We start from the raw sequence: 230686 nt of genomic DNA, 5'->3' as shown, positions 1-230686 counted from the left end.
CGTCATGCGTTTGCTGCTGGCCCGGGCCCGAGGCCTGCCTCGGGAACAACTGCTCAATGTCGAAGTCGCCCACGGCGCGCTGTTTTCTCTGCAAGTGTCGTCCGACGCCGTGCTGACAGAGGTTGGCTGAAGATGCTGCCATTCTGGATCGCCCTGCAATTTCTCAGCAGCCTGCCGGTGCGCCTGCCAGACATGCCTGAACCTGAGCAACTGGGTCGTTCGCTGCTGTTCTATCCACTGGTGGGGCTGTTGTTCGGTGTTTTGCTGTGGCTGCTCAATGCCCTGCTGCTCGGCGCGCCGCCGTTGCTCCACGCCGCGCTGTTGCTGACGGCGTGGGTATTGCTCAGCGGCGGCCTGCACCTGGATGGCCTGGCCGACAGCGCGGATGCCTGGCTGGGCGGCTTCGGCGATCGCGAGCGCACGCTGTTGATCATGAAGGATCCACGCAGCGGGCCTATCGCGGTGATCACGCTGGTGTTGGTGCTGTTGCTCAAGTTCACCGCGTTGCTGGCGTTGATCGAGCAAGGGCAGGGCGCGATGTTGATCATCGTGCCGGTGCTGGGGCGTGCTGCGTTGCTCGGCCTGTTCCTGACCACACCTTACGTGCGGACCGGCGGGTTGGGCCAGGCGCTGGCCGACCATCTGCCCCGGCGTGCCGGTTGGCAGGTGGTGCTGGTGTGCGCGCTGGGTTGTGCGGTGGTGGCGGATTGGACCGGCCTTTTTGCGCTGCTGGTTGCCGCGGCGGTGTTCGTGGGCTTGCGCCAGGTGATGTTGCGCAGGCTGGACGGCTGCACGGGGGATACCGCTGGGGCGTTGCTGGAGTTGCTGGAAATGGCGGTTCTGGTGGGGGGGTGTTGGTCTGATCAGGGCCCCGATCACTGTGCAAATCCCCACCTGTCAACTCTGACAGTTTCGTCGAATTTGAAATAAGCGCTTACTTCGCTCACGTGCAGAACGACGGGAGACATCTGGCAGTGCCCGGTAGAAATCGGTCTGCTTTTCGAACTGAAGCGTCATGGGGACCCATGGCAGCAAGGTGTGAATACGGAGAGCGATAACATGGCTGGTTCAGATAAGAAAGCGCAGCTTACATCCGATGAAAGCGTATCCGGCGGGCCAGCGCCGTTCGTGGTTCAGGACCCGGTGGTGGTGCCTGCTGCGTTACCGGGATTACCAGTGGGGCTTATTCGCAGGTCAGACCTTGATACCGGTTTGAAAACAACCATCACCACCTGGGGCAACACAATACCGTCCGGTGCGACGGAATACTTCCGGCTGCAGTATGCGAGGGCAGACAGCAACGAATGGACAACCTTCCAGGAGCACGCTGTCGTGGGTGGCTCTGCCTGGGTGCCGCTGGAATTCAATATTCCCAGCACGTTCTTGCTGGACCCTGAGAACGAAGGCCCTTTCGACCTTCGCTATGAGCACGAAAACTTCCTGGGTGTCTTCGACCATTCAGGGCGCGTTCTCATCCACATCGACAAGGTCCCGCCCAATGGTGCGATCCCCCCGGGGAAAATGATATTCACCATCACGCCGCCGATCACCGATGCAACGTTTGGCTCGAACGATTACCTGGAAGCGACCATTCCTCCTTGGACCGGTGATCAAAACGATGTGACGATCGGGTACGGCTGGATAAAGGGAGAGTTGCCCGACGACCCTTCGGATATTGACTTGGTATTTCAGCCCAATTTTACCGGCGGCACTACGATCAGGATCGACAAGCAAAAATTTATCGACGCCGGCGATGGCCGTTGTTCCGGTGGCTACGTGCTGATCGACAAGGCTGGCAACGACAACTTGTCTTTGTATGAGCTCATGTCGGTTGCGCTTGGCCCCTTGCCCATTCCGCCGCTCGACGCACCTACTGCCGCGGATGCCACGGGCGGGGAGCTGGTTCGCTCGGACTTGGTCGACGGCAACGTACTCGTCAATGTACCCCACGTCACCAGGGGCAAGTCGACCGATACAGTTGTCGTCAAATGGGGCACCAGAGAAATTACACCGGGCACTCCGTTGGGTAGCAACCCATCGGGTGGGATCAACATTCCCGTCCCTTGGGCCACGCTTTGGGCAGAATACGGCAGTACGACGACGGGGGTGGTGGCCACACCGCTGTCCTATACCGTACTGCGTGGTGTAGAGCCTTTTGGCTCGGCGGTAGCGACCGTCCAATGCAATTTCTCCGGTCCGGGGCCGATTAACCCGGATCCGGAGCCCGGTAACGACCTGCTGGAAGCGATCACGGTCGTGGGGGAATCGGATGTCGACAACGAATTGGTCGCCAGTGACGAAGACCAGCCGATCCTGGGCAAGATCAAACTGGTTGCCCCCCTGGTTGACGGTGACACTTATCAAGTCATGTGGAATGGCACCCCCAACGGGTCCCCCTATGTGATTGATACCTCCAACGATACTGCGGGGGACATCATCGAAATACCGCTGGATTGGGACGTCATCCGCGACGAGGGCCCGGACTCGGCGATGCCGGTGTGGTACGTGTTGACCAGCGCGACCCACGTAAACCCGCAGGAGCCGAAAATCCGTACCCCGGTCAAGATCGATTTCCTGGTTCGCTATCTGCCGGAGGCCATTGCCCTGAACACCAATCCTAATGGCATCGTGACTTGTAATTCCTTGCGTTGGAATGCAGGGATGACGACCTTTGGCATCGAGTACTTGATCCCGCCGAGTGCGTACCTGCAGGCAGGCGACGATGTCGAAGTGGAGTGGAAGGCCTACACGAACCATGATGCCCCGGTGTTGGTGCCCTCTGCGGGTACAACACACACGTTCACCGACATCACCCAGGCGCAGGCCGATAACGGGATCGTCTGGCTCATCGAGCCCTATGCCACTCATGTTCTGCCAACCTGGCTGAGTTCTTCCCAGATAGGCAAAGGTGAAGTGAGCTACAAGATCACGGGAAAACCTTTCCTGGAAACGCCGACCAACACGCAAGTGGCGATGTCGCAAGGCGAGGGCACCTGTGACGTACCACCGCCACCGAACCCTTGAGGGCGCACTCATCCGAGCCATACCGCCCCGGAAAAGGGAGGGAAAACCTCTTTTTTCCTGCGGTTGGCTTGGTCGGTTATGCAGGTGAATTCAGAAAAATCCTACATACCGTTCTGACAGCGCTCTGTAGCCTGCGCGACCTTCTGTATCTCATCGTCACAGGGTGGCTGTATGTCTTCGGTTAAATCTTTCACGCTGCATCCGTTATTCCGAGCTTTGAAGCTGCTGTCCATCCCGCCGTTGTTGCTGATTGCCGAGGCGGGGTATGCGAGGGTCCTTAACCCTGGCGAGATCGTGTCCATCGACAGCTCCACTGCCTCCGATAATTACGTGTTGAACGGTGAGTCGACATTGAACGCCGACGGCGCCACCACCCATGACATCACCGTCAATAATTCCACCTTGAACCTCAACGACACCCAGGTGCAGGCAACGGGCGCCAACGGCGTTCACTTGAATGCCGGCCGGGCGGATATCGCTGGCAACAGCCTCATCGTCAGCGACCGGGTGGGCCTGGTGGTCAGCCGCGATGCTGCGGCGACGACAGGTTCCAGCGCGACGGTGAGTGACAGTACCATCATGGGGGGAACGACCGGTGTTTCGGTCAACGGTTTGAGCGAGCTGACATTGCTGCGCTCGACCGTCGTGGGCACCGGCGCCACTGCGGCGGGCATGCGACTGTTCGGGGGCACTGTAACGGCCGTCGACAGCCAGATTATCGGCAACGGGAACGGGCTGGAAATAGGCGGTGATACCGTGGGTGGCCCCGCCACGCTGACCTTGGATGGTACCCATGTCGAGGGCCTCAACGGCTCGGCGATCGTGGTCGATACGCTGGGCTTGGGGCCGACCACCGCCAACATTTCGGTGGTCAACGGCTCCACGTTGTCGGCCAGCAACGGCATCCTGATGGACATTCGCCGTGGCGCCGAAGGCAACCTGCAGGTCAGTGGCAGCCACCTGGTCGGCGATATCGTCGCGGACAGCACCAGCACCGCCAATGTGCTCCTGGAAAACGCTGCCACCCTGACAGGGCGTCTGGAGAATGTCCGGGACCTGGGCGTCAACAGCAACGCGCGCTGGGTCATGGTCGGTGACGGCGAGGTCGAGAACCTGACCATGAATGGCGGCGCCATCCAGTTCGGCAACCCAGGCGAATTCTTCAAATTGAACGTCGGCACGTTGTCCGGTACTGGCGGCATGTTCTACATGCACACCGACTTCAAGACCGGCCAGGTCGACACCCTGACCGTAACCGGCACAGCCACCGGCAATCACACCATCGCCATGGACGCCAGTGGTTCAGAGCCCGTGGGGGCGGGGGCCATTCCGGTGGTCCATATCGGCAGCGGCGACGCGACCTTCACCCTGGCCGGTGGCGAAGTGGACCTGGGGGCCTATTCGTATGACCTGATCAAACAGGGCAGCAACGACTGGTACCTCAATACCGCCACGCGCACCGTCAGCCCCGGCACGCGCTCGGTCATAGCGCTGTTCAATGCCGCGCCGACGGTCTGGCTGGGTGAACTCAGCGCCCTGCGCAGTCGCATGGGTGAAGTGCGCATGGACCCCGGCAAGGCCGGCGGCTGGATTCGCGCCTACGGTAACAAATTCAATATCAGCGCCAGCGCCGGCGTTGATTACAAGCAGGTCCAGCAGGGCCTGTCGTTCGGTGCGGATGCGCCGCTGCCAACCGGCGATGGCCAGTGGTTGGTGGGCGTGCTGGGTGGCTACAGCAAATCCGACCTGGACATGAGCCGGGGCACCAGCGCCACGATCGACAGCTACTACCTGGGCGCCTACACCACTTGGCTGGATGAGCAGAGCGGCTATTACTTCGACGGCGTGCTCAAGTTCAACCGCTTCCAGAACGAGTCCGACGTGCAACTGAGCGACGGTCGCAAAACCAAGGGTAACTACGACAGCCATGGGATCGGTACGTCCCTGGAGTTCGGTCGCCATATCAAGCTGGCGGACGATTACTTCGTCGAGCCGTTCACCCAGTTGTCCGGGGTGATTATCCAGGGCAAGGACTACGACCTGGACAACGGCCTCTCCGCCGAAGGCAGCCGCACGCACTCGCTGCTGGCCAAGGCGGGGGCGACTGCCGGGCGCAATTTCAACTGGGACGACAAGGTGGTGCAGCCCTACATTCGTGCCGCCTACGTGCATGAGTTTGCCAACAACAACGAAGTGCAGGTCAACGACAATCGGTTCAACAACGACCTGTCGGGTTCCCGTGCCGAGTTGGGGGCCGGTGTGGCCATGAGCGTGACCGACAAGGTCTCGATCCACGCCGATTTCGACTACAGCAATGGCAACAAGATCGAACAACCGTGGGGTGCCAACGTTGGCCTGCGCTACCTCTGGTAGGGCGGCTGGGCGGGCAGGCATGCCGGATTCGATTCCGGCATGTGCCCTTTGCGGCATTCGAGTGTTCATCAGGATTTTGCCCAGCGGCCATGGCCGAGGGTTGATATTCATCGATGGAGAACATGAACAATGTCATCGACCAAGTCCAATCTGCTCGACCCGACCATGACCGCCCCCTGGACACGGCCCGAACCACTGCCCGATGTTCCCGGCGGCGAGCCCAACCTGCTGCACCGGACGGCCTGGAGCGATCCGGCCAACCCCTTGAGAGTCGAGTTCAAGCCCTGGCATGAAAGCCCGCCGGTTGGGAACTGGATCGAACGGGTCGATGTGTTCCTGGATGATGACGAGCGTGATGTCATCGGATTTCGCGAGTGGCCCTTGCCCATGGACCCGGACGATTACTTTATCGAGATCAGCGCCGACAAGTTGCCCTCTGGCGAGCATAAACTCAGCTTCATCATGACCAACTTTGTGGGCGTAGAGGCGCGGTCATTTCCGTTCACCGTCACCGTCGATAAAACTGCTCCCATACTCGCCACCAACAGTTCGTTGGTGCTCCCTGCCGAAGTCCTCCCGCCCAACAAACTCACTGCCCACTACCTTGAACTGAACAGCGACGAACTCAGGGCTGCGCTCCCGGCCTACGTGGCCCCCCGACCTTGGGACCGCATCACCTGGTACTGGGGCGCGACGCCCGGCACCCAGGACCAGGGAGGTGTGATCGAACTGGATGACCGCAACTATGCCGATCCGGTGGTCGTCACGATCCCGGGTGATTTGATCCGGAGCAGGGGCGACGGCTGGCGGTATGTGTGGTATCAGGCGCAGGACCGTGCGGGTAATCAGAGTTTGCGGTCTGAACCGGTTGAGTTGAGTGTCGATGCGACGCCGATCCCTCGTGATTTGCCGTGGCCCTCCGTGGAGGGCGCGCTCGGGACAGGAGAGCAACAGACGTTGGATCCGTTGACGCCCATTAATGGCGTTGTTTTTGTGCAAGTGCCGGAAATCGCCGTTATCTACCCGGATGAAAAGGTATGGGTGCAATGGGGGGAACCTGGCACCTTGGGCGCTACGCGGATCGAACAGCCGGTCAGTTCTGGTTCGCGTCGTTATCAAGTGGAGATGAGGTACCTGGCAGCTCACATTGGCCGGGTATTGCCGGTGTCTTATGGGGTGATTGATGCCAAGGGGCAGGAACATCCTTCTGTCCAACGCAGGCTGCTGGTGCAAACCCTTCCGAGCCAGCGACTGGAAACCGTCCAATGTGAAGGGCTTTCCGGCGGTAATTTGAGTTACACCGCAGTACCTGCAGAGGGCGCTCGGCTGACGCTGAATAAATGGCCGCTCATGACGACGGACCATTGGGTCCTGATCACGATGACGGGAGTCAATTCGTCAGGGCAGGATTCGTCATTCGAAGCAGTGAGAAAGCGTGCGGTGACTGAGCAGGAAACCTATGCCGGCATTGGTTTTGGCACCGAGGTCAGGGTACTCAAGACGTTTTTGAATACGCTGCGACGCAATGCGCCCTTAACGGGCAAAGTCTATGTGAGTTTTGATGGTGGGAACACGTGGCCGCCGTTGGCTGCGCCTAATTTTCCGTTGTTGCAATTGACTTTGGTTAACTGAATTTTATCTAGCGAAGGGTCAATTAAAATCGTCTGGCTTTTCATTTGGTTACTTTTTTATGAAAAGCAGGGTGGAGGCTGCGGTGCCACGGGAGTGCTGTTATGTTTGTTTACTAACTAAGGGGAAGCAGGTATGCAACCTAAAATTGGATTGCATACCTGATTATTAAGATTGAGGTTGTTTTAAACAATCCAGCCTGGTTTTCTATAAAAACCTCCGGTTAAAACTGTGACTTTTCCTAGCTGTTCTTTCTGTCGTGTATTTAGGGTTCCTATCTGTTCGTCAGACAGTTCTCGTGCCGATTTAAGTCTGGGCGGCGGTGGGGTATTTGCCCCTGACCTGGTGGAGGCATAGTTACTCGTAGGGAGGGGATCATCATAGTCAGGACGTGGAATTCGCACGCTAGTATGATTTGAACGTTCAACCGTGTTCTCGGACTGGTAAAAATAGAGCGCTTCATTTGTTCTGCTGCTGTTTTGTTGGGCTGGCAATGGATCTTCTCCCGGAGTGCCAGCAGTACTGTTTCTAGGGCTGACGCTAGGGCGTCTACTTGCGGAACCACTGTTACTGCTCGAAATACTAGACCTTGGTGAGCTGGAGACGGCAGGAGCGCTTTTGCCACCAAATTTTCCGCCTAAATATGCACCACCACTCACGAGTCCACCCAGGGCGGTTAACACCAAGCCTACGGTAGTTATCGCTTCGTTGCCTGCTTCAGTTCCATATATGGTTAATCCAACACCAATGGTTACTATTGCTAAACCGACCAGTGCTGCCGTCGCCCCTCCAGTCACGACGGCTGAAAAAATAGCGCCAACCAGCGCAATCGCTGCAAAAGCGTAAGTCGCTATTTTCCCCCATATAGATTGCTTGGGCTGTTCGATGGGGTCGATATACCCCGGATCTTCCGGACGACCACCATAGGCACCGTAGGCGGGCCGATGCCCGCTAGGGTCTCGGAATGTAATCGGATTCCCCAGGCAATACGCATAGGGGTTGATCCCGCCCGAGCCGAACGGACTGAACGAATCCGGACTGTGAAAACGCATCAGGTTGGGGTTATACACGCGGTAGCCGCGACCCAGCAGATACCAGTTATCGTCGTTCTCACACAACTCACTGTTGAACGCCAGCAAGCTGTGCAAAGCATCATCACTGCTGCGAATGCCGTAGGCGCTGTACGCGACAGTGCGCACATCCGATTGCACACACTGGCCGATGACATGGGGGCTGGCGTCGGTCAACAGCAAGATGGCTTCGTCATGGTCATTGATTTGCTGTTGACCCAATGGCCGCTCGCCATGAAACAGGTACTGGGTGCCGGTTCCATTGTGCAACGTGTGGCTGAGGTTGTAGCCCTGATAGAACCGCAGGGTTTCGTGTCCATCACCCTGGCGGACCCCAACCAAATGATCATGCCCATCATAGCGATAGCTCACCAGGGCTTGCCCTTGCGAATCCTTTACAGCCACCAGGCGACCATGATCGTCGTAGACCAGGCGTCGATTGTGTTCGTCGTTGAGCATGCGCCCATTGGCGTCGTACTCGAACTCGAGGAGCTCGGGATAGCCACCGGCGGTATAGGTATGGGTGATCCGATTCAGTTGGAAAGGATCATCGGGGTCGTAGGTAAATACTGCGATATCGCTAAGACCACCCTCGAATTGGGTCGTCACTCGCAGGATGTTATCCAGCTCATCGAACCTGAATAACTGGCTGACGATGGGGTTGCCATAAGCATCCTTGGGCAGGAGGCTGCCCGTGCACGTGTGATGGACGAGTCGGTTGCGTGAGTCGTATATGAACGCTTCATCGAGCACACAGGTGCCGTCCAGGAGCACTTGGCGGTTCTTGAGTTGATTGTCGCCTTGCCAGGTTTGGGTAATGACCCGTGGGGGCTGATTATTGACAGTCAAAGTCCGCTCGACCTCTCGGCCTTGCAGGTCATGCTTGATATCGGCGGTTAGTGTCGAGGTCGGGCTGCGAGTCGTCGTGCGACACAACTGGCCCAGTGGGTCGTAATCGAAGTCGGCATTGAGCGCACCCTGAACTACGGTCTCGGCACGCCCGAAATCGTCATAGGTATAAACGGTTTCCAGGCCGTCAGTGTGACTTCGCCGAATCTGCCGCCCCAGGAGAGAGGTCAGGTAAGTGGTCTCTATCCGTGTGCCGTCGATGTCGGTCCAGCTCTCGTACTCCAGCGCACCGGTATCGGTATAGCGATATTCCCGCTGGCCTTGGTTGTTTTGCGCGCGGGTGATCGCTCCGGTCTTGAGGTCATAGGCATAAGTCGCTGATTCATCCCTGGCACTGGTGACCGCTACAGGTTGCAGGGTCAGTTCGGGTTTGTATTCATACTCGAAGACTTCATTGGCCGGGCTGATTCGTTGGCTGGGCTGCATCTGGCCCCCGGTGTATTTGAAGGCCTCGATTCGCGGATTGGCCGTCGAACCGACGCGCCGCTCGGTCATGCGCTGGAGGCTGTCGAATGCCTGTTGGCCGACAGTGACGAGGGGCTTGGCGCTGGGTTTCACGCTCAAGCGGGTGGTCTGTTCGCCGAAGCTGTGCTCGGCGAACGTCCGGCCAATGACGGTGTGGTCGGGCATGGTGGTGGCTTCCATTCGACCCCACGCGTCATAGGCAAAGAGCGTCTCGCGCTCCTGCTCGTCATACAGTTCGATTTGTTTTACGCAGTTGCTCTTGCCGTCGTAGGTGTATTCGACCGCGCCTACGATAGGCAGCCCCGTCATCCCAAGCAGGTGGCGCAAGTGCTCCTCTACCGGGCGTTCGGGCTGTTGGCGGCACAGATCGACCAAGGGCTGCGCGTCCAATCGCTCGAAGCGGTCCAACTTGCCGAAGTCGTTGTACTGGCTGCTGGTCAGGCCGCTGATGATCGTTGTCGTTTCGGTTTCCGGCGTTTCCAGCCATTGGTACTCAATGGGGCCGCTGAGGCCGAAAGGCGACCATAGGTAGCGACTCACAACGCCATCGGCCATGGTCACGCGGTGGGCAACACCCCAGGCATCGTATTCGAAGCCCTGGCGCAAAGGCATGGGCTTATCTTCCAGCCAGTCATAGCGGACCTCTTCGATCAGGTTGTCCAACTTGTCGTAGCTGGCCGCATAGATCTGGCGTGGCGCTTTCGCATTCTCGATCCGTTCTTGATAAATCGTTCGTCCCAGGCCATCGAAGCGCGTGAGGGTGGTGACGCCGCTGACGTCAGTCACGCTATGCGACGCTTTTTGGCCGTCGACGCCGGTCAATGTATAACTGAAGAGGCGTTCGGCTTTAACGTCGGGTGACGATGGCGAGACGATTTCTTTGATCACCCGACCCAGGGCATCGAACTGGCGAAGCAGTTGCACCCCATCGACGTCGCTGGATAGCACCATTTCACCGGTGATCAGCGAGTTTTGCTGGGACGTCGCTTTTTCAATGCCATCAAAACCCGTAAAGAGTTCGGTGGTCTCCAAAACGGTTTCCCCAGCCAGTACGCTCGGCAGTTTGTCGTATTCGTACAGGATCCTGCTGGTGGTGCCGTTGAGGGTGGTTTCCTGGCTGGCCACTCGGCCGTGCAAAAACACGTTGCCCGGTAATTCGTGGTAACTGCGCAAAGTCTGTTGCAAGGTTGTTTCGTCATTGCCTTCAACTTGCAACAGGGTTTCGCATTCAACCGCCAGCCAGTCGTCTACTTCACTGCCGGTCAGCGGCTTGTGTGCCGTGTAGCGCAGGCGGGTGCGCAGCGTCGGCGCGCCGGGCTTGCCCTCGGGCGAAGGGATCACCGTGGTGTCTTTCAGGTTGCGTTGGAAACGGTCCGGCGGGCAGCCGTCCTCGCCATTCTTGGCGTAGTAGGTGTAGACGGTCTTGATGCCGCTGGGCTCGACCTGTTCGGTCTGGTTGCCATGCTCATCGTAAGCGCTGCGGGTGATTTCGGCGCGGTATTGGGTCGCGTCGTTGTCCAATTCCCAACTGGTGATGACCTCCTTGGGAAACTGGAACTGCGGGACTTGGCGCTCGAAAGCCACATCCTCGGCGTAATACTGAGTCTTGACGCGCTTGATGCAGTGTTCCTGCGTGGTTTTTTCTTCCGTCAGCAGGTGAAAGCGGTTGTAGCGGCGTTCGACCTGGCGCACCACCTGCCCGCCGACCATCAGGCTGGCGGTGCTGCCGTATTCATAGCTGGCATCGAGTTTGTACAGCGGGTCCATCCCGTCTTCCCAACTGACGGTTTCACCGGCGCCGAGAAAGTTACGGCCGGTGTAGCTGAAGACCATGTCGATCATCGTTTCATCGGCGTTCGATTGGCCGAAATCCGGGTAATTGCGATGGCGGGTGACCCGAGGCAGGTTGGCCCGCACGACGCCGCCCGGATAGGGATGGCCGGTGTCGGCGTACTCAATGGTTTCACAACCACCCACCGGGGTCTTGACCTCGTGTAGGCACAAAATGTTGCGGATCGGTCCGTTGCCATAGCCAAAACGCCAGGAACCCTTGTCAGGGGTGGGCAACACAATTTCCGTGACCCAACCGCTGGCGTTGAGCTTCATTTCATAGCGCGCCAGCGCCGCGCTGCCAGGGCCTTCGGGGCGCACGAGAATTTCCACCCACTCATCGCCGGCATGACGGTTAATGCGCAGCAGCTCGCCTTGGGCGTCGTTGATGCTTTGCAGGCATTGTCCGCCCCGGAACGATGTATAGGCCAGCGTGAGGCTGTGACCGGCCGGCGACTTGAGGCTCACGGGCAAGGCGACCCGGGTAAGAACGCCGCCGACCTGGAGTTCCTCGACCATTCCGGACTTGTGCACGACGCGATAGCGGTCGTTGTCCAGCTTCTCGAAGTGGAAGCTGTCGAGTTTCTTTTCCTTGATGTCGGGGGTGGGACCGCTGCCGGTCACCTTGAAAGTCTCCCCGGTACTCAAGGCCAGGATGCTGTCTCTGGGCGTGAACTGAGTCAGGTTCAGGTTCCAGCCGACCCCGAAGCCGGAGTCCAGGATGTTGATCGGACTGAAGGTCAGGTTCAGCGGGAACGCCGGGCCGTTGAGCCAGTTGCTCTGGACTTCGGGCAAATCGATGGAAACGGTGTATTGCCCGGTGCGGGGGTCGACGCCGCTTTGTACGTAGCTCAGGAATCCGAATGCCTGGGAGTGCACGGTTTTTGAAATGGTCATGGCCCGTTTCTCATTGTTAGAGATCAGAATTTGAATGAGGTTAAGGCGAAGAAGGTGGTGCTGCCGAGGTTGTTATCTGGATGCAAGAAAGCTTGTCTCTGAATTCTTCTGTGACTTCCAAGTCAACCATTTGCAATCCTGGTTCAATTATCTGATTTTTTCTGTAGGTTGTGAGGTATTCAATGGGCTGAATTGATGTGGAGGTTTGTTTCTTTGTTGTCTTGAGCTTCAACCAGGTATATCCACTCGTCAGGCAGCCCCCGAAATCACTCAGCAAAATGATAGTGGCTGAAGGCACTTCTGCTAATTGGATTGTGCGGGCTCTGTTATCCCAGCGTTCGCAAGGATAAGGCTCGATGGTAAAACTGTACGTTTTGGTCTGGCCTGGTTCTGGCAGGTCAAAAGAGCAAATAGCATTTTCCTTATCTCTAAGTATTATGGTGCCTGTCGCAGAAAAGGCAGAGCTAGAATAGACAAGATAGTTGCTCAGCAATAAGCCGAAAACGAAGGCTTTGATGTACTTCATAGTGACATGGCCCATGCGAGTGGTTGTGGATGAGACGACAGCATCAGGATTCAACGTTACCACTTGAAAAGTTGCCTGAAACCTAGCAGTTCTGTTAGTGGACAACGCCTTTCATCGAAATCTACAGTGTGATTTCCGATGTTCTATTGCACTCGAATTTCCAAGGCATTTTTCCATGGCCGACTTGAACCCGCGTCCAGAGATCCCGGCTTTACAGCCCGGTGATTGGATCGACCTGGAGCAATTGAGCAATGCTCCATTGCTCACCTATATCAAGTTTCCCGGTATGACTATCGGCGATGTGCTTTGGCCGCACTGGCTAGGGTATGGCGCACAAGGTGAAGTGGCCGACTTCAGCGATTCTCGAGTGGATGTGACAGAAAGTGGCGGCTATACCCCCGAGCGGGGAATGCCAGTGAACATTCCCCATGATCTGCTCAGGCAACTGGATCAGGGGCTGGTGTTTTATTCCTATGCCGTGGCCTCACCTGGTGACCCTGATGACCCAGGGCCGGAATCGCTTCGAATATTGTGCTACGTAGGGAAACGCAAGCTGCCTGTTGTGCAAATAAAGGAATCTCACGAGCGCTCGGTGGATCCCAGAAACGTCCTTTCGGCAGGGGCTACCGCCGTGGTACCACCCTACCAGGCCATGAGCATCGCCGATGAGGTCATTTTCAGTTGGCAAGGCTTTTTCCAGGGCCTACCAGAACCCGTGTATCGCGAATCCAAGGAAATCAGGGCCGAACATCTGGGCCAGCCTCTGACATTCACCGTGCCGTATATCGAGATTGTTGGCATTGCGGGTGAACATGCCGATATCAGCTACCGCGTTCAATACGCCGGTCAATCTGCACAGGTCAGTGAGTCCGAGCCGCAGAGAATCGATATTGTCGAACCCGCCTCTGCCTTGTTGCCTACTATTACGGTCAAGGGCTACACCGGGGGCCCGATCAATCCCGGACATTATCCCAGTGGCCTGACCTTGCAGGTGGAGCCGGTTTATCCAGATATCCAGGAAAACGACTGGGTACTGCTGTACTGGACGGGCAGCGAAAAGATCAAGAGTGTCACCAAGGCACTGCGGGTCGATCGTTCGATCCTGGACAGCGCACTCATTGAATTTCATGTCGAGCCGCAATGGCTGACAGCCAACAGCAATAGCCAGGTGAAAGTGGTTTATCAGTACGCCCGGGCGGGTGCTGCCCTTGCGGCCGAACCCTTGCTTCTGGACATTAGCAAGCCGTTATACCTGCCCCCGCCGATTATCGAGGACGCCACCCCTGGTGCAGAGAACCAGGGGACATTGCAAGCAAGTACCAGTGGCGCATATGTCAGGATCCCTGAAACAGCAGAGGTCGGCTCCGGCTCAGTGGAAGTGCATTGGCAGGGGCATCCAAACGGTGGGCGCTATACGACGACAGTGCCTGTTTCGGGCAGGCGTTTTCATATTCCCGCCACCGCTATCGCGGCCAACATGGCGACGGTCGCCCAAGGCCGCTATTTTCCGGTGTTCTACAAGGTGGAGGACGAGGACTCTGTTCATTTCAACCTGTTGATCACGCCCTTACCGGAAACCCGCTATCCGTTTACGACCTCCATACACATCACGGGCAACCAGATGTTGTTGTCCAACGTGCCATTCAGCGGTGCAGACCTGGTCATTGAGTCTTCGGGGTTCGATGCATGGCCATTCATGGCAGAAGGGCAATTATTGACGATGGAAGCCAGCGCAGCCCAACTATCCTATCCGGTTCGTAATGCCCAGCCGGTCACAGAGGCCGAATTCCGAAACAAAAGGGTAGAGGCGAAACTGCCTAAAAGAGATTTTCTGGAAAAACTCCAAAACGGTGAAAGTTTTTCACTAACTGCACGTGTCAGTTTCGACGGTGGTGAAACATTCACGCCCTTTAGAAATACCACGGTGACGCTGGTTCGCTAAATCAGAATCTCAGTCGCCGATCCTGTTCAGTGAGAGGGTTTTGTCATGGAAATCAATTCTGTAGACGCACTGTTGGACTGGCTTGAGGTAAAACCCCGTACATTAGGCTGGGGGGCGGTTCTGGCCTATGGGCGCAGTGAGACCAATAAGGTCTTGATGCAGGAGTACATTACCCGCTTCGGAACCGGTGATTATATGCAGCCGATCACCGAGGAGATACGGGACAATACGACGCCGACGCATAAGGATTTTTTGCATAACTACCAGATGGACGCACCGCGGCTTTCATTTGTGGGTTCAAATTTGCAGAGTTCTTCAGCAAAGTTAACGATGAAAGAGGTCGGTGGCACTCATCTGTCATTCACTAAATTTGAGGGCGCCCAACAATGGTCGCTCACCAGAATATCCGAGAAAGATGTATTGGATGGGCCAGGGCTTAAGTTTGACATTGATCTGATGGCGAGCACTGGTTCGGTGAGTTCGGCTGGGCGGGTGGAACTCGATATTTCGGAAGGCAGCAATTATCGGTTGATCGACATGCCGTCCGAGCATCTGCAGCGAGTCGCAGGAGAACGCTTCAAGACGCATTTCAGAGGGTTGCCGCCAGAGCAGAAAATTTTCGTGCTGAACGATTTGCGATTTGAACCGAATCAGTTTCTAAAGCCTTCGAAGTTCATTATCCGTACCCATAACAAACAGGGTTCGGGTACGAGGCTATTGGCTAATGAAGACGAAGGTGAAGGCGCGGTACTGTTATTTGTCGCGATGGAAGGAGAAGCCAACGGTACTGCTCCTATCGACAATGCCGACCTGAAGTATCTGTTGCCAGAGGGACATACTGTTACGGTATTGCTCGGGTGCGACATGGTCAAAGAACAGGTGATGGGTGAGGGGCTGAAAAAAGTTAACCAAATGCCGGAGTTTGCATACAGAGATATCATGCAGGATGAGATTTTTTATGGGATTCGGGGAACTAAGGGAGGGATTAAAGAACCTTGGGGCGTGGAGAGTAACTCTTTGTGCGATATGGAAATTCCGTATCTTGAGCTGGATTTTTTTGCTGATAGGGGAGATATTTCGACGTATTTCTCCTTCGTGACACCCGGCTATGTTATGTGGACCGGGTCTGCTATACAGTATTGTGGCTTGGCCGTGGTTGGCTTTAAGTCGCAATCAGTCACTCTTCGCCGGTATATGGAGTCGATGCTCAATGTGCCGGGGCAAGTTCATTTTGGTTACCAGACATCCCTAGGCTTTGAGCTTTTGATTGAGGGCGGGAATCTGGTTTTTAGAAAGCGAGAAAAGCAGCTTGTAGATCACTACACAGTAAATCCCTCGCCTGAGTTGGAGAGTTTTTTTAAAACCGCTGAGTCGCATGAGGTGCTCCTTGGCATTTTTAAAAATAAAATAGTGTCGACCATTGATGCAGCCTATGAGAGATTTATCTCAACATTACCCGTTCTCAATGTATTTACGCTTAATAGTCTACTATTCCGTGGCGAGAATTCGATCAGCCTTCAAAGCGTTCACACGCCAACTGATTGGGCGCTGTTCGGCCAGGTCGGCCCCACACAAACCGCCTTCAGCATCACCGACCTTGAGCCGATCATCCCCCACACGGTCGCGCGGCAGTTCCATACCGAACCGCGTCGCGACAACCTAACGTGGTCCGTGCGCAATATCCTCGGCGAAACCGTTCCCAAGGGCCGCATCACCAACGCGGGCCTATACACCCCGCCCACCGCCGCCGAGATGCCCCGCAGTTCCATCCGGGTGGTGATCACTGCCACCGACGGCACCCACATCAGCTCGGCGCTGGTGAGTATCACGAGCCGGAGCATGGCCATCAACCCGCTGATCATGATCGCGACGGCCGGGGACTCCCTGGCCCACGACGTATCGGCCGGTGCCGCGGACGGCGGGGCGCTGATTTGGTCCATGGAGGATCCGGACTCCGGTGCGGTGGTAAGACCCAATCCCGCCGACGGCAAGGACCACAGCTATGTGCCGGGGCCGCCGATCGCCAAATCGCCGCCTACCGTCGACACGATTGTGGTGACCAACCCCCGGACCAGCGTGAGCGAGAAAACCAGCGTGCTGGTGTTGCATCGAACAGCGCTGCTTGAAGTGGCAATCAACGAAGCCGCCGTTTTGCCGGAAAACCAGCTCCAGTTGTCGATCATGGGCGAGGACGGTCCCATCAACCCCGGTGACTGGGGCGAGACATGGCAGGTGTTGCTGGGCGGTGGCTCTGCGCAAATCGATGCCGTTACCGGTTTGCTGACCTTGAATCCAGCAGGACCGGACAAGTTTGTGGTCGTTACCGTCCTGGCGCCTCCCGCGAGGCCGGGTGGAGCTTCGGATGATGGCTACATTGTCCTGCCGTTGCCGCTGTTCAGTGTGCCCGAAACGATCCAGATGTTCTGTGCCGATGACCAGTAAGTTCCTGGCACTCACGCTAATGGCTGGAGAATGATCATGTCGAATTCACTGGAAAGTCTGTTGAATAAAATGCGCGGACGCTCGATCACTTACGGTTGGGGAGCGATCGTCGCTTTTGGTCGGGAACAACTCAACCGCTTGTTGGAAACGCAATATTTAACCTGGTTGCACGAAGGACGCTTCATTCCGCCAATCAGTGGTGTGGCCTATCTGGATGATCGAACGGAGTCCATGACATTGGACGGGCTATTACTGGGTAAGCCGGTGTTGTCATTCGAGTCGGCTTCGCTGAATCAGTCCAGGGTGACGTTAACCATGAACATCGTAGGCGGCAGTTATACCGCCAGGAGTCATCCGGTCGGCGGGGGCGCGGTCCGCTTGCTGTCCAGTTTCAATATTACCGAAGCGATGGGCTACCACATTCAGATGAAGCTGAGCCTGAACCAGATTGAAGGTGAAGTGGATAAGCGGGGACGGGTGACACTGGATGTGGCGAGCGATCTGTCGATGACGTGTAATCTCGGGGGAATGCCCGGGGTCGACAAGCCCGTAGCGGCGTTAATCCAAAGCCGCTTGGCGGTATTACCGCAGGATCAACGGGTTTTTGAGCTGGGGTTGTTTGACTTCAGTGGCTATAACCCTTTGAGCCCGACCGGATTCTACATTCGGACGCAGAAAGCCCCCGCCTCCGATAATCCGGAGGATGGTGCGGTGGTGCTATTCATTCGCCTGAAAATCCATGATGAAAACGGGGACGGGCTTCCGATTGAGGGCAGTGACTTCCCCTATCTGATTCCGGACGACAAGGCAGGCGGGCGGAGTCTTTATTCGGCTGCACTGGTGCTGAACAGCGAATGGATCGAGCTGCTCGACGATGTACAGCTTGATGTGTTGAAGAATCTGCTTTTTCCAAGCGACAACTTTTTCATCGAAAGTAATAACGGACGACATACGCCTCATGATTTATTGGTGTTGGGTAATATTGAGCCAACGTCCGAAACAGTGAGCGTCGAACCAGCGTTCATCAGCTTGAAGAGTGGTGGCCTGCCTCAGACATTTGTTGCACGTAAGAGCAACGGGTCGAGCATTAGCGCTCAGTGGAGTGTCAGCAACCCTTTTAGCCCGTTTTCGGTGGGTACGATTACCGCTACGGGCGGGGTCTATACCGCGCCAGATCCAATACGAATGGGTAGAGAACAACAGCCAGTCGTGGTGACGGCACAGTACATGAAAGGCGGGAAGCTCCAGAAGAGTTCGGCCTTGGTGCTCGGTGTTTTCGAAACCATGAACATTTCGCCAAGGGTGTGCGTGCGTGGTGTTGGGAGTAACTCCACGCCCGTCGAGATTACCGTGACGACCTTGGGCAGTGGGAGCTTGCGATGGCCGACGCTTTCACCGGAGGAGGGCACGCTTGAGGTCGTTGATAATTATCATGCGATCTATACACCACCTGCCAGCCTGATCGAACCGTTAGCCTTGCAGAGAATCAGGGTAACCGATCCGCAGTTCAACGAGACGATTGAAGCAACAGTCGTGTTGATGAAAGCGGCGCACACGCTGCCGGTCGACCCACCCTATGTTGCGGCGATAACCGCAAGCGATCCGATTCGGTTGTACGCCGATTTGGAGCCTGAAGATGACGTTCGATGGGGCGTTATCGGTGAGGGAGACGTGGATGAAAATGGGGTCTACACACCTCCCGCCCAGCCCACGTCCCGAATCAGTGTGGTGAGATGTTCTTATCTGGTGAATGGTCAAGCCAGGGCAAGCGGGTTCAGCATTATCCAGCTTTCCGAACAAGTACAACCAGAGCCGCGTTGGCTGGAACTTAGTGAGTTTACCATCGCCGTCAATAATGGCTTGGACAGTTGTTTCAGTAATGGTTTTCAGCAAATTCCCATTATCGTTACCATCGCAACGAAATCAGTCACCGTAGGTGGAACGCAGCAATACATCCCCGTGAGCGATGCTGAACTGGCTACGCTCAGGTTGGTCGATAAAATTACGAATGTTCCAATTCCATTCATAGCTGTGGGCCAGGAAGGCATTGAATACGGCAGTCATACACCTTGGGCTGCCAGCAAAACTAGAAACCGCTTCAGGTTTTTTTCGCCCACTGCGGCGCGAACTTATCCATTGCCGCCGCCGATGCCAAAAAATAATGGTGTACGTTATCGCGAGCTTTATATATGTCTTGCGCAAGAAGGTAGCAGGACCTTCTATGCGCAATTTGATTCGCCTTATGGTACTCAGAACTCCAACGATGAGAGAACTGAAAATCATGAGGTGGAAGTGCAGGGTATCCGGCCGACGACCCCTCCACTGTCCCATTATGAGTTCAATCGTGTGCGTAAATGGAAGGATGCAGATGGGCACGATGCACCGCCCAGCCAAACGAATCCTGAGTGGGATTATTTCAGCTATTATCGTCAATCCATTGATTACTGGTATTTGAGTTATTTGCGGCGGGGTATCGATCCCGTTCTCTTTAGCACTTTGTACATCGAAAACAATATTTCGACTGTGCGGTGGGAAAGTGAGTTGGTCGACGAGACATTCTTTAGCTATACCGGCTATGCCTTCAATTCGGCTAATTTTGAAAATGCCGACAGTCCAAGTCCTGAGGGGTTGTCCTTTGATCCCTATTTGTGGGGGTTGATGAGAATCCGTCAAAAAAATCTCAAGACTTCATTTGACGGTGGAGGACCAGCGCAGGGTGAGTTGATTATCAGCATGCATCGAACGGACGACATGACGTATTGGTATGACGGGCTGGCAAATGGCGACAAGCGAAAGCTGTACCGTCAGCATCTGGATCCCGGTATCCATATTGTGTTGCTCGATGAAGAAGGAAATCGCCACTCCCTGGCAATTGGTTTTGACTCGCCATCCGAAGAGGATAGCCGTAATAAGTTGGTGCTGAGCCGAAGATGACAAGGCGTAGTGTTATGTTTTCGGATTGTTTGTTCTGGATTGACTGTTCGATGTAGTTACCGTGTGATCCGGATATTCCGATGCTTTCTTTCGGGTATCTAGAAACGTCGATAGCCTTATTTACGAGGAAGACAAAACATGACTACTTCCAGTGTCGTGCACTCCCAGGCATTCGGTTTCATGAGTTATCTACAAAGCGGCGTCGACCCCCGCACCGGGCAATACACCGTTTCCATCGACTTGCCCGAAGTCCAGAGCAACTGGCTCAACGGCCCGGCGTTCCCGCTGAACCTGACCTTCAGTCCGATCAACATCCTGGACTCCGGCTTCGGGGTCGGCTGGAACCTGAACCTGACTCAGTTCACGCCCAGAGACAGCATCCTGGCCTTGAGTACCGGGGAGACTTTCAAGGTGACCGGCAGCGGTCCCACCCCCGACATCAAGGAAAAGAAACTCGACAGCTTCCACTTCGAGAAGCTGGACAACGACCGCTATCGCGTCGTGCACAAGTCCGGAATGGTCGAGGAACTCCAGGTCGGCGGCGTTCTTACCCGGGTCGCCTTGCCCGTGAGCCTCAAGTCGCCGGCCGGTCACAGCCTCACGCTGGCCTATACATCGTTCCGGGGCGGACAATGCCTGCAAAGCATCAACGACGCCCAAGGCGAGCTGCTGCGCATTAACCGTCATGCCGGCGATGAGTGGGTGGAAATTCTCGTGCGCCCCGAAGGCCCTGGCAGCGCGGCGCTGGCGCGCTATGAAATGAAGCTCAACGCCAGCGGTTGGGTCACGGAAATTGTGTTGCCCACCCCTGACAAGGGTTCCTGGCGTTTTGGCTATGGCAACGGACCGATCCGCAACATTTTGTGCCTACACGAGGTCAAGACCCCGGTGGGTGGTTGTGAAACCATTGAGTACGCCGACACCGGCCATCCCTATCCGGGCGGCGTCGTGCGGGCCAACCTGCCTCGGGTCACCCGCCATCGCAATTACCCGGATTTCGGCCAATCGAACGCCGATGAAACGATGATCGACATGGTCTTCAGCTACACCGGCCGTAACTTTCTCGGCGCCGGTGAAACCGTCAGTTGGGAAGACGGGATGGACCCGCTGTACAAACTCGATGCCAGCTATGAATACGGCAGCACCGCCAGCCTGATGGTCGGCGGGCAGGTGGTGCGCCAGGTCGAACGCCGCTACAACCGCTTTCACCTGCTGACGGAAGAAAAAACCACGCAGGAACACTGCATCAAGCGCGTCAAGACTCAGTATTACGCCGAGGATGTGGCTTTCGAGCGCCAAGTCCCGCAGTTCCAGTTTCCCAAGGAGGTCACCACCAGTTGGGAATTGGACAACGACGCGACCCAATACCGCGCCGAAATCACCCGCAGCGCTTACGATGAGCATGGCAACCAGACCGAACAGGTCGAGCCCAGCGGCATCAAGACCGTCTACACCTACTACGCCAAGAATGGCGAGGACGGCTGCCCGCCGGACCGTTTCCAACGCAACCTGAAAGACACCACGGTGATCCCTTCGCCCGAGGGCGAGCCCGGCGCGCCGACGCTGCGCACCCGCCTGCGCTACACGGCACACAAGCCGCTGACCGGCAGTGAAGTAGACGACTGGCTGGCGGTTGAATGCGAAACCCTGTTGCAAGTTGAAGGCAATGACGAAACAACCTTGCAACAGACTTTGCGCAGTTACCACGAATTACCGGGCAACGTGTTTTTGCACGGCCGAGTGGCCAGCCAGGAAACCACCCTCAACGGCACCACCAGCAGGATCCTGTACGAATACGACAAACTGCCGAGCGTACTGGCTGGGGAAACCGTTTTGGAGACCACCGAAACCTTCATCGGCTACGATGACAAGCCCGGTTTCGAAGTCCGCAAAACGACGGTCAGTGAAGACTCCCTGCTTCACGGTCAACCGCTGCTGACGCGCGACGACAATGAAGTGAGAATTCGCTACACGTACGACGCTCTGACTCGCGTAGTGACTGAAACTGTCGCCCCGGACGAGCCGGATTTCGAGGCTACACGTCATTATTCATACCTTTTGACTGCGCTGGATGGACAGCGGGCCGAGCAATTAGTGACCGACGTCAAGGGCGTGAAGACCCTAACGCGTGTCGATGGACTCAATCGCCCGGTGTATGAAGAACGTCAGGATGCCGACGATCCTTTGCGTGCCGAAGAGTACCGTCAGACTTACTCGGCAAGTTATGACACGTTGGGAAACTTGATTGAGGAAACTCAATACGACTGGCGGGACGCGCAACAGGTGGCCTTGACCTCCAGCTATGAATACGACGGATGGGGGATGCAGCGCAGCGTCACCGGGCCGGACGGTATCAAGGTCTACGAAGAAACGAACCCGATGGGTTCGGCACAATGGAAGGGCCCTATCCAGACCGGCTGGCGGGAAGGAACGGGTGTTGATGCGAAGGTCAGCGGTAAAACATTGACCTACCTGAATTTGCTGGAGAAGCCTGACCATGTTGAACGCTTCGAAACTGACGGAACATTGATCAGTCGGCATCGATACGGCTATGACGGGCTCGGGAGGACGATCAGCGAAACCGATGCACGCGATGCAACCACCGAATACAGCTACGATGCTTTTGACCGTATGGTCACTACCGTCCTTCCCGGTGGTGCTACGGTTCGACGCAGCTATGCATCGCACAGTTCGGAAGACCTGCCGACAGAAATAAGTGTTGACGGTATTGAATTGGGCCAACAGGTTTTCGATGGATTGGGACGCATGGTCGAATCGATTACGGGGGGGCGAAAGCAATGTTTCACCTACAACCCTGGACAAACTCAACCGGCGACCTTGACTACCGCTAGCAATCAACTGATTACCTATGTGTACCAACCTCAGTTAGGTGAGGAACCCAGTCAACGACGTTTACCAGGTGATATCACGGCTGAATATGTACGTGACCGTAAAAACGCTCGACTTCTCAGTTGCAAGGAAGGGGGCTGGAACTCTCGCGTGAGTATTTCACGACCGGTGAAATGAAAAGCGAGACGCGAGTGCAGGAGGGAAATAACTATGAAATGCACTATAAGCACAGTCGGCTAGGTCTTTTATTGAGCTATACCGATGTACTTGAGCAAACTCAGTCATACACCTACGACAAGGCGAACCGTCTGGAGCGAACCTGCTTGGAGCGATCTGGTCCAGATATTCTGTCCTCGGATTTTACGTATGATGGCCTCGGGCAGCTCAGTTCCATCAGTACTCAGGACAGCACCAGTGGGCAGCGCGTGACCATTGGCCTGCTTTACGACGGAATGGGTCGTGAAATACAGCGTGACTTTGATCTTGACGGTATCGAACAGCAACTGACTCAGGTCTATAACGCAGTTGATGCACTGACCGAGCGAACCCTGTACCAAGGGGAAACGTTGTTGCGCAGGGAAACTTACGAATACGATCCGCGCGGGCGGCTGGTGCTCTACACCTGTGAGGGCAGCGAGCCGCCAGTGGATCCTTACGGTAAGACCATTATCAGTCAGTTATTCAGATTCGATGCGATAGATAACCTGACTCGTGTGAGCACCACATCTCCTGAAGGCACTAACGTTGCCATCTATACCTACGACGCAACGGATCGCACACAACTGCGCAAAGTGACCAATGCGGGCGTCGCCGGATACCCTGCCGAAGTATTGCTTGAATATGACGCTGACGGTCACATGACCCTGGACGAAGAGGGGCGCCTTTTGGACTACGATGCCTTGGGCCGCTTGACCCAGGTCAGTTCAGTTGGGTGAGAAGCCATGAGCCGTTCGTCTACTATGGATAATTCCGTCAGCACTGTCGTCGCCATTCCGGTACGAATGTGTGCTCCAGGTCATGTGAGGCATACGCAGAAGACATTATCCAGTGTCATGCTGAGTTGGGAGGAACCCTATTCCGCATGCCCGTTATGCCCGGATGCCATTGGTTATGAGGTAGTGGTGGAAGGTTTCCCTGCAAAAACAGTGGCAAAGCCACCTTGTGAAATAACAGGTCTGGTGCCAGATGCCCCCTACGTCGTTTCCATCAAGGCAATTGCAGCCGGGAACAAGGTATCGGAGCCCAGTGTTCACGTCTTGAGCGTAAGGCGTATGCCTCCCAGCCAGCCGGGATCTTTGGAGGTGAGCAATCTGTCGTTTTGGTCGGCGAACCTTAAATGGGCTGCGTCAAGCAGCAATGCCGGAAGCCCTCGCTACAGGGTTTACCTCAATGGTTTCATAGTGGGGCAAGTCGATCGGCCTTCGTTCAACCTTGAGCATTTGCGAAGCGGTGCCAAATACCGAGTTACTGTTGTGGCGGTCAATACAGTAGGTTCATCCGAGCCTGTCGAGGAGGCTTTCAGAACACTATTGAGACCACCGTCAAATTTAAAGCTGAAGCATCATGCCGGACTGTGCAGGCTTTCGTGGGATCCCATGTTCGGTATATGGCCGGCTCATGAGGTTACGATAAATGGAAGGCGCTTTTCAGCGGGGCCCCTAGGCTTAAGTTTCAGGCTTGCCGAGCTATCCCCGGGGCCGCCTCCGCACTCCTTCAGATTTGAGGTCTATGCCAAATTTGATGAGCAGCTGTCGGAGGTCACTATTTTTGAAACAGTGCTGTATGACGTTGAGCCTCCTACGCGACCTGGGCAGCCTGTTGCGACTAACATCGCTGATCATTCAGTGGATCTGCAATGGCCACCGTCAAGCGATAATGTGGGGGTGACGGGCTATAGAGTCTTCGTGAATGGTATTCCTTATGTTCTCCGGAGTACGAATGCTAGCCAAAAAATCTTGGGTTTAATCAGCGGCGCCTATTATTGGGTTTTTGTATGCGCTCTGGACGCCGATGGGAACCTTTCAGTGCCAGGCCCTGTAACGGTGTTCAAAACCACAGGCGAGACGCCAACACTCGCGCCCCTTGCGCCAACTGATGTACGCATAACTCCCCTGACTTCTACTTCGGCTCTATTACAGTGGACACTGGGGGAGGGGGAGGTCGTGACGGGTACTAGAGTAAATATCAATGAAACTTATAGAAATACTGCTTTTCTTGAAGAGTATAGATTAAATAATTTGATTCCTGATACTGAGTACTCCATAAGCCTGCAAACGTTCAACTATTACGGACAATTATCCGAGCCAATTGCTCTTGTCCATGTGCCGACAGACACGACGCCACCCAGTGTCCCAGGCAATTTGCGTAAGACTGCTTCGGCGGGTAGTTCAGTTACGCTGGCTTGGGAAGAGTCGGTTGACGATATTGGCGTGTTCGGTTATGTCATATATAACAACTGTGAATATTTTGATACTACTCCACTTACCCATTACACCGCTGTCGATCTGCTTCCAGGTTCGTACACATTTGATGTTTGTGCGTTGGATACTTCGGGGAACGCTTCCGAGCCAGCTTCAATCGTTATCGAAATCTATAGCTGACTGGCTGACGAGAAAATGTGGCTTTCACCCTTACAACCTAGATTTTCGATCCAGGCCAACAAAACGGGGGAATCGTCACGAGTGTGGGAGAGGGGCTGGATAGCGCGTTGATATTCTCCTAGGCTCTGTACGAAAAGTCTTGAGACGAAGGTCAGGCAAGGCGAAAACAGCCGAGGAAGCGCAGTGTACTGGAGTACATGAGCATTCCGAGGCTGTTTTCAACGCAGCATGAACGAATATCAAGGCTTTTCGTACAGCGCCTAGGGATTGAGACAAAAAATATCGGGGCCTCTGCAAGGTCCGATTCCGTCCTGACCGCTGCAGAGGATGCCATCGGAACGCTCAGATCAACCCCAGCTCACGGGCAATCTTCCCCGCTAGATGACGCGAACTGACCCCGAATTTCCGCCGGATATTATTGAAGTGATAATTGACGTTGGCTTCGCTGCAATCGACGATAACGGCAATTTCCCAAGAAGATTTGCCAGCCTCGCTCCACTGCAGAAACTCCTTTTCCCGGTTGGTCAGTCGGACGGCTGGAGGCTGTTTGTTCTCCGTGGAGTGAAGGCGTGTCTGGTAGGGCGACGAATGCCCAGGAACAACGGTAGCGTGGTACATGAAAAATCTCCCATTCATCATCATTGATGGCGTGGGGGCGGCGAAATTTTCCTACTGCTCGATGGCGTGATTCGCACGGCCCGTCTTCGGGCCCTGAGGCAGGGCTGGAGGCACGGGTTCGTTATAGCCCGATTCAAGTCAGCTGAAACCTGTCAGACATGACAGGTGCTAGACGCTGTGTGATGAATGGTGATGAGGGGTGTTAAATCGAATCTATTGATACTTATAGATTTTTCCAGGGGGGCACCATCGTGGCGAGGTGATTTGTCCCCTCGCCACAGGTTCTGTGTTTCTCCATTAAAATTTGCATTCCCTTAATCACGGGTATATACACGCACCATGCTTCCTTCTCAATGTTTGTGCATCAACCTGCGTCGTGCCGCACGTGGCGTCAGCAGGTATTACGACGGCGCCCTCGATGGCTTCGGGATCAACGTTGCCCAGTATTCTTTGCTGAGCAACCTGGCGCGCCTCGACCAGCCGAGCATTTCCTCCCTGGCCGAGGCCATGGGCCTGGACCGCAGCACCCTGGGGCGTAACTTGCGGGTGTTGGAAGGCGAGGGATTGGTGGCGTTGGCCGAAGGTGAAGACTTGCGCAACCGCATCGTCGAACTCACCGAGGCCGGGCGTGCCCGGCTGGCGGCGGCGTTGCCGGCTTGGGAAGCGGCGCAACAACGATTGATCGATAAGCTGGGCGCCGAGAAGCGCACAGCGCTGTTGGCCTTGCTGGATGAACTGGCGTGACGCCGGTTCGTTCGATAACAAGCGGGTATATACCCGCGAGCGGAGAATAACAATGACATCGATGTGGCGTACCTGTGGTTGGGTCCTGGTGGGTAGCGCGCTGATTCTGGCGTTATCCCTGGGGGTGCGGCATGGCTTCGGGCTGTTCCTGGCACCCATGAGCGCCGAGTTCGGCTGGGGGCGCGAGGTGTTTGCCTTCGCCATTGCCTTGCAGAACCTGATCTGGGGCTTGGCGCAGCCCTTCACCGGCGCGCTGGCCGACCGCTTCGGTGCGGCGAAAGTGGTGCTGATCGGTGGCGTTCTCTATGCCGTCGGCCTGCTGTTCATGGGCATGGCCGACTCGCCTTGGTCGCTGTCGTTGAGCGCGGGTCTGTTGATTGGTATCGGCCTGTCCGGCACCTCGTTCTCGGTGATCCTCGGCGTGGTCGGACGCGCCGTGCCGCCGGAAAAACGCAGCATGGGCATGGGCATCGCCAGTGCCGCCGGCTCCTTTGGCCAGTTCGCCATGTTGCCGGGCACCCTGGGGTTGATTGGTTGGCTCGGTTGGTCTGCCGCCCTGTTGGCGTTGGGGTTGTTGGTGGCATTGATCGTGCCGTTGGTGAGCATGCTCAAGGACGTGCCGGCGCCGCTGATGGGGCATGAGCAAACCTTGTCCGAGGCGTTGCGCGAGGCGTGCAGCCATTCCGGGTTCTGGCTGCTGGCGATTGGTTTTTTTGTCTGCGGTTTCCAAGTGGTGTTCATCGGCGTGCATTTGCCGGCCTATCTGGTGGACCAACACCTGCCGGCCAGCGTCGGCACGACTGTGCTGGCCCTGGTCGGGTTGTTCAACATCTTTGGCACCTACACCGCTGGCTGGCTGGGCGGGCGCATGTCCAAGCCGCGGCTGCTGACCGGGTTGTACCTGGTGCGGGCGGTGGTGATCGGCTTGTTCCTGTGGCTGCCGGTGACGACCACCACGGCCTATGCGTTCGGGATGGCGATGGGCGTCTTGTGGTTGTCGACGGTGCCGTTGACCAACGGCACGGTAGCGACCTTGTTCGGCGTACGAAATCTCTCGATGCTGGGTGGGATCGTGTTCCTGTTCCACCAGTTGGGTTCGTTCCTCGGTGGTTGGCTGGGCGGGGTGGTGTACGACCGCACCGGCAGTTATGACTTGATCTGGCAGGTGTCGATCCTGCTCAGTCTGCTGGCGGCGGCATTGAATTGGCCGGTGCGTGAACGTCCGGTGGCGCGCCTGCAGGCCCAGGCCGGTGTCGCATGAGTCGCGTCGGCCCGTGGTTGATCGCTGCCGGCGCTGGCCTGTTGCTGGCGTTCGCCTGGTGGGGCTGGCATCAGGGCGGGTTGGCCTTGATGCAATTGGGCATGGGCAACTGTTGAGCGGTGGACGGGGTCAGGCGCTGCGGAGTAACGTCGTGGTCTGAGGTGCTTTCAAGGAGATTGCGACATGCTGATGCGCTGGCTTGCTGTTCCCGCTCTGTTGCTGGCTGTGACCGGGCACGTATGGGCGGCCGATTGCCCACCATTGCTGGAGGGCTCGTTGCCCAAGCTGCGGGCCAAGGAGACCGTCGACCTGTGTCAGCGCTTCGCCGGCAAGCCGTTGGTGGTGGTCAACACCGCCAGCTTCTGTGGCTTCGCCCCACAATTCAAAGGCCTCGAAGCGCTTAACCAGCGCTACAAGGACCAAGGCCTGCAAGTGCTGGGCGTGCCGTCCAACGATTTCAAGCAGGAAGCCAAGGACGGCGCGGAAACAGCCAAGGTCTGCTACGTCAATTACGGCGTGACCTTCACCATGACCGAGCCGCAACCGGTGCGCGGTGCTGACGCCATTCCGTTGTTCAAGCACCTGGCGGAACAATCCGGCGCGCCGAAATGGAATTTCTACAAGTACGTGGTGGATCGCCAGGGCAAGGTGATCGCCAGTTTTTCCAGTCGGATCAAGCCTGACGATCCTGAATTCATCAAGGCCGTGGAGGTGGCGATCGCGTCCAAGCCCTGACCGCCAGCCACGAAAAAGCCCCGGCTCTTTGCAGAGTGCGGGGCTTTTTTCGTTTCAGCGGGCGAGGGGCTCAGGCCCGCCGTGAGTCATCAGAAGCGGTAGGTCGCACCGACACCGAAACCGTTGGCGCTGTTTTCGTATTCGGCGCTGTAGGTCTGGCCCAGAGCGTTGCTGCGGTTGACGCTGACTTTCTCTTCCTTGAGGTAGGAATAAGCCACGTCGATGGTCAGGTCTTCGGTCGGGCTCCAGCCGGCACCCAGGCTGAAGATGGTCCGGTCGCCGGTTGGGATGCGAGGCGAGCGGTCGGTGTTGTTGGTAGGCGACTGGTCGAAGGACAGGCCGGTACGCAGTACCCATTGCTTGTTCAACTGGTAGGAGGTACCGATGGCGTAGGCCCAGGTGTCGTGCCAGTTCTGTTCTTCGGTGATGGTGCCGAAAAGGGTCGGGTTCAGGGCGCCGCCGCCTGTTACGTCGTTGTTCACGGTGATGTCTTTCAGGCGGCTCCAGCGGGTCCAGGTGCTGCCGGCGTAGACGGTCCAGGCATCATTGATTTGCTGGGTGACCGAAAAGTCCACCGACTCAGGCGTCGTGATGTCCAGAGAAGCGTCGTATCGTCCGTCGCTCAGCAAGAACCCGGGCGTACCAGCACCTGCGTCCACTTCGGTGTGGCCTTCAAGCTTGTACTTGACCTTGGAGTGATAGGTCAGACCAACTCGAGTGGTGTCGGTCGCCTGGACCAAAAGACCGATGTTATAGCCGTAGCCAATGTCGTCGCCCTTGATCTGCACATTGCCGTCGTTAGGCGAAAACGGAGTGGTCAGCGCCGATTCCAACGACCCGGAAATCCGGTTGATAGTCGGCCCGAAACCAATCGACACCTTGTCATTGAAGGCGTAGCTGACGGTTGGCTGGAAGGTCACGACTTTCACTACGCTCTTGCTGCCGAAGTTACGGCCCTGGAAGCTGTTTTCGTAGTCGGTGATCAGGCCGAACGGTGCGTAGACACCCAGGCCGAAAGCCCATTGATCATCGATAGGCTTGACGTAATAGCCCATCGGCACACCGGTGAGCGGGACCATGTCGCCCTTGTTGGTACCGGACTGGGAGCCGCTGGCATCGTTGATGTCGGTGGAGGCGTCAATGGCGGCGAAGCCACCGGTCACTTGCTGGCGCTTGAGGCGCGACATACCGGCAGGGTTGCCAAATACAGTGCTTGCGTCGTCGGCAGCGGAAGAGCGACCCGCGAAACCAGTGCCCATGCCACTGATGCTTTGTTCGTTCAAGGCAAAGCCACTGGCGAAAAGTTGGCTGGATGCCAAGGTCACGGCAAGTCCAAGGGTGGTTTTGAGCATGATTTTTTTCATTGTTAGAACTCCTGATGATCACCGAGGCGAAAACTACCAACATTTTCGTTCAAGCGCTATAGCCTGATTTGCTCGATTTAGAGCGGTTTTGTAGGACAATCTGACCAAATTCGCGGCCGTTGTAGGAAGTTTCCAAATTTCCTGTCAGCAAGCGACCTGATTCAACGGTGAAACACAGTTTTGCCAGGCGTAGGTAAAATCGCGCAAGCGCCCTTGAGGGTGAAACGTCTGACGCCAGATCCGGGCCATGCCCAGCAGATCGTCGGCTTCGGGAAGCGGGGTGTTTTGTTCTTCCACCAGCAGCCAGGCAATGGCCGTGGCGTAGCGCAGGTTGACGGTCAACTCCAGGTGCGGCCCGCTGAGAAAGGCGTGCTGGCTGGCCAGGCCGCGCACCAGGCTGGCCCGTTCCGGATCCAGCGCCAGGTAGTGGTCCCAAAGCGCCTGGTGGCGGGGCTCGGGAATTCGATAAAGGCCATGGCCGCGACGGTCATGCAGGGCCGAACCCAAAGCCGACTGGCTGGCGGCAATGCCCAGCAGCAAGGATTCCGCCGTTGTGCTGTGACACTCCAGGTAAAGGAGCGTCGGGCGGATCACATATCGACACAGTTCGCTGGCAGCGATACCCATAAAACCCTCGAAGCGTGAGAGGGGCGGGCCTGAAAGGTGTGGGCTTGGCAGCTGTGGATCGGTTCAGGCCCCGCCGTAAGCGGTTCATGCCGCTTGACTTGAAGTGTAGTGTCATATTCCCGCTGTAAAGGACTGTTTTTAAAACATCTTCAGCGAACGGTTATAACTGTTATATCCCCCGGTGCTTAAGCCGTTACGCTTGATTGATAAATCCCAGGCAATAAAAAGCCCCGCTTTTTCGGCGGGGCCTTTGGGGTTGCAGCCTTCGCGGCGTGTCAGGCAACCAGTGCCTGACGGGTACGCTCGATCACGGCCTGCAGCGGTTCGGCGCTGGAGTACTGATCGGGGTACAGGCGTTCGCTGTGACGTGCGATGCCGTGTTCGTTGACCAGGGTGAAGCTGAAGCAGCCTTTGCGAGCGGCCATGATCAGGCAGTTCATCGGAGCAAAAGCGTTGGTCAGGGTGCGGATAGCATCTTGGGTATGGATTTGAGTAGACATGTTATGGGTGTTCCTACAAATGACACGGTTAAGAACCGTGCAACGTTAAAACGTTCCAGTAACGTCGACCACCATTGGTCGAACGAAGAACCCGACTGGAACAAAGCAGCCAGTTTGAGCGCTATATAAAGTGCGCGCTTGGGCTGGCAGGTAGGTACTTAGGAGGGCAGGCAACACATCAAGGGCAAAGGTTCTGGGCCCGGGGTGAAGATCCTGATCAATCTGCAGGTTGGTTCGGTCAGAGTAGTGAGCTTGGCAACACCCTTTGCATTGGGTCAAAGGCTGTGTTGGTGCAAGGGTTACCTGGAAACCATCGAGGGGGTCGGTCTCTTTTTATCGGTGAGGGCTTCTCTTGAGGGAAGGCTGACCGCGGAGATGTGTTCGACCCGGAATTGACTTTCAGCTTGGTACTAACGCCGCGGATAGTAACGGATCGAACCCGGGAAGGGAAGGGCGCTGGTTAAAAAATATTCAAATAGGGCGCAGCCCTGATGCCGGCCAGCCAAGAGAACAGCCGCACAGGGGGTTATCCCCAGGTTTTTACCCCCGTATGCGCCAAAAAATCCCAGCGTTATAACCAGTTCGGGTGTTACTTGTGCACACTCGCCAGGCTGCTTGTCACCGTACTGTCATGTGCAAACAATCTGGGGTGGGTGCCTGTATCCAAAATTTAAGTCAATGAAAAACATCGCTTTTTTTTACTGGTGAAAAAATCGTCAGTTTGAGCGCAGGCCCCGTTCCATAGGGCTTGCGGCGAGTTCAGGGTCGGTTGTCCACTGAGTTATCCACAGCTTCTGTGGATTGTCCCAAGCGCTTGCTCTAGGACGGGCGTGCTGGTTTTTTTCGACTTTACCCGTGCGAAAAAAGGAGTAGAGTGGCGCGCCTTCTGATCTGTCCCGCAGTGCTTTATGAAGTTTCGCTCAGTATCAAATCCTGTTACTTCCACACCTTCTGGTGTTACCCAACCCAAGCGCATTTCGATGCGGGTGGCCGAGTGGCTGCTCGACAGCCCGCGCCTGAGCGAAAGCCCCAGCGTCAAACATCTGGCCGGCCGCCTGCTCAAGCAACCGGCCCGTGAAGGCGTGGTGGCTGCACAAAGTCGCCTCGGGCAGTTGATGTGCCGTGAGTGCGGGAACGCCCGGGACCGGCGCATTGGCCACGACCTGCTGCGCCAAGCTGCCCGGGCCGGGGATCAGCGCGCCCGCCAGGCACTGGGTGAAATCGAAGACTGAGCTGGGCAACCCCCGGCCGCTTGGTTAACCTTCGGGCTTTATTTGATCGGCAGGAATTGTCATGGCTATGGATTTGACCAGCCTGTTGTTTGGCCTGGCGGGCGCTGCGGTGCCGTTGCTCGCACTGGCCTGGCACCTGCAACGCCAGGCCAGCGCCGCGCAGACCGAACAGGCACTGCTGGAAGAACGCCTGGCCACCGCCCACATGGCTCACGACGGCCTCAACGCCCAGCTCGATGCCTGCCGTGACGAAATCAGCGACCTGAGCCAGGCCAACGCCGCCAAGCAAGCCGAGCTCGCCGCCGCCTGTCGCGAAGTCGAGTTGTTGCAGATCGAGCGCGACAATGCCCGGGATGCGGCCCACGCCTGGAACCTGGAACGTGCCGGCAAGGAAGCGGAGCTACGCCGGCTCGATGCCCAGGCCGCTTCGTTGCACGCCGAGCTGCGCGAGCAGCAGGAAAGCCATCAGCAACGCCTGGATGATCTGCAAGGTTCGCGCGATGAGCTGCGGGCACAGTTCGCCGAGCTTGCCGGAAAAATCTTCGACGAGCGTGAGCAACGTTTCGCCGAGACCAGCCAGCAGCGCCTGGGCCAGTTGCTCGATCCACTGAAAGAGCGCATCCAATCTTTCGAAAAACGTGTCGAAGAAAGTTATCAGGCTGAGGCGCGGGAGCGTTTCTCCCTGGGCAAGGAGCTGGAGCGGCTGCAACAACTGAACCTGCGCCTGAGCGATGAAGCCACCAACCTTACCCGCGCCCTCAAAGGCCAGAAAACCCAGGGTAACTGGGGCGAGTTGATTCTGGAGCGGGTGCTTGAACACGCCGGCCTGGAGAAGGGCCGTGAGTACCAGACCCAGGTCAGCCTCAAGGGCCCGGACGGCGAGCGTTTCCAGCCTGACGTGTTGATTTACCTGCCCGGCGACAAGCAAGTGGTGGTCGATTCCAAGGTCAGCCTCACGGCTTATCAGCAGTATGTGGCCGCTGAAGACGACGCCATTGGCCAGCACGCCCTCAAGCAACATGTGGCGTCGTTGCGAGCCCACGTCAAAGGCTTGGCCGGCAAGGACTATAAACGCCTGGATGGCCTGCACAGCCTGGATTTCGTGTTGTTGTTCGTACCCATCGAGGCGGCGTTTTCCGCGGCCCTGCAAGCCGAACCGAACCTTTTCCAGGAAGCCTTTGATCGCAACATCGTGATCGTTAGCCCGACCACGTTGCTGGCGACCTTGCGGGTGATCGACAGCTTGTGGAAACAGGAACGCCAGAGCCAGAACGCCCGGGAAATCGCCGAGCGGGCGGGGTGGCTGTATGACAAATTCGTCCTGTTCATCCAGGACCTGGACGAGATCGGCAGTCGCTTGCAGCAGCTGGACAAAGCCTACAGCGCGGCGCGCAACAAGCTGACAGAAGGGCGCGGCAACCTGATCAGCCGCAGCGAACAGCTCAAGTTGCTTGGCGCCCGGGCCAGCAAGAGTTTGCCCGCCGAATTGCTTGAGCGTGCGATGGAAGACGCGGATGGGTTGCCTGGGTTACCTGAAGAAACCAGCGCGAAAACCCAGGGCTGAAACACAAGGCTCCCTCGCCACAGGTGGCACACAATCACAGCTTGTCTGTTACAACGGCAAATGCCGACTCAACAACGCCCGCAACGCCGCCGGCTTCACCGGCTTGGCCAGGTAATCCAGGCCCGCCGCATGCACCTGGGCGATCATTTCGGGCCGGCCATCGGCGCTGATCACCACGCCCGGAATCGGTTCGCCCATGCGCGTGCGCAGCCAGGCCATCAACTCGGTACCGGTCTCGCCGTCGTCCAGATGAAAATCCACCAAGGCCAATTGAGGTCGACCGCCCTGGGCGAGCCAATGTTCGCATTCTTCACGGTTGCGCGCCGTCCACACCTGGCAACCCCAACGTGTCAGCAGGCTGTTCATGCCGATCAGAATGCTGTCTTCGTTGTCGACACACAGCACCTGGGCGCCGCTGGGTAAGTGACCGTTGAGTTCGGCCACCGGGCTGGGTGCGACTGCCTGCGTGCTGGCCAGCGGTACGCTGACGCTGAACACACTGCCGCGCCCCGGCCAGGAACGCACGCGCAAGGTATGGCCGAGCACGCGGCACAGCCCGTCGGCGATCGCCAGGCCCAGGCCCAGGCCTTTTTCGGCGCGGGTCTGGTGGCTGTCCAGGCGTTTGAATTCCTCGAAGATGACCTGCAGCTTATCTTCAGCGATGCCCGGCCCGCGATCCCAGACCTCCAGGCACAACTCGCCCTTGCGTCGGCGGACACCCAACAGTACTGGGCCCTTGGCATAGCGGAAGGCGTTGGTGAGGAAGTTCTGCAACACCCTCCGCAACAACTTGATGTCGCTGTCGACTCGCAACCGCGAGCCCCGCACGCGGAATTTCAGGCCTTGTTCCTGGGCCAGCGCGGTGAACTCGGCGCCCAAGGTATCGAACAGTTCGTTGAGGACGAATGGCTTGCGGTCCGGGTTGATCTTGCCGTTCTCCAGACGGGAGATATCCAGTAGATCGGTGATCAGGTCTTCAGCCGAACGCAACGAGCTGTCCAGGTGCTGCACCAGTTGCCGGGCTTCGCTCGGCAAACCCTCATGCTGGTGGGACAGTGCGGCGGAGAACAGGCGCGCGGCGTTGAGCGGTTGCATCAAGTCATGGCTGACCGCCGCCAGGAAGCGGGTCTTGGATTGATAGGCCGCCTCGGCGGTGCTTTTGGCTTCGGTCAGCGCCAGGTTCAGCTGTGACAATTCGCGGGTACGCTCGGCGACCCGTTGCTCCAGGCCTTCGTTGGCGTCGGTCAAGGCCTTTTCGGCTTCGCGGAACGCAGTGATGTCGGTGAAACTCATGACGAAACCGCCGCCAGGCATCGGGTTGCCGATCAGCTCGATCACCCGGCCGTTGGGGAACAGTCGTTCCGAGGTGTGGGCGCGGCCCTGACGCATCCAGTGCAGGCGCCGGGCAACGTGGACTTCCGCTTCGCCAGGGCCGCAGAGGCCGCGTTCGGCGTTGTAGCGAATGATGTCGGCAATCGGTCGACCGACACTGATCAGACCGTCCGGGTACTTGAACAGCTCCAGGTAGCGACGGTTCCACGCCACCAGCCGCAGGGACTGGTCAACCACGCTGATGCCTTGGGTGATGTTCTCGATGGCACCTTGCAGCAAGGCGCGGTTGAACTGCAGCACTTCCGACGCTTCGTCGGCGATCCGCACGACGTCTTCGAGTTGCATCTCTCGACCTTCAATCGCGGCCTTTACCACCGCCCGCGTCGAAGAGGCCCCCAGCACACCAGCCAGCAGGCGTTCGGTGTGGGCGATCCATTCGCTGTCGGCATTCTGGCTCGGGTTGAAGCCTTTGCCCTGGCGGTAGGCAAAGCGGATGAAACTCTGGCGCGCGCGTTCTTCACCGACGAAGCGTGCGGCCAGTTGCAACAGGTCGTCGATATGGACCGCCAACATCGAGCGGGCGCTGGGTCGGGCGCTGATTTCCTGGCCGATGAAGCGACCGGCCTGCCAGTGTTCCGACACGCGCGTGCGCGACAGCACGGACACCCAGGCGAACAACGTGAAGTTGCCGGCCAGGGACAGCACCACCCCCTGGGTCAGCGGGGTGATCGGCAGGTTCAATGGGTTGCCGTGCAGCCACGCCAAGCCCGGAAAGCTGCTCAACGACAAGCCCAGGCTATGGGCGGTGATCGGCAACACCAGGGTGTAGAACCACAGGAAAATCCCCGTGGCGAGGCCCGCGAATACGCCGCGACGGTTGGCCTGTTTCCAGTACAGCGCGCCCAGCATGGCGGGGGCCAATTGGGTCACGGCGGCGAAAGCGATCTGGCCGATAGTCGCCAGGCTTGCCGTCGACCCCAGCAGCCGATAGCTGACATAAGCCAGCAGCAGGATCACCACGATGCTCACCCGCCGCACCGACAACATCCACTGGCGGAACACCTCGAAGGGCCGCTCGGCGTTGTTGCGGCGCAATAGCCAGGGCAGCAGCATGTCGTTGGAGACCATGGTGGACAGCGCCACGCTTGCCACGATCACCATGCCGGTGGCTGCCGAGGCGCCACCAATGAACGCCAGCATCGCCAGGGCCGGATGGGCCTGGGCCAGCGGCAGGCTGATGACGAACGAGTCCGGCAGCACGGAGCTGGGCAGCATCATTTGCCCGGCGAGGGCGATGGGCACCACGAACAGCGCGGCCAGGGCCAGGTAGGCGGGGAACACCCACTTGGCCAGGCGCAGGTCTTGGGGTTCGATGTTTTCCACCACGGTTACGTGGAACTGCCGCGGCAGACAGATGATCGCCATCATCGCCACCCCGGTCTGCACCACCATGGACGGCCAATTGATGGTTTCCTTCCAGTATTGCTCCAGGCGCGGTGCGAGCATCGCCTGGTTGAACAGATCGTCGAAGCCATCGTAAAGGCCGAAGGTCACGAACGCGCCAACGGCGAGGAAGGCGAACAGCTTGACCAGGGATTCGAAGGCAATCGCCAGCACCATGCCGCGGTGGTGCTCGGTGGCGTCGAGGTTGCGGGTACCGAACACGATGGTAAACAGCGCCAGGATCAGCGAGACAATCAACGCCGTGTCCTGGGCGCGGGTGCCCATGGCGTCGGCCCCGGCCCCGATCAGCAGGTTCACCCCGAGCACGATGCCCTTGAGTTGCAAGGCGATGTACGGCAGCACGCCCACCAGGCAGATCAGCGCGACCACCACTGCCAGGGATTGGGATTTGCCATAGCGGGCGGCGATGAAGTCGGCAATAGAGGTGATGTTCTCCTGCTTGCTGATCATCACCATTTTCTGCAAGACCCACGGCGCCAGCACCAATAGCAGGATCGGCCCGAGGTAGATCGGCAGGAAGGACCAGAGCTGTTCGGCGGCCTGGCCGACCGCACCGAAGAACGTCCAGCTGGTGCAGTACACCGCCAGCGACAGGCTGTAGACCCAGGCGCGCATGCGTGGCGGCAGCGGCGTGCTGCGCCGGTCACCGTAGAAGGCGATGGCGAACATGATGGCCATATAGGCCAGGGCGACAATGGCGATCAGCCCGCTGGACAACGACATGGAAACTCCCGGACAAAGACACCGGGACATAAGCCCGGCAGGACAGTCTCGCATGCCCGCTCGGGTTCGTCAGTGTCGACCAAGGTCGAGGCGTGGCGGGGTGTCGCGGGTTGCGATCAGCATTGGGTTATGGGGTGCCCTGGCGGACCTCATCGCGAGCCTGCTCGCGATGGCGGCCTTACTGACCCAACGCGATATCCACCAACCGATACAACTCCTCGACCGCCAGCGGCGCAGTGGCGAAGAGGATGCGAAACACCGTCGGTGCCACCACCACATTGATCAGCCGCTCGACGCCAGGGTTCGGCTCATCGGGGTAGCGATCGAGGATGATCTGCAACTGGGCGCTGAGGATGCCCACGCAATGCCCCGGCGTGGCGCAGGCCTGGATGTCGCGCATCATGTTGCGACCGGGCTCGGAGCTCATTTCGTCCAGGTACTGCTCGGCCCAGGCGCGCAGGTCGCCGCGCAGGCTGCCGGTGTTGGCCGGTTCGCTGTCGGGGCGCATGCGGGCGATGGCGACGTCGGCCAGCAGCGCCGGCAAATCGCCCCAGCGACGGTAGATGGTGGACGGCGTGACGCCTGCGCGCGCGGCGATTTGCGGCACGGTCAGGGTGGCGCGGTCCTGCTCTTGCAGCAGGGCGCGGACCGCCGAATGAATCGACTCTTGGACCCGGGCGCTTCTGCCGCCGGGGCGTAAACCTTCTTTAATAGCCATGCATCGGACCTTAACACAAAGAATTTGCTTTAAGCACGCGCCGGTAGCACACTCCACAAAAGCAAAAAATTAGCTTTTGCCGAAAGCTTTTGTGGAGTATAGCCATGTCTCGTCCAGCTTCGACCGGTGCCAGCCTGATATTCCTGGCGATCACCTTGCTCGGTTTTCTCGCCGCGTCCAGCGCGCCGACGCCGTTGTATCACCTCTATCAGGAACACTTGCAATTTTCCCCGGCGATCCTGACGCTGATTTTCGGTGTGTATGCGTTCAGTCTGTTGGCGGCTCTGCTGATTGTGGGCTCGCTGTCGGATTACCTGGGACGCAAGCCAGTGATCTTCGCGGCGCTGTTGCTCAATATGCTGGCGATGTTGTTATTCATCAACGCCAACAGTGTCGCCTGGCTGATCGGCGCCCGATTGATCCAAGGGTTCGCCACGGGCATGGCCACCAGTGTGCTTGGCGCTGCGTTGCTGGACTTCGACCGCCGACAAGGCCCACTGATTACCAGCGTCGCGCCCTTGTTGGGCATGGCGTGCGGGGCGTTGGGTTGCGGCCTGTTGGCTGAGTTCGCGCCGCTGCCCTTGCAACTGACGTATTGGATTCTGCTCGGGTTGTTCCTGGCCCAAGCCATTTACCTTTGGCGTCTGGCGGAGAGCGTCAGCCCGCAACCCGGTGCCTGGCAGTCGCTGCGTCCGACCTTGCATGTGCCGGTCCAGGCGCGGCGGGCCTTGTGGCTGGTGCTGCCGTTGAATCTGGCGGCCTGGGCAGTGGGCGGGTTCTATTTGTCCCTGGCGCCTTCCTTGGTGCGAGCCGCGACCGGGTCGACATCCAACCTGATCGGCGGTGCACTGGTGGCGGTATTGACACTCACCGGCGCGTTGTCCATCTACACGCTGCGCAACCAGGAAGCCGACAAAATGCTGCGCCTGTCCGCGAGCCTGTTGGTGATCGGCCTGGCGCTGGTACTGATCGCGGTACACGGCGGCAGCTTGCCGTTGTTTTTCATTGGCACGCTGGTGACCGGCAGTGGTTTCGGCGCCGGGTTCCTGGGGGCGTTGCGCAGCATCATGCCGCTGGCCTTGCCCCACGAGCGGGCCGGCTTGATGTCGGCGTTTTATGTCCTCAGCTACCTGGCGTTCAGCCTGCCATCGTTGCTGGCCGGGAATCTGACGCGGGTGTTCGGGTTGATTCCGACCACCGATGGCTATGGCGCGGTGCTGATCGTGTTGTCGGTCGCTGCATTGCTGGGGTTATCGCGTCAGTCGGTAAAACCGGCAGGCGAGGGTGTTCGGCCCTGAAACCCTGAGTGCAGCCGCCGCTCGTAGTGGGTTAGTCTTGGCGTCCCAGCATTTTTCCGGGCGATCCCTTTGAAAATTATCCGCAGCAAATCCTTCACCGGCGAGCGGGCCTGGGCAGCGCTGGATATCGCCAACATGAACGGCATCACTACGCGCCTGCACTGGACCGATCAGCCGTACAAATGGCACATCAATGACGGTCAGGAAGTCTTCGTGGTGCTCGATGGGCAAGTGCGGATGTGCTATCGGGAGGACGGTGTGGAAAAAGATGCCTTGCTGGACGTCGGGGATATTTTCTACGCATCAGTGGGCACCGAGCACGTCGCCAAGCCGCTGGGAGAGGCGCGAATCCTGGTGATCGAGACCGAGGGTAGCATCTGATTGTTATCTGTAAAACCGATAACACATACAGAAATTACCCGTTATATAGATATTCGATTCGGACCTAGCATGGCTCCACCTCATCCGAGGACAGGAGTTCGCCATGACATGCTGCACTGCCAAGACCCGCTTTCGACCATTGAGCCATTTGCCCAGGCCGCTGGAAGCCATTCGCCAATTCACACCCAACTGGTTCGCCGTGGTCATGGGGACCGGTGTGCTGGCGCTGGCCTTGGCGCAGTGGCCCGCAAATGTATCGGGCCTGCGCCTGCTGGGTGAAGGTTTGTGGTTGTTCAACATCCTGTTGTTCGTGGTGTTCACCGGTTTGTATGCGGCGCGTTGGGTGTTGTTCTTCGACGAGGCGCGACGGATTTTCGGCCACTCAACGGTTTCGATGTTTTTCGGCACCATTCCCATGGGCTTGGCGACGATCATCAACGGCTTTCTGGTATTCGGGCTGCCGCGCTGGGGCGACGGTGTGCTGCCGTTGGCCGAAGCGTTGTGGTGGATCGACGTGGCCATGTCCCTGGCCTGCGGCGTGCTGATTCCGTTCCTGATGTTCACCCGCCAGGAACACCGCATCGACCAAATGACCGCCGTGTGGCTGTTGCCGGTGGTGGCCGCCGAAGTCGCGGCGGCCAGTGGCGGGCTGCTGGCGCCGCATCTGGTCGACGCTCATTCGCAACTGGTCATGCTGGTGACCAGCTACGTGCTCTGGGCTTTTTCCCTACCGGTGGCGTTCAGCATCCTGACGATCCTGCTGTTGCGCATGGCCCTGCACAAACTGCCCCACGAAAACATGGCCGCCTCGAGCTGGCTGGCCCTCGGCCCGATCGGCACCGGCGCCCTGGGCATGTTGCTGCTGGGCAGCGATGCACCGTTGATTTTCGCCGCCAATGGCCTGACCGGCGTGGGTGAAATCGCCGCAGGGTTGGGGCTGGTGGCCGGCATCACGTTATGGGGGCTGGGGTTCTGGTGGATGTTGATGGCGCTGCTCATCACTGTGCGGTATCTGCGCACTGGCATTCCGTTCAACCTTGGCTGGTGGGGCTTTACCTTCCCCTTGGGCGTGTATGCGCTGACCACGCTGAAGCTGGCGGACCTGCTGAGCCTGGAGTTTTTCCGCGTGTTCGGTTGCGTGCTGGTGGCGATGCTGGTGGTGATGTGGCTGATCGTCGGGCGGCGTACGCTCGCGGGGGCCTGGCACGGTGAGTTGTTTGTGTCGCCGTGCATTGCGGGGCTGGCGAAATAATCGCTAAAGACAGGTAATGTGTGGCCTGGATCGAAAAACGTTCATTCCAATAAGCGTCCACGCCACTCAGGAACATGGAAGATGAGTCACCCTTCGCAGTTCACCTTGCTTCGCACACGGCGTTTCCTGCCGTTCTTCATCACGCAGTCCTTGGGCGCGTTCAACGACAACATATTCAAGCAGTCGCTGATTCTCGCCATTCTCTACAAGCTGACCATCGACGGCGACCGCTCGATCTGGGTCAACCTCTGCGCATTGCTGTTCATCCTGCCGTTCTTCCTGTTTTCGGCGCTGGCGGGGCAGTTTGGGGAAAAATTCGCCAAGGACGCGTTGATCCGTCTGATCAAGCTCGGCGAAATCGTCATCATGGCGGTGGGCGCGGTGGGTTTCCTGTTCGACCATCTATCGCTGATGCTGGTGGCGCTGTTTGCCATGGGCACGCATTCGGCGCTGTTCGGCCCGGTGAAATATTCGATCCTGCCGCAGGCCTTGCGCGAGGATGAACTGGTCGGCGGCAACGGTCTGGTGGAGATGGGCACGTTCCTGGCGATCCTCGCGGGCACCATCGGCGCCGGGATCATGATGTCCTCGGCGCATTACGCTGCGGTAGTGGCGAGCGCGATTATCGGCGTTGCCGTGCTTGGTTACCTGGCCAGCTGCAGCATTCCGCGTGCGGCGGCGGCCTCGCCACAAATGCGCCTGAACTGGAATATCTTCAGCCAATCCTGGGCCACCCTGAAACTGGGTTTGGGGCAGACCCCGGCGGTGTCCCGTTCGATTGTCGGCAACTCCTGGTTCTGGTTCGTCGGCGCGATTTACCTGACGCAGATCCCGGCCTATGCCAAAGAGTGGATGCACGGCGATGAAACCGTGGTGACCTTGATCCTGACTGTGTTTTCGGTGGGGATCGCCTTGGGTTCGATGCTCTGCGAGCGGCTCTCCGGACGTAAAGTAGAGATTGGCCTGGTGCCGTTTGGCTCGTTCGGGTTGACGGTGTTCGGACTGCTGTTGTGGTGGCATTCCGGTGGGATCCCCGACAGCGTCGATGGTCACGGTTGGCTGGAGGTGCTCGGCTTCGGCCACGCTTGGCTGGTACTGATCGACATCCTCGGCCTGGGTATCTTCGGTGGTTTCTATATCGTGCCGTTGTACGCGCTGATCCAGTCGCGCACCGTGGAAAACGAACGGGCGCGGGTGATCGCCGCCAACAACATTCTCAATGCGTTGTTCATGGTGGTCTCGGCCATCGTCTCCATCGTGTTGCTGAGCCTGGCAAAACTGTCGATCCCCCAGTTGTTCCTGGTCGTGTCGTTGCTCAACATCGGCGTCAACGCCTACATCTTCAAGATCGTCCCCGAGTTCAGCATGCGCTTCATGATCTGGCTGCTGAGCCATTCCATGTACCGCGTGGAGCATCGCAACCTGGAGGCGATTCCCGATGAAGGCGCTGCGTTGCTGGTCTGCAACCACGTGTCCTTCGTCGATGCCTTGTTGATTGGTGGTGCGGTGCGTCGGCCGATTCGTTTCGTGATGTACTACAAGATCTACAACCTGCCGGTGTTGAATTTCATCTTCCGCACAGCCGGGACGATTCCGATTGCCGGGCGTCAGGAGGACATTCATATCTACGAAAAGGCCTTCAAGCGAATCGCCCAATACCTGAAGGACGGTGAGTTGGTGTGCATTTTCCCTGAAGGAAAATTGACCGGTGACGGTGAGATCAATGAGTTCAAGAGCGGACTGACACGCATCCTCCAGGAAACCCCGGTGCCGGTGATTCCCCTGGCGTTGCAGGGCTTGTGGGGCAGTTTCTTCAGTCGCGACCCGGCCAAGGGGCTGTTTCGGCGGTTCTGGTCGCGGGTGACGTTGGTGGCGGGTTCGGCGGTGGCGGTCGAGACGGCGACGCCTTCGCAGTTGCAAGCGCTGGTGGGGGAGTTGCGCGGGACTGTCCGATAGGTCGAAAACCTGTGGGAGCGAGCTTGCTCGCGATAGCGGTCTGCCTGTGACATCAATGCCAGCAGATAGATTGCAATCGCGAGCAAGCTCGCTCCCACAAGTCAATTCAGGCGCTGACCTTGAGCCCGATCAACCCGGCAACGATCAACACCACACTGGCCAGGCGAACCAGCGCCATCGATTCCCCAAACAAAATGATCCCGGCGATCACCGTGCCCACGGCACCGACCCCGGTCCAGATCGCATAGGCCGTGCCCAATGGCAATTCCTTCATCGCCAGGCCCAGCAGGCCGAGGCTGATCGCCATGGCGGCGATTGTCAGTGCAGTGGGAAGAGGGCGGCTGAAACCGTCGGTGTATTTCAGGCCGACCGCCCAGCCGACTTCGAACAGGCCGGCAAAAAACAGAATGATCCAGGACATCACATACCTCCATCGATGGATGGGGTCGTCCCCGGATTTAGGCACTCGATCGAGTGGCGGGGTCGTCCCCGCGCTGGATGGATAGTGCCAATTACTGACCACTCGATCAAGTCTGCTTCAGTCGGCTGTCTGCCGGGCGGCGAGGGTTTCGCGGTCCTGTTTTTCACTCATGCGTCGGAAATACGTCGAGAGCAGCGCCCCGGAAATATTGTGCCAGACGCTGAACAACGCGCTGGGGACCGCCGCCAGCGGCGAGAAATGCGCACTGGCCAACGCCGCGCCAAGGCCGGAGTTCTGCATGCCCACTTCCAGGGCCAGGGATTTACGCTGGGCCAGGGGCAGCTTGAACAAGTGCCCGGTGAAATAACCGAGCAAAAAGCCGAAGCTGTTGTGCAGCATCACCACGGCCATGATCAGCAGGCCCGATTCGGCGATTTTCGCCTGGCTGGCGGCCACCACGGCGGTGACGATGATGACGATGCTCACCACCGACACCAGCGGCAACACCTCCACCGCATGCCGTACCTTGTCCCCTAGCAGCCGTTGCGCCACCACGCCCAATACGATCGGCAGCAGCACCACTTGCAGGATCGACCAGAACAGCTCCATGAACGACACCGGCAACCAGGCCGAGGCCAGCAGCCAGATCAACGCCGGGGTCAACAGTGGAGCGAGCAGGGTGGTGACGGCGGCGATGGCCACTGACAGGGCCAAGTCGCCCCGAGCCAGCCAGGTCATGACATTCGACGAGGTGCCGCTTGGGCAGCAGCCCACGAGAATGACGCCGACAGCGATTTCCGGCGGCAGGTGGAAGACCTGGCAGAGCAACCACGCCACACCGGGCATGATCACGAAATGTGCGACTACGCCAAGGGCCACGCGCCACGGGTGGCGTGCGACTTCGGCGAAGTCATCGAGCTTGAGGGTCAGGCCCATGCCGAACATCACCAGCCCCAGCAGCGGCACAATCGCGCCTTTCAGGCCGATGAACCAGGCCGGCTGCACAAATGCCACGACGGCGAAAATCAGTACCCAGTAAGCGAAGGTATTCCCGACAAAGCGACTCAATGCAGCCAATGCACGCATGACCTGATCCTTATTATGAAGTTGAACCACACAAAACTAATGTGGGAGCGAGCCTGCTCGCGATAGCGGTGTGGCAGCCACAGAAATGTTGACTGACAAATCGCTATCGCGAGCAAGCTCGCTCCCACAGGGGCCCTAACCGTCGGTTTAGATCCCCTGCGGAATCTCTTCCCCACCCAGCGCTTCAACCAGCGCCGGCAGGAACTCGCCGAACGTCAGCATCATCAGGGTGAAGCTGGCGTCCAGTTGGCCGAGGGCTTCGTCGCCGCCGTCCTGCTCCGCCTGGTCTTGCAACAGGTCTTCGAACTTCAGGCGCTTGACCACCATCTTGTCGTCGAGCACGAAGGACAGCTTGTCCTGCCAGGCCAGCGACAGTTGTGTCACCACCTTGCCGGTGTTGAGGTGCAGCTGGATTTCGTCGCTGGTCAGGTCCTGGCGCTTGCAGCGCACGATGCCACCGTCTTCGTGGGTGTCGCGCAGTTCGCATTCATCCAGCACGAAGAAATCGTCCGCGGCTTTCTGGGTCTTGACCCAGTCGGTCATGGTCGCGGTGGGGGCCATCTTGACCGTCAGCGGGCGGACCGGCAGTGAGCCGATGACTTCGCGCAGGGTCGACAATAGGTCTTCGGCGCGTTTCGGACTGGCCGAGTTCACCAGGATCAGGCCCTGTTTTGGCGCGATGGCGGCGAAGGTGGACGAGCGACGAATGAATGCCCGCGGCAGGAACGCCTGGATGATTTCATCCTTGAGCTGGTCCCGTTCCTTTTTATAGACCTTGCGCATTTGCTCGGCTTCGATCTCTTCGACCTTTTCCTTCAGGGCGTCGCGTACGACGCTGCCAGGCAATATGCGTTCTTCCTTGCGAGCGGCGATCAGCAGGAAGTCCTGGCTGATATGCACCAGGGGGGCGTCTTCGCCTTTGCCAAACGGCGCGACGAAACCGTAAGTGGTCAACTCCTGGCTTGCACATGGACGCGCCAGTTTGCTGGCCAGTGCAGTTTCCAACGCCTCGGCATCAAAAGGCAGATCTTGGGTCAGGCGATAGATAAGCAGGTTTTTGAACCACATGGGGTGAGTCTCTCCTTTATACAAAGGGGGGCATTATTCTCTTCGCAGCGCCATAGGCCAACCCTTCGCTAAGCCTTTGGAAGGGCTGAAAAAATTAAATTAAAAAGTGCTTGCCAGCTTTGGGAGTGCTCCGTAGAATGCGCGCCACACCGAAAGCGAAGGGTGATTAGCTCAGCTGGGAGAGCGTCTGCCTTACAAGCAGAATGTCGGCGGTTCGATCCCGTCATCACCCACCATTCGCTCCAAAGTGTTACGCGCAGCGGTAGTTCAGTCGGTTAGAATACCGGCCTGTCACGCCGGGGGTCGCGGGTTCGAGTCCCGTCCGCTGCGCCATATTCGGTTATCTGGAACACTGAACGCCAGGTAACCAACGGAAAGCCCGCTAACGCGGGCTTTTTGCTGTTTGCGGTTAATGCGATGTGCATCGCTCACTTTTTTGCTGTTTTTGCTAATTAAATCAGCACGTTACAAAAAATTGTGAGAGAATGCGCCCCGCATCGAAAGTGCAGGGTGATTAGCTCAGCTGGGAGAGCGTCTGCCTTACAAGCAGAATGTCGGCGGTTCGATCCCGTCATCACCCACCAAGCTTTCAATGTTACGCGCAGCGGTAGTTCAGTCGGTTAGAATACCGGCCTGTCACGCCGGGGGTCGCGGGTTCGAGTCCCGTCCGCTGCGCCATATTCGGCAACCTGGCCCACTGAACGCCAGGTTGCCAACAAAAAGCCCGCTCAATCGAGCGGGCTTTTTGCTGTCTGGCATTTACCGGTTATCTACTGCTCGGCATTACGGCTATGACGGTAATCGCTGACCGCCTCATACACGGCTTTGCGCAAACGGTTGATGCCGCCGATGGGGCGATGGGCTTCAATGCCGAACCAGGGGTTGAAGGACTGGTTGTCACAGGCCAGGTTCAGCTTGGGCGTATCGAAATCCTGGGCCGGCACTTTGATGTGGGCCACGGTCTCGAACGGTGCGTCACTTTCCTGCCATTCAATACTGGTGTCTTCGATCGGCATGTACTTGCTCGGATCCTGGCGCTGGATCTGCAAGACAAAACACGCCGGCACCCGGTCTGTGGATAACTGCTGATTCAGCGCGCTACGCAAGAAGTTCGGCAGGTCCTGGTTTTGCGCCGGCAAGGTATAGGCCGGGCAGCTATCGGGGTCCGGGGCTACGCGAAACTTGGCGTTGGCCGCGCCGAACTTGTAGGGCGATACCGAAAAGTATGTGGTCTGGGTCGGGCTGGCCGGGGCCGGTGAAAGGGTCGCCAGGGCGATGAATAAATGGCGAATCTGCCAACTGCGTGGGTCCGCGCTGGGAAAGAATGCCATCACCTTTTTTCCATCGGCCTGAGCGGCCACATTCTGACGATACTCGGCGACATCACTGACGAAGAAGTTCGGATGGTTGAACATCACGAAATCTTGCTCGCCCTGTGACTGGCGGTCAGCCAACAGTTGTTTACCCTGCACGCCCAGCAGCTTGATCGCCATCCCTCGGGCATCGCGCAGGCTATCGAACTGTGGGTAGGCGTTGCCGTTGGACAGACGGATCGTCGCCTGCCAGACCTTCCCAGGCTCGGCAAAGACCCCCTGGCGCAAGGGGGCTGGCAGGTCGTTCGGCACCTGGACTTCGGCCATGACGCAGCCGTGAGCCTTGGCGTGGGCGTCGCGCAGGTAGCGTGTGCCTTCCCGGTGCTGATCGACGATGCGGATCGCGGTCTGGATGATCTCCTGGGTCATCGCCGCCTCACCGGGCGCAATCTGCTCTTTGTCCGAAACCGCCCCGCTGTGTTGCCAGGCGAACCATGCGCTGGTCAGCGCCCAGCCGAGCAGGCCGATGCCCAGCAGCCACAGGAGCGTCTTGCCCAAAAAGGCGCCGAGGCGCAGCCAGAGCGTGATCAGCATGGAAAATTCCTTTTGCCTGAGAGGGTGATCATTACAGTTGCGACTCCAGTGGCCCGCCGAGCACCTTGAGGTACTCCAGCAGCGCCCAGCGTTCCTGCGGTTGCAGCAGGCGGCCGATCACGCCGTTACCTCGCTCGCCGGCACGGAATTCGTGGCCGCTGTTGTGGTTGCCGGTTATCCGCGTATCGAAGAGAAAACCATTGGTGAAGGCTTCAGTGCGATAGCCCAGGTGCCGTGGATCGTATTCGAAGCTGCCCTTATAGAAGGTGCTCGCCCGTTCGGCCTGGGGAGACAGCAGTTGATAGATCGTCGGCACCGAACCGTTGTGCAGGAACGGTGGCGTGGCCCAGACACCCGCTAGCGGCCGGGCCTTGTAGGCGCGCAGTTCGCGCACACCGATGGGCAGGCCGAAACCGTCCAGGGCCGGGCGCTCGACGGGGGTGACGCCGGCATCGCGGTAAGCACGGTTTTCGACGAATGCCGTGACGTAGGCCAGGCCTTTGGCGACTGAGAGCTGGCTCAGGTCCAGTGGCTCGGTGGGAGTGGGGTGCAGTTGCACGTCCAGCTTCGCCAGCTCGGTCGGATCCCACTGCAGGCTAGTCAGGTCGAAGCGGTGGTCGGCAATATTATCGGCGGTGCCCGGGTCGGTGCCGATCGCTTTCACCGGCAGCATGTGCAGTTGCTGGACCGGCCTGTCGGGTCCCTGGACTACATTGGGCACATGGCAGCCGGCGCAGTTTTCGGCGAACAGCGCCCGGCCCTTGGCGGCCAGCGGTTTATCGATCGCGCCAAGCAGCGCCTCCGGCCACGCCGGTGGCTTGAGCAGTTGCAGGGTTTCTTCGATCGTGTTCAGGTCGCGCACGCGCACGCTGGAGGGGTATCGCGCATCGCCCTGCAATGGCTTGCCCTGGGCGTCGAAGAAATTCAGCGTGGCGCCCACGCCCAACGCTTCGCCGACGTTACGGGCCATCGGTTGCTGGGCCGAGCCGTTCCACTGGACCCAGTCAAATGTCCATATGTCCCACAACTGCGGGTAATCCACCGGTGCGTTGGCGACCCGGTAGTTCTTGGCTGAAATGGCGTCGCCAAAGCTGGCGTTGGCAATACGGCCAAAGGCGTCGGTACGGCCGGGGCCTTCTTCGGTGGGGTAGAGGCCGCGATGGGTGTCGTTCCAGGCCACTCGCAGGAAGGTGTACAGCGAGGTCTTGAATTGTTCACGCAATTCTTCATGACGGGCATCGTAGTCCTTGCCCAGTACCTGACGGGCGAAGCGTTCGAATTTCCAGGGGTTGTAGTAGGTAGAAGCCAGACTGGCGACCAGCGCCTGTCCGAAACTGCCACCGCGCAATGTCGGAACACTGGAAGGCAGCACGTGTTGCGCCGAACCGCCGTCGATCCGTATCGCCTGGCCCTTGAAGCGCAGTTCCCCGGTGTGACAGGCGGCGCAGGTGATATCCAGGAATTGCTCGGTGCTGCCGGGGTTCTGGTGCCGGGCGAAACCCACCGGCAGGTTGCCTGGGTTGGCCGACGAGGCCTTCTGCGCCGGGTCGACCAGGAAGCCGAAGCGCGCCAGGTACTCAGGCGAAGCGAAACGTTGCTGCGAGAACGGCAATTCGAGGGCGGTGAACCAGTCGTAGCGCAGGCCTTTGACCTGGGTGCCCTGGGGCGTGAAGTAATACGTCTGGCGCTCGGTGGCGCTCCATTGATCCAGGTAATGCACCTGCTGGGCTGGTGTATAGAACGGCAGGCGTGGATTGGCGACGTAATAAAGCACCACCGCCACGGCGACAGCCAGCAGCGCGAGGAGCAACAAGAGGAGGCGAGAGAGAAGGCGCACGGTAACGTCCTTGTTTTTTTGATATGTCCTTATGCCTCAGCGTGGCGTGGCCGGCAAGTGGCCATTACCCTGGGGGCAGTGGGAAGCGGCAATTTGTCCCTGTACGTAATAGATGACAGATGCTTCATTGGCCCAGGATTAAAAAGCGTTTGCGGACGTGAACTTATCAGCGCTTTGCTGCTCACATGCCGGTAGCCATTGGTCGTGGCCGCCTGATAAGCTCGCGGCTTTACTCGATTGCCCTTTAGGCGCATGAACAAGGAAATAGCATGAAACAGCATCGGTTGGCGGCGGCGGTGGCCCTGGTTGGCCTGGTACTCGCGGGTTGCGACTCGCAGACCAGCGTAGAGCTGAAGACCCCGGCGCAGAAAGCTTCCTACGGTATTGGCCTGAACATGGGCAAAAGCCTGGCTCAGGAAGGTATGGATGACCTGGACTCCAAAGCAGTCGCCCAGGGCATCGAAGATGCCGTCGGCAAGAAAGAACAGAAGCTGAAAGACGAAGAACTGGTCGAAGCCTTTGCCGCACTGCAAAAACGTGCCGAAGAGCGCATGGCCAAGATGAGCGAAGAGTCGGCAGCGGCCGGCAAGAAATTCCTCGAGGAAAACGGCAAGAAAGCCGGTGTAACCACCACCGCTTCCGGCCTGCAGTACGAAGTGGTCAAGAAAGCCGATGGCCCGCAGCCTAAGCCGACCGACGTCGTGACTGTCCACTACACCGGCAAGTTGACCAACGGCACCGTATTCGACAGCTCCGTTGAACGTGGCAGCCCGATTGACCTGCCGGTCAGCGGCGTGATCCCGGGTTGGGTCGAAGGCCTGCAACTGATGCATGTCGGCGAGAAATACAAGCTGTACATCCCGAGCGAGCTGGCCTACGGCGCCCAGAGCCCGAGCCCGGCCATCCCGGCCAACTCGGTCCTGGTATTCGATCTGGAGCTGCTGGCGATCAAGGATCCGGCAAAAGAAGACGCGGCCAAGTAATCGCGTCTGCTATAGCGACAAAACGACAACGCCTCGCTCATGCGGGGCGTTGTTGCATCTGGGCAGCGGAAATGCCAAAAAACCGAACGCTCAGGGCAGGCTACAGTCATAGGCAGTACAGGCGCTGTGCTAGACGCAGTCAGGCGGTCAAGTCAATGAAATATTGGGTTTTTTTATGTGAGTAAAAAACGCCCGATCTAAGCCGGGCCCTTATGAAACGGGGGTTCCAGCGCTGAAATGCAGCTCTGTTCACAAGGTTATCCACAATTTGTGTGGATAACATTTCAGTGGGAGAAAAAATGAAGGCCCCGTGGAATTTTGCGCGATTCCTGCCCTTGGCAGGCCGCCTGCTGGCCCGCGGTCGATTGCCGACGTTGCTGTTTGCCGTCGCCAGCAAAAGTGCCCGGGAGGGCGGCCGGTTGGGCAAGCTCAAGGAAGATCTGCGCTTGCTCCAGGCGCTGTGCCTGGCTTACTGGCGTGGCGAATACCGGGCGGTCAGTGCCAAGTCGCTGCTGTCGGTGGTGGCGGGATTGATGTATTTCCTCAGTCCCCTGGATGCGATTCCTGATTTCCTGCCGGTGTTCGGTATGATCGATGATATCGCCGTACTGGCCTGGATCATGAAAACCCTCGACAGTGAGCTCGAAGCCTTCCGCGCCTGGCGCTATCGGCAATCACCCGAGAAACTGGCTCGGGTGGAAAGACTTCCCGACACCCCGGAACAACTCCTGCTCCAAGGTGAGAAAAAAACCTGATCCTGGGCCATTCCCAGCAGAGATTCATAGCCCCGCGACCTTAGCCGCTATTAGGATTACACTTCTAAAGAAAAAAGCTGACTTGCTAAGTGTTGTTGTCCTACGGGGTAGACATGGATATCCAAATAATCACACGCGACGGTGAGCCCGAATACGCGGTTTTACCGTGGGATCAGTACCAGTCGTTGTTGAAGGCAGCAGGCATCGAGCAAGCACCGTCGCGCGAGGCTACAGTCCGTCACGCGGCGGCACCTGGCCAGGTTCTCCCTGGTCTGGATCAATTACGCAGTTTGCGCGAAGGGAAGGGCATCGCCATTGAGGCGTTGGCCCGCACGGTAGGTATCAGTCCGTCTTATCTGGCCTTGATCGAGAGCGGCGAGCGTCAGCCCGATGCCGCGATTCGGCGCAGTCTGGCCTGGGAGTTGACGGTGCCGGGTTGGAGGGATGAATCGTGAGTGTACGCATCAGTCGGCAGCATTGGGATGGGTTGTTGGGTGAATTGGACCAGGCGCGCCGCCAGCGCCATTTGTTGACGTACCGCGCCTTGCTGGAGCGCTTGCAGTTGCCCAGTCCAGCCATGCAAACCTTGACCGCAGCCCTGGAGCACTTGGCCGCCCTGGATGCCAGGGCTGAACAGCCGTTGCGCAGTTCGTTGGTCATCAGCCAGGGTGCCAGTCGGTTGCCGCGCACTGGTTTTTTCGAATGCGTTGAGCGCCTTGGACGTTTTTCCGGGCCCTCCGATGGCGTGGCCGCTGCTTCCTGGCACGCGTCGGAAGTGGTCCGGGTGTTCGAATACGAGTACCCCGAATCGGCGGAGGCCTGAATGCTCTGGCGTATCAAGGCTCGGGCCGGCTACTGGCTGGCACGTCGTTTGTTTCATTGGTCGTGGTTCGTCCGCCAGCCGCGTGGCTGGGGCTGGCTTGAGGGCCAGTTCTCCCGGATGGCAAACCTGGGCGACGTCGCAGCGCAAAGTTTCTACGGGCATATTCTGACGTTTCGTGGCCAAGGGCTCGGAGCTCGGGAGGAAGGCATTCGCCTGCTGCGCTTGGCGGCCTTGGCCGGTGACGGCAAGGCCGCCTATCAGGTCGGAGTGATCAGCCTCGCCGGTACAGCCAGCAAGGCGCCGGACCCGGTCGAGGCGGCACGTTGGTGGGCCTTGGCGGCGAACGCCGGGCATCCGTTGGCCGAGATCAAGCTCAAAACGCTCAAGGACTCTGCGTTGTAGCGTTATCCACAGGTCGCTTGGAAAAGACAGTCTTTTCCCGCCGGCCATCTACCGTTTTACGTGTTGGGCGAATTTAGCGAATCGCCTTACACGCGCTGTCTCCTTCTCCTGACTTATTTCCCCAGTCATCCCCGGCAAAGTCTCGCGCTTCCTGAGCGTTGCGAGACGTCTGCCCATGTTCGACCGTTTTTTCCTGCTGGCCCTTGAACGAGCCGTGTCCTGATGGACCAGGTGCGCCGTATCGAGGAGCAACTCGACAGTTTTAAGGACACCCTGTCTGTCTACCGCGAACAGCTCGAACGCTGGTACAGCCGGGCGGCGGACCGGGCCAGCCAGGCGGCCGACCTGCCCTCGCTGCTGGGCATGGAGCGGCTGATCCGTTTCGGCGACAGCACCACCGCCGTCAGCACCGGCGACGATGACTTTCTCTCCACCGTTGTCCAGTGTCCCCAGGGCGGGGTGATGACGATCGAGAGCAAGCTCGAGTCGGTGTATGACATTCCGCTGGGCGACATCGTGGTGGATGTGGTGGCGGTGGACAGCGGCAAGGTCACGCCAGTCCCCCTGGATGCCCAGGGCCTGGGGACCTTTACGGGCGAAGCGGGCCGATTCTATCGGGTTCACGTCCAGGGCGAAGTGTCTACTGCGCAGCTTACCGATCTGTTTTCTTCCTACGACAGCCTTACCATCAAGCTGACGGACTGGTTACGCGGCGAGTGGCAAGGCTTCAAGCCACAGTGGTCCCAGCAATCCTTGGCGACCTCGGTGGGCAATGGCCTGCTCGCCGGCAGTTGGGCGGCGATCGAGGGGGTGTGGGACAGCATCAGCCTGCTCTCGGACATCCTCAAGGATCCCAGCCAGTTTGTTGATCGCTTGGGTGATAGCGTTGAGCAACTGAAGAAACTGGCGCAAGACACACCGCTGGTAATGGCCAAGCTGCAACTGCTGGCCAGCGACGAAGCGGCGTTGTGCCTGCTGGTGCGGACCGCGAGCCTGTGGCTGGAGATGTTGCCGCCCAGCGAAGTTGCCGGCGAAACCGCCGAAGTACTCTCGACCATGGCGGTGCAACTGGCGATCGACTTGCTGATTGGCGTGGCCTTGACCTTTGCCGGGGCAGGCGCTGGGATAGCCTATCTGTCAATGCGGTTGGCCAGGCACGGCGCAACCCTGCTGAACGCCGTGCAGCGTTTCATCCGAGCAATCTTCGCGCTGGTCAACGGCTTCATGACCTACGTGGACCGCTACAAGACCGTGGCGGCACGAGGCATCGCGGCCGGTGTGAAAAAGGGCCGCGTGCAGCTGCGCTGGGACGCACAGCGCAATACCACGCTGAAAAAACACGACCCCCACGACGACGCCCCCAGCCCCTCGAAAAACCCCAACGGCGACAGCACCGATACCGCGGCCCAGACCCAAACCAGCGGCTGCCCGGTGTCGATGGTCACCGGCGAAGAGCTGCTGACCCTGGAGGACGGCACCCTTGATGGTCGCCTGCCATTTGTCTTCACCCGTTTGTACCGCACCAGCGCGGTGGACTTGGACGTGGGGCTCGGGCGCGGTTGGAGCCATGCCCTGGCTCAGCGTTTGCAGCTCGAAGGCGAGCAGGTCATTTGGATCGACCAGGAAAACCGCCGTACGACGTTTCCGCTGCCCAGCGCCCAACGTCCGGCGATCCACAACAGCCTGGCCCGCGCCGCTATTTACCTGGGCAGCGAACCGGACGAACTGATCGTCGCCCAGCCCGGCGAAAACGCACCGTTCCTGCATTTTCACGATGGCCACCTGACCGGTCTCAGCGACCGCTACGACAACCGCCTGACGATCCAGCGCAATATCCATGGTGACATCTGCCGCCTGAACAACGGTGCCGGCCGCGCCCTGAGCCTGCGTTACGAACAGCGCCACCTGATCGCCATCGATTACCAGAGCTTCCACCCGGCCCTCACCCTGGACGAAGCCTGGCGGACCGGACAGACGCTGGTGTCCTACCGCTACGACGGACGTTTCCGGCTCATCGAAGCGACCAACGCCGCCGGTGAAAGTGAACGCTACGACTATGACGACCAGCACGTCATCCTCCAGCGGCAACTGGCCGGCGGGGCGAGTTTTTTCTGGGAGTGGCAAGGTGTTGGCCGGGCGGCTCGTTGCGTCAGGCATTGGGCCTCGTTTGCGCAGATGGACAGCCGGTACACCTGGGGCGAGGACGGCAGCGTCACGGTCCGGCACCTCGACGGTAGTCAGGAGGTATACGTCCACGACGACCGGGCGCGGCTGGTGCGCAAGGTCGAACCCGATGGCGGCGAGCACCTCAAGGCCTATGACGAACAAGGTCGGCTGATCGCCGAGCAGGACCCGCTGGGCGCTGTCACCGAATACCGCTACGACGAAGCAGGCCGGTTGGTGGCGCTGATTCCGCCTAACGAGGAGCCCACGTCCTACGAATACCGCAACGGTTTCCTGCACGCCCGTTCCCGCGGCAAAGCGGTGTGGACCTACCGACGCAACGACCAGGGCGACATTACCGAACAGATCGATCCCGACGCAAAGGTCACCTATTACCACTACGACGGCCAGGGCCGACTGGTGGAGATCAGCCACTGCGACGGCAGTTTTCAGCAATGGGTCTGGAACAGGCTCGGCCAACTGACGGAAGAAATCCTGCTCGACGGCAGTCGTCGGTGTTTTTCCTACGACGTCCTTGGGCGTCTGCTGAGCCGCCAGGACGAACACGGCGCCCTCACGCATTACCAATGGGACGCTGTCGGTCGGCTGCTCCAGACGACCTTACCTACCGGCGCCAGCCGCACCTGGAGCTACAACGCCTACGGCAAGGTCACCGCCGAGCGCGATGAGCTGGGGCGCATCACCCGTTACGAATATGCCGACGACCTGCACCTGATCAGCCGGCGCCTCAACCCCGACGGCACCGAGCTCAAGTATCGCTACGACTCGGCGCGGTTGTTGCTGACAGAGATCGAAAACGAATCCGGCGAAAAGTATCAGCTGGACTACACGCCCAATGGTTTGATCCGACAGCAGATCGACTTCGACGGTCAACGCACCGCCTATGCCTACGACCTCAACGGCCACCTGCTGGAGAAAACCGAGTTCGGCGAGAAGGGCGCCCGGCTTGTCACGGGCTACCAGCGCGACGCGGCCGGGCGACTGCAGATCAAGACCTTGCCCGACGGCCAGACGATCGAGTACCGCTACGACGGGCTGGGCCGACTGGTCCATGTCGACGACGGTACCGATCATCCACTGGCGTTCGAATACGACGTCCATGACCGGCTGATCACCGAACACCAGGGCTGGGGCACCCTGCGCTATCGCTACGATATCGGCGGGCGGCTCAACCACCTGCGCCTGCCGGACAACAGCACGCTCGATTACCACCACACCCTGGGCGGCGTGCTGATCGCGATTGACCTGAACGGCACACGCCTGACCGAGCATCGGTTTGACGGCGGTCGTGAACGGCAGCGCCAACAGGGCCTGTTGCTCAGCGAATACGACTACGACGAACAGGGCCGCCTCAAGGCCCAGACGGTGTGGCAGACCCAACAGCAGCAACTGTTCTGGCGCGATTATACCTACAGCGCCAAGGGCAACCTTGCGACCCTTTCCGACAACCGAAACCGCCGTTACTACCAGTACGACCCGTTGGATCGCCTGACCCGCATCGACTTCTCCCACAGCGAGCCGCCAGAACACTTCATGCACGACCCGGCGGGCAACCTCTTGCTGGAGGACCGCACCGGCCCGATCATCCGCAAGGGCAACCGTCTGCTGGCGGAGGGCGACCGTCACTATGACTACGACGCCTTCGGCAACCTGATCCGCGAACGCCGCGGCAAGGCCCTGGTCAACGAATACCGCTACGACAGCCAGCACCGCCTGATCGGCGTGAGCATGCCGGACGGCCACGAAGCGACCTACCGCTACGACGCCTTTGGCCGGCGCATCAGCAAGACCGTGAACGGCCTGACCACGGAATTTTTCTGGCAGGGTGACCAGGTCGTTGCCGAAAGCAGCCGACGCCACCACCGCAGCTACCTCTACGAACCCGGCACCTTCCGCCCATTGGTCATGCTCGACGGCAAAGGCTTGAACGCCTGCCCGTTCTATTACCACCTCGACCACCTGGGCACCCCCCAGGAACTGACCAACTACGGCGGCCAGATCGTCTGGTCAGCGCGCTACAACGGCTACGGCAAAACCACCGAACTGGTTCACGGCGGCGGCGAACAGCTTGAGCAACCCCTGCGCTTCCAGGGCCAATACTTCGACCCCGAAAGCGGCCTGCACTACAACCGCCACCGCTACTACAATCCCGACACCGGCCGCTATTTGACGCCTGATCCGAGCAAACTGGCGGGCGGGCTCAATGGGTATCGCTACACCCTGAACCCGACGGGGTGGGTGGATCCGTTGGGGTTGGTGGATTGTCCTGGGAAGGGTGGGTGTAGGCCGGCGGTTGGGGAGCAGGATCCGGCGGCTAAGGTTGGGGTGGATGAGGAGATCCCAACGCTTCCTAAGGTGAGCGAGCCAAAAACTGAGGAGGAAGCCAAACGGCAGGTTATGGAGTGGAACAGAGAATACAAAATGCATTCAGTCGAGAAGCACGGTCCAGAAATCTCCGATAAGGCTTTGAAGCAACGATCCATTGACGGATCGCATCCAACTAAAAAAGGAGTGAAGGGCCCCATCAGACCGAGCTCACAATTTAATAGTTGGATGTTACATTATCGCGCTTTCAAGCATGCCTTTTCCAAGATGCATCGAGATGTCCCCGAGCCGACAGGTTATGATGCTGATGAAAATCCGTTCGTTAGAATGGAGCTGCCTGGAGCCGGGCGTGGATATAAGCCTAATAAGAAAGATCCAAGTAGTCCGCATTACATGGAAAATCTAGACGGTGCAGAAATAAAATTCGACAAGAAAAATGTTAAACGCCCCTTTACAGGGTTTCCACGATAGGCAGTGAAATGTTAACGCATCCGTTTGTAAATGAGCCATACGAACCTAAGCTCTCAGGAGTTCTCGCTGGTATTTCTATATACGATAGAGAAGAGACACTCGGTGAGGCTTTATGGGAGTACAACCCTAATAAGCAGAGTGAAAGGGAAGAGATAATAAAGAAGTTTATATTGCCGAGTTATGATTATTTAACTTATAGGCACAGATTTTTGGTATTTAAAATGCTTGAGGGTTTTTTGCTTAAAGTTGGTTTTGATTTTTCTACACAATTTGAAAGCGACTATGATGATCCACGAATCCTAGCTTGGGATGAAACCGAAATAGACGACCCTCGCGGCTTTTTTGAAGATATATACAAGCTCGCAAGCGAAGAATGGAAAGAGGACCTCAAAAAAGCAGCCTTGGAAGATCAGTCGACATGGTAACCCCCTCAAACCGACAACCCCACCACAGGCTCCCGCCCAGCCAACCCATCCACCAAATACACACTCCCCCCCAAAATCTCCTTGGCATGATGCTTGGCCTGCGAGGCCAGTTCAGCCAACTGGCTCGCGTCCAGTTCCTCACAAGCCTCCGCCCGTAAATGCACCACCCCGATCGACAGTGATAACAACGCGAAGTCCTGTCGGACTCCCTGGCGATTCAGCGCGGTAAAGCATCCGGCTTCCAGATGTTCGGGGCGGTAGAAGCGGCGGCAGTGGTTTTGGAAGTCGCTGAGCAGTTGGTTCAGGCGCTTGCGCCAGTCTTCCGGGCCGAGGACCAGCAGGAAGTCGTCGCCGCCGATGTGGCCGACGAAGTCGCGGCTGGGGTCGATGCGTTCGTTCAGGCATTGGGCCAGGCACAGCAGGACTTCATCACCTCGCCCATAGCCATAGATGTCGTTGAAGGGTTTGAAGCTGTCGATGTCCACGTAGCAGATCACCGATTCCTGGCGCTGCTGGAGCAGGCGCGTGAGGCATTGCTGGATCGGTACGTTGCCCGGCAGCAAGGTCAGCGGGTTGGCGTAGCGGGCTTGTTGGATTTTCAACTCGGTGATGAGTTTGAGCACGTCGATGACCCGGCCCAAGCCCAGGTAGCCACCGTTGAGGGTGATGATGAAGTCTTCCTCGATGCGTTGTCGGGCGCGGCTGGTGATGAGGCGGCTGACTTGTTGCAGCGACTGGTTCAGCTCTACCGCGAGGAAATCATCGCTCATCAGGCGGCTGATGGGCTTGCGGGCGAACAGGTCGGTGGCGAAGGGCTTGAGCAGGGCGTCGGAGAGTGAATGGCGATGGACGATGCCGCAGGGTTGTTCCTGGTCGTCCAGCACTGCGAGGGAGTTGAGGTTGGCCTGGCGCCGGAACGCCTCCAGCACTGTAGCGGTCGGTGTATCGTGGGCCACCGCCGGCTGTTCGTTGAGCAGCGCACTGAGGTCGTTGATCTCATCGCTCAGCGCCGCCACGCCGTTGTCCTGCTTGGGCATCAGCGCCCTGGCGTCGCGCGACGGTTGTTCCTGGGGCCGGGCCAGCAGATACCCCTGGACCAGGTCTACGCCCATTTCGATCAGCACCGCCAGCTCTTCTTGCAGTTCTATACCCTCGGCAATCACTTGGGCCCGGGACGCCCGGGCGATTTTCAGGATCGAGCCGACGAATTCGCGCTTGAGCGCGTCCTGGTGGATGCCGTCGATGAAGTGCCGGTCGATCTTCACATAATCGGGACGTAGTTCGGACCAGAGCCGCAGGCTCGAATAACCCGCGCCAAGGTCGTCCAGGGCAATGGAAAAACCCATGGCCCGGTAGTGGTGCAGGGCGGTTTGCAGGAGCTGGAAGTCATCGATCGGGGTTTGTTCGGTCAGTTCTATCACCACCTGACTGGGGGCAATGCCGAAGTCCCGCAGCAATTGCAACGTACGTCCGGTCTGGTGTGCAGACTCCAGCAGGGACTCGGGCGAGACGTTGAGAAACAGCTTGCCCGGTAATTTTTGCTCATTGAAGCGTTGGCAGGCACTGCGTCGGCAGGCCAGTTCCAGTTCACTGAGACGTCCGGCCTGGCGGGCTACGGAGAGCAGGGCGATGGGGGAGTGCAACGGGCTATTGGACGGTCCGCGCGTCAAGGCTTCATAGCCAACAATGCGCCGCTCGGAAAGGCAGATGATCGGCTGGAACAGGCTGTGCAAACCGCTTTGAGCCAGGATCGAACTCAATGCACTCAGCTGTTCTGTCGTGGTCATGGCGATCTCTGGCGATAAAAAAAGGACTGGGCGCGATCCCCTAAGGGGGCGCCCGGTCCTGTATTTCACGACAGAATGATGTCAGTTTGATGACGCCGCGACGAGCAACACCATTAAATGGCCATCATCTTAGTGCTTGGCGACGGCCGTGTTGAGTTTCAGGTAATCCAGCAGGATTCGCCCGGTCTCGCTCAGGTAGGCATCGTCTTCCGGCTTGGTTTTTTCCGGTTCGGTGATCAGGTCTTCGTCCTCTTTCTTCAACTCTTTGAGCGGCTCTTCGCCCTTGGCCTTGCGACGCAGGTTTTCCATGACCAGTTGCTTGGCTTCGATGTCGGCATGCTGGGCGCGACGTTCGGCTTCGTTGAGCGTGACAGTTTTCTCCAGCATCAGCTTTTGCGCCAGGGCCAGCTTGTCGCGGATGAAGACAAACTCTGCGTCCTGGGCCGTGCGGGTGTCATGCTCGGACTTGAGCTGAGCCAGGAACGGCTTGAACGGGTCCACGGCCGGTTTGATCGCCGGGCGGATGGTGTCCCACGGCATGGCTTCGGGCAGGGCGCTTTCGCCGATTTCCTTGGTGTCGATGATCGACGGGTAATCGATATCAGGCAGTACGCCCTGGTGCTGGGTACTCTGGCCGGAAACCCGGTAGAACTTGGCCAGGGTCAGCTTCAGTTCACCGTGGTTGAGCGGCTGGATAGTCTGCACGGTGCCTTTGCCGAAGGTCTGCCCGCCGATGATCAATGCCCGGTGATAGTCCTGCATGGCGCCGGCGAAAATCTCCGAGGCCGAAGCCGACAGGCGATTGACCAGCAAGGCCATCGGCCCCTTGTAGAACGCCCCGGGGTTTTCGTCTTCCAGCACATCCACCCGGCCATCGGCGTTACGCACCAGCACGGTCGGGCCTTTGTCGATGAACAGGCTGGTCAACTCGGTGGCTTCCTGCAGGGAGCCGCCGCCATTGTTGCGCAAGTCGATCACCACACCGTCGACCTTTTCCTTCTGCAGCTCGGTCAGCAGCTTCTTGACGTCGCGAGTGGTGCTCTTGTAGTCCGGGTCCCCGGCGCGGAACGCCTTGAAGTCCAGATAGAAAGCCGGGATCTCGATGATGCCGAGCTTGTAGTCCTTGCCGTCCTGCTTGAGGTTGAGGACCGATTTCTTCGCCGCCTGTTCTTCCAGCTTCACCGCTTCACGGGTAATCGACACGATCTTGCTGGTCTGGTCGTTCGGCGCATTGCTGGCCGGGATGACTTCCAGGCGCACCACCGAGCCTTTGGGGCCACGGATCAGCTTGACCACTTCGTCCAGGCGCCAGCCGACCACGTCGACCATTTCCTTGTTGCCTTGGGCGACGCCGATGATCTTGTCCGCCGGGCTGACCTGTTTGGTCTTGTCCGCCGGGCCCGCGGGTACCAGGCGCACGATCTTCACTTGATCGTTATCGCTCTGCAGCACCGCACCGATGCCTTCCAGGGACAGGCTCATGTTGATGTCGAAGTTTTCCGCGTTATCTGGCGACAGATAATTGGTGTGCGGGTCGTAGGACATGGCGAAGGTGTTGATGTACGCCTGGAAGATGTCTTCTGCGCGGGTCTGGTCCAGGCGAGCCGATTGGTTCTTGTAGCGCTTGGTCAGGGTTTCCTGGATCTGCTTGGGTTCCTTGCCGGCGATCTTCATGCGCAGCACCTCGTCCTTGACGCGTTTGCGCCACAGGTCATCGAGTTCGGCTGTGCTTTTGAGCCAAGGGGCGTCCTTGCGATCGACCAGCAAGGTTTCCTTGGTATTGAAGTCGATCTTGTCGACGCCTTTGTTCAGCTCGGCAAGGGCGAAATCCAGGCGCGCTTTCACGCGGTCCAGGTAGCGCTTGTAGATGGTGAACCCGGCGTTCAGGTCGCCGCTCTTGAGGAAGTCGTCGAACTGGGTTTTCCACTTGTCGAATTCGGCGATGTCGCTGGCCAGGAAATAACTGCGCGATGGATCTAGCAGCTTCAGGTAGCTGTCGTAGATGATGACCGAACGCGCGTCATCGAGCGGTGGCTTGCTGTAGTGATGGCGCTTGAGCAACTCCACGACGTTAAGGCTGGCAATCACCTCGTCACGATCGGGCTGAAGCTTGTCCCAGCTGTTGGCTGCGAACGTATCGCTCGACAGCGGCAACAGGCCAAGGCCAATGACAAGCGCGAGGGCGGTGCTGGGGAACAGGTGCTTCATGCTGATTCGACGCAGGGACAATTGATAACGCATATTAGGCCGTCTTTGAAGTCGCCGGTTCCATGTGGCCCGGGCGCATAATGCAAGAAAGCCCGGCGTTGAAGCAGCGGGCCCAGTCGAGACTCACTATGGAGGCACCGTGAAAGCATTGCAAGGCGTTGAAGGCCAAGTGGTATGGGCAGATGAGCCAAGTCCGGCGTGTGATGTCGGGCAAGTTCGCATTCGTGTGGCGGCTGCGGGCCTGAATCGGGCCGATTTGTTACAAAAAGCCGGGCTTTATCCGCCGCCACCCGGTGCCAGCCAGGTGCTGGGGCTGGAATGTTCCGGGGTAATCAGCGAGGTCGGGCCGGGTTCGTCCTGGCAGGTGGGCGACCGCGTTTGCGCCTTGCTGGCCGGTGGCGGGATGGCCGAGGAAGTGGTGGTCGATAGCCGGCATGTCTTGCCAGTGCCCGAGGGCCTGACGTTGGCTGAAGCGGCCGCGCTGCCTGAGGTCTACGGCACCGCGTGGCTGAATTTGTTTCAACTGGCCGGGCTCAAGCCGGGTGAAAAAGTCCTGCTGCACGCAGGGGCCAGTGGCGTCGGCTCGGCTGCGATCCAGTTGTGCAAGGCGTTTGGCAATCCGTGCTGGGTGAGTGTCGGTTCGGCTGACCGCTTGAGTTATTGCGAAGCGCTGGGGGCCCAGGGCGGTGTGGTGCGCACCGATGGCCTGGAGAGTCTGGACGACTTCGGCCCCTTCGACGTGATCCTCGATCCGGTGGGCGCCAACTACGCCCAGCTCAACGTGAAACTTTTGTCAGTTGACGGGCGCTGGGTGCTTATTGGCCTGATGGGTGGGCGCGAGGCCCAACTGGATCTGGCGCAGATGCTGGGCAAGCGTATCCAATTGCTCGGCTCGACCTTGCGCAGCCGTGACGATCAGTTCAAGGCCGACCTGATCAGCGAGCTGGGGCAGCAGGTGTGGCCACTGTTTGCCGACAAACGCCTGAGCCCGCAACTGGCCAAGACCTTCGCGATCACGGATGCCGAAGCGGCGTTCGCGGAGCTGGCGACCAACAAGGTGTCTGGGAAGTTGGTGTTGGTGATCGATGAGAGCCTGAGCTAATCCGGGCGTCGCAAGAATCTGTGGGGGCGAGCCTGCTCGCGATGGCGGTGTGTCAGCTAAATCAATGCTGGCTGGCCCAACGCCATCGTGAGCAGGCTCGCTCCCACAGGACTTTGTGGTCTGGCGCTCGTTCCCGCGTTGCGCGGCATATTTCAAGGGGCTGGATAGGCAGGCCCGCGCCTACATGACTGGCACCCTTATCCCTATCGACGATGGCTTTCACCTTTGGTCGGCAGCCCGTATCCGAGGCGCGTGCCCTGCTAGCGTTAATTAATGGAGGGATGGGGGTAACCGCAACTTTCATTTCACCCACCAGGTGAAGAGGTTGATCATGGCCATCGCCGAATGGCGCATGCAGGGCGTCGAATTCATTGCCTGCAACTGCAATTGGGGTTGCCCCTGTCAATTCGATGCACCACCGACCCGTGGCCACTGCCAGGCGGTGGCGTCGATGCGAGTGGAGCGCGGGTATTTCAATCAGGTAGCGCTGGAAGGCTTGTGCTGGGCCGCTACCTTCGCCTGGCCGGGCGCCATCCATGAGGGCAATGGCAGTTGTCAGGTGTTCATCGATGAACGTGCCGACGAGGCGCAACGCCAGGCCCTGCTGACCATCCTCTCTGGCCTGGAGAGCGACCCCGGGGCCAACGTGTTTCAGGTGTTCAGCAGCACCATGACTGAAGTGTTCGAACCGCTGTTCGTGCCCATCACCCTGTCCATCGATGTCGACCAGCGCTTGGCGCACCTGGACATTCCAGGCGTGCTGCAGGCCAGCGGCGAGCCGATCCGCAGCCCGATCGACGGTTCACCTCACCGAGTCCGCCTGTCCCTGCCCAACGGCTTCGAGTTCCTTGAGGCCGAAGTCGCCAGCGGCAGCTATCAGACGCATTCAGCCCTCAAGCTACAATCCCAGGACAGTCATAGCCACCTCGCCCACGTGCACTTCACCGGCCATGGCATAGAGCCGTAAAGATGGCAGAGCCTCAGGCGGCGACCCAGGGCAAGCGACTGACCGGCGAGCAGTTGCTGTTGCTGCTCTGCCTGCTCGCGCTGACCGCCCTGGCCTGGCTGATGCTGCTGCGCATGGCTCGCGATATGAATGCGCCGGGTGGCATGGCCGATGCGGCAATGGCCGGCATGCTCATGCCCTGGAGCCTGGGCGATGCTCTGCTGATGTTCGCCATGTGGGGGGTGATGATGATCGGCATGATGCTGCCCAGCGCCGTGCCTATGCTGCTGATCTACCAGCAGATGCTGCGCAAACGCATGCCGGCACCGCAGCGACACCTGGCTTTGCTGCTGTTCTGCAGCGCTTATGGCCTGGTCTGGGCTGGCTTCGCCCTGGGCGCCACGGCGCTGCAATGGGCGCTCGAGCAGCTATCCCTGCTCAGTCCGGGGATGCGCGTCACCAGTACCGCGTTGGGCGCCGGCCTGCTGCTGGTCGCAGGCGTCTATCAGTGGCTGCCAGGCAAGGCGGTCTGCCTTGAGCATTGTCGCGGGCCGCTGCACTTTCTTCTCAGCTACTGGCGCCCCGACGTGTTCGGCGGCTGGCGCATGGGCCTGGCCCATGGCGCTTACTGCCTGGGCTGCTGCTGGGCCCTGATGGGCCTGCTGTTTGTGGTCGGCGTGATGAACCTGCTCTGGGTGGCAGTGATCGGTGCCTTCATCCTGCTGGAGAAAAACCTGTCGCAGGGACTCTGGCTCAGTCGTCTCTGCGGTGTGTTATTGCTTGGCTGGAGCCTGTGGCTGCTGCTGGGCGACAGCCTCGGGTAGAAACCACACTGAATCTGTGGGAGCGAGCTTGCTCGCGATGGCGGCGTGTCAGCTAAATCAATGTCGCCTGACCCAACGCCATCGCGAGCAAGCTCGCTTCCACAAAGGGGCTTATTTCCAGGTATGGATTGGCCACCCGGCCAGTTCGGCATGGGCCTTCAACACCGGGTCCGGGTTGACTACGTGGGGGAAGTCCACCCGCAGCAATAGCGGCAAGTCATTGCGCGAATCGGAATAGAAACTCGCGCCCTCCAGGTTTTCTTCCTCGGCATCCAGCCAGTCCAGCAGTCGTGCGATCTTGCCTTCGCGGTAGGTGAGGATGCCCTCGGTCTTGCCGCTGTACACCCCATGGGTCACTTCAAGATTGATCGCCAGGATCTCGTCGATGCCCAGGCGTTCGGCAATCGGCTTGACCAGATGCGTGCCTGAGGCCGAGATCACCAGGATCCGGTCGCCGGCCTTGCGGTGTTCGGCGATGGTCTTGGTGGCGTCGCTGAAGATGATCGGTTCAATGAAGTCTTCCACCCACGGCGCCACCAGGTGCTCGATTTCTTCCGGGGTACGACCGATCATCGGTTCCAGGCTGAAGTCCATGTACTCTTCCATGCTCAGCTTGCCGTGGCTGTAAGCGTCCATCAGCGCGTTGTTGCGCTGCATGAACGATTCGGGATCGACCCAGCCCAGGCGCCCCATCTGTTCGCTCCAGAGGGTGGCGCAGTCGCCGTGGATCAGGGTTTCGTCCAGATCAAAAATTGCCAGGGCCATCAGCGCGTTTCCCTTTTCAAAATCAGCTTCAAAATCAATAAAGCCATCAGGCTACCTCACACAGTGCCGACGGATCGATGGAAAGTGACAGACGTGTGCCATCGGGGTGCAGATCGGCAGCCGAGCGATTGAGCACATCCACTACCAACTCCACGCCACGGGCCTCCACTCGGTAACGAATCACGTTGCCCAGAAGGCTGTGGCTGCGAATCAGCGCATCGGCCTGGCCGTTGTAGCTCAGCTCGATGGCTTCCGGGCGAATGGCGATGCGGCCGTTCACCGGACGTTGCAGCAGTTTGCTGGCGCTGTCGGCGTCCAGCAGGTTGTAGTTGCCGATAAAGCCAGCGGCAAAGACATCGACCGGCGCAGTGTAGAGGGTTTCGGCATCGCCGCTTTGTACGATCTTTCCCTGGTTCATCAGGAAAATCCGGTCGGACATGGTCAGGGCTTCTTCCTGGTCGTGTGTGACAAAGATCGTGGTCAGGCCCAGCTCGCGCTGGATCTGACGGATCTGTTCGCGCAGGTGTTTACGAATCCGTGCGTCCAGGGCCGACAGCGGTTCGTCCAGCAGCAACAGGCGCGGGCGGGTGACCAGGGAGCGGGCCAGGGCCACGCGCTGGCATTGGCCGCCAGAGAGTTGATGGGGATAGCGGGCGGCAAAATCATGCAGTTCCACCAGGCGCAAAATTTCCAGCACCCGCTGGCGGCTGTCCTCGGCCTCGACCTTTTGCATGCGCAGGCCAAAGGCGACGTTCTGCTCCACGGTCATGTTGGGGAACAGGGCGTAACTCTGGAACACCATGCCGATCCCGCGTTTCTGCGGGCTTAGCGGGACGATGTCTTGGCCGTCCAGCAGAATCTGGCCGGCATCCACTGCGGTCAGGCCGGCAATGCAGCGCAACAGCGTGGACTTGCCGCAGCCGGAAGGGCCGAGGAGGGTGACGAATTCGCCTTTGCCGATCTCGCAGTTGATGTCGCTGAACACCGGCGTGCCGGCGTAGCTTTTTTGCAGGTGTTGGACGCTGACGTAGCTCATTGGCTTTTGTCCTTGTTCAAGATGTTGGCCGCCCAGGTCAGGACCAGTACGAAGAAGAAGTAGGAAATCACCAGAGCACTGGTGAAGTGACCGCTGCTGTTGCGCATGTTGTTCAGGTACACCTGCAGGGTTTCATAGCGGGTACCGACGAGGATGTTGGCAAACACGAATTCACCGAACAGGAACGAGAAAGACAGCAGCAACGCCACCATCAAGCCCTTGCGCAGGTTTGGCAGCACCACCAGCAGCGCTGCCTGGAAGGTGCTGGCGCCAAGCAGTTGGGCGGCGTCCATCAGGTCGCGCAGGTTGATGGCTTGCAGGTTGTTGGTGATCGCCCGGTACATGAACGGCAGGGCGACGGTGAAGTAGCAGCCGATCAGGATCCACGGCGTGCCCACCATCGCCAGCGGCCCGGAGCCATAGAGTTGCAGCAGCCCCACCGACGACACCACCGGCGGTACCGCGAAGGGCAGCAGGATGAGGATGTTCATCAGCGCGTCGAGTCTGGGGAAGTGGTAATGCACCACGAACAGCAGCGGCAGAATCAACACCACCGAAAGCACCAGCGCGCCGACGCAGACGATCAGTGATTGACCGAAGGCGTGGAGAAAACGCGGATCGCTCCACAACTGCACATACCATTTGAAGGTAAAGCCGCTGGGTAGCACGGTGGCCGACCAACTGCTGGCGATGGAGTAGACCAGCGTGCCCGCCAGAGGCAGTAGCAGGATGGCGAACAGCAGGTACACCACCAGCCGATGATAGAGCCCGACGGAGCCCGGTTCAGCGCGAGACATGGTAGCTCCTCTTGAGCAGCAACTGATGGACGATGGTCACCAGGGTCATCAGCGCCACTAGCACCACGGCCAGGGCACTGGCCATGTTCGGGTCGAGGGAAATATCCCCGGAGACCATGGCGGCGATGCGAATCGGCAGGACGTTGAAGTTACCGGTGGTCAGCGCATAGACCGTGGCATAGGCGCCGAGGGCATTGGCCAGCAGGATCACGAACGTGCCCAGCAGCGCCGGGGTCAGTACCGGCAAGCCGATGTGCCGCCAGAATTGCCAGCCGTTGGCACCCAGCAGTTCGGCGGACTCGCGCCAGTCTTCGCGCAGGGCGTCGAAGGCCGGATAGAGCAGCAGTACGCCCAGCGGGATCTGGAAGTAGGTGTAGAGAATGATCAGCCCGGTTTTCGAGTACAGGTTGAAATCCTCGATGATCCCCGCTTGCTTGAGCATGATCGTGATGCTGCCGTTGAACCCCAGCAAAATGATGAAGGCGAAGGCCAGGGGCACGCCGGCAAAGTTGCTGGTCATGTTGGCAAAGGCGTTGACGAAGTTACGCAGCCGAGAATCCACGCGGCGCAGGGAATAGCTGCCAAGCACGGCGATGACGATGCCGAACACGCTGGACCAGAAGCTGATTTCCAGGCTGTGCTGGATCGCTTGCAGGTAGAACTTGGAACTGAAGATCTTGCTGAAGTTGGCCAGGCCCCAGCCGAACTCTTCCGATTCCAGGCTGTTGACCAGCACCCAGAGCAGCGGGGCGATCTGGAACACGATGAAGAAAATCGCGAAGGGCACCAGGCACAACGCTGCCAGCCATTTGCCGCGCGTCATGGCGTTCACTTGAGTAACTCCTGGCAATAGGGTTTGTCGTGGTCAACGCCAAGCAACTGGCAAATGGTGCCGCACAGTTCGGTCTGCCGGGGGGCGGCAGCGGGGTCGAGACTGAAGCCGTCACCCAAGGCAAACAGCGGCACTTCCCGTTCTTCGGCCAACAGGCCGTTGTGGGAGCGGTCGTTGTTCATGCCGTGGTCGGAGGTCACCAGCACCTGATAGCCGCCGTCGAGCCAGGCTTGCAGGTAGACCGCCAGGTTGATATCGGCTGAGCGCGCGCTGTTGCGGTATTGCGGGGTGTCCAGGCCGTGCTTGTGGCCGGCATCGTCGATGTTCATCGGGTGCACCAGCAAAAAGTTCGGCAGGTAGCGCTGACGCAGGTGTTCGGCATCGGCGAACAAGTGGGAATCGGGGTAGTGGTCATTCCAGTAGAAATGTCCGTGCTGGATCGGCAGGTCAGGGTTGTCGGTATGACGATCCCGGCCGGCGATGAACGGTGACACGTTGTACAGCTCGCTGACCCAGTGATACGCAGCGGCGGCGGTACTCAAGCCGGCTTGGGTGGCGTAGTGGAAAATGCTGCGCTGGTTCGACAGGCGCGAGACGTTGTTGTGCACGATCCCGCTGTCGAGGGGCACGACGCCGGTGAGGATGCATTCGTAGAGCGGACGGGACAGGGCGGGCAACTCACATTCCAGTTTGTAGAGGGCCGCGCGTCCTGCGCCGACGTAAGCCTGCAAATGCCCCATGGCATGCCGGGCGACTTCATAATTGAGGCCGTCGAGCACCACCAGGATGACGTTGTGCTTCATGGGTAGCGGGACTCCGGACAGATACCAGGAAACTCGGATCCTCCAGGAACCTGATGTGGGCGCGAGCTTCTGTGGGAGCGAGCTTGCTCGCGATAGCGGTGTGTCAGTCAACCTCAATACTGACTGATCCGCCGCCATCGCGAGCAAGCTCGCTCCCACAGGGCCTGCCTCCACAGTTGGATTTCCAGTGGATATCCGAGCGGGAGCTAGCGCCTTACTTCATCTCGACGATTACTTGTTCATTCCACATCTGCGGCAGTGCCTTGGAGGTTTTCTCCCACGCATCCGCGTCTTTGATCGGGGTCACGCCTTTGTACTGCTCGTTGGGCAGCAGCTTGGCCTTGACCTCTTCCGGCAGGGTCAGGTGCTCGGCGCGGATCGGACGGGCGTTGCCCTTGGCCAAGTTGATCTGGCCGGCGTCGCTGAAGATGTATTCGCGCGCCAGTTTGGCGGCGTTCGGGTGCTTGGCGTATTTGTTGATGATGGTGGTGTAGCCGGAGATGACCGAGCCGTCGGACGGGATCAGCACGACGTAATCATCCGGGTTGGCCATCTTGGCCTTGTAGCTCAGGCCGTTGAAATCCCAGACCACACCCACTTCGACTTCACCTTTTTCCATGGTGGCGATGGTCGGGTTGGCCATGGACAGGCGCCCTTGCTTGGCGATCTCGGCAAACATCAACAGGGCCGGCTGAAGGTTCTTCTCGTTGCCGCCGTTGGCCAGGGCCGCTGCCAGCACGCCGTTGGCAGCCTGGGCCGCAGTGCTCACGTCACCGATGGAGACTTTGTATTTGCCGGTTTTCAGGTCGGCCCACTTGGTTGGTGCTTCGGAGCCGTGCAGCAGTTTCTTGTTGACGATGAAAGCGATGGTGCCGGTGTAGGCCAGCGCCCAGTTGCCGTCCTTATCCTTGGCCCAGGCTGGAACCTGTTCCCAGGTGCTTGGCTTGTAGGGTTGAACCACGCCTTGCTTGACCGCGATCGGGCCGAAAGCCGCGCCGACATCGCCGATATCGGCGCTGGCGTTGTCTTTCTCGGCGGCGAACTTGGCGATTTCCTGGGCCGAGCTCATGTCGGTGTCGATGTGTTTCAAACCGTAGACTTTGGCCAGGTCGTCCCAAGTGCCTTTCCAGTTTGCCCAGTCATCGGGCATGCCGACGCTGTTCACGGCGCCTTCCGCTTTCGCAGCGGCTTCCAACGTTTTCAGATCGGTGTCAGCAGCCATGGCGGCGGTGCACATGGCAATGGTCGAGCCTAACAGTGATGCCAGGAAAAGCTGTTTCATCCGAAGCTCCTATGGGCGTTTTCAACGCTGCGATTGCGGTTGTGTTGGTCTAGGTCAGCAATACCTGAGCCAATGTAGGCAAGCCCTGTGACATTTTGATGTCGGTGTTGGCGGTGTGAGGAAATGTCAGGCTCGGGCGCAGTGGCTGCGAATTAAGCGTAGACCATGGTTAAACAGCTGATCTGAAAGGACTTGGCCGTTAATTTGCAGGCTTGGGCAACAACCGTTCGGCGGTTCTGTCATCTGCCAGTCATGTGCAGTGCCTAGGCTTGCGGGAACGAGAAGCGGATCGATGCGCCATCGATTTCGCCCTGAAATAGTGCTGGTCTAGTCCAGATAGGTAACGTTGATGCGCGTCGAGACAACTAAAGCGGTGACAACCATTGGCCAAGTCCTGCAAGAGCAGCTAGACCATGGATTACTGGCGCCCGGTAGCAAGTTGCCTGCCGAGCGCAAGCTCAGTGAGTTGTTCGGGACCACGCGCATTACCGTGCGCGAAGCCTTGTTGCAGCTCGAAGCCCAAGGGCAGATTTATCGGGAGGAGCGCCGGGGTTGGTTCGTCTCGCCACCACGCCTGGCCTATAACCTGATGCAGCGCAGCCACTTCCACGCCATGGTCGCCGCTCAAGGGCGGGTGCCTTCTACCCAAGTGATCTCGGCGCGCCTGCAACCGGCGTCGGCGGCGGTGTGTGCCTGGCTGCAACTGCCGGCGCTGTCCAGCGTGATCCAGATCTGCCGTGTACGGCGTATCGACGAGCGCTTGGTGTTGTACGTCGAGCACTACCTGAACCCGCAGTACTTTCCGGACATTCTGGAGTTCGACCTCAATCAGTCCATCACCGAGCTATACGCCCGCCACTACGACTTGCACTACGGCCGGGTGAGGTTCGAAATCGTGCCCACCTCTTTACAGCCCGAAGCCGCGGCGGCGCTGAAAGTCTCGGTGGGCAGCCCCGGGCTGCGGATTGCCCGGGTCAACTATGACCAGCATCAGCGGCTGATCGATTGCGACCTGGAGTTCTGGCGCCACGATGCGATTCATGTCGGGGTGGACGTGCCGGAGCAAGCGCCTGCCGCCTGAGGGGAAGTCAGGCCGACTCGTTGAGTTTGGCCAGGATGCGGAACAACACCGTGGCGAGGATCAGCAACATGCCGATCCACATGGCAAAGACCCCGACATTCTTGTCTCGGAAGTTGAAGCCAATGGCCAGCAGGATCATGCCTGCAATGACGGGCACCAGCATGGCGTTGAATGAAGACATGGAGATCATGTGAGACAGCCTTGTCGGGGGAGGATAAGGGCAGTCTAGTTGGGGTTTTGTCGGATGGGGATGATGTATGTCACGACCTCCCTCAATCCAGAGGCAAGCGCTGTTGTGGCGAGGGAATAAATCCCCTCGCCACAACAGCATGCCTGCGGTTCAAGCAGGCTACGGCAACTCGCGACTCGCATAGAACGCGCTCAACACCTTCACCAAATGCGCCAGGTCATGGCTGCCGCACAGCTCGCGGATCGAATGCATGGCGAAGGTCGGCAGGCCGATGTCCACGGTGCGCACGCCCAACTGGCTGGCGGTGATCGGGCCGATGGTCGAGCCACAGCCCATGTCGCTGCGTACCACGAAACTCTGCACCGGCACTTCCTCGGCCATGCACAGATGACGGAAGAACCCAGCGGTTTCGCTGTTGGTGGCGTAGCGCTGGTTGCTGTTGACCTTGATCACCGGCCCGGCATTGAGCTTGGGACCATGGTTGGCATCGTGCTTGTCGGCGTAGTTGGGGTGCACGCCGTGGGCGTTGTCCGCCGAAACCAGCAGGGATTTCTGAATGGTCCTTACGAACTCTTCACCTTCGGGCAACAGGCGCCGCAGGGTCTGTTCCAGCATCGGGCCGTCGGCGCCGCAGGCCGAGCAAGAACCGACTTCCTCGTGATCGTTGCACACCAGCACGCAGGTTTCGTCGGTGTCGGTGTTCAGCAGGGCCTGCAGGCCGGCGTAGCACGACAGCAGGTTGTCCAGGCGCGCGCCGGCAATGAAATCGCCATGCAGGCCAATGACCGCCGCGCTTTGCGTGTCGTAGAAGCTCAGCTCGTAATCGAGCACCACGTCGGCGTTCAGGCCGTGTTCGCGGGCCAGTTGATCAGTGAGCACAGCGCGGAAGTCAACGCGCTCGTCGCCGGCGAACTGGGCAAGGATCGGTGGCAGCTCATTTTGCGGGTTAATCGCCCAGCCCTGGTTGGCTTCGCGATTGAGGTGGATGGCCAGGTTCGGAATAGTGGCAATCGGTGCCTTGAAATCGATCAATTGGCTTTCGACCTTGCCGTCGCGGCGGAAGGTCACGCGCCCGGCCAGGGACAGGTCGCGGTCGAACCACGGCGCCAGCAGCGCACCGCCGTATACCTCCACGCCCAGTTGCCAGAACCCATGGCGTTGCAGTTCCGGCTGCGGTTTGACCCGCAGGCAGGGGCTGTCGGTGTGGGCGCCGACCAGGCGGATGCCGTCGTGCAGCGGTGAATTGCGGCCCAGCTTGAAGGCGATGATCGAGGAGTCGTTGCGCGTGACGTAATAACGACCGTTGGCCTCGGTGACCCAGGTCTCGCGCTCGTCAAGACGCTGATAACCCGCCGCTTCCAGGCGCTGGGCAAGGGTGGCAGTGGCATGGAACGGGGTGGGGGAGGCCTTGAGGAAGTCGATCAGGCCTTGGTTCAACTCTGCGCGCATAAATAGCTCCAGACAGCAATGGGCGGGAGTTTACCGTATTGGTGGTCGATGGGGAGGATGGGAGGCGGGTGATATCCGTGTTGAATGCGCCACCGTCATCGCGAGCAGGCTCGCTCCCACTAGGGATTTGTGGTGAACACAAGCTCTGTGCACGCCTGCGCTCCAATGTGGGAGCGAGCTTGCTCGCGATGAGGCCGGCACATTCAACATCAATGCAAACTGACCCACCGCTATCGCGAGCAAGCTCGCTCCCACAGGAGTATCAGAACGGCGCTGGGCACTCGAAGCGCAGGCGCTCGCCGCTTTGCGGGTGGGTGAAGCTGAGCATGCTGGCGTGCAGGCATAGGCGTGGCCAGGCGGCGAGTGCTTGCGGGTGAGCATAGAGGCCGTCGCCCAGCAATGGATGACCAATGGACAGCATGTGCACGCGCAACTGGTGCGAGCGTCCAGTGATCGGTGTCAGTTCGACCCGGCACCAATCGCCACAACGCTCCAGCACGCGCCAGAAGGTCAGGGCGTGTTTGCCGTGTTCATGGTCCACTACGTGGCGAGGCTTGGTCGGCGGGTCATAGCGCAGCGGCAGGTCGATGCTGCCGCTGTCCAGCGCCGGCTGGCCCCAGCACAATGCGGTGTAGGCCTTTTCTGTTTCTCGATCATGAAACTGCCGAGACAGCTCGCGATGAGTGTCCGGGTCACGGGCCAGCAGAATGATGCCGGAGGTTTCCCAGTCCAGTCGGTGCACGATCCGTGCTTCCGGATAGCCGTTTTCCTGCAGGCGGGTGATCAGGCAGTCTTTGTTGTCGTCGGCCCGACCGGGCACCGACAGCAGCAGGGTCGGCTTGTCGACCACCAGGACGGCGGCGTCCTGATGGATGATGCGGATATTGGACAGGGGCATTGAAGCAGTCTCGTAACAAACGCCAACGGCGGCGCGGGCACTTGCTCCAAACTAAAGAAGGAGCAAAGCGCCCGAGCCGCCGTGGCTCCCGCAGGATCTATCAGCGATCCGGCAGGGTGATATTGAGTTCCAGAATCGAGCAACTGCCCTGGCTTTCCAGTGCCACATGCACGTCATCGCTACCGATGTTGACGTACTTGCGGATCACTTCCACCAGTTCCTTCTGCAAGGCTGGCAGGTAGTCAGGGGTACTGCGTTGGCCGCGTTCGTGCGCCACGATGATCTGTAGACGCTCTTTCGCGACCGAGGCGGTACTGGGCTTTTTGTTGGCACGAAAGAAGTCAAAAAGGTTCATTACCTACCTCCAAACAGGCGCTCGAAGAAACCTTTCTTCGTTACATCGAGGAAACGATGCTCTACGGTTTTGCCCAGCAGGCGATCGACGGCATCGCTGTACGCCTGGCCGGCGTCGCTCTGGTCGTCGAGAATCACCGGCACGCCGGAGTTGGAGGCCTTGAGTACCGCTTGGGATTCCGGGATCACGCCCAGCAGGGTAACGGCAAGGATTTCCTTGACGTCTTCGACGCCGAGCATTTCGCCGTCGCTGACCCGTTGCGGGTTATAGCGCGTCAGCAGCAGGTGTTCCTTGATCGGTTCTTCGCCTTTTTCGGCACGCCGCGATTTGCTGGCCAGCAGGCCCAGCATGCGGTCGGAGTCACGTACCGACGAGACTTCCGGGTTGGTCACGACAATCGCTTCGTCGGCGAAATACATGGCCAGGTGGGCGCCTTTTTCGATACCGGCCGGGGAATCGCAGACTACGAACTCGAAATCTTCCTTGAGTTGCATCAGGACTTTTTCCACGCCTTCCTGGGTCAGCGCGTCTTTGTCACGGGTCTGGCTGGCGGCCAGCACGTAGAGGTTCTCAAGGCGCTTGTCCTTGATCAGGGCCTGCTGCAGGTTGGCCTCACCGTTGACCACGTTGACGAAGTCGTAGACCACGCGACGCTCGCAACCCATGATCAGGTCGAGGTTACGCAAGCCGACGTCGAAGTCGACGATGACTGTTTTGTGGCCGCGCAGAGCGAGACCGGTACCGATAGCGGCGCTGGTGGTGGTCTTACCCACACCACCCTTGCCGGATGTAACCACGAGAATCTTGGCCAAGGTGTTTCACCCCTAAGGAAAAAGGACTTTGTCAGTCCCTGAAAAACATCTCTGGAAAACTGCTGCAATTGGACAGGCTTGGCTGGAATCGGATGCTGGGCGGGGTCTACCTCCGGTAAACACTGCCTGATCCTTTTTCCTACGTCGTTTAAGCCGTTTTCGCTACGTTTTAGAGATGCTTGGAAAATGCGGCAGTATCCGTTAAAGCCGAATGATGTTCAACACGTCGCCCGACAGGCTGACCTGGACGCCGGCCCCCCACAGCGGGTCGCGGCGTAAATCCTCGGAGACCTTGTACTGCCCGGCGATGGAGACCAGTTCAGCGCTCAATTGCTGACAGAAAATCCTGGCCTTCGTGTCACCCTTGACGCCAGCCAGCGCACGGCCGCGCATCGGGCCGTATACATGGATGTTGCCATCGGCCAGAAGTTCCGCGCCCGGGCTGACCGAGGACACCACGACCAAATCGCCACCCTGGGCATAAATCTGCTGCCCGCCACGCACTGGCGAGGTGATGACGCGGGTAGGCTTGATGGTGGGCTCCGGCGGTTTTTCCGGGGTTTTCTTCGGCTCGACCGGGCTCAGTTCCAGCAGACGCTCGCGGGCGCCGGACGGCGGCAATACCGGAATGTCGATGGCGATGGCCGCGGCGATGTCTTCGATGCGGCTGGCGCGGATCGCCAGGGTGCGCAGGCCATGCTGGCGGCAAACGCGCATCAGGCCCGGCAGGTCCACCGCGCCTTCGCCGGCCGGCAGCTTGTCCAGGGCCAGCACCAGCGGGGCATTGCTGAAGAAGTTCGGCGCCTGGGCGACTTTGGCTGCCAACTGCCGGTCAAGGCTTTCCAGGTCATTGCGGGCCAGCTCCAGCACCGTAATGGCGAGCATGCTGCCCTTCAGCTGGAACACGGGATCTTGGTCTAGCGGTTCGGTTTGGCTCATGGTCGGCGTACAACGGCTTGTCACTAAAAGTGCCGAGACTTATAACGAGATCGTCCGCGAGCCGCAACCCGGGTCGAACAATGTAGAATGCGCGGCCCATGTCTTTATGGAAGCTGTAATGGATCGCCCGCGTTTACGAGCTGCTTTTTTTCATCCGCGTTTCTGGCTGCTATGGTGCGGCCTGGGGCTGTTGTGGCTGATCGTCCAGTTGCCTTATCCCTTGCTGCTGCGGGTCGGTCGTGCCCTCGGCGCGCTGATGTACCGGCTGGCAGGCGACCGACGGCGCATCGCCCGGCGCAATCTGGAGCTGTGCTTTCCGGAAAAATCCGCTGCCGAGCGCAAGCGTTTGCTCAAGGAAAACTTTGCCTCCACCGGTATCGCTTTCTTCGAAATGGCCATGAGCTGGTGGTGGTCGCGTTCGCGCCTGGCGAAGTTGGCCCATGTCGAAGGGCTGGAACATCTCAAGCAGGCCCAGCGCGAGGGCAAGGGCGTGATCCTGATGGCGTTGCACTTCACCACGCTGGAAATCGGCGCGGCCTTGCTTGGCCAGCAGCACACCATCGATGGCATGTACCGTGAGCACAAGAACCCGCTGTTCGACTACATCCAGCGCCGGGGCCGCGAGCGGCACAACCTCGACTCCCTGGCGGTGGAGCGTGATGATGTGCGTGGCATGCTCAAGTTGCTGCGCGCTGGTCGGGCGATCTGGTATGCGCCGGATCAGGATTACGGCGCCAAGCAAAGCATCTTTGTGCCATTGTTCGGCATCCAGGCGGCGACGGTCACCGCCACCAGCAAGTTCGCCCGCCTGGGCAAGGCCTTGGTTGTGCCATTCATCCAGGAGCGCCTGGCCGATGGCAGTGGCTATCGCCTGGTGATCCAGGCACCGCTGGACAATTTCCCGGGCGAGACCGAGGAAGCCGATTGCGTCCGCATCAATCAATGGGTGGAGCGGTCGGTGAGTGATTGCCCCGAGCAATACCTCTGGGCCCACCGGCGCTTCAAGAGTCGTCCGCCGGGTGAGCCGAAGCTGTACGAAAAACGCGGCTGAGTTTCTTTGATATCACCTTGAGCACGGAGCCTTGCGATGACCCCAGCTGAACCGGTTACAGGTTTGATTCTTTCCGGCGGCGGGGCTCGGGCGGCGTATCAAGTGGGGGTATTGGCGGCAATTGCCGAATTGTTGCCCGATGGTGCGCGCAATCCGTTTCCGGTGATCGTCGGCACCTCGGCCGGGGCGATCAATGCGGTCAGCCTGGCGAGCGGGGCGATGGACTTCAAGACCGCCGTCGAACGGTTAACGGCATTCTGGCAAGCGGTGCGCAGCCATCAGGTGATGCGCAGCGATTGGCGGGGCGTGGTGGGGCAGGCAACGCGCTTCATCAGCCACAGCCTGCTGGGCCTGGGGGCCAAGTTGCCGGTGGCGCTGATTGACAGTTCGCCGTTGCGCGAACTGCTCCAGGCCCAGTTCCACGCCTCGGGTATCGAGCAAGCCATCGTTGAGCAGCAACTGCGGGCGGTGGCGGTGACCGCGTTCGGTTATGAGTCCGGCCAGGCCGTGACCTTTTATCAGGGCCGCGGCACCATCGATGCGTGGCTGCGCCACCGTCGTATCGGGGTGCCGACGCTGTTGTCGGTGGAGCACCTGCTGGCCAGCTCGGCGATTCCCTTGTTGTTCGCGCCGGTCAAGATCGGCCCGCAATACTTCGGCGACGGTGCCGTGCGGCAATCGGCGCCCATCAGCCCGGCCTTGCACTTGGGGGCCAATCGCGTGCTGGTCATTGGCGTCAGTGGCAACCCGCGTGCCGCTGGCGGGCAAGATCCTTTGGATCGCAGCTACACGGGCCTGCAACCGACCCTGGCGCAGATCGGCGGCCATATGCTCAACAGCACGTTCATTGACAGCCTGGAGAGCGACATCGAGTTGCTTCAGCGCCTGAACGGCTTCAGTCACCTGCTGCCCGGTGATGTGCCGGCCCATACCTTGGGCGCGGCGCCGGTGGAGGTGCTGGTGATTTCGCCAAGCCAGCCCATCGATGAAATCGCCGCTCGCCATCGCCAGGAGCTGCCCCGCCCGCTACGGGTATTCCTGCGCGGGCCGGGCGCGACCAAGACCAGCGGCGCCGGCGTGCTGAGTTACTTGCTGTTCGAGGCGGGGTACTGCAGCGAGCTGATCGAGTTGGGGCGACAGGATGCGCTAGCGCAGCGCGAGGCGTTGAGCCGGTTTTTGGGGTTGTCCTGAGGCGCGATGCAAGCAAGCAGGCCCGCCGCCATCGCGAGCAAGTTCGCTCCCACATTGTTTATGTATTGGGCTCAGTTTCAGCGCCCACCGCAGGTCCCCTGTGGGAGCGTGCCTGCTCGCGATGACGGCGGTACATTCAAAATCAATGCAAACCGACCCACCGCAATGGCGAGCAGGCTCGCTCCCACAAGGATCCCTGTGTACCCAGGATCAAGTGGGTGATCAGAAGTGATACTTGAGCAAGAAACTGGTGTTGCTCTGATTGGTCTTGAAGCCGTCGCTGTCTTCGATCCCGTACTTGTTCTTCCAGTAGTCATACTCGACACCTACATACAACTGCTTGGCGCCCAGCTTCAGCGCTTTGCCCAGGTCATATTTGATCTGCGGGTTGATGTGCAGGTTGGCGTGGTAGGTGCCCTTGGAATTGGTGTCGTTGTCCACGACCCAGTCGATGAAGCCGTCGATCAGAATGTCGGATGACCCCACCGGGATGGTGTAGGCCCAGACCGGGGTGATCTGCCAGACGTTGTCGCCGGCGCGTGGGCCTTCGGTCTGGCGGTTGTAGAAGTTCAGTTGGAAGTAATCGAAGCCGGGAATCGCCAGGTCGAAGCCCGGGCCGATCAGGTAGGACTCGTTGTCGCCTTCACCGAACTCGTACGTCATGGCCAGCAGCACATCCTTGATCGGGCCCAGTTCCAGTTTCTGGTCGAAGATCTTGCCAAACGACAGGCGCGGGCTGAACTCACCGTAGTAGGTATTCGGGCCGGACTGGCTGTCGTCCTTGCCGTTGTAGAAGATCCGGTCGAGGAAGAAGAAGTTGTCGCCGTACTTCCAGGCGTCGGCGTGTTCGAAGGTCACGGTCTGCTGGATGCGCGGGTTGACCTGGAAATCCTTGCCGTACAGGTAGGTGAGGCTGTTGTTCTGCCATTGGAACAGGTCATCGGCCATCGCCTGGCCCCCAGCTAGCAAGGATCCGGCGAGTATCAGGCTGGTGCACGTACGTTTCATTCGGTTTGCTCCCAAAGGTAAGTGGTACCGCTTTCTTTTTCTGATCAGCGCTCTGGTGTGGCGCTTTTTTCTACGGATAAAAACATCCGTTCGGTCAGCTTTTCGCTTGTGGCCAGTGCTGATAGCAAGAGCTGAGCCAAGGCCAGAAAAGGGCTCGTCCAGCTGCTCTTCGAACAGTCGTAAAGGGGTTTTCAGGGGCGCGTTTTTGTCCGCCGGCACCCGGATAAGTTGGCGGGGCGGTCAGGATCGGATGGTTGTTTGTTGTCAGCCAGCGTCGAACGGCCGCGCAGGATACGGGCTTGTCTTGACGGGCTCAAGTGCCCTGCAACGGCGCATGTGCGGCGAATTTGGGGCGTGATGGAGGGGCTGGATCATCTGGTGCTTTCCTCTTGTTTTTATTGTTGAGGCGCAGGCAGTCGCTGACGGGCGACCGGTGGTGAGCCGGTGCCTGTCAACGGTATTTCGGGTGACGGCGTTGGACGGCGTGACTCAGTTGGTCCGCGCGCCCTGGTTGATCCACGCACCGATCAGGTCACGTTCCTGCTGCGTCATCTGGGTGATGTTGCCCAGGGGCATGATCTGGCTGGTGACAGCCTGGGCCTGGATGCGCGCGGCCTGTTGCTGGATCTGTTGCGGCGTATCGAACATCACCCCGCCCGGCGCGGCGCTGAACAACGGGCTGGTGGGCTTGGCCGAGTGGCAGACCGAGCAACGCTCCTGGATCACGCTGTGGACCTTCTCGAACGACGGGCCCTGGGCGTTGGTGGCCTGGGTGGGCGCCGATGCCGGTGCGACTGGAGTCGTCGCCGGCTTCACGCCACCTCCCACTGCCGTTTCCGGCAACGGTTGGTACTCGATCACGCCGGGGGCCTTGGCCACCTCCGGTGCGGTGGGCATGGGCTTGGGCCCCGTGACATAAGCCAGGCAGATCATCGCCAGGGCACCGACCGGCAGCGTCCAGGCAAACCGGTTGCTGTCATGGCGGGTGTTGAAGTAGTGACGGACCAACACCGCCGCCACGGCGATCCCGGCCAGGATCAGCCAGTTGTATTGGCTGCCGTAGGTGCTCGGGAAGTGGTTGCTGATCATGATGAACAGCACTGGCAGGGTGAAGTAGTTGTTGTGGCGCGAACGCAATAGCCCCTTGGCCGGCAACGCCGGGTCGGGTGTGCGGTGCTCGGCGATGGCGGCCACCAGCGCACGCTGGGCCGGCATGATGATGCGGAACACGTTGCCGACCATGATCGTGCCGATGACCGCACCCACGTGCAGGTAGGCGCCGCGACCGCTGAACACTTTACTGAACCCATAAGCCGCGGCGATCAACAGCACGAACAGGATCAGGCCAAGCAGGGCAGGGCGCTTGCCCAGCGCCGAGTCGCAGAGAAAGGAGTAGACGAACCAGCCGACGAACAACGAACCGAGGCCCAGGGCGACGCCTTCGGGGCCGCTCAGGCTGCTGCCGGGGGCCAGCAGGTAGACACTCGGGTTCCAATAGAACACCACGCACAGCAGCGCGATCCCCGACATCCAGGTGAAGTAGGCTTCCCACTTGAACCAGTGCAGGTTGTCCGGCATGGACGGTGGCGCGAGTTTGTATTTTTCCAGGTGATAGATGCCGCCACCGTGGATGGCCCACAGGTCACCGGCCAGGCCGTCCCTGGGGTTGACGCGATTGAGGTTGTTTTCCAGCCAGACGAAGTAGAACGACGCGCCGATCCAGGCCACGCCAGTGATCATGTGAACCCAGCGCACGCTCAGGTTTAGCCATTCCAGCATATGTGCTTCCACAGTCTTTACCTCTCGCCCGTCACGCTTGTCTTCGCGTGATCGGACCTTCTCTTATTGGTGGGGGGCGAGGATCAAAAGCTCATCCTCTTTGAAGAAATGCTCATCGCAGTTATTGCCTGTGCCACTGCGATCAACCACCAGGAAGTCATCCCGCTTTTCGATCGTCAGCACCGGGTGGTGCCAGACGCCGCGATGGTAATTAATGCCCTGCCTGCCGTTGGTGACGAAGGCGCGGACCAAGCCTGATACAGGTGCATCGCCAAGTGGCGCGACCACGATCAGAAAGGGGTTGCCGAGCAGCGGAATGAAGGCCTGGCTGCCCAGCGGATGGCGCTCCAGCATGCGTACGGTCAGCGGCATGTCCAACGCGTCGGCGCGGAAGATGCTGATGATCGCCTTGTCGTCCGGCGTGGCGGTTTCCACCGTCGCCAGGCGATGGAAACGCATGGTCGAACCGTTGTTGATCATGAAGTGATCGCTGCCGTCGGTTTCGATCACGTCACCGAACGGGGCGAAGGCTTCTTTGGTCAACGGTTCGATCTTGAGTGTGCGCATGCTGGTCTTCTTACCTTGAGTTCTGTGTTGTTTGTCGTGCCGCCATCGCGAGCAAGCTCGCTCCCACAGGGGAATGCATTTCAAATGTGGGAGCGAGCTTGCTCGCGATTGGGTTCATCCTTATTTCGAGACCTTGCCGAGCACCCGCAGGCGACTCACCCCGCCATCCGGAAACACATTCAAGCGGATGTGGGTGATCGGCCCCAGGGCTTTGATCTGCTCGGCGAAGGTGTGTTCGGCGTGCATTTCCAGTTTCTGGCTCGGCAGCAGTTCGCGCCAGAACAGCGACTGGGTTTCGATCTGGCTGTCGGTGCCACCCTTGACGAACGCGCCCTGGATCGAGCAACTGTCCGGGTAGTTGCCCTTGAAGTGCAGGGTGTCGACGATGACTTTCTCGACCTCGCCGGCATGGCCGAGGGCGACGATTACCCAGTCATTGCCTGGGGTGCGACGACGGGCGGTTTCCCAGCCGTCGCCCATGTTGACGCCACGGCCTGGGTTGAGGATGTTGCTCATGCGGCCGAAGTGCTCGTCGGAGCAGGCCAGGGCGCGACCACCGTTAAGGGCCGCTGCCAGGTCGATCTGTTCGTTGTCGCCCACGGCCGACCAGTCGCGGTACGGAATACCATAGACCCGCAGCCGGGCCACGCCGCCATCGGGGTAGATGTTGAAACGCAGGTGGCTGAACGCCTGGTCGTTGCTGATCTCATGGTAGTGGTGGCTGTTGCCTTGCAGCTCTACCGCCGACAGCACTTCAGTCCACTGGGTGTTTTCGTCCGGCTCGCCGTCAGTCAGGAAGCAGGCTTCCAGGGAGGCCGACGGTGGGTAGTTACCGGTGAAGAATGAGGTGTCGATGTCCACGCCTTTGATCGACCCCGCCACGCCGAGGCGGATCACCGCGCTGTCGTAGCCTTCGAAGCGCTTGCGGCGCGACTCCCAGCCGTCCATCCACTTGCCGTTGTCATCGAACACGCCCTCTTTCCATACGGCCGGGGTCGGTTGGAACAAACGGTTAGCGTCGGCGAACCAGTCATCGGTGACCGAGATGATCTTGGTGCCCAGGCGGGCGTCGGCCAGGTTGACGAACTTCTCGAAAGGTACGGCGTAAGCTTTCATTCTTCTTGTCTGCCTTTAAATAAGTTGGCTGGGGATGCTTGCAGGATCCTGGGGCTCAGGGCTGCTCGCTAAAGGGTCAGTAGTCGGAACAACGCGATCTTGTTGATCTCTGCCAGCGCGCATTTGAATTCGGTGTCTACCGAGTGATGGATGCGCGTTTCGAACGCCGCGAGGATCTGATGCCGGTTGCTGCCTTTTACCGCCATGATGAAGGGAAACTTGAACTTGGCCTTATAGGCCTCGTTCAGCTCGGTAAAGCGCGCAAACTCGTCGCTCGAGCATTGGTGGATACCGGCGCCGGCCTGTTCGTTGGTGCTGGCTTCGGTCAGTTGGCCCTGGACGGCGGCTTTGCCGGCCAGGTCCGGGTGAGCGTTGATCAGGGCCAGTTGGCTGGCGTGATCGGCACTCAACAGGATGTCGCTCATGCGCTGGTGCAGGGTTTCGATCTGGTCGATGGACGAGTCCTGGCCCAGGTCGAAAGCCTTTTCGGCCACCCATGGCGAATGTTCGTAGATGTCGGCGAAGGCTTTGACGAACGCTTCGCGGCTCAAGGTGGAAGGCTTGAGGGTCTGGAAGGCGGTCATTTCGAAGCTCCTGGTTTCGACGCTCCCGGGCAAGGGTGAGTCTGCTGCCAGTGGCGGGCGATGTCGACACGGCGGCTGAACCAGACCTGTTCGTGGCTCTTGGCGTATTCGAGGAAGCGCTTGAGGGCGGCGAGGCGCGCAGGCCGGCCGATCAGGCGGCAGTGCAGGCCGATGGAAAGCATCTTCGGTGCGTCGCTGCCTTCGGCATACAGCACGTCGAAGGCGTCCTTGAGGTATTGGAAGAAATCGTCGCCCTTGTTGAAGCCCTGCACCTGGGTGAAACGCATGTCGTTGGTGTCCAGGGTGTACGGGATCACCAGGTGCGGCTTGCCGGTGGGTGTGTTCGGTTCCCAGTAGGGCAGGTCGTCGTCGTAGGTGTCGCTGTCGTAGAGGAAGCCACCTTCTTCCATCACCAGCCGACGGGTGTTGGGGCCGGTGCGGCCGGTGTACCAACCCAGCGGACGTTCGCCGGTGATCTCGGTGAGGATGCGGATCGCCTCGAGCATGTGCTCGCGTTCCTGGGCTTCATCCATGTATTGGTAGTCGATCCAGCGATAGCCGTGGCTGCAGATTTCGTGACCGGCGGCGACCATGGCGCGGATCACGTCCGGGTGGCGCTGGGCGGCCATGGCCACGGCGAAAATGGTCAGGGGAATGTCGAATTCCTTGAACAGCTTGAGGACCCGCCAGACCCCGGCGCGGCTGCCATACTCGTACAGCGATTCCATGCTCATGTTGCGCTCGCCCTGCAGCGGTTGCGCTGCGACCATCTCCGACAGGAACGCTTCGGACTCCTTGTCGCCATGCAGGATATTGCGCTCGCCACCTTCCTCGTAATTGAGCACGAAGGACAGGGCGATGCGGGCATTGCCCGGCCACTGGGGGTGGGGAGGGTTACTGCCGTAACCGATCAGGTCGCGTGGGTAGTCAGCGCTCACTGCAGTCTTCCTTCTTGTTCGAACCATGTAGGTGGCGCCCGGGCGATGGGTCACAGCTGGCGTCACGACGATGGGGTGATTGTATACAACTTTATGTGTGATTTGTAAGCCTGATTTTTTGCATTTTTCACCGCTGTCCTGGGTTCGTCTACACTGCAAGAAACCTGCCCAGTTGGTCAATTAATCAGTGGAAGGCTAGCGTATCTGTTGGTTTGGCTTAAGATTGGTCATGAAGCATTGTTCAAATGCCCGTGGCCTAAATATGTGTTTTTTATTGTGTACAATTTTCTTTTAAAGTGTCTTAATTCGCTCATCGCCGTGGCGTTTCGTGCTCCGAAACGGTGCGGTCTGTCTTTCAACTGATTCAGGAGGCGTCGGGCCGGACTGCACAGCAGCGAGGCGCGCACAAGCAATGGGACGTTTGACTACTCACGTTTTGGATGCCGCACATGGCTGCCCGGGCAGCTCGATCAAGGTCGAGTTGTACCGTGTGGAAGGCTCGCAACTGCAACTGGTCGCCAGCGCACTGACCAACAGCGACGGCCGTTGCGACGCACCTCTGTTGCAAGGGGATGACTACCGTTCGGGTGTCTACCAGATTCAATTCCACGCCGGCGATTATTATCGCGCCCGTGGCGTCCAGTTGTCCGAACCGGCGTTCCTGGATGTGGTGGTGCTGCGTTTCGGTATTTCGGCCGAGCAGGAGCATTACCACGTGCCCCTGCTGATTTCGCCTTACGCCTATTCAACCTATCGAGGCAGTTGAGCCCCCAAGCAACTGCCTGGTCCTGGAAGCGACTGCGCATAAAGCTTCTTTGGTTTTCGCCCGCTCACACTGCGGGCTTTTTTTTGCGTGGCGGACTCATAGCCTGGCGTTGTCATCCCGGATGATAAAGATCGTGTCTGCGATGCCCGGGCGGATTTCAGTACCGCCTTTGAGCCAGATGATTTTGTTGGCGTTGTGGGCGTCCTGGACCACTTTCGCAGCGGCTTCGCCAACCTGGGTTTCCAGGCGAGTGCCGGCGGTAACGGGGTCCATGTACATTGGCAGGGAAATCTTCGGGATTCTGGTGCGGTGCAGGCTCATGAAAAATACATAGTCATGCTCTGTTCGTTGAAATACCAACGCCGGAAAGCTATTGAAAGAGGTGGGTTCCATGACCGTATAGCCATTACGGGTCAGAAGGGCGGCCATAAAGCGTTTGAAATCCACAGGCGAATACGTCGTCATGAAATAAAGCCACTGTCGCTGGAACCGCAAGGGATCAAAATCCAGTCGATCCAATACTCCTGTCGAGGAAGGGATGGGCAGGGCTATCGAGCGGGCAGCGCCTTTGGACGCCGAAGAGGTCGGAAGAATCGGCAGCATCAATAGCGGATCGGACCAGTGCGGATGCAACGAATGGGTCGCGTTTTCCCAACTGCTGAAAATCTGCCTGAGTGCTGTCAAACCTCCGGCGGTGGCGAACGGCGAGTTGTTGGTGAGTTCAAATTGTTTCCTTGCGATGTTTTCCAGGGTGGCTGTCGTGACTTCCGGAAAACGATCCCTGACGTAGCCCGTCAGCGGTTTTTTAAAGGGAAGCCTGGCGTCAATTTCCCAATGGTTGTCCGGTGGCACTTGTATGACGCCGCGAGGTTGCTCGTCGGGTGTATGCCTGAGGATGGCGTCCAGCAGGTCAAAATCATAGGTGGGATGAGCGGGGGATTGGATATAGATGATCGGGGATTCGCGCGCTTCGGTGCGAGTCACCATCTTGTAGTGGACATTGCCTATGGTGATCAATTCCGATGGCGTGAATTTGGGGTCGACCCCCCAGTTTTTCTGGAATGTCGGGGCGCTTTGCAGCGTGGTTTCGCTTTGCTCGGACGCCGTACGCGGGCGCTTGGGTGCAGCCGCTTCCGATGGCTCATCATCTGCTGGCCGGTGGTACGGATCGGCATCACTGCCGTGAGTCATCTCCTGGTCCGCAATCTGACGCCATAGGAGGCTGCCCTCCACCTGTTCCAGGCGTGGTCCGGAGGCGACGAGTTCAGTGCTTGATCGGGCTCGGTAATTCTGTTCGGCATCGCGACCCAGCAGCACCGTCCCCCCCTCTGCAAGCTCGACGTAGGTGCGCGTCTTGAACGTGCGGATTCCGGAGGTCGCGTCTGGCTCCGATAACAGGGGCACCAGCTCGGATGAAAGGTAGTAATTGTCCAGTGATACCCGGATAGGGACACCTTGGATGGCTGTCTGCGAGGCAATGTCCGATATCTGGACGGTCGGGGTCTGCGACTCAGGGGCTTCGATCTGTCGTCCGGTCGGTGAGAGGGACGCTTGATCGGTTCCTTCTCCTCTCATGGGATTGTTGAGCGTTGTTTCCGGTGTCGTATCGCGACTGGAGTGAGGCGTATCGGGGGACGACTTTGGAATATTGGGTCGGGTGTTTCGTCTTGGACTCATTGAAAGTGCCTGTTCTTAGTTCGAAGAAGTTTGATGATCCATGTGGTCATGAAACCAATGGCCTGCCATGTCGCTTGTGACGGGCAGGCCTTGGGCTTAAGGATGTTCATGGAAAACCGACAGGCAGGTGCACTACATATATATGGCGCCTGAAAGAAACTTTCGAAGCCATTCGTCAAGGCTATGCATGTTTGGCAGACGTCTCACCCAATGAGAGGATCCAGCTCAAGCGAGAGAGCCTTATGCCGAAGATCGTGCTCAGCGCTAACATTTGCGCAAATATCACCGAGTTTCCCAATGTGAAGTTTTCCACCAGTTCCACGCACTTTTCCCGCAACAGACGAAGCGTGTCATCACCCATGGGGTGCGTCTGGTTGAGGCCTTCGCGAGCGAGATCTTGATAGAACTTGAGGGCGTGCTCGCACAGGTCTGTTTTTCTCAGGTTCGCCGTCTCAATGACTCGGGATTTATCGGTATCTAGGATCCACCTGCGGGTTTTGAGGTTATAGCTCAAGGTGCCGGGAGCCCCGTCCTTGATGGCAACGTGAAGAACCTTCAGTTCTTCGGACTTCAGGCTCGACAGTTCGCTGGGCCATGGTGTGTCGGGATCGGCGAGAGGGGCAAAGTACCGGCCATCGAGCGCTTCTACATAAACCTGCTCAAACAGGCTGTCGACGGCATGCACGACGCCTTGTGCCGTGATGACTCGTATCGGGTCGACAAGGTCTTGAGCCTCATAGGCGGGAAGATGGATGGTGGTTGTGCCAATCCGCAGCACATTGGCGCAAAGTTTTATTTCGACTCGACCCAGGTGCGTGGCATCGAGCTCCCAGGTGGAGGCATGGGGTAGCCGCGGATTGGCGCCGACCAATGCGCCCGGTGTGGACAGGCGTAGCGTCATGTTCGGGCTCAGGTGGACAAGGTAGGTGGCGCCTTCGCCAACCAGGACTTCAATCCCCGTCTGTTCGATGGGGGCTGTCAGCGTGGCGCAGGTTGCCCAATTGCCCATGTAATAGGGGGTTTTGTCCAAGGGGCGTAGATAGGCGTATTTCTTTTTGGTGGGTGTGAGAGATGGCGAAACTTCCGTTTTCCATTTCACCGGATCTTTGGCGATGAATGTTTCGTCCAGCAACACGCCATAGGCGGGCGAGGGCTGGACCAGACGGTAGGACGAGCCGTCATTCATGATGAGGATGAACGTATGTTGCAAAGCCAAGGCGGAAAATGCCCGCCGTCCGGTGTTCGGGTTTTGCGCGCTATAACGCTCGTCGGAACTTGCCAGGTTCTTCAAGATGATTCGGCGAGGGCCAAAGTGTAACGTCAGTCCACATTCACCATATTTTATGGTGTCGCCTTTATCTTCCTGAGTGACATGGGCGTTGTAGTGGGCCTCGATACCCGTCAGGTCGGAGTCGACGTAATCCAGATGGAGCGTGGTGGAAAACGCGCTTTTTTGCCTGACCCTGAGGGTGGTGAGTTCGTTGAGGCGTGAAACGAAATAGCTTGTGTCTTTGTCGTGGGCGATCTGCTGTTCTATCCGATCGTTCAGGATGGCCGGGGTTCGCGGCGTTCCTTGCTGCACCATGACTGTTTCAATGTCGAACGGGCCGCTGTGCTCGATCATCTCGGGCAGATCGGGAACCAAGTGGTAGCCATCCTGGGTAATGAACGTCAGCCTGTCGTTTTGCAGGGCTCTTGAATGGTCGCTATGTGCATAGACGTTCCTGATGGTGACTGTGCGAAGTTCCCAGTCATTTGCATCGAAGCATGAAGTAATGACCAGGTTGCTATCTTCAATCCGCCAGCTTTCAATCAGGTCGGCTCTCCAGTCCAGCGCGATGACGCTGTTGTCTGCGCCGTCTTCGGTGATCGATACACCGCCTGCTTTATGAGCGATGGCATAGACATCTTCGCCAGGTCCGCCGTCGGCGTTGCGGTTATTTCCATTGAGAATAAAAATCCGGTCATCTCCCGCACCGGCCTCGATCGAATCGTTGCCGCGGGATTTGATGATGTTCGAGCCGGCTGTGCCCTTGATGACATTGGCACCGCCCTCGGGGATTTCTACGTTTTCAATGCTTTCAAGCACTGCATGGCGATGACATCTGCTCTGCGTATCACCACTGGCTTGAGTGATGATGGACACTTGTCCGGCGTCCAGGTCGACCCGATAACCCTGGCGCGGCGCCTGATGGCTGCTGCTACGGCCCGATAAAATGAGTGTGTCATTGCCCACGCCACCCACCAGCCGGTTTGCTGGAGGGGTTTGGTTTCTACTGAGGTTTTCTGTCGAGCCCTCGAAGATAAAAACGTCATCTTTCGTGCCGCCGCTCAGTTCTTTGACACCGGCCCCGTAGTGAAAGACGTTGGGCTTGTCTTCGACCCCTGTAACAGTGTCGTTGCCACCGCCGATGTACCAATGGATACCTTTATGTCCGGCCGGCGTTTCCATGACTGCCCCCGGCGTCCCGGCAGTAACGCCTTTGCGCGCATCGATCCAGTCGTCGCTGTCTTTGATCCTCGGGCGTACTGCCGTCGCCTGGTACCTTTCACCGGTCCACCAACTCCAGGTGTTGTAGGTCACCGGTTCCAGTTCCACGGTGAATGTACCGTTTACGATCGCTTCAGTGCTGTCCTTCAGTGGGCCTCTAAGCAAGTTCAGGGCATTGTTCTGCAGTAGCTTTGTATGGTCGGCGGTCGCCTTGGCGATGAGGTAGCGCTCCTGGATATCCTTGTCGGGGTCGATCGTCCAGAAGGCCAACCAACCCGTGCGGAGACGCTCGTGTACGGTGAGCTCTATATAGTCGTCGATTTCATCGACTTGACGTATGGCGCCCCAGACTTGTGAACCCACCACCAGGATAAGCCCTGCGGCAAGGCCCACGGGACCGGCTGAACTGAACCCGGCCAGCGCGGCGACGCCGACGGTCAGGGTCATGGCGGCGCTGGTGACGCTCAAGGCTGCGCTGACATAGTGATCGGTGGCTTCTTTGCCAGTAGCGTGGGCGGCAGCCTTGAAAGAGTCGACGGCGGAAATGATGTCGAAAGGAAGTGTCAGGACGCTGGCAATCAGGCCGCCTCCACGCGCGAGCCGTGTGGCGAATGTCGTTTTAGCGAAATCCTCGAGGGAGCGATGGCCGGCCCTGATCATCTGAGTGGCTTGTCGGGTCACCGCGGCTTCGACGCCGATAGACGCGACCTCGGCGGCCACGCCGGTCCCATTGAAAATGGTCTGGTAGGCATCCTTGTTACGGATGGCGTCTTGCAGGCCTCGCAGGCCGCTATAGATTCCGAAGGCCTGAAGTCCAAGGCCCGTGGGAATGAGGAGGTTGCTCCTGGTGGTGCTGACCCAACTGAATGTTCCGTGGATGAGACCACGGCTATCGAGCTTTTGCGCGGATTTCAGGAGTTTTCCCAGCGTGCTCCGATAGTGGGTGGGGTCAGCCTGTGTTTCAGGGGCTTCACTCAACAATGGGCTCGCGCAGGGGGGACGCTGGCTTGCCATTTCAAATAGCAACGTTGGCAACCGGTAGTCGTTCGCATCGCAGGTCAGTTTCAGACGTGTTTCGATATCGCCTGCATTGAACTGAAGCGAGTTCACGAAAAAGCGATTGGGATGGCGGAAAAAAGTATTGTCGCCGTTCAGCGGTTGTCCATCGATCGTTGCGCCGAGCGCATTCAGGGCGCAACGGGTGATTGTCACGGAGCCGATGTGCAGCGGGCCGTAAAGTTTATCCACGACTTCAAGCTGGGCCTGTCGATGCTTGTGCTGCGGACTCAGTTGCGCTCCTTCGACGGACCTGAAGTCGAGTGTTTCGACAGCGTATTCATTGGCATGAAAACCCAGGTCCGTAATGACTACGGCCCGGTCGTCGGAAACGGAGCCGGGATAAAAAGCCTTGCTCATGGTGAACGTCCTTGTTCAACGATGATGTAAATGGCTCTCTATCTAAGGTGTTTTCCTGAACGGTGTATATCGATGGGTTGTTGCCATGTTTTGCAAAAGCCTGGCTGCCGTTCCGCAGAACGCAGGGCTCAGTGGGTGGACAGCAACGACGCTGCGCCCGCGCCACCAAACAACCCGGCACTGATCCGATTGAACCAGCTCTGCCCTTTGCCCGTGCGCAAATACCGAGCAGCGCCATGGGCGCCGAGGCCGTAGGCCAGCTTGCAGAGCAGGTCGAGTACGGTCCAGGTGGCGATCATGATCAACAGTTGTGGCAGGAACGCTTGCTCGGCGCTCAGGAACTGCGGGAGGAAAGCGGCAAAGAACAGGATGTCTTTCGGGTTGCTGGCGCCCAGCACGAACGCCCGGCCGAACAGCGCGCGAAAACGTGGAACGGCAGCAGCCTGGGGCACTTCGGCGCCCTGGGCAGGTTGGCGCGATTGCTGCCAGCTCTGCCAGGCCAGGTAGAACAGGTACAGCGCACCGACAATCTTCAGGGCGCTGAACAGCTGTTCCGACGCCATCAACAACGCGCCAAGCCCCAACGCCGAGGCGCTCAACAGGCAGATCGAAGCGATCACCCCGCCCAGGAACGCCGGGTACGAGCGGCGCAGGCCGTAGTTCAGGCTGTTGCCGATCATCAACAATGACAACGGGCCAGGGATGAGGATCACCACCAAGGCGGCACCGCTGAACAACAGCCAGGTTTCCAGATTCATTGCTTTGCTCCTGATGGACAAAAGCCTCACCCAATGGGTGAGGCGGGTGGTTACGTGTCTCGCTTACAAGAAGATGAACTTGGCGATGAAGATCGCGCAGAGCACCCACAGGCTGACAGAGATTTCCTTGCGCTTGCCGGTGCCGGCCTTGAGCACCACATAGGTGATGAAACCCAAGGCGATGCCGTCGGCGACCGAGAACGTCAGGGGCATCATGATGGCCGTGACAATGGCCGGAATACTGTCGGTCGGTTCATCCCATTCGATGTGGGCCATGCCGCCCATCATCAGCATGGCGACGTAGATCAAGGCCCCGGCGGTGGCGTAGGCCGGGATCATCCCGGCCAGTGGCGCGAAGAACATCGCGGCAATAAATAGCACACCGACCGTCACGGCGGTAAGCCCCGTGCGCCCACCCGCGGCCACACCGGCGGCGCTTTCCACGTAGCTGGTCACTGGCGGCACACCGACCATGGCGCCGAATACGCTGGAAGCGCTGTCGGCTTTCAAGGCGCGGGACAGGTTTTCGATCTTGCCATCGGCTTTCACCAGGCCGGCGCGTTGGGCGACGCCCATCAGCGTGCCCGCGGTGTCGAACATGTGCACGAACAGGAAGGCCAGCACCACGCTGATCATGCTGACGTTGAATACGCCAGCGACGTCCATGGCCATCCAGGTCGGTGCCAGGCTGGGTGGCGTCGACATGACGCCGTTGTACTGCACCAACCCCAGGCCCCAACCGGCCAGGGTCACCGCGATGATGCTGATCAGGATCGCGCCGAACACGCGGTGGTAACTGAGCACGGCGATCATCAAGAAGCACACCGCAGCCAGCAGCGGACCGGGTTCGCGCAACGAGCCAAGCTTGATCAAGGTCGCCGGACTGTCGACGATGATCCCGGCGGTTTTCAGGCCGATCAGCCCGAGAAACAATCCGACCCCCGCGCCCATGGCGAACCGCAGGCTCACCGGAATGCTGTTGAGCAGCCACTCCCGCACCCGGGACAAGGTCAGGATCATGAACAGCACGCCGGAAACAAACACCGCACCTAATGCGGTTTCCCAGTTGTAGCCCATGGTGCCGACCACGGTGTAGGTGAAGAAGGCGTTCAGGCCCATGCCCGGTGCCAGGCCCACCGGCCAGTTGGCATACAGACCCATCAACAGGCAACCCAGGGCGGCGGCAATGCAGGTTGCGACGAACGCGGCGCCATGATCGATACCGGCGTCGGCCATGATGTTGGGGTTGACGAAAATGATGTAGGCCATGGTAATGAAGGTTGTCAGGCCGGCAATCAGCTCGGTCTTCACCGTGGTGCCATGCAAGCTGAGTTTGAAGAGGCGTTCCAGCCAGCCACTGCGAAGTGGTGGCGAAAGGTCCAGCGTCTGGGCTTCGGGTTTGCGGCTTTCCACAGCGAGTACTCCTCAAGAGTCTTATTGTTATTTCCAGCCCCGCACGCCCTGAGGGTGGTTGCGAGGCTCTGAGGCAGGTAAGGCTGGCGATGTTTGTTGACCTGTCGGTCAGGAACTCGCACGAAGCGAATTATGCTTTTGTATACAAATAAAGCAAATAATGTTTTCTGTGTTGTCGACGAAATGTCTGGCGATAGGGATATATCGCCCATGCGGGCGCTATCGCGAGCAAGCTCGCTCCCACAGGGGAACGCCGTCAAACACAAATTTTGTGCTCACCACACTCCAACTGTGGGAGCGAGCTTGCTCGCGATAGCGCCAGTCCAGGCAAAGCCAATCTGAGCCTAGGCCTTGCCCAGTGCCAGATTCACCGCCAACCACCCATCCACCGCTTCCTCCCCCGCTTCGGCAAACACCCGCTCCAGCAATTTCACCTGCTCGCGCCGCAACGCCTGCTCGAACCGCTCGCCCTCGGCGGTCAGTTCCAACAGCCGCTTACGCTTGTCTGTCTCAGACGCGACGCTGTTCACCAGATGCATTTCCATCAACTGGCGCAACGGCATGTTCAGCGCCTGTTTGCTCACGCCGAGCAGGGCCAGCAGTTCCTTCACGCTCAGGGACGGGTATCGGGCGATAAAAAAAACGATGCGCTGGTGGACCCGGCTCAACCCACGGCGTTCGAGCATTTCATCGGCCTTGGCGGTAAACGCCTGGTAGCCGAAGAAGAACGCTTCCATGGCCATTTGTTGGGAAGTCGGATTTTTAAGGTCAAGCATATTGACGTATCCAGGAAGGGCGGAGTAATTTCGGTCAACTAGTTTGACTCATTATTCCAGCGACCCGCTACAGGTGACCCCCATGGCTTTTTCCGAACGTGTCTCGCGCCTCAAAAGTTCTTTGATTCGAGAAATCCTCGCGGCGGCGCAGCGCCCAGAAGTGATGTCGTTCGCCGGCGGCCTGCCCGCCGAAGCCATGCTGCCGAAAGTGGAATGGGCGGCCATGCCGGTGTCCATGGGCCAATACGGCATGAGCGAAGGTGAACCGGCCCTGCGCGAAGCCTTGGCGGCTCAGGCGCGCTCCCTGGGTCTGGCCTGTGAGGCCAGCCAGGTGCTGGTGGTCAGCGGCTCCCAGCAAACCCTCGACCTGGCAGCCAAGCTGCACATCGACGTCGGCACTGAAGTGATGCTGGAGGCGCCCACCTATTTGGCGGCGTTGCAGATTTTCCAGCTGTTTGGCGCCGACTGCATCACCGTGCCCCTGGAAGCCGACGGTCCGGACCTGAAGCAATTGCGGGCTCGGCTGGAGCGGCATCGGCCGGCGTTCATCTACCTGATTCCCACCTTCCAGAACCCCTCGGCGGTACGCTACAGCGAGGCCAAGCGCGATGCCGTGGCGGCGCTACTGGACGAGTTTGGCGTAACCCTGATCGAGGACGAACCTTACCGCGAGCTGACCTTCGACGGCGGCAACGCCACGCCGATTAGCAGTCGCTTGAAGAAGGCCAGTTGGATCTACACCGGCACCGTATCGAAAACCCTGTTGCCAGGGCTGCGGGTGGGCTATCTGATCGCCAGTCCGGATCTGTTCCCCCACTTGCTGCGGCTCAAGCAGTCGGCGGACCTGCACACCAATCGCATCGGCCAATGGCAGGCGCTGCAATGGATCGGCACCGAGCAGTACCGTCATCATTTGAGTGAGTTGCGGGATTTCTACCGGGATCGTCGCGACCGCTTCCAGGCTGCGCTGCACAAGCATTTTGCCGACATCGCGGACTGGAACGTGCCCCAGGGTGGGCTGTTTTTCTGGCTGACCCTCAAGCAACCGCTGGACACCCGTACCTTGCTCGCCGCCGCGTTGGCTGCTGATGTTGCGTTCATGCCGGGGGAGCCATTCTTTCCGGAGCCGGACAAGCATCCGGGGCACTTGCGGCTGAACTTCAGCCACATTGATCCGGCACGGTTGGATGAAGGGCTCAAGCGGTTGGCGGGAGTGGTGCGGGAGGCGTTGGCTGCAGAAGCAGCTTGAGTCATGCAGTGACTGGTCTGGCCTAATCGCGAGCAGGCTCGCTCCCACAGGGGGCAGGGTCGATCACAAAACCTCAGTTACCCACAGTTCCATTGTGGGAGCGAGCCTGCTCGCGATGGGGCCCTCCCAGCCACCACAAAATTGTCAGGCTGCAGAAAACCGCTTATCCAGATAATCAATGATCACCTTGGACTCATACATCCAGGAGGTCTGGCCATTCTCTTCAATCCGCAGGCACGGCACTTTGATCTTGCCGCCTTGCTCCAGCAGCGTCTGGCGGTCCTGTTCATTGTTTTTCGCGTCGCGCAGGGCCACCGGCACATTGAGACGGCGCAGGGTCCGGCGGGTCTTCACGCAAAACGGGCAGGCGTGGAACTGATACAGCGTCAAGCTGCGAGCGGCCTCGTTGACTTGCGCCTGGGCTTCGGCCGGGCGCTGTTTCTTGCCTGGACGGGTGATGAAATCGAGGAAGATAATCAGCTGGCCCAGGCCAACTCGAAGCGCTTTGACAATCACGGTATAAGCCTCGCGGCAGGGAAGAAGAGGGCGCGCAGCTTACCTGATTTTTCACAGGCGAAAAAAAACCGGCGATCAATGCCGGTTTTTTCATGCGACGGGTTACTTGATGAGGCTGAGGAATTCGCTGCGGGTGGCAGCGTTTTCCCGGAACTCACCGAGCATCACCGAAGTGATCATCGAGGAATTCTGCTTTTCCACACCGCGCATCATCATGCACATGTGCTTGGCCTCGATCACCACCGCCACGCCCAGGGCGCCGGTCACCTGCTGGACCGCATCGGCGATCTGGCGGCTGAGGTTTTCCTGGATCTGCAAGCGACGGGCATACATATCGACGATGCGCGCGACTTTCGACAGCCCCAGCACCTTGCCGCTCGGGATATAGGCCACATGGGCCTTGCCGATGAATGGCAGCAGGTGGTGCTCGCACAGCGAGTACAACTCGATGTCCTTGACCAGCACCATTTCGCTGTTGTCGGAGCTGAACAAGGCACCGTTGGTGACTTCTTCCAGGGTCTGTTCATAACCGCGGCAGAGGTACTGCATGGCCTTGGCAGCGCGCTTGGGCGTGTCGAGCAGGCCCTCGCGGGAAACGTCCTCGCCGAGTTGGCCGAGAATCGCGGTGTAATTCTGTTCCAGAGACATGAAACTACCTGTGGGATTTTACGCAAAGGGCAAGGGTACGGTGGCGGACACGGCGCTGCAAGCTCGGCAATCGGGACGCTACTCGTCGCGACCTTCCATCATGGTGCGCTTGAGCATTACGTACACCGCGCCGGCGCCGCCGTGTTTCGCCTGGCAGGAGGTGAAGCCCAGTACTTGGGGGTGCTGGCGCAGCCAGGTGTTGACGTGGCTCTTGATCATTGGCCGCTTGCCGTCCAGGCGCACGGCTTTGCCGTGGGTGACGCGCACGCAGCGGATTTCGAACTTGGTGGCTTCGGCCAGGAATGCCCAAAGGGTTTCCCGGGCTTTTTCGACGGTCATGCCGTGCAGGTCGAGGCTGCCTTCGAAGGGAATCTGGCCGACCTTGAGCTTGCGCATCTGGCTTTCCTGAACCCCGTCGCGCGCCCACATCAACTCGTCTTCCGGGCCGACGTCGATCACGAACTGATCGGACAAGCCATCCACGGTCGTGGCGTCGGTGCGCACGGTGGCGGCCTGACGCAGCTTGGCGATCTGTGCGCGGTCAGCCTTGGGTTTGCCGGTTTCGGCGCGATCGTGCTTGATCGGTTTTACGCCCTGGATCGCACTTTTGAACAGGGAAAAGTCGTCGTCTTGCATGTCAGCCTCCGCGAAGGCCGGCCAGTTTACCCAACTCCGAGGGGATCAGGCGCGACAAAACGTCGGATGGCGGGTCAGTCGTGCTTTTTCATCAGATGCGGAGCCATGGCCAGCTCCAGGGATTGGCGAGCGCGGCGGCGGCAGCGGCGCCAGAGCCAGACGCCCAACAGCAATACGAAAAGACCGACTGCCAGAATGATTGCCGAACCCAGCGGGGTGGCGTTCAACTCGCCCAGTGCGGGCGGGCGCCCCAGCAGGCTGGCGGCACCGGCCATGGCCAGCAGTACACCGAGCGTGGCCAGGAGCGCGGCGATCGCAGCGCCGAAACGAAACCGCCAGTTGCTAGGGCCTTTGGGCCGTAAGCGACGTGCGTCAAAACCATCGGATAACTTCATTCCGACCTTCCTCAATGGGTATCGGCCCTTCGACCGGAAGATGTTCGGGTTGTTCCTGACAGTAGTGTCCTGTTTCGCAAATACGTTCCTTTTTTGACGAGTGGCTGTTGTCGTCAGGCAAGACGCCACGACGAGTCATGGCCCGCTATGGCGAGGAGCGGCAACGCAGCATGACGAAAACAGACGCCGTCAAAAAGGAACAGTATTTGTGATACAGGACACCAGGGCAATTGCGGCAAATGAGAGGCTTTTGCGGATGAGCGGCGGGAACGGCCGCTCATCACGGAGAATCAGGTGAAGTCGCGGGTCAGGGCCAGGGTGGCGAAGTTGTCCGCCATGATCGCCATTTCGGTCTGCTGAACGTGCTCGGCGCTGAGTACGCCGCCCTTGTATGGCAGGTCACGGGTGGCGCAGGCGTCTTCCACCAGGGTGCAACGAAAGCCCAGGTTCTTGGCGGCGCGCACAGTGGTGCTGACGCTGGAGTGGCTCATGAACCCGCAGACGATCAAGTCCAGGGGGCCGAGGTCTTCCAGGCGTTTTTTCAACTCGGTGCCATGGAACGCGCTGGGCAGCAGCTTTTCGATCACGGTTTCGTCGCCCTGGGGCTCAAGGCCCGGAATGAATTCCCCGCGTTCGCCCTGCGGATCGAACAGCCCGCCGTGGGTGCCCAGGTGGCGCACATGCACGATCGGACGGTTGGCGGCACGGGCCGCGCCGAGCAATTGCTTGATGTTCGCGACCGCTGCATCCATGCCACTCAAGGCCAGGGGGCCGGCGAGGTATTCTTTCTGGGCATCGATGATGATCAGTGTCGCTTGACTCAGGTTGGCCGCCGCGTAACCACGGCCGCTGAGTTGAAACATCGTTTTTGGAACGGACATTCTGGGGCTCCTTCGAGTGGGGCTTTTGCGACATTGTCCTCTGGCTGAGCGGTTCTGTGAATCGCTTCCATCACAAGGGCCGTCGTTGCTGGCCTACAGCCTTGTCAAGATGCTCGTCTTGTTCAATGGATGGGGCAAAAAATGGATAAATCCTACGTTTGCGCCGGTGTTTTTCTTTCGTCCTTGAGCAGGGTTTGGGCGCTGCCGCGTTTGGCTGGTAGACTCGCCCGTCGATTTTTCTGGAGTTTGCCGCCGTGATCACTTCCCGCCTTCGTACCCTGCGCGACCATATCCGTTGGGCCGTCAGCCGTTTCCACGGGGAGGATCTGTTTTTTGGCCATGGCACCGACAATGCGTGGGATGAAGCCCGGCAACTGGTGTTGGGCGCGTTGCATCTGCCCTGGGAAATTGCCGATAGCTACCTCGATTGCCGCCTGGAAGACGAAGAGCTGGTGCACGTGCAGCGTTTGCTGCGCCGGCGTATCGCAGAGCGCATTCCGGCGGCTTACCTGCTGGGTGAAGCCTGGTTCTGCGGGATGTCCTTCATTGTCGACCAGCGCGTGCTCATTCCCCGTTCGCCCATTGGTGAGTTGATCGAAAAGCGTTTCGAACCTTGGCTGGGCCAGGAACCTGCGCGGATTCTCGACCTCTGCACCGGTTCCGGCTGCATCGGCATTGCCTGTGCTTTTGAATTCCCCCATGCCGAAGTGGTGCTGGCCGACCTGTCGTTCGAAGCGCTGGAGGTGGCCAACCAGAACATCGAGCGTCACGGTGTCGATGAGCGCGTGTTTACCGTGCAGGGCGATGGTTTCGAGGGGCTGCCGGGGCAACGTTTCGACCTGATCGTGTCGAACCCGCCCTATGTCGACGCGGAGGATTTCGCCGACATGCCGCAGGAATACCAACATGAGCCGGAGCTGGGTCTGGCCTGTGGCGATGACGGCTTGAACCTGGTCCGCCGGATGCTGGCCGAAGCAGCCGATCATCTGACCGAGAAGGGCCTGTTGATTGTCGAGGTGGGTAACAGCCAGGTTCACGTCGAGGCGCTGTACCCGGAAGTCGATTTCGCCTGGCTGGACTTCGAACGCGGCGGGCATGGAGTGTTCATGCTCAGTGCCGAGCAGTGCCGGCAGTACCAGGGGGTGTTTGCTTCGCGGGTTTGATCCGATTGATGGCGGGCGCGCCTCAGTGCCCGTTAACCTGGACATGCAACCTGTGGGAGCGAGCTTGCTCGCGATGGCGGCGGGTCAGCAGTATTGAAATTGACTGACCCACCGTTATCGCGAGCAAGCTCGCTCCCACAGGGGTATTTTGCGCTGTTGAGTTTAGTGCCGCGTCGCAATCCAGATCAGCAATCCCGCCTGGAACATGGCAAACGCCACCAGGCAGGTGATGGTGAAGCGCAGGCCGGCGTCTTCGCGCTTGAACTTGGTGACCTTTTCTTCCTGTTTCTTGAGTTTGACTTCCTGTTCCGCCAGGTTCTGCTCGGCTTGTTGCAGCATCTGCGCGGCTTCGAGGATTTCCACGAACTGCAGCTTTTCGGTGTTCCAGTCCCCCAGCAGATCGCCAACGTGGGTGGGCTTGACGCTGCCTTTGAGGTGCTGGGCGTCGGCGTAGACCACCTCGAAGCCATGGGCCTTCATGAAGTGGTCGCGACGCAGGCGGGTGTCTTCGTTCAGCGCGTCCTTGTTGTTCAGGTCGCTGCCGTCTACCCGGTATCCCGACCAGCGCTTCTTGGCCCAGGTGATGCCCTGGGCGGCCAGGAAACGACCGATGCCACGGTTCATCGGTTCGACTTGCAGGCTGTCCGGGGAAAAAAACAGGCGTTTTTCGACGTGATCGGCCCAGACGTCCAGGTGATTCTGTTCCTTGCGCACCCGCTGGCCTGGCAACTGAATGCTCATGCGCAGCAAGCTGCGCTCTTTGCTGTGGCGCTCGGCGTAGCTGAACTCGACAAACCGCAGCGGTCGCACACCGGTGGCCCGGTCGGTCTTGAGCGGCGCCAGCCGGAGCATCTTGTGGTGCTCGGCTTGTACATCTGCCCAAGGTAGCTCCGCGGCTGGAGCGGCGGGCGTTTCGGCGGCAGTGTCGGGTGAAGTTTCAGTGTCAGTCATATCGGCAAAATCCTGTCCAGGCCGGCTCCTCGGCAGCCAATGCGCTGTCCGACACCGACTTATCGGCCGTTTTTGCCAGGACTGGAGGGTTAAAACCGCTTAACGCGAGGGTAACGAGTCAATAAAACTCAAGATATGTGCGCCGAGCTCGGCCGCCAGGGGCAGGTTGGGATCCTTGTAGGAGGCCAATTGCCGTTTCACGTCGTTGGGCACGATGCGCATCACATGGTTCATGCCCTCGATCAACGCCAGCTCGGCGTCAGGCTTGGCTGCTTTCAACTGCCTGGCGTCGTCGACGCTGACCTGGATGTCATGGCTGCCCTGGATGATCAAGGCTGGCATCTTCAGGGCCGCAAAGGCTTGGGCCGGGTCCTGGCGGAACAGCGAGATCAGGTAGGGCTGCACGCTGGGGCGGAAAATCACTTGCAGTTGTGGCGGCACGTTCTCGTCGAGTCGACCGGCCTTGAGGCTGTCGAGCAGTTCGTTGCTGCGCAACATCAGCGGCGCTGGCAGGCGGCTGCTCAACTGTTGACGCAGGACCTGGTCGATAGGCCGCGCGCTGCCGGACAGCGAAATCACCGCCGCAGCGTTGGCCTGGGGGGCGGCGAGGCTGGCGATCAATGCGCCTTCGCTGTGACCCAGGATAACCAATGGACCCAGCCGCGGGTCGGCGGCGAGCTTGCGGCTCCAGGCCACGGCATCGGCCACGTAGGCTTCGACGCTGAGGTTGCGTTCGTCCGGTGTCGCCGCGAGGCTGGCCGCCACCCCGCGTTTGTCATAGCGCACGCTGGCGATGTTGTGTTTGGCCAGCACCCAGGCCAGGCGCTTGAGGCTGTCGTTGCGCCCGCCGTCGGGGTTGTTTCCGTCGCGATCCGTAGGACCGGACCCGGAAATGATCAGGACAACTGGCACGGGTGTGTCGGATTTGGGCAGCAACAACGAGCCGAAAAGTTCACCGCTGTCGGTGACAAGGCTGATGGGACGTTGCAGGACGGTGGCCTGGGCCAAGCCGGGAAGCAGGCCGGTGAACAGGGTAAGGCTCAAGGCAAGCACTCTTAACATCATCACGCCATTAGTTACGAAGGTGCCGGTTGGACTGGCGGGCACCGATAAGGTTCGAGGATGAACTACTCGGGGACCCTGCGTATACTGGCGGCCTTTACGAATCCAAGGTTGAGTCTCTCAGCGATTTCACGGAGCACCCTGCATGTCCGGCAATACCTACGGCAAGCTGTTCACCGTTACCACCGCGGGCGAAAGCCATGGCCCGGCGTTGGTCGCCATTGTCGACGGCTGCCCGCCGGGCCTGGACATTTCCCTGGACGATCTGCAACGTGACCTGGACCGCCGCAAGCCCGGCACCAGCCGCCACACCACCCAGCGCCAGGAAGCCGATGAAGTCGAAATCCTCTCCGGTGTGTTCGAAGGGCGAACCACTGGCTGCGCCATCGGGCTGTTGATCCGCAACACCGACCAGAAGTCCAAGGACTACTCGGCCATCAAGGACTTGTTCCGCCCGGCCCACGCCGACTACACCTACCATCACAAGTACGGCGAGCGCGACTACCGTGGCGGCGGCCGCAGTTCGGCCCGGGAAACCGCCATGCGTGTGGCGGCCGGGGCGATTGCCAAGAAATACCTGGCCAGCCAGGGCATCGTTATTCGCGGCTACATGAGCCAGTTGGGCCCTATCGAAATCCCGTTCAAGACCTGGGATTCGGTAGAGCAGAACGCTTTCTTCTGCCCCGACCCGGACAAGGTGCCGGAACTTGAGGCCTACATGGACCAACTGCGCCGGGACCAGGATTCGGTCGGCGCGAAGATCACCGTGGTGGCCGAAGGTGTGATGCCGGGCCTTGGCGAGCCGATCTTCGACCGCCTCGACGCTGAGCTGGCCCATGCGCTGATGAGCATCAACGCCGTGAAAGGCGTGGAGATCGGCGCCGGCTTCGCCTGTGTCGCCCAGCGTGGTACCGAACACCGGGACGAACTGACCCCGCAAGGTTTCCTCAGCAACAACGCCGGCGGCATCCTCGGTGGCATTTCCTCGGGCCAGCCGATTGTCGCGCACCTGGCCTTGAAGCCGACGTCCAGCATCACCACGCCGGGCCGCTCCATCGACATCCATGGCAATCCGGTGGACGTCATCACCAAGGGCCGTCACGATCCGTGCGTTGGCATCCGTGCCACGCCCATCGCCGAGGCGATGATGGCGATCGTGCTGATGGATCACCTGCTGCGTCATCGCGGCCAGAACGCCGACGTTCGGGTCAGCACTCCGGTGCTGGGGCAGCTTTGATGGTTGGCCTGCCGACCGCCGTGGCCTGACGAGCATGGCGGCACTGCCGTACTGGCGGCTCTCCAGTTTCTATCTGTTCTATTTCGCCCTGCTCGGTTCGACGGCGCCGTTCCTGGCATTGTATTTCGACCACCTGGGGTTCAACGCGGCGCGCATCGGCGAGCTGGTGGCGATCCCCATGCTGATGCGTTGCGTGGCGCCGAACATCTGGGGCTGGCTGGGGGATTACACCGGCCGGCGCCTGGCCATCGTGCGTTTTGGCGCGATCTGTACGTTGCTGACCTTCTCGTTGATTTTCATCGATAAAAGCTATGCCTGGCTGGCGATGGTCATGGCGCTGCACGCGTTCTTCTGGCACGCGGTGCTGCCGCAATTCGAAGTCATCACCCTGGCCCACTTGAGCGGACAGGCGTCGCGCTACAGTCAGATCCGCCTGTGGGGTTCCATCGGCTTCATCATCACCGTGGTGCTGCTGGGGCGACTGTTCGAATGGCTGAGCCTGGACATTTATCCACAGGCCTTGGTGCTGATCATGGCCGGCATCGTGTTCGCCAGTTTCTGGGTGCCCAACGCCCAGCCGGTGCAAGGGCCACGAGTGGCGGGGGAGGGCTTTTTGCGGCAACTGCGCAACCCGGGCGTGCTGGCGTTCTACACCTGCGTGGGCTTGATGCAGGTGAGTCATGGACCGTATTACACATTTCTGACGCTGCACCTTGAGCACCTGGGCTACAGCCGCGGGCTGATCGGCCTGCTCTGGGCCGTCGGGGTAGTGGCGGAAGTGTTGATCTTCCTGTTGATGAGCCGGATCCTGGCGCGGTTTTCCGTGCGCCGGGTCCTGCTGGCGAGTTTCCTGCTGGCGGCGTTGCGCTGGCTGCTGCTGGGATCACTGGCCGAGTTTCTCTGGGTGCTGCTGTTTGCCCAGGTGCTGCACGCGGCGACCTTCGGCAGCTTTCACGCCGCTGCCATTCATTTCGTGCAACGTAGCTTCGGCCCACGCCAGCAAGGCCAGGGCCAGGCGCTGTACGCGGCGCTGGCCGGCACGGGCGGGGCCTTGGGCGCGTTGTACTCCGGCTACAGCTGGAATGCCCTGGGCGCCACTTGGACTTTCAGCATCGCCAGCGTCGCAGCCTTCGCTGCAGCCGTTATCATTGCCACACGTATGCAAGAGGACAGGCCATGAGCCTTACCCGTGAACAGCTCGCCCGGGAAATCATCGACGCCGGGCGTTTTTTGTATGGCCGCGGCTGGTCCCCGGCTACCAGCAGCAACTATTCGACCCGGCTTGCCCCTGACCAAGCCCTGCTGACCGTGTCCGGCAAGCACAAGGGACAACTGGGGCTCGACGATGTGCTGGCCACCGACCTGGACGGCAACAGCCTGGAGCCAGGCAAGAAACCCTCCGCCGAAACCTTGCTGCACACCCAGTTGTATCGCTGGCGGCCGCAGATCGGTGCTGTGTTGCATACCCATTCGGTGAATGCCACGGTGTTGTCGCGCCTGACCGCCGAAGCCTTCATCGACTTCGAAGACTACGAACTGCAAAAGGCCTTCAGTGGTATTTCGACTCACGAATCCCAGGTTCGCGTGCCGATTTTCGACAACGACCAGGACATCGCGCGCCTGGCCGCCAAGGTCCAGCCCTGGCTCGAGGCGCATCCCGATTGCGTCGGCTACCTTATTCGTGGCCATGGCCTGTACACCTGGGGGGCGGGCATGAGCGATGCCCTGCGCCAGATCGAAGCGTTCGAGTTCCTGTTCGAGTGCGAGCTCAAGACCCGCACCCTCCTGAACCGTTAATCTGCTGGAGCCATAGCCATGAGCAGCCTATCCGTCTACCACGTCTCAAGCCCTGATATCCCGAACAAGGTGCTGACCCATTTCGAAGACATCGCCTCGACCCTGGCTGAAAAAGGCGTGCGTTTCGACCGTTGGGAAGCGGCGAGCAAAATCCAGCCTGGCGCCAGCCAGGACGAAGTCATCGCTGCCTATCGGGCCCAGATCGACCGCCTGATGACTGAGCGTGGCTACGTCACGGTCGATGTCATCAGCCTCAATAGCGATCACCCGCAAAAAGCCGAGCTGCGGGCCAAGTTCCTCGATGAGCACCGCCATGGCGAAGACGAAGTACGATTTTTCGTCGCCGGTCGTGGCTTGTTTACCCTGCACATCGATGATTACGTCTATGCCGTGTTGTGCGAAAAGAACGACCTGATCTCGGTGCCCGCCGGTACGCCACACTGGTTCGACATGGGCGAGCATCCGCATTTCGTGGCCATCCGCCTGTTCAACAACCCGGAAGGCTGGGTCGCGAAGTTCACCGGCGACGACATCGCCAGCCGCTTCCCACGCCTGGAGGACTGAGCCTGTGCCAATCAAAGCCATCCTCACCGACATCGAAGGCACCACCAGCGCGGTGAGTTTTGTGTTCGATGTGCTGTTTCCCTATGCCGCCAGGCATTTGCCGGATTTCGTCCGGCAAAATGCCGCGCGTGCCGACGTGGCTGAACAACTGGCCGCTGTGCGCCAGGACAGCGCTGAACCGGGGGCTGACGTCGAGCGCATCATCGAGATCCTGTTGGGCTGGATCGCCGAAGACCGCAAGGCTACGCCGCTCAAGGCGTTGCAGGGCATGGTCTGGGAGCAGGGGTACCAGGCTGGACAATTGAAAGGCCACGTTTACCCGGACGCGGTGCAGGCGCTCAAGCAGTGGCACCAGGAGGGTTTGCAACTGTTCGTGTATTCCTCCGGCTCGATCCAGGCGCAGAAGCTGATTTTCGGTTGCTCCGAGGCCGGTGACCTGTCGCCGTTGTTCAGCGGCTATTTCGACACTACGTCGGGCCCCAAGCGGGACGTGCAGTCCTACCAGCGCATCAGCGCGGCGGTGGGTGTCGCGCCGGGGGAGATTCTGTTTCTGTCCGACATCGTCCAGGAACTGGACGCGGCCCGCGATGCAGGCATGGCGACGTGCGGGTTAGCACGGGAAGGGGGGGAACTGGCAGGGCATGTCACTGTGAACAGTTTTGCGCGGATCGACCCTTCAGCGTTTTGACGCCATCAGGCGACAAAACGAATCGGGTCATGGATTGTAGGAGCGGGCTTGGCCGTGAAGGCGGTGTGTCATTCAACTTCTTTATTGAATGTACAGCCGTCTTCGCGAGCAAGCCCGCTCCCACAGGAAGATCAAGCGCTGTGATAGGTCGGCAAAGCGAAGCGATGCTGGCTCTGCAGCAGGGTGATCTGCGGCAGCTCACTGGCCTGTTCCGCCAAGTCACGACGAATGGCGCTGATCACCCAGGACAATTGGTCACCGGCATGCAATTGCGCATAGGAAATCGAGCGCTTCAACTGTTTGCCTTCGCTATTGCGCAATGTCAGCAGAATGCCGCCGTCCGGGCGAGCCTGTGTAGTCACTTCGTAGTTGGAAAACAGGGACGAAAATTTTTCTTGAATCATATTCATAATTTGACTGCTCCATGGTTTTGATGGCAAACCGTGGAGGGGTAGTTGCAGTGTCTGTGCCATCCTTGTGCTGCATAAAAAACCCTTTAAAAACAATAAGTTGATCATTTTCTGATTTTTTGCTTTCGTGCATCTTGCATGAATGGCCATCGTGCATCCTGCATTTTGCGTGGTTCTCCAATCTTTTTTGGAACCAATTGAGTTTGTAGCGCTCACCCTTCGCCTGTCCTGGGCCGCGGATACAAAACATTGCAAAAACCGCATGTACAGCGCCGGAATCGCTGGCGTACTTTCGATCCGGAATCACTACAGCCCGATAACAAGAACCGAGACCCACGAGGTCGACCGGGGAAGATCACCATGAGTCGTACACCCAGCGACGCTATTACCTGGGGCATGATGCTGCGCAAGTTGCCCGCCATTGCCAGAGCCGTTGCGCGGATCATCAAAGGCATGAAACTGGCCAACGTCCAGGACCCGACCCAGCCCTGTGGCCTGGGCTGGTGTTTCGAACAGGCCACGCTACGTAATCCACAGGGTCCGGCGTTGCTGTTCGGCGACGCGGTGTGGAGTTATGCACAGGTCAACGAGCAAGCCAATCGTATTGCCCACTACTTGCTGGCCCAGGGCATCGGCAAGGGCGACTGCGTGGCGATTTTCATCGAGAACCGGCCCCAGCTGTTGATCGCCGTGCTGGCGGTGGCGAAGGTCGGCGCGGTCAGTGCCATGATCAACACCTCGCAAACGGGCGATGCGCTGGTGCACAGCCTGGCGCTGGTGGCGCCGGTCGCGGTGGTGGTCGGGGATGAACGGGTCGCCGCCTTCAACGACGTGCGCGGACGAACCGCATTGCCGAATGCTCGTACCTGGTGGGTGGCGGATCAAGACAGCGCCGATGTTCCGTCCGGTTTTATCGACCTGCTCGGTCGCAGTGAAGGGTACCCAGGCGATAACCCGACCAGCAGCCAGCACGTCTTCTTCGACGATCCATGCTTGTACCTCTACACCTCGGGCACTACCGGGTTGCCCAAGGCCGGGGTCTTTCGCCATGGACGCTGGATGCGCACCTCCACCAGTTTCGGCCTGATCGCCTTGGACATGCAGCCCGATGACATCTTGTATTGCACCCTGCCGCTGTACCACGCCACGGGCCTGTGCGTGTGCTGGGGGGCGGCGATCTGTGGCGCCTCGGGGTTTGCGCTGCGGCGCAAGTTCAGCGCCAGTCAATTCTGGAACGATGTGCGCCGTTACCGGGCGACCACGCTGGGTTATGTCGGTGAGTTGTGCCGTTACCTGATCGACCAGCCGTCCACCGGCGAAGACCGCCACCACAGTGTGAAGAAGATGATCGGCAACGGCCTGCGCCCCGGAGCCTGGTCGACCTTCAAGACGCGTTTTGGCATCGAGCATATCTGCGAGCTGTATGCGGCCAGCGACGGCAATATTGGCTTCACCAATGTGCTGAATTTCGACAACACCGTCGGGTTTTCCCTGATGGGCTGGGAACTGGTGCGCTACGACCATGACAGCGGCGTGCCGTTACGCAACCTGCAAGGTCGCATGCAGAAAGTCCCCAGGGGCGAACCGGGCCTGCTGTTGGCGCGGATCGACGACAAGGCGCCGCTGGACGGCTACACCGATCCAGCCAAGACCGAAAAGACCATCTACCGGGACGTCTTCGTTCCCGGTGACCGCTACTTCAACACCGGTGATCTGCTGCGCAACATTGGTTTTGGCCATGGGCAGTTCGTCGATCGCCTCGGCGATACCTACCGCTGGAAAGGCGAAAACGTCTCCACCACGGAAGTCGAAAACGTTTTGCTGCAACACCCGCAGGTGGCCGAGGCGGTGGCCTATGGCGTGGAGATCAATGGCACCAATGGCCGCGCCGGCATGGCGGCGATCACCCCGGCGGAATCCCTGGCGGTGCTGGATTTCAGTGAGCTGTTGCAATTCCTGCAGTGCAAGCTGCCGGCCTATGCGGTGCCATTGTTCCTGCGCATTAAAGTGAAAATGGACACCACCGGCACCTTCAAATACCAGAAAACCCGCCTCAAGGCCGAAGCCTTCGACCCTTGCGTTGCCGATGATGAGCCGGTCTACGCCTGGCTCCCGGGCAGCCAGACCTACGTGCGGGTAGACCGGCAACTGGCGACGCAGATTCAGGGTGGGCAGTATCGCTATTGATTCTGGCTATGGAGGCGGCAGAGAAAAAAGGGATGACAGGTCTCGAGTCCCTCGGGAAACTAGCGGCTTTGCAAAGACTTGAGTGGAGTTTCCCATGTCCGATACAAGCCGTCAGATGACCCCGGAAGAGGCTGCGGAGTTTGCCGAGCAGGTGTTCAATGTCGCACGCCAGGGTGACGCCGCGATGATGGCGGCCTTGCTGAGCAAAGGCCTGCCGCCCAACCTGCGTAACCACAAGGGCGACACTTTGCTGATGCTGGCTGCGTACCACGGGCATGTGGAAACCGTGAAAGTGCTGCTGGAACACAAGGCCGATCCGGAAGTGCGCAACGACAATGGCCAGAGCCCGATTGCCGGCGCGGCCTTCAAGGGTGACCTGGCAGTGGTCACGGCGTTGGTGGAGGGCGGTGCGCAGGTGGAAGGCTCCTCCTTCGATGGCCGTACCGCATTGATGATGGCGGCGATGTTCAATCGCGTGGCAATCGTCGATTACCTGATCAGCAAAGGCGCCGATCCGAAAGCCAAGGATGCCAACGGCGTCTCGGCCCTGGATGCGGCCAAGACCATGGGCGCGGTGGATACCACGGCGCAATTGGAAAAGTTGTTGGGCTGATCCTCCTTCAGGGCCGTGACTCTGGAGTGACATTGCTCTTGTGGCGAGGGGATAAATCCCTTCGCCACATGAGCCTGACTCGGGCAATGTGATGCGCTATCCTGCGCGCCCTCAAAACCCTATCCACAGGATCCACCTCACCATGAAAGTCGCCCTCATCGAACTCATCAGCAAAATCAGCTCCGGCTGCCTGGGCGATGCGGACATTGCGAAAATCGCCGACGAAGCGGCCCAGGCCTATGCCGATCCGGCGGCCTTTCTGGCGACCAACCCGGATATCAACTACGACGACACTTTCCCTATTCCCCTGGGCGAATGGGTGGTGGTAGGCAGCCTGCCGGACACCGTGCTGTTCCAGGCCGATACCTACGTGGAGCTGTTCGAACAGATTGTCGCCTCGTTCGGCCCCGACGTGGCGTTCAATCTCAAGCCCAAGCAACTGGCGAAAACCGAAGCCCTCACGGCGCTCAACCGCATCCAGATCCAGATGAGCAGCCTGAACAAGGAAAACGGCGGTTATATGCTGATGAACTTCAGCCAGTTGCTCGACGATGAATTGCAGATGGTGCTGGTGTACGGCAACGATGTGCCGCGCGTGCTGGAGCTGTGTGCTGAAGTTGGCATTGCCGCTGCGCCGGCCCTGGAAGCCCTCAAGGTCGCGGTTCACATCTGAAGCAATAATACGGAACCCTCGCCAGGGGCCCGCTATCCTAAGTGTGCCTACCACCATTTGGGAGCGACACCATGGGTTCCACCTTCAACGGCCTGATCGGCCTGATTATCCTGGCGCTCGATATCTGGGCGATCATCAACGTACTCAAGAGCGGCGCGGAAACCGGGATGAAAATCCTGTGGGTGCTGCTGATTATCCTGTTGCCGGTGCTGGGCCTGATCATCTGGGCGATCGCCGGGCCGCGAGGCAACGTGCGGATTTGATCGTTCCACGAAAAAATGCCCGGGCGCCATGAGCGCCCGGGCATTTTTTTATGGGTGGGGTCAGGCCGTTGCCAGGGACGGCTTCTGCGAGGCACTCAAAAAGCGCAGCAAGGCCAGTAGCGGGAAGGCACTGCCGATGATCACCACCCACAACCAGCCGCCGTGTTCGTACACCGCGCTGGCAATCGATGAGCCGAACGCACCACCAATGAAGATGCTGGTCATGTACAGCGCGTTCAGCCGACTGCGGCTCTTGGCATCGAGGGCATAGATGGTGCGTTGGCCCAGGACCATGTTCATTTGCACGCAGAAATCCAGGACCACGCCGGTCACCGCCAGGCCAATGACGCTGTAGAGCGGATGGATGAACGCCGGCAGGAAGCTCAGGCTGGCGAACAGCATCGCCAGCAGCGAGGCGATACGGGTGTGGCCGGCGTCCGCCAGGCGACCGGCGATGGGCGCGGCAATGGCGCCGATGGCTCCGACCAGGGCGAACAGGGCGATTTCAGTCTGGGACAGGCCATGGTTGCGTGACAGCTCCAGCGGCACGGCGGTCCAGAACAGGCTGAATGTGGCGAACATGCCGGCTTGGTAAAACGCCCGTTGCCGCAACAGTGGCTGCTGGCGTAGCAAGGTGCCCAGCGAGCCCAGCAGTTGACCATAGGAGGCGCTGTGATCGGGCTGACGCTTGGGCACGGTCAACGCCAGCACGATGCTGATCGCCGCCATCAGTACGGCGGCAATCATGAACATCGCCCGCCAGCCGAAGTGGTCGGCCACTACGCTGGAGACCGGCCGCGCCAACAGGATGCCCAGCAGCAGGCCGCCCATGATCCCACCCACGACCCGTCCTCGGGACTCTTCCGGCGCCAGGTGCGCCGCCAGGGGAATCAGGACCTGCACCGACACTGAACTGAAGCCCACCAGCAACGAAACCAGCAGGAATACGTTCGGTTGATCGGTAAACGCGGCGCCCAACAGGCTGGCAATGGCCACCACGGTGGTGAGGATCATCAGGCGGCGGTTCTCCAGCAGATCGCCCAGCGGCACCAGGAAAAACAGGCCCAGGGCATAGCCGATCTGGGTCAACGAGACGATCAGGCTGGCCATAGTGCTGCTCAAACCGACATCCGGCGCGATCAGTTCGATGATCGGTTGGGCGTAGTAGATGTTGGCGACGATGGCCCCGCAGCAAAAGGCGAACAACAGGACCATGCCGCGGGTCAGGCTTGTACCGGCGGGCACGGAGGAGGGATGGGCACTCATGGCTATCTCGTCAGTAGCTTGAAAGGATGGCGTGAGGCTAAAGAGTTGTGGGGCTCAGGAACAGGCTTTGTGACTGATATCGGACATGCTTTCTATTGATGATGAAACAGGCCTGATCGTTCCCTCGCTCTGCGTGGGAATGCCGCCCGGGACGCTGCGCGTCCTTTTTTGACGCAGAGCGCCATTGGATACGTTCCCACGCGAAGCGTAGGAACGATCAATGTGGAGGGGACGTTACTGCCCGCTGTAGATCTGGTCGAAAATCCCACCATCATTGAAGTGAGTCTTCTGCACCGTGCGCCAGTCGCCAAAGGTTTTTTCCACCGACAGGAAGTCCACTTTCGGGAAGCGGTCGGTGTATTTGGCCAGCACCGCCGGGTCCCGTGGGCGCAGGTAGTTGGCGGCGGCGATCTCCTGGCCTTCAGGCGACCACAGGTATTTGAGGTAGGCCTCGGCGGCTTCGCGGGAGCCTTTTTTCTCGACCACTTTGTCGACCACGCTCACCGGGGGCTCGGCTTCGGCGGAAACGCTCGGGTAGATCACTTCGAACTGATCGCGACCGAACTCGCGGGCGATCATCTCGGCTTCGTTTTCAAAGGTCACCAGCACATCGCCGATCTGGTTGGTCATGAAGGTCGTCGTCGCGGCACGGCCACCGGTGTCCAGTACCGGAGCCTGCTTGAACAGTTTGCCGACGAAGGCCTTGGCTTTGCTTTCATCGCCACCGTTCTTCAGCACATAACCCCAGGCCGACAGGTAGGTGTAGCGGCCGTTACCGGAGGTTTTCGGGTTGGGCACGATCACTTGCACGCCGTCCTTGAGCAGGTCGGGCCAGTCTTTCAACGCCTTGGGGTTGCCCTTGCGTACGATAAATACGGTGGCCGAGGTGAACGGGGCGCTGTTGTTCGGCAGGCGGGTGACCCAGTTCTCGGGCACCAGTTTGCCGTTATCCGCCAGGGCGTTGATATCGGTGGCCATGTTCATGGTGATGACATCCGCCGGCAACCCGTCGATCACCGAGCGTGCCTGCTTGCTGGAACCGCCAAAGGACATCTGCACGGTGATGTTTTCGTTGTGCTCGGCCTGCCAGTGTTTCTGGAAGGCTGCGTTGTAGTCCTTGTAGAAGTCGCGCATCACGTCATAGGAAACGTTAAGCAGGGTCGGGGCGGCGTGGGCCAGGCTGCCGAAGGTCAGGCCGACGGCGAGAAGTGAGGCGCCAAAGAAGTTCTTCACTTACCAATTCCTTTTATTTGAACGGGGGTTCGGGCAATTAGCCGGCACACTAGCTGCAAGCCTATAGACCTTCAAGCATCAAAAAGAACTTTGCTTATTCCAATTTTTTAAACAGCGCGTTCCCGCAACGGGAGCAAAAAGCGGCGCCCTGCTCGTGGTTGTTCTTACTGCACACCGGGCAATCGTGCTTGAGCTGATCACCGCGCATGGCCGTGGCCAGTTCGGCGGTAAAGATCCCCGTTGGTACGGCGATGATCGAGTAACCGGTGATCATCACCAGCGACGACACCACTTGGCCCAGTGGTGTCTTGGGCACGATGTCGCCGAAGCCCACCGTGGTCAGTGTCACGATAGCCCAATAGATGCCCTTGGGGATGCTGGTGAAGCCATTGCCAGGGCCTTCGATGACATACATCAGCGTGCCGAATACCGTCACCAGGGTCGAGACGCTGACCAGGAACACGATGATTTTCTGCTTGCTGCCCCGTAGCGCCGCCAACAGGTAGTTGGCCTGCTTGAGGTAGGGGCTGAGCTTGAGCACCCGGAAAATCCGCAGCATACGGATGATTCGAATGATCAGCAGGTACTGGGCGTCGCTGTAATACAACGCCAGGATGCCCGGCACGATCGCCAGCAGATCCACCAGGCCGTAGAAGCTGAAGGCATAGCGCAGGGGCTTGGGCGAGCAGTACAGGCGCAGGCCGTACTCGACGATGAAGATGAAAGTGAAACCCCATTCAATGGCGGCCAGCAGGGGCGCGTAGTTTTTGTGCACGCTGTCGATGCTGTCGAGCATCACGATCACAAGGCTGGCGAGGATGATCAACAACAGGGCGCTGTCAAAGCGCCGGCCGGCCACCGTGTCGCTCTGGAAAATCATGACGTAGAGCCGTTCACGCCAATTGTTGCTGCTGTCCATAACCGTCGCCTGAATCAGAATCAGCGAAGCCTAGGGTGATTGCCCCGCAGAGCGCAAGGCGCAGCGTCGAGGCTGGCTTGGTGCCACGCGCGACCGGTGGCCTGGATCAGCCAGCAGGCGAGGATGAACGGTGCAGTCAACGGTGCCAGGCCCAGGGCGGTAAAGCCGGGGGCCAGCAGCAGTGCCAGAAGTACACCGGCCAGCGGCAGCCATGGCTGGCGTCGCTGTTGGCTCAAGGCCAGGGCCACCAGGGCCGGGTTGTAGCCGCCCAATCCCGACAGGGCTTGCGCGGTGTCGTGATGTAACAAGGTAAATGCAAGACCTGCGGCCGAACCGAACAGGGCCCAGCCGAGGGCGCGCCGGTTGGCGATCAGCAAGCCCGTAGCGATCAGCGCTCCGGCCACCGGCTGGCCGAGAAACATGACCTGGCCCAGTCCGCTCAGATGCGCGGCCAGCAGGTTGGGCATGGTCATTTCTATCGACGTGGGCGTGGATTGTGGCGCGGTGAAACTCAACAGCAACCAGCCCAACCCGACGAAGGGGGCGGTGTAGGCCGACAGGCATCGCGGGCCACGGGTGCGCTTGAGCCATTGCTGGGTCAGCATCGCGCTGAGACCCGCGCAGGCGATGATCAACGGCGGCAATAACGCTGACCAGGGCAGGGCAAGGCTCAACAGCAACCCCAGCAGGATGCCGTTGTAGCTGAACAGCCCAGCCTGCCGATCCGCCTTGGCGTAACCGCGCCGCTGGGCCGTGAGCAACCCGGCCACGCCCCCCAGCAACGCCCCGCCGAACAAGGCCGGGGCGCTGAACAGAATCGCTAGCAGGCACAGCAGACCACACAGCGGATGGCGCTGGAGGAAGATCTGGCTGAAGCCGTTGAGCAGGGCGTTGGCCCAGTCGGGGCAGTGGGGGTTGGGCATGGTTGGTATGTCTGATGGACCGAGTCGACTTCATCGCGAGCAAGCTCGCTCCCACACAGGATTTGCGGGGTTCACACCCCCCCTGTGGGAGCGAGCTTGCTCGCGATGGGGCCAGTACAGGCGCTAAAGCAACGTCTCAATGCGCAACGAATTGGTCGACCCCGGTTGCCCGAACGGCACGCCCGCCGTGATCAGCAAGGTATCGCCACGCTGGGCCATGCCCTGGGCCTGGGCGATTTCCAGGGCGGTGGAGCACACCTCATCGACCTGGCGCAGCCGATCGTTGACCACCGAGTGCACGCCCCAGGCCACGGTCAGGCGGCGGGCGGCTTGCAGGTTCGGCGTGAGGTTGAGGATCGGCGCCGTCGGCCGTTCCCGCGCCGCTCGCAAACTGGAGCTGCCCGATTCGCTGTAGTTCACCAGCACCGCCACCGGCAGGATGCTGCTGATCCGGCGGATGGCGCAACTGATGGCGTCCGACACCGTGGCTTCGGCTTTCGGCCGGCTCACGTCCAGTTGCGACTGGTAATCGGGGCCGTTTTCCACCTGGCGGATGATCTTGCTCATCATCTGCACGGCTTCGAGCGGGTAATCACCGGAGGCGGTTTCCGCCGACAGCATCACTGCGTCAGCACCCTCGGCCACGGCGTTGGCCACGTCGGTAACTTCCGCACGGGTCGGCGCCGGGGAGAAACGCATCGACTCGAGCATCTGGGTCGCCACCACCACCGGTTTGCCGAGGGCACGACAGGTACCGATGATGTTTTTCTGGATCTGCGGCACGCTCTCGGCGGGTACCTCGACCCCCAAGTCACCGCGAGCGACCATGATCGCGTCGCTCAATTCGGCGATTTCCCGCAGCTGGGTCACCGCCGATGGCTTCTCGATCTTCGCCATCAGGAACGCCTTGTCGCCGATCAGCGCCCGGGCTTCGCGGATGTCCTCGGGGCGCTGCACGAACGACAGCGCCACCCAGTCCACACCTAGCGCCAGGCCGAAGCTCAAGTCGCGACGGTCCTTGGCGGTCAGCGGGCTCAAGTCGAGCAGCGCTTGAGGCACGTTCACCCCTTTGCGGTCCGACAGTTCGCCGCCATTGAGCACTTCGGTGTCGATGGCGTCGCGATGTTTGGCTATCACCCGCAGGCGCAGCTTGCCGTCGTCCAGCAGCAGGTCCATGCCGGGCTCCAGGGCCGCAATGATTTGCGGGTGAGGCAGGTTGACCCGATGTTGATCACCGGGCGTCGGGTCCAGGTCCAGGCGCAGGGCCTGGCCCCGTTGCAGCAGGACCTTACCGTTGGCGAACCGGCCGACCCGCAGCTTCGGGCCTTGCAGGTCCATGAGGATACCCAGCGGGTAATTGAGCTGCTGCTCGACTTCGCGAATCCACTGGTAGCGTTGGGCGTGGTCGGCATGCTCGCCGTGGCTGAAGTTCAGGCGAAAGATGTTCACGCCGGCCTGTACCAGCTCACGGATATCATCGATGCCGCGGGTGGCGGGGCCGAGGGTCGCGAGGATCTTGACCTTTTTGTCAGGCGTCATGTTTGGGGTTCTCGAGGATCAGGATGGCGCGAAAGTCGTTGACGTTGGTACGGGTCGGCTCGGTGACGATCAACCCATCCAGCGCGGCGAAGTAGCCATACCCGTTGTTGTTATCCAGCTCGTCGCTGGCGCTCAGGCCCAGTTCGATAGCGCGGTGATAGCTGTCCGGGGTCATGAGGGCACCGGCGTTGTCTTCGGAACCGTCGATGCCGTCCGTGTCGCCAGCCAGCGCGTAGATGCCGGGGTGGCCCTTGAGGCTGTCGGTCAGGCTCAGCAGGAATTCGGCGTTGCGCCCGCCACGGCCATTGCCGCGCACGGTGACGGTGGTTTCGCCACCGGACAGGATCACGCACGGCGCTGCCAGGGGCTGGCCGTGGTGGGCGATTTGCCGGGCGATGCCGGCGTGGACTTTCGCTACTTCCCGGGATTCGCCTTCCAGGTCGCCGAGGATCAACGGGCTGAAACCGGCCTGACGGGCTTTCACCGCTGCCGCTTCCAGTGATTGCTGCGGGCGGGCGATCAGCTGGAAGTGGCTGTGGGCCAGGCCCGGGTCGCCGGGTTTGACGGTTTCCGATTCGGGGCTTTGCAACCACTGCCGCACCGAGGCTGGTACCTCGATGTGGTAGCGCTTGAGGATCGCCAGGGCTTCGGCCGATGTGCTGGGATCAGCCACGGTAGGGCCGGAGGCGATGACCGTGGCGAGGTCACCCGGTACGTCGGAGATCGCGTAGGTATAGACCGTTGCCGGCCAGCAGGCTTTGCCCAGGCGCCCGCCCTTGATCGCCGAGAGATGCTTGCGCACGCAATTCATCTCGCCGATGGATGCGCCGGACTTGAGCAAGGCTTTGTTGATCGATTGCTTGTCACCCAGGGTGATGCCTTCGGCTGGCAAGGCGAGCAGGGCAGAACCGCCGCCGGACAGCAGGAAGATGACGCGGTCGTCTTCGCGCAGATCGCTGACCATTGCCAATACCCGCCGGGCCACGGCCAGGCCGGCGGCGTCAGGCACCGGGTGAGCGGCCTCGACCACTTCGATTTTCTGACAGGGTGCGCCATGGCCGTAGCGAGTCACCACCAGGCCAGAGACTTCGCCCTGCCAGCAGCGCTCGACCACTTGGGCCATGGCGGCGGCGGCCTTGCCGGCACCGATAACGATTACCCGGCCGCTGCGGTCGCTGGGCAGATAGGGTTCAAGGATGTGCTGCGGATGGGCCGCGTCGATGGCTGTGGCAAACAGCTCGCGCAGCAATTGTTGCGGATCGACCGACATGGCGGGCTCCCGATTTTTATTCTTAGCGTTGATGCGGACCCTGTGGGAGCGAGCTTGCTCGCGATAGCGGTGGCCCAGTCAACATCGTTGTTGAATGTAAAACCGCTATCGCGAGCAAGCTCGCTCCCACAGGGGGTAGTGCAGGGCTTATTTGTCGCGGATGGAAAAATTGGCCATATGCTCCAAGCCCTTGATCAACGCCGAGTGGTCCCAATTGCTGCCACCAATGGCCGCGCAGGTGCTGAACACTTGCTGGGCGCTGGCGGTGTTGGGCAGGTTGATGTTCAGTTCCTTGGCGCCTTGCAGGGCCAGGTTCAGGTCTTTCTGGTGCAGGCTGATGCGAAAGCCCGGATCGAAGGTGCCCTTGATCATGCGCTCACCATGCACTTCCAGGATCTTCGACGAAGCGAAGCCGCCCATCAGTGCTTCGCGGACCTTGGCCGGGTCGGCACCGTTTTTCGCGGCGAACAACAAGGCTTCGGCCACGGCCTGGATGTTCAGGGCGACGATGATCTGATTCGCCACTTTGGCGGTCTGGCCGTCGCCGTTACCGCCCACCAGGGTGATGTTCTTGCCCATGGCCTGGAACAGCGGCAGGGCGCGCTCGAAAGCGGCGCTGTCGCCACCGACCATGATGCTCAGGGTCGCGGCCTTGGCGCCGACTTCACCGCCGGACACCGGGGCGTCGAGGTACTGCGCGCCTTTTGCATTGATCTTCGCCGCGAACGCCTTGGTGGCGGTGGGGGAGATCGAACTCATGTCGATCACCACTTTGCCAGCCCCCACACCAGCCGCGACGCCGTCGGCACGGAACAACACATCGTCGACCTGCGGAGTGTCCGGGACCATGACGATGATGAACTCGGCTTCCTGGGCCACTTCCTTCGGGTTGGCCAACGCCACTGCGCCGCCGGCCAGCAGATCGGCCGGAGCCGCGTCGTGGTGCTGGGACAGGAACACGCTGTGCCCGGCCTTTTGCAGGTTCAGGGCCATGGGGTGGCCCATGATGCCGGTGCCGATGAATCCGATTTTAGCCATGGGAAAATCCTCTTGTTTTTATCGCTGTTTCAAGCAAATGGGGAACTGCTTTTCTGTGGGAGCGAGCTTGCTCGCGATGACGGTTTTACCTTCAACAAAGAGGTTGGCTGGACCGCCGTTATCGCGAGCAAGCTCGCTCCCACAGGGGGAAATCGGGTCAGATCGCGTTATGGGTTTTCAACCAGCCCAATCCCGCTTCGGTGCTGGTCAGCGGCTTGTACTCGCAGCCGACCCAACCCTGGTAGCCGATGCGGTCCAGGTGTTCGAACAGGAAGCGATAGTTGATTTCGCCTGTGCCTGGCTCGTTGCGGCCTGGGTTATCTGCCAGTTGCACGTGGTTGATCTCGTTCAGGTGCGTCGACAGAGTCCGGGCCAGGTCACCTTCCATGATCTGCATGTGGTAGATGTCGTACTGCAGGAACAGGTTGGCGCTGCCCACTTGCTCGCGGATCGACAGGGCCTGGGCGGTGTTGTTCAGGTAGAAGCCGGGGATGTCGCGGGTGTTGATGGCTTCCATCACCAGCTTGATGCCTTTGGCCTGCAGCTTTTCGGCGGCGTACTTCAGGTTGGCGACGAAGGTTTTCTCCACCAGGGCCGCATCGCAGTTCTGCGGACGAATCCCGGCCAGGCAGTTGACCTGGGTGTTGCCCAGTACTTTGGCGTAGGCGATCGCCAGGTCGACACCAGCGCGGAACTCCTCGACCCGGTCCGGTAGGCAGGCGATACCACGTTCGCCCTTGGCCCAGTCGCCGGCCGGAAGGTTGAACAGCACCTGGGTCAGGCCATTGGCGTCGAGCAACGCCTTGAGTTCGGCAGAGCTGTAGTCGTAAGGGAACAGGTATTCGACACCTGTGAAACCGGCCTTGGCGGCGGCTTCAAAACGGGCGAGGAAATCCAGCTCGGTGAACAGCATGGACAGGTTGGCTGCAAAGCGTGGCATGGTGGTCTCCTGTAAATAGTTGGCAGGCCCCTGTGGGAGCGAGCTTGCTCGCGATAGCGGTGTGTCTGCTTGCATCCATGTTGAATGTAGCGCCGTCATCGCGAGCAAGCTCGCTCCACAGGAGTGCGTCGGCATTCAATCGAGCAACGAAATCGCGGTCGGTGCATCGTTGCCCACCAGCGCCAGGTCTTCGAACTCGTTGACGGCGTTGATCTCGGTGCCCATGGAGATATTGGTGACCCGCTCCAGGATGATCTCGACAATCACCGGCACCTTGAATTCCTCGATCATCGCCTGGGCCTTGCGCAGCGCCGGTTGGATGCCAGACGGCTCGAACACCCGCAGCGCCTTGCAGCCCAGGCCTTCGGCCACGGCAATGTGGTCCACGCCATAGCCGTTGAGTTCCGGGGCGTTGAGGTTGTCGAAGGACAGCTGCACGCAGTAGTCCATGTCGAACCCGCGCTGGGCCTGGCGAATCAGCCCCAGGTAGGAGTTGTTCACCACGACGTGGATGTACGGCAGCTTGAACTGCGCACCCACCGCCAGCTCTTCAATCATGAACTGGAAATCATAGTCACCCGACAACGCCACGACCTGGCGGCTCGGATCGGCCTTGACCACCCCCAGCGCGGCCGGAATGGTCCAGCCCAACGGTCCGGCCTGGCCGCAGTTGATCCAGTGGCGCGGCTTGTACACATGGAGGAACTGCGCCCCGGCGATCTGCGATAGGCCGATGGTGCTGACGTAGCAGGTGTCCTTGCCGAACACCTGGTTCATTTCTTCGTACACCCGCTGTGGCTTGACCGGCACGTTGTCGAAGTGGGTCTTGCGCTGCAGGCTGGCCTTGCGTTGCTGGCAGTCCTGCAGCCAGGCGCTGCGGTTCTTCAACTTACCGGCGGCTTGCCACTCACGGGCCACGTCGATGAACACCGCCAGGGCCGAAGCAGCATCGGAAACGATGCCCAGGTCGGGCGTGAACACGCGACCGATCTGGGTTGGCTCGATGTCCACGTGAATGAACCTGCGGCCTTCGGTGTAGACCTCCACCGAGCCGGTATGACGGTTGGCCCAGCGGTTGCCGATACCCAGCACCAGGTCCGACTTGAGCAACGTGGCGTTGCCGTAGCGATGGGAGGTTTGCAGGCCGACCATGCCGACCATCAGTGGGTGATCGTCGGGGATGGTGCCCCAGCCCATCAATGTCGGGATGACTGGGATGCCGGTCAGCTCGGCGAACTCCACCAGCAGCTCGCTGGCATCGGCATTGATGATGCCGCCGCCGGCCACCAGCAATGGCCGCTCAGCCTGATTAAGCATCGCCAGGGCTTTCTCTATCTGCACGCGGTTGGCCGCGGGTTTGGCCAGGGGCAGTGGTTGGTAGGCGTCGATGTCGAATTCGATCTCGGCCATCTGCACATCGAACGGCAGGTCGATCAGCACCGGGCCCGGCCGGCCGGAGCGCATTTCATAGAAGGCTTTCTGGAATGCGTACGGCACCTGGCCCGGCTCCAGCACGGTGGTCGCCCACTTGGTCACCGGCTTGACGATGCTGGTGATGTCCACAGCCTGGAAATCTTCCTTGTGCATACGAGCGCGGGGCGCTTGCCCGGTGATGCACAGGATCGGGATCGAATCGGCCGAGGCGCTGTAGAGCCCGGTCACCATATCGGTGCCGGCCGGGCCCGAGGTGCCGATGCACACACCGATGTTGCCGGCTTTGGTGCGGGTGTAGCCCTCGGCCATGTGCGAGGCGCCTTCAACGTGGCGAGCGAGGACGTGATCGATGCCGCCCACCTTTTGCAGGGCAGAGTACAGCGGGTTGATCGCTGCACCCGGGATGCCGAAGGCGGTGTCCACGCCTTCACGGCGCATCACCAGGACGGCGGCTTCGATTGCTCTCATTTTGCTCATGGTTTTGTGCCTCTTACGTTTTGTAATTGTATACAAGTGGCTTTTCACAGAGTGTATTCATGGCTAACGGCACAGGTCAATCCATTTTCTCAAGCGGCTGTTTCATTCGTCAGAGGCTGGGAATTCTGTGGTATTTCGTCGATTATTGACTAAGTGCGAATTTATTGTATACAAAATTGTAGTTTTATGTGCTCTATTTGTGTGCTCAGTTTTCTGAGAAGTGACACCCGCAAGGCCTCTCTCATCACAAAAGAAGGACAGCCCCATGAGTGCTCTAACCTTGAAAGTCGCCGTCAACCTGGCAGGACAAGCCCTCGCCGCAGGCCGTGAAATCAGCGCGGCCCCATTGACCGTCGCGGTCCTGGACAGCGGCGGACACCTGATTGCCTTGCAGCGCGAAGACGGCGCTAGCCTGCTTCGCCCACAGATCGCCATCGGCAAGGCCTGGGGCGCCATCGCCTTGGGCAAAGGCTCACGCCTGCTGGCCCAGGACGCCCAGCAACGCCCGGCGTTCTTTGCGGCTTTGAATGGGCTGGGGCAGGGCAGCGTTGTACCGGCACCGGGTGGGGTGTTGATCAGGGATCAGGATGGGAGGGTGTTGGGGGCGATTGGTGTCAGTGGGGATGTTTCGGATGTGGATGAGCAGGTGGCAGTCAGGGCGGTGGAGGCGGTGCAGTTGAGGGCGGATGTGGGGGGAGCTTGAATTTGTGGTGATTGATCAACCGCCATCGCGAGCAAGCTCGCTCCCACAGGGTTCTGCAGTGTACCCGGATTTCGCGAACAAACCGGAACCCCTTGTGGGAGCGAGCTTGCTCGCGATGGCGATAGACCAGACACATACAGCTAAAAAGTCCTCCTTCGATCAAGCATTCAGTGATCTAGCCTTTCATGACCTGACTATCAAGGAGGCAACGGAATGCCTGATTTACCCGCTTCACATCGTTTGCGCATTGGCCGCTACGGTGAGTTGAATCGAATCTATTTGCTGACCACCAACACAATCGACCGAAGACCTGTTTTTCAGGAGTTCGCCCTGGGTAGATTGGTTGTTGATCAGTTTCGGCATGCCCAGGAAAAGGAGTGGGCCAAATCGTTGGCGTGGGTGGTCATGCCTGATCATTTCCATCGGTTGATAGAACTTCAGCAGAGTTCGCTGAATGAGTTGATGCAAAAGACCAAATCCTTAAGCACTCGGGCAGTGAATCTATCCTCAGGCCGCAGCGGTAGCTTATGGCAGCAGGGATACCATGATCGAGCCCTGCGCCGGGAAGAAGATCTGGTAGTCCTGGCTCGGTATGTCGTGGCAAATCCGCTGCGGGCTGGTCTGGTCAAACGATTTGGCGACTATCCACTGTGGGATGCCATTTGGGTTTGATCCGTAACCGAGTTGCCTTCATCGCGAGCCTGCTCGCGATTGAAGACGACGCGGTCTCAAACTAGCGATCCACCTCACACCCCTTCAACACCAACCGGATAATCGTCTGCGCCGCCGCTTCATAATCCGCTTCATCGAGCTTCTCCTTGCCGGTCACCGCCGAGATCTGCCAATCGAAGTCGGCGTAGGTCTGGGTCGCGGCCCAGATGCTGAACATCAGGTGGTTGGGGTCGATGGGGGCGATCTGGCCGCGGTCGATCCAGGTCTGGATGCAGTCGATGTTGTGCCGGGCCTGGCCGTTGAGTTGCTCCACCAGGTCGGGGCTCAGGTGTGGGGCACCGTGCATGATTTCACTGGCGAAGACTTTCGAGGCGAAGGGCAGGTCGCGGGAGATGCGGATCTTGGAGCGGATGTAGTGGCTCAGCACCTCACCCGGCACGCCGTCGGCATTGAACGGCGTCGAAGCCTGGAGGATCGGCTCGATGATACTTTCCAGGACCTCGCGGTAGAGGTTTTCCTTGGACTTGAAGTAGTAATAGACGTTGGGTTTGGGCAGGCCGGCCTTGGCCGCGATGTCGCTGGTCTTGGTCGCGGCGAAGCCCTTGTCGGCAAATTCCTCGCTGGCGGTACGCAGGATCAATGCTTTGTTGCGCTCGCGGATTGTGCTCATAAACCCAGGGGTTCCTTGCCTGTTCTGGCGGTGGCGCATGGTAGCACCGGCCTCGCGCAGCGCTCAAGAATGCCCCCATGGCACCGCCGCTCGCGGTATGCTGCGCGGCATTATTATTCAAGGAGCCCCTCCATGGCCGGAAGCAGTTTGCTGGTGCTGATCGACGATATCGCCACTGTGCTCGACGATGTAGCGTTGATGACCAAAATGGCCGCCAAGAAAACCGCCGGCGTGCTCGGCGATGACCTGGCGCTCAATGCCCAGCAAGTCTCTGGTGTGCGTGCCGAGCGGGAGCTGCCAGTGGTCTGGGCGGTGGCCAAGGGTTCGTTTATCAACAAGTTGATCCTGGTGCCATCGGCACTGGCGATCAGCGCCTTCGTGCCCTGGCTGGTGACGCCACTGTTGATGGTAGGTGGCGCCTACCTGTGTTTCGAAGGGTTCGAAAAACTGGCCCACAAGTTCCTCCACAGCCCGGCCGAAGACGAGGCCGAACATGCACAACTGGTCGAGGCCGTGGCTGATCCGGCGGTCGATCTGGTGGCGTTTGAAAAGGACAAGATCAAAGGTGCGGTGCGCACCGACTTCATTCTGTCAGCGGAAATCATCGCCATTACCCTCGGCACCGTCGCCGATGCAGCACTGACCCAGCAAGTCATCGTTTTGTCGGGTATTGCCATCGTCATGACCATTGGTGTCTATGGCCTGGTGGCCGGGATCGTCAAGCTCGATGACCTGGGGCTGTGGCTGACGCAGAAGCCAGGTCAGGCCGCCAAAAGCATTGGCGGCGCTATCCTGCGTGCCGCACCCTACATGATGAAAAGCCTGTCGGTGATCGGCACGGCGGCGATGTTCCTGGTGGGCGGCGGCATCCTGACCCATGGCGTACCGGTGGTGCATCACTGGATCGAGGCTGTGGCGGCCAGTGCCGGCGGTGCCGGGTTTATCGTGCCGATGTTGCTCAACGCGGTGGCGGGGATTGTCGCGGGGGCAGCGGTGTTGGTGGGTGTGCTGGCGGTCGGCAAAATCTGGAAGGCGCTGAAAGGCTGAGACGGCAACACATAACAACTGTGGGAGCGAGCTTGCTCGCGATGAGGGGCTGACATTCAACATCTGCGTTGACTGACAGGCCGCTATCGCGAGCAAGCTCGCTCCCACATTGGTTTCAGGTGTATCGGGTGTTACTCGGCTATCTGCAACTTACGCGACTCGGTGTACACGTAGCGCACCTTCTCGTACTCGAACGGCGAGTTCAGTTGGCCATAGCGGAAGCTGGTCTGGTAGCGCTTGTCCACGGCGCGCAGGAACAACAGTTCCGGGTGGTTGCCGCTGACTTCGGAAACGTTCAGGTAGTTGATCGCCGATTCGGCCGTGTAGTCCACCAGCAAGCCTGAGGTGTCGCGCAGGTTCGAAGGGCCGAAGATCGGCAGTACGAAGTACGCGCCGCCGGGTACGCCGTAGAAACCCAGGGTCTGGCCGAAGTCTTCGCTCTGGCGCGGCAGGCCCATGGCGGTGGCCGGGTCCCACAGGCCGGCAATGCCAATGGTGGTGTTGAGCAGCAGTCGCGCCGTGGTTTCCATCGAACGCTTGCCCTTGAATTGCAGCAGGCTGTTCATCAGGTTCGGCACATCCCCAAGGTTATTGAAGAAGTTGCTCACTCCGGTGCGCACGAAGCTTGGGGTGATGTATTGGTAGCCATCAACGACGGGCAGGAACACCCATTGGTCGAAGCGGTAGTTGAAGTGGTAGACCCGGCGGTTCCAGGATTCCAGCGGGTCATAGACGTTCAGGGCGTTGAGGGTCGAGCGCTCGAATTCGCGCTGGTCCAGGCCCGGGTTGAACTTGAGTTTGCTCAACGGTTCCTTGAAACCATCGGAGTCCACCACCACCGGTGCATTGGCCTTGCTGTTATCAGCCTGGACCAGGCCGGCACTCATTAACGCGGCGATAAGCAGGAGATATTTAGCCACGGAAGAACTCCAGCATGGCGTCGCTGTTGACGCGGTAGTTAAGGTTGCCGCAGTGGCCGCCCAATGGATAAACCGTCAGGCGGTCGCCAAAGGTCTTGCGCAGGAAGCCCAGGTCACCCGGGCCGAGAATGACGTCGTCGGCGTTGTGCATGACGGCAATCTTCGGGCTGGCCTGCAGGTAATCCTTCAGCGCATACAGGCTGACCTGGTCGACCAGTTGCAACAGGCTGCCGCCGTCAGTGCGCGCACGCCACATCGGGATCACCTGCTCGGTCAGGTAGCAGTCGAAGTCGCATTGCAGCGCGCGCTTGAGAAACGGTGTCAGGCTGGTGCTTTCGGTGATCGGGAATTTCGGGGGGATGATCAGGCCGCGACGGTTGATCAGGTCCGAGGTGAACGCGATGTCGGCTGCCGAGAAACGGAACGAGGTGCCGATCACCATTGCCATCTGCTCGTTGCTCAGGTGTTGCTTGGACTGCTGGAAGTCGTAGAGCAGGGCATCGTTGAGGTCGATGTAGCCTTTTTGCTGGAAGTAGCGCGTCAGCTTGTTCAGCACCAGCTCATAGAAGGTAGTGGTGTTGTTGATGCCCTTGACCTCGGTCTGGACCAGTTTGTCCAGGTTGGTGATCGAGGTGTAGAGGTTCACCGGTGGGTTGAGCAACAGCACTTTCTTGAAGTTGAAACTGCGCCGGGTTTCATCCAGGTGCGCGACGAAGGCTGCGTCCAGGGCGCCGAGGCTGTAGCCAGTGAGGTAATACTCGGTCACCGGCAGTTTCGGGTTCTGCGCCCGCACGGCCTGCATCACCCGGTACATGTCTTCGGCATCTTCCTTGGAAATGCCCGGCGTGGCGAAGCGCGAAGCGGCACTCATGAAGTCGAAGCTGGTGGGCGATGACAGCTGCACCACGTGGTAGCCGGCCTTGTAGTAGAGCCGCTTGAGGTATTCATTGATGCTACTGTCAAAGCGCGCACCGGTGCCGGCGATCAGGAAAATCAGCGGCGCGGGTTTGTCCTGGGTAGCCATGCGGTAGGTGAGGCTTTTCACCGGCCAGAAGTTGTCCGGCAAGATGAACTCACGTTCCGGGCGCAGAGTCAGGCTGTGGTCGGCCTGGTTGATGTCCTCGATCAGCGGCAGCTCCGGGCGCAGGTCCGGCGGCGTGGTGGCGATAGTCGCCTCGAACGGGTTGGTCAACGGGTAGCCATAGCTGGCGGCGTCAATATCTGCCGCCAGCGCGGACGCACTCAGGATAAGGCCGCCGATGAGGGCAGCGAAGCGCAAGGAACGGAGCATGACGAAATCCCTAAGAGGAAGGTGCCGAATGAGGTTCGCAGGCTATGACCACCGAAGCAGAGCCAAGTGCCATGACGTATACAAAACAGGCGCGGACGGGGCGCGATAGTAGCGGGACGATACACGTTCGCGCATGGTCGCGGCTAGATATCTAGTGGTTGCCTGTTTCAGGCATGCAAGGTTCGGGCGGGATTTGCGATGGCAACACCTTAAATCGCCTGCTGGCTTTCTGATGTCGTTTCTCGTTGCCTCAACGTCGCAGACAGAGCAGGTTCCAGATCAGCGCAGGTTGATGATCGACGGGTCAGTACTCCACTGGCGTTCGAACCGGTTTGCAGGCGAGCGTGATGGGGGCGCTGTGCACCATAACAATACGTTGACGCCGCCCGGCATCCGTCGGGCGCAGCACTTTCGGGGAAGTAACGATGAAGATGCGACGACTCTTGGGCGCAGGTGCCGCACTGGTACTGGCGATCAGCTCCACCGTGGCCAGCGCCGAAACCAAAACCCTGAGCATCGGTTACGTTGACGGCTGGTCCGACAGCGTTGCGACCACTCACGTGGCAGCCGAAGTCATCCAGCAGAAACTCGGCTATGACGTGAAGCTGCAGGCCGTCGCGACCGGGATCATGTGGCAAGGCGTGGCCACCGGTAAGCTCGACGCGATGCTCTCGGCCTGGTTGCCAGTCACCCACGGTGACTACTGGGCCAAGAACAAGGATCAGGTGGTCGATTACGGCCCCAACTTCAAGGATGCGAAAATCGGCTTGATCGTGCCTGAGTACGTCAAGGCCAAGTCGCTCGAAGACCTGAAGACCGACGACTCCTTCAAGAAACGCATCGTGGGTATCGACGCCGGTTCAGGCGTTATGCTCAAGACCGAGCAGGCCATCAAGGATTACGACCTGACCGGGTATCAACTCAAGGCCAGTTCCGGCGCCGGCATGATTGCCGAGCTGACCCGTGCCGAGAAGAAAAACGAATCCATCGCCGTCACCGGTTGGGTGCCGCATTGGATGTTCGCCAAGTGGAAACTGCGCTTCCTGGAAGACCCGAAAGGTGTCTACGGCGCGGCTGAAACCGTGAACAGCATCGGCAGCAAGGGCCTGGAGGCCAAAGCGCCGGAAGTGGTCGCGTTCCTGAAGAAATTCCAATGGGCTTCGAAAGACGAAATCGGCGAAGTCATGCTGGCGATCCAAGAGGGCGCCAAGCCTGAAGCCGCTGCCAAGGATTGGGTCGCCAAGCACCCGGACCGCGTGAAGGAGTGGACCGGCAAGTAATCGGTCTGGTTTAACTTTCTCGAAAAACCGCATGACGTTGCGTCATGCGGTTTTTTTGTGCCTGCAATTCCCAAGTGCATGCAAATCCCCTGTGGGAGCGGGCTTGCTCGCGAAGGCGGTGTATCAGCCAGCAATTGATTCACAGGCAGATCGCATTCGCGAGCAAGCCCGCTCCCACAGGGGAATTAAATGATAAATGTGCGGAAAACTGGCAAAACCGTCATGTCGTTCTAATACTAAGGTCGTCTGGAACCTGGCCTGCAGCCGCATAGAGTAGGGTCGTTCCAATTAAATCTGTGCTGCGAGGATAAAAACAATGAACGACAGCATTTACCTCTCGATTCAAAACAGCCCGCGCTTCAAGGAGCTGGTGAGAAAAAGGGAAAAGTTCGCCTGGATTCTCTCGGCGATCATGCTAGGGCTGTATTCCGGCTTCATTCTTCTGATCGCCTACGGGCCACACATTCTCGGGGCCAAGATCACGCCTGAGTCCACCATCACCTGGGGCATTCCCATCGGTGTCGGCCTGATTGTCTCGGCCTTCGTCCTGACCGCTATTTACGTGCGACGCGCCAACGGCGAGTTCGACGACCTGAACAATGCGATTCTCAAGGAGGCTCAGCAATGATCCGGCGTCTACTGGCTCTATTGAGCATCGCAGCGTTCGCTCCGGGCGCCTGGGCGGCTGAAGCCCTGACCGGTGCCGTGCAGAAACAACCCCTCAACGTCTCGGCCATCGTCATGTTCGTGGCCTTCGTCGGCGCGACCCTGTGCATCACTTACTGGGCGTCCAAGCGTAACAAGTCGGCGGCCGACTACTATGCGGCGGGCGGGCGGATCACCGGTTTCCAGAATGGCCTGGCCATTGCCGGGGACTACATGTCGGCGGCGTCCTTCCTGGGGATTTCCGCCCTGGTGTTCGCCTCCGGCTACGACGGTCTGATCTACTCGATCGGCTTCCTGGTGGGCTGGCCGATCATTCTGTTCCTGATCGCCGAGCGCCTGCGGAACCTGGGTAAATACACCTTTGCCGACGTGGCGTCCTATCGCCTGGGGCAAACCCAGATCCGCAGTCTGTCGGCCTGTGGCTCGCTGGTCGTGGTGGCGTTCTACCTGATCGCGCAAATGGTCGGTGCCGGCAAGCTGATCCAGCTGCTGTTCGGCCTGGACTATCACGTCGCGGTGATCCTGGTGGGTATCCTGATGTGCCTCTACGTGCTGTTCGGTGGCATGCTGGCGACCACTTGGGTACAGATCATCAAGGCGGTGCTGTTGCTGTCGGGTGCTTCGTTCATGGCCCTGATGGTCATGAAGCACGTCAACTTCGACTTCAACATGCTGTTTGCCGAAGCGGTCAAGGTGCACCCTAAAGGCGAGGCGATCATGAGCCCTGGCGGCTTGGTGAAGGATCCGATCTCGGCCTTCTCCCTGGGCTTGGCGTTGATGTTCGGTACTGCTGGCCTGCCACACATCCTGATGCGTTTCTTCACCGTGAGTGATGCCAAGGAAGCGCGCAAGAGCGTGCTGTATGCCACTGGTTTCATCGGCTACTTCTACATCCTGACCTTTATCATCGGCTTCGGCGCGATCCTGTTGGTCAGCACCAACCCGGCCTTCAAGGACGCGGCAGGTGCCTTGCTCGGTGGCAACAACATGGCGGCGGTGCACCTGGCCAACGCCGTGGGCGGCAGTATCTTCCTGGGCTTCATCTCGGCCGTAGCGTTCGCCACCATCCTGGCGGTGGTAGCAGGCCTGACCCTGGCCGGTGCCTCGGCGGTGTCCCATGACCTGTATGCCAGCGTGATCAAGAAAGGCAAGGCCAACGAGAAGGACGAGATTCGCGTGTCGAAAATCACCACCATCGCCCTGGCGGTGCTGGCGATCGCCCTGGGAATCCTGTTCGAGAAGCAGAACATCGCGTTCATGGTGGGCCTGGCGTTCTCCATCGCGGCGAGCTGCAACTTCCCGGTACTGCTGCTTTCGATGTACTGGAAGAAGCTGACCACCCGTGGCGCCATGATTGGCGGCTGGCTGGGCCTGGTCAGTGCCGTGGGCCTGATGGTGCTGGGTCCGACCATCTGGGTGCAGATCATGGGTCACGAGAAGGCGATCTTCCCGTATGAATACCCTGCGCTGTTCTCGATGGCGATTGCCTTCGTCGGCATCTGGTTCTTCTCCATCACCGACAAGTCGGCTGAAGGCGCAAACGAGCGGGCGCTGTTCTTCCCGCAGTTCGTGCGTTCGCAGACTGGCCTGGGGGCGAGTGGGGCGGTTAACCATTGATGTTGCGGTAAGTGCTTGAAGAAATACCCCGGTCGAGAGGCTGGGGTATTTTTTTTGTGCCGGGTTTAAGGGGGGGGGCAGGGCTGCCGCCATCGCGAGCAAGCTCGCTCCCACAGGGGATCTGCAGTGAACGCGGGGTCTGTGTTCAAAACAGGTCAACTGTGGGGGAGCGAGCTTGCTCGCGATGGCGTCGGGCCTGTCAATGCCGCTTCTGGATCAGATGAAAAGAGGCACAAACAAAACAGCCCCTGCTCTTATATAAGAAGCAGGGGCTGTTTCGGTGCAGCTTAAGACGTTACTGCAAGGCAGGCCTTACTTGCGGTCTTCCAGCTTGGTGATGTCACGCGACTCGTAGCCGGTGTACAGCTGGCGCGGACGGCCGATCTTGTACGGGCTGGAGAGCATTTCTTTCCAGTGGGAGATCCAGCCCACGGTCCGCGCCAGGGCGAAGATCACGGTGAACATGCTGGTTGGAATGCCGATCGCCTTGAGGATGATCCCCGAGTAGAAGTCGACGTTCGGGTACAGCGAGCGCTCGATGAAGTACGGGTCGGTCAGGGCGATCTCTTCCAGGCGCATGGCCAGTTCGAGTTGCGGATCGTTCTTGATCCCCAGTTCCTTGAGCACTTCGTCGCAAGTCTGCTTCATGACGGTGGCGCGCGGGTCGCGGTTCTTGTAGACCCGGTGGCCGAAGCCCATCAGCTTGAACGGATCGTTCTTGTCCTTGGCCTTGGCGATGAACTTGTCGATGTTCGAGACATCGCCGATTTCATCGAGCATGGTCAGTACCGCTTCGTTGGCACCGCCGTGGGCCGGGCCCCAGAGTGCAGCGATACCGGCGGCGATGCAGGCGAACGGGTTGGCACCCGAGGAGCCGGCCAGGCGCACGGTGGACGTGGAGGCGTTCTGCTCGTGGTCGGCATGGAGGATGAAGATCCGGTCCATGGCCTTGGCGAGCACCGGGCTGATCGGTTTGATCTCGCACGGGGTGTTGAACATCATATGCAGGAAGTTTTCTGCATAGGTCAGGTCGTTGCGCGGGTACATCATGGGCTGGCCCATGGAGTACTTGTAGACCATGGCTGCCAGGGTTGGCATCTTCGCCACCAGGCGGATCGCGGAGATTTCGCGATGCTGGGGGTTATTGATGTCCAGGGAGTCGTGGTAGAAGGCCGAGAGGGCGCCGACAACGCCGCACATGACGGCCATCGGGTGAGCATCGCGACGGAAACCGTTGAAGAAGGTCTTCAACTGCTCGTGAACCATGGTGTGGTTCTTCACGGTGCTGACGAACTGGGCCTTTTGCTCTGCGGTTGGCAGCTCGCCGTTGAGCAGCAGGTAGCAGGTTTCCAGGTAGTCCGATTTTTCAGCCAGTTGCTCGATCGGGTAGCCGCGGTGCAGCAGGATGCCGTTGTCGCCGTCGATATAGGTGATTTTCGACTCGCACGAAGCGGTCGACATGAAACCTGGGTCAAAGGTGAAACGGCCCGTGGCCGTCAGGCCCCGTACGTCGATTACATCGGGACCAACGGTGCCGGTTAAAATGGGCAGCTCGACGGGGGCTGCGCCCTCGATGATCAACTGCGCTTTTTTGTCAGCCATGTGGCCTCCTATTAATGCTTGAAATCATCAGACAGACCCCCCACGCAGGGCCCGCACCACTATAGTGAGATAAATCCGAATGTCAATTTGCCTAAAGTCTTGCTCCAGAAGGCTTTAACCGGACTTTTTCCGCGAAATTACCTGCCGTTTACGCCTTTTGCCGGATATGTGCAATGCGCTATTAGGGGAAGGTGAACGCGTTGTCATTAGTAGCCTAACTGTCTATACTCGGCCACCGACCGCCAGGGGCTTTTGGGCCTGCTTTCTTGGGGGTCGTCACTCCCTGGGTGGTGAGTACCTGACCAGTGCGCGCCCCAACAACTTTGCCCTGATTGTTAGGGGCTCTTCAGTGTGAAAAAAAGCCGTGAAAAGCCAACGACCTGTAAACCTAGACCTAAGGACCATCAAACTCCCAGTCACTGCTTACACGTCCATTCTTCACCGAATTTCCGGTGTCATTCTCTTCGTCAGCCTGGCCATCATGCTTTATGCATTGGACAAGTCGCTCGACTCGGAAGAAGGCTTCGGTCAGGTGAAAGCGTGTCTGACCAGTCCGCTAGCCAAGCTAGTGATTTGGGGCATCCTGTCCGCCTTGCTGTATCACTTGGTCGCCGGTGTGCGCCACTTGATCATGGACATGGGCATCGGTGAGACGCTGGAAGGCGGCAAGCTGGGCTCAAAAATCATTATCGCCGTGTCTGCGGTGTTGATCGTTCTGGCAGGAGTCTGGATATGGTAACCAACGTCACGAACCTTTCACGTTCGGGCCTCTATGACTGGATGGCGCAGCGTGTGTCTGCGGTCGTTCTCGCGGCTTACTTCATTTTCCTGATCGGATATGTCGTAGCAAACCCAGGCCTGGGCTATGCCCAATGGCATGAACTGTTCGCAAACAACTGGATGCGTATCTTCAGTCTGCTGGCACTTGTCGCACTGGGCGCTCACGCCTGGGTCGGCATGTGGACCATCGCGACCGACTACCTGACGCCGATGGCGTTTGGCAAGTCGGCGACTGCCGTACGTTTCCTCTTCCAGGCAGTATGCGGCGTTGCGATGTTCGCTTACTTCGTCTGGGGTGTGCAGATTCTCTGGGGTATCTGATCCATGGCTAACATTCCAACGATTTCTTTCGACGCCATCATCATTGGTGGTGGCGGTGCCGGCATGCGCGCAGCGCTGCAGCTGGCGCAGGGCGGTCACAAGACTGCCGTGATCACCAAGGTTTTCCCGACCCGTTCGCACACTGTGTCCGCCCAGGGCGGCATCACCTGCGCCATCGCTTCGGCCGACCCGAACGATGACTGGCGCTGGCACATGTACGATACCGTCAAGGGTTCCGACTACATCGGTGACCAGGACGCTATCGAATACATGTGTCAAGAAGGCCCGGCTGCGGTGTTCGAGCTGGACCACATGGGTATGCCATTCTCGCGTACCGAGCAAGGTCGTATCTACCAGCGTCCGTTCGGTGGCCAGTCCAAGGACTACGGCAAGGGCGGCCAGGCTGCGCGTACTTGCGCGGCGTCCGACCGTACCGGTCACGCGCTGCTGCACACCCTTTACCAGGGCAACCTGAAAGCCGGTACCACGTTCCTGAACGAGTACTACGCCGTTGACCTGGTGAAGAACCAGGACGGCGCCTTCGTCGGTGTGATCGCGATCTGCATCGAAACCGGCGAGACCACCTACATCCGCGCCAAGGCTACCGTGCTGGCGACCGGCGGTGCTGGCCGTATCTACGCCTCCACCACCAACGCCCTGATCAACACCGGTGACGGTGTCGGCATGGCCCTGCGTGCTGGCGTGCCAGTCCAAGACATCGAAATGTGGCAGTTCCACCCGACCGGCATCGCCGGCGCCGGTGTACTGGTAACCGAAGGTTGCCGTGGTGAAGGTGGTTACCTGATCAACAAGCACGGCGAGCGTTTCATGGAGCGTTATGCTCCGAACGCCAAGGACCTTGCCGGTCGTGACGTGGTTGCCCGTTCGATGGTGAAAGAAATCATCGCTGGCAACGGTTGCGGTCCGAATGGCGACCACGTGATGCTCAAGCTCGACCACCTGGGTGAGGAAGTGCTGCACAGCCGCCTGCCAGGCATCTGCGAGCTGTCGAAGACCTTCGCTCACGTCGACCCAGTTGTCGCGCCGGTTCCGGTCGTTCCAACCTGCCACTATATGATGGGCGGCGTTGCCACCAACATTCACGGCCAGGCGATCACCCAGAACGCCGAAGGCGTGGACGAAATCATCCCTGGCCTGTTCGCAGTGGGTGAAGTGGCTTGCGTATCGGTCCACGGTGCCAACCGCCTGGGCGGCAACTCGCTGCTCGACCTGGTGGTCTTCGGTCGTGCTGCCGGCCTGCACCTGGAAAAAGCGCTGTCCGACGGTATCGAATATGACGATGCCACCGACGCCAACATCGAAGCTGCCCTGGCGCGTCTGTCCGCTCTGAACGAGCGTACCGAAGGCGAAGACGTGGCGACCCTGCGTCGCGAGTTGCAAAACTGCATGCAGAACTACTTCGGTGTGTTCCGTACCGGCGAATACATGCAGAAAGGTATCGCCCAGCTGGCGCAATTGCGTGAACGAATCGCCAACGTGAAGATCAACGATAAGTCGCAGGCGTTCAACACTGCCCGTATCGAAGCGCTGGAATTGCAGAACCTGCTGGAAGTGGCCGAAGCCACAGCCATCGCCGCAGAAGTGCGTAAAGAGTCCCGTGGCGCTCACGCCCGCGAAGACTTCGAGGACCGTGACGACGAAAACTGGCTGTGCCACACCTTGTACTTCCCGGGTGAGAAACGCGTCGCCAAGCGTGCCGTGAACTTCTCGCCGAAGACTGTTCCGACTTTCGAACCAAAAGTCCGGACTTATTAAGGGTGACCGCTATGTTGCAAGTCAGTGTTTATCGCTACAACCCTGATCAGGACGCTGCGCCGTTCATGCAGGATTTCCAGGTCGATACCGGTGGTAAAGACCTGATGGTGCTGGACGTGCTGGCCCTGATCAAAGAGCAGGACGAGGGTTTCTCCTATCGTCGCTCTTGCCGCGAGGGCGTTTGCGGCTCCGACGGCATGAACATCAACGGCAAGAATGGCCTGGCCTGCATCACGCCACTGTCTGCCGTGGTCAAGGGCAACAAGCTGATCGTTCGTCCGCTGCCAGGTTTGCCGGTTATTCGTGACCTGGTCGTCGATATGAGCATCTTCTACAAGCAATACGAGAAGGTGAAGCCATTCCTGCAGAACGACACGCCGGCTCCGGCCATCGAGCGTCTGCAGACTCCAGAAGAGCGTGAGAAGCTCGATGGTCTGTACGAGTGCATCCTGTGCGCCTGCTGCTCGACCTCGTGCCCATCGTTCTGGTGGAACCCGGACAAATTCCTGGGCCCGGCCGCCCTGCTGCAAGCTTATCGCTTCCTGGCAGACAGCCGTGACACCAAGACGTCCGAGCGTCTGGCTTCGCTGGATGACCCGTTCAGCGTGTTTCGCTGCCGCGGGATCATGAACTGCGTCAACGTTTGTCCAAAAGGCCTGAACCCGACTAAGGCCATCGGTCACATTCGTAACATGCTGCTGCAAAGCGGCGTTTGATTCAGCTGCTGTACCCGTAGGACCGTTGTACCCGTAAAGGCCAGGGCGCGGGCTTCAACCCGCGTCAGGGCTATAACCAGAACAGTCGCTCACAAAGCGGCAGTTCTTATTTTGAAGAAATGAGACAAGCAGGGGCATCCGGGCTGGTACCCGGACTATCAGCGTGATCCTAAGTGGCTTGTTTTAGTCGCTGCACTCGGACTTCTGCAAGTTTGCTCGGTGTTTTCGCCGGTGGTGTTCCCCTAATCGAGGGTGACCAAGCATGCAAGAAAGCGTGATGCAGCGCATGTGGAACAGTGCCCACCTCTCCGGTGGTAACGCTGCCTATGTGGAAGAGCTCTACGAGCTCTACCTGCACGACCCTAACGCTGTGCCAGAAGAATGGCGCACCTACTTTCAGAAGTTGCCGGCTGACGGTAACTCTGCCACTGATGTTTCGCACTCGACGATTCGCGATCATTTCGTGCTGCTGGCAAAGAACCAGCGCCGCGCTCAACCGGTGTCTGCCGGCAGCGTGAGCAGCGAGCACGAGAAGAAGCAAGTTGAAGTGCTGCGACTGATCCAGGCCTACCGGATGCGTGGCCACCAGGCAGCCCAGCTTGACCCGCTGGGGCTGTGGCAGCGTCCTGCACCTGCAGACCTGTCGATCACTCACTACGGCTTGACCAATGCCGATCTTGATACGACCTTCCGTGCCGGCGACCTGTTCATCGGCAAAGAGGAAGCGAGCCTACGCGAAATTCACGAAGCGTTGCAGCAGACATATTGCCGCACCATCGGCGCTGAATTCACGCACATCACCGATTCCGAGCAGCGCCAGTGGTTCCAGCAGCGTCTGGAAAGCGTTCGTGGCCGTCCGACGTACTCCGCCGACATCAAGAGCCACTTGCTCGAGCGCGTTACCGCCGGTGAAGGCCTGGAGAAATACCTGGGTACCAAATACCCGGGCACCAAGCGTTTCGGCCTGGAAGGCGGCGAAAGCCTGATTCCGATGCTCGACGAGCTGATCCAGCGTTCCGGTTCCTACGGCACCAAGGAAGTTGTCATCGGCATGGCCCACCGTGGTCGCCTGAACGTGCTGGTCAACACCTTCGGCAAGAACCCGCGTGAGCTGTTCGACGAGTTCGAAGGCAAGAAGAAGGTCGAGCTGGGCTCCGGTGACGTGAAATATCACCAGGGTTTCTCGTCCAACGTGATGACCACAGGTGGCGAAGTGCACCTGGCCATGGCCTTCAACCCATCCCACCTGGAAATCGTTTCCCCAGTGGTCGAGGGTTCGGTCCGTGCCCGTCAGGATCGTCGCAACGACCCGACCGGTGAAAAAGTCCTGCCGATTTCCATCCACGGTGACGCGGCATTCGCCGGTCAAGGCGTGGTCATGGAAACCTTCCAGATGTCGCAGACCCGCGGTTTCAAGACCGGCGGCACCGTGCACATCGTGATCAACAACCAGGTCGGTTTCACCATCAGCAACCCGCTGGACTCGCGTTCCACCGAGTACGCAACCGACGTCGCGAAAATGATCCAGGCGCCGATTCTCCATGTGAATGGCGATGACCCGGAAGCCGTGCTGTTCGTGACCCAGTTGGCCATTGATTACCGCATGCAGTACAAGCGTGACGTGGTGATCGACCTGGTCTGCTACCGTCGTCGCGGCCACAACGAGGCCGATGAGCCTAGCGGCACCCAGCCTTTGATGTACCAGCAGATCGCCAAGCAGCGCACTACCCGTGAGCTGTATGCCGAGCGCCTGACCCAAGGCGGCGTGCTGGATGCAGAGCGCGTCCAGGAAAAAGTCGATGAATATCGCAATGCCCTGGACAACGGCCTGCATGTTGTAAAAAGCCTGGTCAAAGAGCCGAACAAAGAGCTGTTCGTGGACTGGCGTCCGTACCTGGGCCACGCCTGGACTGCGCGTCACGACACCCGTTTCGACCTCAAGACCTTGCAGGAACTGTCCGCCAAGCTGCTGGAGATTCCGGAAGGCTTCGTGGTCCAGCGCCAGGTCGCGAAAATCTACGAAGACCGGCAGAAGATGCAAGCCGGCGGCCTGCCGATCAACTGGGGTTACGCCGAAACCATGGCGTACGCGACCCTGGCGTTCGAAGGTCACCCGATTCGCATTACCGGTCAGGACGTAGGCCGCGGTACTTTCTCGCACCGCCACGCGGCGCTGCACAACCAGAAAGACGCCAGCACCTACATCCCGCTGCAGCACCTGTACAAAGGCCAGCCACGTTTCGACCTGTACGATTCGCTGCTGTCCGAGGAAGCCGTCCTGGCGTTCGAATATGGCTATTCCACCACCGAGCCGAATGCGCTGGTGATCTGGGAAGCCCAGTTCGGCGACTTCGCCAACGGTGCCCAGGTAGTTGTCGACCAGTTCATCACCAGCGGCGAGCACAAGTGGGGCCGTCTCTGCGGTCTGACCATGCTGTTGCCACATGGTTATGAAGGGCAGGGGCCGGAGCACTCTTCGGCACGTCTGGAGCGTTACCTGCAACTGTGTGCCGAGCACAACGTCCAGGTCTGCGTACCGACCACCCCGGCACAGATCTACCACCTGCTGCGTCGTCAGGTCATCCGTCCGCTGCGCAAGCCGTTGATCGTGCTGACACCGAAGTCGTTGCTGCGTCACAAACTGGCGATCTCCACGCTCGAGGATCTGGCCGAAGGCTCCTTCCAGACCGTCATTTCGGAAATCGACACCCTGGACGCGGCGAAGGTGACTCGCCTGATCCTGTGCAGCGGCAAGGTCTACTACGACCTGCTGGAAAAACGTCGTGCCGAAGGCCGCGAAGACATCGCCATCGTGCGTATCGAGCAGCTTTACCCGTTCCCGGAAGAAGACCTGATGGAGGCCATCGCGCCTTACACCAACCTCACCCACGTGGTGTGGTGTCAGGAAGAACCGATGAACCAAGGCGCGTGGTACAGCAGCCAGCATCACCTGCGTCGCAGCATTGGCAACCATAACAAGGCCCTGGGCCTGGAATATGCCGGCCGTGATGCTTCCGCTGCACCTGCGTGTGGTTATGCGTCGATGCACGCCGAACAGCAGGAAAAACTGCTGCAAGATGCCTTCACTGTTTAACGCCTTCGCGCTGACTGAAACCGAATTTTAAGGACCCACAGATAATGGCTATCGAAATCAAAGCCCCGTCATTCCCGGAATCGGTTGCCGATGGCACCGTTGCCACCTGGCACAAGAAACCAGGCGAGGCCGTCAAGCGTGACGACCTGATCGTCGACATCGAGACCGACAAGGTCGTACTGGAAGTATTGGCCGAAGCAGACGGCGTGCTGGGCGCAATCGTTGCCGAGGAGGGCGCTACCGTTCTGTCGAACCAGGTCCTGGGTTCGATCGAAGAGGGCGGCGCTGCTGCCGCCGCTCCAGCCGCCGCTGCTGCACCGGCTGCCGCTCAAGCAGCTGCTCCAGCTGCCGATGGCGAAGACGATCCAGTCGCGGCACCTGCTGCGCGCAAGATCGCCGAAGAGAACGGCATCAACATCGCTTCCGTTGCCGGCACCGGCAAGGGTGGTCGTGTGACCAAGGAAGACGTGGTTGCAGCCGTTGCCGCCAAGAAAGCCGCTCCAGCCGCTGCCCCGGCCAAGCCAGCCGCGCCTGCCGCCGCTGCTCCGGTGTTCGCTGCCGGTGACCGCGTGGAAAAACGCGTTCCGATGACCCGCCTGCGCGCCAAGGTTGCCGAGCGTCTGGTCGAAGCTCAATCGAACATGGCGATGTTGACCACCTTCAACGAAGTCGACATGACCGAAGTCATGGCCCTGCGTTCGAAGTACAAGGACCTGTTCGAGAAGTCCCACAACGGCGTACGCCTGGGCTTCATGTCGTTCTTCGTCAAGGCTGCCACCGAAGCGCTGAAACGCTTCCCGGCCGTCAACGCGTCGATCGACGGTTCCGACATCGTTTACCACGGCTATGCCGACATCGGTGTTGCGGTCTCCAGCGACCGTGGCCTGGTGGTTCCGGTACTGCGTAACGCCGAACTGATGAGCCTGGCCGAAATCGAAGGCGGCATCGCCACCTTCGGCAAGAAGGCCCGTGACGGCAAGCTGTCCATCGAAGAGATGACCGGCGGTACGTTCACCATCACCAACGGTGGTACATTCGGTTCGATGATGTCGACCCCGATCGTCAACCCGCCGCAAGCGGCAATCCTGGGCATGCACAACATCCTGCAGCGTCCTATGGCGATCAACGGTCAAGTCGTTATCCGTCCAATGATGTACCTGGCACTGTCCTACGATCACCGCCTGATCGACGGTAAAGAAGCCGTGACGTTCCTGGTTACCATCAAGAACCTGCTTGAAGATCCTGCGCGTCTGCTGCTGGACATCTGATTTCGCCGTGAGGGCCGGTCTGTCGACCGGCCTCTTGCTGAAACAACCGGTTTCGTCCCCACGACGGTCGCCACAAGTGGCCGTCCGGTTTGATTCGAAAAGGAATGACTCATGACTCAGAAATTCGACGTGGTAGTGATTGGTGCGGGCCCTGGCGGCTATGTAGCAGCCATCAAGGCCGCGCAACTTGGCCTTACCACTGCCTGCATCGAGAAATACACCGATGGCGAGGGCAAACTGGCCCTGGGCGGTACTTGCCTGAACGTCGGTTGCATTCCATCCAAGGCGCTGCTGGACAGCTCCTGGAAGTACAAGGAAGCGAAAGAAAGCTTCAATGTCCACGGTATCTCCACCGGCGAAGTGAAGATGGACGTCGCTGCGATGGTTGGCCGCAAGGCTGGCATCGTCAAGAACCTGACCAGCGGTGTTGCCACCCTGTTCAAGGCCAACGGCGTGACCTCGATCCAGGGCCACGGCAAGCTGCTGGCCGGCAAGAAAGTCGAAGTCACCAAGCCAGACGGTTCGGTTGAAGTGATCGAAGCCGAGAACGTGATCCTGGCACCAGGCTCGCGTCCGATCGACATTCCACCGGCTCCAGTCGATCAGAAAGTGATCGTTGACTCCACCGGCGCCCTGGAATTCCAATCCGTGCCAAAACGCCTGGGCGTGATCGGCGCGGGTGTGATCGGCCTGGAGCTGGGTTCGGTCTGGTCGCGCCTGGGTGCGCAAGTGACTGTCCTTGAAGCCCTGGACACCTTCCTGATGGCCGCCGACACCGCGGTTTCCAAGGAAGCGCTGAAGACCCTGACCAAGCAAGGCCTGGACATCAAGTTGGGCGCTCGCGTGACCGGTTCCAAGGTCAACGGTGAAGAAGTCCTGGTGAACTACACCGACGCCAACGGCGAACAGACCATCACCTTTGACAAGCTGATCGTTGCGGTCGGCCGTCGTCCGGTGACCACCGACCTGCTGGCTGCCGACAGCGGCGTCGTGATCGACGAACGTGGTTTCATCCACGTCGATGATCAGTGCGCTACCGCCGTCCCGGGCGTCTTCGCCATCGGTGACGTGGTACGCGGCATGATGCTGGCGCACAAGGCGTCCGAAGAAGGCATCATGGTTGTCGAGCGCATCAAGGGCCACAAAGCCCAGATGAACTACGACCTGATCCCATCGGTTATCTACACCCACCCGGAAATCGCATGGGTCGGTAAAACCGAGCAGGCCTTGAAAGCCGAAGGCGTTGAAGTTAACGTCGGCACCTTCCCGTTCGCCGCCAGTGGCCGTGCCATGGCAGCCAACGATACCGGTGGTTTCGTGAAAGTGATCGCCGATGCCAAGACGGACCGCGTATTGGGCGTTCACGTCATTGGCCCAAGCGCTGCCGAGCTGGTACAGCAAGGCGCGATCGGTATGGAATTCGGCACCAGCGCTGAAGATCTGGGCATGATGGTCTTCTCCCATCCGACCCTGTCCGAAGCCTTGCACGAAGCGGCCCTGGCCGTAAATGGCGGCGCCATCCACGTGGCCAACCGCAAGAAGCGTTAATAGACAATAAGAAACCACGGCGGTATGGCCCGTCGTGAGCCTTGCGAGCAAGACTCACCGCGGAATATCCGCTGGACGCAGCCTTGCGTAGCTGCACCGGTTAACTGGAAAGCTACGCAAGCAGCAGTCACAGGTGGTGCGGCACCAGAACGGTGCAGCACCGAATGCGCAGTACCTAACGAAGACGGTAATAAGCATGAATCTTCACGAGTATCAGGGTAAGCAGCTGTTCGCTGAATACGGCCTGCCAGTATCCACCGGTTACGCGGTAGACACCCCGGAAGCGGCAGCAGAAGCTTGCGACAAAATCGGCGGCAGCGAATGGGTCGTCAAAGCCCAGGTTCACGCCGGTGGTCGCGGTAAAGCGGGCGGCGTCAAGCTGGTTCGCAGCAAAGAAGACGCCAAAGCCTTCGCACAGCAGTGGCTGGGCAAGCGTCTGGTGACTTACCAGACTGACGCCAACGGTCAGCCAGTCACCAAGATCCTGGTTGAATCGTGCACTGATATCGCTAAAGAGCTGTACCTGGGCGCGGTCGTTGACCGTTCGAGCCGCCGCATCGTGTTCATGGCTTCCACCGAAGGTGGCGTGGACATCGAGAAAATCGCTCACGACACCCCTGAGAAAATCCTCAAGGCCACCATCGATCCACTGGTTGGCGCACAGCCATTCCAGGGCCGCGAGCTGGCATTCCAGCTGGGTCTGGAAGGCAAGCAGGTCACTCAGTTCGCCAAGATCTTCGTAGGTCTGGCCAAGCTGTTCCAGGACCACGACCTGGCCCTGCTGGAAGTGAACCCGCTGGTGATCAAGGCCGACGGCGATCTGCATTGCCTCGATGCCAAGATCAACATCGACGCCAACGCCATGTACCGTCAGCCTAAGCTGAAGACTTTCCACGATCCGTCGCAGGACGATCCGCGCGAAGCGCACGCTGCCAAGTTCGAACTGAACTACGTAGCCCTGGAAGGCAACATCGGCTGCATGGTCAACGGTGCTGGCCTGGCCATGGGTACCATGGACATCGTCAACCTGCATGGCGGCAAGCCAGCCAACTTCCTCGACGTGGGCGGCGGTGCTACCAAGGAACGCGTTACCGAAGCGTTCAAGATCATCCTGTCCGACACTAACGTCGCCGCAGTACTGGTCAACATCTTCGGCGGCATCGTTCGTTGCGACATGATTGCCGAAGGCATCATCGGCGCCGTGAAAGAAGTCGGCGTGAAAATCCCGGTTGTTGTTCGCCTTGAAGGCAACAACGCTGAGCTGGGCGCTAAAGTACTGGCAGAAAGCGGTTTGAACATCATCGCTGCTACCAGCCTGACCGACGCTGCTCAACAAGTCGTTAAAGCTGCGGAGGGCAAATAATGAGCGTCCTGATCAATAAAGACACCAAGGTTATCTGCCAGGGTATTACCGGTTCGCAAGGTAGTTTCCACACCCAGCAAGCCATCGAATACGGCACCAAGATGGTTGGCGGCGTAACTCCTGGCAAAGGCGGCACCGAGCACCTGGGCCTGCCTGTCTTCAACACTGTGAAAGACGCAGTAGCTGCCACTGGCGCCACCGCCAGCGTGATCTACGTTCCAGCTCCTTTCTGCAAGGATTCCATCCTTGAAGCAGCGTTCGGCGGCATCAAGCTGATCGTCTGCATCACCGAAGGCATCCCGACCATCGACATGCTGGAAGCCAAGGTCAAGTGCGACGAGCTGGGTATCACCCTGATCGGCCCTAACTGCCCAGGCGTGATCACTCCAGGCGAATGCAAGATCGGCATCATGCCAGGTCACATTCACTTGCCAGGCAAGGTCGGTATCGTTTCCCGTTCCGGCACCCTGACTTACGAAGCCGTTAAGCAGACCACTGACGCCGGTTTCGGTCAGTCCACTTGCGTCGGCATCGGCGGTGACCCGATCCCAGGTTCGAACTTCATCGACATCCTGAAGCTGTTCCAGGAAGACCCGAAGACCGAAGCGATCGTGATGATCGGTGAGATCGGCGGTTCCGCTGAAGAAGAAGCCGCTGCCTACATCAAGGCCAATGTGACCAAGCCGGTTGTTTCCTACATCGCAGGTGTGACTGCTCCTCCGGGCAAGCGCATGGGCCATGCTGGCGCAATCATCTCTGGCGGCAAAGGCACTGCAGACGAGAAATTCGCTGCACTGCAAGACGCAGGCGTGAAAACCGTGCGTTCGCTGGCAGACATCGGCAAGGCCCTGGCCGAGCTGACTGGCTGGGAAATGAAGAAGTAAGCTTCGGCTGACTTTTTTGTTCCAGCAACAAAGGCCACCTTCGGGTGGCCTTTGTCGTTTCTGGTACCAGGGAGGGCCTCATCGCGAGCAAGCTCGCTCCCACAGTCGAGCGCATTTCATTGTGGGAGCGAGCTTGCTCGCGATGACGGAATGACAGTTGCCAACCATTTACATGCAAAAACGCGACACGGGGACGTCGTGCATCGGATAGTTTGCCCCTTTACAGTGCGTTTTATCGCTAAATTCGTTAGGCTAGCAGCCATTTTGCGGCCGCTGCCCACAAGGAAGCGACGCGCTAAACGGGTCGGTCCTATACGGATCGGCAGCATTTCCCTCTACCCTCGGGGAAATCCCTCTCTAAATTCCGATTCAGTAGTGTGGTTTCCTTAATGAAAGTGTTGAAAGGCCAGGACATCCTGGCACTTGGTTTCATGACATTTGCCCTGTTCGTCGGGGCTGGCAACATCATCTTCCCGCCTATCGTCGGTTTGCAGTCCGGGCCTCATGTCTGGATGGCGGCGCTGGGCTTTCTGATCACGGCGGTCGGCCTGCCGGTCATCACGGTTGTTGCGCTGGCCAAGGTCGGTGGTGCGATGGATGCCTTGAGCAGTCCCATCGGAAAGGTCGCCGGCGGCGTGCTGGCAGCGGTGTGCTACCTGGCTGTCGGCCCGTTGTTCGCTACGCCGCGTACCGCCACCGTTTCGTTTGAAGTCGGCCTGGCGCCGTTGACCGGCGAAAGCCCGCTGGCGCTGTTGCTCTACAGTGCGGTGTATTTCCTGCTGGTGTTCTTCATCTCGCTCTATCCGGGCCGTCTGCTGGACACCGTCGGGCGCTTCCTGGCGCCGCTGAAGATCATCGCCCTGGCCGTGCTGGGCATCGCTGCGTTTGCCTTGCCCGCCGGCGACATCGGCGTGGCCACCCCTGAATACGTGGCGGCACCGTTCTCCCAAGGTTTCATCAATGGTTACCTGACCATGGATACCCTGGGCGCCTTGGTGTTTGGCATCGTCATCGTCAACGCGATCCGTTCCCGAGGCGTCGAGTCGCCCGCCTTGATCACTCGCTACGCCATCATCGCCGGGCTGATTGCCGGAGTGGGCTTGGCGCTGGTCTACGTCAGCCTGTTTCGCCTCGGTTCGGGCAGCCATGAAGTGGCGGCGGGCGCGACCAACGGCGCCGCTGTGCTGCACGCCTACGTGCAACACACGTTCGGCAGCCTGGGCAGCGGTTTCCTCGCTGTGCTGATTTCCCTGGCGTGCCTGGTGACCGCGGTCGGCCTGACTTGCGCCTGCGCCGAATACTTCAGCCGCGTGCTGCCGCTGTCCTACAAGACCCTGGTGGTGATCCTTGCGGCGTTTTCGCTGCTCGTGTCCAACCTGGGCCTGACCAAGCTGATCGCTTTCTCGATCCCGGTCCTGACCGCGATCTACCCGCCGTGCATCGCTCTGGTGGCCTTGAGCTTCTGCAAGGACTTCTGGCACGAGCAGGGGCGCATTGTCGGTCCGGTGATGCTGGTGTCGTTCCTGTTTGGCCTGATCGATGCGCTCAAGGGCGCCGGCTTGGCGGACTGGATGCCGATGCAACTGGCCCATCTGCCGCTGAGCGAGCAAGGCCTGGCCTGGCTGGTGCCTTCGGTGATGACCCTGGCGCTGGCTGTGGTGTGTGATCGACTGTTGGGCAAGCGCAGCGAAGCCTTGGCTTAAGCCGCTACAGGCAGGTCCACCGGTTACAACCGAAATGCCCCGTATCAATCGATACGGGGCATTTTTTTATGGGGGCAGTGTCTTTTTCCGTGGGCTAACGTCGAAGCTGTGTCTTGAAAGGCCTGCACGAAACCTTGTGGAGCGAGCTTGCTCGCGATAGCGTCGGATCAGTCGGCGATGAGATGGCAGTTATATCGCTATCGCGAGCAAGCTCGCTCCCACAGGTCTGTATTTCAAGGCACGTCTGGCTTTAGACGTCATGTTCTTAGACATACAGGAAATCGAATGTCATTCATCCAAGCCAACTTGATTCATCTGCTTGCCGCCGCCTGGTTCATCATCTGCTGGGGCGGCTACACCCGTTATGCCACCTGGAAAGCTCGCGACACCGCCTGCCTGGCCAGCGTGATGCACCTGTATCGCGAAGATTGGATGCGCCGCATGTTGCTGCGCGAGAACCGCATCGCCGATGCCAGCGTGATCGGTAACCTGGAGCGCAACGCGTCATTTTTCGCCTCCAGTACGCTGATTATCCTGGCCGGTATCCTGACGGTACTCGGGGCGTCCGATCGGGCGGTGTCGTTGCTCGCGGACCTGCCGATGGTGCAGCAGGCTTCCCAGGGGATGGCGGAGGTCAAGTTGCTGTGCCTGGCGTTGGTGTTTGTCTACGCGTTTTTCACCTTCAGTTGGTGTATGCGCCAATACAACTTCGCGGCGGTCCTGATCGGTTCGGCGCCGATGATCGGCGAGCGTCATGTCTCGGAGCAGGAGCGCAAGGCCTTTGCACTCAGGGCGGCGCGGGTGATTTCCATGGCGGCCAACCAGTTCAACTTCGGCCTGCGTTCTTATTATTTCGGCATGACCATGTTGGCGTGGTTCGTCAGCCCCTGGTTATTCATGCTGATGAGTGCTGGTGTGGTGTTTGTGTTGTATCAGCGCGAGTTTCACTCCGACGTTCTCGACGTCATGGTCTATACCCCGACGGAAGCTCCAGCGTCTGAAGTCGGTAAAGAGGCCGCCTGATCGATCAGCTAAATCCCAGGCAAAAGAAAACCCGCACCAGGCGGGTTTCTTTTTGTCACTAAAACCGTATCAGTTGGTTTTAGGCGCGGTAGCAGGTGCTTGTTCCTTCGCAGCGGCTTCGTTCGATTCAGCCTGAGCTTTGGCGGCTTCGGCGTTTTCTTTCGCCGCGTCGTTCACTTTATCCTGTGCTTTGTTCATGTCTTGCTGAGCTTGCTCAGCGTGTTGGTTGGCATCTTGAGCTTTGTCCTCGGATTTTTTATCGCAGGCAGCGAGACCGAGGGAGGCGGCCAACATCAAGGCAATAGCAAAAGTCTTACGCATGGGGTGTTTCTCCTTATGGAAATAACTACTGGCCTTTTGAACGCCGGCCCTCGGATTAAGTTCCTGTTACGTAACAGATATATAACTTTGCACTGCGATGGAACTTTGTGGATCGCGCCTGTTGTCAGGTCTTGTCACTCACTGGAGCGTTAACCGAATGGCCGAAGATCCCGTTTTTGAGCGTGCGACACGCTTTTTATCCGCACTCAGGCATTGCCAGGTACTGGGCTTGAAACTGCACAGCGCCAGTCGCGATGGGCTGACCGTGATCCTGCCCTACAGCCCCCGGATCGTCGGAAACCCGCTCTCAGGCATCATCCATGGTGGCGCGTTGACTTCGCTGATGGACACCGCATGCGGCATGTCGACCCTGTGTGTGCTGCCGCAGTTCGAGGTCTGTCCGACCCTGGACCTGCGCATCGACTACATGCACGCCGCCGAGCCCCACAAGGATGTCTACGGCTTCGCCCAATGCTACCGAGTCACCCCGGACGTGATCTTCAGCCGTGGTTTCGCCTATCAGGACGACCCCGAGCAACCCATCGCCCATGTCGTGGGCACCTTCATGCGCCTGGGCCAGCACGCCAGGGGCATCAAAACGGGCGGCCCGACGGCTGTGGTGGACAAGCCATGAGCGATGTCACCCCGGAACAACTGCGCCAGGCCTGTGAGCAGGGCGACTACACGCTGCTGCTGGCCTCGATCCCCTATGCGCAACTCATTGGCGTGGAATGCTCGCGCCAGGGCGACGGGCTGCTGTTTCGCCTGCCGGCCAACAAAGACAACATTGGTAACCCTTTACTGCCGGCGATCCATGGCGGGGTCATTGCCGGTTTCATGGAACTGTCGGCTGCCGTTTATCTACTGGTTACCACGGGCGCACCGGGCGTGCCAAAAATCATCGACTTCTCCCTGGATTACCTGCGCGCCGGGCAGTTTCGCGACACCTATGCCAAGTGCCAGGTCTGGCGTCAGGGCCGACGGGTGGCCAATGTCGCGATCACCGCTTGGCAGGACGCCGAAGCCGAACCCATTGCCACCGCCCGGGCGCATTTCAAAATCCAGGAGCCGGCAAAAACCGATCGCTCTTGAAATCATCACCGTTGCCCCCACCTTGAGGACATCCCGCCGCCAATCTCAGCGAGGCGGACACCACCATCCACTTGGAGTTTGATGACCATGAGCGTGGAAACTCAAAAGGAAACCCTGGGCTTCCAGACCGAGGTGAAGCAACTGCTGCACCTGATGATTCACTCGCTGTATTCAAATAAGGAAATTTTCCTTCGCGAGCTGATTTCGAACGCCTCTGACGCTGTCGACAAATTACGTTTCGAAGCCCTGTCCAAGCCTGAACTGCTGGAAGGCGGCGCTGAGCTGAAAATCCGTGTGAGCTTCGACAAGGACGCGAAAACCGTCACCCTCGAAGACAACGGCATCGGCATGAGCCGCGAAGAGGTGATCACGCACCTGGGCACCATCGCCAAATCTGGCACCGCCGACTTCATGAAAAACCTCTCCGGCGACCAGAAGAAAGATTCCCACCTGATCGGTCAGTTCGGCGTTGGTTTCTATTCCGCGTTCATCGTTGCCGATCAGGTCGAAGTGTTCAGCCGCCGTGCCGGCCTCGCCGCGAGCGAAGGCGTGCATTGGTCGTCCAAGGGCGAGGGCGAGTTTGAAGTCGCCACCGTCGACAAGGCTGATCGCGGTACCCGCATCGTGCTGCACCTCAAGTCCGGCGAAGACGAGTTCGCCGATGGCTGGCGCCTGCGCAACATCATCAAGAAGTACTCCGACCATATCGCGCTGCCGATCGAGCTGCCGAAGGAAGTCACCGCTGCCGAAGGCGAAGAAAAGCCGGAAGTGGAATGGGAAACCGTCAACCGCGCCAGTGCCTTGTGGACCCGTCCACGCACAGAGGTGAAGGACGAGGAATACCAGGAGTTCTACAAGCACATCGCCCACGACTACGAGAACCCGCTGAGCTGGAGCCATAACAAGGTCGAAGGCAAGCTGGAATACAACTCGCTGTTGTACGTGCCGGCCCGTGCACCGTTCGACCTGTACCAGCGCGAAGCACCACGCGGCTTGAAGCTGTACGTGCAGCGTGTGTTCGTGATGGACCAGGCCGAATCGTTCCTGCCGCTGTACCTGCGATTCATCAAGGGTGTGGTCGATTCCAACGACCTGTCCCTGAACGTTTCGCGGGAAATCCTGCAGAAAGACCCGATCATCGACTCCATGAAGTCGGCGCTGACCAAGCGTGTATTGGACATGCTGGAAAAACTGGCGAAGAACGAGCCCGAACAGTACAAGAGCTTCTGGAAGAATTTCGGCCAGGTGATGAAGGAAGGTCCGGCCGAGGACTTTGCCAACAAAGAGAAGATCGCCGGCCTGCTGCGCTTTGCCTCGACCCAGGGTGACGATGGCGAACAAGTCGTGGGCCTGGCCGATTATCTGGCCCGAGCCAAGGAAGGTCAGGACAAGATCTACTACCTGACCGGTGAAACTTATGCACAGGTCAAGAACAGCCCGCACCTGGAAGTCTTCCGCAAGAAAGGCATCGAAGTGCTGCTGCTGACCGACCGCATCGACGAGTGGCTGATGAGCTACCTCAACGAGTTCGACGGCAAGAGCTTTGTCGACGTGGCCCGTGGTGACCTGGACCTCGGCAACCTGGATTCGGAAGAAGACAAGAAGGCCGCTGAAGAAGTCGCCAAGAGCAAGGAAGGCCTGGTCGAGCGGATCAAGACGGCCCTGGGCGATGCCGTCAGCGAAGTGCGTGTTTCGCACCGCCTGACCGATTCCCCGGCGATCCTGGCCATCGGTGAGCAGGACCTCGGCCTGCAGATGCGCCAGATCCTCGAAGCCAGTGGCCAGAAGGTCCCGGACTCCAAGCCGATCTTCGAATTCAACCCGGCTCACCCGCTGGTGGAAAAACTCGACAACGAGCAGAGCGAAGAGCGTTTCGGCGACCTGTCGCACATCCTGTTCGACCAGGCGGCCCTGGCGGCCGGCGACAGCCTGAAAGACCCGGCGGCGTATGTTCGCCGCCTGAACAAGCTGTTGGTTGAACTGTCAGCTTAATCAAGTGCAGGAAAAACCCGCTTCGGCGGGTTTTTTCATTTCTGGTGTTCGGTTCAAGAGGAGTCCGTCATGAGTCAGGTTACGGTTCGTTCGCTGGTCTATCAGATCGAAGGTCAAACCTATGAAGGCCGCCTGGCCTTTGATATTAGCCAGCAGGGTTCCCGTCCAGGTTTGCTGATGGCGCCCAATTGGATGGGCGTAGGGGCGGGGGCCGAGGAGATCGCCAAGTCAGTGGCGGCCAACGGTTATGTCGTGTTGATTGCCGACCTGTACGGCCAGGCTGTGCGCCCGAGCAATGCCGATGAGGCCGGGGCGGCGATGATGCCGCTCAAGAACGACCGGGCGCTGTTGCGCAAACGCATGCAGGCGGCGCTCGAGCAGTTGCAGGATCAGGTCGATGCGCAGGTCGATGCGTCGAACCTCGCCACGTTCGGTTTCTGCTTCGGTGGCTGCTGTGCCCTGGAGTTGGCCCGTACCGGCGCACCGCTCAAAGCTGCGATCTCGTTTCATGGCACCCTGGACACACCGAACCCGGCGGATGCCCGGAACATCAAGGGTTCAGTGTTGGTGATGCACGGCGCCTCCGATCCGTTGGTGCCCAAAGAGCAACTGCCGGCCTTCGAAGACGAAATGAACGCTGCCGGGGTGGATTGGCAACTGCTGAGCTACGGCGGCGCGGTGCATTCGTTCACCGACCCGCAGGCCAATGTACCAGGCAAGATGATGTACAACGCCAAGGTCGCCGGGCGGGCGTTCAGGTCGATGCATAACTTGTTGGATGAGGTGTTCAAGGGCTGAGTCTGGATCTGGTTTCTTGTCGTCTGGCATGAAGTCATCGCGAGCAAGCTCGCTCCCACATTTGACCGAGGTGTTCGCAGCATTTGCGAACGGCAACGATCCAGTGTGGGAGCGAGCTTGCTCGCGATGGCGGCCTGCCAGGCAACCCTGAACTCAGGGTAACTCGATCCGCTCACTTTCCCCCGGCACGGTCGGCCAATCCCCGGCTGCCCAACGCCGACGGGCTTCATCGATCCGGGCCGGGTCGCTGGAGACGAAGTTCCAGTTGATCCGGCGCGGCCCATCCAACGGCGCACCGCCGAACAGCACGGCATGGCAGTCACTGTCGGCAAACAGCGTCATCTCTTCGCCAACCGGCAGTACCACTAGCGAATGAGGTTCCACCGGTTCACCTTCAAGCCGTGCCTCACCGCTCAGTACATACAACGCCCGTTCTTCATGTTCGGTGGGAATCAGCAACGTCGTCGCGGTTTGCAGGTTCAATTCGGCATAAAGCGTAGGCGACAATACTGGCACCGGCGATTCCAGGCAAAAGCCTGACCCGGCGATCATGCGGATGCCTACCCCCAGGTTATCGCTGACTGGCAGGCTGTCTGCCGGATGATGGCTGTAGTGCCCTGGACCCTGTTCATGGGCTTTGGGCGAGGCCAGCCAGACTTGCAACCCGTGCATGACGAAATCATTGCCCAGCAGTGATTCGGGCGTACGCTCGACATGGGCAATGGCGCTGCCGGCGGTCATCCAGCTGACATCACCAGCTTCCACCACCTGGTCAGAGCCGAGGCTGTCCTTGTGCTGGAGTTTGCCCTCGAACAGGTAGGTGAGGGTGGACAGGCCGATGTGGGGATGCTGCCGGATATTCATGCCTTTACCGGCCGGGTAGGCCGTTTTCAGCATGTGGTCGAAAAACACGAAAGGTCCGACGTTGCGGCACTTGGCGGACGGCAGCGGGCGAAGAATCGGCTGGCCTTCGACGTCTTCGGCGCGGGGGCGAACGGTCAGGGGCGTGGTCATGGTGTCTTCCAGGGTGAACGGCGAATGGGCAAAGCATAACCCGTCGTCGCCAGCCGCTGCACATGCCGCTTGAACCCAGGCCGAACGGGCGGGGTCTACGCTGCTTATGGTCTTTGGAGACTGCCCGTGCCCCTGACCCGCCTGATCGTTGCCTGGCTGCTGGCCGTTTTCAGCAGCGGCGCCATGGCCCGCGAATACACCTACAGCGATGCGCACCTGCATTACGTCGATTTCTTTCAGGAAACCGCCGGCATGCCCAAGCTGCTCAAGGCGATGACGGACAATCGCATCGAGCATGTGATGATTTCCGGCGTTCCGGTGGCCAAGAAATGGCATGAGGACGAACCCAAGCGTCCACGCTATTACGCCGGTGACGATGCCGATGCCTACTGGTACAGCGCCACCGATGTGATTGTCGCGGCGGCGGTGGGCAAGCTGACCGTCGAGCAGCGCCCGTATTTCCATCCCTTCCTGTCGGGTTTCAATCCCAACGACAAGAACTCCGCCGCGCATATCCAGCGCATGCTCGATCTGTACCCTGGGTTGTGGCAAGGCATCGGCGAAGTGTTCACCCGCCATGACGACCTCACGGCGCTGACTTCGGGCGACACCCCGCGGGCCAACAACGAAGCGATGACGCGGATCTATCATCTGGCGGCCGAGAACGACCTGCCGGTGATGCTGCATTCCAACATCACTTCCAAGCGTGAGAAAAATCCGCTGTACCTGGCCGAAATCGAAGGACCCCTGCGTAATCATCCACACACGCGCTTTATCTGGGCCCACGCTGGCACCAGCATGGAAATCCATCGCCACCAGACCCAGCTGGATTTTCTCTTGCCGACCCTGACCCGGATGCTCGAGTCCTATCCCAATCTGTACATAGACCTGTCCTGGAGCGTGCTCACGCCGTACTTGCTGGACGAGGCGGGCAAGCCCCGGGACGAATGGGTAAAGCTGGTGGAGCGCTTCCCGGAGCGCTTTATGGTGGGTTCGGATGTGGTTGGGCGATTCAACCAGCTCGGAAAGGAATTGCACGGCTTCGATCCCTTCCTGGATGCCTTGCCGGAAGACGTTGCGCGCAAGGTGGCGCGGGATAATTTCCTGGCGGTATTGCCCCGCGCTGTCCCGAGATAAAAAGGACTTTGTGGCGAGGGGATAAATCCCCTCGCCACAAGGGCAACGACGGGCACCCTGGACATTGCTATGTCATCAGCCTGTCACCCCCGCGTCATACCCTCGCGCTCATCTCAATCAAGGAGCGCACTATGCACCTCACCCGTTCAAGCGCATTTGTCGCGCTGTTGTTGGCCTGTGGCCTGGCTCAGGCAGAAGTCCGTGTCGAAGGCCCGGTGGAGTACGGTGTTTTCGAAGGGCCAAAAGCCGAGCTGCAATCGGGGGAGCGGGTCCTGCGGCGTAGTAACGAGCAGATCCGCCAGACCGAAAGCGTGCCGGCGAAGCTGGGCACCAAGTTTGGTATGCGCTATCAGTTGGCGGGCAAGGTCGCCGATGATCAGCCGTTGACCCTGTTGTACTTCACCCCCGGCATCCGTACTCCCGATGGTGTGCGCCACGATAAATTCGAAGTCATCCAGAAACTGGTGCCCGGCGCGCCTCAGGATGTCATGGCCTACGAGTTCACCGAAAGCCATGAGGTGGTGCCGGGAGAGTGGCGGTTCATGGTGTTCCAGGGCGATCGGTTGTTGGTGCAGCAGCGGTTTGTCGTGCGCTGAATTGGAGTCAACTGTGGGAGCGAGCTTGCTCGCGATAGCGACCTGATATTCAACATCAATGTTGCCTGACAGATTGCTATCGCGAGCGAGGGAAACTCCACAAGGGAAACTCCACAGGCACTTCGTGATGTACAGAGCAGGCAAAAAAACGCCCCGAACCAGTCGGGGCGTTTTTGTGTGTGGCGTTGATTGCGGGGCTTACTTGCCCTGCCAGCGCTTCAGTACCAGGGTAGCGTTGGTGCCACCGAAGCCGAAGCTGTTGCTCATCACGGTGTTGATGGTGGCGTCTTCGCGAGTCTTGAGCAGGATTGGCATGTCGGCCACTTCCGGGTCCAGCTCTTCGATGTTGGCCGAACCGGCCATGAAGTTGCCTTCCATCATCAGCATGCAATAGATCGCTTCGTGAACGCCGGCGGCGCCCAGGGAGTGACCGGACAGGCTCTTGGTGGAACTGATGGCTGGCGCCTTGTCACCGAACACTTCGCGCACACCTTTCATTTCCGCGACGTCGCCAACCGGGGTCGAAGTGCCGTGGGTGTTGAGGTAGTCGATTGGTGTGTCAACGGTGGACATGGCCATCTGCATGCAGCGGATGGCACCTTCGCCGCTTGGGGCAACCATGTCGTATCCGTCGGAAGTGGCGCCGTAGCCGACGATTTCCGCGTAGATCTTCGCGCCGCGGGCCAGGGCGTGTTCCAGCTCCTCGACCACCACCATGCCGCCACCGCCGGCGATGACGAAACCGTCACGCTTGGCGTCGTAGGCTCGGGAGGCTTTTTCCGGCGTGTCGTTGTACTGGCTGGACAGGGCGCCCATGGCGTCGAACAGGAACGATTGGCTCCAATGCTCTTCTTCACCGCCGCCGGCGAACACGACGTCCTGCTTGCCCATCTGGATCTGTTCCATGGCGTTGCCGATGCAGTGAGCGCTGGTGGCGCAGGCAGACGCGATGGAGTAGTTCAGGCCCTTGATCTTGAACGGCGTGGCCAGGCAGGCGGAAACGGTGCTGCTCATGGTCCGCGTGACGCGGTACGGGCCGACACGCTTGACGCCCTTTTCGCGCAGGATGTCCAACGCTTCCATCTGGTTCAGGGTGGAGGCGCCACCGGAACCGGCGATCAGGCCGGTGCGCGGGTTGGATACCTGCTCTTCGGTCAGGCCGGAGTCCGCGATGGCGTCCTTCATGGCCAGGTAGGCGTAGGCCGCCGCATGGCCAACGAAACGGTAGATCTTGCGATCGATCAGCTCTTCGAGGGGAAGGTCAATGGAGCCGGAAACCTGGCTACGCAGACCCATTTCGGCATATTCCGGATTGAACCGGATGCCAGGGCGACTTGCACGCAGGTTAGCGGAGACGGTCTCTTTGTCATTGCCCAGGCACGAAACGATGCCCAGACCAGTGATAACGACGCGGCGCATGCGGATAACCCTTAGAAGTTGTCAGTGGAGGTGAAAACGCCGACCCGGAGGCCTTCGGCGGTGTAGATCTCGCGACCGTCCACGGCAACCGAACCATCGGCAATGGCCATGTTCAGCTTGCCCTTGAGGACGCGTTTGATATGAATGTTATAGGTGATTTTCTTGGCGGTCGGCAGGACCTGACCAAAGAACTTCACTTCGCCCGAACCCAGGGCGCGGCCGCGGCCTGGCAGGCCTTGCCAGCCGAGGAAGAAACCGACCAGTTGCCACATGGCATCCAGGCCCAGGCAGCCCGGCATCACCGGATCACCTTCGAAATGGCAGGCGAAAAACCACAGGTCCGGAGTGATATCCAGCTCGGCGACCAATTCACCTTTGCCGTACTTGCCACCCTCGTCGCTGATATGGGTGATGCGATCCACCATCAGCATGTTCGGGGCGGGCAGTTGCGCGTTACCTGGGCCGAACAGCTCACCGCGACTGCAGCGCAGCAGGTCTTCCCGAGTAAAGGCGTTTTGTTTGGTCATGCGAGCTCCTCAATAGTCCCATGCGGCAGGGTGGGGCAAATCTTCCCGGCCGATCGAGGCGTTCATGCCTCGAATCGACAGCCTACTCATAGACTATTGCGTTGTAGTGAAAGTCACAGCACACGGGAAATGAATGTACACCTGTGCACTGAAATTTTTATTCAAGCCCCAATCGAGGCTTGTTCGGGTGCCTAAGACTGCCGCACTTTCGCCTTTCACGCCAGTCACCCAGGCTACTAATGCACCCAGCGCTGCAGAATTTGCTGCAGGTCAACTCTTTTGAACGGCTTGGCCAGGTAATCGTTCATACCTGCCGCCAGGCAGGCTTCGCGGTCGCCCTGCAAGGCATTGGCGGTCAGGGCGATGATCGGCACCTCGGCACAACCGGGCAACTGACGGATCTGCCGGGTGGCCTCGTAGCCATCGATAATGGGCAGCCGGCAATCCATGAGGATCGCTTCGAAAATCAGGCTTTCGGCGCTGCGCACGGCCTGGGCGCCATCGACGGCGACGCTGACGGTGAAGCCCAGGCTGCGCAGCATGGCTTCGATTACCGTCTGATTCACTGGGTTGTCTTCCACCAGCAACACATTGCGGCCCTCGCCGTCGCCCTTGCCGCTGGGCAGTCGCGGCACCAGCGGGGGTGGGATTTGCCGCGAGCGGGCCAGCGGGATCTCGAGGGTGAACACCGACCCCTGGCCTTCTTCACTCTGGGCCCGCAGTGTGCCGCCCATGCGTTCGGCCAGGGTGCGGGCGATCGGCAGGCCCAGGCCGGTGCCGCCGTAACGCCGGGAAATCGAACTGTCGGCCTGCTGGAAGGCGTCGAACATGCGCTCCAGGCTTTCGGTCGGAATACCAATGCCGCTGTCACGTACCGTGCAGGTGAACCACAGCAGTTCGTGATCCAGGGCCTGCCACTGGCACTGCACGGTGATACGGCCTTGCTCGGTGAATTTCAGTGCATTGCCGATCAGGTTCACCAGGATCTGCCGGATGCGCGTCGGATCGCCCTGGACCTGCAGGGCCTGCATGTCCTCGGGAATCAGCAGCTCCAGCGCCAGTTTGCGTTGTGCGGCGCTGTGCTGGAACGACTGAGCGCAACTGCCCACCAGCTCCGCCAGGTTGAACGGGATGTGCTCCAGCTCCAGGGCCGAGCGCTCGATGCGCGAGAAGTCGAGGATGTCGTTGATCACCTTCAACAGGTGCTCGGTGGATTCGCACGCCAGCGCCGTGTACTCATGCTGCTCGTCGGTCATGCGGGTGGTTTCCAGCAGTTGCAGCATGCCCAGTACGCCGTTCATGGGCGTGCGCAGTTCATGGCTCATCATCGCCAGGAACTCGGACTTGGCGCTGTTGGCTTTTTCCGCTTCTTCCCGGGTCTTGATCAGTTGCGCCATGGCCTGGTGCTGTTCCCGGCTGGCTTGCTCCAGCCCGTCGGCCAGGTTGTTGATATGCCGCGACAAGGCGCCCAGTTCGCCGTCGTCAACGATGGGCAACGGCGTGCTGTAGTCGCCTTGCTGGATCGCCTTGACCGCGTTGCCGATGTCGCGGATCGGTCGGGACAGGTTCGCCGCCAGGCGCCGCGCCACCAGGAAGGTGAACAGCAGGGCGAACAGCGCAAGGATAGCGGCTTTGAACAGAATCTCCTGCTGGCGCTGGCTAAAGGCGTCACTGGACATGCCGACGATCACCCGGCCCAGATAATCCTCGCCGGACGCCTCGGTTGAAGTGCTGTTGCCTTGCAGGAAATCATTGTTCAGGGCAATACGTTGCAGGCGAACCGGGGCCTGGAACACTTCTACCTGTTGAGCTCGGTCGTGGGTTTGTTCGGACTGCTCGACGTACACCAGCACCTTGTCCGTGTTGTCCTGAATCTCCAGGAAACGCACGTGGGGTGTCGCCAGGGTGGCGGCGAGCAGGCTTTCCAGCACCTCCTTGTTGCCGGAAATCACCCCGTATTCCGTGGCAGGGGCCAGTTGGTTGGCGATCAGTTGCCCGGTGTGATTGAGTTCCTGGCGCAGGTCCTGGATTCGCACGAAGGTAAAGAAGCTGATCAACAGCACGGTCAGCAGCAACGCCGGGCCGAGGGCGATGAGCTGGGTGCGGGTATTGATGTCCCAACGGCGACGCAAGGTCATGGGCGGTGTTCTCCTTCGGCCAGCGTTGCAGCGACGGATTCGGCGTCAATCGGCTCGATCCCCAATGAGCGGGCGACCTGCCGGTTGCTCAGGACTTTGAAGCGGGCCGGATACAGGGTGCGCGGCCAGGTGGTGGTGGGGCGGTCGAGCAGCTCGTCGAGAATCGCCAGCCAATCGTCCTGGTCGCTGTAGGTACTGGCCAGGCCACCGGCCTTGACGAAAGCGGCGCTCGGCCCGATCAGCGCACGTTGCCGGGCATAGCTGCTGAGCAAGAGGTTTTTCACGGTCTTGGGGTTGTACAGGTCGGGATCGTCGAGGCCCAGCAGCACATCGCTCTGGCCCAGCAGGTTTTGCAAGGGGCGGCTGTCGCTGGTGTCGTCCCAGCGCTCGGCCACGATCTCCAGGCCCAGCGGCAGAGCGGCCTGACGCAGGTCCTTGAGCAAAAACTCGCTGTGCCCGTCGAACAGCACGCCCACCCGTCGCACCTGCGGCAGGATTGCGCGGATCAGCCGCAGCTGGCGCACCATGGGTGGGTCGCTCCACAGCAGGCTCAGGTGCACGGGTGTCGCCTCGCCCCAGCGATCCCGGGCTTGCTGGCGACTGATGCGCAGCACCAGCGTGGCCGGCCCGCGGGTTTCTTGCAGGCGCCAGTCGAGGCTGGGCAGGTCGAGCAGGACCAGGCGGACATTGCCTGGCAACTTGTCCGGCGCCGGCAAGCCGGCCAGTGGGGTGAACCGCACAGTGTCCTCGGGGCGCAGGGCTTTTAGTGCCTGGGTAAAGGACTGCACGGCAGGGCTATCCTCGGCGCCGGTCAGCAGAATGTCGGCAGCGCGTGCCTCGATCGTCGCCAGCAGCCCTGCAAACACCAGGCATAGCGCTAGCGCCAGGCGGCCATGCAATGGCGTCTTGCGTGGTTGGCCCCGGAACATCTAGAAGGACAACTCCGCACTGAAATACAGGACATGACGGTCGTCATAGCGGTTGTCGACGAACGTCGTCGGCTGGTTGTCCAGGCGTTGTTGCATGACCCCGGCCAGTTCCAGGCTGGCCTTGCCCAGCGGGATGCGCCGGGCGAGGCGGGTGTCGACCCGTTCGAAGCGATAGCCGTTCAGGGCGTCGGCTCCGTAATAGAACAGCGCACTGTTCCAGCCCTGGCCCCAATCCCGCAGCCAGCCGACCGAGCCGCTATTGCGGGCGGTCAGTTGTTCGTCGAGGGGGTTGCTGGCCAGGGCGTCGACGTAGGCGTAGGTCAGGCGCAGGCGGTCGGCGCTGGTCAGGCGCCAGTCGACCTGGGTCTCGGCCCCGGAGAATTGCGATTCGTTGCTGTTGCTGGCGATGTACTGATTGTTGCGCAGCGGCTCGCTGATCATGCCGGTGATTTCGTCATGGAACAGCTTCACATCGACTGTCAGGCCCAGCTCCATGAAATAACCGTTGTAGCCCAGTTCCCGAGAGCGCATGTGCTCTTGTTCCAGATTCCCCGGGCCGCGGGTCCGGACAAAGTACCGGGCACTGCTCTGGCCGAAGGCGGTGGGTTGCAGGTTGGTGACCTGATAGCTCCAGTTGACGTTGTTCTCGAACATGTCCGGCGAGCGCACGGCTTCGGAATATACCGCCCGCAGGCCATGGCGCGGGGTGATCAGGTAGTTGACGGCCACCCGAGGGGTCAATGAGCTGCCGGTCAGTTGGGTGTCTTCGAACATCGCCCCGCCCTGCAACAGCCAGTGTTCGCTGGCCCGCCATTCGAGCTGGCCGAACAGCCGCCAGGTGGTGTCGTCCAGCGTGCCGTTGAAATACGTCTCGGAGTCGGCCCGGTCATAGCGGTAATTCGCCCCGGTGACTAGGCGCAGGCTGTCGGACAGGCTCAGGGTGTCCTGGATTTCCAGGTCGTAGCGCGACTCCCGGGCGCTCTGGTCGATATCGCCGCACAGGGTTTGCGAGGCGCCGTTGCGCCATTGGTCGAGCACCTGATTGGCCAGCGCTTGTTCCTGTGGCGTGCCGGCTGGCGCGCCGCTGCCGAGGTAGCTGGGAATATTGCGCGCCAGCTTCTCGGCATAGTAAGGGTTGAGCTGCCACAGGTCGGTCAGTTGCGGGCTGAAGGACACCTCGGCGTCGCAGGCGCGCCAGGTCTGCTGGCGATCCCAGTGCTGGATCGAGCCCTGTACATAAAGGCTGTGGTCGGGGTCCAGGTCCAGGTTCCAGCGCAGCGAACCGGCGTAGTCTTTGGCAATGACGTCGGAATTGTCGCCAGCGGCTGTAATCCCAGCGAACACTGGATGGTAGGTGTAGGGCCGCTGATTGGTCCCGTCCTTGGCGTTCAATTGCCAATCGATACTTTGCTGCTCGTTCAATGTCTGGCTGACGGACAGGTTGAAGCGGTTCAGGCGACGACTGTCGCGGTAATCGGCGCCGTTGCGGTCGCTGTCAAAGCCGTCATCTTCCTGGCCGGACAGCGAAAGTCGCAGATCGCCGCCCTCCCAGCCGCTGCCCTGGCTGGCGTACCAATCGCTGATACCACGCTGGCCCTGGGTGATTTTCAGTCGGGTGCCGTGGCTGTCGGCGGGCGCGCGGGTGATGATGTTGACCACTGCCATCAGCGCGTTGGCGCCGTAGCTGACGGTGTTGGGCCCGCGAAAGACTTCGATCCGCTCGATATCTTCCATGGCCACCGGAATGTCGCTCCAGTCCACCGTGGCCAGGCCGGCGCGATACACCGAGCGGCCATCGATCAGCACCTGCATGCGGCGGGCTTCGCTGGCGTTGGTGCCGTGGTAGTTCACGGTGGCCTGGTTGCCGCTGATGTTGCCGACCATCATGCCCGGCACCAGGCGCAGCAGTTCGCTGATGTCCCGGGCGCCGCTGGCCTTGATCAATTCGCTGTCGAGCACGGTCATGCTGCCCGGCACCGCCGCCGGCGATTGTTTCAGGCGTGTGGCGGTCAGCACTTGCGGCAGGGCCTGGCTGTCCACGAACAAGTCGTCGGCCAGCACTGGCGGGCTGATGATCAGCGCCAATAGCAGTGACGAACCTGAACGGGAGGGGCCGACGGGCACGGAACAACCTTTGAAAATGGAAGGATGGCGGGCATGTTAACTGAGCTGAACGACTTTTCCATTCACGTTGACAGCATTTTCCTAGGAATTGGTGGTCAGCTTGCTACACCTGCGGGTAATTGTTGCCGGGGCTGGTCGCGATCTGGCCGCTCCGTATAATGCCCGGCATTGCCACTTGGTATGGATGAACGGATTGCATATGACTGAACAGCGCCCGATTGCGGTCCTGGGGGGGGGAGTTTCGGTACCGCCGTGGCTAACCTGCTGGCCGAGAATGGCCACTCGGTACGCCAATGGATGCGTGACCCTGAGCAGGCCGAGGCCATCCGGGTCAACCGTGAGAACCCGCGTTACCTCAAGGGCATCAAGATTCGCCCGGAAGTGGAGCCGGTCACCGACTTGCAGGCGACCCTCGATGCTTGCGAGCTGTTCTTCGTCGCCTTGCCCTCCAGTGCCTTGCGCTCGGTCCTGGCACCGCATGCCGAGCGCTTGAGCGGCAAGCTGTTGGTGAGCCTGACCAAAGGTATCGAGGCCCAGACCTTCAAGCTGATGAGCGAGATCCTCGAGGAAATCGCCCCCAAGGCGCGGATCGGTGTGATTTCCGGGCCGAACCTGGCCCGGGAAATCGCCGAGCACGCCTTGACCGCCACGGTGGTCGCCAGCGAAGACGAAGAACTGTGCCAGCGGGTCCAGGCCGCGCTCCATGGCCGTACTTTTCGGGTCTACGCCAGCGCCGATCGGTTTGGGGTAGAGCTGGGCGGGGCGCTGAAGAATGTCTATGCAATCATCGCTGGCATGGCGGTAGCGCTGGGCATGGGTGAGAACACCAAGAGCATGCTGATCACCCGGGCGTTGGCGGAAATGACCCGCTTTGCCGTCAGCCAGGGTGCCAATCCGATGACCTTCCTGGGGTTGGCCGGAGTGGGGGATCTGATCGTCACCTGTTCCTCGCCCAAGAGCCGCAACTACCAGGTCGGTTTCGCCCTTGGCCAAGGCCTGAGCCTGGACGAGGCCGTGTCGCGCCTGGGTGAAGTGGCCGAAGGGGTGAATACCCTCAAGGTGCTCAAGGCCAAGTCCCAGGAGGCCGGGGTGTACATGCCGCTGGTCGCGGGGCTGCATGCGATTCTGTTCGAAGGGCGCACGCTGGAACAGGTGATCGAACTGTTGATGCGTGGCGAACCGAAGACCGACGTCGATTTCATTTCCACCAGCGGTTTCAACTGAGCCTCTATCGAGCGCAAGCAGGAGCGAGCTATGAACGATCCGAAAGGGCAGCCCCAATACGAATCCATCCTGCTGCGTGTGTTGTGGATGGTCATTTATCTGTTGGTCTGGCAGGTGGCGCAGTTCATGCTTGGCGCCGTGGTGCTGGTGCAACTGATCTATCGGCTGATCTACGGCGCACCCAGCGCCAGCCTGATGAACTTCGGCGATAGCCTGAGCCAGTTCCTGGCCCAGATCGGTCGCTTCGGCACCTTCCACAGCGACCAGAAACCCTGGCCGTTCGCGGACTGGCCGACCCCGCGCGCGCCGGAGGGGGAGGCGCCTCACGTCGTCGCGCCAGCCCCGCATCCGGTTCGTGACGAAGAGCCAAAGCTATGAAACTGTGGGTACTGCGCCATGGCGAAGCCGAGCCTTACGGCGCCCGCCCCGATCCCGACCGGGCCCTGACCGCCCATGGTCGCGAAGAAGTATTGCGCAGTGCCGCGCACCTGCTCGGCCAGCCGCTGACCGCCATTTATGCCAGCCCTTACCTGCGTGCCCAGCAGACTGCGGGCCTGGTGCGCGAAGCCCTGGGGCTTCAGCCGGAACTGATCACGGTGGATTGGCTCACGCCGGACACCCGGCCGCAGAAAGTCCTGGAACACCTCGATGATCAGGGCGATGTGCTGCTGGTCAGCCATAACCCACTGGTAGGTAGCTTGTTGGGCTTGCTGCAACACGGTCATCTGCAACAACCCGAGCAGGTGAAAACGGCTGGCCTGGCTGAGCTGGAAGGCGACCTGCCGTTGGCGGGGGCGATGATGCTCAAGGGCATCAAGCACCCATAAGATTGAGCTCCCTGAAAATAACAGAGGAAGGGCAACGATGAGTCTGTGGCGCACCCCCCCCGACATCGAGAAACTGAACGCCGCCGGTAAGAACACCATCAGCGAAGTTCTGGACATTCGCTTCGAGTCTTTCGACGAGGAGTCCCTGACCGCCAGCATGGTCGTCGACCACCGCACCCACCAACCGTTTGGCCTGTTGCATGGCGGTGCGTCGGTGGTGCTGGCCGAAACGGTCGGGTCCATGGCGGCCTACCTGTGTGTGGACGCCAGCAAGTTCTATTGCGTGGGCCTGGAGATCAACGCCAACCACCTGCGCGGTGTACGCAGCGGGCGGGTGACGGCCACGGCCCGGGCGGTGCACCTGGGCCGTACCACCCAGGTTTGGGACATCCGCCTGACCAACGACGAGGGCAAGGTCAACTGCGTATCGCGCCTGACCATGGCCGTGGTGCCGCTGGGCGAGCAACCACCGGCGCGTTGAGGCTGGCTAACCTGTCGGGGCAGGCGAGGGCTTTTGTGGCGAGGGGATTTATCCCCTCGCCACAGGTTTCGCAGCTTATACAACCCCATAGCCCAACCCCGACTGTCATCATTCCTGTCAGTTACGGTCATTGCCGCGTCGCTGGGTTCTGCGGACAATCAGGCCCAGTTCTCGCAATGGATCGGCTGTCATGTCGCAACAGGTGTTTTTCGCCCACGCCAATGGTTTTCCCTCGGCCACCTACGGCAAGTTGTTCGCCGCGCTGGCGCCGCAGTATCAGGTTGCGCATCTGGAATTACACGGCCATGACCCGCGTTTCCCGGTGGACGACAACTGGCACAACCTGGTGGATGAACTCATCCATCACCTGGAGCAGCAACCGGAGCCGGTGTGGGGCGTTGGGCATTCCCTGGGCGGTGTCCTGCACCTGCACGCGGCTCTGCGTTGCCCGCAGTTGTACCGTGGCGTGGTCATGCTCGATTCGCCGGTGCTGACCCGCGCCGACCAGTGGGTTATCCTGGCCGCCAAGCGCCTGGGTTTCATCGACCGCCTGACCCCGGCCGGCCGGACCCTGGGGCGTCGCGAAGAGTTCGCTGACCTGGAATCGGCCCGGCAGTATTTCGCCGGCAAGACACTGTTTCGTGGTTTTGACCCGGAGTGTTTCGACGCCTACCTGCAACATGGCCTGCGACAAGTCGGTGACCGCTTGCGGCTGCGCTTCGACCCGGCCACGGAAATCAGCATCTACCGTGGCGTGCCCCACACCAGCCCGGGGCGGGCCCGTAAGCTCAAAGTGCCGCTGGCGGTGGTGCGCGGTCGGCAGAGTCGGGTGGTGATGCGTCATCACGCCCGTTCGGTGGGGCGCATGCCCCATGGCGAATCCCTGAGCATGCCCGGCGGTCATATGTTCCCTCTGGAGCGGCCTCAAGACACGGCCAACCTGCTCAAGGAACTGTTCCAGCGTTGGGAAGGGCACAGCCGATGAGTGGGGTCGAAGAAGTCCGCCTGAGCCTGCCCCACATCGAACTGGCGGCTCACCTGTTTGGCCCGGAAGACGGGCGGCCGGTGATTGCCCTGCATGGCTGGCTGGACAACGCCAACAGCTTCGCCCGCCTGGCCCCAAGGCTTGCGGGCCTGCGGGTGATTGCCCTGGACATGGCCGGCCACGGTCACTCCGGGCATCGGCCGCCCGGTGCTGGCTACGCCCTGTGGGACTATGCCCATGATGTGCTGCAAGTCGCCGAACAACTGGGCTTGAAGCGGTTCGCCCTGTTGGGGCACTCCATGGGCGCCATTGTCTCGCTGGTGCTGGCCGGCTCCTTGCCAGAGCGGGTGACGCACCTGGGCCTGATCGACGGCGTGATTCCTCCGACAGCCAAAGGCGATAACGCCGCCGAACGCATGGGCATGGCCCTGCAAGCACAATTGGATTTGCAGCAAAAACGCAAGCCGGTCTACAAAACCCTCGACCGGGCCATCGAAGCGCGCATGAAGGGCTTGGTGGCAGTCAGCCGCGAGGCCGCCGAGTTGCTGGCCCAGCGCGGCCTTATGCCGGTGCCGGGGGGCTATACCTGGCGCACCGACAACCGCCTGACCCTGCCATCGCCATTACGCCTGACCGATGAGCAGGCCATGGCGTTCGTGGCGCGGGTCGCTTGTCCTGCGCATCTGGTGGTGGCGGCCGAGGGCATGCTCGCCCAGCACCCTGAGCTGTTGGAACGTCTACCCTTCAGTCATGAGCAGTTGCCCGGCGGCCATCATTTGCACTTGAACGACGAAGCCGGTGCGGCGCTTGTAGCAGACTGTTTCAATCGGTTCTTCACCGTTCCTTGACTTGCGCCGGGCAACTGTCGAGGCTGGGCGGGTTGAAAGGGAGACAACCATGACAGATCTCTGTTTACCCGCCTCGCGGCACCTCGAAGACGTCCGTTTCGTCGTCGAGACTCAGGCCAAGCCGCTCCGATGAAATTATCCATTCATTATTCACTCGCCCTGCTGGCGCTGGCATGCTTCAGTCCGAGGTCGTTTGCCGTCGATGTGCCCGGCAGTCACGATCTGGAACGGGTGCCACGCATGGCCGATGCGCAGATTGTCGATTACCGGCAAACCAGCGACCTGGAACGTGTCTACCCCATGGGCTCGATCCGCAAGATCAGTGGCCAGTTGCGCTTCGACGGCCAGGTCGATGGCCGTGGCAATGTCACATCGGTCACTTATGAGCTGCCACCGGAGCACTCCGCCACCCAGGCTTTTACTGCCGCTCGCGAAGCGTTGCAGAAACAGGGTGCCGAGTTGCTGTTCTGGTGCCAGGCCCGTGATTGCGGCGAAAGCAGCCTGTGGGCCAACGAAGTCTTCGGCAACTCCAAGCTCTACGGTGCCGACAATGGTCAGGCTTATCTGTTGTTGCGCCTGGCGCCACCGGCGGACAACACGCTGATCGCGCTGTACGGTATCACCCGCGGTAACCGCAAGGCCTACCTGCATGTCGAGCAGTTCGAATCGAGCGCGACGCTGGGGGATTTGCTACCGACCTCGGCCACGCTGTTACGTCAGCTCAAGGACACCGGGGTGCTGGACTTGCCGCGTCTTGCCGGTGAGCCGGACGAGACCTGGTTGTGCCTGCTGTCCCGGGCGTTGAACCTGGACACGGGCCTGCGCGTCAGTATCGCCGGCCCGCAGGCCGAGAGCTGGCGTCAGGCGCTGATTGACCAGGGTGTCCGGGCGGCGCGGATGGAGGATGCTCGTGGCGATGCGGCGGGCCTGCACTTTGAGTTGCTGCGATAAGCTGTTTCGGGTGGCGGGCTTCACGCCGTGACCCTGGGCCCTGTCCATTTTTCGAGACTTTACATGCTCAATAACGATCGGCTGTTGGTGCAAATCCTGCTCCTGGTGTTGTTCGGCGCAAGCCTTTGGGTGATGGCACCGTTCTGGTCGGCGCTGTTCTGGGGCGCGGTGCTGGCGTTTGCCAGTTGGCCGCTGATGCGCCTGCTGACCCGCTGGCTCAATGGCCGTGAATCCCTGGCGGCGGCATTGCTGACGATGGGCTGGATGCTGTTGGTGGCAGTGCCACTGGTATGGCTTGGTTTCAACCTGGCCGACCATGTGCGCGATGCCACAGCATTCATCAAGGACGTGCAGGTCGATGGCTTGCCCGAAGCCCCGACCTGGCTGGCCGGCGTACCGTTGGTGGGCGAGCGGCTGGTGGGTATCTGGAACAGCATCGACCAGCAGGGTGCGGCGATGATGGTGTCCATCAAGCCGTACCTGGGGCAGGTCGGCAATTGGCTGCTGGCCCGCAGTGCGCAGATCGGCGGCGGCATTCTCGAGTTGACCCTGAGCATCGTGTTCGTGTTCTTTTTCTATCGTGACGGTCCACGACTGGCGGTATTCGTCCACGGGTTGCTGGAGCGCCTGATTGGTGACCGTGCCGGTTACTACATCGAACTGGTGGCCGGTACGGTGCAACGAGTGGTCAACGGCGTGATCGGCACTGCGGCGGCCCAGGCCGTGCTGGCGTTGATCGGCTTCCTGATCGCTGGGGTGCCGGGGGCGCTGGTGCTGGGCATCGTCACTTTCCTGCTCAGCCTGATTCCCATGGGGCCGCCCCTGGTGTGGATCCCCGCCACGGCCTGGCTGGCGTGGAAGGGCGAATACGGAATGGCGGTGTTCCTCGGTATCTGGGGCACCTTCATCATCAGTGGCGTGGACAACGTGCTCAAGCCCTATCTGATCAGCCGAGGCGGCAACCTGCCATTGGTGATCGTGCTGTTGGGGGTGTTTGGCGGGTTGATTGCCTTTGGCTTCATCGGCCTGTTCATTGGCCCGACCTTGCTGGCGGTGGCGTACAGCTTGCTGACGGATTGGAGCAAGAGCCAGGCGCGGTAGTTTGAATGCCAAGCACCTGTGGCGAGGGAGCTTGCTGTAGCGGGGGATAAATCCCCTCGCTACAAATGAGCTTCGATCCAGATGGGCGAACCTGGCTCCCGAAGGGCCAGGTGTACGGGTGAATCAAGTCGCCACGTTCAGGTGTTTGCCCACGGTGGCGACGTTATCCAGCGAGTATTGCCGGCTGAGGTTGGCGATCATTTTGTTCAGCGCTTGGCTGACATTGGCCTGGTCGGTGGAGCTGTCGCTGCTGCGTCCGGCCTGCAAGGCGCTGTTGAACTCATCGCTGTCGATCTCGCCGCTGCTGTCGCCGTCGAGTGCTTTCATCAGCATCGCGCTGGTGTCGGTGCTCGTGGAGGTGCTGTCGCTGGCCTGCAGGGCGCTGGTCAGTTCGCTGGAGGTCACACTGCCGTCGCCATCGCTGTCGAGTTGGCTGAACAGCTCTTCGCTGGAGGCCTGTTGCGGCGGTGGAGGCGGTGGTGCGAGGCTGGCGGCGAGTTCGTCGGCACTGACGGTACCGTCTTCATTCTTGTCCAGGACCGAGAACACTTGCTGACTGTCGGCACTGCTGCCGGCGCTGGTCAGGCCGCTGCTCAATTCATCGCTGCTGATCGCGCCATCACCGTCGGCGTCCAAGGCGCTGAGCAGCGCATCGGCCAGTTCGGTATCCGGCGCCTGATCCCGTGGCGGAGGAGGTGGCGGAGCCATCGCAGCCATTTCCTCGCTGCTCAAGTCACCGCTGCTGTCACTGTCCAGGTCACCGAAATTTTCGCTCAAGGTGACCAGGATACCGTCGTCGCTCTTTTGCGACAGGGCGCTGCTCAATTCCTCCTGACCGACCGAGCCGTCACCGTTACTGTCGAGTTTGCTAAGCAATTCCTTTTGAAACTGTTGGCTGCGGGCACTGCTGGTCGCGTTACTACTGGTGCTGGTATAGGTCGAGTAACTGCTGACGCTACCGATCATGGGCGCTCTCCTTGGGCTGGAATAGCCGGTGGGTGCACCGGCTTATGCAGCGTCGGCGGGACAGTTGTCGTGGGTGTGTGGAGTTTGTACCGGTGGGGGTACAAAACCTTCGGATCAACCCCGGCCCCCCTTCAAGTCTAAACATACAAGCGAGCTTGCTCGCGATAACGGTGGGTCAGCTTGCAATTCATGTTGAATGTGCTGGCGCCATCGCGAGCAAGCTCGCTCCCACAGGTGAGAGGTGTGTTCTCAGGCGCGAGGCAGGCTGACCACCGCCGTCAACCCACCCCCTGGCGTTTCTTCCAGGCTCAACTGCCCGCCCAGGCGTTCGGCGGCTTCCCGAGCGATGGTCATGCCCAGGCCGACGCCACCGGAATTGCGGTTGCGCGAACCTTCCAAGCGATAGAACGGCTCGAACACGGCTTCGCGTTTGTCCGCCGCAATGCCAGGGCCATGATCGATGACGCGAATCTGCACCTGCTTATGCTGGTCTTCCAGGGTAATCAATGCATGGCCGGCGTAGCGCAGGGCGTTGTCCATGAGGTTGTTGAGACACGAGCGCAGGGCCATCGGCTGCACCTGCAGTGGAGCGCAGAAACCGCTGACCTGCACATCGGCACCCTGGTCCTGGGCGTTTTCGCTCAACGACTCCACCAAGGCTTGCACGTCCATCCATTGCAACGCTTCGCTGGTGCGCTGTTCGTGCAGGTAGGTGAGGGTGGCATCGAGCATGCCGATCATGTCGTTCAGATCCTGGCGCATCTGGCCTTGCAGCTTGAGGTCATCGATCTGCTCCAGGCGTAGCTTGAGCCGCGAAAGCGGGGTGCGCAGGTCATGGGACACCGCGCCGAGCATGCGCGAGCGCTGCTGCACCTGTTCGCGGATCCGCTGCTGCATCAGGTTGAACGTGTGGGCCGCCTGTCGCGCTTCCCGAGGACCGGTTTCCTCCAGCGGCGGGCTGTCGAGGTTCTCGCTCAGGCGTTCGGCGGCATTGCTCAGGCGCTGGATTGGTCGGGTCAGCAGTTTGGCGCCGTACCAGGCGGCCACGATCAGGCACACGAACTGGAACGTCAGCGGCACCACCGGCCCACCGAACCAGGGGCGCTCACGGCGGTTGGGCGGCGGACCAAAGCGTGGCGGCCCTTCGGTTTGTTGGGAAAACTTCGGCGGTGGTCCGGGATGTGGTGGCTTGTCGTAGTGAGAAAACCAGGCGAACGCCAACAGATGCGCGAGGACGATCGCCAGCAACAGCACGCCAAACAGACGGCCGAACAGGGAGTCCAGGCGCAATCGCATCAGCCGATGTCCCGGGCGTCGAACAGATAGCCTTCACCGCGTACGGTCTTGATCAGTTGCGGTGCCTTCGGGTCGTCGCCCAGTTTCTGGCGCAGACGCGAGACCAGCAGATCGATGCTGCGGTCGAACGCCTCGATGGACCGACCTCGGGCAGCGTCCAGCAGTTGCTCGCGGCTGAGCACCCGGCGCGGCCGTTCGATGAAGACCCACAACAGACGGAACTCGGCGTTGGACAGTGGCACCACCAACCCGTCGGCGGAGATCAGTTGGCGCAGCACGCTGTTGAGCCGCCAGTTATCGAACCGGATATTGGCCCGCTGTTCGGTGCGGTCGTCACGTACGCGGCGCAGGATCGTCTGGATCCGTGCTACCAGTTCCCTGGGCTCGAACGGCTTGGCCATATAGTCGTCGGCGCCCAGTTCCAGGCCGATGATGCGATCGGTAGGTTCGCAGCGGGCGGTGAGCATCAGGATCGGGATGTCCGATTCGGAACGTAACCAGCGGCACAGTTGCAAGCCGTCTTCACCCGGCAGCATCAGGTCAAGCACGACCACGTCGAAATGCTCGGCTTGCATCGCCAGGCGCATCGCTGCGCCATCGGTCACGCCACTGGCGCGTATGCTGAAACGGGCCAGATAATCGATCAGCAGTTCGCGGATCGGCACATCGTCGTCGACGATCAGTGCGCGGGTGCTCCAGCGCTTGTCATCGTCGGGCGCTTTTTGATCGTCAGAATTTGCAACAGGGGTGTTCTGCATGGATGCATCATCTGCCAGGTAGGCTGCCAACCGCAAAGAAGGCGGCGAGGTTGAGGCTTCAGCATAGGCTTCGTGCCACGAGGCGTGAAGCGCTGAAAGGACGGGTTGCGGCGCCAGACGGTAGCGTGCCGGCGTGTTGTACGCATGTCATGAATGTATCGTCTTAGACACAAAGGCCGGTATCGGCCATGCTGCTCTGGACGCGATGATGATTTACCGATCATTGGGTCCCGCACCGGCGCTGGTTCCGCTACAATGCGCGCCGATTTCGACTTGCCTGAGAGCCCGCTCATGTCCGCCTGCCAGACGCCCATTATCGTCGCCCTGGATTTCCCTACCCGTGACGCCGCCCTGAAGCTGGCCGACCAGTTGGACCCCAAGCTCTGCCGGGTCAAAGTCGGCAAGGAACTGTTCACCAGCTGTGCTTCGGAAATCGTCGGCACCCTGCGCGACAAGGGTTTCGAAGTGTTCCTGGACCTGAAATTCCACGATATCCCCAACACGACCGCCATGGCCGTCAAGGCGGCCGCGGAGATGGGGGTGTGGATGGTCAATGTGCATTGCTCTGGTGGCCTGCGCATGATGGCGGCCTGTCGTGAAGTGCTGGATCAGCGCAGCGGCCCGAAACCGCTGCTGATCGGCGTGACCGTGCTGACCAGCATGGAGCGCGAGGATTTGGCTGGGATCGGCCTGGACATTGAGCCTCAGGAGCAAGTGCTGCGGCTGGCGGCGCTCGCGCAGAAGGCCGGCCTGGATGGCTTGGTCTGTTCGGCCCTGGAAGCCAGCGCCTTGAAAGCGGCTCATCCGTCGCTGCAACTGGTGACCCCGGGGATTCGTCCCGCGGGCAGTGCCCAGGATGATCAACGCCGCATCCTGACCCCGCGCCAGGCGCTGGACGCGGGGTCCGATTACCTGGTGATCGGCCGTCCGATCAGCCAGGCGGCTGATCCGGCCAAGGCATTGGCGGCAGTGGTGGCCGAACTGGCCTGACCTGACACCGAGGATCCTTAATGTGGGAGCGAGCTTGCTCGCGATAGCGGTGTGTCAGTCAATACCAATGTTGACTGACACGGCCCCATCGCGAGCAAGCTCGCTCCCACAGTCGTTTTATGTCAGGCCCTGAGCACCAGATTCCATAGTTGTTTTGTGTCAGGCCCTTGAGCACCAGACTCCACAGTTGTTTGGGTCAGACCTTGAGTACCAACTTCCCGAAATTCTCCCCACTGAACAATTTGGTCAGTGTCTCGGGGAACGTCTCCAGCCCTTCTACGATGTCTTCCTTGCTCTTGAGCTGCCCCTTGGCCATCCACCCGGCCATTTCCTGCCCGGCGGCGGCAAACTGCGCGGCGTAGTCCATGACCACGAAGCCTTCCATGCGCGCCCGGTTGACCAGCAGCGACAGGTAGTTGGCGGGACCCTTCACCGCTTCCTTGTTGTTGTACTGGCTGATGGCGCCGCAAATCACTACGCGAGCCTTGAGGTTCAAGCGGCTGAGCACGGCGTCGAGGATGTCGCCCCCGACGTTATCGAAATACACATCCACGCCTTTGGGGCATTCGCGCTTGAGGCCGGCATGGACGTCTTCGTTCTTGTAGTCAATGGCGCCGTCGAAGCCCAGTTCATCGATCAGGAACTTGCATTTGTCGGCCCCGCCGGCGATGCCCACCACGCGACAGCCTTTGATCTTGGCGATCTGCCCGGCGATGCTGCCCACAGCACCGGCGGCACCCGATAGCACCACGGTTTCGCCGGCCTTGGGCGCGCCGACGTCCAGCAGGGCGAAATAGGCCGTCATGCCGGTCATGCCCAGCGCGGATAGATAACGTGGCAGCGGCGCCAGTTTCGGATCGACCTTGTAGAAACCTCTTGGCTCGCCGAGGAAATAATCCTGCACGCCCAACGCACCGTTGACGTAGTCCCCGACCGCGAACCCTGGGTTGTTCGACGCGATCACCTGGCCGACACCCAATGCCCGCATCACTTCGCCGATGCCGACCGGTGGAATATAGGATTTACCTTCGTTCATCCAGCCGCGCATGGCTGGGTCCAGGGACAAATACTCGTTCTTTACCAGGATCTGACCGGCTGCCGGTTCGCCGACCGGTATTTGTTGATAGGTGAAAGTCTCGCGGGTCGCCGCGCCCACCGGGCGTTTGGCGAGCAGGAACTGGCGATTGGTCTGGGCAGTCATGGCTGGCACTCAAGATGAATGAAGCCTTGTTGATAGACCTTCGAAGCCTTTGCCGCAAGGTTTGCTGATACAGCGAATGCAGTTCGATCCAACACAGTGATAGTTCGCCCGGGGGCCTTATCACTGCGGCTCATGAATGCTCAAACGGCAATTGGATAGTGCTGCCGCGTCATCGGGACCTGTGGCTAGACTGGCGACATCCCCCGCATTCTTCGAGGAACAGACAATGAGCATGACGTTTTCCGGGCAGGTCGCCGTGGTAACGGGCGCCGCCGCAGGCATTGGCCGCGCCACTGCCCTGGCGTTCGCGGCAGAGGGCCTGAAAGTAGTGGTGGCAGACCTGGACGTGGCGGGCGGCGAGGGCACGGTGCAGTCGATTCGAGATGCGGGCGGCGAGGCGGTGTTCGTGCGCTGCAATGTGACCCTGGAAAGCGACGTGCAGAACCTGATGAACGAAGTGGTCAATACCTACGGTCGCCTCGATTACGCCTTCAACAACGCCGGGATCGAGATCGAGAAGGGCAAGCTGGCCGATGGCACCGTCGATGAGTTCGACGCGATCATGGGGGTCAATGTGAAGGGCGTCTGGCTGTGCATGAAATACCAACTGCCATTGCTACTGGCCCAAGGCGGCGGGGCGATCGTCAATACAGCCTCGGTGGCCGGTTTGGGGGCGGCGCCGAAGATGAGCATCTATGCGGCCTCCAAGCATGCTGTGATCGGTCTGACCAAGTCGGCGGCCATCGAGTACGCCAAGAAGAAAATCCGCGTGAATGCGGTCTGCCCGGCGGTGATAGACACCGACATGTTCCGCCGAGCCTATGAGGCGGATCCGAAAAAAGGCGAGTTCGCCAACGCCATGCACCCCGTGGGACGTATTGGTAAAGTCGAGGAAATCGCCTGCGCCGTGCTGTACTTGTGCAGCGATGGCGCAGCGTTCACCACGGGGCATTCCCTGGCGGTGGACGGCGGGGTCACGGCTTTCTGAGGACGGTCTGCTGAGACTGTAGGACATAGCCCGCACTGGTTGCGGGCTTTTTCTTGGGCGGCGGAAAAATCCCTGGAAAGGACCGTCAATGTGTTTCAAGGAGTGAGAATCGGCGGTTTTGGTGATGTTGTCTTACATCGTCTGGCGGCGGCCTGTGCTTAACTGTTTCCGGAAATAAAACAAACGCTTAGGAGCTTGGTTACTCATGGAATTGAGAATCGACCGACAGGCCCTGGTGCCCGTCGTGCAGCAAATTGTCGACGGGCTGGCGGGCTGGATCCGACAGGATGCGGTACAACCGGGTACCCGCTTGCCATCCATCCGGCAATTGGCACGGGAGAATCTGCTCAGCCAGTCCTGTGTCAATGAGGCGTGCGAACGCCTGGTGGCCCAAGGGCTATTGGCGTCCCGTCACGGTTCGCGTTTTTTTGTCGCCCCGTCGCCTTCGCTCGGGCACGAATCCATCGGCGAACCCCGACCGCAAGACGCACCGTCGATCCGGGTGCATTTGACCGACAGCTCGCCATCGGCGCTGGCGTTAGGGTGCGGCGGGCTGCCCGAGAGCTGGCGTGAAAGCGATGACCTGGGCTATGCGATTCGTCAGGTCACCCGCACCGATATGGCCGGGCTGTTCAACTACAGCACGCCGTTGGGCTTGCCTGCCTTGCGTGAGCAACTGTCCCGGCGCCTGAAGTTGCTCAATATCGAGGCCGATAAAGACCTGATCATGACCACGACCGGGGCCACCCATGGGCTGGACCTGATCGTGCGGACACTGTTACAGCCGGGCTGCTGCGTCGTGGTGGAGAGCCCCGGTCATTCGAAGTTGTTCGAGCTGCTCAGGCTGCACAAGATCGACATGATCGAACTGCCCAGAACCCCGCGTGGCCCGGATGTCAATGCTCTGCAGCGGATTCTGGCGACGCACCGGCCCAGCGCCCTGTTCGTCAACAGCGCCTGCCACAACCCGACCGGCAGCAGCCTGGCGCCGGCCATTGCCCAGCGGCTGCTACAACTGACAAAAAAACATGCCATGCTGGTGATCGAAGACGATGTCTATGCTGATTTCCAGGGTTCGGCGCGGGCCCGGCTGGCAGCGTTGGACGCCGACGTGGTCTATGTTGGCAGTTTCTCGAAAACCCTGAGCAGCTCGTTGCGCGTCGGTTTTGTAGCGGCGGGGCCGTCCGTCATTGCGCGCCTGAGCGAGGTCAAAGGCATTACCAGTATGGGCGGCTCGCGGTTCTGTGAGTCGGTGCTTGCCAGCCTGCTGGCCAACGGTGCCTATCGAAAACTGGTCCAGCGCCAGCGGCAACGTCTCAATGGTGACAGGGCCGCGGTGTTGCAGGTACTGGAAGACGCCGACTGGGAAATCTTTGGCAAGCCGGTCGGCGGGCTGTTCATCTGGGCACGTCCGCCAATGTGTGACTACGCTGGAGTACAACGCTTGGCCAAGCGGTTCGGCGTGCTGCTGTCTTCGCGTACCGCCTTCAGCCCTTCGGGCGCCAACAGTGACTGGTTACGGATCAACGTGGCCTACGCATTGGACCCCAGGGCACAAGCATTTTTCCAGGCCGCAGCTCTGGATCGACCTTGAGTGTCCTGAAAACGACGCGGCTGTAGCTTTTTGCCATTATTCCGACGCCAGCATCTTGTGTTGCAGGGCGTCTCGTTGCGAATCTGCAATCAACACATACTGGCAGAGGACTGAGCGCAATGATTTCGGCCGTGCAAGGACGTTTTGCCAACTTGGGTATGGCAAAGAAACTGGGTATCGGGTTCGTCCTGGTGCTGTTGCTCACCGCAGTGGTAGCGGCCATCGGAGTCTGGTCCCTGCAGACCATCAGCCACCGTTTTGAGGGGCTCAAGCAGATGTCTTCCCTGAACAGCGGGCTGCTCAAGGTCAGGCTGCTGGAACAGGAATATGCTTTGCGCTCCGACGCCAAGGTGGCCGATGCCTTGCGCAAGGGCGTCGACGAGCTGATCGCCATGGCAAATGAGCTTAAGGCGCAGTCGGCTGCCAATGTCCCGGTGATGAGCGACGTGGAGCAGGCATTGGTGGCGTATCGCAAGGCGTTCGACGAGTTTGTCGGGTTGAGCCAGAGCAAGGATCTCGCGCTGGAGATGGCCAGTTGGTCGGTGTCCAGCGTCGCCAATAACCTGGATGTGCTGCAGGCGGGGTTGGCGGATGATGGCGCCTATACCTTGAAAGACACCGAAGGCAAGGAGGGCTCCGAATTCATCGAGCAGGCCAACCAGGTCAGCGAAGTGTCGCGGTTGATGCTGCAGGCCATGAACGAAGCCCGGGTTCGTCTGGACCAAAGCCGTAAAGGCAGTGAGGAGGGGGCCGGGCAAGGCAACATCGAGCAGGCCGAGCAGGCCATGAAACAGGCCGAAGCGCTCAAAGCCGTCGTCAAGGACCCGGGTTACCAGACCGTGCTTAACGAAGTCGCCGGGCACATCGCCGGGTTCAACCAGCAACTGGCCGAATACACCGACCTGTTGGCCAAGGAAAAAATCGTCTACCAGCAACTGCACGAACGAGCCGCCCAAGTCGTGGAACGCGTTGACCAAGCCTACGGTGCAGAGGACGGAGCGATGCGGACCGAGTTGAAAAAGAACTCGCTGCTGATTATCGGCTCCTCGGCCTTGGCGCTGTTGGTGGGGCTGATCGCGGCGTGGGTCATTACCCGGCTGATCGTTGCGCCGTTGCGCAGCGTCATTCGCGTGGCCCAGCAGATCGCGTCGGGCGACTTGAGCGCGACGGTCGAAGTGACGCGGCGGGACGAAATTGGCCAGTTGATGCTGGCCATGCAACAGATGGGCGCCGGTCTGAGCAGTATTGTCAGCGGATTGCAGGCGGGTATTGAACAGTTGGCCAACTCCGCCCAGTCGTTGTCGACCGTGACTGAGCAGACCAATCTGGAGGTCAGCAGCCAGAAGGAAGAAACCGAACAGGTCGCCACGGCCATGAACCAGATGACCGCCACGGTCCATGACGTGGCGCGCAATGCCGAAGAAGCGGCCCAAGCGGCCCAGACTGCCGACGATAAAGTCGAGAGCGGCCAGCAGGTGGTGCGTCAGAGCATGGTGCGCATCGAGCAACTGGCCGATTCGGCCACTTCAGCCAGCACCAGTATCGAAAGCCTCAGCGCCGAGATTCAGAACATCGGCACGGTGCTGACGGTGATCAAGAGTGTGGCCGAGCAAACCAACTTGCTGGCGCTCAATGCCGCCATCGAAGCGGCTCGGGCTGGTGAGCAGGGCAGGGGCTTTGCGGTGGTGGCTGATGAGGTGCGGGCCCTGGCCAGGCGCACGCAACAGTCCACCGAGGAAATCGAGCGATTGGTCAGCGCCTTGCGCTCAGCGGCCCACACTTCCGTGCAGCAGATCCAGAGCAGCGGCGAACTGGTAAAAATGGCGGTCAGCGATGCACTGCAGACTGAAAGTGCCCTGGGAAGCATTGCGGCGGCGGTGTCGTTGATCCAACAGATGAATCAGCAGATCGCGGCTGCGGCCGAGCAGCAGAGTTCGGTCGCCGAAGAGATCAACCGCAGCGTTACCAGTATTCGGGCCAGTGCCGATCAATCCTCCCTGGCGATGCAGGGCAATGCCGCGTCCAGCATTGAGCTGGCGCAGTTGGGTGTCAAATTGAAGGGGATGGTGGGGCATTTCAGGTTGTGAAGCGTCGGTAACTCAAGACATATGTGGTGAGGGCGCTTTTGTGGCGGGGGAGCTTGCTCCTGTACCACTGCGCAGCGGTCGCAAAATGGGGCCGCTACGCAACCCGGCGGGAGCAAGCTCCCTCGCCACTTATGCCAGCTTGAGCCGCTTCAGTCGTAAACCTTCTTCTTCTTCCACTCGTCGTTGTCCTCGTCTTCCTTCAAGCCTTCGGTCAACTGGTTGACTTCGCCTTCCACAGGTTGGGTCTTGGCCAGGACCATGGAGTTGGCGCGAGCCAGGAGTTTCTCCAGGTAGGCCAGTTGTTCGGCGTAGGCCTGCGGTTCCTGTTGTTTGCGCAGGTACTGCACGCCGCGCTCGAACGCCAGACGGGCTTGCCCCGGTTGTTCTTGCTGCAAGGCTTGTTGGCCGAGGTTGTTGAAGAACTCGATGTGCAGCAGGACCAGAATGTGCCGCACTTCGCGAATCCAGCGCTTGGCTTCGTTGGCAGGCAGAAAGCCGTCCTGGGCGGCGCGGGTGATCTGGCCGTGCAAGGCTTCGAGCAGAAAACGCACGTCCTTGGCCTTGGCTTCGGTCAGGATCGGTGCCGGTGGATTGTTCACCGGGATCGACTCACCTTGGGCAGCCAACGCGTTCAGTTCTTCAAGGCGCGCCTTGACCCCAGCGTTGGTTTTCTCCAGGTTCAACAAGCGCTGGCAAACGTTGAGCTCAAGGCGCGTCATCAGCAACTTCAGGGCCGGGGTCATCAACTGGCCGGGGAAGGTTTCGGTGAGCTCGCCACAGCGACGCAGGCGGTCGTTGAGTTCCACCTTGGTGCGGGCCTTTTCCAGTTTGTTGTTCTCCACCACATGGTTCATGTAGCCGATGGCGATCAACAGTGCGATCCCGGCTACAACGAGCAGGGTGATCATGAGTGGTGTCACCGGTAAGACCTCTTTATTAGGGTTCGCATGTTATGAGTGTAGTGGCTTGGCTTTTAAGCGCATAGGCCCGTGCACCGACATTAGACGGGCGTCGTGCGTTCACAGGCAACGCGGCGCAGATGGATGCACATTGCCACTATTTGTCGGGCGCGACTATAACGTCTTGGCGAGTGGCGGAATATAGGCGCCAGAGACCGGACGGGCAAAATCTGCTAAACGGCCTTAAACCGGTCGAAGTCATTGATTTAAATAAATTTATATCTGGGGGTTGACGACCTTCCAATCCATCCATAGAATGCGCGCCACTTACAGCGTAAAGCACTCAGCCAAACGCGATAAGCAGTGAATGTTGTACGTGTGTCCCCTTCGTCTAGTGGCCTAGGACACCGCCCTTTCACGGCGGTAACAGGGGTTCGAGTCCCCTAGGGGACGCCAATGCGGGAATAGCTCAGTTGGTAGAGCACGACCTTGCCAAGGTCGGGGTCGCGAGTTCGAGTCTCGTTTCCCGCTCCAATTTTAAACAGCGTTGCTTTCGAGCAGGGCTGAGTGAAACCAGAACCGGTATCTTTGGATACGGATCTGGGCACTGGAACACACACCATGTGTTCCGGGCAGCGTGTCCCCTTCGTCTAGTGGCCTAGGACACCGCCCTTTCACGGCGGTAACAGGGGTTCGAGTCCCCTAGGGGACGCCATTTGCGGGAATAGCTCAGTTGGTAGAGCACGACCTTGCCAAGGTCGGGGTCGCGAGTTCGAGTCTCGTTTCCCGCTCCAAATTCAAAAAACGCCGCTCAATGAGCGGCGTTTTTTTATGCGCGTAAAAAAAGCCATTTCACCTCTAGGTTATGACCTATCCCCTCAAAGCCCTTTAACGAGCATTTTGCACGGATTGTTCTTGTTTGAGGGGGAGAGCACTGCAGGCCTTAATAATGAAGGGGAGATTGGTTTACTTCATGCAAAACTTCCGGAAAAACGCTGAGGAAGATTAATAATTAATTTCTAAAAAAATGCACTTCTCCTAACCTTCCAGTAACCATTAGGAGGTGCATTTATGCTGATTTTCGTTAAATCAATGGTCATTGGGTTGTGCATTGCAGCCCCTGTGGGACCCATTGGGCTGTTGTGCATACAGAGAAGTCTCATGCTTGGCTGGAGAGCCGGTTTCGCGACAGGGTTGGGGGCCGCCACCGCCGATTCGATCTATGGATTCATCGGTGCCTTGGGTGTCACCGCCATCATCGCGACACTTATTAGCTTTAAACCCTGGTTGTGTATTTTTGGCGGTGTGTTCCTCGCCTACATCGGTTATCAAACAATACGATCGAAAGGCGGTGCAACTGCCATGGCGGGTGAGCGCGCCAACATGTTCAAAGCCTATTCGACCACGCTGTTTTTGACCCTGTCGAACCCAATGACGATCTTGTCGTTCATCGCGATATTTGCCGCGCTGAGTGACGGCATGGTCAATGATCAAAGCAGTCAACACTCTGTGCTGCCCATGGTGACCGGTATCTTTCTGGGGTCGGCTGCCTGGTGGTTGGGGTTGAGCGGGTTCTCCTCCATCTTCAAGGCCAGGATCGCCGAGTCGAAGCTTAAGTTGATCAACTATCTTTCCGGGGCAACCATTACCGTCCTGGGAGCCTACCAGGTAGCCACTGGCGTCATATTGGCTACGGGAGCCTGAGCTCCGCCAGTGAATGATGCAGTCCCCTGCGGTCCACGAGGGGACGTTTTACTGAGTTCTAGACTCGACGTACGCCCTGAAACGGCTTATCGCCTCTGTGATGTCGGATGCTGTCGCATTACTAAACGACAACCTGACCTGATTAACCGCGTCGTTAGTCAGTGAAAATAAGGACGTGGGAAACACTATGACTTTGAAATGCTTGGCGCATTCGCACATTTCAGAATATCCAAAGGCGAAAGGCAGGTGCATGTTGATGAAGAAGCCGCCGGCCGGTTGATTCCACGTAAGCGTTCTTTGGGCATCAACCCAGGGTCGAAATTCACGCTCAAGGCATTCAAGCATGTGGTCTCTTTTTTGGGTGTAAGACAACACTCTGGGTTGGTTCAGCCTTTTCAGCGAATAATTGTTCTCGATCAGTAAGCCTGCGACAACAGCCTGGCAGAGGGCGGGGGTATTGACCGTGACCAAACTCTTGGCCTTGCACAGCCTGGCGCTGAAGGGCGTAACCCCGGCTCCCTCTGGAGCGACCACGTAACCCATGCGCAAACCCGGAAAAATCGACTTTGAAAATGACCCAAGCAGGAACACTCGACTGCTGTCGATCGACTTCATCGACGGCGTCTTCTCTCCTTCGTACCTGAAGTAACTGTAGGCAGTATCTTCCAGGATGAAAAAATCCATTTCCTTGGCTAATGCAAGCATCGCTCGTCTGTCGTGATAGGACAGGCTGTCAGCGGTGGGATTACTGAAATCCGGAATTGCGTACAGTGCCTTGATCTTTTCCCCTCTGGACTCAAGCTCTTCAGCTAACTTGCGCAGGGCCGCGGGGTCGAGAAAGGTCGCCATGGGAATGGGTAGGATTTTTATTCTTAGCAGTTTTGCGATGCCCGTAATCCCGGAAAACACAGGATCCGGCACTAATAGAACACCGCCGCCCTCAAAGATCGATAAGAGCGCCAAGGTGCACGCCTCTTGAAAGCCCATGCACACCACAATACTTTCAGGATCAAGAATCTTTATCCCTTCATCCACCTGCAAATAGTCGGCGAGGATTCCATTGATGATTCCGGAGGTTTTTCCATACTGACAGAGCAGTGTCGCAAGTGAATGGTCAGTGTCGGCAACGTGTTGCCTGTAACGGGCCAATCCCCTGTCAATGAGAGAGGGGTCGCACTGCTCATCATCCGGTCGACCTGAGGCCAGGGAAATGGCCTCCGGGTTTTCTTGGGCAATGGAGTTTAAAAGGTGGATAACGTTCAGAATGGGGTCTTCGAATATCGTGTTTTCGAAAGCGCTGGACAATCTTGCTTCTCCATAAAAAAGCAACGAGCCATTGAAGGCTCGTTGCCCATGATTAACACCGGTTAGGCAGGGTTGAGTGAGCTTTTTTGATCCACCTTCTTCTCCATGGCTTCGAATGCTTGCAGCAGGTCGGCTTTAAGGTCCTCGAGGTCCTCCAGCCCAAAGCACAATCGAACCAAGCCTTTCCCTATGCCCATGTCGGCTTTTTCCTGATCTGTCATCGAGGCATGGCTGCCACTAAAGGGCTGCGCAACCATCGACGTGACGCAGGCCATTCCCGTGCCGGTGCCAAACCATTTGAGCGCGCCGGTGAAGGTTTTATAGAAGGGAACCAGGTCAGGCCGGATATCAACAAACACAATGCCGCCATAACCGGTCAATTGTTTCCCATCGACGCGTGGATAATAGACATGCTCAATAAACGGCAGTTCTCGCAGGTAGTTGAGCATGCTGGATGTGGTTTGGCTGTGTTTCTCCATGCGCAGGTTGAAGGTCTGCATGCTTCTGCGAAGCAGCCAGGCGCTGTTGGGGGTTAATATCGAGCCTGAATAAAAGCGCCCTTCGAGCAGCCGGTTATAAATCATCTCATTGTTGACAAGCACCAAACCGCCCATGACATCGCTATGCCCGGAGAAGTATTTCGTTGCACTGTACAGTGAAATGTCGGCCCCCAAGTTCAGTGGCTTCTGAAATATCGGGGTGGCCCAGGTGTTATCAACGACGATCAGGGCCTGCGGGTTGTTTTGCTTGACGGCCTTACTGACCGCATGAATATCAATGTCCTTCAGGAAAGGATTGGTCGGCGTTTCAAAAATGACCATGTCGACATTTGCCGGTAACGCTTCCAGGCCGCTTTTCGTGGTGAGATCGAGGATCGTCAACTGCGCACCGATACGCGCCGCATACCGCTGAAACAACTTATAGGAACAGCCATAGATGAATTTGTTGATCACCAGCGAACCACCCGGTTTCAACAGCTCCAGAACCATATAGATGGCGCTCATCCCGGTGCTGTAGGCCAAGGCGTATTCGCTGCCTTCCAAGGCTGCGACAACCTGTTCCAATTCAGTCACATTTGGATTGGCCTTTCTCGAATAGAAGAATGCCGAGTCCGCGCTGAAAGCACTGCACTGATAGATAGGCGTTACTGAGGGATGAGCCTCTCGATCATCCACCTGAATATGAAGTATTTCAGTCGACACACTCATGACTGGCTGACCATTTTAATAACTTGTTCATACATGTTCTGCTTGCCCTCATAACCAATGGTTGGGGTTATGTCATTTTGTGAAATGCCAATCTCTTCAATCGACTCGGTCGGGAAGTGAGCCCTGTCGAAGACCTCATGAAGGTTGGAGTTCACTCCGTTGGGAAGCCAGACCTCTGGACCTGATTCATCGATGCGAGCCTTGGCGATAATGAATCGATAGCTTTCATACGGGCGCAATGTCAGGGGTTTCCACTCGCTGTTGCGCCCGTCGGTATAATTGCGGCGCAGGTAGACGGTCTGTTCAAAGTCCTGGGTATTCAGCACTTGGGCGTGCAGCGACACGATATCCCCGTGCCACTCGAATTTGCGCTTCTCGTAAGCCGTCAGCGCTTCCTCTTGCAGCTCAACAGCTGCGTTCGCTTGGTATTCGCCCAGTAATTTGAAATGCGCGTCGTGTCCGCACTGGGAGCAGCAACCCTTGCTGTCCAAGCCGATGATTTCAGCGTTCAAACCGTAGCGGGTAACGAGCAGCGCGTTGCAGTTGTTGCAACTGGTATTGGTGCCCTCGACATCATTCACGTTACCCAGGTAAACATGCTCGACGCCCATGCTCCGGGCGACGTCCCGAGCCTTCAGGAGCCTGTCCACCGGGGTACGGATGCTGTTGCTCATTTTGTAATCGGGGTGAAACCGTACGAAGTGCAGGGGCACGTTCGGACCCAGTTCATCCAGTACCCACTGGCTGATTTTCCTGGCCGTATCTTCATCGTCGCTGATGTCGGTCACCATCAAGGTGCTGACTTCAACATATTTGCCGGCATCGTAGACTTTCTTGATGCCAGCCAGGACCGGCTCCACCCAGCCTGTTGTGACCTTCCGATAGTATTCGGGGGAAATGGATTTGAGTGAAATCGAGAAGATATCAATGACCGGCAGTAACTCATCAATGGCTTCTTCACTGATAAAGAAGGCTGATTTATACAGATTGATCAGGCCCGCTTCCTTGGCCAGCTTTGCCGTGTCGAGGATGAATTCATGCCAGACGACAGGATCGTTATACGTCCAGGAAATGACGCGTATTCCATGCTTGAGCGCGGTTTCCACTACCTGCTCAGGGGTGTAGTAGTAAACGTCTTTGTCGGTGACATACTTGGCTTGTGAAGTCTTCCAATTGTGGCAATAACCGCAGTTGAGCATGCAGCCGATATTGCCCAGGGAAAGAATTCGTTCACCGGGAGCAAAGTGGAATACTGCCTCGGTTTCGATCGTCTCTTCGGTGCTGTGAACGCCTTTACCGTAGTTCAAGGTAACGAGTCGCCCCCCACGGTTCCCACGTACTTTGCAAAAGCCTAGTTTGCCTTCCTGTATGACACAGTTTCGCGGGGAAAGATGGCACTTTACGGCGCCTCCAGGGAGTATTTCTTCCAGTTTTGCCGGGGTGCTTTCCAGGGTCCAGTTTTTATTTTTTGCAGTGTCCATCTCTCACTCCTCATCACGGAAGTTGCTATCAGTATCATCGGTTAAAATCGTCGAGGCGAAACAAAGCCGCCGCCAGGGACGGTAGTTATCTTGTTGTTATTAGTAAGCAGACGAAGCGCGGATCAGCCCGTAGTTTTTAAGTGCAAAACGCCTGGCATTCATATTCATGAAAGGTTGAATGAGAGGGCCGATCACCAGCAAGAATGCAATCGTACCCACGCCGAAGGGGCCGCCTAAAAGCCAACCGGTCGAAAAGATGCCTATTTCAATGATCATTTTGGCTTTGGTAAATGACCAGCCCCATTTGGCTACCATGGTCAGTACCACCAGGTCCATGATTCTGATACCAATGCCGCTCATGATAATCAGCGCGGATGAATAGGCGCACAGCACCAGCCCCATCGCCAGTAATGTGTACGCATTCATTCTGACGATCAAATATTCCCCCAGTCCAAGTAGGGACCAGAGATCAATCAACAGGCCTGTCAGAGTCGTTGTAATAAATGGGCTTATAGGCGGGTATTTCTTGTTCCAGAACATCCACCACGATAGAAAAAACAGAGAAACAATCGCCGAGCAAATGCCCATGCCGAATGTCAGTATTTTATCTATCGAGATGATCAGGACGTCTAATGGGTCTGTCCCCAGTTGACTGATGATGAAGCACTTGGCACCCACTGAAAAAAAGCTGACACCTATCAGGTACATCAGGATTTGATCCCTCTTGAAACTACGAAGTTCTAGGACTTGCGTTCCAATATACCGGGCGAAAAGGTAAGACTTTTTTTCACACTTTATCTTTTCATCTTCCATGCGAACACCATCCCTGGAGAGAAATATTTTATTATGCAGTGCGTTACGCTAAAGAGGAGGGCTATTGCTGTGCCCGGGTTCTTTTTATGCTTTTCAGGCAGGAAATAGACTAGCACTCTGCTTTATTTTGGTGCATGCTTTTTTTAATGAAAAACGCGGGCTTTTCATTAAATTTTATACTTTTTACTGGGGGAAACGCACATGGATCGTATAGACGTAAAAATCCTGGGGAAGGTACAGGACTGTGGCCGCATTTCCATCACAGAGCTTTCCAAACACGCAGGTCTTTCTATTCCTGCCACCACTGACAGGTTACGAAAACTGGAAGACTCCGGCGTCATCAAAGGCTATAGCGCTCAGTTAGATCCAACCAAACTGGGGTACGGCATATCCGCTGTCGTTGGCATCACCACCCTCAAGCCGGCAAAAGCCAAACTAATAGCCACGCTCACCGACATCCCCGAAGTCGTTGAGTGCCTGCACATCACGGGTAACGACTCCTATCTGATCAGGATCTATGCCAAGTCCATGGCCGAGATCGAGGGTATTATTGCCAATATCAATGCGTACGGTGAGACGCGTACCAGCATTGTTTTGTCAGTCCCTATCGAGAGAAGAAAGCTTGCCCCGTGAACCAGGAGCCTCTGTCCGGCGGGGCCGGGGAGCGAGGTCGCTCCTCGGCCATTGGTGTCCCCGTCTAACTCCGGGGAACACATGAACGCTGGTGGGGATGTTTATGTGACCAGCGAGACATCCACACGAGCAATAGCATCATGACCGCGGGGCAGAGCGTGACCGCCAATAAACCGATGTGCAAATCCGAACGCGCTGAAATAACCCCCACAAGCCATGGGATCAGGCTGCACCCGGCATTACCGGAGGCCGTCAGTACAGAGAACATGGTTGCGCCACCTTGAGGGTATGCATCTGCCGTAATAGCGAGCATCGTTGGCCATAGGCAACTGCCTGAGAAGCCTGCAGCGATGGCGGCGGTTAATGCCATTGCGGAGCTGGGCGCAAAGCTGATCACGAAAAACAGGACGACGGTGACGGCACAGCAGCCCAGCATCAGTGAAATGGCGGGTATCTTCTCTTGCAGCATGGCGGCGGCAATTCGCCCGAGGGCCATGCCAACTGAAAAACCGGCGAGAGCAAACCCACCCACTTCCTTCGAATACCCCAACCCTTGTTCAGCAAAGGCGGGTAGCCATTGGGACAGTCCCGTTTCCGCTGCCCCACCCAGGAAAATAGCAACCATGCAGGCGATGAAATAAGGCTGCTTGATAAGCGTGGGCATGGATTCACGCTGCACGTGCTCCTGTATCAAGGGCGGTAAGGTCAATCGCATAAACAGTAGAGCAGTTACAAGCGGGGCAATGATCAGGCCCAGGGCAACCATGCGCCAGGAAATATCCCATTTCAAAGCGATGCTGGCGATCAGCACGGCACTTACAGCGCCGATGCAGAAATACGAATGCAGCCAGTTCATGGCGGCGCTTCGGCGTTCGGGTTGCAGGGCTGCGACAATGGGGCTGAGGATCATATCCAGCACACCCGCACCGAAACCCATGACGGCAACAGCGAATAGCAGGAAGGCATAGGATGGTGCGAAAGCCACGAGGCCCAAACCAGATGAAGTGGTCATCAGTCCAAAGAGAATAATCCGCCTGGCGTCCCCTCTGTCAGCCAATGGCCCGGTGATCAAAATTGCCACTATAAAACTGAGAAACATGACGGCGGGAATTCGTCCCAGTTGCTCCGTTGTCAGCCCTGACGAGGGGTCGAAAGCATCACTGAATGTTGTCAGATATACCGGCAAAAAGTTGAGTGCCATGGCCAAACACATCATGGCTGCATAACAAGCGTAAAGCGCGTGACGATTAGAGTAGGACGCAGACAGCATTAGGTGTAGGACTCTTGAGATTAGAAACGTGAGGCACCGTGCTCTTTCCAGCAGCATTCAGTCCATTCAATCTCTGAGAAGTGTGCTGCAAAAGACGAATCGCCGGGGCTACTGGCAAAGAAACCGAATTGGACAAGTTCTTCTGCATGAAACATGTGGAACATACGCATCATGCAGAACGCTGTCCCGTCAACCGAGTTTTCAAGAAGGAAGTCACTGCCTCTTCGGCTCAGCCGGTAATACATGGTCTGGGTAATTCGATCGAAATTAGCCATGGACCAGTCCGAAAAGCCGTTGTTGGTCACGACAGAGAACAATTGTTGGAAACCATTGTTCTGATACTCGATGCCGCTTTTCATCCAGTTGTTTTTATCTTGATAGATAAAAAGGCCGCATTGGTCGAAGTAGATGCTTGAGGAAAAAGATACTTTGGCTTTCAACGTCCAGTGTTGTTCCTTGCTGGCGACCACAATGGCCGGCGCATTGTCATACTCCAGGCCGTAATAGGTGCCTCGCCAGAAATCAGTGTCGGGCGCGGTGTGGATAATTATCTCCTGTTCGCTGACGGACGAACGCTCGGGTACATTAATCCAGGTCCAGTCTGAGATATTCAGTTTTTTCATGTTTTTCATTGCCCAAAAAACCAGTGATTTATTTCACCGTGCTGGTGAACACATAAGTCCGCCGCGCTCAGGTTTTGCTGCCCTGAGTTGGGGTTGAGCAGGCCAATACAAAACATGGTGGCGGCTTTTGCCGCCGCCACACCATGAGTAGAGTCTTCAATCACCACACAGGACGAGGGTGGGATGCCCAGGCGTTTAGCAGCCATGAGAAAAATCTCGGGATCTGGCTTGCTGTGTTTAACATCATCGCCACAAATTATCTCATTGAAAAAATGTTGTAGCCTGGCGTTACGCAAAATAAGCGCAACGAGTTCTCGAGGTGAAGAGGACGCGACTGCACAGGGTATTCCTGCTTTCTTTAATGCGAGGAGAAGTTGTGTCACGCCGGGCATGGGAGTCAGCGGAGCTGCATTTAATGACTCCATCAACCGGCGGTGATGCTCCGCCATAAGGCAGTCTAAAGGATCTGCAAGCCCGTATTCGGTTTTGATGGCGTTCCACATATGGAGCTGCGTGGTTCCCACAAAACGCGATAGTTCTGTCTCATTAAGCACAATGCCGTAGCGCGCATAAGAAAGCCTTTCCAGTTCCATATAGGCCGGTTCACTATCAACCAGCACGCCATCCATATCAAAAATGAACCCTTGAGCAGCCAGCATCAATGCGCACGCTGCTGTTTCGGTGCGCGCTTGAAATGCAAGAAGTTATAGTGCGAGCGAGCTTCAAATTCATGCAGTCTGAATGATTTTGTCATCTCAATGTCCTGAAACCCCTCGCCATCTATTAACGTAGTGGTGTCTGATCCGCCAATAATGATAGGTAATTGCATGAGCATGATTTCGTCGACTAAATCGAGATTGAATACCTGCCAATTCAATTGGCCGCCACCTTCAACCATGATGTGATTTATTCCGCGGGCTTCCAGCATTGGGAAAAGCTGTTTGAAGTCGACGCGTGCGGTACCGGCAAAAAGCACCTCTTTACCATGGGCGCGGATCTGCTCGATCATCTTGTGGTCACGAGCCTGTTCCGTGGTCGCGATGATCGTTCGCTCGGGAGAGCTTAGGATTTTCGCGGAGGCTGGAAAGTTCAGCGATGTTGTGGGAATGATACGAACGGGGTTGCGACCGGTCCCATACCGATTAGTCAATTGAGGATCGTCTGTGGTAATCGTGTTACGACCGACCATGATTGCATCGACTTCACCGCGAAATTTATGGATAAAGCGCATGTCCTCGTCGTCGAAATGCCGAAAAAGCGGTTTGCTGGATGCTTCATTGCCGAGCGTCAGTTTGCCATCAATGGAAATCTGGCTAAATACAGTGACTTTCATAAGTAGTCCACTTGGAGTGCTTGTGAGATTTAGTGTGACAAGTGCTGGGGATTTGGTGTGAAGACGCTTTTTACCGTGGGGGCGGAAGGATCATTCAACAAACTGTCAAATGCTGTTGAATACCCTTCCAGTGGATAGCGGTGGGTGACCAGGTTTCCAAGTTCAGGAAGCCTGTGGGCAATCCGCAGCGCCTGGGGAAAGTGCTGATTGTATTCGCCCGCTGCAATGATGCTGATGGCATTGACCAGGAAGTGTTTTACAGGCAGCGAATATTTATAATTTCCGTTAAAACCGAACAGGACAATCCTGCCGCCTCGGCCAACGATACTTGCGGCAGTCTCGAGCTGATTGCCAACGGTATCAATGACGACATCATATTTTCCTTGGTCTTGCCCAGGGCACTCAAGCGCCTCTGGGTGCACAATGTCCAAACCTAAGGATTGGCCGAATTCAATTCGAAAGGTATTCAAGTCGGTAGCACGTGTACGAGCACCGATGGCGCGCAAAAGTATTTGTGCGACCAGGCTCATTGGGCCTGACCCAAGAAGCAGTACATGTTCTCCAGCTTTGATAGCCGCTTGCTCGATGTTGTTCAAAATACATGCTACGGGTTCAATCAGGACGGCAGTTTCCCAGCTCATATCGTCTGGGATGCGGTGTACAAAACGTTCGCGTGTTATGAAGCGCTCTGCAAATGTACCGTGTTTGTTGACGCCAGCAATATTCAGACCCGCTTTTGAATCGCCACTACATAGGTGAGTTTTAGCTGAGTTGCAATGTTCACAGTTACCACAATATTCGTTGGGGTCTACGACCACACGCATACCTTTGCGCGTGCGTGTGACGCCTGCCCCAACATTGACAACGACACCGACTGCTTCGTGGCCACGAACGATTCCTAGCTGCCCTTCTTCACGCCCTGACAATACCGCTAGATCTGTTCCGCAAATACCAGATAGTACAATTTCTATTTCTACACCGTCGTCGGGTAGCGTGTCGAGCTCGTGGTGACTCACCAGGCTCAACTTTCGCGCGCTCGTTAAACTGATTGCCTTCATATACCCATCAGCGCTCTATTTGATTTTTTTTTGATAAATCATGCCAGTTAGAGATTCCATTCCTGTTGTATCTGGAGTGGTTTACGGACATGAAGCCCGTTTCATTTTCGGCTGGCATTATGCAAGGCTGGTAGAGTTTGTTTCAGTCGAAAAAGCATTGCCGATAACTACATAATGATTCGTGTTGTTTCAGTCTGGTGCTCTGGGTGCAGTAAATATTGGCTGTGCATTGTGTTTTTGTTAGTTGGCGCTGCGTGAATATTATTATTTGGATACAAGTTGCGATGCAGTGAAATCAATGAAAGTGAGAAACCCTTTCAACCTTCAAGGCTGTGCACCAGGTTTTCAATCGCTACCAGCGACGCCTCATCCGCAGATGGCGCTGCAGGCCGTGCGCTGCGCATCGGGTAGGCCGAGCGGTATTCACTGGGGGTGCAGTTGGCATATTGCTTGAAGGCCCGGGCGAAGTAGGACGGGTCCTTGAAGCCGGCCTCATAACCGATGCTGGTGATGGGCATCTGGCTGTTGTCGAGCAGTTCCTTGGCAAAACTCATGCGTTTGTTCAGCACGTAGTCGGTGAAGCCGAGCCCATTGGCCTCCTTGAACAGGCGACTGAAGCGAAACGTCGTCATACCGCAACGCTTGGCCAGATCGCGCTGGTCGATGCTTTCGCGAAAATGCTGGTCGATGTACAGCATGATGTGATTCAGGGCCTGGTGCTTCTGGTGCCCTGAGGTCAGGCGGATGCTGTCTGGCAGGGTCGGAGCGTGGTCGATTTGTGAGGTCTTGCGCTGGCCGTTGGCATGGCGGCGCAGTTCACACAATTGCACCACGGCGCTCAGGTAGCGCTTCCTTTCGGCGGCTGGCAGGGGAAGCACCATGTATTCCCAGACACTGGAGCGCATGGCCCAGACTGCCAGCTCTTCGGAATGCTGCACGGTGAACATGGTGATGGGGATGGTCGGCACGGCGCGCTTGATCTCCAGCAAACGCCTCAAGCCCGGCGTGTCTGGTCGATCGAAATGGATACAGATCATGTCGGCCTGTTCCCCATTGGGCAACATGGCGTTTTTTGCCAGCGTGCAGTCGCAGGTGTCCTCGAACTGGCTCATGAGTTCCTTGGTGGAGCGATCGTGAGTCAGATCGAACCACAACAACTTTGGCTTGCCAGTCAGGGTGGATGTCATAGGCCTACTCAGCGGTGCTTACTGCCCTTTAGCTAGCAGTATTGCCAATGTGCCACCATCTCGCCGAATAATTTTTTATAAAAGGACGGTTTTTTAGCGCCGAGTCCTGAAAGCGACGAAGCGCATGTCGTTGCCAGCTGTCATGACCACGCCTACCTGGCCGCCCGCAAAAAAATCCTAGCGATGTGCAAAATCCTCCTAACGGCTATGCCTACCCCCTGACTAGGGTTGCATCAGGCAGTTCGCAATGTACTGCCCCTGAAAAACAACCCCGATGAGGTGTGCAAAATGACTCTTCAAACGATCAAGGCTTCGGTTCTGAAGTTCGCTAAAGATGAAGACGGCCTGACCATTGTGGAATACGCCGTGGCCGGTGGGTTGATCACCGTATTGGTGGCCGCCGCCTTCGTTCTTCTGGGCGGCGCTGTGAATACCAAGATCCGTGCACTGTGCCAGGCCGTCAACGGCAACGTTGCCTGCTGACAGCGGCTATCTGCTGTGTGGGGGCACGGTAACTTTCAGGGAATACCCGCTTGTAGCTCTTTTGTTTCGAGTGCAACGAATACATCAAATGGACTTCGCGCTGTCCCCTCCAACTTAAGTTCGTAGCAGTACTACTTACTAGCGTGAGGTCCATGCCATGACTCTCCAGACTATAAGCACTTCGATCAGCAAATTCGCCAAAGATGAAGACGGCTTGACCATCGTTGAATACGCGGTGGCGGGTGGCTTGATCACGGTGTTGGTGGCGGCGGCATTCGTCCTTCTGGGCGGCGCTGTGGATACCAAGATCCGGGCGTTGTGCCAAGCCGCCAATGGCAACGTCGCCTGCTAACGATAACCACCCTTAGGGAGACGCATCATGTCCATGGAATTGCTGGTGTCGACGGTACTACTGCTGGGACTGCTGGGTGTGGCGGTGGTGAGCGACCTGCGTCGCCACCGCATCCCCAATGTGTTGGTCCTGTTGGGCCTTGCCCTGGGCTTGGCCGGTCAGGTTTATACAGGCGGGATCAGTGGGTTGGGCGATAGCCTGTTGGGCATGTTGATCTGTTTCGCGCTGTTCTTGCCTATGTACGCAGTGGGCGGCATGGCGGCCGGCGACGTCAAGTTGATGACCATGGTCGGCAGTTTCCTACCCTTTCATTACGCGCTGTGGGCGGCCCTGTTCAGCCTGATCGCTGGCGGCGTGTGCGGCTTTCTGATCGTCCTGGCCCGCGGCCAACTGCTCCAGACCCTGGGCCGTTACTGGTTGATAGTGCGAGCCCAGGCTTATCTGGCGCCGACTTCGGACGAAGTGGCTGGCAAACCGTTTCCTTATTCGATTGCGATCCTGATCGGCACTTTGAATAGTGTCTACTGGCAGCTGGATGCCGCTGGATGGGGAGTCTAGTCATGCACGTCATCAATGATAGCGATGCCTACCCCAGCGAGCGAGAAGCGGTACAACGCCTGGCGCCCCAGCCGTGCACCATTCGCGACACCGGTCTGACGGACAGTTTCCTGGGCGAGCTGGTGTGCAAGCATCTGCACGACGCCGGAGTGTTGGACATGACGCGGCTGGTGGAGCGCCTGGCGCTGACCGGTGCGGTGCTGGAGGAAATCCTGGCATTCCTGCGCAAGGACGGTCGCGTCGAAGTGCTTGGCCAGATCGGGCAGGCGAGTGTACAGGCGCTGCGTTACGGCCTGACCGAGCGCGGCCGCAGTTTCGCCCGTGACGCCCTGGCTCGTAGCGGCTATATCGGGGCCGCGCCTTTCCCGGTGAGCACCTATCGCTCCTTGATCAAGATCCAGACTATTCACCATGGCCGCATCACCGCCAGCGATATGAACCGGGCCCTGGCTGGCGTCGTGCTGACCCAGGGGATGCTCGACCAGTTGGGCGTGGCGCTGAACTCCGGCCGGGCGATCATGATTTATGGCCCGGCGGGCACTGGCAAGACCTATGTCAGCAGCCGTTTGATCCGTCTATTCGCCGAGGCCATCTGGGTGCCCCACGCCATTGTCATCAATGAGTCGGTGATCGAGATCTACGACCCGCAGGTGCACCAGCGCCTGGATGACAGCAGCCAATCGAACAATCTGATGCTCAATGAAGGCATCGACCGCCGCTTGCTGTGCTGCAAACGTCCCATTGTCATCACTGGCGGGGAGTTGAGCATGGAGCAGTTGGACGTGCGCTACGATCCCTTCACCCGGCAGTACCAGGCCGCCTTGCAGCTCAAGGCCAGCAATGGTCTGTTCATCATCGATGACATGGGCCGCCAGCGCATGGCCCCGGCCGAATTGCTCAACCGCTGGATCGTACCCATGGAGGAGAAGCGCGACTTCATCAACCTGGGCGGTGGGCGGCACTGCGAATTGCCGTTCGACCTGGTCCTGGTGTTTTCCACCAACCTCAACCCCTTGGAATTGGCCGACGAGGCCTTTCTGCGACGCATCGGTTACAAGGTGCAGTTCGGTTACCTCAAGCCCGAGGAATACGAACGCATCTGGCGCCAGGAGTGCGAACGCCTGGGCATCCCATATGACCCGTTGCTGGTGCGCCATGTGCTGCAGCGGCTGTATGCCGGCGAAGGCATGCCGCTGGTGCCTTGCCATCCTCGTGACCTGCTGAATATGGCGCTCGACCGCCAGCGCTACCTGGGCGGTACCGGGCCGCTGTTACCGCAAGAGTTGGAATGGGCCTGGCACAACTACTTTGTGCAGCTCGACTTTCTTTGATTTGGAGATACCGACATGAGCTCTCGTACGCTTTCGCTGATAGGCGTTTCCCTGGTAATGGGCCTTGGTGCCGCATGGATGGCTGACTCCTGGCTGAGCGCACGACTTAACGCCACACCCGATGACCACCTGCGAAGCGTGGTAGTCGCCACGGTGGAAATTCCCTTCGGACAGATGGTCGAGGCCCAGCAGGTCACGACCGTGCGCATGCCCATGGACACGATCCCGGACGATGCCTTCGATTCCAGCGAACAAGCGGTGGGCAAGATCGCGACGTTCGACATCCTGCGCGGCGACATTGTGCGCGGTGCGCGCTTGAGCGAACACCTGGGCGGCAGCACCCTGGCTTCTTTGATCGCCCCGGACAAACGCGCCATATCGGTCCGCGTGGACGATGTGGTGGGTGTCGGCGGTTTCCTGTTGCCGGGCAACCGGGTCGATGTCCTGGCGACGAAAACCACCAGCGCCGGCAGTAACAACGCCGTGTCGCGGACCATCCTGGAAAACCTGCGGGTGCTGGCGGTGGACCAGACGGCCGGCACCGACAAGACCCAACCGGTGGTGGTACGAGCCGTGACGCTGGAGATGTCGGCCAGCGAAGCGGAAGCGCTGGTTACTGCGCAGACCGAAGGCAAGCTGCAACTGGCATTGCGCAACCCGCTGAACCTGGAGAAAAAGGCTGTGGCTGTTGCGCCGGCAGCGCCTGCACCGGTCATGGCGGTCGCCGCTCCGGCGCCAAGACCGGTGGTGCAACGCATCGCCAAGGCGCAGGACGATAGCTCGATCACGGTGATCCGCGGGATCGAACGCAGCGTAGTCAACGTTCGCTGACGGGCGCAGAACAATTCCTGGCCGCTAAGGCGCAGCTGATCCTCAACGTCAGTAGACGAGGATGTGATGATGAACCCCAGTATTCGGCAGCCTTTCTTTAAGCCTCGGCGCCAGGAAGGGGCGGTGAGCGTGTTGATGGTGATCGCGTTGGTGGCGATTTCCATGATGGCGGCATTGGCCCTGGACGGCGGGCATATGCTGCTGAACAAGACCCGCGTACAAAATGCAGTGGATGCCGCGGCCCTGAGCGGTGCCAAGACCCTGAGCCAGGTCACGGGCGGCATCAACATGGCCAGCACGACTCGTGCGGCAGCCCTGGATACCCTGGCCAAAAATGCCCAAGCCGCGGGGAACGCGGAACTGGCAACCGCCGTCGCCGGCAACCCCGGTGCGTTTGCCGTGGTGGAGCTGGCCAGCAGCGTCTATGGCCCGTTCTCCTACCCGGGACCTGCGGATGCCAAATACGTGCGGGTGTCGGTGTCCAGTTATCAGTTGAACGGTTTCTTCTGGAGTTTCGTGCAGACGATGGGCAGCGCCGGCCTGGGGAGCAAAAGGGTGGCGGCGATCGCCACTGCCGGTCCCAGCCCCACCTCGCCTTGTGACCTGGCGCCGCTGATGGTTTGCGGCGATCCCACTCAGTACAACCCAGCCGCCGGTAACTTCTGGGGGTATCACTTCGGTGACCTGGAAGTTCTGAAGACGGCGGCGGGCAATACATCGCCTATCGGGCCGGGCAATTTCCAACTGCTCGATTTCGGCTCCGGCGGCAGTGCAGTCCGGGAGGACCTGGCAGGTGGCGGTTCGGTCTGCCGCAGTGTCGGGGACAACGTCCAGACCGCGCCGGGTAACAAAGCCGGCCCGACCTCCCAGGGGCTGAACACGCGCTTCGGTATCTATAACGGTCCAGTCAGCTCTTCGGACTATCCACCGGACCTGGTCACGACCTCGAGCACGCCGTCGATGACCTACGACGATGCGCTCGCCCAAGCGAAATACAAAGGCAAGCCTGTCACCGCGAACAACGGCGATCTCTCGGCCGGCGGCGAGGCGATAGAGGATTACAACGACTGGCGGACCAAGGTCGCCGCCTGCGTAGCGGGGGGCGCCAGTGGCTGCCAGAGCAACGGCGTATTCGAGCGGCGGATGCTGAAAATCGTGATCGGCAACTGCACCGGCAAGCAGGGTGGGTCCACCTCGATTCCCGTCCTGGGGTTCGGCTGCTATTTCGTCGTGCAACCGGTTGATGGCGGTGGTTCGGATTCCCTGGTCTTCGGCCAGTTCGTCCAGGAATGCGAGGGCGACAACGTCCCCGGCCCGACGCCATCCAACGATTCCGGTCCACAGATCATCCAGCTCTACAAAACCTATCTCAACGGCAGCGGCACTCCGAGCACCGACTCGTAGGAGGCGTCATGGGACCTATTCACTTCAAACCCCCGCAGGCCCAGCAGGGCGTGGCACTGGTGGAGTTCACCCTGGTGCTGCCGTTGTTGTTGCTGCTGTTACTGGCTTTCGGCGAGTTCGGCCGCATGCTCTACCAATACAACGTGCTGCTGCAGGCCAGCCGTGATGCCGATCGCTTCGTTGCCAGCCAGGCGTGGAACTCCACTCTCGGCGGCATCGCCCTGAACAACACGTTACTGACCCAGACAAAAAACGTTGCGGTGTATGGCGTGCCCAGCGCCGCCGGTGCCGCCGTGGTGTCAGGGTTGACGACGGCTAACGTGCAGGTCGCCGCCGTGGGTATCGATCATGTGCGCGTCACCATTACCTACACCTTCTGCCCGGTGATTGGTGCAGGCAACTGCGCCGGGTCGATTCCCGGATTTTTCGGCAATGCCATTCCACTGGGCATCCAGTTGGTCGCGACCACCGTCATGAGGGCGCTGTGATGAACAATAAACACATGCGAGGTACCTACATCGTGGAGTTCTCCTTCGTGGGCCTGCTGGTGTTCATCCTGCTGTTCGGCGTGGTGGAAATGGGCCGGCTGTACTTCACCGTCAACGCGCTGGATGAAGCCGCTCGGCGTGGCGTGCGATTGGCGGCGGTGTGCAATATCAGCGACCCGGTGGTGTTGCGCCGAGCCATCTTCAACGCCGCGACTGACGCGGGGACCAGCCAACTGATCAGCAGCCTGGCCACCACGAACCTGGCGCTGACCTATCTGGATGTTAACGGTGCTGTGGTGGCGAACCCCGCCGACACGTCTGGCGCGAACGGCTTTCGTGCCATCCGCTACGTGCGCTTGAGCGTGCAGAACTTCGTGTTCAATTTGTTCATTCCCGGCTTAGGCGTGCCCATTACCTTGCCCGCGTTCCGGGCAACCTTGCCACGCGAAAGCCTTGGGCGTCATTCCGATTCCGGGGAGATCACACCATGCTGAATACCAGGGAAACTCCGCTCTCGACCGCCACCGGCAAAGCCGGGTTGCGAATACTGATCAGCAGCCGCGATGCCGCGTCCCTGCGCGACCTGCAATGTGTCTGCCAGCGCATGCCGTGTCTGGAAGTCAGTACACGCCTGGTGAGCAACGGGCATGTCGATCCGCTGTACGGCCTGGAGCGGATGCCCGACCTGCTGCTGTTGCGTGTCAGCCACCTGTGGCGTGAAGAGCTGGCGGCGTTGTTGCAACGTCCGGCCCACGAGCGTCCGCCGATGTTGGTGTGCGGACCGTTGGGTGGGCAGGAGGGCATGCGCCTGGCGATGCAGGCCGGGGCCCGGGATGTGCTGCCCGAGCCCATCGCCGAGACGGAGTTGGTGGCCGCCCTGAATCGGCTGGTGGCGGAGGTTCGCCTCGGCAACGGCACCGAAGGCAAGCTGGTTGCCGTGATCAGCGCCAAGGGTGGTTCCGGTGGGACATTGGTGGCCTGCAATCTGGCTCAACAGTTGAGTGCCCGGGCGGGTAACACCTTGTTGTTGGATATGGACCTGCAGTTTGGCAGCGTGACCCATTACCTTGACGTGGCGCAGACCCATAGTCATCTGGAAGTGCTGCAGCAGGTCGAGGACCTGGACAGCACAGCGCTGCGGGGGTTCTGCAGTCACTTTAGTCCGACCTTGCATGTGCTCGGGGGGCGAGCAGGCGAGTTGTGCTTGCCCCAGGACGCCCAACCCGAACAGCTCGACGCCTTGTTGCAACTGGCCCGTGCCAGCTATGACTGGGTGGTGGTGGACCTGCCGCGGCAGATCGACCATCTCACCGGTTCCGTGCTGGAACAGGTGGACCGGGTGTACGTGGTGGTGCAACAGAGCGTCAGCCATCTGCGCGATGCCTGCGCCCTGGTGCGGATTCTTCGCGAAGACCTGGGTGTGCGCGGCGACCAGTTGCAGATCGTGGTCAACCGTTATGACAAGTCCGCCACCATCAGTCTCAAGGACATCGGCGAGGCCCTGCGTTGCACGAACCTGTCGAAATTGCCCAATGACTTCAACCTGGTCAGCCAGAGTCAGAACACTGGCGTGCCGTTGGGCCTGCATGCGCCGAAGGCGGCCATCACCGCCGCCCTGCGCGATTTGACCGAAGACCTGGTCGGTCACCAGATGGCTACGAACCAAGGCCTGCTAAAACGCGCCTTCAACCGTTTCTTCGGGGGATGACCCATGATCAGCGACTTCCGCAACCGCTTGCGCAAACAGTCCGGTAAACCTGGTGCCTCAGTCGCCGCCCAGCATGGCGACGTCCTGGCGGACCCGGCAGAAGAGTTGATGGCCTGGGAACAGGCCATCCCGGATGTGCTCTACGAAACCCGCAGCCAGGTCACACCCCTGGAAGCCGAGTGGCGGGAAAAAATCTACCAACAGTTACTCAAGGTCATGGACCTGTCCTTGCTCGATGCCCTCGAACAAGTCGAGGCCACGCGGCAGATTCGCGACATCTGTCAGCGCCTGCTGGATGAGCATTCGGCACCGGTGAGTTCGGTCAGCCGTCAGTTGATCATCAAGCAGATCACCGACGAAGTGCTTGGGCTGGGGCCACTGGAACCGCTGCTGGCCGACCATAGCGTGTCCGACATCCTGGTCAACGGTTTTGCCTCGGTGTATGTCGAGCGTTTCGGCAAGTTGCAAAGGACCGATGTGCGCTTTCGCGATGACCAGCATCTGCTGAACATCATCGACCGTATCGTCTCCAGCCTGGGCCGGCGTATCGACGAATCCTCGCCCCTGGTGGACGCTCGCCTCAAGGACGGCTCGCGGGTCAACGCGATCATCCCGCCGCTGGCCATCGACGGGCCGAGCATGTCGATCCGGCGCTTCGCCGTGGACCTGCTCAACACCGACAGCCTGATCCAGGTGGGTACCATGACCCCGGCCATTGCCTTGCTGCTCAAGGCCATCGTTCGTGGGCGCCTGAACGTGCTGATTTCCGGCGGCACCGGCAGCGGCAAGACCACCATGCTCAATGTGCTGTCCAGCTTCATTCCCCATAACGAACGCATCGTCACCATCGAGGACTCGGCCGAATTGCAACTGCAACAGCCCCATGTGGTGCGCTTGGAAACCCGGCCTTCGAACATCGAGGGGCGTGGCGAGGTCAGCCAGCGTGAATTGGTGCGCAACAGCCTGCGGATGCGCCCCGACCGCATTGTCATTGGCGAGGTGCGCGGCGCCGAGGCGCTGGACATGCTCACGGCCATGAACACCGGCCACGACGGCTCCCTGACCACCATTCACGCCAACACCGCGCGGGACGCATTGGGGCGAATCGAGAACATGGTGTCGATGACCGGCGCGACGTTCCCGATCAAGGCGATGCGTCAACAAATTGCCTCGGCCATCGATGTGGTGATCCAACTGGAGCGTCAAGAAGACGGCAAGCGACGCGTGGTCAGCATGCAAGAGATCAACGGCATGGAAGGGGAGGTCATCACCATGACCGAAATTTTCTCCTTTTCGCGCCAGGGCATCGGTGAACACGGTGAGGTGCTCGGGGATTATCGGCCCAGCGGCATGATCCCGGCGTTCCGCGATGTGTTGGCCAAGCGCGGCATCGAATTGCCGCTGACGTTGTTCCGTCCTGAATGGATGGAGGCTCGGCAGTCATGAACAACATTCCTGGTGAATTCATCCTGATTTTCCTCGCCATGGTGTTCATTGCTGTCTTCCTCTTGTCCCAGGGCGTGGTGGTGCCGGTGTTCGGCGAGGCCGGCAAAATGCGCAAGCGCATCCGTGGGCGCCTGCATGTGCTGGAGAAAGCCAACCATTTGCCCAACATGCAGACCGTATTGCGGCAGAAATACCTGACGCGCCTGTCTCCTCTGGAAGCCAGGCTCGAGCAATTGCCGTTCATGGCCAACCTGACACAACTGATCGAGCAGGCTGGCCATGAATACCGGGCCTATCGGGTGATGCTGCTGGGGCTGGTCCTGGGGGTGACGGCCGGTGCCTTGGTACTGATGGTCTCGCCGCTGTGGTGGCTGGCGCTGCTGGCCACGTTTGCGCTGACCTGGCTGCCGGTGCTGAAAATCATGCGTGATCGCAGCAAGCGTTTCGCCGCGTTCGAGGAAGGCTTGCCGGATGCGCTGGACGCCATGTGCCGCGCCCTGCGCGCCGGGCATCCGTTCAATGAGACCCTGCGCCTGGTCGCCGATGAGCACAAGGGACCGGTCGCCCAGGAGTTCGGCATGACCTTCGCCGACATCAACTATGGCAACGACGTGCGCCGGGCCATGCTTGGCCTGCTGGAACGCATGCCGAGCATGACGGTGATGATGCTGGTGACCTCGATCCTCATCCATCGCGAAACTGGCGGCAACCTGACCGAAGTACTGGAGCGCCTGAGCCGGCTGATCCGCGGGCGCTTTCGCTTCCAGCGCAAGATCCGGACGTTGTCGGCGGAAGGGCGGATGTCGGCCTGGGTGCTGGTGGCGATCCCTTTTGTGCTGGCGATCGCCATCGTCCTCACCAGCCCCAGCTACATGCCGGTGCTGATCAACGACCCCATCGGCCACAAGCTGATCATTGGTGCCTTCTGCGCCATGTTGATCGGGATTCTCTGGATACGAAAAATTATCCGGATCCAGGTGTAAACGCTGTTCTGCCGAGAGGTATCAGTCATGGATTTTTTGCTTGGGTTATTCAGTCGGTTTACCGGGAGCGAGGAGCTGGCGCGGCTGTTGTTCATCGCCGCGGTCGGTCTCAGTACGGTACTGGCGGCGGTCGCTGTGCTTCTGCTGCTGATGGGCCTGCAGGATCCGGTGCAACGGCGACTGGCGCTGATCAAACGGGGGTATTCCGGCAGTTCGGCGGGGCAAGAGGCGCCGGGAAACCTGCAACTGTTGCTGGAGCGCGTCGGCCAGCGTTTTGCCTCGGCCGATCCGACCCGTACGTCCGCCACCCAGACCCTGCTGACACACGCTGGCTACCGTTCTACTTCGGCGGTGCAGGTCTACTGGGCCGTGCGCTTGATGCTCCCGTTGTCGCTGCTCGGCGTTGCGCTCCTGCTGTTACCGATGATCAAGGTTAATGCGGTCATCGTTCTGCTGGCGCTCACCTTGGTGGTCGGTATCGGATGGTTGCTGCCGGCGCTGTATGTCGGCAAGCGCAAACAGGCTCGACAAACCCGGTTGCGGGCGGCGTTTCCGGATGCGTTGGACCTGATGGTGGTGTGCGTCGAATCGGGCCTGGCCCTGCCGACGACCATCGAACGGGTGGCTGAAGAAATGTCGGTCAGCCAGGTGGAGCTGGCCGAAGAACTGGCCCTGGTCAATGCGCAGATCCGTGCGGGCATCACCAGTACCGAGGCGCTCAGGCAACTGGCCGTGCGTACCGGGTTGGAGGATATTCAGGGGCTGGTCAGCCTGTTGGCGCAGAGCATTCGTTTCGGCACCAGCGTCGCCGACACCTTGCGCATCTATGCCGACGAATTTCGTGACCGGCGTACCCAGGCCGCCGAAGAAATGGGCGCGAAAATAGGCACCAAGCTGATCTTCCCGCTGATCTTCTGCCTGTGGCCGAGCTTCTTCCTGGTCGCCATCGGCCCTGCCATGATCGGCGTGTTCAGGGCCTTCGGGAATATGTAGGCCACCGGGATCCATTGTGGGAGCGAGCTTGCTCGCGATAGCGGTTCGACAGTCAATGAAGGTATTGAATGTTGGTCCGTCATCGCGAGCAAGCTCGCTCCCACAGTTGATTTCGGGTGTTCATGAGTCTTGTGTTCACCCCATGCCCCATTGTGGGAGCGAGCCTGCTCGCGATAGCGGTGGGTCAGTTTGCATGGCTGTTGGATGTGTGGGGCCCTTCGCGAGCAAGCCCGCTCCCACAGGTGATCCTGGGTGTTCATGAGTCTTGTGTTCACTGCAGATCCATTGTGGGAGCGAGCTTGCTCGCGATAGTGGTTCGACAGTCAATGAAGGTATTGAATGTTGGTCCGTCATCGCGAGCAAGCTCGCTCCCACAGTTGATTTCGGGTGTTCATGAGTCTTGTGTTCACTGCAGATCCATTGTGGGAGCGAGCTTGCTCGCGATAGCGGTTCGACAGTCAATGAAGGTATTGAATGTTGGTCCGTCATCGCGAGCAGCTCGCTCCCACAGTTGATTTCGGGTGTTCATGAGTCTTGTGTTCACTGCAGATCCATTGTGGGAGCGAGCCTGCTCGCGATAGCGGTGGGTCAGTTTGCATGGCTGTTGGATGTGGAGCCCTTCGCGAGAAGCTCCCTCGCCACGATCATCCCAATTAATAGCCAGCCAAAACACAGGCGGCAGCGGATATCTTCAAGCGAAAAGATCGCAACCTTCGACAATGCCTGCATCGGATCGATGTGTCGGTATTGTCGAAGGTTGCGATCTTTTCGTTGCCCCTGCGGTGCATCATTTGCTACTGGTGATTTCTCCTCCCGAGTCCTGGTCAAAGAATTCCGGGATCGGGTAGGTAAAGCTGTTGAGCCAGCGTTGCATGGCCAGCTCGCGTTCGGTGGCCGAGGCGGTTTGCAGGTTGGTGGAGGCAACCGCGCCGCGAATCTGCAGTTGCATCCAGCTCTCGGTGCCTTGTTGGGCTGCCGAAGAGGGGCCTGGTTCAATCGCCCAGACGGAGGTGGAAAGGCCTAGCATGCACACGATCATCAACTGTTTGGTTTTCATTGCTTGGACTCCTCAAACGCTCTACTTGACCGCGCCGGATGAGGCATCGACGACCTCGGTCAGACGGTTCGCTGGTGACGTCACTGCGTTATTGGCCGAGCCCCTGATTTTTTCTGCACGGGCTTGGGCATCTGCTACTTGCTGAGGGCTCAGCTTGGCCATGTTCGCGAGCTCGGCGGCCTGCTTCCAGTTGTCCTGGTAGATCAGCAGGGTCACCATGTTGAGCGCTGCCAACGTGTCTGACTGCTGGAGTTCCATGGCGGTCATGAACTCGAAGCGGGCTTCTGAAATACGTCGTTGATTGAGGTAGACAACCCCCAGGTCATTGCGAATCTTCCCTTCGGTCGGGGTCATTTTCATGGCCCGCTCCAGGTGTTCGATGGCAGTCGTATTGTCATTCCTGGCGGCGGCCAACTGGCCCAGCCCATGTTCCCCGTCAGCGGCCAGGCAGGTCCCGAGCAGGCTTTGGTACAAAGGCTCGGCTTCATTACGCCCCATCAGGCGCAGTACCCGAGCCTTGCGCAGACGGACCTGGACCAAGTCTTCGGGCAAGCGTTCGAGGTTCGCCAGACTGGCGTACAAACGGCCCTCATTGGCCATGTCATCGGCCATGTTCAGGGCCAGTTCCTGATCGGCCCCGGCTTTGGGGCAACTGGCTGTACGTGAAGCCACGCCATTGCTGGCGCAGCCGGTGAGCACCAACGCTGCCGCTATCGCGATCACTGCTTTCATTGAATGTCCCCTGGCATCAGGTTGCACACATGGGGCCTGGCAATTCAGGCGCCGGCTCATTGGGAAAGCCCGCTGCGATTGTCGAACTCGCCATGTTCAAGGAAGTACATGCGGGAGAAACTCGGGTCGTAGTTGCGCAGTTGTTCGCCCGGCAACGTCGGCAGTTGCACGTCGGCGGCCAACGGTTGGACCAGGTGCGGCGTGACGATCATCAGCAGCTCGCGTTCTTCGCGATTGATAGAGTTGTCGCGAAAGAACGCGCCGAGAATCGGCACATCGCCCAGCCCTGGAAACTTGTTCACCTGGGAGCTGTTGCGTGTGCTGATCAGGCCGCTGATGACGAAGCTTTCACCGTCGGCCAAGGCAATGCTGGTATCGGTACGACGTACCGTGAGCGCCGGAACCAGTGTCCCGGCGATGTTCACGGCGTTGGTAAAGTCCAGCTCGCTGACTTCCGGTGCCACCTTCAGCGCGATGCGGTTTTTCCCGATCACGGTGGGCGTCAGGGTCAGGCGGATGCCGAACTCTTTGTACTCGATGGACACGTTGTCGCTGCCGGCACTGGGCACCGGAATCGGCACCTCCCCGCCGGCCAGGAAACTGGCGCTCTGCCCGCTGAGGGCCACCAGGCTGGGACGCGCCAGGGTATAGGCGAAACCGCTGCCTTCCAGTGCATTGATCATCAACAGGGTTTTACCGGTGGCGAAAGACAGGTTGAACATGTCGTTGTTGACCGGCAATGAAGGCCGGACAATGCCGCCGATTGAGGGCAAGGTCCTCGGCGCGCCGAACTGGAAATTGCCACGGCTGCCGAAAATCGATGTCGAGGCTTCCTTGAGTTTGGTCCGGCTGACCTCGACGAAACGGATGTCGGTCTGCACCTGGGCGAGCAGCATCGGATCTTCGGAAGGGATGCTCGCTGCACTGGTCAACGCCTCAGTCGCCCGGCCTTTGACAAAGACCATGCTCTGGCGGGGTATCTTCGAACAGTCCGTCCAGACCATCAGGCTGGTGGCGCCGGGCGTCAGGCCCGTAAGAATGAAGGCATCGCTGCCGCTGGGCTGTACATCGGCAATTTTCGGGTCACCGACTGCCAATTTGGTCACGGGGGCGAGGATGCGCAGCTCGCTCTGGAGTCCTTGGCCGACCTCGAAGGTTGCCGGCAAACTGTCCAACTGTGAACAATTTGCCGCTGCGGCCTGCGCTGCGTCCAGACCAAGGCCCATCCAGAACAGGCCATGAATGAATTGTTTTAAAACGGGCACGGTACGATGGGTCATGAAGTGATCCTCGATAGAGAGGCCATCCCTAGGCTTACCAAATGCCTCGGATCACTTAAGGGGCCCGGGCTGCCCCTTCATCTCTCACCAACCCTTCAGTGGCACCGGCTACAGACCTCGTCGCTGCAAGCGAACGGGTGCATTACACCGGCCTGACTGAACGACAGGCAACTTACGAAAAACTGTTTTAAGACCGGGAATACCCGGGGTGTCGAGCAAAGGAAATCGGTATCGATCCGCTCGTTGGAGGAGCGATTGACCTGTCCCCGTGCTCGCTTCTTTTTGACGGTAGCTCAAGCATGGCAAAGCGCCACGTCATAAAATAAAAAAACGACTAAAAAGTGACGGATGGAAAATCGGGGGATGAGTCAGCGTCAATAAATTGTCTTTCAAGCACTTTTTTGCTGACGGATTTCAGGTCTGTTAACGCGGGTGGTCTCCTGCAAGCGCTATCAGCAGCGCATCAGGCTGGTCCTGCTCATGGAACAGACTAAGGCTCAGTCGCACAAACAGGTTGTGGTGTGGATGAGTCGCCGAGGCGGTTTGGACGACCTCGAATACCACATAAGATTCGTGTGGATGAGCCAGGCGAGTCTTAAAGACTGCGCGCAACACGTTGCTCAATCGATCGAGCAGCAGATTTTCAGAGGGCTCTGAATGCTCAAGCATGACTGCGCGCTGCCACGCACCAGGCGTGAACACTATGGGCAACTGGAGAGGGGGCAGTGCTTGCGGTGCAAGGGCGTCTGGCATGGCGTGCCTCTTTTGAAAGCGCGAAGAAACCTGTCCCACGCAGGAAAAACTTCCCGTGGTGTGTTGGGAGAAAAACAAGAAGGTTTACCTGGCGAGTAGGAGGGCAGCAGGCGTTCATCAACAGATAAGCGCTCAACGTGAGCCGTGTTCCTGGCCGCAGCGTGTCAGTCCACGTGGTAGTGAACCGATAACGTTCCTTTTTTCTGAGAAAGCGAGGCGATAGTGACCGTGCCCAGCTCCTGTAGGCATCGCACGTGGGTGCCGCCACAGCCATAGGCGGCCAGCTCGCCAAAGCCGACTTCGCGCGAGCCTTCGCGTAATGCAATCAAGCGCGGCAGATCTTGGGCGATCCACTCATCGATGCCTTGCTGGATGATCGACGTGTCGAGCTCCTGAGGATCTTCCCCAGGTTTGAACTGCACACGGCTTTCGCCGGGCCAGTGGTGGGCCTTGATCGGCACCCAGCCTTGAGTTTCAGCGAAATGGCCGATCAAGTGCCCGGCCGAATGAAGCCGTGAATTGAGCTGTCGTCGCTGCTCATCCACGCGGATCGAGGTCATGCCCAAGGCCACCGGGCGGTCGACATGGTGAATGATCCGTTGTCCGTCCTGCACGACACGCAACACTTGGCTTTCACCGATCCAGCCGGTATCGAAAGGTTGGCCGCCGCCCTGGGGGTGAAACAGCGTCGCACGCAGTACCACGGCAAATTCGTTTTCCCAGGGGGTGCAATCCAGGACTTCGACGTTGGCCCTGAGGTCATCGCTATGAAAAAAGAGGCGAAGTGTCATTCCATGTCCGTATTAGAATTTTGTGTCGGGATTATAAGTCGTGTGGAAATTGCTGATAATCCGTTCAAATTTCAAAGGACTGTTGTGTCATGAGCACAAATCTACCGCTGCCATTGCTCGCCGAAATGGCTATTTTCGTCAAGGTCGTGGAGACCGGTAGCTTCTCCGAAGCGGCCCGCCAGTCAGGTTCATCGCCGTCTGCTGTCAGCCGTAGTATCTCCCGTCTCGAAAAAGCCTTGGCGACTCGCTTGTTGCAACGCACCACGCGTAAGTTGCGCTTGAGCGATGGCGGTGAGGAGGTCTTCAAGCGTTGCCAGGAAATGGTTGCCGCTGCTCGGTCGGTGATGGAAATCAGCGGCCAATTTACCCAGGACGCCGAGGGGCGGATTCGGGTCAGCGTGCCCAAGGCGGTGGGGCGTTTCGTGATTCATCCCCATATGCCCGAATTCCTGCGCCGTTACCCCAAGATCGATGTGGAGTTGTTTCTGGAAGATCGGCAGGTCGACCTGATCGACGATCACGTCGACCTGGCCATCCGGATCACTGACCAACCCTCGGCCGGGCTGGTGGGGCGTCAGTTGTTGACCATCGATCACCTGCTCTGCGCCACGCCGCAATACCTGGCTGAACACGGCGTTCCCGAACATCCCCACGACTTGCTGGAGCACAGCTGCATTTATCTGGGGGAAACGCCCAATGACGCTCGTTGGAAATTCAAGAAGGGCACCAAGTCGGTCACCGTTGGCGTGCGTGGACGTTATGCGGCCAATCACACGGGCGTACGGCTGGGCGCGGTTTTGCAGCACATTGGCATTGGTAGCCTGCCGTACTTCACGGCTCGATATGCCCTGGAGCAGGGGTTGATCGTGCAAGTGCTGGCCGACTGGACGTTCCTGGCTTCCTACCACGGTGGCTTGTGGTTGCTGCACTCGCCGACCCGATACCTGCCGCCGAAGTTGCGGGTGTTCATTGATTATCTGGTGGAATGCCTGGAGAAGGAGCCAACCTTGCACACGGTGGGCGAGGGGAGTCGTGCCAGCAAGGATGCGGCGCACTATAAACTGTCAGAGAGTGATGGGTTGTTTTGAGTGGCCCCATCGCGAGCAAGCTCGCTCCCTCAGGTGAACTGCTGTGAATGCGGAATGTGTGCTCACCATCGACCCAGTGTGTGCGAGCTTGCTCGCGATGAGGCCCGCCCCGGCAACACACTTTGGCAATGCCAATAAAAAGGCCCGCAGGGCTAACCGTGCGGGCCTTTTGCCTGATTGACCGCAATCAGTGCTTGCTGTCCTGATCCGACATCGCCAGCAATTGCTTTTCCTGGTTCCAGTCAAAGGGCTCATCGTTTTGTTCGGCTTCGAAACGACGTTCTTCCAAGGCCTGGTACAGGGCGATTTCTTCGTCGGGCATGTAGTGCAGGCAGTCACCGGCGAAATACCAGAGCAGATCGCGAGGCACCAGGTGAGCGATCTGTGGATAACGGACGATCACCTGGCACAGGAGGTCCTGGCCCAGGTACTGGCTTTCGATAGGATCGACAGGCAACTGCGCGCGCAATTCGTCGAAGCGCTCCAGAAACAGGGCATGGCTTTCTTCGGGAACCTGTTCGGCCTCACCCACGGCGACCAGGATGCTACGCAAGTGGTCAAGCAAGACAAGGTGATCGGCAACGACATTGGACACGAGATAAGTCCTCAAGAGCAAAACGGGCGCAAGAGTATAAAGCTCTTGCGCCTGCTTTTATAGGTGACGGGCGTACCGGGTCGTCAGGATCAACGGACCTTGTCTTGCGCCAGCGTCAACTCTTCCTTATCGAAGTCATCCACGTCGATGACCTTGCGCCGAGCCGCCTCGGCCGCGCGCAAGGTCTGAGCTTCACCGGCTTGCAGCACACCCGATTCCAGGGCCGCGTCGATGAGGGGTTCGCCTGGCGCCGGATTGAGCTGGCCCTGTTTGAGCGCACCGTGCAGTTTCTTGTGCAACGGATGGGCGGCGGCCAGCAGGTCGGTGGCATGTTGCAGGGCGCCCACCGGATCATCGACCGATTGCGGGCGATAGCAGCCCCGCAGCAACTCTTCGAGGGTTGGATCACCCTTGGCTCGGCCAATCACGGCGGCCACTTCGGCGTCCAGCCTGTCGCTCGGGCCCTTGTGACGGCGACCGAAGGGGAACACCACCAATCGCAACAGGCAACCCAGCACCCGGTTCGGGAAGTTCTGCAACAGTTCGTCCAGCGCGCGCTCCGATTGGCCCAGGCTTTCTTCCATGGCCCAAGTGAACAGCGGCGCCATGTGATCCGGCGAATCGAGGTCGTGATAGCGCTTGAGCGCGGCGGACGCCAGATACAGGTTGCTCAAAACGTCGCCCAGGCGTGCCGACAAGCGTTCGCGGCGTTTGAGCTCGCCACCCAGTAGCATCATGCTCAGGTCCGCCAGCAGGGCGAATGCTGCCGCCTGCCGGTTGAGGGCGCGGAAATAGCCCTGGCTCAAGGTGTTGCCGGGGGCTCTTTCAAAATGCCCCAGTCCCAGGTTCAGCACCAAGGTGCTGGCGGCATTGCTTACGGCGAAACCGATGTGCTTGAGCAGCAGACCGTCGAACTCGACCAGCGCCTGGTCTTTGTCTTCACGGGATGCCAGGGCCATTTCCTTGAGCACGAACGGATGGCAGCGGATCGCACCCTGGCCGAAGATCATCAGGTTGCGCGACAAGATGTTCGCGCCTTCCACGGTGATGAAGATTGGTGCGCCTTGCCAACTGCGCCCCAGGTAATTGTTGGGGCCCATGATGATGCCTTTGCCGCCATGCACGTCCATGGCGTGGCTGATGCATTCGCGGCCACGTTCGGTCAGGTGGTACTTGAGGATCGCCGACAGCACCGAGGGTTTTTCTCCCAGGTCCACCGCGTTGGCGGTCAGCATGCGTGCAGCGTCCATCAACCAGGCATTGCCGCCGATACGCGCCATGGCTTCCTGGATGCCTTCGAAGGCCGATAGCGGCACGTTGAACTGCTCGCGTACCTGGGCGTACTGGCCTGTCACCAGGCTGGTGAACTTCGCCGCGCCGGTGCCCACCGCCGGCAGGGAAATCGAGCGGCCGACCGACAGGCAATTCATCAACATCATCCAGCCCTTGCCGAGCATCGCCTGGCCGCCGATGAGGAAATCCAGCGGGATGAACACGTCCTTGCCCCAGTTCGGTCCGTTCATGAACGCGGCGCCGAGGGGCAGGTGACGGCGGCCGATATGCACGCCAGGGGTGTCGGTGGGAATCAAGGCCAGGCTGATGCCCAGGTCTTCTTCATCCCCCAGCAGATGGTCGGGGTCATAAGCCTTGAAGGCCAGGCCGAGGAGGGTGGCTACCGGGCCGAGGGTGATGTAGCGCTTTTCCCAGTTCAGGCGCAGGCCGAGGGTTTCCTGGCCTTCCCATTCACCCTTGCAGATGATGCCCGTGTCGGGCATCGCCCCGGCGTCGGAGCCGGCCAGCGGCCCGGTCAGGGCGAAGCAGGGAATATCGTCGCCACGGGCCAGTCGGGGCAGGTAATGGTCGCGTTGTTCATCGGTGCCGTAATGCAGCAACAGTTCCGCCGGGCCGAGGGAGTTGGGGACCATCACCGTGGAGGCCAGGTCGCCGCTGCGGGTGGCCAGCTTCATCGCCACCTGGGAATGGGCGTAAGCGGAAAAGCCTTTGCCGCCGTATTCCTTAGGAATGATCAGCGCGAAGAAACCGTGCTCCTTGATGTGCGCCCAGGCTTGAGGTGGCAAGTCCATGGCCTGGCCGATCTGCCAGTCGCTGACCATGGCGCAGAGATCTTCGGTGGGGCCGTCGAGGAACGCCTGCTCTTCCTCGGTCAGTTGCACCTTGGGGTAGGCCAGCAACGTGTCCCAATCCGGGCGGCCGCTGAACAGTTCACCGTCCCACCAAACCGTGCCGGCGTCGATGGCGTCACGCTCGGTCTGGGACATGGGCGGCAGGGTTTTCTGAAACCAGTCGAACATCGGCGCGCTGAAATATCGGCGGCGCAGGTCTGGCAGCAGCAGCGGGGCCGCCACGGCGGCAAGCACGACCCAGAGGATCAGCATCAGCCAGCCGGGGGCGTGGCTGAAAATACCCATGGCCAGCAGATAGACCGCGACGATACCCAGCGCCGGCAGCGGGGCGGTGCGCCGATGCGCCAGCCAGGCGATCCCGACGACCAGAACCAGTATCCACAACAACAGCATATGTAATCCTCCGTGAACCAGGGCAAAACCGACCCTCAGAGCTTAGACGGCATCTGCAGAAGCGGTGGTCAGCGCGATGTGATTGATTTCGTGGGAAACCCTGGATGCATTGCGCCAGTCTGGTTGGCAACAGCCGTGGGAAATCGTTCGTTAACAAAGTGAGAAAACGCCATTGTTTGGCGTAAATGCCGTTATTGCTGGATGTGGGCTGTGGATAAACTCGGACACAGTCAGGTCCAGTCGACACAAGGACCGAGTCCGACCCTGAGGGGCGGTGATGTTTCTCCAGAGGTCTTCCCCATGCAGCAATACCTGAACCCCGGCCAGTTCATCGACAGCGATCATCCGGCCGTCATCGAGTTCAGCGAAACCCATCGCGGCGCAGGCCGCGAGCCGCTCGAGCAAGCCATCAGCCTTTATTACGCGGTGCGCGAGGCCGTGCGGTACAACCCTTACACCTTCAGTCGCGACCCGGCGACCCTGCGCGGCAGCTACGCGCTGGCGTCAGGCGAAAGTTATTGCGTGCCCAAGGCCACCTTGCTGGCTGGCTGCGCCCGGCATTGCGACATTCCGGCACGCATCGGCCTGGCGGACGTACGCAATCACCTGTCCACGCCGCGCCTGCTGGAATTGCTCAAGAGCGATGTGTTCGCCATGCATGGTTATACCGAGCTGTACCTGAACGACCGCTGGGTCAAAGCCACTCCGGCGTTCAACCAGGGCCTGTGTGAGTTGTTCGATGTGGCACCGCTGGAGTTCGACGGTCGCCAGGACAGTGTTTTCCATCCGTTCAACCGTCAAGGCGCCAAGCTGATGGAGTACGTCACCGACCACGGCCAGTTCGTCGATGTGCCCGAAGCGTTCTTCTTCGAGCACCTGGAAAAATGCTATCCGCACCTGTTCGGCGATCAAGTGCCGCTCCTGCTGGGGGACATGCAGGGCGATTTGAGTCACGGCTGATCCGGCGTATGCTGCTGCGGCATTTATCCATCGAGGAAGCCGTGATGCTGAAGATCTGGGGCCGGAAAAACTCATCGAATGTGCGCAAGGCACTGTGGTGCGCCGAGGAGCTGGGGTTGGCCTACGAGGCCATCGACGCTGGCGGTGCATTTGGAGTGGTCGATACGCCCGAGTATCGCGCGAAGAACCCCAACGGTCGCGTGCCGATGATCGAAGACGACGGTTTCGTGCTCTGGGAATCCAACACCATCGTGCGCTACCTGGCGGCTCGCCATGCAGCGGGATCGGCCTGGTATCCGACCGACCTCCGGGCTCGGGCCACGGCTGAAAAATGGATGGACTGGATCACGTCGTCCTTTGCCGGACCGTTTCGCACGGTGTTCTGGGGTGTCTTGCGCACCCCGGCCGAGCAGCAGGATTGGCCGGCTATCAAGGCGGCGATCAAGGAGTGCGAAGATTTGCTGGCGATGGTCGAGCAGGCCTTGAGTGAACAGCCTTACCTCTCGGGTGATGAAATCGGCATGGGCGATATCCCCCTCGGCAGTTTCATTTATGCCTGGTTCGAGATGCCCATCGAACGGGCTGCGAGGCCGCATCTACAGGCCTGGTACGCGCGGCTGCAAGCGCGTACGGCTTACCGCAAGGCCGTCATGACCGCGTTAACTTAATACTTACTATCGACACACGTGACTGTACTTGTGCGGCGACGCCACGCACCATTGCCTTCGTGCCGTGGTTGTATTGCTCGCCGCGCGCCCTTATCTCATTCTTTCCTCCTTCTTGGTGCATAAATCCGATATGAGTTCCGCTCTGTCCATCCGGCAGCTAACCAAAACCTACGGCAACGGTTTCCAGGCCTTGAGTGGTATCGATCTGGACGTCGCCGAAGGTGACTTTTTCGCCTTGCTCGGCCCCAATGGTGCCGGCAAATCCACCACCATCGGCATTCTTTCCACCCTGGTGAACAAAACCAGCGGCACGGTGAATATCTTCGGCCATGACCTGGACCGCGAGCCCGCCGCCCTCAAGCGTTGCATTGGCGTAGTGCCCCAGGAGTTCAATTTCAATCAGTTCGAAAAGACCTTCGACATCGTCGTGACCCAGGCGGGCTACTACGGCATCCCGCCGAAGATCGCCAACGAGCGCGCCGAGCAGTACCTGACTCAGTTGGGATTGTGGGACAAGCGTGACGTGCCGTCCCGTTCATTGTCCGGTGGCATGAAGCGTCGGCTGATGATCGCCCGTGCGCTGGTGCACGAGCCGCGCCTGCTGATCCTCGACGAACCGACCGCGGGTGTGGACATCGAGCTGCGTCGTTCAATGTGGACCTTCCTGACTGAATTGAACCAGAAAGGCATCACCATCATCCTCACCACGCACTACCTGGAAGAGGCCGAGCAGCTGTGCCGCAACATCGGCATCATCGACCACGGTACCATCGTCGAGAACACCAGCATGCGGCAGTTGCTCAGCCAGCTGCATGTGGAAACCTTTCTGCTGGACCTGAAAAACGATCTGCAGGTCGCGCCGCAGCTCATCGGCTATCCGGCCCGACTGGTGGACAACCGCACCCTGGAAGTCCAGGTGGACAAAGCCGTCGGCATTACCGGGCTGTTTACCCAACTGGCGTTGCAGCACATTGAAGTGCAGAGCCTGCGCAACAAGACCAATCGCCTCGAGGAGTTGTTCGTGTCCCTGGTGGAGAAAAATCTGGCGAAGGTGGCGGTATGAATTCCGAACTGCGACCCAACCTCATCGCCCTCAATACCATCGTTTACCGCGAAGTCCGGCGTTTCATGCGGATCTGGCCGCAGACCTTGCTGCCGCCTGCCATCACCATGGTTTTGTACTTCGTGATCTTCGGCAACCTGATCGGCCGGCAGATCGGCGACATGGGCGGCTTCACGTACATGGACTACATCGTGCCGGGGCTGATCATGATGTCGGTGATCACCAACTCCTACGGCAACGTGGTGTCGAGCTTCTTCGGCAGCAAGTTCCAGCGTTCGATCGAGGAGCTGATGGTCTCGCCGGTTTCGCCCCATACGATCCTCATCGGCTACACCTTGGGTGGCGTGTTGCGCGGCCTGGCGGTGGGCCTGATCGTGACCCTGCTGTCGCTGTTCTTCACTCATTTGCAGGTGCACCACCTGGGGGTGACGGTATTGGTGGTAGTGCTCACGGCGACGATCTTTTCGCTGCTGGGTTTCATCAATGCCGTGTTTGCGCGCAACTTCGATGACATCTCCATCATCCCGACCTTCGTGCTGACGCCGCTGACCTACCTGGGCGGGGTGTTCTACTCGATCTCACTGCTGCCGCCGTTCTGGCAGACCGTGTCCCTGGCCAACCCGGTGCTGCACATGGTCAACGCCTTCCGTTACGGCATCCTTGGGGTTTCGGACATCAAGATCAGCGTCGCGATTACCTTCATGCTGGTGGCGACCGTGGTGCTTTATATCGGCTGCGCGCGGTTGTTGGTCAGTGGGCGGGGGATGCGTACCTAGAACCCTCTGTGGGAGCGAGCCTGCTCGCGATAGCGTCAGTACAAAACCACAAAAAAGGCCTCCGTTCCCAGGAGGCCTTTTTGTATCTCACATCCGGCTTTTCTTGCGCCGTTTCCACTGCCGGGTCACCCACCAGCGCCAGTAGCTCATGGTGATGAAGTAGGCCAGGGCACCCAGCACCAGGCCGGTCACCACCGAACCCAGCAGGAACGGTTGCCACAAAGTGGACAGCTGGTCGCTGATCCATTCCCAGCTCAGTTCTTCCGGCAACGTCCGGGCAGGCACATCCATCAGCCAGGCACCGGTCTGGTAGGTGCAGAAAAATACTGCGGGCATGGTGATCGGATTGGTCAGCCAGACCAGGCTCACCGCTATCGGTATATTGCCGCGCACCGTGATGGCCAGAGCCGCGGCCAGCAACATCTGCAAGGGGATCGGCAGGAAAGCGGCAAACAGACCAACGGCCATCGCCCTGGCCACGGAATGGCGATTGAGGTGCCAGAGGTTGGGGTCGTGCAACAGGGTGCCGAGAAAACGTAAGGATTTGTGTTCCCGAATACTCTCTGGGTCTGGCATGTAACGTTTGAATAGGCGCCGGGGCATAAGGCTTCTCGGTCGGTTCAAAGCAGTAAAGCCGCAAGTATGTCCGGATTCTACGGCGGGTAGATTCAGACTTTGTGACAATTGATAACGCCAAGGGTGCCCCTGACCGGCTATGCCTGGAGAGAGGACTCTCAAGGACGGGGTTATGCGCACAGGGTTGGCCGCGCTTGCAGTGGGGTTGTTGGCCCCGGTTTTTCTACCGGCCTTGCCGCCGCCGTGGCTTATTGCAGCCATGCCGGTGCTGGGGCTGATGGTTGTGCCGTTTCGAATTTACCCGCTCGGTTTTTTCCTGTTCGGGCTGGCCTGGGCCTGCCTGTCGGCGCAGCTTGCGCTGGACGAGCGGTTGCCTGCCGCGCTGGACGGCGAAACCCGTTGGGTGGAAGGGCGCGTCGTTGGCTTGCCGCAGTACGGCGAGGGGGCGGTGCGATTCGAACTGGCCGATGCCCATTCACGCCGCACGCCACTACCGTCGTCGATGCGCCTGGCCTGGTTCGGTGGGCCGCCTGTCAGCAGTGGCGAGCGCTGGCGATTGGCTGTGAAGCTCAAACGGCCCTCCGGGTTGCTGAACCCAGACGGTTTCGACTATGAAGCCTGGCTGTTGAGTCGAGGCATCGGGGCGACCGGTACGGTAAAGGATGGCCGTCGCCTGCGTGCGGCCCAGGGGGCGTGGCGCGACGGCGTACGACAGGCTCTGGCCCAAGTGGATGCCCAGGGGCGCTCCGGGGCGCTGGCGGCCTTGGTGCTTGGGGACGGAAGTGGGCTGAGCCGCGATGACTGGCAGGTGTTGCAAGATACCGGCACCGTTCATTTACTGGTGATATCCGGGCAGCACATCGGGCTGCTCGCCGGCCTGGTGTACCTGCTGGTAGCCGGTGCGGCGCGCTATGGCGTGTGGCCGGTGCGTCTGCCGTGGTTGCCCTGGGCCTGCGCGCTGGCCTTCACCGCAGCGTTGGGCTACGGCCTGCTCGCTGGGTTCGAGGTGCCAGTGCGGCGGGCTTGCGCGATGATCGGCCTGGTGCTGCTCTGGCGCTTGCGCTTCAAGCATCCGGACCCCTGGTGGGCATGGCTGCTGGCCTTCGCCGGAGTACTGGTGTTCGATCCGCTGGCCAGCTTGCGGCCGGGGTTCTGGTTATCGTTTGCGGCGGTGGCGATCTTGATGTTCACCTTTGGCGCTCGCCTGGGGCCCTGGCGCTGGTGGCAAACCTGGACCCGTGCCCAATGGCTGGTGGCGGTCGGCTTGTGTCCGTTGTTGTTGCTATTGGGCTTGCCGGTCAGTCTCAGTGGGCCACTGGTGAACCTGCTGGCGGTGCCCTGGATCAGCCTGTTGGTGTTGCCGTTGGCACTGCTCGGCACGGCGTTGTTGCCCGTGCCGTTCATGGGTGAAGGGTTGCTGTGGGTGGCCGGTGGCTTGCTCGATCTGATGTTCAAGGGGCTGGCGCTGGCTGCCGGGCGAATGCCGGCGTGGATACCTGTTTCGGTCCCGCTCTGGGCCTGGTGCATCGCCGCTCTCGGGGCTTTTTTGCTGTTGCTGCCCAAGGGCGTACCGCTGCGGGTGCTGGGGTGGCCGATGCTGCTGTTGCTGGTTTTTCCGCCGCGAGAAAGCGTGCCGCAAGGCCATGCCGAAATCTGGCATCTGGACGTTGGCCAAGGGCTTGCGGTGCTTGTGCGCACCCGTCGTCATACCCTGCTCTACGATGCGGGGCCGCGCTTTGGCGAGGCCGACGCGGGCGAGCGCGTCGTGCTGCCGACGTTGCGTAAGCTGGGGGTGCCGGCATTGGATCTGATGCTGCTCAGCCATGCTGACGCCGATCACGCCGGTGGAGCCCGCGCTGTGCACAACGGCCTGGCAACGACGCGGGTGATCAGTGGCGATCCGGGCGCGCTACCTGATGAGCTGCAGGCCGGCACATGCGATAGCGGCGAGCGTTGGGAGTGGGATGGGGTCAGCTTCGAGCTGTGGCAATGGTCCGCTGCCCTTGAAAGCAACCAGAAGTCCTGCGTCTTGCTGGTCGAGGCTGGCGGCGAGCGCTTGCTGCTGACCGGCGACATCGATAGCCAGGCTGAGCGCGCCTTGCTCGACGGGCCGCTGGCCTTGCCCATCCAGTGGCTGGCGGCCCCGCATCATGGCAGCCGCAGCTCCTCGTCGATGACGTTGTTGTCGCGCCTCAAACCGCATTCGGTGCTGATCTCCCGGGGGCAAGGCAATGCGTTCGGTCATCCCCATCCCCGGGTGATCGCCCGTTACCGACGGCTGGGCATGGCGATCTACGACAGTGCTGAACAGGGCGCCATTCGTCTGCAACTGGGCGCCTTCGAGCCGCCATTCACCCAGGCCGGGCAGCGGCGGTATTGGCGGGATCCGCCGTCTGCGGGGCTGCGGACCGAACATTGACCGGGGTCAGCTCCCGCGACGGACTTATCGGCAGGTCGGGCCTCCAAGGCGAGTCTGTATGATAAAGTGGCGCACTTTTTCGAGGGGGCTGTCACTGTGTGGGAATTGGTCAAATCCGGCGGCTGGATGATGTTGCCGATCATTCTGAGTTCCATCGCGGCACTGGGTATCGTTGCCGAACGCCTGTGGACCCTGCGGGCCAGCCGCGTGACCCCGGAGCATCTGCTGGGGCAGGTGTGGGTCTGGATCAAGGACAAGCAACTGAACAAGGACAAGCTCAAGGAGCTGCGGGCCAGTTCGCCCCTGGGCGAAATCCTCGCCGCGGGCCTGGCCAATTCCAAGCATGGTCGCGAGATCATGAAGGAATGCATCGAGGAGGCCGCCGCTCGCGTCATCCATGAACTGGAGCGCTATATCAACGCCCTGGGCACCATCGCCGCCATGGCCCCGTTGCTGGGCCTGCTGGGGACGGTGCTGGGCATGATCGACATTTTCAGCGCGTTCACCGGCTCCGGCATGACCACCAACGCCTCGGTATTGGCCGGTGGTATTTCCAAGGCCCTGATCACCACCGCCGCGGGCCTGATGGTGGGGATCCCTTCGGTATTTTTCCATCGGTTCCTGCAACGGCGCATCGACGAGCTCGTGGTGGGCATGGAGCAGGAAGCCATCAAGCTGGTCGAGGTGGTGCAAGGCGACCGTGACGTGGACCTGGCCGGGGGCAAGAAGTGAAATTCCGCCGCAAGCCTCGGGAAAACATCGAGATCAACCTCGCGTCGCTGATTGACGTGGTGTTCATCCTGCTGCTGTTTTTCGTCGTGACCACCACCTTCACCCGGGAAACCCAGCTCAAGGTTGAATTGCCGCAAGCCGTCAGTGGCTCACCGGCCGAAGACCAGCAAACCAAGAACCTGGAAATCACCATCAGCGCCGAAGGGGCGTTCTCGGTGAACAACCAGTTGCTCCCAAAGAGTGACCTGGCGAGCCTGATCGACGCCCTGCAGAAGGAGTCCGGCGGCGACACCAACCTGCCGCTGTCCATCAGCGCCGATGGCAAGACCCCTCATCAATCGGTCATCACCGCCATGGACGCGGCCGGCAAGCTCGGCTTCAGCCATCTGCGCATGACCACGGTCGAGGCGGCGCCTGCACCCTGATGGCCATGTCCGATCGCTTGCTTGCCGCGTGGTACGACGGTCACCCAGCCCTGACATTGCTGCGGCCGCTGGAGTGGCTGTACCGGCGGGTGGTAGTGGGTAAGCGTGAGCGCTTCCTGGCGGGAGAGGGCCAGATCTACCAACCGCCCGTGCCACTGATCGTGGTCGGCAACATCACGGTCGGCGGCACCGGCAAGACGCCGTTGATCCTGTGGATGATCCAGCACTGCCAGCGCAGTGGCTTGCGGGTCGGGGTGGTCAGCCGGGGTTACGGCGCCCAGCCGCCGCAACTGCCGTGGCGGGTCGAGGCCGAGCAGGGCGCCAACCTCGCGGGCGACGAACCGCTATTGATCGTACAGCGCACTGGCGTGCCGTTGATGATCGATCCCGATCGCAGCCGCGCGGTCCGGGCGCTGCTGCAAGCCGAGCCGCTGGACCTGATCCTGTCCGATGACGGCATGCAGCATTATCGGATGGCCCGGGACCTTGAACTGGTGTTGATCGACAACGCCCGTGGCCTGGGTAACCGGCGTTGTCTGCCTGCCGGTCCGTTGCGCGAACCGGTCGAGCGCCTGCAATCGGTCGACGCCGTGCTTTACAACGGCGCCAGTGCCGACCGCGAAGACGGTTTCGCCTTCGAGTTGCGGCCCACCGCGCTGGTGAACCTGGCCAGTGGCGAACGTCGTCCGCTCGATCATTTTCCACCCGGCCAGGCCCTGCACGCCGTGGCCGGCATCGGCAACCCCCAGCGTTTCTTCAAGACCCTCGAAACGCTACACTGGCGGCCAATACCGCACGGGTTTGCCGACCATGCCGAATACAGCGCCCAGGCGTTGAATTTCACGCCTTCGTTGCCAGTGGTCATGACGGAAAAGGACGCGGTCAAATGCCGTGCCTTCGCCGCGTCTGACTGGTGGTACCTGGCGGTAGACGCAGCGCCGTCGCCGGCCTTCGCGGCCTGGTTCGACACACAGTTGATGCGCCTGTTGCCGGATCGGCTTTTGCCTTAAACCTTTTATCCAGGGGAATTCCATGGACACCAAATTGCTCGACATTCTGGCCTGCCCGGTCTGCAAAGGCCCGCTCAAGCTCAGCGCCGACAAGACCGAACTGATCAGCAAGGGCGCTGGCCTGGCCTACCCGATTCGCGATGGCATCCCGGTGATGCTCGAAAGCGAAGCCCGCACCCTGACCACCGACGAGCGTCTGGATAAATGACTGCTGCCTTTACCGTTGTCATTCCGTCGCGTTTTGCCTCGACGCGCCTGCCAGGCAAACCCTTGCTGTTGATTGCAGGCAAGCCGATGATCCAGCATGTCTGGGAACAGGCCTGCAAGAGCAGCGCCCAGCGCGTGGTGGTGGCGACCGACGATGCGCGCATCGTGGAAGCCTGCAAGGGCTTTGGCGCCGAGGTGGTCCTGACTCGCGAAGATCACAGTTCCGGCACCGATCGCCTGGCGGAAGTCGCCGAGAAACTGGGGCTGGAGCCCGACGCCATCGTGGTCAATGTACAGGGCGACGAGCCGTTGATCCCGCCCAGCGTGATCGATCAGGTCGCCGCGAACCTGGCGGCCCACACCGAGGCGCGCATGGCCACCCTGGCCGAGCCGATCGAGGATGTGCAGACCCTGTTCAACCCCAGCGTGGTCAAGGTTGTCAGTGACATCAACGGCCTGGCGCTGACTTTCAGCCGCGCGATACTGCCTTGGGCCCGGGACGCGTTTGCCCAGAACCCCGATGTGCTGCCCGAAGGCGTGCCGTACCGCCGCCACATTGGTATCTATGCCTACCGCGCCGGTTTCCTCCAGGACTTCGTCGCCTGGGGTCCATGCTGGCTGGAAAGCACTGAATCCCTGGAACAGCTGCGTGCCCTGTGGCATGGCGTGCGGATCCATGTTGCCGATGCACTGATCGCCCCGCCGACCGGCGTGGACACTGCCGAAGACCTCGAGCGCGTTCGTCGCCTGCTGGAGGCCTGATGCGGGTTCTGTTCGTCTGCCTCGGCAACATCTGCCGCTCGCCCACCGCCGAGGGCATCCTGCGGCATAAGCTGCGCGAAGCCGGGTTGGCCGGGCAGGTGGAAGTGGCTTCCGCCGGCACCGGTGACTGGCACGTCGGCAAGGCTCCGGACAAGCGCAGTCAGGCTGCGGCCCTGCGGCGTGGCTACGACCTGTCGGCCCAGCGCGCGCAACAGGTGACCCGTGCCGACTTCGCCGCCTACGACCTGATCCTGGCGATGGACAGCAGCAACCTGCGCCACCTCAAGGCCCTGCAACCGGCCAATGCCAGGGCCGAGCTGGACCTGTTCCTGCGTCGCTACGAGGCTGAACTCGATGATGTGCCGGACCCGTACTACGACGGTGAGCAGGGCTTCGAGCAGGTGTTGGACCTGATCGAACGCGCCACGGATCGCCTGGTGATCGAATTGAAGGGGCGGTTATGACCTTGCAGGTACGGGCGGGCGTCAGCCTCAAGCCTTTCAACAGTTTCGGGGTGGACGTCACTGCCCGGTTGTTTGCCGAAGCTCACAGCGATGGCGATGTTCGCGAGGCGTTGGCCTATGCATCCGAGCATGAGGTGCCGTTGCTGGTGATCGGCGGCGGCAGCAACCTGCTGCTGACCGGCGATATCGATGCGCTGGTGCTGCGCATGGCCAGCCACGGCATTCGCCTGCTCAGCGATGACGGCGAACGCGTGGTGGTCGAAGCCGAAGCAGGGGAGCCGTGGCATCCTTTCGTCCAGCACACACTGGCGCAAGGTTGGGCGGGATTGGAAAACCTCAGCCTGATTCCCGGTACGGTCGGGGCGGCACCGATGCAAAACATCGGCGCCTACGGCGTAGAGATCAAGGACGTGTTCGCCGGCCTTACCGCGCTGGATCGCCAGACCGGTGAGCTGCGCGATTTCACCCTTGAAGAATGCCGTTTCGCCTACCGCGACAGTCTGTTCAAACAGCAAGTGGGACGTTGGCTGATCCTGCGGGTGCGCTTTGCCCTCAGTCGCGCCGCGCACCTGCACCTGGAGTACGGTCCGGTGCGTCAACGGTTGACCGAGCAGGGCATCGAGCACGCTACACCCACCGATGTCAGTCGGGCCATTTGCAGCATCCGCAGCGAAAAACTCCCGGACCCGGCCGTGCTGGGCAACGCTGGCAGTTTCTTCAAGAACCCGCTGGTGCCGGCCACGCACGTGGCTCAACTCAAGGTGAAATACCCGGACCTGGTGGCTTATCCACAGCCTGAAGGGCAGATGAAAATCGCCGCCGGCTGGTTGATCGAGCACGCCGGCTGGAAGGGCTTTCGCGAAGGTGACGCTGGGGTGCATAAGTTGCAGGCGTTGGTGCTGGTCAACTACGGCAAGGCCACGGGCCCGCAACTGTTGGAACTGGCCCTGCGTATCCAGAAAGACATTGCCGAGCGTTTCCAGGTCGAGCTGGAAATGGAGCCCAATCGGTATTGAGCCGGGCTTTCGCAAGCGCCTGAAAAAACGCCCTGCACACCCTGCGCACGATCATTTGTGCAGGATTGTGCAGGGCGTTTTGCTTGATCCTGGGTTAATTTAGCTCGCTGACGATGCGATCCTTGCATCCTTAAGGCCCGATGCAGACGCCTGCGTGCGTATGCGTAAGAGAGCCCGATCAGCCTGAGCCAGTCTGCGACAACCGAACCGTCACCCAAACGGCAGATTGCTCGACCCCATAACTCGATAACTATGCGGGCGTGCCCATGATTACCCTGAAACTCAATGGAAAAGACCATCAACTGGATGTGACCGAGGACATGCCACTGCTGTGGGCCATTCGGGACGTGGCCGGTTACAACGGCACCAAATTCGGCTGTGGCATGGGCCTGTGCGGCGCGTGCACCATCCACATCGATGGCGCCCCGGCGCGCAGTTGCATTACGCCGATCGGCTCTGTGAATGGGCAAGATGTCAGCACCATCGACGCGCTGCATGCCGATCCGGTCGGGCAGATCGTCCAGAAGGCCTGGCTCGATAGCGCCGTGGCCCAGTGCGGCTACTGCCAGGGCGGGCAGATCATGTCCGCGACCGCCTTGCTCAAGACCAACCCCAACCCGAGCGATGAGCAGATCGAAGAAGCCATGGTCGGCAACATCTGCCGCTGTGGCACCTATAACCGGATCAAGACCGCGATCCGCCAGGCCTCCACTCACCTGAAGGAGGCCAAGGCATGAGCCGCTTGCCCAATGATTTTGTGCTGAGCAATCTCAGTCGTCGTGGTTTCCTCAAAGGTGCGAGCGCCACCGGTGTGCTCGTGCTGGCCGCCAGTTGGGGCCTGCCGGAGGCCTTTGCCGAGGAAAAGAAATTCGGCGCCGAGGGCATGCCCCATGGTGCGGTCGACGACCCCAAGGTGTACGTGAGCATTGCCGCCGACGGCAGCGTGACGGTGATCTGCAACCGTTCGGAAATGGGGCAGGGCGTGCGCACCAGCCTGAGCATGGTAGTGGCCGATGAGCTGGAGGCCGACTGGGCGCGGGTACTGGTCAAGCAGGCGCCGGCCGATGAAGCGCGCTTCGGCAACCAGGACACCGACGGCTCTCGCAGCATGCGTCACTGGTATGAGCCGATGCGCCGTTGCGGCGCTGCCGCCCGGACCATGCTGGAGCAGGCCGCCGCTGCGCAGTGGAATGTCCCGGTGGCTGAATGTCGCGCTCAATTGCACAAAGTGTTGCACCAACCTTCCGGTCGCGAATTGGGCTATGGCGCTTTGGCCGCCGCCGCCAGTGCCTTGCCGGTGCCGGCCCGTGACAGCTTGCGCCTCAAGCAGCCTGCGGAATTTCGCTACATCGGCAAGGAAGCGACCCGGGCCATCGACGGTGAAGACATCGTCAATGGCCGTGCCGTGTACGGTGCCGACGTGCATTTCGATGGCATGCTCTACGCTGTCGTGGCTCGCCCAGCGGTCTATGGTGGCAAGGTCAAGACCGTGGACAGCAGCGCCGCGCTGAAAGTACCGGGCGTGGTCAAGGTGGTGCCGATCGAAGGCCGCCCGTTGCCCTCGGAATTCCAGCCCCTGGGCGGTGTGGCGGTGGTGGCGAAAAACACCTGGGCGGCGATCAAGGGGCGTGAAGCGCTGAAGATCGAGTGGGACGACGGACCGAATGCCGGTTATGACTCCATCGCCTATCGTAAGGAATTGGAAGCGGCTGCCCTCAATCCCGGAAAAGTCGTACGCAGCACCGGTGACCTCGACGACGCGCTGGCCAAGGCCGATTCAACCCTGGAAGCTTCGTATTACTTGCCGCACCTGTCTCAGTCGCCGATGGAGCCGATGGTCGCCGTCGCCCGTTTCAAGGATGGCCAGTGCGAAGCCTGGGCACCGAGCCAGGCCCCACAAGTGACCCGTGAGCGTATCGCCGAACGATTGGGAATTCCTTTCGACAAGGTCACGGTAAACATCACGTTGCTCGGTGGCGGTTTCGGACGCAAGTCCAAGCCCGATTTCGTCGTCGAAGCGGCCGTGCTCGCCAAGGAATTTCCAGGCCAGCCGATACGAGTGCAATGGACCCGCGAGGACGACATCCATCACTCGTATTTCCACACGGTGTCGGTCGAATACCTGAAGGCCGGCCTGAACCAGGACGGCATGCCGTCCGGCTGGCTGCACCGCACCGTAGCCCCGAGCATCACCGCGTTGTTTGCGCCGGGCATGACCCATGAAGCACCGTTCGAAATAGGCATGGGCGTGACCAACATGGCCTACGCCATTCCCAACCTGCGCCTGGAAAACCCCGAAGCGGTGGCCCATGCCCGGGTGGGCTGGTATCGCTCGGTGTCGAACATCCCCCACGGTTTTGCGATCCAGAGTTTCATCGACGAATTGGCCCACAAGGCCGGCCAGGATCCGCTGAAGTACCAGGTCAAATTGCTCGGGCCGGACCGTAAGATCGATCCGCGCACCTTGAGCGAAGAATGGAACTACGGCGAATCCCCCGAACGTTACCCCATCGATACTGCGCGGATTCGCACGGTGCTGGAAACCGCTGCGAAGGCTGCCGGTTGGGGGCGAAAACTGCCCAAGGGCCGTGGCCTGGGACTGGCGGTGCACTACAGCTTTGTGACCTACGTGGCGGCGGTGATCGAGGTGGAGGTCAAGGACGATGGCACGGTGATCGTGCACAAGGCGGACATTGCCGTGGACTGCGGCCCACAGATCAACCCCGAGCGCATTCGCTCCCAGTTCGAAGGTGCCTGTGTCATGGGCCTGGGTAACGCGATGGTGGGGGAAATCAGCTTCAAGGACGGCAAAGTGCAGCAGGACAATTTCCACATGTACGAAGTGGCGCGCATGTCCTTGGCGCCCAAGGAAGTGGCAGTGCATCTGGTCACGCCGCCGGGCGAAGTGCCATTGGGCGGTGTCGGTGAGCCGGGCGTGCCGCCGATTGCGCCGGCGTTGTGCAACGCGATTTTTGCCGCCACCGGCAAGCGCATCCGCAACCTGCCTGTGCGCTATCAGCTGCAAGGCTGGCAACAGGCCAAAGCCTGATGGACAGCGTTGATCTGAATGTCCTGCGCAGCGTGCTCGAGTGGCGCCGCGCAGGGCAGCGGGTAGTGCTGTTCACCGTGGTCCAGACATGGGGTACCGCGCCGAGGCCGCCAGGTGCAATGCTCGCCCTGCGTGAGGATGGCGTGGTGATTGGTTCGGTGTCGGGCGGTTGTGTCGAGGATGACCTCATCGCCCGGCTCCATGACGGCCGTATTCCGGCGGATGGTCCGCCGGTGCAACTGATCACCTATGGCGTCACTCGCGAAGAGGCGGCGCGCTTCGGCCTGCCGTGCGGTGGCACCTTGCGCCTGACAGAGGAGCGGGTCGGCGACCCACAGTGGGTCGCTGAACTGTTGGAGCGCTGCGAAGCCCATGAAATCGTCGCCCGTGAGCTGACCGTCGCCAGCGGTCGTGTCGTCCTGACCCCGGCCAGCAAGACCGACGCCCTGGTGTTCGATGGGCAGGTCCTGCGGGCCATTTATGGCCCACGTTGGCGGTTGTTGCTGATCGGCGCGGGGCAACTGTCGCGCTACGTGGCGGAGATGGCCCGGCTGCTGGACTTCGAAGTGCTGATCTGCGATCCGCGCAAGGAGTTTGTCTACGGTTGGGAAGAGCAGCATGGCCGTTTCGTCTCGGGGATGCCCGACGAGGCCGTGTTGAGTATCCAGACCGACGAGCGCACGGCCATCGTCGCCTTGACCCATGATCCGCGCCTGGACGACATGGCGCTGCTCACAGCCCTGGACTCCAGGGCTTTTTATGTCGGCGCCCTGGGCTCGCGGGTCAACAGTCAAAAGCGCCGGGAAAATCTGGCTCAGCTAGGCTTGTCTGCAGAGGCCATTGCACGCTTGCATGGGCCGATCGGCTTGCACATCGGCAGTCACACCCCGGCGGAAATCGCCTTGTCGCTGCTGGCCGAAATCGTGGCGATCAAGAATGGCGTTGAACTGCGGCAGAAAAAACCGCTGTGAGCCGCAGATGAGGAGGGGGGTATGTCCCTGTCGATTGGCGTGATCATTCTCGCGGCCGGATCGGGCAGCCGTTTCCGTCAGGTTGCGGGCCCGGACAAGGATAAATTGTTGGCCGATTGCACGGGGCGTGACGGCGCTGTCCGGTCAGTGATCGAGCAGGTGCTGGTGAATTTGCCCGCCGCCCTGGAAAAGCGCGTACTGGTGACCAGTAAGGACCGCCCGCAGGCTATTCGGATGGCCCAGGCCTACGGCTGCGATTTCGTGGAGCTGGATTCGCCCGGTTTGGGGGACAGCATTGCCGCCGGCGTCCGGGCTTGCCCGGACCTTGATGGCTGGCTGATGGTGCTGGGCGACATGCCGTTCATCCTGCCGTCGAGTATCGAGCAAGTGGTGGCGGCGATCCGTGAGGATGGCATCAGCGTGCCGGTTCTTGCCGGTGAATATGGGCATCCAGTGGGGTTTGGCCGTGCGTTTGGGCCGAAACTGATGGCATTGACTGGTGATCGCGGCGCCAAGGGGTTGTTCGTCGGGGAACGAGTGGTCGAGGTGGCGGTGGATGATCCTGGTGTTGTTTGGGATGTCGATGTACCTGAAGCTCTGAATTTCAAATAACAGCCGCTGCAAAATCCCCTTGTGGGAGCGAGCTTGCTCGCGATAGCGATCAGGCATTCAGCATTGATGCAAGCTGACCCACCGCTATCGCGAGCAAGCTCGCTCCCACATTTTGATCTGTGGTGGACATTGATCATATGAGCGCTCCCACAGGGTTGTGGATAAGTCCAGAGGCAATAAAAAGCCCCGCCTGGCATGACCAGGCGGGGCTTTTTACTGGGCGATGGAATCAGGCGTGAGGTTTAGGCTCGTGCTCTTTTTCCAAGGCTTCAATGTGACGCGGTGCGACTTCTTCAGCTTCAGCGGAGTGCTGAGGCTCGTCGATCACTGGCGCCGGTTCGGCCGGAGCTGGTTCGGCAGCGGTTTGCGCGACCGGGGCAGGTGCTGCCTCGACTGCTTCGACGACGGGAGCTGGCTCGACGATGGCAGGCGCTTGAGCGGCGGCAGCGGCAGCTTGTTCGGCTTCCTTCTGCAGACGCTCGGCTTCACGCTTGCGACGGCGTACTTCGCGCGGATCGTTCGGCGCACGGCCGTTCGGGGTCAGGGCGCTGGTAGGCGCAGGCTCTTCTACTGGGGCCGGTGCTTCAACCACCACAGGCGCTTCGACCACTGGAGCAGGCTCGACCACTACTGGTTCGATCGCTTTCACTGGCTCGGGTGCCGGTTCTGGCTCGACGACAGGTGCCGGTGCAGCTGGCTCCGCGGTCCAGTTGAACGCAGTCTGCTCTTCACGGGCAGGCTCAGGTGCCTTTTCCTCGGCCGGTGCTTCGAATGCAGGCTCAGCGGCCAGCACTGGCTGCTCGACGACCGGTGCAGGCTCGGCGGCGGTTTCGGCTTCGGGCTGGGCTTCACGTGCCGGGGCGAGTTCCACTTCTGGCGAAGCGGTGGCTTCTACCGGGGTGGTGGCTTCGACCACGGGCGCTTCAACCGGCGCGTTTTCCACCACGGCGGTAGCGCGTTCGGCCCGCTCATTAGCCTGGGCTTCGGCGGGGGCGCTAATCGTGCTGCTGGCAACTGCCGCAGTCACGGCCAGGCCTGCAGCCAGATCCGCTGCGCTTGGCGCTTCGGCATTCTCGGTGGATTCGGATTCTTCCGAACCTTCGATCACATTGCCGTTGGCATCGCGTTGACGCTCACGACGGTTGCTGCGACGACGCTGGCCGCGGGAGCGGCGGCGCGGACGATCGCCTTCGGCGGTGTCCTGGCCGTCTTCCTGCAGTTGTTCCTCGGTGTTCAGCACTTCCTCTTCGCTAGCGGCGGCTGCCTGCTCGGCGCGAGGCTGACGCTCTTCACGTGGCGGACGCGGTGCGCGCTCTTCACGCGGCGGGCGAGCCGGACGCTCTTCAGCGGTGGCTGCAGCAGCGGCCGGGGCGGCATCCAGTGGCTCGCGCAATTCGCGAACACGTTCTTCACGCTCACCACGTGGCTTGCGATCTTCACGTGGGGCACGTGGCTGACGCTCTTCACGCGGCGGACGCGGTGCGCGCTCCTCGCGGGCTACGGCAGGTGCTTCCTCACGGGCTTCGCGTGGCTGGCGTTCTTCACGCGGCTCACGTGGTGCGCGCTCTTCACGCGGTGCACGTTCTTCGCGGGGCTTGCGCTCTTCGTCACGGCGACCGTTACGGTTGCGGGTCTGCTGGCGACCGTTACGGCGTTCCTCGTTGCGGGCAGGACGCTCGCTGGCGGCCGGCTTGGCAACAACGGCTGGCGCAGTTGGCTCTTCCTTGGTGGCGAACAGGCTGACCAGGGACTTCACCAGGCCTTTGAACAGGCTTGGCTCAGGCGCGGCGGCCGGTGTGGCAACCGGAGCGGCCACTTCGGTCGGAACCGGAGCGTTGGCACGGGCCGGGGCTGTCTTGACCGCGGCTTCCTGGCGCACCAGGGTGCGGGTAGCGGCGGCTGGCTGGACTTCTTCCACTTCGGCAGCGGCAGCAGCGATTTCGTAGCTGGACTGGTTGGTGTGGGCTTCCGGGCTGTCATCGCGCAGGCGCTGCACTTCGAAGTGCGGCGTCTCGAGGTGATCGTTCGGCAGGATGACGATGCGGGCCCGGGTGCGCAGTTCGATCTTGGTGATCGAATTGCGTTTTTCGTTGAGCAGGAACGCGGCCACTGGGATCGGCACCTGGGCGCGAACTTCGGCGGTGCGGTCTTTCAGGGCTTCTTCTTCGATCAGGCGCAGGATCGCCAGGGACAGCGATTCGACATCACGAATGATGCCGGTGCCGTTGCAGCGTGGGCAGACGATGCCGCTGCTTTCGCCCAGGGATGGACGCAGGCGCTGACGGGACATTTCCAGCAGGCCGAAGCGCGAGATACGGCCAACCTGTACACGGGCACGGTCGGCTTCCAGGCATTCGCGGACTTTTTCTTCCACGGCGCGCTGGTTCTTGGCCGGGGTCATGTCGATGAAGTCGATGACGATCAGGCCGCCGATGTCGCGCAGGCGCAACTGACGGGCGATTTCTTCGGCGGCTTCAAGGTTGGTCTGCAGGGCGGTTTCTTCGATGTCGCTGCCTTTGGTGGCACGCGCCGAGTTGATGTCGATGGACACCAGGGCTTCGGTCGGATCGATGACGATGGAGCCGCCGGACGGCAGTTCGACGACACGCTGGAAAGCGGTTTCGATCTGGCTTTCGATCTGGAAACGGTTGAACAGCGGAACGCTGTCTTCGTAGAGCTTGATCTTGCTGGCGTACTGCGGCATCACCTGGCGAATGAAGGTCAGGGCTTCGTCCTGGGCTTCGACGCTGTCGATCAGCACTTCGCCGATGTCCTGGCGCAGGTAATCGCGGATGGCGCGGATGATCACGTTGCTTTCCTGGTAGATCAGGAATGGCGCGGAGCGATCCAGCGAGGCTTCTTTGATGGCGGTCCACAGTTGCAGCAGGTAGTCGAGGTCCCACTGCATTTCTTCGCTGCTGCGGCCAAGGCCGGCGGTGCGAACGATCAGACCCATGTCGGCGGGGGCAACCAGGCCGTTCAGGGCTTCGCGCAATTCGTTGCGCTCTTCGCCTTCGATGCGGCGGGAGATGCCACCGGCACGCGGGTTGTTCGGCATCAGGACCAGGTAACGGCCGGCCAGGCTGATGAAAGTGGTCAGGGCGGCGCCCTTGTTGCCACGTTCTTCTTTCTCGACCTGAACGATGACTTCCTGGCCTTCGCTCAGTACGTCCTTGATGTTGACGCGGCCTTCAGGGGCTTTCTTGAAGTATTCGCGGGAGATTTCTTTGAGGGGCAGGAAGCCGTGGCGCTCGGAGCCGAAATCGACAAAGGCAGCCTCAAGGCTTGGTTCGATGCGAGTAATCCGGCCTTTATAGATGTTGGCCTTCTTCTGCTCGCGTGCACCGGATTCGATATCCAGGTCGTAGAGGCGCTGGCCATCTACCAGTGCAACACGCAACTCTTCGGGTTGAGTTGCGTTAATCAGCATTCTTTTCATGTAGTACCGTCGGTTTCCGGGCTGCCGGAAACGGCGTTCGGCACACACGACTTCTCACGGTCGGTGTCAGGTGCGTCATGGAAGTGGCCGGGCCACTCCAGTGTCCAGCGAGTTCGACCCAATGATGGCGAAGTCGCGACGGACGCGTCCTGCTTGCTGGCTAATTCAAGCACTCAGTCAGGAGGAGGAATCAACCGGCGCCTGTGGACGAGATGAAGCGTCTAAATATAAGCCTAGTGCTACACAGTCCGACGGTTGTACATCTCCACCCTACACGTATCCCTGATAATCGGGTGCTGCCGCGCGCAGAATCCGCAGCGGGTTGGCATTTACCGTGAGCTCCGGAAGGGGAGGTCACGCATCATGGCTAATTTAGGCGTTGTTTCCGAAGCTCTCGCTCGGGGTCGTTCGTAGCTGACTGCACTTTGTGAACTGGCCGTGAATATGGCGCGCAAGGCGAGTCAAAACTCTGCTTTGCCGCGTATTTCAGGCCTCATGTCACCTGCGCTCGTTACACCTGCAAACTCTACCGTTACGTCGCGAAAGCCCCGTAGGACGGCCTCTCGTCCTCGTGAATTGCGTTGGTCAGGGCCGGTTTTTGACCGTTAGTCCGCTGTCCAGCCACTTTTGGCGGCGTTCGCGACTATAGCAGCAATGATTAAGTGCTTCAATTCCATAAAAAATTGTTATGATCGCCGCCATGACAACTATTGCCCCTTCGACCCCTGGCGTTCAACTGCTCGAGGTCTCGCCGGAATATGCCGGCCAACGAATCGATAATTTCCTGCTGGCCCGGCTCAAAGGCGTGCCCAAGACTTTGATTTACCGCATTTTGCGCAAAGGCGAAGTGCGGGTGAACAAAGGCCGGATCAAGCCCGAATACAAGCTCCAGGCCGGCGATATCGTGCGCGTGCCGCCGGTACGCGTGCCCGAGCGCGATGAACCGGTGCCCCTGGCCCAGGGCCTGCTGCAGCGCCTCGAGGCTTCGATCGTCTTTGAAGACAAGGCCCTGATCGTGATCAACAAGCCCGCGGGCATTGCGGTTCACGGCGGTAGCGGCCTGAATTTCGGCGTGATCGAAGCCTTTCGTCAGTTGCGTCCCGACGCCAAGGAGTTGGAGCTGGTCCATCGCCTGGACCGCGACACCTCCGGCCTGTTGATGATCGCCAAGAAGCGCAGCATGTTGCGCCACTTGCACGAACAGTTGCGCGGTGATGGCGTCGACAAGCGCTACATGGCATTGGTGCGTGGTCGCTGGGATACGTCCATCAAGCAAGTCCGTGCGCCGCTGCTCAAGAGCAACCTGCGTTCCGGCGAACGCATGGTGGAGGTCAACGAGGAGGGCAAGGAGGCGTTGACGGTGTTCAAGGTACTGCGCCGCTTCGGTGACTTCGCCACTCTGGTCGAGGCCAAGCCGGTGACGGGGCGTACCCACCAGATCCGTGTCCATACCCTGCACGCCGGGCATTGCATCGCCGGTGACAGCAAATATGGCGATGACGATTTCACCAAGGAAATCCGTGACCTGGGCGGCAAGCGCCTGTTCCTCCATGCCTACATGCTTACCGTGCCGCTGCCTGACGGTGGCGAGCTGAAACTGCAGGCTCCCGTGGATGACATGTGGGCCAAGACCGTGGAGCGGTTGAGTGCATCCTGACTACAAGCTGTTGATTTTCGATTGGGATGGCACTCTGGCCAACTCCATTGGTCGGATCGTGGAGTCGATGCATGTCGCGTCGGATCGTACGGGTTTTGCCCGGCGTGATGATTTTGCGGTCAAAGGCATCATTGGCCTGGGTTTGCCAGAAGCCATTCGTAGCCTGTATCCGGAGATTGGTGACGATGAGTTGGTGGTTTTTCGCCAGCATTACGCCGATCACTACATTGCTTTGGAGGCCGAGCCTTCGCCTTTGTTCGATGGTGTGGTCAACACCCTTGAAGTCCTGCGAGCCGAGGGTTATCACTTGGCTGTCGCGACCGGCAAGGCCCGTCGCGGGTTGGATCGGGTATTGAAATCCCATGGTTGGGATGATTATTTCGATGTCACCCGTGCAGCGGATGAAACCGCCAGCAAGCCGCATCCGCTGATGCTTGAGCAGATACTTGCGCATTGCGAGGTGCGGCCGGAGCAGGCATTGATGGTGGGGGACTCGTCGTTCGATCTGCAAATGGCACGCAACGCCGGCATGGGGTCGGTGGCTGTCAGCTATGGCGCGCAGTCCATCGAGGCGCTCCGGGCATTCGAGCCGCGACTGGCGATCGATCATTTTCCTGAATTGCACGCCTGGCTGAGCCGGCGCACCGATTAAAGTCTGTTGAGGATGCATGTATGACCGATGAATGGAAGGCACCGGCCAAGGCGAGCGCTGACAACGGTGACGATAAAAGCTGGAAATTACTGGAAAAAACCTTGTTGGCCGGGGTGGAGGAGCAGCGTCGTGCGCGCCGCTGGGGGATCTTCTTCAAGTGCCTGGTCTTCATTTATCTGTTTTTCGGCTTGGCGATGATTTTCCAGGCGCTTGACGGGAAGAAGAGTCCAGGAGGTGGTGCGGCCTATACGGCGGTCATCGACATCGAGGGCATGATTGCCGACAAGGAAGCGGCCAGCGCGGACAACATCATCGGCAGCCTGCGAGCTGCGTTCGAAGATTCGAAAGTCAAAGGGGTGGTGCTGCGCATCAACAGTCCGGGTGGCAGCCCGGTGCAGGCTGGCTACGTCTATGACGAAA

The 230686-nt window shown here is 59.6% G+C and carries 202 protein-coding genes, 8 tRNA genes and 2 pseudogenes (2 of these 212 cut by a window edge); 122 read left to right on the top strand and 90 right to left on the bottom strand.

The features are described from left to right. From cobC to J9870_RS21960, 5 genes and pseudogenes are all read left to right on the top strand, one after another. Positions 1-130, top strand: partial view of an alpha-ribazole phosphatase family protein gene (gene cobC / locus J9870_RS21980; RefSeq protein ID WP_210640047.1) — the 3' portion only. Its footprint begins 446 nt before the window's first position; 130 of the gene's 576 nt are visible here — the last part of the coding sequence; its start codon lies off the left edge, out of view; its stop codon occupies positions 128-130. A 2-nt stretch (positions 131-132) separates the two neighbouring features. Beyond that, a pseudogene (locus J9870_RS21975) lies at positions 133-849 on the top strand (adenosylcobinamide-GDP ribazoletransferase); the annotation flags it as partial. A gap of 210 nt (positions 850-1059) precedes the next feature. After that, the gene (locus J9870_RS21970) at positions 1060-3024 is read left to right on the top strand and encodes a hypothetical protein (protein WP_210640046.1); all 1965 of its coding nucleotides are present in this window, start codon (positions 1060-1062) and stop codon (positions 3022-3024) included. Between the two features lie 171 nt (positions 3025-3195). Next, complete coding sequence (locus tag J9870_RS21965) at positions 3196-5397, top strand: autotransporter outer membrane beta-barrel domain-containing protein (RefSeq protein ID WP_210640044.1); 2202 nt, start codon at positions 3196-3198, stop codon at positions 5395-5397. Between the two features lie 129 nt (positions 5398-5526). Next, positions 5527-7029 carry a hypothetical protein gene (locus tag J9870_RS21960; RefSeq protein WP_246883040.1) on the top strand — a complete coding sequence of 501 codons (1503 nt, stop codon included), beginning with the start codon at positions 5527-5529 and terminating at the stop codon, positions 7027-7029. A 182-nt stretch (positions 7030-7211) separates the two neighbouring features. Here J9870_RS21960 and J9870_RS21955 read toward each other — a convergent pair whose 3' ends face one another. Together J9870_RS21955 and J9870_RS21950 are read right to left on the bottom strand one after the other, a co-directional pair. Continuing rightward, positions 7212-12197: an RHS repeat-associated core domain-containing protein gene (locus J9870_RS21955; protein WP_210640042.1), complete on the bottom strand. Its 4986-nt coding sequence runs from the start codon at positions 12195-12197 to the stop codon at positions 7212-7214. Positions 12198-12237: 40 nt separating this feature from the next. Beyond that, the gene (locus tag J9870_RS21950) at positions 12238-12723 is read right to left on the bottom strand and encodes a hypothetical protein (protein WP_210640040.1); all 486 of its coding nucleotides are present in this window, start codon (positions 12721-12723) and stop codon (positions 12238-12240) included. Positions 12724-12898: 175 nt separating this feature from the next. On the opposite strand from J9870_RS21950, the gene J9870_RS21945 reads away from it, so the two are divergent. The 6 genes from J9870_RS21945 to J9870_RS21920 all read left to right on the top strand — a co-directional run bounded on the left by J9870_RS21945 (position 12899) and on the right by J9870_RS21920 (position 25491). After that, positions 12899-14665 carry a hypothetical protein gene (locus J9870_RS21945; protein WP_210640038.1) on the top strand — a complete coding sequence of 589 codons (1767 nt, stop codon included), beginning with the start codon at positions 12899-12901 and terminating at the stop codon, positions 14663-14665. A 45-nt stretch (positions 14666-14710) separates the two neighbouring features. Beyond that, complete coding sequence (locus J9870_RS21940) at positions 14711-17107, top strand: hypothetical protein (protein ID WP_210640036.1); 2397 nt, start codon at positions 14711-14713, stop codon at positions 17105-17107. A 36-nt stretch (positions 17108-17143) separates the two neighbouring features. Beyond that, the gene (locus J9870_RS21935; RefSeq protein ID WP_210640034.1) at positions 17144-20041 is read left to right on the top strand and encodes a hypothetical protein; all 2898 of its coding nucleotides are present in this window, start codon (positions 17144-17146) and stop codon (positions 20039-20041) included. 138 nt (positions 20042-20179) lie between these two features. Next, positions 20180-23068, top strand: a complete 2889-nt coding sequence (locus tag J9870_RS21930; protein ID WP_210640032.1) for an RHS repeat domain-containing protein — start codon at positions 20180-20182, stop codon at positions 23066-23068. After that, positions 23065-23826, top strand: coding sequence for a hypothetical protein (locus tag J9870_RS21925; RefSeq protein ID WP_210640030.1), 762 nt, complete (start codon positions 23065-23067; stop codon positions 23824-23826). The genes J9870_RS21930 and J9870_RS21925 overlap by 4 nt, the downstream gene beginning before the upstream one ends. A gap of 6 nt (positions 23827-23832) precedes the next feature. Further along, positions 23833-25491 carry a fibronectin type III domain-containing protein gene (locus tag J9870_RS21920; RefSeq protein WP_210640028.1) on the top strand — a complete coding sequence of 553 codons (1659 nt, stop codon included), beginning with the start codon at positions 23833-23835 and terminating at the stop codon, positions 25489-25491. A 342-nt stretch (positions 25492-25833) separates the two neighbouring features. Here J9870_RS21920 and J9870_RS21915 read toward each other — a convergent pair whose 3' ends face one another. Continuing rightward, positions 25834-26109 (bottom strand): LuxR family transcriptional regulator, encoded by a 276-nt coding sequence (locus J9870_RS21915; RefSeq protein ID WP_210640026.1) that lies wholly within the window; start codon positions 26107-26109, stop codon positions 25834-25836. Positions 26110-26448: 339 nt separating this feature from the next. Here J9870_RS21915 and J9870_RS21910 point away from each other — a divergent pair, with 339 nt between their 5' ends. The 3 genes from J9870_RS21910 (at position 26449) to J9870_RS21900 (ending at position 28849) form a co-directional block, all read left to right on the top strand. Further along, complete coding sequence (locus J9870_RS21910) at positions 26449-26853, top strand: MarR family transcriptional regulator (RefSeq protein WP_134925400.1); 405 nt, start codon at positions 26449-26451, stop codon at positions 26851-26853. Positions 26854-26905: 52 nt separating this feature from the next. Continuing rightward, complete coding sequence (locus J9870_RS21905; RefSeq protein ID WP_210640024.1) at positions 26906-28114, top strand: MFS transporter; 1209 nt, start codon at positions 26906-26908, stop codon at positions 28112-28114. Between the two features lie 183 nt (positions 28115-28297). Then, a complete protein-coding gene (locus J9870_RS21900; protein ID WP_210640022.1) occupies positions 28298-28849 on the top strand; it encodes a glutathione peroxidase in 552 nt (183 codons plus the stop codon). A gap of 89 nt (positions 28850-28938) precedes the next feature. On the opposite strand, the gene J9870_RS21895 is transcribed toward J9870_RS21900, so the two are convergent. The 3 genes from J9870_RS21895 to J9870_RS21885 form a co-directional block, all read right to left on the bottom strand. Next, complete coding sequence (locus J9870_RS21895; RefSeq protein WP_210640020.1) at positions 28939-30213, bottom strand: outer membrane protein transport protein; 1275 nt, start codon at positions 30211-30213, stop codon at positions 28939-28941. Between the two features lie 144 nt (positions 30214-30357). Then, entirely contained in the window at positions 30358-30840 is a 483-nt protein-coding gene (locus tag J9870_RS21890) for a hypothetical protein (RefSeq protein WP_210640019.1), read from the bottom strand. A 275-nt stretch (positions 30841-31115) separates the two neighbouring features. Further along, entirely contained in the window at positions 31116-31340 is a 225-nt protein-coding gene (locus J9870_RS21885; RefSeq protein WP_007898912.1) for a hypothetical protein, read from the bottom strand. Between the two features lie 908 nt (positions 31341-32248). Between J9870_RS21885 and J9870_RS21880 the strand changes: the two genes are divergently transcribed. Next, positions 32249-32572 (top strand): sel1 repeat family protein, encoded by a 324-nt coding sequence (locus tag J9870_RS21880; RefSeq protein WP_210640017.1) that lies wholly within the window; start codon positions 32249-32251, stop codon positions 32570-32572. A gap of 175 nt (positions 32573-32747) precedes the next feature. Beyond that, the gene (gene rmuC, locus J9870_RS21875; RefSeq protein WP_210645377.1) at positions 32748-34136 is read left to right on the top strand and encodes a DNA recombination protein RmuC; all 1389 of its coding nucleotides are present in this window, start codon (positions 32748-32750) and stop codon (positions 34134-34136) included. 48 nt (positions 34137-34184) lie between these two features. Here rmuC and J9870_RS21870 read toward each other — a convergent pair whose 3' ends face one another. Together J9870_RS21870 and J9870_RS21865 are read right to left on the bottom strand one after the other, a co-directional pair. Next, on the bottom strand, positions 34185-37655 hold the full coding sequence (locus J9870_RS21870) for a PAS domain-containing hybrid sensor histidine kinase/response regulator (RefSeq protein ID WP_210640015.1): 3471 nt from the start codon (positions 37653-37655) through the stop codon (positions 34185-34187). Positions 37656-37833: 178 nt separating this feature from the next. Beyond that, a complete protein-coding gene (locus J9870_RS21865) occupies positions 37834-38373 on the bottom strand; it encodes a TetR/AcrR family transcriptional regulator (RefSeq protein ID WP_210640012.1) in 540 nt (179 codons plus the stop codon). A gap of 104 nt (positions 38374-38477) precedes the next feature. Between J9870_RS21865 and J9870_RS21860 the strand changes: the two genes are divergently transcribed. The 4 genes from J9870_RS21860 to J9870_RS21845 all read left to right on the top strand — a co-directional run bounded on the left by J9870_RS21860 (position 38478) and on the right by J9870_RS21845 (position 43260). Further along, on the top strand, positions 38478-39671 hold the full coding sequence (locus J9870_RS21860) for an MFS transporter (protein ID WP_210640011.1): 1194 nt from the start codon (positions 38478-38480) through the stop codon (positions 39669-39671). A gap of 69 nt (positions 39672-39740) precedes the next feature. Beyond that, positions 39741-40052 (top strand): cupin, encoded by a 312-nt coding sequence (locus J9870_RS21855; RefSeq protein ID WP_210640009.1) that lies wholly within the window; start codon positions 39741-39743, stop codon positions 40050-40052. 103 nt (positions 40053-40155) lie between these two features. Beyond that, positions 40156-41304 (top strand): TDT family transporter, encoded by a 1149-nt coding sequence (locus tag J9870_RS21850; protein WP_210640007.1) that lies wholly within the window; start codon positions 40156-40158, stop codon positions 41302-41304. An 81-nt stretch (positions 41305-41385) separates the two neighbouring features. After that, positions 41386-43260, top strand: a complete 1875-nt coding sequence (locus J9870_RS21845; protein ID WP_210640006.1) for an MFS transporter — start codon at positions 41386-41388, stop codon at positions 43258-43260. 106 nt (positions 43261-43366) lie between these two features. Here J9870_RS21845 and sugE read toward each other — a convergent pair whose 3' ends face one another. The 3 genes from sugE to rdgC all read right to left on the bottom strand — a co-directional run bounded on the left by sugE (position 43367) and on the right by rdgC (position 45835). After that, positions 43367-43681, bottom strand: a complete 315-nt coding sequence (sugE, locus tag J9870_RS21840; RefSeq protein WP_210640004.1) for a quaternary ammonium compound efflux SMR transporter SugE — start codon at positions 43679-43681, stop codon at positions 43367-43369. A gap of 117 nt (positions 43682-43798) precedes the next feature. Beyond that, on the bottom strand, positions 43799-44767 hold the full coding sequence (locus J9870_RS21835) for a bile acid:sodium symporter family protein (RefSeq protein ID WP_210640002.1): 969 nt from the start codon (positions 44765-44767) through the stop codon (positions 43799-43801). Between the two features lie 147 nt (positions 44768-44914). Then, positions 44915-45835: a recombination-associated protein RdgC gene (rdgC, locus tag J9870_RS21830; protein WP_003179064.1), complete on the bottom strand. Its 921-nt coding sequence runs from the start codon at positions 45833-45835 to the stop codon at positions 44915-44917. 160 nt (positions 45836-45995) lie between these two features. Here rdgC and J9870_RS21825 point away from each other — a divergent pair. The 4 genes from J9870_RS21825 (at position 45996) to J9870_RS21810 (ending at position 46513) form a co-directional block, all read left to right on the top strand. Continuing rightward, a tRNA-Val gene (locus J9870_RS21825) sits at positions 45996-46071 on the top strand. 20 nt (positions 46072-46091) lie between these two features. Next, a tRNA-Asp gene (locus J9870_RS21820) sits at positions 46092-46168 on the top strand. Between the two features lie 175 nt (positions 46169-46343). Beyond that, a tRNA-Val gene (locus J9870_RS21815) sits at positions 46344-46419 on the top strand. Positions 46420-46436: 17 nt separating this feature from the next. Next, positions 46437-46513 (top strand) — tRNA-Asp (locus tag J9870_RS21810). Between the two features lie 92 nt (positions 46514-46605). On the opposite strand, the gene J9870_RS21805 is transcribed toward J9870_RS21810, so the two are convergent. Together J9870_RS21805 and J9870_RS21800 are read right to left on the bottom strand one after the other, a co-directional pair. After that, positions 46606-47742 (bottom strand): catalase family protein, encoded by a 1137-nt coding sequence (locus J9870_RS21805; protein ID WP_210640000.1) that lies wholly within the window; start codon positions 47740-47742, stop codon positions 46606-46608. Positions 47743-47773: 31 nt separating this feature from the next. Further along, positions 47774-49579: a di-heme-cytochrome C peroxidase gene (locus J9870_RS21800; RefSeq protein WP_210639998.1), complete on the bottom strand. Its 1806-nt coding sequence runs from the start codon at positions 49577-49579 to the stop codon at positions 47774-47776. Positions 49580-49848: 269 nt separating this feature from the next. On the opposite strand from J9870_RS21800, the gene J9870_RS21795 reads away from it, so the two are divergent. The 7 genes from J9870_RS21795 to J9870_RS21765 all read left to right on the top strand — a co-directional run bounded on the left by J9870_RS21795 (position 49849) and on the right by J9870_RS21765 (position 57947). Continuing rightward, positions 49849-50562, top strand: coding sequence for an FKBP-type peptidyl-prolyl cis-trans isomerase (locus tag J9870_RS21795; protein ID WP_210639995.1), 714 nt, complete (start codon positions 49849-49851; stop codon positions 50560-50562). Positions 50563-50861: 299 nt separating this feature from the next. Further along, positions 50862-51317, top strand: a complete 456-nt coding sequence (locus J9870_RS21790; protein ID WP_210639993.1) for a YkvA family protein — start codon at positions 50862-50864, stop codon at positions 51315-51317. A 113-nt stretch (positions 51318-51430) separates the two neighbouring features. Beyond that, entirely contained in the window at positions 51431-51772 is a 342-nt protein-coding gene (locus tag J9870_RS21785) for a helix-turn-helix transcriptional regulator (protein ID WP_025215008.1), read from the top strand. Beyond that, entirely contained in the window at positions 51769-52140 is a 372-nt protein-coding gene (locus J9870_RS21780) for a hypothetical protein (protein WP_003179080.1), read from the top strand. Before J9870_RS21785 ends, J9870_RS21780 begins: the two co-directional genes overlap by 4 nt. Then, a complete protein-coding gene (locus tag J9870_RS21775) occupies positions 52141-52542 on the top strand; it encodes a sel1 repeat family protein (RefSeq protein WP_210639992.1) in 402 nt (133 codons plus the stop codon). A gap of 222 nt (positions 52543-52764) precedes the next feature. Continuing rightward, positions 52765-57522, top strand: coding sequence for an RHS repeat-associated core domain-containing protein (locus J9870_RS21770; RefSeq protein WP_210639990.1), 4758 nt, complete (start codon positions 52765-52767; stop codon positions 57520-57522). 8 nt (positions 57523-57530) lie between these two features. After that, positions 57531-57947, top strand: coding sequence for a hypothetical protein (locus J9870_RS21765; RefSeq protein WP_210639988.1), 417 nt, complete (start codon positions 57531-57533; stop codon positions 57945-57947). Between the two features lie 5 nt (positions 57948-57952). Here the strand turns inward: J9870_RS21765 and J9870_RS21760 are convergent, their stop codons facing one another. Together J9870_RS21760 and J9870_RS21755 are read right to left on the bottom strand one after the other, a co-directional pair. After that, a complete protein-coding gene (locus J9870_RS21760; RefSeq protein WP_210639986.1) occupies positions 57953-59734 on the bottom strand; it encodes a bifunctional diguanylate cyclase/phosphodiesterase in 1782 nt (593 codons plus the stop codon). Positions 59735-59863: 129 nt separating this feature from the next. Next, the gene (locus J9870_RS21755) at positions 59864-61942 is read right to left on the bottom strand and encodes a carboxy terminal-processing peptidase (protein WP_210645375.1); all 2079 of its coding nucleotides are present in this window, start codon (positions 61940-61942) and stop codon (positions 59864-59866) included. Between the two features lie 139 nt (positions 61943-62081). Between J9870_RS21755 and J9870_RS21750 the strand changes: the two genes are divergently transcribed. The 3 genes from J9870_RS21750 (at position 62082) to J9870_RS21740 (ending at position 64814) form a co-directional block, all read left to right on the top strand. Next, positions 62082-63044: a zinc-binding dehydrogenase gene (locus tag J9870_RS21750; RefSeq protein ID WP_210639984.1), complete on the top strand. Its 963-nt coding sequence runs from the start codon at positions 62082-62084 to the stop codon at positions 63042-63044. Between the two features lie 331 nt (positions 63045-63375). Further along, positions 63376-64011 carry a DUF1326 domain-containing protein gene (locus tag J9870_RS21745; protein WP_210639982.1) on the top strand — a complete coding sequence of 212 codons (636 nt, stop codon included), beginning with the start codon at positions 63376-63378 and terminating at the stop codon, positions 64009-64011. Positions 64012-64013: 2 nt separating this feature from the next. After that, complete coding sequence (locus tag J9870_RS21740; RefSeq protein WP_210639980.1) at positions 64014-64814, top strand: DUF2182 domain-containing protein; 801 nt, start codon at positions 64014-64016, stop codon at positions 64812-64814. Positions 64815-64925: 111 nt separating this feature from the next. Here the strand turns inward: J9870_RS21740 and J9870_RS21735 are convergent, their stop codons facing one another. The 6 genes from J9870_RS21735 to J9870_RS21710 all read right to left on the bottom strand — a co-directional run bounded on the left by J9870_RS21735 (position 64926) and on the right by J9870_RS21710 (position 70329). Then, positions 64926-65579: an HAD family hydrolase gene (locus J9870_RS21735; protein ID WP_210639978.1), complete on the bottom strand. Its 654-nt coding sequence runs from the start codon at positions 65577-65579 to the stop codon at positions 64926-64928. A 46-nt stretch (positions 65580-65625) separates the two neighbouring features. After that, on the bottom strand, positions 65626-66615 hold the full coding sequence (locus J9870_RS21730) for an ABC transporter ATP-binding protein (protein ID WP_210639976.1): 990 nt from the start codon (positions 66613-66615) through the stop codon (positions 65626-65628). Then, positions 66612-67412, bottom strand: a complete 801-nt coding sequence (locus J9870_RS21725) for an ABC transporter permease (RefSeq protein WP_210639974.1) — start codon at positions 67410-67412, stop codon at positions 66612-66614. The genes J9870_RS21730 and J9870_RS21725 overlap by 4 nt, the downstream gene beginning before the upstream one ends. Next, positions 67399-68235 carry an ABC transporter permease subunit gene (locus tag J9870_RS21720; protein WP_210645373.1) on the bottom strand — a complete coding sequence of 279 codons (837 nt, stop codon included), beginning with the start codon at positions 68233-68235 and terminating at the stop codon, positions 67399-67401. Before J9870_RS21720 ends, J9870_RS21725 begins: the two co-directional genes overlap by 14 nt. A 5-nt stretch (positions 68236-68240) precedes the next feature. Continuing rightward, positions 68241-69047 carry an alkaline phosphatase family protein gene (locus tag J9870_RS21715; RefSeq protein WP_210639972.1) on the bottom strand — a complete coding sequence of 269 codons (807 nt, stop codon included), beginning with the start codon at positions 69045-69047 and terminating at the stop codon, positions 68241-68243. 214 nt (positions 69048-69261) lie between these two features. After that, entirely contained in the window at positions 69262-70329 is a 1068-nt protein-coding gene (locus J9870_RS21710) for an ABC transporter substrate-binding protein (protein WP_210639955.1), read from the bottom strand. 349 nt (positions 70330-70678) lie between these two features. On the opposite strand from J9870_RS21710, the gene J9870_RS21705 reads away from it, so the two are divergent. Then, entirely contained in the window at positions 70679-71410 is a 732-nt protein-coding gene (locus J9870_RS21705) for a UTRA domain-containing protein (RefSeq protein ID WP_210639951.1), read from the top strand. A gap of 7 nt (positions 71411-71417) precedes the next feature. Here J9870_RS21705 and J9870_RS21700 read toward each other — a convergent pair whose 3' ends face one another. The 6 genes from J9870_RS21700 to minC all read right to left on the bottom strand — a co-directional run bounded on the left by J9870_RS21700 (position 71418) and on the right by minC (position 76053). Further along, a complete protein-coding gene (locus tag J9870_RS21700) occupies positions 71418-71600 on the bottom strand; it encodes a hypothetical protein (RefSeq protein WP_210639949.1) in 183 nt (60 codons plus the stop codon). Positions 71601-71759: 159 nt separating this feature from the next. After that, complete coding sequence (locus J9870_RS21695) at positions 71760-73049, bottom strand: M18 family aminopeptidase (RefSeq protein WP_210639948.1); 1290 nt, start codon at positions 73047-73049, stop codon at positions 71760-71762. Positions 73050-73311: 262 nt separating this feature from the next. Next, on the bottom strand, positions 73312-73947 hold the full coding sequence (locus tag J9870_RS21690; protein ID WP_025214990.1) for an RluA family pseudouridine synthase: 636 nt from the start codon (positions 73945-73947) through the stop codon (positions 73312-73314). A gap of 100 nt (positions 73948-74047) precedes the next feature. Further along, on the bottom strand, positions 74048-74302 hold the full coding sequence (gene minE / locus J9870_RS21685; protein ID WP_003179111.1) for a cell division topological specificity factor MinE: 255 nt from the start codon (positions 74300-74302) through the stop codon (positions 74048-74050). After that, positions 74302-75114 (bottom strand): septum site-determining protein MinD, encoded by an 813-nt coding sequence (minD, locus tag J9870_RS21680; protein WP_003179114.1) that lies wholly within the window; start codon positions 75112-75114, stop codon positions 74302-74304. Before minD ends, minE begins: the two co-directional genes overlap by 1 nt. A 201-nt stretch (positions 75115-75315) precedes the next feature. Then, on the bottom strand, positions 75316-76053 hold the full coding sequence (minC, locus tag J9870_RS21675; protein ID WP_210639946.1) for a septum site-determining protein MinC: 738 nt from the start codon (positions 76051-76053) through the stop codon (positions 75316-75318). Between the two features lie 118 nt (positions 76054-76171). Between minC and J9870_RS21670 the strand changes: the two genes are divergently transcribed. Both J9870_RS21670 and J9870_RS21665 read left to right on the top strand, forming a co-directional pair. Then, a complete protein-coding gene (locus J9870_RS21670; protein WP_210639944.1) occupies positions 76172-77104 on the top strand; it encodes a lipid A biosynthesis lauroyl acyltransferase in 933 nt (310 codons plus the stop codon). Between the two features lie 36 nt (positions 77105-77140). Next, positions 77141-78295 carry a patatin-like phospholipase family protein gene (locus J9870_RS21665; RefSeq protein ID WP_210639942.1) on the top strand — a complete coding sequence of 385 codons (1155 nt, stop codon included), beginning with the start codon at positions 77141-77143 and terminating at the stop codon, positions 78293-78295. Between the two features lie 222 nt (positions 78296-78517). Here J9870_RS21665 and J9870_RS21660 read toward each other — a convergent pair whose 3' ends face one another. The 6 genes from J9870_RS21660 to puuE all read right to left on the bottom strand — a co-directional run bounded on the left by J9870_RS21660 (position 78518) and on the right by puuE (position 84287). Next, positions 78518-79303 carry an outer membrane protein OmpK gene (locus J9870_RS21660; RefSeq protein ID WP_210639940.1) on the bottom strand — a complete coding sequence of 262 codons (786 nt, stop codon included), beginning with the start codon at positions 79301-79303 and terminating at the stop codon, positions 78518-78520. Positions 79304-79792: 489 nt separating this feature from the next. After that, positions 79793-81094, bottom strand: a complete 1302-nt coding sequence (locus J9870_RS21655) for a urate hydroxylase PuuD (protein WP_210639939.1) — start codon at positions 81092-81094, stop codon at positions 79793-79795. Between the two features lie 51 nt (positions 81095-81145). Continuing rightward, complete coding sequence (locus J9870_RS21650; RefSeq protein ID WP_018612495.1) at positions 81146-81649, bottom strand: ureidoglycolate lyase; 504 nt, start codon at positions 81647-81649, stop codon at positions 81146-81148. A 120-nt stretch (positions 81650-81769) separates the two neighbouring features. Further along, positions 81770-82765 (bottom strand): allantoicase, encoded by a 996-nt coding sequence (gene alc, locus J9870_RS21645; RefSeq protein ID WP_210639937.1) that lies wholly within the window; start codon positions 82763-82765, stop codon positions 81770-81772. A 68-nt stretch (positions 82766-82833) separates the two neighbouring features. After that, positions 82834-83349 carry a 2-oxo-4-hydroxy-4-carboxy-5-ureidoimidazoline decarboxylase gene (gene uraD, locus J9870_RS21640; RefSeq protein WP_210639935.1) on the bottom strand — a complete coding sequence of 172 codons (516 nt, stop codon included), beginning with the start codon at positions 83347-83349 and terminating at the stop codon, positions 82834-82836. Beyond that, positions 83346-84287 (bottom strand): allantoinase PuuE, encoded by a 942-nt coding sequence (puuE, locus tag J9870_RS21635; RefSeq protein ID WP_210639929.1) that lies wholly within the window; start codon positions 84285-84287, stop codon positions 83346-83348. The genes uraD and puuE overlap by 4 nt, the downstream gene beginning before the upstream one ends. A 412-nt stretch (positions 84288-84699) precedes the next feature. Between puuE and uraH the strand changes: the two genes are divergently transcribed. Beyond that, the gene (uraH, locus tag J9870_RS21630) at positions 84700-85053 is read left to right on the top strand and encodes a hydroxyisourate hydrolase (RefSeq protein WP_058546670.1); all 354 of its coding nucleotides are present in this window, start codon (positions 84700-84702) and stop codon (positions 85051-85053) included. 96 nt (positions 85054-85149) lie between these two features. Here the strand turns inward: uraH and J9870_RS21625 are convergent, their stop codons facing one another. From J9870_RS21625 to J9870_RS21605, 5 genes are all read right to left on the bottom strand, one after another. After that, positions 85150-86730, bottom strand: a complete 1581-nt coding sequence (locus J9870_RS21625; protein WP_210639927.1) for a hypothetical protein — start codon at positions 86728-86730, stop codon at positions 85150-85152. 181 nt (positions 86731-86911) lie between these two features. Next, positions 86912-90637 (bottom strand): calcium-binding protein, encoded by a 3726-nt coding sequence (locus tag J9870_RS21620; RefSeq protein WP_210639926.1) that lies wholly within the window; start codon positions 90635-90637, stop codon positions 86912-86914. A gap of 128 nt (positions 90638-90765) precedes the next feature. Beyond that, the gene (locus J9870_RS21615; protein WP_210639924.1) at positions 90766-91395 is read right to left on the bottom strand and encodes a LysE family translocator; all 630 of its coding nucleotides are present in this window, start codon (positions 91393-91395) and stop codon (positions 90766-90768) included. Between the two features lie 63 nt (positions 91396-91458). Then, entirely contained in the window at positions 91459-92808 is a 1350-nt protein-coding gene (locus J9870_RS21610; protein WP_210639922.1) for an NCS2 family permease, read from the bottom strand. Between the two features lie 344 nt (positions 92809-93152). Further along, complete coding sequence (locus J9870_RS21605) at positions 93153-93584, bottom strand: MarR family transcriptional regulator (protein WP_135846626.1); 432 nt, start codon at positions 93582-93584, stop codon at positions 93153-93155. An 82-nt stretch (positions 93585-93666) separates the two neighbouring features. On the opposite strand from J9870_RS21605, the gene J9870_RS21600 reads away from it, so the two are divergent. Next, positions 93667-94833 (top strand): PLP-dependent aminotransferase family protein, encoded by a 1167-nt coding sequence (locus tag J9870_RS21600; protein WP_210639921.1) that lies wholly within the window; start codon positions 93667-93669, stop codon positions 94831-94833. Between the two features lie 144 nt (positions 94834-94977). Here J9870_RS21600 and J9870_RS21595 read toward each other — a convergent pair whose 3' ends face one another. The 5 genes from J9870_RS21595 to J9870_RS21575 all read right to left on the bottom strand — a co-directional run bounded on the left by J9870_RS21595 (position 94978) and on the right by J9870_RS21575 (position 97909). Continuing rightward, positions 94978-95349, bottom strand: a complete 372-nt coding sequence (locus J9870_RS21595) for a glutathione S-transferase N-terminal domain-containing protein (protein WP_210639920.1) — start codon at positions 95347-95349, stop codon at positions 94978-94980. 102 nt (positions 95350-95451) lie between these two features. Then, positions 95452-95997 (bottom strand): GTP cyclohydrolase I FolE, encoded by a 546-nt coding sequence (folE, locus tag J9870_RS21590; RefSeq protein ID WP_003204506.1) that lies wholly within the window; start codon positions 95995-95997, stop codon positions 95452-95454. A 78-nt stretch (positions 95998-96075) separates the two neighbouring features. Further along, positions 96076-96633 carry a Smr/MutS family protein gene (locus J9870_RS21585; RefSeq protein ID WP_025214971.1) on the bottom strand — a complete coding sequence of 186 codons (558 nt, stop codon included), beginning with the start codon at positions 96631-96633 and terminating at the stop codon, positions 96076-96078. Positions 96634-96707: 74 nt separating this feature from the next. Next, positions 96708-97028: a hypothetical protein gene (locus tag J9870_RS21580; protein WP_053124023.1), complete on the bottom strand. Its 321-nt coding sequence runs from the start codon at positions 97026-97028 to the stop codon at positions 96708-96710. Positions 97029-97318: 290 nt separating this feature from the next. After that, positions 97319-97909 carry a cysteine hydrolase family protein gene (locus tag J9870_RS21575; RefSeq protein WP_210639919.1) on the bottom strand — a complete coding sequence of 197 codons (591 nt, stop codon included), beginning with the start codon at positions 97907-97909 and terminating at the stop codon, positions 97319-97321. Between the two features lie 254 nt (positions 97910-98163). Between J9870_RS21575 and prmB the strand changes: the two genes are divergently transcribed. Continuing rightward, positions 98164-99072, top strand: a complete 909-nt coding sequence (gene prmB, locus J9870_RS21570; protein WP_210639918.1) for a 50S ribosomal protein L3 N(5)-glutamine methyltransferase — start codon at positions 98164-98166, stop codon at positions 99070-99072. A 162-nt stretch (positions 99073-99234) separates the two neighbouring features. Here the strand turns inward: prmB and J9870_RS21565 are convergent, their stop codons facing one another. Both J9870_RS21565 and J9870_RS21560 read right to left on the bottom strand, forming a co-directional pair. Further along, a complete protein-coding gene (locus J9870_RS21565; protein ID WP_210639917.1) occupies positions 99235-100023 on the bottom strand; it encodes a hypothetical protein in 789 nt (262 codons plus the stop codon). A gap of 99 nt (positions 100024-100122) precedes the next feature. Next, positions 100123-101088, bottom strand: a complete 966-nt coding sequence (locus tag J9870_RS21560) for an alpha/beta fold hydrolase (RefSeq protein WP_210645371.1) — start codon at positions 101086-101088, stop codon at positions 100123-100125. Between the two features lie 142 nt (positions 101089-101230). Between J9870_RS21560 and aroC the strand changes: the two genes are divergently transcribed. Genes aroC through mtnC form a run of 5 tightly spaced genes read left to right on the top strand, consistent with a single transcriptional unit; the run spans position 101231 to position 105371 of the window. Next, positions 101231-102322, top strand: a complete 1092-nt coding sequence (aroC, locus tag J9870_RS21555) for a chorismate synthase (protein ID WP_210639916.1) — start codon at positions 101231-101233, stop codon at positions 102320-102322. Positions 102323-102356: 34 nt separating this feature from the next. Continuing rightward, positions 102357-103502 carry an MFS transporter gene (locus J9870_RS21550; RefSeq protein WP_210639915.1) on the top strand — a complete coding sequence of 382 codons (1146 nt, stop codon included), beginning with the start codon at positions 102357-102359 and terminating at the stop codon, positions 103500-103502. Further along, positions 103499-104119, top strand: a complete 621-nt coding sequence (locus J9870_RS21545; protein ID WP_210639914.1) for a methylthioribulose 1-phosphate dehydratase — start codon at positions 103499-103501, stop codon at positions 104117-104119. Before J9870_RS21550 ends, J9870_RS21545 begins: the two co-directional genes overlap by 4 nt. An 18-nt stretch (positions 104120-104137) precedes the next feature. Beyond that, the gene (locus tag J9870_RS21540; RefSeq protein ID WP_210639913.1) at positions 104138-104683 is read left to right on the top strand and encodes an acireductone dioxygenase; all 546 of its coding nucleotides are present in this window, start codon (positions 104138-104140) and stop codon (positions 104681-104683) included. Between the two features lie 4 nt (positions 104684-104687). Continuing rightward, the gene (gene mtnC / locus J9870_RS21535) at positions 104688-105371 is read left to right on the top strand and encodes an acireductone synthase (RefSeq protein ID WP_210639912.1); all 684 of its coding nucleotides are present in this window, start codon (positions 104688-104690) and stop codon (positions 105369-105371) included. 131 nt (positions 105372-105502) lie between these two features. Here mtnC and J9870_RS21530 read toward each other — a convergent pair whose 3' ends face one another. Beyond that, positions 105503-105781 (bottom strand): DUF3509 domain-containing protein, encoded by a 279-nt coding sequence (locus tag J9870_RS21530; RefSeq protein WP_025214961.1) that lies wholly within the window; start codon positions 105779-105781, stop codon positions 105503-105505. 360 nt (positions 105782-106141) lie between these two features. Between J9870_RS21530 and J9870_RS21525 the strand changes: the two genes are divergently transcribed. The 4 genes from J9870_RS21525 to J9870_RS21510 all read left to right on the top strand — a co-directional run bounded on the left by J9870_RS21525 (position 106142) and on the right by J9870_RS21510 (position 109517). After that, positions 106142-107968 (top strand): long-chain-acyl-CoA synthetase, encoded by a 1827-nt coding sequence (locus J9870_RS21525; RefSeq protein WP_210639911.1) that lies wholly within the window; start codon positions 106142-106144, stop codon positions 107966-107968. A 94-nt stretch (positions 107969-108062) separates the two neighbouring features. Next, positions 108063-108581, top strand: a complete 519-nt coding sequence (locus J9870_RS21520) for an ankyrin repeat domain-containing protein (RefSeq protein ID WP_210639910.1) — start codon at positions 108063-108065, stop codon at positions 108579-108581. A gap of 142 nt (positions 108582-108723) precedes the next feature. Then, positions 108724-109254 carry a hypothetical protein gene (locus tag J9870_RS21515; RefSeq protein ID WP_210639909.1) on the top strand — a complete coding sequence of 177 codons (531 nt, stop codon included), beginning with the start codon at positions 108724-108726 and terminating at the stop codon, positions 109252-109254. A 71-nt stretch (positions 109255-109325) separates the two neighbouring features. Beyond that, positions 109326-109517, top strand: coding sequence for a PLDc N-terminal domain-containing protein (locus J9870_RS21510; RefSeq protein WP_003223221.1), 192 nt, complete (start codon positions 109326-109328; stop codon positions 109515-109517). A gap of 60 nt (positions 109518-109577) precedes the next feature. On the opposite strand, the gene J9870_RS21505 is transcribed toward J9870_RS21510, so the two are convergent. The 9 genes from J9870_RS21505 to gcl all read right to left on the bottom strand — a co-directional run bounded on the left by J9870_RS21505 (position 109578) and on the right by gcl (position 120556). After that, positions 109578-110783, bottom strand: a complete 1206-nt coding sequence (locus tag J9870_RS21505) for an MFS transporter (protein WP_210639908.1) — start codon at positions 110781-110783, stop codon at positions 109578-109580. Between the two features lie 234 nt (positions 110784-111017). Then, positions 111018-112016 (bottom strand): sulfate ABC transporter substrate-binding protein, encoded by a 999-nt coding sequence (locus tag J9870_RS21500; protein WP_210639907.1) that lies wholly within the window; start codon positions 112014-112016, stop codon positions 111018-111020. A gap of 94 nt (positions 112017-112110) precedes the next feature. Continuing rightward, entirely contained in the window at positions 112111-112935 is an 825-nt protein-coding gene (locus tag J9870_RS21495) for an ion transporter (protein ID WP_210639906.1), read from the bottom strand. 20 nt (positions 112936-112955) lie between these two features. Further along, positions 112956-113858, bottom strand: a complete 903-nt coding sequence (locus J9870_RS21490) for an urea transporter (RefSeq protein ID WP_210639905.1) — start codon at positions 113856-113858, stop codon at positions 112956-112958. Between the two features lie 123 nt (positions 113859-113981). Then, a complete protein-coding gene (pyk, locus tag J9870_RS21485) occupies positions 113982-115397 on the bottom strand; it encodes a pyruvate kinase (protein WP_210639904.1) in 1416 nt (471 codons plus the stop codon). After that, positions 115387-116667 (bottom strand): glycerate kinase, encoded by a 1281-nt coding sequence (locus tag J9870_RS21480; protein WP_210639903.1) that lies wholly within the window; start codon positions 116665-116667, stop codon positions 115387-115389. The genes pyk and J9870_RS21480 overlap by 11 nt, the downstream gene beginning before the upstream one ends. Before the next feature lie 147 nt (positions 116668-116814). Beyond that, complete coding sequence (locus tag J9870_RS21475; RefSeq protein ID WP_210639902.1) at positions 116815-117705, bottom strand: 2-hydroxy-3-oxopropionate reductase; 891 nt, start codon at positions 117703-117705, stop codon at positions 116815-116817. Between the two features lie 157 nt (positions 117706-117862). Further along, entirely contained in the window at positions 117863-118645 is a 783-nt protein-coding gene (hyi, locus tag J9870_RS21470; protein ID WP_210639901.1) for a hydroxypyruvate isomerase, read from the bottom strand. 135 nt (positions 118646-118780) lie between these two features. Further along, the gene (gene gcl / locus J9870_RS21465; protein ID WP_210639900.1) at positions 118781-120556 is read right to left on the bottom strand and encodes a glyoxylate carboligase; all 1776 of its coding nucleotides are present in this window, start codon (positions 120554-120556) and stop codon (positions 118781-118783) included. A 265-nt stretch (positions 120557-120821) separates the two neighbouring features. Here gcl and J9870_RS21460 point away from each other — a divergent pair, with 265 nt between their 5' ends. Continuing rightward, on the top strand, positions 120822-121259 hold the full coding sequence (locus tag J9870_RS21460; RefSeq protein WP_210639899.1) for a heme-binding protein: 438 nt from the start codon (positions 120822-120824) through the stop codon (positions 121257-121259). A 213-nt stretch (positions 121260-121472) separates the two neighbouring features. Then, positions 121473-121931 (top strand): transposase, encoded by a 459-nt coding sequence (locus tag J9870_RS21455; RefSeq protein WP_210639898.1) that lies wholly within the window; start codon positions 121473-121475, stop codon positions 121929-121931. A 61-nt stretch (positions 121932-121992) separates the two neighbouring features. Here the strand turns inward: J9870_RS21455 and J9870_RS21450 are convergent, their stop codons facing one another. After that, the gene (locus tag J9870_RS21450) at positions 121993-122601 is read right to left on the bottom strand and encodes a TetR/AcrR family transcriptional regulator (protein ID WP_210639897.1); all 609 of its coding nucleotides are present in this window, start codon (positions 122599-122601) and stop codon (positions 121993-121995) included. 132 nt (positions 122602-122733) lie between these two features. Here J9870_RS21450 and J9870_RS21445 point away from each other — a divergent pair, with 132 nt between their 5' ends. Then, complete coding sequence (locus J9870_RS21445; protein ID WP_210639896.1) at positions 122734-123648, top strand: DUF808 domain-containing protein; 915 nt, start codon at positions 122734-122736, stop codon at positions 123646-123648. A 131-nt stretch (positions 123649-123779) separates the two neighbouring features. On the opposite strand, the gene J9870_RS21440 is transcribed toward J9870_RS21445, so the two are convergent. Next, entirely contained in the window at positions 123780-124568 is a 789-nt protein-coding gene (locus J9870_RS21440; protein WP_210639895.1) for a VacJ family lipoprotein, read from the bottom strand. Next, the gene (locus J9870_RS21435; protein ID WP_210639894.1) at positions 124561-125859 is read right to left on the bottom strand and encodes a serine/threonine protein kinase; all 1299 of its coding nucleotides are present in this window, start codon (positions 125857-125859) and stop codon (positions 124561-124563) included. The genes J9870_RS21440 and J9870_RS21435 overlap by 8 nt, the downstream gene beginning before the upstream one ends. Before the next feature lie 425 nt (positions 125860-126284). On the opposite strand from J9870_RS21435, the gene J9870_RS21430 reads away from it, so the two are divergent. The 3 genes from J9870_RS21430 (at position 126285) to J9870_RS21420 (ending at position 129422) form a co-directional block, all read left to right on the top strand. Then, positions 126285-127139, top strand: a complete 855-nt coding sequence (locus tag J9870_RS21430; protein ID WP_210639893.1) for a glycine betaine ABC transporter substrate-binding protein — start codon at positions 126285-126287, stop codon at positions 127137-127139. Between the two features lie 316 nt (positions 127140-127455). After that, positions 127456-127767, top strand: coding sequence for a DUF485 domain-containing protein (locus tag J9870_RS21425; protein WP_003204445.1), 312 nt, complete (start codon positions 127456-127458; stop codon positions 127765-127767). Further along, positions 127764-129422 carry a cation acetate symporter gene (locus J9870_RS21420; protein WP_210639892.1) on the top strand — a complete coding sequence of 553 codons (1659 nt, stop codon included), beginning with the start codon at positions 127764-127766 and terminating at the stop codon, positions 129420-129422. Before J9870_RS21425 ends, J9870_RS21420 begins: the two co-directional genes overlap by 4 nt. Before the next feature lie 312 nt (positions 129423-129734). Here the strand turns inward: J9870_RS21420 and gltA are convergent, their stop codons facing one another. Next, on the bottom strand, positions 129735-131024 hold the full coding sequence (gltA, locus tag J9870_RS21415) for a citrate synthase (protein ID WP_003172803.1): 1290 nt from the start codon (positions 131022-131024) through the stop codon (positions 129735-129737). A 364-nt stretch (positions 131025-131388) separates the two neighbouring features. Between gltA and sdhC the strand changes: the two genes are divergently transcribed. The 11 genes from sdhC to J9870_RS21360 all read left to right on the top strand — a co-directional run bounded on the left by sdhC (position 131389) and on the right by J9870_RS21360 (position 145500). Further along, positions 131389-131763 (top strand): succinate dehydrogenase, cytochrome b556 subunit, encoded by a 375-nt coding sequence (sdhC, locus tag J9870_RS21410; protein ID WP_003179220.1) that lies wholly within the window; start codon positions 131389-131391, stop codon positions 131761-131763. Beyond that, entirely contained in the window at positions 131757-132125 is a 369-nt protein-coding gene (gene sdhD, locus J9870_RS21405) for a succinate dehydrogenase, hydrophobic membrane anchor protein (protein WP_003204438.1), read from the top strand. The genes sdhC and sdhD overlap by 7 nt, the downstream gene beginning before the upstream one ends. Positions 132126-132128: 3 nt before the next feature. Further along, on the top strand, positions 132129-133901 hold the full coding sequence (gene sdhA / locus J9870_RS21400; protein ID WP_063324841.1) for a succinate dehydrogenase flavoprotein subunit: 1773 nt from the start codon (positions 132129-132131) through the stop codon (positions 133899-133901). An 11-nt stretch (positions 133902-133912) separates the two neighbouring features. Beyond that, entirely contained in the window at positions 133913-134617 is a 705-nt protein-coding gene (locus tag J9870_RS21395; RefSeq protein ID WP_003204434.1) for a succinate dehydrogenase iron-sulfur subunit, read from the top strand. A gap of 262 nt (positions 134618-134879) precedes the next feature. Continuing rightward, complete coding sequence (locus J9870_RS21390) at positions 134880-137711, top strand: 2-oxoglutarate dehydrogenase E1 component (RefSeq protein WP_122565957.1); 2832 nt, start codon at positions 134880-134882, stop codon at positions 137709-137711. Between the two features lie 44 nt (positions 137712-137755). Next, positions 137756-138979, top strand: a complete 1224-nt coding sequence (gene odhB, locus J9870_RS21385; protein WP_092201798.1) for a 2-oxoglutarate dehydrogenase complex dihydrolipoyllysine-residue succinyltransferase — start codon at positions 137756-137758, stop codon at positions 138977-138979. Between the two features lie 111 nt (positions 138980-139090). After that, entirely contained in the window at positions 139091-140527 is a 1437-nt protein-coding gene (gene lpdA, locus J9870_RS21380; RefSeq protein ID WP_210639891.1) for a dihydrolipoyl dehydrogenase, read from the top strand. Positions 140528-140723: 196 nt separating this feature from the next. Then, positions 140724-141890: an ADP-forming succinate--CoA ligase subunit beta gene (gene sucC / locus J9870_RS21375; protein WP_003179235.1), complete on the top strand. Its 1167-nt coding sequence runs from the start codon at positions 140724-140726 to the stop codon at positions 141888-141890. Further along, a complete protein-coding gene (sucD, locus tag J9870_RS21370; protein WP_003179236.1) occupies positions 141890-142774 on the top strand; it encodes a succinate--CoA ligase subunit alpha in 885 nt (294 codons plus the stop codon). Before sucC ends, sucD begins: the two co-directional genes overlap by 1 nt. Before the next feature lie 389 nt (positions 142775-143163). Continuing rightward, entirely contained in the window at positions 143164-144477 is a 1314-nt protein-coding gene (brnQ, locus tag J9870_RS21365; RefSeq protein ID WP_210639890.1) for a branched-chain amino acid transport system II carrier protein, read from the top strand. Between the two features lie 285 nt (positions 144478-144762). Then, positions 144763-145500 (top strand): DUF599 family protein, encoded by a 738-nt coding sequence (locus J9870_RS21360; RefSeq protein WP_210639889.1) that lies wholly within the window; start codon positions 144763-144765, stop codon positions 145498-145500. A 69-nt stretch (positions 145501-145569) separates the two neighbouring features. On the opposite strand, the gene J9870_RS21355 is transcribed toward J9870_RS21360, so the two are convergent. Continuing rightward, the gene (locus tag J9870_RS21355; protein WP_210639888.1) at positions 145570-145821 is read right to left on the bottom strand and encodes a hypothetical protein; all 252 of its coding nucleotides are present in this window, start codon (positions 145819-145821) and stop codon (positions 145570-145572) included. A gap of 157 nt (positions 145822-145978) precedes the next feature. Here J9870_RS21355 and J9870_RS21350 point away from each other — a divergent pair, with 157 nt between their 5' ends. The 4 genes from J9870_RS21350 (at position 145979) to J9870_RS21335 (ending at position 149703) form a co-directional block, all read left to right on the top strand. Further along, a complete protein-coding gene (locus J9870_RS21350; RefSeq protein ID WP_210639887.1) occupies positions 145979-146455 on the top strand; it encodes a PaaI family thioesterase in 477 nt (158 codons plus the stop codon). After that, positions 146452-146913, top strand: coding sequence for a PaaI family thioesterase (locus J9870_RS21345; RefSeq protein WP_210639886.1), 462 nt, complete (start codon positions 146452-146454; stop codon positions 146911-146913). The genes J9870_RS21350 and J9870_RS21345 overlap by 4 nt, the downstream gene beginning before the upstream one ends. Before the next feature lie 87 nt (positions 146914-147000). Then, positions 147001-148905, top strand: a complete 1905-nt coding sequence (htpG, locus tag J9870_RS21340; protein WP_092348827.1) for a molecular chaperone HtpG — start codon at positions 147001-147003, stop codon at positions 148903-148905. 69 nt (positions 148906-148974) lie between these two features. After that, positions 148975-149703 carry a dienelactone hydrolase family protein gene (locus tag J9870_RS21335; RefSeq protein ID WP_210639885.1) on the top strand — a complete coding sequence of 243 codons (729 nt, stop codon included), beginning with the start codon at positions 148975-148977 and terminating at the stop codon, positions 149701-149703. A 153-nt stretch (positions 149704-149856) separates the two neighbouring features. On the opposite strand, the gene J9870_RS21330 is transcribed toward J9870_RS21335, so the two are convergent. After that, complete coding sequence (locus tag J9870_RS21330; RefSeq protein WP_210639884.1) at positions 149857-150717, bottom strand: pirin family protein; 861 nt, start codon at positions 150715-150717, stop codon at positions 149857-149859. A 120-nt stretch (positions 150718-150837) separates the two neighbouring features. Between J9870_RS21330 and J9870_RS21325 the strand changes: the two genes are divergently transcribed. Both J9870_RS21325 and J9870_RS21320 read left to right on the top strand, forming a co-directional pair. Further along, entirely contained in the window at positions 150838-151854 is a 1017-nt protein-coding gene (locus J9870_RS21325) for an amidohydrolase family protein (protein WP_210645369.1), read from the top strand. Between the two features lie 131 nt (positions 151855-151985). Next, positions 151986-152450 carry a DUF3859 domain-containing protein gene (locus J9870_RS21320; RefSeq protein ID WP_210639883.1) on the top strand — a complete coding sequence of 155 codons (465 nt, stop codon included), beginning with the start codon at positions 151986-151988 and terminating at the stop codon, positions 152448-152450. Between the two features lie 198 nt (positions 152451-152648). Here the strand turns inward: J9870_RS21320 and fabB are convergent, their stop codons facing one another. The 5 genes from fabB to J9870_RS21295 form a co-directional block, all read right to left on the bottom strand. Next, positions 152649-153869: a beta-ketoacyl-ACP synthase I gene (gene fabB, locus J9870_RS21315; protein WP_210639882.1), complete on the bottom strand. Its 1221-nt coding sequence runs from the start codon at positions 153867-153869 to the stop codon at positions 152649-152651. An 11-nt stretch (positions 153870-153880) separates the two neighbouring features. Continuing rightward, positions 153881-154396: a 3-hydroxyacyl-[acyl-carrier-protein] dehydratase FabA gene (gene fabA / locus J9870_RS21310; protein ID WP_030138344.1), complete on the bottom strand. Its 516-nt coding sequence runs from the start codon at positions 154394-154396 to the stop codon at positions 153881-153883. A gap of 236 nt (positions 154397-154632) precedes the next feature. Continuing rightward, positions 154633-156534: an ATP-binding protein gene (locus J9870_RS21305; RefSeq protein ID WP_210639881.1), complete on the bottom strand. Its 1902-nt coding sequence runs from the start codon at positions 156532-156534 to the stop codon at positions 154633-154635. After that, the gene (locus J9870_RS21300) at positions 156531-157463 is read right to left on the bottom strand and encodes an ABC transporter substrate-binding protein (RefSeq protein ID WP_210639880.1); all 933 of its coding nucleotides are present in this window, start codon (positions 157461-157463) and stop codon (positions 156531-156533) included. Before J9870_RS21300 ends, J9870_RS21305 begins: the two co-directional genes overlap by 4 nt. Then, complete coding sequence (locus J9870_RS21295; RefSeq protein ID WP_210639879.1) at positions 157464-159587, bottom strand: TonB-dependent receptor; 2124 nt, start codon at positions 159585-159587, stop codon at positions 157464-157466. Positions 159588-159786: 199 nt separating this feature from the next. On the opposite strand from J9870_RS21295, the pseudogene J9870_RS21290 reads away from it, so the two are divergent. From J9870_RS21290 to J9870_RS21255, 8 genes and pseudogenes are all read left to right on the top strand, one after another. Continuing rightward, positions 159787-160811: pseudogene (locus J9870_RS21290) on the top strand (NAD(P)H-dependent glycerol-3-phosphate dehydrogenase). A 30-nt stretch (positions 160812-160841) separates the two neighbouring features. Continuing rightward, the gene (locus tag J9870_RS21285) at positions 160842-161189 is read left to right on the top strand and encodes a DUF4389 domain-containing protein (protein ID WP_210639878.1); all 348 of its coding nucleotides are present in this window, start codon (positions 160842-160844) and stop codon (positions 161187-161189) included. Further along, positions 161186-161638: a phosphohistidine phosphatase SixA gene (sixA, locus tag J9870_RS21280; RefSeq protein ID WP_210639877.1), complete on the top strand. Its 453-nt coding sequence runs from the start codon at positions 161186-161188 to the stop codon at positions 161636-161638. The genes J9870_RS21285 and sixA overlap by 4 nt, the downstream gene beginning before the upstream one ends. A gap of 37 nt (positions 161639-161675) precedes the next feature. After that, a complete protein-coding gene (locus tag J9870_RS21275; RefSeq protein ID WP_210639876.1) occupies positions 161676-162119 on the top strand; it encodes a hotdog fold thioesterase in 444 nt (147 codons plus the stop codon). 190 nt (positions 162120-162309) lie between these two features. Then, entirely contained in the window at positions 162310-163104 is a 795-nt protein-coding gene (locus J9870_RS21270; protein ID WP_210639875.1) for an alpha/beta hydrolase, read from the top strand. After that, a complete protein-coding gene (locus tag J9870_RS21265) occupies positions 163101-163952 on the top strand; it encodes an alpha/beta hydrolase (protein ID WP_210639874.1) in 852 nt (283 codons plus the stop codon). The genes J9870_RS21270 and J9870_RS21265 overlap by 4 nt, the downstream gene beginning before the upstream one ends. Before the next feature lie 129 nt (positions 163953-164081). Next, the gene (locus J9870_RS21260; protein ID WP_210639873.1) at positions 164082-164903 is read left to right on the top strand and encodes a DUF4892 domain-containing protein; all 822 of its coding nucleotides are present in this window, start codon (positions 164082-164084) and stop codon (positions 164901-164903) included. Positions 164904-164966: 63 nt separating this feature from the next. Further along, complete coding sequence (locus J9870_RS21255; protein ID WP_210639872.1) at positions 164967-166004, top strand: AI-2E family transporter; 1038 nt, start codon at positions 164967-164969, stop codon at positions 166002-166004. A gap of 123 nt (positions 166005-166127) precedes the next feature. On the opposite strand, the gene J9870_RS21250 is transcribed toward J9870_RS21255, so the two are convergent. The 3 genes from J9870_RS21250 to J9870_RS21240 all read right to left on the bottom strand — a co-directional run bounded on the left by J9870_RS21250 (position 166128) and on the right by J9870_RS21240 (position 169024). Then, the gene (locus tag J9870_RS21250) at positions 166128-166970 is read right to left on the bottom strand and encodes an EF-hand domain-containing protein (protein ID WP_210639871.1); all 843 of its coding nucleotides are present in this window, start codon (positions 166968-166970) and stop codon (positions 166128-166130) included. A 249-nt stretch (positions 166971-167219) separates the two neighbouring features. Then, complete coding sequence (locus J9870_RS21245) at positions 167220-168266, bottom strand: HAMP domain-containing sensor histidine kinase (RefSeq protein ID WP_210639870.1); 1047 nt, start codon at positions 168264-168266, stop codon at positions 167220-167222. Further along, entirely contained in the window at positions 168266-169024 is a 759-nt protein-coding gene (locus J9870_RS21240; RefSeq protein ID WP_210639869.1) for a response regulator transcription factor, read from the bottom strand. The genes J9870_RS21245 and J9870_RS21240 overlap by 1 nt, the downstream gene beginning before the upstream one ends. A 291-nt stretch (positions 169025-169315) precedes the next feature. Here J9870_RS21240 and pyrF point away from each other — a divergent pair, with 291 nt between their 5' ends. Next, positions 169316-170014, top strand: coding sequence for an orotidine-5'-phosphate decarboxylase (gene pyrF, locus J9870_RS21235; RefSeq protein WP_160893102.1), 699 nt, complete (start codon positions 169316-169318; stop codon positions 170012-170014). A 196-nt stretch (positions 170015-170210) separates the two neighbouring features. On the opposite strand, the gene J9870_RS21230 is transcribed toward pyrF, so the two are convergent. Beyond that, positions 170211-171215: an NADP-dependent oxidoreductase gene (locus J9870_RS21230; RefSeq protein ID WP_210639868.1), complete on the bottom strand. Its 1005-nt coding sequence runs from the start codon at positions 171213-171215 to the stop codon at positions 170211-170213. A gap of 226 nt (positions 171216-171441) precedes the next feature. On the opposite strand from J9870_RS21230, the gene J9870_RS21225 reads away from it, so the two are divergent. The 3 genes from J9870_RS21225 to J9870_RS21215 all read left to right on the top strand — a co-directional run bounded on the left by J9870_RS21225 (position 171442) and on the right by J9870_RS21215 (position 175884). Then, positions 171442-172203: an SDR family oxidoreductase gene (locus J9870_RS21225; protein ID WP_210639867.1), complete on the top strand. Its 762-nt coding sequence runs from the start codon at positions 171442-171444 to the stop codon at positions 172201-172203. A gap of 205 nt (positions 172204-172408) precedes the next feature. Then, positions 172409-173797, top strand: coding sequence for a PLP-dependent aminotransferase family protein (locus J9870_RS21220; protein ID WP_210639866.1), 1389 nt, complete (start codon positions 172409-172411; stop codon positions 173795-173797). 119 nt (positions 173798-173916) lie between these two features. Next, a complete protein-coding gene (locus J9870_RS21215) occupies positions 173917-175884 on the top strand; it encodes a methyl-accepting chemotaxis protein (protein WP_210639865.1) in 1968 nt (655 codons plus the stop codon). Positions 175885-176033: 149 nt separating this feature from the next. On the opposite strand, the gene J9870_RS21210 is transcribed toward J9870_RS21215, so the two are convergent. Beyond that, complete coding sequence (locus J9870_RS21210; RefSeq protein ID WP_210639864.1) at positions 176034-176792, bottom strand: hypothetical protein; 759 nt, start codon at positions 176790-176792, stop codon at positions 176034-176036. 371 nt (positions 176793-177163) lie between these two features. Here J9870_RS21210 and J9870_RS21205 point away from each other — a divergent pair. The 5 genes from J9870_RS21205 (at position 177164) to J9870_RS21185 (ending at position 178487) form a co-directional block, all read left to right on the top strand. After that, positions 177164-177239 (top strand) — tRNA-Glu (locus J9870_RS21205). Positions 177240-177241: 2 nt separating this feature from the next. After that, positions 177242-177317 (top strand) — tRNA-Gly (locus J9870_RS21200). A 105-nt stretch (positions 177318-177422) separates the two neighbouring features. Then, positions 177423-177498 (top strand) — tRNA-Glu (locus J9870_RS21195). A gap of 3 nt (positions 177499-177501) precedes the next feature. Continuing rightward, positions 177502-177577 (top strand) — tRNA-Gly (locus J9870_RS21190). Between the two features lie 277 nt (positions 177578-177854). Beyond that, a complete protein-coding gene (locus J9870_RS21185; RefSeq protein WP_210639863.1) occupies positions 177855-178487 on the top strand; it encodes a LysE family transporter in 633 nt (210 codons plus the stop codon). Between the two features lie 48 nt (positions 178488-178535). On the opposite strand, the gene J9870_RS21180 is transcribed toward J9870_RS21185, so the two are convergent. The 4 genes from J9870_RS21180 to J9870_RS21165 form a co-directional block, all read right to left on the bottom strand. Beyond that, positions 178536-179792 carry a PLP-dependent aminotransferase family protein gene (locus tag J9870_RS21180; RefSeq protein ID WP_210639862.1) on the bottom strand — a complete coding sequence of 419 codons (1257 nt, stop codon included), beginning with the start codon at positions 179790-179792 and terminating at the stop codon, positions 178536-178538. A gap of 62 nt (positions 179793-179854) precedes the next feature. Continuing rightward, on the bottom strand, positions 179855-181000 hold the full coding sequence (locus J9870_RS21175; protein ID WP_210639861.1) for a PLP-dependent aspartate aminotransferase family protein: 1146 nt from the start codon (positions 180998-181000) through the stop codon (positions 179855-179857). Continuing rightward, the gene (gene amrS / locus J9870_RS21170) at positions 180997-182481 is read right to left on the bottom strand and encodes an AmmeMemoRadiSam system radical SAM enzyme (RefSeq protein WP_210639860.1); all 1485 of its coding nucleotides are present in this window, start codon (positions 182479-182481) and stop codon (positions 180997-180999) included. The genes J9870_RS21175 and amrS overlap by 4 nt, the downstream gene beginning before the upstream one ends. A gap of 99 nt (positions 182482-182580) precedes the next feature. Then, a complete protein-coding gene (locus tag J9870_RS21165) occupies positions 182581-183294 on the bottom strand; it encodes a hypothetical protein (RefSeq protein WP_210639859.1) in 714 nt (237 codons plus the stop codon). A gap of 201 nt (positions 183295-183495) precedes the next feature. On the opposite strand from J9870_RS21165, the gene J9870_RS21160 reads away from it, so the two are divergent. Next, entirely contained in the window at positions 183496-183927 is a 432-nt protein-coding gene (locus tag J9870_RS21160) for an Lrp/AsnC family transcriptional regulator (protein WP_210639858.1), read from the top strand. A 64-nt stretch (positions 183928-183991) separates the two neighbouring features. Here the strand turns inward: J9870_RS21160 and J9870_RS21155 are convergent, their stop codons facing one another. The 6 genes from J9870_RS21155 to J9870_RS21130 all read right to left on the bottom strand — a co-directional run bounded on the left by J9870_RS21155 (position 183992) and on the right by J9870_RS21130 (position 189398). Continuing rightward, on the bottom strand, positions 183992-185128 hold the full coding sequence (locus J9870_RS21155) for an MFS transporter (RefSeq protein WP_246883039.1): 1137 nt from the start codon (positions 185126-185128) through the stop codon (positions 183992-183994). An 89-nt stretch (positions 185129-185217) separates the two neighbouring features. Then, the gene (locus J9870_RS21150; protein WP_210639856.1) at positions 185218-185820 is read right to left on the bottom strand and encodes a DUF1349 domain-containing protein; all 603 of its coding nucleotides are present in this window, start codon (positions 185818-185820) and stop codon (positions 185218-185220) included. 5 nt (positions 185821-185825) lie between these two features. Next, complete coding sequence (locus J9870_RS21145) at positions 185826-186479, bottom strand: HAD family phosphatase (protein WP_210639855.1); 654 nt, start codon at positions 186477-186479, stop codon at positions 185826-185828. Further along, positions 186479-187153 carry a dihydrofolate reductase family protein gene (locus tag J9870_RS21140; protein WP_210639854.1) on the bottom strand — a complete coding sequence of 225 codons (675 nt, stop codon included), beginning with the start codon at positions 187151-187153 and terminating at the stop codon, positions 186479-186481. Before J9870_RS21140 ends, J9870_RS21145 begins: the two co-directional genes overlap by 1 nt. 29 nt (positions 187154-187182) lie before the next feature. Next, positions 187183-188211 (bottom strand): alcohol dehydrogenase catalytic domain-containing protein, encoded by a 1029-nt coding sequence (locus J9870_RS21135; RefSeq protein WP_210639853.1) that lies wholly within the window; start codon positions 188209-188211, stop codon positions 187183-187185. A gap of 317 nt (positions 188212-188528) precedes the next feature. Further along, a complete protein-coding gene (locus tag J9870_RS21130) occupies positions 188529-189398 on the bottom strand; it encodes a DNA-binding response regulator (protein ID WP_210639852.1) in 870 nt (289 codons plus the stop codon). A 288-nt stretch (positions 189399-189686) separates the two neighbouring features. On the opposite strand from J9870_RS21130, the gene J9870_RS21125 reads away from it, so the two are divergent. From J9870_RS21125 to J9870_RS21070, 12 genes are all read left to right on the top strand, one after another. Beyond that, the gene (locus J9870_RS21125) at positions 189687-189881 is read left to right on the top strand and encodes a pilus assembly protein PilA (RefSeq protein WP_008070254.1); all 195 of its coding nucleotides are present in this window, start codon (positions 189687-189689) and stop codon (positions 189879-189881) included. A gap of 157 nt (positions 189882-190038) precedes the next feature. Beyond that, positions 190039-190233: a Flp family type IVb pilin gene (locus J9870_RS21120; protein WP_210639851.1), complete on the top strand. Its 195-nt coding sequence runs from the start codon at positions 190039-190041 to the stop codon at positions 190231-190233. 27 nt (positions 190234-190260) lie between these two features. Next, positions 190261-190791 carry a prepilin peptidase gene (locus J9870_RS21115; protein WP_210639850.1) on the top strand — a complete coding sequence of 177 codons (531 nt, stop codon included), beginning with the start codon at positions 190261-190263 and terminating at the stop codon, positions 190789-190791. A gap of 2 nt (positions 190792-190793) precedes the next feature. Continuing rightward, the gene (locus tag J9870_RS21110; RefSeq protein ID WP_210639849.1) at positions 190794-192122 is read left to right on the top strand and encodes an AAA family ATPase; all 1329 of its coding nucleotides are present in this window, start codon (positions 190794-190796) and stop codon (positions 192120-192122) included. Between the two features lie 15 nt (positions 192123-192137). After that, positions 192138-192953: a Flp pilus assembly protein CpaB gene (cpaB, locus tag J9870_RS21105; RefSeq protein WP_210639848.1), complete on the top strand. Its 816-nt coding sequence runs from the start codon at positions 192138-192140 to the stop codon at positions 192951-192953. Positions 192954-193019: 66 nt separating this feature from the next. Next, positions 193020-194357 carry a TadE/TadG family type IV pilus assembly protein gene (locus J9870_RS21100; protein WP_210639847.1) on the top strand — a complete coding sequence of 446 codons (1338 nt, stop codon included), beginning with the start codon at positions 193020-193022 and terminating at the stop codon, positions 194355-194357. 8 nt (positions 194358-194365) lie between these two features. Then, on the top strand, positions 194366-194845 hold the full coding sequence (locus J9870_RS21095) for a TadE/TadG family type IV pilus assembly protein (protein ID WP_210639846.1): 480 nt from the start codon (positions 194366-194368) through the stop codon (positions 194843-194845). Then, a complete protein-coding gene (locus J9870_RS21090; RefSeq protein ID WP_210639845.1) occupies positions 194845-195339 on the top strand; it encodes a TadE/TadG family type IV pilus assembly protein in 495 nt (164 codons plus the stop codon). Before J9870_RS21095 ends, J9870_RS21090 begins: the two co-directional genes overlap by 1 nt. Then, entirely contained in the window at positions 195333-196553 is a 1221-nt protein-coding gene (locus J9870_RS21085; protein ID WP_210639844.1) for an AAA family ATPase, read from the top strand. The genes J9870_RS21090 and J9870_RS21085 overlap by 7 nt, the downstream gene beginning before the upstream one ends. 3 nt (positions 196554-196556) lie before the next feature. Continuing rightward, a complete protein-coding gene (locus J9870_RS21080; protein WP_210639843.1) occupies positions 196557-197999 on the top strand; it encodes a CpaF family protein in 1443 nt (480 codons plus the stop codon). Beyond that, on the top strand, positions 197996-198982 hold the full coding sequence (locus tag J9870_RS21075; RefSeq protein ID WP_210639842.1) for a type II secretion system F family protein: 987 nt from the start codon (positions 197996-197998) through the stop codon (positions 198980-198982). The genes J9870_RS21080 and J9870_RS21075 overlap by 4 nt, the downstream gene beginning before the upstream one ends. Before the next feature lie 27 nt (positions 198983-199009). Continuing rightward, a complete protein-coding gene (locus J9870_RS21070; protein ID WP_210639841.1) occupies positions 199010-199975 on the top strand; it encodes a type II secretion system F family protein in 966 nt (321 codons plus the stop codon). A 787-nt stretch (positions 199976-200762) separates the two neighbouring features. On the opposite strand, the gene J9870_RS21065 is transcribed toward J9870_RS21070, so the two are convergent. From J9870_RS21065 to J9870_RS21045, 5 genes are all read right to left on the bottom strand, one after another. Next, positions 200763-201032, bottom strand: a complete 270-nt coding sequence (locus J9870_RS21065) for a DUF3613 domain-containing protein (RefSeq protein WP_210639840.1) — start codon at positions 201030-201032, stop codon at positions 200763-200765. Between the two features lie 21 nt (positions 201033-201053). Beyond that, positions 201054-201764 (bottom strand): tetratricopeptide repeat protein, encoded by a 711-nt coding sequence (locus J9870_RS21060; RefSeq protein WP_210639839.1) that lies wholly within the window; start codon positions 201762-201764, stop codon positions 201054-201056. Between the two features lie 56 nt (positions 201765-201820). Beyond that, positions 201821-203044, bottom strand: a complete 1224-nt coding sequence (locus J9870_RS21055; RefSeq protein ID WP_210639838.1) for a type II and III secretion system protein family protein — start codon at positions 203042-203044, stop codon at positions 201821-201823. A 423-nt stretch (positions 203045-203467) separates the two neighbouring features. Continuing rightward, the gene (locus J9870_RS21050; protein WP_210639837.1) at positions 203468-203797 is read right to left on the bottom strand and encodes a hypothetical protein; all 330 of its coding nucleotides are present in this window, start codon (positions 203795-203797) and stop codon (positions 203468-203470) included. Between the two features lie 164 nt (positions 203798-203961). Further along, entirely contained in the window at positions 203962-204588 is a 627-nt protein-coding gene (locus J9870_RS21045; RefSeq protein WP_210639836.1) for an alanyl-tRNA editing protein, read from the bottom strand. 89 nt (positions 204589-204677) lie between these two features. On the opposite strand from J9870_RS21045, the gene J9870_RS21040 reads away from it, so the two are divergent. Beyond that, a complete protein-coding gene (locus J9870_RS21040; RefSeq protein WP_210639835.1) occupies positions 204678-205676 on the top strand; it encodes a LysR family transcriptional regulator in 999 nt (332 codons plus the stop codon). 187 nt (positions 205677-205863) lie between these two features. On the opposite strand, the gene J9870_RS21035 is transcribed toward J9870_RS21040, so the two are convergent. Together J9870_RS21035 and J9870_RS21030 are read right to left on the bottom strand one after the other, a co-directional pair. Beyond that, positions 205864-206271 carry a PA2817 family protein gene (locus J9870_RS21035; protein ID WP_003204309.1) on the bottom strand — a complete coding sequence of 136 codons (408 nt, stop codon included), beginning with the start codon at positions 206269-206271 and terminating at the stop codon, positions 205864-205866. 89 nt (positions 206272-206360) lie between these two features. Then, the gene (locus tag J9870_RS21030) at positions 206361-208808 is read right to left on the bottom strand and encodes an acyl-CoA dehydrogenase (RefSeq protein WP_210639834.1); all 2448 of its coding nucleotides are present in this window, start codon (positions 208806-208808) and stop codon (positions 206361-206363) included. Between the two features lie 300 nt (positions 208809-209108). Between J9870_RS21030 and J9870_RS21025 the strand changes: the two genes are divergently transcribed. The 4 genes from J9870_RS21025 (at position 209109) to J9870_RS21010 (ending at position 212275) form a co-directional block, all read left to right on the top strand. Continuing rightward, entirely contained in the window at positions 209109-209768 is a 660-nt protein-coding gene (locus tag J9870_RS21025) for a transglutaminase family protein (protein WP_210639833.1), read from the top strand. Positions 209769-209812: 44 nt separating this feature from the next. Next, entirely contained in the window at positions 209813-210436 is a 624-nt protein-coding gene (locus J9870_RS21020; protein WP_210639832.1) for a glutathione S-transferase, read from the top strand. A gap of 130 nt (positions 210437-210566) precedes the next feature. Next, on the top strand, positions 210567-211499 hold the full coding sequence (locus J9870_RS21015) for an ABC transporter ATP-binding protein (protein WP_135846488.1): 933 nt from the start codon (positions 210567-210569) through the stop codon (positions 211497-211499). After that, a complete protein-coding gene (locus J9870_RS21010; RefSeq protein WP_210639831.1) occupies positions 211496-212275 on the top strand; it encodes an ABC transporter permease in 780 nt (259 codons plus the stop codon). Before J9870_RS21015 ends, J9870_RS21010 begins: the two co-directional genes overlap by 4 nt. Before the next feature lie 87 nt (positions 212276-212362). Here the strand turns inward: J9870_RS21010 and J9870_RS21005 are convergent, their stop codons facing one another. Continuing rightward, complete coding sequence (locus J9870_RS21005) at positions 212363-212878, bottom strand: DUF2062 domain-containing protein (RefSeq protein WP_210639830.1); 516 nt, start codon at positions 212876-212878, stop codon at positions 212363-212365. A 145-nt stretch (positions 212879-213023) separates the two neighbouring features. Between J9870_RS21005 and J9870_RS21000 the strand changes: the two genes are divergently transcribed. The 12 genes from J9870_RS21000 (at position 213024) to J9870_RS20945 (ending at position 224518) form a co-directional block, all read left to right on the top strand. Next, the gene (locus J9870_RS21000; RefSeq protein WP_210639829.1) at positions 213024-215270 is read left to right on the top strand and encodes a DNA internalization-related competence protein ComEC/Rec2; all 2247 of its coding nucleotides are present in this window, start codon (positions 213024-213026) and stop codon (positions 215268-215270) included. Between the two features lie 96 nt (positions 215271-215366). Further along, complete coding sequence (locus J9870_RS20995; protein WP_210639828.1) at positions 215367-216002, top strand: MotA/TolQ/ExbB proton channel family protein; 636 nt, start codon at positions 215367-215369, stop codon at positions 216000-216002. Continuing rightward, positions 215999-216427, top strand: a complete 429-nt coding sequence (locus J9870_RS20990; protein WP_210639827.1) for a biopolymer transporter ExbD — start codon at positions 215999-216001, stop codon at positions 216425-216427. Before J9870_RS20995 ends, J9870_RS20990 begins: the two co-directional genes overlap by 4 nt. Beyond that, the gene (lpxK, locus tag J9870_RS20985; RefSeq protein ID WP_210639826.1) at positions 216427-217437 is read left to right on the top strand and encodes a tetraacyldisaccharide 4'-kinase; all 1011 of its coding nucleotides are present in this window, start codon (positions 216427-216429) and stop codon (positions 217435-217437) included. Before J9870_RS20990 ends, lpxK begins: the two co-directional genes overlap by 1 nt. Before the next feature lie 22 nt (positions 217438-217459). Further along, on the top strand, positions 217460-217645 hold the full coding sequence (locus J9870_RS20980; RefSeq protein ID WP_003179363.1) for a Trm112 family protein: 186 nt from the start codon (positions 217460-217462) through the stop codon (positions 217643-217645). After that, the gene (gene kdsB / locus J9870_RS20975) at positions 217642-218406 is read left to right on the top strand and encodes a 3-deoxy-manno-octulosonate cytidylyltransferase (RefSeq protein WP_210639825.1); all 765 of its coding nucleotides are present in this window, start codon (positions 217642-217644) and stop codon (positions 218404-218406) included. Before J9870_RS20980 ends, kdsB begins: the two co-directional genes overlap by 4 nt. Next, the gene (locus J9870_RS20970; protein ID WP_210639824.1) at positions 218406-218870 is read left to right on the top strand and encodes a low molecular weight protein-tyrosine-phosphatase; all 465 of its coding nucleotides are present in this window, start codon (positions 218406-218408) and stop codon (positions 218868-218870) included. Before kdsB ends, J9870_RS20970 begins: the two co-directional genes overlap by 1 nt. Next, positions 218867-219886, top strand: coding sequence for a UDP-N-acetylmuramate dehydrogenase (murB, locus tag J9870_RS20965; protein ID WP_210639823.1), 1020 nt, complete (start codon positions 218867-218869; stop codon positions 219884-219886). Before J9870_RS20970 ends, murB begins: the two co-directional genes overlap by 4 nt. Before the next feature lie 266 nt (positions 219887-220152). Further along, on the top strand, positions 220153-220623 hold the full coding sequence (locus tag J9870_RS20960; protein ID WP_210639822.1) for a (2Fe-2S)-binding protein: 471 nt from the start codon (positions 220153-220155) through the stop codon (positions 220621-220623). Further along, on the top strand, positions 220620-222935 hold the full coding sequence (locus tag J9870_RS20955) for a xanthine dehydrogenase family protein molybdopterin-binding subunit (protein ID WP_210639821.1): 2316 nt from the start codon (positions 220620-220622) through the stop codon (positions 222933-222935). The genes J9870_RS20960 and J9870_RS20955 overlap by 4 nt, the downstream gene beginning before the upstream one ends. Further along, entirely contained in the window at positions 222935-223906 is a 972-nt protein-coding gene (locus J9870_RS20950; protein ID WP_210639820.1) for an XdhC family protein, read from the top strand. Before J9870_RS20955 ends, J9870_RS20950 begins: the two co-directional genes overlap by 1 nt. A gap of 21 nt (positions 223907-223927) precedes the next feature. After that, positions 223928-224518 (top strand): nucleotidyltransferase family protein, encoded by a 591-nt coding sequence (locus tag J9870_RS20945; protein ID WP_210639819.1) that lies wholly within the window; start codon positions 223928-223930, stop codon positions 224516-224518. A gap of 229 nt (positions 224519-224747) precedes the next feature. Here J9870_RS20945 and rne read toward each other — a convergent pair whose 3' ends face one another. After that, positions 224748-227957 carry a ribonuclease E gene (rne, locus tag J9870_RS20940; protein WP_210639818.1) on the bottom strand — a complete coding sequence of 1070 codons (3210 nt, stop codon included), beginning with the start codon at positions 227955-227957 and terminating at the stop codon, positions 224748-224750. 700 nt (positions 227958-228657) lie between these two features. Here rne and rluC point away from each other — a divergent pair. The 3 genes in view from rluC to J9870_RS20925 are tightly spaced (at most 20 nt apart) and all read left to right on the top strand, a layout consistent with a single transcriptional unit that may run on beyond the window. Continuing rightward, entirely contained in the window at positions 228658-229614 is a 957-nt protein-coding gene (gene rluC / locus J9870_RS20935) for a 23S rRNA pseudouridine(955/2504/2580) synthase RluC (protein ID WP_210639817.1), read from the top strand. After that, entirely contained in the window at positions 229604-230266 is a 663-nt protein-coding gene (locus J9870_RS20930; protein WP_210639816.1) for an HAD-IA family hydrolase, read from the top strand. The genes rluC and J9870_RS20930 overlap by 11 nt, the downstream gene beginning before the upstream one ends. A gap of 20 nt (positions 230267-230286) precedes the next feature. Further along, a protein-coding gene (locus J9870_RS20925) for a S49 family peptidase (RefSeq protein WP_210639815.1) crosses the window boundary here: on the top strand, positions 230287-230686 show its 5' portion. 590 nt of this gene lie beyond the right edge of the window; the window shows 400 of its 990 coding nt (coding positions 1-400); it begins with the start codon at positions 230287-230289; the stop codon falls past the right edge of the window.

It is taken from the genome of Pseudomonas sp. Tri1, assembly GCF_017968885.1.
GTDB lineage: Bacteria > Pseudomonadota > Gammaproteobacteria > Pseudomonadales > Pseudomonadaceae > Aquipseudomonas.
This window is presented reverse-complemented; position numbering and strand designations above follow the sequence as displayed.

Excerpts from the sequence above, each read along its gene's own strand:
- J9870_RS21970 (WP_210640046.1), top strand. The coding sequence starts at position 1,060 with ATGGCTGGTTCAGATAAGAAAGCGCAGCTTACATCCGATGAAAGCGTA.
- J9870_RS21965 (WP_210640044.1), top strand. The coding sequence starts at position 3,196 with ATGTCTTCGGTTAAATCTTTCACGCTGCATCCGTTATTCCGAGCTTTG.
- J9870_RS21960 (WP_246883040.1), top strand. The coding sequence starts at position 5,527 with ATGTCATCGACCAAGTCCAATCTGCTCGACCCGACCATGACCGCCCCC.
- J9870_RS21955 (WP_210640042.1), bottom strand. The coding sequence starts at position 12,197 with ATGACCATTTCAAAAACCGTGCACTCCCAGGCATTCGGATTCCTGAGC.
- J9870_RS21950 (WP_210640040.1), bottom strand. The coding sequence starts at position 12,723 with ATGAAGTACATCAAAGCCTTCGTTTTCGGCTTATTGCTGAGCAACTAT.
- J9870_RS21945 (WP_210640038.1), top strand. The coding sequence starts at position 12,899 with ATGGCCGACTTGAACCCGCGTCCAGAGATCCCGGCTTTACAGCCCGGT.
- J9870_RS21940 (WP_210640036.1), top strand. The coding sequence starts at position 14,711 with ATGGAAATCAATTCTGTAGACGCACTGTTGGACTGGCTTGAGGTAAAA.
- J9870_RS21935 (WP_210640034.1), top strand. The coding sequence starts at position 17,144 with ATGTCGAATTCACTGGAAAGTCTGTTGAATAAAATGCGCGGACGCTCG.
- J9870_RS21930 (WP_210640032.1), top strand. The coding sequence starts at position 20,180 with ATGACTACTTCCAGTGTCGTGCACTCCCAGGCATTCGGTTTCATGAGT.
- J9870_RS21925 (WP_210640030.1), top strand. The coding sequence starts at position 23,065 with ATGAAAAGCGAGACGCGAGTGCAGGAGGGAAATAACTATGAAATGCAC.
- J9870_RS21920 (WP_210640028.1), top strand. The coding sequence starts at position 23,833 with ATGAGCCGTTCGTCTACTATGGATAATTCCGTCAGCACTGTCGTCGCC.
- J9870_RS21915 (WP_210640026.1), bottom strand. The coding sequence starts at position 26,109 with ATGTACCACGCTACCGTTGTTCCTGGGCATTCGTCGCCCTACCAGACA.
- J9870_RS21910 (WP_134925400.1), top strand. The coding sequence starts at position 26,449 with ATGCTTCCTTCTCAATGTTTGTGCATCAACCTGCGTCGTGCCGCACGT.
- J9870_RS21905 (WP_210640024.1), top strand. The coding sequence starts at position 26,906 with ATGACATCGATGTGGCGTACCTGTGGTTGGGTCCTGGTGGGTAGCGCG.
- J9870_RS21900 (WP_210640022.1), top strand. The coding sequence starts at position 28,298 with ATGCTGATGCGCTGGCTTGCTGTTCCCGCTCTGTTGCTGGCTGTGACC.
- J9870_RS21895 (WP_210640020.1), bottom strand. The coding sequence starts at position 30,213 with ATGAAAAAAATCATGCTCAAAACCACCCTTGGACTTGCCGTGACCTTG.
- J9870_RS21890 (WP_210640019.1), bottom strand. The coding sequence starts at position 30,840 with ATGGGTATCGCTGCCAGCGAACTGTGTCGATATGTGATCCGCCCGACG.
- J9870_RS21885 (WP_007898912.1), bottom strand. The coding sequence starts at position 31,340 with ATGTCTACTCAAATCCATACCCAAGATGCTATCCGCACCCTGACCAAC.
- J9870_RS21880 (WP_210640017.1), top strand. The coding sequence starts at position 32,249 with ATGAAGTTTCGCTCAGTATCAAATCCTGTTACTTCCACACCTTCTGGT.
- J9870_RS21870 (WP_210640015.1), bottom strand. The coding sequence starts at position 37,655 with ATGTCGTTGTCCAGCGGGCTGATCGCCATTGTCGCCCTGGCCTATATG.
- J9870_RS21865 (WP_210640012.1), bottom strand. The coding sequence starts at position 38,373 with ATGGCTATTAAAGAAGGTTTACGCCCCGGCGGCAGAAGCGCCCGGGTC.
- J9870_RS21860 (WP_210640011.1), top strand. The coding sequence starts at position 38,478 with ATGTCTCGTCCAGCTTCGACCGGTGCCAGCCTGATATTCCTGGCGATC.
- J9870_RS21850 (WP_210640007.1), top strand. The coding sequence starts at position 40,156 with ATGACATGCTGCACTGCCAAGACCCGCTTTCGACCATTGAGCCATTTG.
- J9870_RS21845 (WP_210640006.1), top strand. The coding sequence starts at position 41,386 with ATGAGTCACCCTTCGCAGTTCACCTTGCTTCGCACACGGCGTTTCCTG.
- sugE (WP_210640004.1), bottom strand. The coding sequence starts at position 43,681 with ATGTCCTGGATCATTCTGTTTTTTGCCGGCCTGTTCGAAGTCGGCTGG.
- J9870_RS21835 (WP_210640002.1), bottom strand. The coding sequence starts at position 44,767 with ATGCGTGCATTGGCTGCATTGAGTCGCTTTGTCGGGAATACCTTCGCT.
- rdgC (WP_003179064.1), bottom strand. The coding sequence starts at position 45,835 with ATGTGGTTCAAAAACCTGCTTATCTATCGCCTGACCCAAGATCTGCCT.
- J9870_RS21805 (WP_210640000.1), bottom strand. The coding sequence starts at position 47,742 with ATGCTGATCACGCTCTGGCTGCGCCTCGGCGCCTTTTTGGGCAAGACG.
- J9870_RS21795 (WP_210639995.1), top strand. The coding sequence starts at position 49,849 with ATGAAACAGCATCGGTTGGCGGCGGCGGTGGCCCTGGTTGGCCTGGTA.
- J9870_RS21790 (WP_210639993.1), top strand. The coding sequence starts at position 50,862 with ATGAAGGCCCCGTGGAATTTTGCGCGATTCCTGCCCTTGGCAGGCCGC.
- J9870_RS21785 (WP_025215008.1), top strand. The coding sequence starts at position 51,431 with ATGGATATCCAAATAATCACACGCGACGGTGAGCCCGAATACGCGGTT.
- J9870_RS21775 (WP_210639992.1), top strand. The coding sequence starts at position 52,141 with ATGCTCTGGCGTATCAAGGCTCGGGCCGGCTACTGGCTGGCACGTCGT.
- J9870_RS21770 (WP_210639990.1), top strand. The coding sequence starts at position 52,765 with ATGGACCAGGTGCGCCGTATCGAGGAGCAACTCGACAGTTTTAAGGAC.
- J9870_RS21765 (WP_210639988.1), top strand. The coding sequence starts at position 57,531 with ATGTTAACGCATCCGTTTGTAAATGAGCCATACGAACCTAAGCTCTCA.
- J9870_RS21760 (WP_210639986.1), bottom strand. The coding sequence starts at position 59,734 with ATGACCACGACAGAACAGCTGAGTGCATTGAGTTCGATCCTGGCTCAA.
- J9870_RS21755 (WP_210645375.1), bottom strand. The coding sequence starts at position 61,942 with ATGAAGCACCTGTTCCCCAGCACCGCCCTCGCGCTTGTCATTGGCCTT.
- J9870_RS21745 (WP_210639982.1), top strand. The coding sequence starts at position 63,376 with ATGGCCATCGCCGAATGGCGCATGCAGGGCGTCGAATTCATTGCCTGC.
- J9870_RS21740 (WP_210639980.1), top strand. The coding sequence starts at position 64,014 with ATGGCAGAGCCTCAGGCGGCGACCCAGGGCAAGCGACTGACCGGCGAG.
- J9870_RS21735 (WP_210639978.1), bottom strand. The coding sequence starts at position 65,579 with ATGGCCCTGGCAATTTTTGATCTGGACGAAACCCTGATCCACGGCGAC.
- J9870_RS21730 (WP_210639976.1), bottom strand. The coding sequence starts at position 66,615 with ATGAGCTACGTCAGCGTCCAACACCTGCAAAAAAGCTACGCCGGCACG.
- J9870_RS21725 (WP_210639974.1), bottom strand. The coding sequence starts at position 67,412 with ATGTCTCGCGCTGAACCGGGCTCCGTCGGGCTCTATCATCGGCTGGTG.
- J9870_RS21720 (WP_210645373.1), bottom strand. The coding sequence starts at position 68,235 with ATGACGCGCGGCAAATGGCTGGCAGCGTTGTGCCTGGTGCCCTTCGCG.
- J9870_RS21715 (WP_210639972.1), bottom strand. The coding sequence starts at position 69,047 with ATGAAGCACAACGTCATCCTGGTGGTGCTCGACGGCCTCAATTATGAA.
- J9870_RS21710 (WP_210639955.1), bottom strand. The coding sequence starts at position 70,329 with ATGAAACAGCTTTTCCTGGCATCACTGTTAGGCTCGACCATTGCCATG.
- J9870_RS21705 (WP_210639951.1), top strand. The coding sequence starts at position 70,679 with ATGCGCGTCGAGACAACTAAAGCGGTGACAACCATTGGCCAAGTCCTG.
- J9870_RS21700 (WP_210639949.1), bottom strand. The coding sequence starts at position 71,600 with ATGATCTCCATGTCTTCATTCAACGCCATGCTGGTGCCCGTCATTGCA.
- J9870_RS21695 (WP_210639948.1), bottom strand. The coding sequence starts at position 73,049 with ATGCGCGCAGAGTTGAACCAAGGCCTGATCGACTTCCTCAAGGCCTCC.
- J9870_RS21690 (WP_025214990.1), bottom strand. The coding sequence starts at position 73,947 with ATGCCCCTGTCCAATATCCGCATCATCCATCAGGACGCCGCCGTCCTG.
- minE (WP_003179111.1), bottom strand. The coding sequence starts at position 74,302 with ATGAACCTTTTTGACTTCTTTCGTGCCAACAAAAAGCCCAGTACCGCC.
- minC (WP_210639946.1), bottom strand. The coding sequence starts at position 76,053 with ATGAGCCAAACCGAACCGCTAGACCAAGATCCCGTGTTCCAGCTGAAG.
- J9870_RS21670 (WP_210639944.1), top strand. The coding sequence starts at position 76,172 with ATGGATCGCCCGCGTTTACGAGCTGCTTTTTTTCATCCGCGTTTCTGG.
- J9870_RS21665 (WP_210639942.1), top strand. The coding sequence starts at position 77,141 with ATGACCCCAGCTGAACCGGTTACAGGTTTGATTCTTTCCGGCGGCGGG.
- J9870_RS21660 (WP_210639940.1), bottom strand. The coding sequence starts at position 79,303 with ATGAAACGTACGTGCACCAGCCTGATACTCGCCGGATCCTTGCTAGCT.
- J9870_RS21650 (WP_018612495.1), bottom strand. The coding sequence starts at position 81,649 with ATGCGCACACTCAAGATCGAACCGTTGACCAAAGAAGCCTTCGCCCCG.
- alc (WP_210639937.1), bottom strand. The coding sequence starts at position 82,765 with ATGAAAGCTTACGCCGTACCTTTCGAGAAGTTCGTCAACCTGGCCGAC.
- uraD (WP_210639935.1), bottom strand. The coding sequence starts at position 83,349 with ATGACCGCCTTCCAGACCCTCAAGCCTTCCACCTTGAGCCGCGAAGCG.
- uraH (WP_058546670.1), top strand. The coding sequence starts at position 84,700 with ATGGGACGTTTGACTACTCACGTTTTGGATGCCGCACATGGCTGCCCG.
- J9870_RS21625 (WP_210639927.1), bottom strand. The coding sequence starts at position 86,730 with ATGAGTCCAAGACGAAACACCCGACCCAATATTCCAAAGTCGTCCCCC.
- J9870_RS21620 (WP_210639926.1), bottom strand. The coding sequence starts at position 90,637 with ATGAGCAAGGCTTTTTATCCCGGCTCCGTTTCCGACGACCGGGCCGTA.
- J9870_RS21615 (WP_210639924.1), bottom strand. The coding sequence starts at position 91,395 with ATGAATCTGGAAACCTGGCTGTTGTTCAGCGGTGCCGCCTTGGTGGTG.
- J9870_RS21605 (WP_135846626.1), bottom strand. The coding sequence starts at position 93,584 with ATGCTTGACCTTAAAAATCCGACTTCCCAACAAATGGCCATGGAAGCG.
- J9870_RS21600 (WP_210639921.1), top strand. The coding sequence starts at position 93,667 with ATGGCTTTTTCCGAACGTGTCTCGCGCCTCAAAAGTTCTTTGATTCGA.
- folE (WP_003204506.1), bottom strand. The coding sequence starts at position 95,997 with ATGTCTCTGGAACAGAATTACACCGCGATTCTCGGCCAACTCGGCGAG.
- J9870_RS21585 (WP_025214971.1), bottom strand. The coding sequence starts at position 96,633 with ATGCAAGACGACGACTTTTCCCTGTTCAAAAGTGCGATCCAGGGCGTA.
- J9870_RS21580 (WP_053124023.1), bottom strand. The coding sequence starts at position 97,028 with ATGAAGTTATCCGATGGTTTTGACGCACGTCGCTTACGGCCCAAAGGC.
- J9870_RS21575 (WP_210639919.1), bottom strand. The coding sequence starts at position 97,909 with ATGTCCGTTCCAAAAACGATGTTTCAACTCAGCGGCCGTGGTTACGCG.
- J9870_RS21565 (WP_210639917.1), bottom strand. The coding sequence starts at position 100,023 with ATGACTGACACTGAAACTTCACCCGACACTGCCGCCGAAACGCCCGCC.
- J9870_RS21560 (WP_210645371.1), bottom strand. The coding sequence starts at position 101,088 with ATGATGTTAAGAGTGCTTGCCTTGAGCCTTACCCTGTTCACCGGCCTG.
- aroC (WP_210639916.1), top strand. The coding sequence starts at position 101,231 with ATGTCCGGCAATACCTACGGCAAGCTGTTCACCGTTACCACCGCGGGC.
- J9870_RS21550 (WP_210639915.1), top strand. The coding sequence starts at position 102,357 with ATGGCGGCACTGCCGTACTGGCGGCTCTCCAGTTTCTATCTGTTCTAT.
- J9870_RS21545 (WP_210639914.1), top strand. The coding sequence starts at position 103,499 with ATGAGCCTTACCCGTGAACAGCTCGCCCGGGAAATCATCGACGCCGGG.
- J9870_RS21540 (WP_210639913.1), top strand. The coding sequence starts at position 104,138 with ATGAGCAGCCTATCCGTCTACCACGTCTCAAGCCCTGATATCCCGAAC.
- J9870_RS21530 (WP_025214961.1), bottom strand. The coding sequence starts at position 105,781 with ATGAATATGATTCAAGAAAAATTTTCGTCCCTGTTTTCCAACTACGAA.
- J9870_RS21525 (WP_210639911.1), top strand. The coding sequence starts at position 106,142 with ATGAGTCGTACACCCAGCGACGCTATTACCTGGGGCATGATGCTGCGC.
- J9870_RS21520 (WP_210639910.1), top strand. The coding sequence starts at position 108,063 with ATGTCCGATACAAGCCGTCAGATGACCCCGGAAGAGGCTGCGGAGTTT.
- J9870_RS21515 (WP_210639909.1), top strand. The coding sequence starts at position 108,724 with ATGAAAGTCGCCCTCATCGAACTCATCAGCAAAATCAGCTCCGGCTGC.
- J9870_RS21510 (WP_003223221.1), top strand. The coding sequence starts at position 109,326 with ATGGGTTCCACCTTCAACGGCCTGATCGGCCTGATTATCCTGGCGCTC.
- J9870_RS21505 (WP_210639908.1), bottom strand. The coding sequence starts at position 110,783 with ATGAGTGCCCATCCCTCCTCCGTGCCCGCCGGTACAAGCCTGACCCGC.
- J9870_RS21495 (WP_210639906.1), bottom strand. The coding sequence starts at position 112,935 with ATGGACAGCAGCAACAATTGGCGTGAACGGCTCTACGTCATGATTTTC.
- J9870_RS21490 (WP_210639905.1), bottom strand. The coding sequence starts at position 113,858 with ATGCCCAACCCCCACTGCCCCGACTGGGCCAACGCCCTGCTCAACGGC.
- pyk (WP_210639904.1), bottom strand. The coding sequence starts at position 115,397 with ATGACGCCTGACAAAAAGGTCAAGATCCTCGCGACCCTCGGCCCCGCC.
- J9870_RS21480 (WP_210639903.1), bottom strand. The coding sequence starts at position 116,667 with ATGTCGGTCGATCCGCAACAATTGCTGCGCGAGCTGTTTGCCACAGCC.
- J9870_RS21475 (WP_210639902.1), bottom strand. The coding sequence starts at position 117,705 with ATGGCTAAAATCGGATTCATCGGCACCGGCATCATGGGCCACCCCATG.
- hyi (WP_210639901.1), bottom strand. The coding sequence starts at position 118,645 with ATGCCACGCTTTGCAGCCAACCTGTCCATGCTGTTCACCGAGCTGGAT.
- gcl (WP_210639900.1), bottom strand. The coding sequence starts at position 120,556 with ATGAGCAAAATGAGAGCAATCGAAGCCGCCGTCCTGGTGATGCGCCGT.
- J9870_RS21460 (WP_210639899.1), top strand. The coding sequence starts at position 120,822 with ATGAGTGCTCTAACCTTGAAAGTCGCCGTCAACCTGGCAGGACAAGCC.
- J9870_RS21455 (WP_210639898.1), top strand. The coding sequence starts at position 121,473 with ATGCCTGATTTACCCGCTTCACATCGTTTGCGCATTGGCCGCTACGGT.
- J9870_RS21450 (WP_210639897.1), bottom strand. The coding sequence starts at position 122,601 with ATGAGCACAATCCGCGAGCGCAACAAAGCATTGATCCTGCGTACCGCC.
- J9870_RS21445 (WP_210639896.1), top strand. The coding sequence starts at position 122,734 with ATGGCCGGAAGCAGTTTGCTGGTGCTGATCGACGATATCGCCACTGTG.
- J9870_RS21435 (WP_210639894.1), bottom strand. The coding sequence starts at position 125,859 with ATGCTCCGTTCCTTGCGCTTCGCTGCCCTCATCGGCGGCCTTATCCTG.
- J9870_RS21430 (WP_210639893.1), top strand. The coding sequence starts at position 126,285 with ATGAAGATGCGACGACTCTTGGGCGCAGGTGCCGCACTGGTACTGGCG.
- J9870_RS21425 (WP_003204445.1), top strand. The coding sequence starts at position 127,456 with ATGAACGACAGCATTTACCTCTCGATTCAAAACAGCCCGCGCTTCAAG.
- J9870_RS21420 (WP_210639892.1), top strand. The coding sequence starts at position 127,764 with ATGATCCGGCGTCTACTGGCTCTATTGAGCATCGCAGCGTTCGCTCCG.
- gltA (WP_003172803.1), bottom strand. The coding sequence starts at position 131,024 with ATGGCTGACAAAAAAGCGCAGTTGATCATCGAGGGCGCAGCCCCCGTC.
- sdhD (WP_003204438.1), top strand. The coding sequence starts at position 131,757 with ATGGTAACCAACGTCACGAACCTTTCACGTTCGGGCCTCTATGACTGG.
- sdhA (WP_063324841.1), top strand. The coding sequence starts at position 132,129 with ATGGCTAACATTCCAACGATTTCTTTCGACGCCATCATCATTGGTGGT.
- J9870_RS21395 (WP_003204434.1), top strand. The coding sequence starts at position 133,913 with ATGTTGCAAGTCAGTGTTTATCGCTACAACCCTGATCAGGACGCTGCG.
- J9870_RS21390 (WP_122565957.1), top strand. The coding sequence starts at position 134,880 with ATGCAAGAAAGCGTGATGCAGCGCATGTGGAACAGTGCCCACCTCTCC.
- odhB (WP_092201798.1), top strand. The coding sequence starts at position 137,756 with ATGGCTATCGAAATCAAAGCCCCGTCATTCCCGGAATCGGTTGCCGAT.
- lpdA (WP_210639891.1), top strand. The coding sequence starts at position 139,091 with ATGACTCAGAAATTCGACGTGGTAGTGATTGGTGCGGGCCCTGGCGGC.
- sucC (WP_003179235.1), top strand. The coding sequence starts at position 140,724 with ATGAATCTTCACGAGTATCAGGGTAAGCAGCTGTTCGCTGAATACGGC.
- sucD (WP_003179236.1), top strand. The coding sequence starts at position 141,890 with ATGAGCGTCCTGATCAATAAAGACACCAAGGTTATCTGCCAGGGTATT.
- brnQ (WP_210639890.1), top strand. The coding sequence starts at position 143,164 with ATGAAAGTGTTGAAAGGCCAGGACATCCTGGCACTTGGTTTCATGACA.
- J9870_RS21360 (WP_210639889.1), top strand. The coding sequence starts at position 144,763 with ATGTCATTCATCCAAGCCAACTTGATTCATCTGCTTGCCGCCGCCTGG.
- J9870_RS21355 (WP_210639888.1), bottom strand. The coding sequence starts at position 145,821 with ATGCGTAAGACTTTTGCTATTGCCTTGATGTTGGCCGCCTCCCTCGGT.
- J9870_RS21350 (WP_210639887.1), top strand. The coding sequence starts at position 145,979 with ATGGCCGAAGATCCCGTTTTTGAGCGTGCGACACGCTTTTTATCCGCA.
- J9870_RS21345 (WP_210639886.1), top strand. The coding sequence starts at position 146,452 with ATGAGCGATGTCACCCCGGAACAACTGCGCCAGGCCTGTGAGCAGGGC.
- htpG (WP_092348827.1), top strand. The coding sequence starts at position 147,001 with ATGAGCGTGGAAACTCAAAAGGAAACCCTGGGCTTCCAGACCGAGGTG.
- J9870_RS21335 (WP_210639885.1), top strand. The coding sequence starts at position 148,975 with ATGAGTCAGGTTACGGTTCGTTCGCTGGTCTATCAGATCGAAGGTCAA.
- J9870_RS21330 (WP_210639884.1), bottom strand. The coding sequence starts at position 150,717 with ATGACCACGCCCCTGACCGTTCGCCCCCGCGCCGAAGACGTCGAAGGC.
- J9870_RS21320 (WP_210639883.1), top strand. The coding sequence starts at position 151,986 with ATGCACCTCACCCGTTCAAGCGCATTTGTCGCGCTGTTGTTGGCCTGT.
- fabB (WP_210639882.1), bottom strand. The coding sequence starts at position 153,869 with ATGCGCCGCGTCGTTATCACTGGTCTGGGCATCGTTTCGTGCCTGGGC.
- fabA (WP_030138344.1), bottom strand. The coding sequence starts at position 154,396 with ATGACCAAACAAAACGCCTTTACTCGGGAAGACCTGCTGCGCTGCAGT.
- J9870_RS21305 (WP_210639881.1), bottom strand. The coding sequence starts at position 156,534 with ATGACCTTGCGTCGCCGTTGGGACATCAATACCCGCACCCAGCTCATC.
- J9870_RS21300 (WP_210639880.1), bottom strand. The coding sequence starts at position 157,463 with ATGTTCCGGGGCCAACCACGCAAGACGCCATTGCATGGCCGCCTGGCG.
- J9870_RS21285 (WP_210639878.1), top strand. The coding sequence starts at position 160,842 with ATGAACGATCCGAAAGGGCAGCCCCAATACGAATCCATCCTGCTGCGT.
- sixA (WP_210639877.1), top strand. The coding sequence starts at position 161,186 with ATGAAACTGTGGGTACTGCGCCATGGCGAAGCCGAGCCTTACGGCGCC.
- J9870_RS21275 (WP_210639876.1), top strand. The coding sequence starts at position 161,676 with ATGAGTCTGTGGCGCACCCCCCCCGACATCGAGAAACTGAACGCCGCC.
- J9870_RS21270 (WP_210639875.1), top strand. The coding sequence starts at position 162,310 with ATGTCGCAACAGGTGTTTTTCGCCCACGCCAATGGTTTTCCCTCGGCC.
- J9870_RS21265 (WP_210639874.1), top strand. The coding sequence starts at position 163,101 with ATGAGTGGGGTCGAAGAAGTCCGCCTGAGCCTGCCCCACATCGAACTG.
- J9870_RS21260 (WP_210639873.1), top strand. The coding sequence starts at position 164,082 with ATGAAATTATCCATTCATTATTCACTCGCCCTGCTGGCGCTGGCATGC.
- J9870_RS21255 (WP_210639872.1), top strand. The coding sequence starts at position 164,967 with ATGCTCAATAACGATCGGCTGTTGGTGCAAATCCTGCTCCTGGTGTTG.
- J9870_RS21250 (WP_210639871.1), bottom strand. The coding sequence starts at position 166,970 with ATGATCGGTAGCGTCAGCAGTTACTCGACCTATACCAGCACCAGTAGT.
- J9870_RS21245 (WP_210639870.1), bottom strand. The coding sequence starts at position 168,266 with ATGCGATTGCGCCTGGACTCCCTGTTCGGCCGTCTGTTTGGCGTGCTG.
- J9870_RS21240 (WP_210639869.1), bottom strand. The coding sequence starts at position 169,024 with ATGCAGAACACCCCTGTTGCAAATTCTGACGATCAAAAAGCGCCCGAC.
- pyrF (WP_160893102.1), top strand. The coding sequence starts at position 169,316 with ATGTCCGCCTGCCAGACGCCCATTATCGTCGCCCTGGATTTCCCTACC.
- J9870_RS21230 (WP_210639868.1), bottom strand. The coding sequence starts at position 171,215 with ATGACTGCCCAGACCAATCGCCAGTTCCTGCTCGCCAAACGCCCGGTG.
- J9870_RS21225 (WP_210639867.1), top strand. The coding sequence starts at position 171,442 with ATGAGCATGACGTTTTCCGGGCAGGTCGCCGTGGTAACGGGCGCCGCC.
- J9870_RS21220 (WP_210639866.1), top strand. The coding sequence starts at position 172,409 with ATGGAATTGAGAATCGACCGACAGGCCCTGGTGCCCGTCGTGCAGCAA.
- J9870_RS21215 (WP_210639865.1), top strand. The coding sequence starts at position 173,917 with ATGATTTCGGCCGTGCAAGGACGTTTTGCCAACTTGGGTATGGCAAAG.
- J9870_RS21210 (WP_210639864.1), bottom strand. The coding sequence starts at position 176,792 with ATGATCACCCTGCTCGTTGTAGCCGGGATCGCACTGTTGATCGCCATC.
- J9870_RS21185 (WP_210639863.1), top strand. The coding sequence starts at position 177,855 with ATGCTGATTTTCGTTAAATCAATGGTCATTGGGTTGTGCATTGCAGCC.
- J9870_RS21175 (WP_210639861.1), bottom strand. The coding sequence starts at position 181,000 with ATGAGTGTGTCGACTGAAATACTTCATATTCAGGTGGATGATCGAGAG.
- amrS (WP_210639860.1), bottom strand. The coding sequence starts at position 182,481 with ATGGACACTGCAAAAAATAAAAACTGGACCCTGGAAAGCACCCCGGCA.
- J9870_RS21165 (WP_210639859.1), bottom strand. The coding sequence starts at position 183,294 with ATGGAAGATGAAAAGATAAAGTGTGAAAAAAAGTCTTACCTTTTCGCC.
- J9870_RS21160 (WP_210639858.1), top strand. The coding sequence starts at position 183,496 with ATGGATCGTATAGACGTAAAAATCCTGGGGAAGGTACAGGACTGTGGC.
- J9870_RS21155 (WP_246883039.1), bottom strand. The coding sequence starts at position 185,128 with ATGGCACTCAACTTTTTGCCGGTATATCTGACAACATTCAGTGATGCT.
- J9870_RS21150 (WP_210639856.1), bottom strand. The coding sequence starts at position 185,820 with ATGAAAAAACTGAATATCTCAGACTGGACCTGGATTAATGTACCCGAG.
- J9870_RS21145 (WP_210639855.1), bottom strand. The coding sequence starts at position 186,479 with ATGCTGGCTGCTCAAGGGTTCATTTTTGATATGGATGGCGTGCTGGTT.
- J9870_RS21140 (WP_210639854.1), bottom strand. The coding sequence starts at position 187,153 with ATGAAAGTCACTGTATTTAGCCAGATTTCCATTGATGGCAAACTGACG.
- J9870_RS21135 (WP_210639853.1), bottom strand. The coding sequence starts at position 188,211 with ATGAAGGCAATCAGTTTAACGAGCGCGCGAAAGTTGAGCCTGGTGAGT.
- J9870_RS21130 (WP_210639852.1), bottom strand. The coding sequence starts at position 189,398 with ATGACATCCACCCTGACTGGCAAGCCAAAGTTGTTGTGGTTCGATCTG.
- J9870_RS21125 (WP_008070254.1), top strand. The coding sequence starts at position 189,687 with ATGACTCTTCAAACGATCAAGGCTTCGGTTCTGAAGTTCGCTAAAGAT.
- J9870_RS21120 (WP_210639851.1), top strand. The coding sequence starts at position 190,039 with ATGACTCTCCAGACTATAAGCACTTCGATCAGCAAATTCGCCAAAGAT.
- J9870_RS21115 (WP_210639850.1), top strand. The coding sequence starts at position 190,261 with ATGTCCATGGAATTGCTGGTGTCGACGGTACTACTGCTGGGACTGCTG.
- J9870_RS21110 (WP_210639849.1), top strand. The coding sequence starts at position 190,794 with ATGCACGTCATCAATGATAGCGATGCCTACCCCAGCGAGCGAGAAGCG.
- cpaB (WP_210639848.1), top strand. The coding sequence starts at position 192,138 with ATGAGCTCTCGTACGCTTTCGCTGATAGGCGTTTCCCTGGTAATGGGC.
- J9870_RS21100 (WP_210639847.1), top strand. The coding sequence starts at position 193,020 with ATGATGAACCCCAGTATTCGGCAGCCTTTCTTTAAGCCTCGGCGCCAG.
- J9870_RS21095 (WP_210639846.1), top strand. The coding sequence starts at position 194,366 with ATGGGACCTATTCACTTCAAACCCCCGCAGGCCCAGCAGGGCGTGGCA.
- J9870_RS21090 (WP_210639845.1), top strand. The coding sequence starts at position 194,845 with ATGAACAATAAACACATGCGAGGTACCTACATCGTGGAGTTCTCCTTC.
- J9870_RS21085 (WP_210639844.1), top strand. The coding sequence starts at position 195,333 with ATGCTGAATACCAGGGAAACTCCGCTCTCGACCGCCACCGGCAAAGCC.
- J9870_RS21080 (WP_210639843.1), top strand. The coding sequence starts at position 196,557 with ATGATCAGCGACTTCCGCAACCGCTTGCGCAAACAGTCCGGTAAACCT.
- J9870_RS21075 (WP_210639842.1), top strand. The coding sequence starts at position 197,996 with ATGAACAACATTCCTGGTGAATTCATCCTGATTTTCCTCGCCATGGTG.
- J9870_RS21070 (WP_210639841.1), top strand. The coding sequence starts at position 199,010 with ATGGATTTTTTGCTTGGGTTATTCAGTCGGTTTACCGGGAGCGAGGAG.
- J9870_RS21065 (WP_210639840.1), bottom strand. The coding sequence starts at position 201,032 with ATGAAAACCAAACAGTTGATGATCGTGTGCATGCTAGGCCTTTCCACC.
- J9870_RS21060 (WP_210639839.1), bottom strand. The coding sequence starts at position 201,764 with ATGAAAGCAGTGATCGCGATAGCGGCAGCGTTGGTGCTCACCGGCTGC.
- J9870_RS21055 (WP_210639838.1), bottom strand. The coding sequence starts at position 203,044 with ATGACCCATCGTACCGTGCCCGTTTTAAAACAATTCATTCATGGCCTG.
- J9870_RS21050 (WP_210639837.1), bottom strand. The coding sequence starts at position 203,797 with ATGCCAGACGCCCTTGCACCGCAAGCACTGCCCCCTCTCCAGTTGCCC.
- J9870_RS21045 (WP_210639836.1), bottom strand. The coding sequence starts at position 204,588 with ATGACACTTCGCCTCTTTTTTCATAGCGATGACCTCAGGGCCAACGTC.
- J9870_RS21040 (WP_210639835.1), top strand. The coding sequence starts at position 204,678 with ATGAGCACAAATCTACCGCTGCCATTGCTCGCCGAAATGGCTATTTTC.
- J9870_RS21030 (WP_210639834.1), bottom strand. The coding sequence starts at position 208,808 with ATGCTGTTGTTGTGGATACTGGTTCTGGTCGTCGGGATCGCCTGGCTG.
- J9870_RS21025 (WP_210639833.1), top strand. The coding sequence starts at position 209,109 with ATGCAGCAATACCTGAACCCCGGCCAGTTCATCGACAGCGATCATCCG.
- J9870_RS21020 (WP_210639832.1), top strand. The coding sequence starts at position 209,813 with ATGCTGAAGATCTGGGGCCGGAAAAACTCATCGAATGTGCGCAAGGCA.
- J9870_RS21015 (WP_135846488.1), top strand. The coding sequence starts at position 210,567 with ATGAGTTCCGCTCTGTCCATCCGGCAGCTAACCAAAACCTACGGCAAC.
- J9870_RS21010 (WP_210639831.1), top strand. The coding sequence starts at position 211,496 with ATGAATTCCGAACTGCGACCCAACCTCATCGCCCTCAATACCATCGTT.
- J9870_RS21005 (WP_210639830.1), bottom strand. The coding sequence starts at position 212,878 with ATGCCCCGGCGCCTATTCAAACGTTACATGCCAGACCCAGAGAGTATT.
- J9870_RS21000 (WP_210639829.1), top strand. The coding sequence starts at position 213,024 with ATGCGCACAGGGTTGGCCGCGCTTGCAGTGGGGTTGTTGGCCCCGGTT.
- lpxK (WP_210639826.1), top strand. The coding sequence starts at position 216,427 with ATGGCCATGTCCGATCGCTTGCTTGCCGCGTGGTACGACGGTCACCCA.
- J9870_RS20980 (WP_003179363.1), top strand. The coding sequence starts at position 217,460 with ATGGACACCAAATTGCTCGACATTCTGGCCTGCCCGGTCTGCAAAGGC.
- kdsB (WP_210639825.1), top strand. The coding sequence starts at position 217,642 with ATGACTGCTGCCTTTACCGTTGTCATTCCGTCGCGTTTTGCCTCGACG.
- J9870_RS20970 (WP_210639824.1), top strand. The coding sequence starts at position 218,406 with ATGCGGGTTCTGTTCGTCTGCCTCGGCAACATCTGCCGCTCGCCCACC.
- murB (WP_210639823.1), top strand. The coding sequence starts at position 218,867 with ATGACCTTGCAGGTACGGGCGGGCGTCAGCCTCAAGCCTTTCAACAGT.
- J9870_RS20960 (WP_210639822.1), top strand. The coding sequence starts at position 220,153 with ATGATTACCCTGAAACTCAATGGAAAAGACCATCAACTGGATGTGACC.
- J9870_RS20955 (WP_210639821.1), top strand. The coding sequence starts at position 220,620 with ATGAGCCGCTTGCCCAATGATTTTGTGCTGAGCAATCTCAGTCGTCGT.
- J9870_RS20950 (WP_210639820.1), top strand. The coding sequence starts at position 222,935 with ATGGACAGCGTTGATCTGAATGTCCTGCGCAGCGTGCTCGAGTGGCGC.
- J9870_RS20945 (WP_210639819.1), top strand. The coding sequence starts at position 223,928 with ATGTCCCTGTCGATTGGCGTGATCATTCTCGCGGCCGGATCGGGCAGC.
- rne (WP_210639818.1), bottom strand. The coding sequence starts at position 227,957 with ATGAAAAGAATGCTGATTAACGCAACTCAACCCGAAGAGTTGCGTGTT.
- rluC (WP_210639817.1), top strand. The coding sequence starts at position 228,658 with ATGACAACTATTGCCCCTTCGACCCCTGGCGTTCAACTGCTCGAGGTC.